192 protein-coding genes, 1 tRNA gene and 1 other RNA gene (2 of these 194 only partly in view) are annotated in these 230,686 nt (G+C 51.2%); 125 read left to right on the forward strand and 69 right to left on the reverse strand.

Features of this window, described 5'->3' with window-relative positions; genetic code table 11:
- The 9 genes from ACGHM3_RS06980 to ACGHM3_RS07020 all read left to right on the forward strand — a co-directional run.
- Nucleotides 1–533, forward strand: the 3' portion of a protein-coding gene (locus tag ACGHM3_RS06980) for an AraC family transcriptional regulator ligand-binding domain-containing protein (RefSeq protein ID WP_345417332.1). The gene continues 505 nt to the left of window position 1, outside the view; only the last 533 of its 1,038 coding nucleotides appear in the window; the start codon falls outside the window, past its left edge; it ends in the stop codon at nucleotides 531–533.
- 249 nt (nucleotides 534–782) lie between these two features.
- Nucleotides 783–2,438 (forward strand): electron transfer flavoprotein-ubiquinone oxidoreductase, encoded by a 1,656-nt coding sequence (locus tag ACGHM3_RS06985; protein ID WP_345417334.1) that lies wholly within the window; start codon nucleotides 783–785, stop codon nucleotides 2,436–2,438.
- 74 nt (nucleotides 2,439–2,512) lie between these two features.
- Complete coding sequence (locus ACGHM3_RS06990; RefSeq protein WP_345417337.1) at nucleotides 2,513–3,424, forward strand: M23 family metallopeptidase; 912 nt, start codon at nucleotides 2,513–2,515, stop codon at nucleotides 3,422–3,424.
- Nucleotides 3,424–3,624 (forward strand): Trm112 family protein, encoded by a 201-nt coding sequence (locus ACGHM3_RS06995; RefSeq protein ID WP_345419126.1) that lies wholly within the window; start codon nucleotides 3,424–3,426, stop codon nucleotides 3,622–3,624. The genes ACGHM3_RS06990 and ACGHM3_RS06995 overlap by 1 nt, the downstream gene beginning before the upstream one ends.
- A gap of 47 nt (nucleotides 3,625–3,671) precedes the next feature.
- On the forward strand, nucleotides 3,672–4,025 hold the full coding sequence (locus tag ACGHM3_RS07000; RefSeq protein WP_345417340.1) for a histidine triad nucleotide-binding protein: 354 nt from the start codon (nucleotides 3,672–3,674) through the stop codon (nucleotides 4,023–4,025).
- 262 nt (nucleotides 4,026–4,287) lie between these two features.
- The gene (alaS, locus tag ACGHM3_RS07005; protein WP_345417343.1) at nucleotides 4,288–6,918 is read left to right on the forward strand and encodes an alanine--tRNA ligase; all 2,631 of its coding nucleotides are present in this window, start codon (nucleotides 4,288–4,290) and stop codon (nucleotides 6,916–6,918) included.
- Nucleotides 6,919–7,019: 101 nt separating this feature from the next.
- On the forward strand, nucleotides 7,020–8,258 hold the full coding sequence (locus tag ACGHM3_RS07010; protein ID WP_345417346.1) for an aspartate kinase: 1,239 nt from the start codon (nucleotides 7,020–7,022) through the stop codon (nucleotides 8,256–8,258).
- A gap of 344 nt (nucleotides 8,259–8,602) precedes the next feature.
- Nucleotides 8,603–8,788, forward strand: coding sequence for a carbon storage regulator CsrA (csrA, locus tag ACGHM3_RS07015; RefSeq protein ID WP_345417349.1), 186 nt, complete (start codon nucleotides 8,603–8,605; stop codon nucleotides 8,786–8,788).
- Between the two features lie 167 nt (nucleotides 8,789–8,955).
- Nucleotides 8,956–9,046, forward strand: a tRNA-Ser gene (locus tag ACGHM3_RS07020).
- Between the two features lie 90 nt (nucleotides 9,047–9,136).
- Here ACGHM3_RS07020 and ACGHM3_RS07025 read toward each other — a convergent pair.
- Entirely contained in the window at nucleotides 9,137–11,071 is a 1,935-nt protein-coding gene (locus ACGHM3_RS07025; RefSeq protein WP_345417352.1) for a M48 family metallopeptidase, read from the reverse strand.
- Nucleotides 11,072–11,102: 31 nt separating this feature from the next.
- Nucleotides 11,103–11,699, reverse strand: coding sequence for a LemA family protein (locus ACGHM3_RS07030; protein ID WP_345417355.1), 597 nt, complete (start codon nucleotides 11,697–11,699; stop codon nucleotides 11,103–11,105).
- 239 nt (nucleotides 11,700–11,938) lie between these two features.
- Here ACGHM3_RS07030 and ACGHM3_RS07035 point away from each other — a divergent pair, with 239 nt between their 5' ends.
- The gene (locus ACGHM3_RS07035; RefSeq protein WP_345419128.1) at nucleotides 11,939–13,120 is read left to right on the forward strand and encodes an acetyl-CoA C-acyltransferase; all 1,182 of its coding nucleotides are present in this window, start codon (nucleotides 11,939–11,941) and stop codon (nucleotides 13,118–13,120) included.
- 138 nt (nucleotides 13,121–13,258) lie between these two features.
- Here the strand turns inward: ACGHM3_RS07035 and ACGHM3_RS07040 are convergent, their stop codons facing one another.
- From ACGHM3_RS07040 to ACGHM3_RS07060, 5 genes are all read right to left on the reverse strand, one after another.
- Nucleotides 13,259–15,310, reverse strand: a complete 2,052-nt coding sequence (locus ACGHM3_RS07040) for a M12 family metallopeptidase (RefSeq protein ID WP_345417358.1) — start codon at nucleotides 15,308–15,310, stop codon at nucleotides 13,259–13,261.
- 243 nt (nucleotides 15,311–15,553) lie between these two features.
- On the reverse strand, nucleotides 15,554–16,135 hold the full coding sequence (locus tag ACGHM3_RS07045; RefSeq protein ID WP_345417361.1) for a BON domain-containing protein: 582 nt from the start codon (nucleotides 16,133–16,135) through the stop codon (nucleotides 15,554–15,556).
- Nucleotides 16,136–16,180: 45 nt separating this feature from the next.
- Nucleotides 16,181–16,801, reverse strand: coding sequence for an SIS domain-containing protein (locus ACGHM3_RS07050; protein ID WP_345417363.1), 621 nt, complete (start codon nucleotides 16,799–16,801; stop codon nucleotides 16,181–16,183).
- Between the two features lie 341 nt (nucleotides 16,802–17,142).
- Complete coding sequence (locus ACGHM3_RS07055) at nucleotides 17,143–17,562, reverse strand: YraN family protein (RefSeq protein ID WP_345417365.1); 420 nt, start codon at nucleotides 17,560–17,562, stop codon at nucleotides 17,143–17,145.
- Nucleotides 17,549–19,420 (reverse strand): penicillin-binding protein activator, encoded by a 1,872-nt coding sequence (locus tag ACGHM3_RS07060; RefSeq protein WP_345417368.1) that lies wholly within the window; start codon nucleotides 19,418–19,420, stop codon nucleotides 17,549–17,551. Before ACGHM3_RS07060 ends, ACGHM3_RS07055 begins: the two co-directional genes overlap by 14 nt.
- Before the next feature lie 24 nt (nucleotides 19,421–19,444).
- On the opposite strand from ACGHM3_RS07060, the gene rsmI reads away from it, so the two are divergent.
- The 22 genes from rsmI (at nucleotide 19,445) to mutT (ending at nucleotide 45,330) form a co-directional block, all read left to right on the forward strand.
- Nucleotides 19,445–20,296, forward strand: a complete 852-nt coding sequence (gene rsmI, locus ACGHM3_RS07065) for a 16S rRNA (cytidine(1402)-2'-O)-methyltransferase (RefSeq protein ID WP_345417371.1) — start codon at nucleotides 19,445–19,447, stop codon at nucleotides 20,294–20,296.
- A gap of 104 nt (nucleotides 20,297–20,400) precedes the next feature.
- Nucleotides 20,401–20,751: RNase P RNA component class A (gene rnpB / locus ACGHM3_RS07070), an RNA gene on the forward strand.
- Between the two features lie 541 nt (nucleotides 20,752–21,292).
- Nucleotides 21,293–21,742, forward strand: coding sequence for a division/cell wall cluster transcriptional repressor MraZ (gene mraZ, locus ACGHM3_RS07075; protein ID WP_345417374.1), 450 nt, complete (start codon nucleotides 21,293–21,295; stop codon nucleotides 21,740–21,742).
- 9 nt (nucleotides 21,743–21,751) lie between these two features.
- Entirely contained in the window at nucleotides 21,752–22,684 is a 933-nt protein-coding gene (gene rsmH, locus ACGHM3_RS07080) for a 16S rRNA (cytosine(1402)-N(4))-methyltransferase RsmH (RefSeq protein WP_345417377.1), read from the forward strand.
- Between the two features lie 42 nt (nucleotides 22,685–22,726).
- Complete coding sequence (gene ftsL / locus ACGHM3_RS07085; RefSeq protein WP_345417380.1) at nucleotides 22,727–23,041, forward strand: cell division protein FtsL; 315 nt, start codon at nucleotides 22,727–22,729, stop codon at nucleotides 23,039–23,041.
- Nucleotides 23,038–24,792: a penicillin-binding protein 2 gene (locus ACGHM3_RS07090; RefSeq protein WP_345417383.1), complete on the forward strand. Its 1,755-nt coding sequence runs from the start codon at nucleotides 23,038–23,040 to the stop codon at nucleotides 24,790–24,792. The genes ftsL and ACGHM3_RS07090 overlap by 4 nt, the downstream gene beginning before the upstream one ends.
- On the forward strand, nucleotides 24,792–26,297 hold the full coding sequence (gene murE, locus ACGHM3_RS07095) for a UDP-N-acetylmuramoyl-L-alanyl-D-glutamate--2,6-diaminopimelate ligase (RefSeq protein ID WP_345417386.1): 1,506 nt from the start codon (nucleotides 24,792–24,794) through the stop codon (nucleotides 26,295–26,297). Before ACGHM3_RS07090 ends, murE begins: the two co-directional genes overlap by 1 nt.
- Entirely contained in the window at nucleotides 26,294–27,658 is a 1,365-nt protein-coding gene (murF, locus tag ACGHM3_RS07100) for a UDP-N-acetylmuramoyl-tripeptide--D-alanyl-D-alanine ligase (RefSeq protein WP_345417389.1), read from the forward strand. Before murE ends, murF begins: the two co-directional genes overlap by 4 nt.
- Entirely contained in the window at nucleotides 27,658–28,740 is a 1,083-nt protein-coding gene (gene mraY, locus ACGHM3_RS07105) for a phospho-N-acetylmuramoyl-pentapeptide-transferase (RefSeq protein WP_345417392.1), read from the forward strand. Before murF ends, mraY begins: the two co-directional genes overlap by 1 nt.
- 6 nt (nucleotides 28,741–28,746) lie before the next feature.
- Nucleotides 28,747–30,108, forward strand: a complete 1,362-nt coding sequence (gene murD / locus ACGHM3_RS07110) for a UDP-N-acetylmuramoyl-L-alanine--D-glutamate ligase (protein ID WP_345417395.1) — start codon at nucleotides 28,747–28,749, stop codon at nucleotides 30,106–30,108.
- A complete protein-coding gene (gene ftsW, locus ACGHM3_RS07115) occupies nucleotides 30,105–31,295 on the forward strand; it encodes a putative lipid II flippase FtsW (protein ID WP_345417398.1) in 1,191 nt (396 codons plus the stop codon). Before murD ends, ftsW begins: the two co-directional genes overlap by 4 nt.
- On the forward strand, nucleotides 31,292–32,392 hold the full coding sequence (gene murG / locus ACGHM3_RS07120) for an undecaprenyldiphospho-muramoylpentapeptide beta-N-acetylglucosaminyltransferase (protein WP_345417401.1): 1,101 nt from the start codon (nucleotides 31,292–31,294) through the stop codon (nucleotides 32,390–32,392). The genes ftsW and murG overlap by 4 nt, the downstream gene beginning before the upstream one ends.
- Before the next feature lie 28 nt (nucleotides 32,393–32,420).
- A complete protein-coding gene (gene murC, locus ACGHM3_RS07125; protein WP_345419131.1) occupies nucleotides 32,421–33,809 on the forward strand; it encodes a UDP-N-acetylmuramate--L-alanine ligase in 1,389 nt (462 codons plus the stop codon).
- Between the two features lie 13 nt (nucleotides 33,810–33,822).
- Entirely contained in the window at nucleotides 33,823–34,746 is a 924-nt protein-coding gene (locus ACGHM3_RS07130) for a D-alanine--D-alanine ligase (RefSeq protein ID WP_345417404.1), read from the forward strand.
- Between the two features lie 20 nt (nucleotides 34,747–34,766).
- On the forward strand, nucleotides 34,767–35,576 hold the full coding sequence (locus tag ACGHM3_RS07135; RefSeq protein ID WP_345417407.1) for a cell division protein FtsQ/DivIB: 810 nt from the start codon (nucleotides 34,767–34,769) through the stop codon (nucleotides 35,574–35,576).
- A gap of 179 nt (nucleotides 35,577–35,755) precedes the next feature.
- Complete coding sequence (gene ftsA / locus ACGHM3_RS07140; protein WP_345417410.1) at nucleotides 35,756–36,988, forward strand: cell division protein FtsA; 1,233 nt, start codon at nucleotides 35,756–35,758, stop codon at nucleotides 36,986–36,988.
- A 72-nt stretch (nucleotides 36,989–37,060) separates the two neighbouring features.
- Nucleotides 37,061–38,275, forward strand: coding sequence for a cell division protein FtsZ (gene ftsZ / locus ACGHM3_RS07145; protein ID WP_345417413.1), 1,215 nt, complete (start codon nucleotides 37,061–37,063; stop codon nucleotides 38,273–38,275).
- Nucleotides 38,276–38,461: 186 nt separating this feature from the next.
- Entirely contained in the window at nucleotides 38,462–39,376 is a 915-nt protein-coding gene (gene lpxC / locus ACGHM3_RS07150; protein ID WP_345417416.1) for a UDP-3-O-acyl-N-acetylglucosamine deacetylase, read from the forward strand.
- A 432-nt stretch (nucleotides 39,377–39,808) separates the two neighbouring features.
- Complete coding sequence (locus ACGHM3_RS07155; protein WP_345417419.1) at nucleotides 39,809–40,753, forward strand: peptidoglycan DD-metalloendopeptidase family protein; 945 nt, start codon at nucleotides 39,809–39,811, stop codon at nucleotides 40,751–40,753.
- A gap of 97 nt (nucleotides 40,754–40,850) precedes the next feature.
- The gene (gene secA / locus ACGHM3_RS07160; RefSeq protein WP_345417423.1) at nucleotides 40,851–43,586 is read left to right on the forward strand and encodes a preprotein translocase subunit SecA; all 2,736 of its coding nucleotides are present in this window, start codon (nucleotides 40,851–40,853) and stop codon (nucleotides 43,584–43,586) included.
- Nucleotides 43,587–43,684: 98 nt separating this feature from the next.
- Nucleotides 43,685–44,917 (forward strand): bifunctional glutamate N-acetyltransferase/amino-acid acetyltransferase ArgJ, encoded by a 1,233-nt coding sequence (gene argJ, locus ACGHM3_RS07165; RefSeq protein ID WP_345417426.1) that lies wholly within the window; start codon nucleotides 43,685–43,687, stop codon nucleotides 44,915–44,917.
- Nucleotides 44,918–44,919: 2 nt separating this feature from the next.
- On the forward strand, nucleotides 44,920–45,330 hold the full coding sequence (gene mutT / locus ACGHM3_RS07170) for an 8-oxo-dGTP diphosphatase MutT (protein ID WP_345417429.1): 411 nt from the start codon (nucleotides 44,920–44,922) through the stop codon (nucleotides 45,328–45,330).
- A 73-nt stretch (nucleotides 45,331–45,403) separates the two neighbouring features.
- On the opposite strand, the gene ACGHM3_RS07175 is transcribed toward mutT, so the two are convergent.
- The 8 genes from ACGHM3_RS07175 to pilB form a co-directional block, all read right to left on the reverse strand.
- The gene (locus ACGHM3_RS07175) at nucleotides 45,404–45,664 is read right to left on the reverse strand and encodes a type II toxin-antitoxin system RelB/DinJ family antitoxin (protein ID WP_345417432.1); all 261 of its coding nucleotides are present in this window, start codon (nucleotides 45,662–45,664) and stop codon (nucleotides 45,404–45,406) included.
- A 132-nt stretch (nucleotides 45,665–45,796) separates the two neighbouring features.
- A complete protein-coding gene (gene yacG, locus ACGHM3_RS07180; RefSeq protein ID WP_345417435.1) occupies nucleotides 45,797–46,009 on the reverse strand; it encodes a DNA gyrase inhibitor YacG in 213 nt (70 codons plus the stop codon).
- A gap of 60 nt (nucleotides 46,010–46,069) precedes the next feature.
- Complete coding sequence (locus tag ACGHM3_RS07185; protein ID WP_345417438.1) at nucleotides 46,070–46,354, reverse strand: addiction module antidote protein; 285 nt, start codon at nucleotides 46,352–46,354, stop codon at nucleotides 46,070–46,072.
- 2 nt (nucleotides 46,355–46,356) lie between these two features.
- Nucleotides 46,357–46,653 carry a type II toxin-antitoxin system RelE/ParE family toxin gene (locus ACGHM3_RS07190; protein WP_345417441.1) on the reverse strand — a complete coding sequence of 99 codons (297 nt, stop codon included), beginning with the start codon at nucleotides 46,651–46,653 and terminating at the stop codon, nucleotides 46,357–46,359.
- A gap of 55 nt (nucleotides 46,654–46,708) precedes the next feature.
- Entirely contained in the window at nucleotides 46,709–47,311 is a 603-nt protein-coding gene (gene coaE / locus ACGHM3_RS07195; RefSeq protein WP_345417444.1) for a dephospho-CoA kinase, read from the reverse strand.
- A 216-nt stretch (nucleotides 47,312–47,527) separates the two neighbouring features.
- On the reverse strand, nucleotides 47,528–48,391 hold the full coding sequence (locus tag ACGHM3_RS07200; RefSeq protein WP_345417447.1) for an A24 family peptidase: 864 nt from the start codon (nucleotides 48,389–48,391) through the stop codon (nucleotides 47,528–47,530).
- Between the two features lie 20 nt (nucleotides 48,392–48,411).
- Nucleotides 48,412–49,632 carry a type II secretion system F family protein gene (locus tag ACGHM3_RS07205; RefSeq protein WP_345417450.1) on the reverse strand — a complete coding sequence of 407 codons (1,221 nt, stop codon included), beginning with the start codon at nucleotides 49,630–49,632 and terminating at the stop codon, nucleotides 48,412–48,414.
- Nucleotides 49,633–49,637: 5 nt separating this feature from the next.
- Nucleotides 49,638–51,362, reverse strand: coding sequence for a type IV-A pilus assembly ATPase PilB (pilB, locus tag ACGHM3_RS07210; RefSeq protein ID WP_345417453.1), 1,725 nt, complete (start codon nucleotides 51,360–51,362; stop codon nucleotides 49,638–49,640).
- Between the two features lie 473 nt (nucleotides 51,363–51,835).
- On the opposite strand from pilB, the gene ACGHM3_RS07215 reads away from it, so the two are divergent.
- The 7 genes from ACGHM3_RS07215 (at nucleotide 51,836) to ACGHM3_RS07245 (ending at nucleotide 59,466) form a co-directional block, all read left to right on the forward strand.
- The gene (locus ACGHM3_RS07215) at nucleotides 51,836–52,291 is read left to right on the forward strand and encodes a pilin (RefSeq protein WP_345417456.1); all 456 of its coding nucleotides are present in this window, start codon (nucleotides 51,836–51,838) and stop codon (nucleotides 52,289–52,291) included.
- Between the two features lie 164 nt (nucleotides 52,292–52,455).
- Complete coding sequence (locus tag ACGHM3_RS07220; RefSeq protein ID WP_345417459.1) at nucleotides 52,456–54,363, forward strand: hypothetical protein; 1,908 nt, start codon at nucleotides 52,456–52,458, stop codon at nucleotides 54,361–54,363.
- Entirely contained in the window at nucleotides 54,356–55,213 is an 858-nt protein-coding gene (locus tag ACGHM3_RS07225; RefSeq protein WP_345417462.1) for a glycosyltransferase family 2 protein, read from the forward strand. Before ACGHM3_RS07220 ends, ACGHM3_RS07225 begins: the two co-directional genes overlap by 8 nt.
- 9 nt (nucleotides 55,214–55,222) lie before the next feature.
- A complete protein-coding gene (locus ACGHM3_RS07230) occupies nucleotides 55,223–56,062 on the forward strand; it encodes a glycosyltransferase (RefSeq protein ID WP_345417465.1) in 840 nt (279 codons plus the stop codon).
- On the forward strand, nucleotides 56,055–57,242 hold the full coding sequence (locus tag ACGHM3_RS07235; protein WP_345417468.1) for a glycosyltransferase: 1,188 nt from the start codon (nucleotides 56,055–56,057) through the stop codon (nucleotides 57,240–57,242). Before ACGHM3_RS07230 ends, ACGHM3_RS07235 begins: the two co-directional genes overlap by 8 nt.
- Nucleotides 57,243–58,661: an oligosaccharide flippase family protein gene (locus ACGHM3_RS07240; protein ID WP_345417471.1), complete on the forward strand. Its 1,419-nt coding sequence runs from the start codon at nucleotides 57,243–57,245 to the stop codon at nucleotides 58,659–58,661.
- Nucleotides 58,651–59,466 carry a hypothetical protein gene (locus ACGHM3_RS07245; protein WP_345417474.1) on the forward strand — a complete coding sequence of 272 codons (816 nt, stop codon included), beginning with the start codon at nucleotides 58,651–58,653 and terminating at the stop codon, nucleotides 59,464–59,466. Before ACGHM3_RS07240 ends, ACGHM3_RS07245 begins: the two co-directional genes overlap by 11 nt.
- Here ACGHM3_RS07245 and ACGHM3_RS07250 read toward each other — a convergent pair.
- Nucleotides 59,463–60,374 carry a rhamnan synthesis F family protein gene (locus ACGHM3_RS07250; protein WP_345417476.1) on the reverse strand — a complete coding sequence of 304 codons (912 nt, stop codon included), beginning with the start codon at nucleotides 60,372–60,374 and terminating at the stop codon, nucleotides 59,463–59,465. The genes ACGHM3_RS07245 and ACGHM3_RS07250 overlap by 4 nt on opposite strands.
- A gap of 15 nt (nucleotides 60,375–60,389) precedes the next feature.
- Nucleotides 60,390–61,745, reverse strand: coding sequence for a nucleotide sugar dehydrogenase (locus ACGHM3_RS07255; protein ID WP_345417479.1), 1,356 nt, complete (start codon nucleotides 61,743–61,745; stop codon nucleotides 60,390–60,392).
- A 348-nt stretch (nucleotides 61,746–62,093) separates the two neighbouring features.
- Here ACGHM3_RS07255 and ACGHM3_RS07260 point away from each other — a divergent pair, with 348 nt between their 5' ends.
- Both ACGHM3_RS07260 and ACGHM3_RS07265 read left to right on the forward strand, forming a co-directional pair.
- Nucleotides 62,094–62,333, forward strand: a complete 240-nt coding sequence (locus ACGHM3_RS07260) for a type II toxin-antitoxin system ParD family antitoxin (protein ID WP_345417482.1) — start codon at nucleotides 62,094–62,096, stop codon at nucleotides 62,331–62,333.
- 177 nt (nucleotides 62,334–62,510) lie between these two features.
- Nucleotides 62,511–62,921, forward strand: coding sequence for a hypothetical protein (locus ACGHM3_RS07265; RefSeq protein ID WP_345417485.1), 411 nt, complete (start codon nucleotides 62,511–62,513; stop codon nucleotides 62,919–62,921).
- 423 nt (nucleotides 62,922–63,344) lie between these two features.
- On the opposite strand, the gene nadC is transcribed toward ACGHM3_RS07265, so the two are convergent.
- Nucleotides 63,345–64,202: a carboxylating nicotinate-nucleotide diphosphorylase gene (gene nadC / locus ACGHM3_RS07270; protein WP_345417488.1), complete on the reverse strand. Its 858-nt coding sequence runs from the start codon at nucleotides 64,200–64,202 to the stop codon at nucleotides 63,345–63,347.
- 11 nt (nucleotides 64,203–64,213) lie between these two features.
- On the reverse strand, nucleotides 64,214–66,256 hold the full coding sequence (gene metG / locus ACGHM3_RS07275) for a methionine--tRNA ligase (protein WP_345417492.1): 2,043 nt from the start codon (nucleotides 66,254–66,256) through the stop codon (nucleotides 64,214–64,216).
- Nucleotides 66,257–66,382: 126 nt separating this feature from the next.
- On the opposite strand from metG, the gene apbC reads away from it, so the two are divergent.
- Complete coding sequence (gene apbC, locus ACGHM3_RS07280) at nucleotides 66,383–67,465, forward strand: iron-sulfur cluster carrier protein ApbC (RefSeq protein WP_345417495.1); 1,083 nt, start codon at nucleotides 66,383–66,385, stop codon at nucleotides 67,463–67,465.
- Nucleotides 67,466–67,528: 63 nt separating this feature from the next.
- Here apbC and ACGHM3_RS07285 read toward each other — a convergent pair whose 3' ends face one another.
- On the reverse strand, nucleotides 67,529–67,945 hold the full coding sequence (locus tag ACGHM3_RS07285) for a type II toxin-antitoxin system VapC family toxin (protein ID WP_345417498.1): 417 nt from the start codon (nucleotides 67,943–67,945) through the stop codon (nucleotides 67,529–67,531).
- The gene (locus ACGHM3_RS07290) at nucleotides 67,945–68,187 is read right to left on the reverse strand and encodes a type II toxin-antitoxin system VapB family antitoxin (protein ID WP_345417501.1); all 243 of its coding nucleotides are present in this window, start codon (nucleotides 68,185–68,187) and stop codon (nucleotides 67,945–67,947) included. The genes ACGHM3_RS07285 and ACGHM3_RS07290 overlap by 1 nt, the downstream gene beginning before the upstream one ends.
- 197 nt (nucleotides 68,188–68,384) lie before the next feature.
- Between ACGHM3_RS07290 and dcd the strand changes: the two genes are divergently transcribed.
- The 6 genes from dcd (at nucleotide 68,385) to ACGHM3_RS07320 (ending at nucleotide 71,248) form a co-directional block, all read left to right on the forward strand.
- Nucleotides 68,385–68,954 (forward strand): dCTP deaminase, encoded by a 570-nt coding sequence (gene dcd, locus ACGHM3_RS07295; RefSeq protein WP_345417504.1) that lies wholly within the window; start codon nucleotides 68,385–68,387, stop codon nucleotides 68,952–68,954.
- Nucleotides 68,955–69,055: 101 nt separating this feature from the next.
- Nucleotides 69,056–69,454: a hypothetical protein gene (locus tag ACGHM3_RS07300; RefSeq protein ID WP_345417507.1), complete on the forward strand. Its 399-nt coding sequence runs from the start codon at nucleotides 69,056–69,058 to the stop codon at nucleotides 69,452–69,454.
- A 14-nt stretch (nucleotides 69,455–69,468) separates the two neighbouring features.
- Nucleotides 69,469–69,900 carry an alternative ribosome rescue aminoacyl-tRNA hydrolase ArfB gene (arfB, locus tag ACGHM3_RS07305; protein ID WP_345417510.1) on the forward strand — a complete coding sequence of 144 codons (432 nt, stop codon included), beginning with the start codon at nucleotides 69,469–69,471 and terminating at the stop codon, nucleotides 69,898–69,900.
- A 25-nt stretch (nucleotides 69,901–69,925) separates the two neighbouring features.
- Nucleotides 69,926–70,459 carry a 2OG-Fe(II) oxygenase gene (locus tag ACGHM3_RS07310; protein WP_345417512.1) on the forward strand — a complete coding sequence of 178 codons (534 nt, stop codon included), beginning with the start codon at nucleotides 69,926–69,928 and terminating at the stop codon, nucleotides 70,457–70,459.
- Nucleotides 70,446–70,538, forward strand: coding sequence for a hypothetical protein (locus tag ACGHM3_RS07315; RefSeq protein ID WP_390517884.1), 93 nt, complete (start codon nucleotides 70,446–70,448; stop codon nucleotides 70,536–70,538). Before ACGHM3_RS07310 ends, ACGHM3_RS07315 begins: the two co-directional genes overlap by 14 nt.
- Before the next feature lie 137 nt (nucleotides 70,539–70,675).
- A complete protein-coding gene (locus tag ACGHM3_RS07320; protein ID WP_345417519.1) occupies nucleotides 70,676–71,248 on the forward strand; it encodes a hypothetical protein in 573 nt (190 codons plus the stop codon).
- A 96-nt stretch (nucleotides 71,249–71,344) separates the two neighbouring features.
- Here ACGHM3_RS07320 and ACGHM3_RS07325 read toward each other — a convergent pair whose 3' ends face one another.
- The 3 genes from ACGHM3_RS07325 to ACGHM3_RS07335 form a co-directional block, all read right to left on the reverse strand.
- On the reverse strand, nucleotides 71,345–72,031 hold the full coding sequence (locus tag ACGHM3_RS07325) for a GGDEF domain-containing protein (RefSeq protein ID WP_345417522.1): 687 nt from the start codon (nucleotides 72,029–72,031) through the stop codon (nucleotides 71,345–71,347).
- 214 nt (nucleotides 72,032–72,245) lie between these two features.
- Entirely contained in the window at nucleotides 72,246–72,920 is a 675-nt protein-coding gene (locus ACGHM3_RS07330; protein WP_345417525.1) for a ChrR family anti-sigma-E factor, read from the reverse strand.
- Nucleotides 72,917–73,606 carry a sigma-70 family RNA polymerase sigma factor gene (locus ACGHM3_RS07335; protein ID WP_345417528.1) on the reverse strand — a complete coding sequence of 230 codons (690 nt, stop codon included), beginning with the start codon at nucleotides 73,604–73,606 and terminating at the stop codon, nucleotides 72,917–72,919. The genes ACGHM3_RS07330 and ACGHM3_RS07335 overlap by 4 nt, the downstream gene beginning before the upstream one ends.
- A 269-nt stretch (nucleotides 73,607–73,875) precedes the next feature.
- Here ACGHM3_RS07335 and ACGHM3_RS07340 point away from each other — a divergent pair, with 269 nt between their 5' ends.
- The 6 genes from ACGHM3_RS07340 (at nucleotide 73,876) to ACGHM3_RS07365 (ending at nucleotide 79,551) form a co-directional block, all read left to right on the forward strand.
- Complete coding sequence (locus ACGHM3_RS07340) at nucleotides 73,876–74,373, forward strand: nuclear transport factor 2 family protein (RefSeq protein ID WP_345417531.1); 498 nt, start codon at nucleotides 73,876–73,878, stop codon at nucleotides 74,371–74,373.
- The gene (locus tag ACGHM3_RS07345) at nucleotides 74,363–75,145 is read left to right on the forward strand and encodes an SDR family NAD(P)-dependent oxidoreductase (protein ID WP_345417536.1); all 783 of its coding nucleotides are present in this window, start codon (nucleotides 74,363–74,365) and stop codon (nucleotides 75,143–75,145) included. The genes ACGHM3_RS07340 and ACGHM3_RS07345 overlap by 11 nt, the downstream gene beginning before the upstream one ends.
- Before the next feature lie 189 nt (nucleotides 75,146–75,334).
- Nucleotides 75,335–76,657: an FAD-dependent oxidoreductase gene (locus tag ACGHM3_RS07350; protein WP_345417539.1), complete on the forward strand. Its 1,323-nt coding sequence runs from the start codon at nucleotides 75,335–75,337 to the stop codon at nucleotides 76,655–76,657.
- Between the two features lie 17 nt (nucleotides 76,658–76,674).
- On the forward strand, nucleotides 76,675–77,469 hold the full coding sequence (locus ACGHM3_RS07355) for a DUF1365 domain-containing protein (RefSeq protein WP_345417542.1): 795 nt from the start codon (nucleotides 76,675–76,677) through the stop codon (nucleotides 77,467–77,469).
- Nucleotides 77,466–78,740 (forward strand): cyclopropane-fatty-acyl-phospholipid synthase family protein, encoded by a 1,275-nt coding sequence (locus ACGHM3_RS07360; protein WP_345417545.1) that lies wholly within the window; start codon nucleotides 77,466–77,468, stop codon nucleotides 78,738–78,740. The genes ACGHM3_RS07355 and ACGHM3_RS07360 overlap by 4 nt, the downstream gene beginning before the upstream one ends.
- 262 nt (nucleotides 78,741–79,002) lie before the next feature.
- Complete coding sequence (locus tag ACGHM3_RS07365) at nucleotides 79,003–79,551, forward strand: hypothetical protein (RefSeq protein ID WP_345417548.1); 549 nt, start codon at nucleotides 79,003–79,005, stop codon at nucleotides 79,549–79,551.
- 59 nt (nucleotides 79,552–79,610) lie between these two features.
- Here ACGHM3_RS07365 and ACGHM3_RS07370 read toward each other — a convergent pair whose 3' ends face one another.
- A complete protein-coding gene (locus tag ACGHM3_RS07370; protein ID WP_345417551.1) occupies nucleotides 79,611–79,994 on the reverse strand; it encodes a DUF2809 domain-containing protein in 384 nt (127 codons plus the stop codon).
- A 1,241-nt stretch (nucleotides 79,995–81,235) separates the two neighbouring features.
- Between ACGHM3_RS07370 and ACGHM3_RS07375 the strand changes: the two genes are divergently transcribed.
- Both ACGHM3_RS07375 and ACGHM3_RS07380 read left to right on the forward strand, forming a co-directional pair.
- Entirely contained in the window at nucleotides 81,236–81,895 is a 660-nt protein-coding gene (locus tag ACGHM3_RS07375; protein WP_345417554.1) for an SDR family oxidoreductase, read from the forward strand.
- A 108-nt stretch (nucleotides 81,896–82,003) separates the two neighbouring features.
- Entirely contained in the window at nucleotides 82,004–82,360 is a 357-nt protein-coding gene (locus ACGHM3_RS07380) for a DUF3127 domain-containing protein (protein ID WP_345417557.1), read from the forward strand.
- Nucleotides 82,361–82,627: 267 nt separating this feature from the next.
- Here ACGHM3_RS07380 and ACGHM3_RS07385 read toward each other — a convergent pair whose 3' ends face one another.
- Complete coding sequence (locus tag ACGHM3_RS07385; protein ID WP_390518234.1) at nucleotides 82,628–83,983, reverse strand: ribonucleotide-diphosphate reductase subunit beta; 1,356 nt, start codon at nucleotides 83,981–83,983, stop codon at nucleotides 82,628–82,630.
- A 599-nt stretch (nucleotides 83,984–84,582) separates the two neighbouring features.
- Here ACGHM3_RS07385 and ACGHM3_RS07390 point away from each other — a divergent pair.
- Nucleotides 84,583–85,356 (forward strand): enoyl-CoA hydratase-related protein, encoded by a 774-nt coding sequence (locus ACGHM3_RS07390; RefSeq protein WP_345417563.1) that lies wholly within the window; start codon nucleotides 84,583–84,585, stop codon nucleotides 85,354–85,356.
- Nucleotides 85,357–85,461: 105 nt separating this feature from the next.
- Complete coding sequence (locus tag ACGHM3_RS07395; protein ID WP_345417566.1) at nucleotides 85,462–85,998, forward strand: 6-carboxytetrahydropterin synthase; 537 nt, start codon at nucleotides 85,462–85,464, stop codon at nucleotides 85,996–85,998.
- A gap of 66 nt (nucleotides 85,999–86,064) precedes the next feature.
- Here the strand turns inward: ACGHM3_RS07395 and ACGHM3_RS07400 are convergent, their stop codons facing one another.
- Nucleotides 86,065–86,877 (reverse strand): SDR family NAD(P)-dependent oxidoreductase, encoded by an 813-nt coding sequence (locus ACGHM3_RS07400; RefSeq protein WP_345417569.1) that lies wholly within the window; start codon nucleotides 86,875–86,877, stop codon nucleotides 86,065–86,067.
- On the reverse strand, nucleotides 86,877–88,124 hold the full coding sequence (locus ACGHM3_RS07405) for a sulfotransferase family protein (protein WP_390517890.1): 1,248 nt from the start codon (nucleotides 88,122–88,124) through the stop codon (nucleotides 86,877–86,879). Before ACGHM3_RS07405 ends, ACGHM3_RS07400 begins: the two co-directional genes overlap by 1 nt.
- A gap of 158 nt (nucleotides 88,125–88,282) precedes the next feature.
- Here ACGHM3_RS07405 and ACGHM3_RS07410 point away from each other — a divergent pair, with 158 nt between their 5' ends.
- Nucleotides 88,283–90,439, forward strand: coding sequence for a M3 family metallopeptidase (locus ACGHM3_RS07410; RefSeq protein ID WP_345417575.1), 2,157 nt, complete (start codon nucleotides 88,283–88,285; stop codon nucleotides 90,437–90,439).
- A 118-nt stretch (nucleotides 90,440–90,557) separates the two neighbouring features.
- Here ACGHM3_RS07410 and ACGHM3_RS07415 read toward each other — a convergent pair whose 3' ends face one another.
- Both ACGHM3_RS07415 and ACGHM3_RS07420 read right to left on the reverse strand, forming a co-directional pair.
- A complete protein-coding gene (locus tag ACGHM3_RS07415) occupies nucleotides 90,558–91,022 on the reverse strand; it encodes a hypothetical protein (protein WP_345417578.1) in 465 nt (154 codons plus the stop codon).
- Between the two features lie 11 nt (nucleotides 91,023–91,033).
- Nucleotides 91,034–91,789, reverse strand: a complete 756-nt coding sequence (locus ACGHM3_RS07420) for a hypothetical protein (RefSeq protein WP_345417581.1) — start codon at nucleotides 91,787–91,789, stop codon at nucleotides 91,034–91,036.
- 797 nt (nucleotides 91,790–92,586) lie between these two features.
- Here ACGHM3_RS07420 and ACGHM3_RS07425 point away from each other — a divergent pair.
- The gene (locus ACGHM3_RS07425) at nucleotides 92,587–94,152 is read left to right on the forward strand and encodes a pectate lyase (RefSeq protein ID WP_345417583.1); all 1,566 of its coding nucleotides are present in this window, start codon (nucleotides 92,587–92,589) and stop codon (nucleotides 94,150–94,152) included.
- Between the two features lie 324 nt (nucleotides 94,153–94,476).
- Here the strand turns inward: ACGHM3_RS07425 and ACGHM3_RS07430 are convergent, their stop codons facing one another.
- The 4 genes from ACGHM3_RS07430 to ACGHM3_RS07445 form a co-directional block, all read right to left on the reverse strand.
- The gene (locus tag ACGHM3_RS07430) at nucleotides 94,477–97,413 is read right to left on the reverse strand and encodes a ribonucleoside-diphosphate reductase subunit alpha (RefSeq protein WP_345417585.1); all 2,937 of its coding nucleotides are present in this window, start codon (nucleotides 97,411–97,413) and stop codon (nucleotides 94,477–94,479) included.
- 593 nt (nucleotides 97,414–98,006) lie between these two features.
- On the reverse strand, nucleotides 98,007–99,053 hold the full coding sequence (locus tag ACGHM3_RS07435; protein ID WP_345417588.1) for an ABC transporter ATP-binding protein: 1,047 nt from the start codon (nucleotides 99,051–99,053) through the stop codon (nucleotides 98,007–98,009).
- A 90-nt stretch (nucleotides 99,054–99,143) separates the two neighbouring features.
- Nucleotides 99,144–100,043 carry an ornithine carbamoyltransferase gene (gene argF, locus ACGHM3_RS07440; RefSeq protein ID WP_345417591.1) on the reverse strand — a complete coding sequence of 300 codons (900 nt, stop codon included), beginning with the start codon at nucleotides 100,041–100,043 and terminating at the stop codon, nucleotides 99,144–99,146.
- A 102-nt stretch (nucleotides 100,044–100,145) separates the two neighbouring features.
- Nucleotides 100,146–101,315, reverse strand: coding sequence for an aspartate aminotransferase family protein (locus tag ACGHM3_RS07445; RefSeq protein ID WP_345417594.1), 1,170 nt, complete (start codon nucleotides 101,313–101,315; stop codon nucleotides 100,146–100,148).
- Nucleotides 101,316–101,569: 254 nt separating this feature from the next.
- Between ACGHM3_RS07445 and ACGHM3_RS07450 the strand changes: the two genes are divergently transcribed.
- The 3 genes from ACGHM3_RS07450 to ACGHM3_RS07460 all read left to right on the forward strand — a co-directional run bounded on the left by ACGHM3_RS07450 (nucleotide 101,570) and on the right by ACGHM3_RS07460 (nucleotide 104,668).
- Nucleotides 101,570–103,096 (forward strand): hydantoinase B/oxoprolinase family protein, encoded by a 1,527-nt coding sequence (locus ACGHM3_RS07450; RefSeq protein ID WP_345417597.1) that lies wholly within the window; start codon nucleotides 101,570–101,572, stop codon nucleotides 103,094–103,096.
- 159 nt (nucleotides 103,097–103,255) lie between these two features.
- On the forward strand, nucleotides 103,256–103,582 hold the full coding sequence (gene grxD, locus ACGHM3_RS07455) for a Grx4 family monothiol glutaredoxin (RefSeq protein ID WP_345417600.1): 327 nt from the start codon (nucleotides 103,256–103,258) through the stop codon (nucleotides 103,580–103,582).
- Between the two features lie 153 nt (nucleotides 103,583–103,735).
- A complete protein-coding gene (locus ACGHM3_RS07460) occupies nucleotides 103,736–104,668 on the forward strand; it encodes a sterol desaturase family protein (protein WP_345417603.1) in 933 nt (310 codons plus the stop codon).
- Between the two features lie 10 nt (nucleotides 104,669–104,678).
- Here ACGHM3_RS07460 and ACGHM3_RS07465 read toward each other — a convergent pair whose 3' ends face one another.
- The 5 genes from ACGHM3_RS07465 to ACGHM3_RS07485 form a co-directional block, all read right to left on the reverse strand.
- Nucleotides 104,679–106,100, reverse strand: a complete 1,422-nt coding sequence (locus tag ACGHM3_RS07465; RefSeq protein ID WP_345417608.1) for an alginate export family protein — start codon at nucleotides 106,098–106,100, stop codon at nucleotides 104,679–104,681.
- Complete coding sequence (gene modA, locus ACGHM3_RS07470; RefSeq protein ID WP_345417611.1) at nucleotides 106,015–106,854, reverse strand: molybdate ABC transporter substrate-binding protein; 840 nt, start codon at nucleotides 106,852–106,854, stop codon at nucleotides 106,015–106,017. Before modA ends, ACGHM3_RS07465 begins: the two co-directional genes overlap by 86 nt.
- Nucleotides 106,855–106,869: 15 nt before the next feature.
- Nucleotides 106,870–107,913 (reverse strand): imelysin family protein, encoded by a 1,044-nt coding sequence (locus tag ACGHM3_RS07475; RefSeq protein WP_345417614.1) that lies wholly within the window; start codon nucleotides 107,911–107,913, stop codon nucleotides 106,870–106,872.
- Nucleotides 107,914–107,970: 57 nt separating this feature from the next.
- Nucleotides 107,971–109,437, reverse strand: a complete 1,467-nt coding sequence (locus ACGHM3_RS07480; protein ID WP_345417617.1) for a di-heme oxidoredictase family protein — start codon at nucleotides 109,435–109,437, stop codon at nucleotides 107,971–107,973.
- A gap of 162 nt (nucleotides 109,438–109,599) precedes the next feature.
- Entirely contained in the window at nucleotides 109,600–110,853 is a 1,254-nt protein-coding gene (locus ACGHM3_RS07485; RefSeq protein WP_345417620.1) for an imelysin family protein, read from the reverse strand.
- Nucleotides 110,854–111,229: 376 nt separating this feature from the next.
- Between ACGHM3_RS07485 and ACGHM3_RS07490 the strand changes: the two genes are divergently transcribed.
- The 6 genes from ACGHM3_RS07490 (at nucleotide 111,230) to ACGHM3_RS07515 (ending at nucleotide 119,056) form a co-directional block, all read left to right on the forward strand.
- Nucleotides 111,230–111,994, forward strand: a complete 765-nt coding sequence (locus tag ACGHM3_RS07490) for a response regulator transcription factor (RefSeq protein ID WP_345417623.1) — start codon at nucleotides 111,230–111,232, stop codon at nucleotides 111,992–111,994.
- A gap of 222 nt (nucleotides 111,995–112,216) precedes the next feature.
- The gene (locus tag ACGHM3_RS07495; RefSeq protein WP_345417627.1) at nucleotides 112,217–113,614 is read left to right on the forward strand and encodes a FecR domain-containing protein; all 1,398 of its coding nucleotides are present in this window, start codon (nucleotides 112,217–112,219) and stop codon (nucleotides 113,612–113,614) included.
- On the forward strand, nucleotides 113,604–116,240 hold the full coding sequence (locus tag ACGHM3_RS07500) for a CHASE2 domain-containing protein (protein WP_345417630.1): 2,637 nt from the start codon (nucleotides 113,604–113,606) through the stop codon (nucleotides 116,238–116,240). The genes ACGHM3_RS07495 and ACGHM3_RS07500 overlap by 11 nt, the downstream gene beginning before the upstream one ends.
- A 166-nt stretch (nucleotides 116,241–116,406) precedes the next feature.
- Nucleotides 116,407–117,558: an OmpA family protein gene (locus ACGHM3_RS07505; protein WP_345417632.1), complete on the forward strand. Its 1,152-nt coding sequence runs from the start codon at nucleotides 116,407–116,409 to the stop codon at nucleotides 117,556–117,558.
- Between the two features lie 129 nt (nucleotides 117,559–117,687).
- On the forward strand, nucleotides 117,688–118,098 hold the full coding sequence (mscL, locus tag ACGHM3_RS07510; protein ID WP_345417634.1) for a large-conductance mechanosensitive channel protein MscL: 411 nt from the start codon (nucleotides 117,688–117,690) through the stop codon (nucleotides 118,096–118,098).
- A 133-nt stretch (nucleotides 118,099–118,231) separates the two neighbouring features.
- Nucleotides 118,232–119,056 (forward strand): mechanosensitive ion channel domain-containing protein, encoded by an 825-nt coding sequence (locus tag ACGHM3_RS07515; RefSeq protein ID WP_345417636.1) that lies wholly within the window; start codon nucleotides 118,232–118,234, stop codon nucleotides 119,054–119,056.
- 63 nt (nucleotides 119,057–119,119) lie between these two features.
- Here the strand turns inward: ACGHM3_RS07515 and bfr are convergent, their stop codons facing one another.
- Together bfr and ACGHM3_RS07525 are read right to left on the reverse strand one after the other, a co-directional pair.
- A complete protein-coding gene (bfr, locus tag ACGHM3_RS07520) occupies nucleotides 119,120–119,599 on the reverse strand; it encodes a bacterioferritin (RefSeq protein WP_345417639.1) in 480 nt (159 codons plus the stop codon).
- A 289-nt stretch (nucleotides 119,600–119,888) separates the two neighbouring features.
- Complete coding sequence (locus ACGHM3_RS07525; RefSeq protein WP_345417642.1) at nucleotides 119,889–120,098, reverse strand: (2Fe-2S)-binding protein; 210 nt, start codon at nucleotides 120,096–120,098, stop codon at nucleotides 119,889–119,891.
- A 556-nt stretch (nucleotides 120,099–120,654) separates the two neighbouring features.
- On the opposite strand from ACGHM3_RS07525, the gene ACGHM3_RS07530 reads away from it, so the two are divergent.
- The gene (locus ACGHM3_RS07530) at nucleotides 120,655–121,257 is read left to right on the forward strand and encodes a peroxiredoxin C (protein WP_345417645.1); all 603 of its coding nucleotides are present in this window, start codon (nucleotides 120,655–120,657) and stop codon (nucleotides 121,255–121,257) included.
- A gap of 80 nt (nucleotides 121,258–121,337) precedes the next feature.
- Here the strand turns inward: ACGHM3_RS07530 and rnt are convergent, their stop codons facing one another.
- The 3 genes from rnt to ACGHM3_RS07545 all read right to left on the reverse strand — a co-directional run bounded on the left by rnt (nucleotide 121,338) and on the right by ACGHM3_RS07545 (nucleotide 123,507).
- Nucleotides 121,338–121,991, reverse strand: a complete 654-nt coding sequence (gene rnt, locus ACGHM3_RS07535) for a ribonuclease T (RefSeq protein ID WP_345417648.1) — start codon at nucleotides 121,989–121,991, stop codon at nucleotides 121,338–121,340.
- 127 nt (nucleotides 121,992–122,118) lie between these two features.
- Nucleotides 122,119–123,090 (reverse strand): dihydroorotase, encoded by a 972-nt coding sequence (gene pyrC / locus ACGHM3_RS07540; protein WP_390518236.1) that lies wholly within the window; start codon nucleotides 123,088–123,090, stop codon nucleotides 122,119–122,121.
- 174 nt (nucleotides 123,091–123,264) lie between these two features.
- Entirely contained in the window at nucleotides 123,265–123,507 is a 243-nt protein-coding gene (locus ACGHM3_RS07545) for a hypothetical protein (RefSeq protein WP_345417655.1), read from the reverse strand.
- Between ACGHM3_RS07545 and ACGHM3_RS07550 the strand changes: the two genes are divergently transcribed.
- From ACGHM3_RS07550 to ACGHM3_RS07615, 14 genes are all read left to right on the forward strand, one after another.
- A complete protein-coding gene (locus tag ACGHM3_RS07550; RefSeq protein WP_345417658.1) occupies nucleotides 123,506–124,354 on the forward strand; it encodes an OmpA family protein in 849 nt (282 codons plus the stop codon). The genes ACGHM3_RS07545 and ACGHM3_RS07550 overlap by 2 nt on opposite strands.
- A 300-nt stretch (nucleotides 124,355–124,654) precedes the next feature.
- Nucleotides 124,655–125,875 (forward strand): argininosuccinate synthase, encoded by a 1,221-nt coding sequence (locus ACGHM3_RS07555; protein ID WP_345417661.1) that lies wholly within the window; start codon nucleotides 124,655–124,657, stop codon nucleotides 125,873–125,875.
- Between the two features lie 265 nt (nucleotides 125,876–126,140).
- Complete coding sequence (gene ccoN, locus ACGHM3_RS07560; protein ID WP_345417664.1) at nucleotides 126,141–127,592, forward strand: cytochrome-c oxidase, cbb3-type subunit I; 1,452 nt, start codon at nucleotides 126,141–126,143, stop codon at nucleotides 127,590–127,592.
- A 15-nt stretch (nucleotides 127,593–127,607) separates the two neighbouring features.
- Nucleotides 127,608–128,219 (forward strand): cytochrome-c oxidase, cbb3-type subunit II, encoded by a 612-nt coding sequence (gene ccoO / locus ACGHM3_RS07565; protein ID WP_345417667.1) that lies wholly within the window; start codon nucleotides 127,608–127,610, stop codon nucleotides 128,217–128,219.
- A 24-nt stretch (nucleotides 128,220–128,243) separates the two neighbouring features.
- On the forward strand, nucleotides 128,244–128,471 hold the full coding sequence (locus ACGHM3_RS07570) for a cbb3-type cytochrome c oxidase subunit 3 (protein WP_345417670.1): 228 nt from the start codon (nucleotides 128,244–128,246) through the stop codon (nucleotides 128,469–128,471).
- A complete protein-coding gene (gene ccoP, locus ACGHM3_RS07575) occupies nucleotides 128,468–129,367 on the forward strand; it encodes a cytochrome-c oxidase, cbb3-type subunit III (protein ID WP_345417673.1) in 900 nt (299 codons plus the stop codon). Before ACGHM3_RS07570 ends, ccoP begins: the two co-directional genes overlap by 4 nt.
- A 209-nt stretch (nucleotides 129,368–129,576) precedes the next feature.
- Entirely contained in the window at nucleotides 129,577–131,016 is a 1,440-nt protein-coding gene (ccoG, locus tag ACGHM3_RS07580; RefSeq protein WP_345417676.1) for a cytochrome c oxidase accessory protein CcoG, read from the forward strand.
- 82 nt (nucleotides 131,017–131,098) lie between these two features.
- Complete coding sequence (locus ACGHM3_RS07585; protein ID WP_345417679.1) at nucleotides 131,099–131,656, forward strand: FixH family protein; 558 nt, start codon at nucleotides 131,099–131,101, stop codon at nucleotides 131,654–131,656.
- Nucleotides 131,653–134,112, forward strand: a complete 2,460-nt coding sequence (locus ACGHM3_RS07590) for a heavy metal translocating P-type ATPase (protein ID WP_345417682.1) — start codon at nucleotides 131,653–131,655, stop codon at nucleotides 134,110–134,112. Before ACGHM3_RS07585 ends, ACGHM3_RS07590 begins: the two co-directional genes overlap by 4 nt.
- 69 nt (nucleotides 134,113–134,181) lie before the next feature.
- On the forward strand, nucleotides 134,182–134,382 hold the full coding sequence (gene ccoS / locus ACGHM3_RS07595) for a cbb3-type cytochrome oxidase assembly protein CcoS (protein ID WP_345417685.1): 201 nt from the start codon (nucleotides 134,182–134,184) through the stop codon (nucleotides 134,380–134,382).
- A gap of 2 nt (nucleotides 134,383–134,384) precedes the next feature.
- Nucleotides 134,385–135,143 (forward strand): sulfite exporter TauE/SafE family protein, encoded by a 759-nt coding sequence (locus ACGHM3_RS07600; protein ID WP_345417688.1) that lies wholly within the window; start codon nucleotides 134,385–134,387, stop codon nucleotides 135,141–135,143.
- A gap of 9 nt (nucleotides 135,144–135,152) precedes the next feature.
- On the forward strand, nucleotides 135,153–135,554 hold the full coding sequence (locus tag ACGHM3_RS07605) for a hypothetical protein (protein ID WP_345417691.1): 402 nt from the start codon (nucleotides 135,153–135,155) through the stop codon (nucleotides 135,552–135,554).
- A gap of 331 nt (nucleotides 135,555–135,885) precedes the next feature.
- Nucleotides 135,886–136,470, forward strand: a complete 585-nt coding sequence (locus tag ACGHM3_RS07610) for a DJ-1/PfpI family protein (RefSeq protein ID WP_345417694.1) — start codon at nucleotides 135,886–135,888, stop codon at nucleotides 136,468–136,470.
- Nucleotides 136,471–136,746: 276 nt separating this feature from the next.
- Nucleotides 136,747–138,012, forward strand: a complete 1,266-nt coding sequence (locus ACGHM3_RS07615) for a hypothetical protein (protein ID WP_345417697.1) — start codon at nucleotides 136,747–136,749, stop codon at nucleotides 138,010–138,012.
- Between the two features lie 341 nt (nucleotides 138,013–138,353).
- Here ACGHM3_RS07615 and ACGHM3_RS07620 read toward each other — a convergent pair whose 3' ends face one another.
- From ACGHM3_RS07620 to ACGHM3_RS07630, 3 genes are all read right to left on the reverse strand, one after another.
- Nucleotides 138,354–138,551: a CsbD family protein gene (locus ACGHM3_RS07620; protein ID WP_345417700.1), complete on the reverse strand. Its 198-nt coding sequence runs from the start codon at nucleotides 138,549–138,551 to the stop codon at nucleotides 138,354–138,356.
- A 238-nt stretch (nucleotides 138,552–138,789) separates the two neighbouring features.
- The gene (locus ACGHM3_RS07625) at nucleotides 138,790–139,809 is read right to left on the reverse strand and encodes a lipid A deacylase LpxR family protein (RefSeq protein ID WP_345417703.1); all 1,020 of its coding nucleotides are present in this window, start codon (nucleotides 139,807–139,809) and stop codon (nucleotides 138,790–138,792) included.
- Nucleotides 139,810–139,870: 61 nt separating this feature from the next.
- Nucleotides 139,871–141,256 carry a PLP-dependent aminotransferase family protein gene (locus ACGHM3_RS07630; RefSeq protein WP_345417706.1) on the reverse strand — a complete coding sequence of 462 codons (1,386 nt, stop codon included), beginning with the start codon at nucleotides 141,254–141,256 and terminating at the stop codon, nucleotides 139,871–139,873.
- Between the two features lie 173 nt (nucleotides 141,257–141,429).
- Between ACGHM3_RS07630 and ACGHM3_RS07635 the strand changes: the two genes are divergently transcribed.
- From ACGHM3_RS07635 to ACGHM3_RS07710, 16 genes are all read left to right on the forward strand, one after another.
- On the forward strand, nucleotides 141,430–142,209 hold the full coding sequence (locus ACGHM3_RS07635; protein ID WP_345417709.1) for a PhzF family phenazine biosynthesis isomerase: 780 nt from the start codon (nucleotides 141,430–141,432) through the stop codon (nucleotides 142,207–142,209).
- 206 nt (nucleotides 142,210–142,415) lie between these two features.
- Nucleotides 142,416–144,086, forward strand: coding sequence for a sigma 54-interacting transcriptional regulator (locus ACGHM3_RS07640; RefSeq protein ID WP_345417712.1), 1,671 nt, complete (start codon nucleotides 142,416–142,418; stop codon nucleotides 144,084–144,086).
- 464 nt (nucleotides 144,087–144,550) lie between these two features.
- Nucleotides 144,551–145,480, forward strand: a complete 930-nt coding sequence (locus ACGHM3_RS07645) for a catechol 2,3-dioxygenase (protein WP_345417715.1) — start codon at nucleotides 144,551–144,553, stop codon at nucleotides 145,478–145,480.
- A gap of 96 nt (nucleotides 145,481–145,576) precedes the next feature.
- On the forward strand, nucleotides 145,577–145,852 hold the full coding sequence (locus tag ACGHM3_RS07650; protein WP_345417718.1) for a phenol hydroxylase subunit: 276 nt from the start codon (nucleotides 145,577–145,579) through the stop codon (nucleotides 145,850–145,852).
- A 93-nt stretch (nucleotides 145,853–145,945) separates the two neighbouring features.
- The gene (locus ACGHM3_RS07655; RefSeq protein WP_345417721.1) at nucleotides 145,946–146,926 is read left to right on the forward strand and encodes an aromatic/alkene monooxygenase hydroxylase subunit beta; all 981 of its coding nucleotides are present in this window, start codon (nucleotides 145,946–145,948) and stop codon (nucleotides 146,924–146,926) included.
- A gap of 10 nt (nucleotides 146,927–146,936) precedes the next feature.
- Entirely contained in the window at nucleotides 146,937–147,206 is a 270-nt protein-coding gene (locus ACGHM3_RS07660; protein WP_345417724.1) for an MmoB/DmpM family protein, read from the forward strand.
- Between the two features lie 8 nt (nucleotides 147,207–147,214).
- A complete protein-coding gene (locus ACGHM3_RS07665) occupies nucleotides 147,215–148,717 on the forward strand; it encodes an aromatic/alkene/methane monooxygenase hydroxylase/oxygenase subunit alpha (RefSeq protein WP_345417727.1) in 1,503 nt (500 codons plus the stop codon).
- A gap of 66 nt (nucleotides 148,718–148,783) precedes the next feature.
- Complete coding sequence (locus ACGHM3_RS07670; RefSeq protein ID WP_345417730.1) at nucleotides 148,784–149,146, forward strand: phenol hydroxylase subunit P4; 363 nt, start codon at nucleotides 148,784–148,786, stop codon at nucleotides 149,144–149,146.
- Nucleotides 149,147–149,155: 9 nt separating this feature from the next.
- Entirely contained in the window at nucleotides 149,156–150,217 is a 1,062-nt protein-coding gene (locus ACGHM3_RS07675) for a phenol 2-monooxygenase domain-containing protein (RefSeq protein WP_345417733.1), read from the forward strand.
- Nucleotides 150,218–150,517: 300 nt separating this feature from the next.
- Nucleotides 150,518–151,978: a 2-hydroxymuconic semialdehyde dehydrogenase gene (locus ACGHM3_RS07680; RefSeq protein WP_345417736.1), complete on the forward strand. Its 1,461-nt coding sequence runs from the start codon at nucleotides 150,518–150,520 to the stop codon at nucleotides 151,976–151,978.
- 142 nt (nucleotides 151,979–152,120) lie between these two features.
- Nucleotides 152,121–152,339: a tautomerase family protein gene (locus ACGHM3_RS07685; protein ID WP_345417739.1), complete on the forward strand. Its 219-nt coding sequence runs from the start codon at nucleotides 152,121–152,123 to the stop codon at nucleotides 152,337–152,339.
- Nucleotides 152,336–153,250 carry an acetaldehyde dehydrogenase (acetylating) gene (locus tag ACGHM3_RS07690; protein WP_345417742.1) on the forward strand — a complete coding sequence of 305 codons (915 nt, stop codon included), beginning with the start codon at nucleotides 152,336–152,338 and terminating at the stop codon, nucleotides 153,248–153,250. Before ACGHM3_RS07685 ends, ACGHM3_RS07690 begins: the two co-directional genes overlap by 4 nt.
- 2 nt (nucleotides 153,251–153,252) lie before the next feature.
- Nucleotides 153,253–154,299 (forward strand): 4-hydroxy-2-oxovalerate aldolase, encoded by a 1,047-nt coding sequence (gene dmpG / locus ACGHM3_RS07695; protein WP_345417745.1) that lies wholly within the window; start codon nucleotides 153,253–153,255, stop codon nucleotides 154,297–154,299.
- A 25-nt stretch (nucleotides 154,300–154,324) separates the two neighbouring features.
- A complete protein-coding gene (locus tag ACGHM3_RS07700) occupies nucleotides 154,325–155,089 on the forward strand; it encodes an SDR family oxidoreductase (protein ID WP_345417748.1) in 765 nt (254 codons plus the stop codon).
- Between the two features lie 123 nt (nucleotides 155,090–155,212).
- A complete protein-coding gene (locus ACGHM3_RS07705; RefSeq protein WP_345417751.1) occupies nucleotides 155,213–155,635 on the forward strand; it encodes a hypothetical protein in 423 nt (140 codons plus the stop codon).
- A gap of 44 nt (nucleotides 155,636–155,679) precedes the next feature.
- On the forward strand, nucleotides 155,680–156,036 hold the full coding sequence (locus tag ACGHM3_RS07710) for a 2Fe-2S iron-sulfur cluster-binding protein (protein WP_345417754.1): 357 nt from the start codon (nucleotides 155,680–155,682) through the stop codon (nucleotides 156,034–156,036).
- On the opposite strand, the gene ACGHM3_RS07715 is transcribed toward ACGHM3_RS07710, so the two are convergent.
- Nucleotides 156,033–156,944, reverse strand: a complete 912-nt coding sequence (locus tag ACGHM3_RS07715; protein ID WP_345417757.1) for a LysR substrate-binding domain-containing protein — start codon at nucleotides 156,942–156,944, stop codon at nucleotides 156,033–156,035. The genes ACGHM3_RS07710 and ACGHM3_RS07715 overlap by 4 nt on opposite strands.
- A gap of 262 nt (nucleotides 156,945–157,206) precedes the next feature.
- On the opposite strand from ACGHM3_RS07715, the gene ACGHM3_RS07720 reads away from it, so the two are divergent.
- From ACGHM3_RS07720 to ACGHM3_RS07735, 4 genes are all read left to right on the forward strand, one after another.
- Nucleotides 157,207–158,169, forward strand: coding sequence for a YCF48-related protein (locus ACGHM3_RS07720; RefSeq protein WP_345417760.1), 963 nt, complete (start codon nucleotides 157,207–157,209; stop codon nucleotides 158,167–158,169).
- Nucleotides 158,170–158,180: 11 nt separating this feature from the next.
- The gene (locus ACGHM3_RS07725) at nucleotides 158,181–160,643 is read left to right on the forward strand and encodes an MMPL family transporter (RefSeq protein WP_345417763.1); all 2,463 of its coding nucleotides are present in this window, start codon (nucleotides 158,181–158,183) and stop codon (nucleotides 160,641–160,643) included.
- A gap of 68 nt (nucleotides 160,644–160,711) precedes the next feature.
- On the forward strand, nucleotides 160,712–162,373 hold the full coding sequence (locus tag ACGHM3_RS07730; protein WP_345417766.1) for a DUF1302 family protein: 1,662 nt from the start codon (nucleotides 160,712–160,714) through the stop codon (nucleotides 162,371–162,373).
- A gap of 19 nt (nucleotides 162,374–162,392) precedes the next feature.
- A complete protein-coding gene (locus ACGHM3_RS07735; RefSeq protein ID WP_345417773.1) occupies nucleotides 162,393–163,709 on the forward strand; it encodes a DUF1329 domain-containing protein in 1,317 nt (438 codons plus the stop codon).
- Nucleotides 163,710–163,808: 99 nt separating this feature from the next.
- Here ACGHM3_RS07735 and ACGHM3_RS07740 read toward each other — a convergent pair whose 3' ends face one another.
- Together ACGHM3_RS07740 and ACGHM3_RS07745 are read right to left on the reverse strand one after the other, a co-directional pair.
- Nucleotides 163,809–164,834, reverse strand: a complete 1,026-nt coding sequence (locus ACGHM3_RS07740; RefSeq protein ID WP_345417776.1) for a nucleoside hydrolase — start codon at nucleotides 164,832–164,834, stop codon at nucleotides 163,809–163,811.
- A gap of 368 nt (nucleotides 164,835–165,202) precedes the next feature.
- A complete protein-coding gene (locus ACGHM3_RS07745; protein ID WP_345417779.1) occupies nucleotides 165,203–166,255 on the reverse strand; it encodes a 5'-methylthioadenosine/S-adenosylhomocysteine nucleosidase in 1,053 nt (350 codons plus the stop codon).
- 148 nt (nucleotides 166,256–166,403) lie between these two features.
- On the opposite strand from ACGHM3_RS07745, the gene ACGHM3_RS07750 reads away from it, so the two are divergent.
- The 3 genes from ACGHM3_RS07750 (at nucleotide 166,404) to ACGHM3_RS07760 (ending at nucleotide 169,020) form a co-directional block, all read left to right on the forward strand.
- The gene (locus ACGHM3_RS07750) at nucleotides 166,404–167,153 is read left to right on the forward strand and encodes an aspartate/glutamate racemase family protein (RefSeq protein WP_345417782.1); all 750 of its coding nucleotides are present in this window, start codon (nucleotides 166,404–166,406) and stop codon (nucleotides 167,151–167,153) included.
- A 234-nt stretch (nucleotides 167,154–167,387) separates the two neighbouring features.
- Nucleotides 167,388–168,464, forward strand: coding sequence for an aromatic ring-hydroxylating dioxygenase subunit alpha (locus ACGHM3_RS07755; protein WP_345417785.1), 1,077 nt, complete (start codon nucleotides 167,388–167,390; stop codon nucleotides 168,462–168,464).
- Between the two features lie 40 nt (nucleotides 168,465–168,504).
- Entirely contained in the window at nucleotides 168,505–169,020 is a 516-nt protein-coding gene (locus tag ACGHM3_RS07760; protein ID WP_345417788.1) for a MarR family transcriptional regulator, read from the forward strand.
- A 13-nt stretch (nucleotides 169,021–169,033) separates the two neighbouring features.
- Here the strand turns inward: ACGHM3_RS07760 and ACGHM3_RS07765 are convergent, their stop codons facing one another.
- Together ACGHM3_RS07765 and ACGHM3_RS07770 are read right to left on the reverse strand one after the other, a co-directional pair.
- The gene (locus ACGHM3_RS07765) at nucleotides 169,034–169,909 is read right to left on the reverse strand and encodes a hypothetical protein (RefSeq protein WP_345417791.1); all 876 of its coding nucleotides are present in this window, start codon (nucleotides 169,907–169,909) and stop codon (nucleotides 169,034–169,036) included.
- Between the two features lie 85 nt (nucleotides 169,910–169,994).
- Nucleotides 169,995–171,740 carry an MFS transporter gene (locus ACGHM3_RS07770; RefSeq protein ID WP_345417795.1) on the reverse strand — a complete coding sequence of 582 codons (1,746 nt, stop codon included), beginning with the start codon at nucleotides 171,738–171,740 and terminating at the stop codon, nucleotides 169,995–169,997.
- 210 nt (nucleotides 171,741–171,950) lie between these two features.
- On the opposite strand from ACGHM3_RS07770, the gene ACGHM3_RS07775 reads away from it, so the two are divergent.
- From ACGHM3_RS07775 to ACGHM3_RS07795, 5 genes are all read left to right on the forward strand, one after another.
- Nucleotides 171,951–173,021 carry a winged helix-turn-helix domain-containing protein gene (locus tag ACGHM3_RS07775; RefSeq protein ID WP_345417798.1) on the forward strand — a complete coding sequence of 357 codons (1,071 nt, stop codon included), beginning with the start codon at nucleotides 171,951–171,953 and terminating at the stop codon, nucleotides 173,019–173,021.
- Between the two features lie 274 nt (nucleotides 173,022–173,295).
- On the forward strand, nucleotides 173,296–173,694 hold the full coding sequence (locus ACGHM3_RS07780) for a hypothetical protein (protein ID WP_345417800.1): 399 nt from the start codon (nucleotides 173,296–173,298) through the stop codon (nucleotides 173,692–173,694).
- Nucleotides 173,695–173,724: 30 nt separating this feature from the next.
- Nucleotides 173,725–174,213 (forward strand): hypothetical protein, encoded by a 489-nt coding sequence (locus ACGHM3_RS07785; RefSeq protein WP_345417803.1) that lies wholly within the window; start codon nucleotides 173,725–173,727, stop codon nucleotides 174,211–174,213.
- Between the two features lie 21 nt (nucleotides 174,214–174,234).
- Entirely contained in the window at nucleotides 174,235–174,402 is a 168-nt protein-coding gene (locus ACGHM3_RS07790; protein ID WP_345417806.1) for a hypothetical protein, read from the forward strand.
- A gap of 258 nt (nucleotides 174,403–174,660) precedes the next feature.
- Nucleotides 174,661–175,479 (forward strand): delta-class carbonic anhydrase, encoded by an 819-nt coding sequence (locus tag ACGHM3_RS07795; protein WP_345419134.1) that lies wholly within the window; start codon nucleotides 174,661–174,663, stop codon nucleotides 175,477–175,479.
- Between the two features lie 165 nt (nucleotides 175,480–175,644).
- Here the strand turns inward: ACGHM3_RS07795 and ACGHM3_RS07800 are convergent, their stop codons facing one another.
- A complete protein-coding gene (locus ACGHM3_RS07800; protein ID WP_345417810.1) occupies nucleotides 175,645–176,151 on the reverse strand; it encodes a hypothetical protein in 507 nt (168 codons plus the stop codon).
- 170 nt (nucleotides 176,152–176,321) lie between these two features.
- Between ACGHM3_RS07800 and ACGHM3_RS07805 the strand changes: the two genes are divergently transcribed.
- Nucleotides 176,322–176,750: a VOC family protein gene (locus ACGHM3_RS07805; protein WP_345417812.1), complete on the forward strand. Its 429-nt coding sequence runs from the start codon at nucleotides 176,322–176,324 to the stop codon at nucleotides 176,748–176,750.
- A 74-nt stretch (nucleotides 176,751–176,824) separates the two neighbouring features.
- Here the strand turns inward: ACGHM3_RS07805 and ACGHM3_RS07810 are convergent, their stop codons facing one another.
- A complete protein-coding gene (locus ACGHM3_RS07810; protein ID WP_345417815.1) occupies nucleotides 176,825–179,059 on the reverse strand; it encodes an esterase-like activity of phytase family protein in 2,235 nt (744 codons plus the stop codon).
- A 384-nt stretch (nucleotides 179,060–179,443) separates the two neighbouring features.
- On the opposite strand from ACGHM3_RS07810, the gene ACGHM3_RS07815 reads away from it, so the two are divergent.
- The 6 genes from ACGHM3_RS07815 to ACGHM3_RS07840 all read left to right on the forward strand — a co-directional run bounded on the left by ACGHM3_RS07815 (nucleotide 179,444) and on the right by ACGHM3_RS07840 (nucleotide 208,710).
- Nucleotides 179,444–180,673 carry an MFS transporter gene (locus tag ACGHM3_RS07815; RefSeq protein ID WP_345417818.1) on the forward strand — a complete coding sequence of 410 codons (1,230 nt, stop codon included), beginning with the start codon at nucleotides 179,444–179,446 and terminating at the stop codon, nucleotides 180,671–180,673.
- Between the two features lie 871 nt (nucleotides 180,674–181,544).
- A complete protein-coding gene (locus ACGHM3_RS07820) occupies nucleotides 181,545–182,264 on the forward strand; it encodes a hypothetical protein (RefSeq protein WP_345417822.1) in 720 nt (239 codons plus the stop codon).
- Between the two features lie 65 nt (nucleotides 182,265–182,329).
- Complete coding sequence (locus tag ACGHM3_RS07825; protein WP_390517914.1) at nucleotides 182,330–199,000, forward strand: right-handed parallel beta-helix repeat-containing protein; 16,671 nt, start codon at nucleotides 182,330–182,332, stop codon at nucleotides 198,998–199,000.
- A gap of 51 nt (nucleotides 199,001–199,051) precedes the next feature.
- The gene (locus ACGHM3_RS07830; protein WP_345417828.1) at nucleotides 199,052–203,056 is read left to right on the forward strand and encodes an RHS repeat-associated core domain-containing protein; all 4,005 of its coding nucleotides are present in this window, start codon (nucleotides 199,052–199,054) and stop codon (nucleotides 203,054–203,056) included.
- Between the two features lie 48 nt (nucleotides 203,057–203,104).
- On the forward strand, nucleotides 203,105–203,971 hold the full coding sequence (locus ACGHM3_RS07835) for a transglutaminase-like domain-containing protein (protein WP_345417831.1): 867 nt from the start codon (nucleotides 203,105–203,107) through the stop codon (nucleotides 203,969–203,971).
- Between the two features lie 32 nt (nucleotides 203,972–204,003).
- Nucleotides 204,004–208,710, forward strand: coding sequence for an SdrD B-like domain-containing protein (locus ACGHM3_RS07840; protein ID WP_345417834.1), 4,707 nt, complete (start codon nucleotides 204,004–204,006; stop codon nucleotides 208,708–208,710).
- A 206-nt stretch (nucleotides 208,711–208,916) separates the two neighbouring features.
- Here ACGHM3_RS07840 and ACGHM3_RS07845 read toward each other — a convergent pair whose 3' ends face one another.
- The 7 genes from ACGHM3_RS07845 to ACGHM3_RS07875 form a co-directional block, all read right to left on the reverse strand.
- Nucleotides 208,917–209,807, reverse strand: coding sequence for a DUF2894 domain-containing protein (locus tag ACGHM3_RS07845; RefSeq protein ID WP_345417837.1), 891 nt, complete (start codon nucleotides 209,805–209,807; stop codon nucleotides 208,917–208,919).
- 5 nt (nucleotides 209,808–209,812) lie between these two features.
- A complete protein-coding gene (locus ACGHM3_RS07850) occupies nucleotides 209,813–210,595 on the reverse strand; it encodes an OmpA family protein (RefSeq protein ID WP_345417840.1) in 783 nt (260 codons plus the stop codon).
- Between the two features lie 3 nt (nucleotides 210,596–210,598).
- Nucleotides 210,599–213,529, reverse strand: a complete 2,931-nt coding sequence (locus tag ACGHM3_RS07855; RefSeq protein ID WP_345417843.1) for a hypothetical protein — start codon at nucleotides 213,527–213,529, stop codon at nucleotides 210,599–210,601.
- Nucleotides 213,526–214,269, reverse strand: coding sequence for a DUF3348 family protein (locus ACGHM3_RS07860; protein ID WP_345417846.1), 744 nt, complete (start codon nucleotides 214,267–214,269; stop codon nucleotides 213,526–213,528). Before ACGHM3_RS07860 ends, ACGHM3_RS07855 begins: the two co-directional genes overlap by 4 nt.
- Before the next feature lie 167 nt (nucleotides 214,270–214,436).
- Nucleotides 214,437–215,192: a hypothetical protein gene (locus ACGHM3_RS07865; protein WP_345417849.1), complete on the reverse strand. Its 756-nt coding sequence runs from the start codon at nucleotides 215,190–215,192 to the stop codon at nucleotides 214,437–214,439.
- 10 nt (nucleotides 215,193–215,202) lie between these two features.
- Nucleotides 215,203–216,126 carry an aldo/keto reductase gene (locus ACGHM3_RS07870; protein WP_345417852.1) on the reverse strand — a complete coding sequence of 308 codons (924 nt, stop codon included), beginning with the start codon at nucleotides 216,124–216,126 and terminating at the stop codon, nucleotides 215,203–215,205.
- A gap of 127 nt (nucleotides 216,127–216,253) precedes the next feature.
- Entirely contained in the window at nucleotides 216,254–216,676 is a 423-nt protein-coding gene (locus ACGHM3_RS07875; RefSeq protein ID WP_345417855.1) for a hypothetical protein, read from the reverse strand.
- Between the two features lie 38 nt (nucleotides 216,677–216,714).
- Here ACGHM3_RS07875 and ACGHM3_RS07880 point away from each other — a divergent pair, with 38 nt between their 5' ends.
- Both ACGHM3_RS07880 and ACGHM3_RS07885 read left to right on the forward strand, forming a co-directional pair.
- A complete protein-coding gene (locus ACGHM3_RS07880) occupies nucleotides 216,715–216,960 on the forward strand; it encodes a hypothetical protein (RefSeq protein WP_390517917.1) in 246 nt (81 codons plus the stop codon).
- 36 nt (nucleotides 216,961–216,996) lie between these two features.
- The gene (locus tag ACGHM3_RS07885; RefSeq protein WP_345417858.1) at nucleotides 216,997–217,587 is read left to right on the forward strand and encodes a YceI family protein; all 591 of its coding nucleotides are present in this window, start codon (nucleotides 216,997–216,999) and stop codon (nucleotides 217,585–217,587) included.
- An 86-nt stretch (nucleotides 217,588–217,673) separates the two neighbouring features.
- Here the strand turns inward: ACGHM3_RS07885 and ACGHM3_RS07890 are convergent, their stop codons facing one another.
- The 7 genes from ACGHM3_RS07890 to rsxA form a co-directional block, all read right to left on the reverse strand.
- Entirely contained in the window at nucleotides 217,674–218,963 is a 1,290-nt protein-coding gene (locus ACGHM3_RS07890; RefSeq protein WP_345417861.1) for an HDOD domain-containing protein, read from the reverse strand.
- Nucleotides 218,964–219,090: 127 nt separating this feature from the next.
- Nucleotides 219,091–219,810: an electron transport complex subunit E gene (locus tag ACGHM3_RS07895; protein WP_345417864.1), complete on the reverse strand. Its 720-nt coding sequence runs from the start codon at nucleotides 219,808–219,810 to the stop codon at nucleotides 219,091–219,093.
- Nucleotides 219,803–220,444, reverse strand: a complete 642-nt coding sequence (rsxG, locus tag ACGHM3_RS07900) for an electron transport complex subunit RsxG (protein ID WP_345417868.1) — start codon at nucleotides 220,442–220,444, stop codon at nucleotides 219,803–219,805. The genes ACGHM3_RS07895 and rsxG overlap by 8 nt, the downstream gene beginning before the upstream one ends.
- Nucleotides 220,445–220,730: 286 nt before the next feature.
- Entirely contained in the window at nucleotides 220,731–221,780 is a 1,050-nt protein-coding gene (gene rsxD / locus ACGHM3_RS07905) for an electron transport complex subunit RsxD (protein ID WP_345417871.1), read from the reverse strand.
- 10 nt (nucleotides 221,781–221,790) lie between these two features.
- Nucleotides 221,791–224,061, reverse strand: a complete 2,271-nt coding sequence (rsxC, locus tag ACGHM3_RS07910; RefSeq protein ID WP_345417874.1) for an electron transport complex subunit RsxC — start codon at nucleotides 224,059–224,061, stop codon at nucleotides 221,791–221,793.
- An 11-nt stretch (nucleotides 224,062–224,072) separates the two neighbouring features.
- Nucleotides 224,073–224,678, reverse strand: a complete 606-nt coding sequence (gene rsxB, locus ACGHM3_RS07915; protein ID WP_345417877.1) for an electron transport complex subunit RsxB — start codon at nucleotides 224,676–224,678, stop codon at nucleotides 224,073–224,075.
- 28 nt (nucleotides 224,679–224,706) lie between these two features.
- Nucleotides 224,707–225,282, reverse strand: a complete 576-nt coding sequence (gene rsxA / locus ACGHM3_RS07920; RefSeq protein ID WP_345417880.1) for an electron transport complex subunit RsxA — start codon at nucleotides 225,280–225,282, stop codon at nucleotides 224,707–224,709.
- Nucleotides 225,283–225,868: 586 nt separating this feature from the next.
- On the opposite strand from rsxA, the gene ACGHM3_RS07925 reads away from it, so the two are divergent.
- The 4 genes from ACGHM3_RS07925 to ACGHM3_RS07940 all read left to right on the forward strand — a co-directional run bounded on the left by ACGHM3_RS07925 (nucleotide 225,869) and on the right by ACGHM3_RS07940 (nucleotide 230,380).
- The gene (locus ACGHM3_RS07925; RefSeq protein ID WP_345417883.1) at nucleotides 225,869–228,292 is read left to right on the forward strand and encodes a DUF1631 domain-containing protein; all 2,424 of its coding nucleotides are present in this window, start codon (nucleotides 225,869–225,871) and stop codon (nucleotides 228,290–228,292) included.
- Between the two features lie 105 nt (nucleotides 228,293–228,397).
- On the forward strand, nucleotides 228,398–228,958 hold the full coding sequence (gene ampD, locus ACGHM3_RS07930) for a 1,6-anhydro-N-acetylmuramyl-L-alanine amidase AmpD (protein ID WP_345417885.1): 561 nt from the start codon (nucleotides 228,398–228,400) through the stop codon (nucleotides 228,956–228,958).
- 76 nt (nucleotides 228,959–229,034) lie between these two features.
- A complete protein-coding gene (gene ampE / locus ACGHM3_RS07935) occupies nucleotides 229,035–229,886 on the forward strand; it encodes a regulatory signaling modulator protein AmpE (RefSeq protein WP_345417889.1) in 852 nt (283 codons plus the stop codon).
- An 11-nt stretch (nucleotides 229,887–229,897) separates the two neighbouring features.
- Nucleotides 229,898–230,380, forward strand: a complete 483-nt coding sequence (locus ACGHM3_RS07940) for a YajQ family cyclic di-GMP-binding protein (RefSeq protein ID WP_345417892.1) — start codon at nucleotides 229,898–229,900, stop codon at nucleotides 230,378–230,380.
- A 51-nt stretch (nucleotides 230,381–230,431) separates the two neighbouring features.
- On the opposite strand, the gene ACGHM3_RS07945 is transcribed toward ACGHM3_RS07940, so the two are convergent.
- Nucleotides 230,432–230,686, reverse strand: partial view of a TolC family protein gene (locus ACGHM3_RS07945; RefSeq protein WP_345417896.1) — the 3' end only. The gene runs 1,146 nt beyond the window's last position; the window shows 255 of its 1,401 coding nt (coding positions 1,147–1,401); its start codon lies off the right edge, out of view; its stop codon occupies nucleotides 230,432–230,434.

Consider the following 230,686-nt stretch of genomic DNA (forward strand, 5'->3'; position numbering starts at 1 on the left):
ACTTCACCTATGCACAGCCGAGTTACGCCGGCCAATACCAGCAGTTTTTGGGTTGCAAGGTCGTGTTCGACCAGGATTTTTCTATGTTGGCAATCCCCGCCCAGTGGCTGCATGTGGCTACCCAGTTGGCTAGTCAAAGCGAGCAATGGCGAGCTACACCGGCCCGGGTGCGTAGAACATTGGCGCTGTCTAAGGCAGACTTAGTAAAAGAAGTGAAAACGCTGCTGTTAGAGCGCAGCGTGGAGTGTGCCTTTGATATGGCCAAAACCGCCCGTATGATGGCGGTATCCGAGCGTAGTTTAAGGCGCCACTTGGCCGCAGCGGGAGCCAGTTTTAGACAGATTTGTACGCAAGTGCGTATGGAGCTGGCGGCGCAATATCTGCTCAACACGGGGTTGTCTATGCAGGAAATTGCCTATCTTTTAGGCTATGCCCAAGAGAACAATTTTTACCGGGCGTTTCGTGGCTATTACGCTACGTCACCAGCGTTATTTCGCAGCCAAAGTCGGGCTGATAACCATAGCCAGAGTTAATTTGCACAATCAATCGGTCTAAGCCTTCGGCCGTCCGAATAAGTCCACACATGACCGAAAACGTCCATTTTCGCGTCGCGTCGGGTCATTGACCTTGGCAAACTTGGCATTAAACTAAGGCCGCCGTGTAATCCCAAACGTAGTAAGATTTTGGGGCGAAGTGCAGCCCTTATGTGACCGTACAATTCACCGTAAACGTGATTATTGTTTTGGTCTGTAGAACATTAAAACTAAAAGCAGGTTAGTACTATGGAACGTGAAGCCATGGAGTATGATGTTGTCGTTGTTGGTGCCGGCCCGTCCGGTTTAGCAACGGCAATCCGGTTGCGCCAACTGGCGAATGAAGCCGGACAAGAGATCTCTATTGTGGTGTTGGAAAAGGGCTCCGAGGTAGGTGCCCACATTCTTTCTGGTGCGGTCATAGAGCCGCGTGCGCTGAATGAACTGATCCCCGATTGGAAAGAAAAGGGCGCGCCATTAAATACTGAAGTTACCGGCGACGACGTTCTGTTTTTAACATCGCCTGAAAAATCCCTAAAAATGCCAAATGCTTTTGTGCCTGCTCCTATGCACAATGATGGCAATTACATTGTGAGCCTAGGCAACGTTTGCCGCTGGTTGGCCGAACAGGCCGAGGCCATGGAAATTGAAATTTTCCCAGGCTTTGCCGCCGCAGAAGTGCTTTACCACGAAGACGGTAGCGTAAAAGGTGTGGCCACCGGTGATATGGGCGTGGGCCACAATGGCGAACAAAAAGACTCCTACATGCCTGGCATGGAACTGCACGGCAAATACACTATTTTCTGTGAAGGCTGCCGAGGCCACCTGGGCAAAGAGTTAATCGAGCGCTTTAACCTCAACGAAGGTAAAACGCCCCAGCATTATGGCATTGGTATTAAAGAACTGTGGGACATTGACCCGGCAAAACACAAGCCTGGTTTGGTGGTGCACGGTTTAGGTTGGCCCTTAAGCGAGTCGGCCACCACCGGTGGGTTTTTCCTCTACCACACCGACAACAACCAGGTTTCTGTGGGGTTAATTACCGACCTTAACTACAGCAACCCACACGTTAGCCCGTTTGATGAATTTCAGCGCCTGAAGCACCACCCAGAGCTGGCCAAGTATTTAGAGGGTGGCAAACGCATTTCCTATGGTGCCCGAGCGGTGGTCAAAGGCGGTTTAAACGCTCTGCCTAAAATGACAATGCCCGGCGCATTTTTAGTGGGTTGTGATGCTGGCACTCTGGTGTTTTCAAAAATTAAGGGCACCCACACCGCCATGAAATCCGGCATGTTGGCCGCTGAGACAATTTTTGAAGCCCTGGCCGCCGGTGACGAAGGCAGTAAAGACCTAACCGCCTATGCAGATAAGTTTAAAAACTCCTGGGTGTACGACGATTTATTTAAAGATCGCAACTTTGGCCCAGCAGTGCACAAGTGGGGCCCATGGATTGGCGGCGCCTTTAACTTTTTGGATCAAAACATTTTCAAAGGTAAATTGCCCTTTACCCTTAAAGATGAGCACAAAGATAACGAGATGCTAAAACCGGCATCCGAGTGCGCCAAAATCGATTACCCCAAACCGGATAACAAGCTGAGCTTTGATAAACTGTCGTCGGTGTTTTTATCCAACACCAACCACGAGGAAGATCAGCCTTGCCACCTAACGTTGAAAGACAACAGCGTGCCCATTGCCATTAACCTGGCCAAATACGATGCTCCAGAGCAACGTTATTGCCCGGCGGGGGTTTACGAGATTGTGCAAGAGGGCAGCGAAGATCCGCGTTTGCAAATTAACGCGCAAAACTGCGTACATTGTAAAACCTGCGACATCAAAGACCCAACCCAGAACATTGTGTGGGTTGTGCCTGAAGGCGCCGGTGGCCCTAATTATCCGAACATGTAAGAATTAGCCAAAATAAAATCCTCCCAGCGGCCTGCGGGCCGCTGGTTTATTTCTGAAAATAAGAGGCAACTATTTTGGCGTTTATCCCTTCTGTTAAAAGCAATCGATTTTCTACCCTCGCAACCAGGTTGGTTTCAACGTTACCTTCTCTCGTTAAATCCATCGCACGTACCGCTGCCGCGTTAGCCCTGTGCGCAGCGCCGCTAAGTCATGCCTTAGAATTTGATCGCACGGTGCAGCAAGGCGCCATTTTAGTTGGCCAGGTTGCGCCGGGCTCGGCGGTACGATTTGCTAAGCGCGAGGTGAGCGTTTCCGATGAAGGCTATTTTGTCATCGGCTTGGACCGCGACGAGGGTAAACAAATTGCGGTTTCGGTTACCCAGCCCGGGGAAACCGAAGCGAAGGTGCACCGCTTTGACGTTAGCCTGCGTGAGTACAAACTGCAGCGGGTGGATGGCGTGCCGCAATCCACGGTAACGCCTAACCCAGAACAGGTGGCGCGCTCGCGCAAAGAAGCCGCCGCGGCTTGGCGCGCCCGGGATCACGACTCAGACCTGCAATACTACCGTGCTGAATTTCAGTGGCCGTTAATCGGGCCTATCAGCGGTGTGTATGGCAGCCAACGCATTTACAACGGTGTGCCTAAGCGGCCGCACTATGGCGTGGATGTGGCCAAGCCCACCGGTACCCGTGTGGTTGCCCCTGCCGGTGGTGTGGTGCGTTTGGCCCATCCGGACATGTTCTTCTCCGGCGGTACCCTAATCATCGATCACGGCCAGGGGTTATCGTCTTCTTTCTTGCATTTGAGTAAGATACTGGTCGAGCCGGGCCAGACCGTTGCCGCCGGCGACGAGGTGGCCGAGGTTGGTGCCACCGGGCGAGCCACTGGTCCCCACCTAGACTGGCGCATGAACTGGTTTAATAAGCGGGTTGACCCAACACTGCTGGTTGGCCCCATGCCAAAACCCCAAGAGGTAACACAATGATCGACAAAAAGCTGCTCAGCATTCTGGTGTGCCCAGTGAGCAAAGGCCCACTGGACTACAACGCCGAGGCCCAGGAGCTTATCTGCTGGCAGAGCGGGCTGGCTTATCCCATCCGCGATGACATTCCTGTGATGTTAGAAACCGAGGCCCGCCGCCTAAGCGACGAAGAAAAAGACGCACACCGAGCCAAAACCAAATAGCTAAAGGCAGTGGCCTAGGGCCTCTGCCGGACCACAGGATGCCTGCCATGACCGAACCCACCGTGTTTAGCAAAATCATCGACGGCGAGATCCCTGCCGAAAAGCTGTATGAAGACGACGACTGTATCTGCATCAAGGATATTGCGCCTAAAGCGCCGACCCACGTGCTGTTGATTCCTAAAAAGCCCATTCCGCGTTTAGTGGACGCCACTCCGGAAGACCAGGCCCTATTGGGCAAGCTTATGGTCACTGCGGGTGACATTGCTCGTGAACTGGGGGTGGACGATGCCTTTCGATTAGTCATCAACAACGGTGCCGGTGCCGGCCAAACCGTATTCCACCTGCATCTGCACATTCTAGGCAATAAAAAGTACACAGAAGACGATGGTCTAGGATTCTGATGGCTTATTCTGCTGTCTGAACTGTTTCGTGCTGGCAGAAGCCAGCAACAGATACAACACAGGTGTTACCCCCATAGCCCTTAATCGGTATACTGTGCGCCCTTTGTGGGGCATGGGGTCGCGTTTTATAGCAAATTTCGCCCATCTCCACGTTAGTTCGTTCAAGTCGCCCGGTTGTTGCTTCGTTTAACCGCTAGCAGAGTCTACCAGGCCACTGTGCCAGCCCTGATAAATTGACATTATATTTGGTAAAACAAGGTTTATGAAAAGCGCCGATATTCGCCAAGCTTTTTTGCAGTTTTTTAACTCCAAACAGCATGAAATAGTGCCGTCCTCCAGTCTAGTACCTGGCAATGACCCCACCCTGCTGTTCACAAACGCGGGCATGGTGCAATTTAAAGACGTATTTTTGGGCGAAGACAAGCGCTCCTACAGCCGCGCCACCACCTCCCAGCGCTGTGTCCGTGCCGGTGGCAAACACAACGATTTAGAAAACGTAGGCTACACCGCTCGCCACCACACCTTCTTTGAAATGCTGGGTAACTTCAGTTTTGGCGACTACTTTAAGCAAGAGGCCATTAACTTTGCCTGGGAATTTTTAACCAGTAAAGAGTGGATGGGCATCGCCAAAGACAAGCTGTGGGTAACGTGCTACGAGGAAGACGACGAGGCTTACACTATTTGGGCCGAGCAAGTGGGGGTGCCCAAAGACCGCATCATCCGCATTGGCGATAACAAAGGTGGCCGCTACAACTCGGATAACTTCTGGGCCATGGGCGATACCGGCCCCTGCGGCCCCTGTACCGAAATTTTCTACGACCACGGCTCGGATATCTGGGGTGGCCCTCCCGGCAGCCCAGAGGAAGACGGCGACCGCTACATTGAGATTTGGAACATCGTATTTATGCAATACAACCGTTCCGCCGATGGCGAAATGGCGCCGCTGCCTGCGCCCAGCGTGGACACTGGCATGGGCCTGGAGCGCGTGGCTGCGGTAATGCAGGGCGTGCACTCCAACTACGAAATCGATCTGTTCCAAAATTTGTTGCGTGCCGTGGCCGATGTTACCCAGGCCAAAGACCTGGAAGACAAGTCCTTGCGCGTCATCGCCGACCACCTACGCTCCTGTGCATTTTTGGTGGTGGATGGCGTACTGCCCTCCAACGAGGGCCGTGGTTATGTGCTGCGTCGCATTATGCGCCGGGCCATTCGCCATGGTCACAAACTGGGCCAGAAGGACGCTTTCTTCCATAAGCTAGTTTCGGCGCTGGTGTATGAAATGGGCGATGCCTACCCAGAGCTCACCAAAGCCAAGGCTCAGGTGGAGAAAGTATTTGCCGCCGAAGAAGAGCAGTTTGCGAAAACCTTAGAGAAGGGCATGGCCGTTTTGGAAGCTGCCCTGGCCGAGGTGAAAGACAAACAAATCAGCGGCGATGTTGCTTTTACCTTGTACGACACCTACGGCTTCCCATTTGATTTGACCGCCGATATTGCCCGCGAGCGCGGCTACACCGTGGACGAAGCCGGCTACGACGCGCTGATGGAAAAACAGCGCGAGCAATCTCGCTCGGCAGGTAACTTTAAAGTGGATTATTCCGGCCTGGTACAACTAGACGGCGCCACGGAATTCTTGGGTTACGACCGACTAACCGAAACCGGCAGCATCACCTCGTTGATTGTGGATAGCGAGCGGGTAGAAACCCTAATCGCCGAGCAGGAAGGTTGCATCGTACTCAACCATACGCCGTTTTACGCCGAATCTGGTGGCCAAATTGGCGACACCGGCTACCTGCGCTCGGGCGATAACGTATTTGAAGTGACCGACTGCACTAAGCAGGGCGCACACCATTTACACCACGGCAGATTGTTGGCCGGCAGCCTCACGGTGGGTCAGGCGGTGAGTGCCGAGGTAGACGGCGAAGTGCGCGCCCAAACCGCTCGCAATCACTCGGCCACTCACCTGTTGCACGCAGCACTGCGTTCCGAATTGGGTGAGCACGTAACGCAGAAAGGCTCGCTTAACGATTCGGTTAAACTGCGCTTTGACTTTTCGCACTTTGAGCCAGTAACACCTGCGCAAATCAAAGCCATTGAGACCATGGTCAACCAGCAGGTGTTGGCCAATACCGCTGTGGCCACCACCCAAACCGATATGCAAACCGCTCAGGACATGGGTGCAATGGCATTGTTTGGTGAAAAATACGGCGAATCTGTACGCGTACTGGCCATGGGTAAAGACAACTTCTCGGTGGAGCTGTGCGGCGGTACCCATGTTAATGCCACCGGCGATATTGGCCTGTTTAAAATTATCAGTGAATCCGGTGTGGCCGCTGGGGTACGCCGTATCGAGGCCGTTACCGGTTTAAATGCTCTGCAGTTGGTGGACCAACAAGAGCAACAGTTGGGTGCGATTTGTGACCTGCTGAAAGCCAAACCAGAGAAAGTCGTCGACCGCGTTGCCGGTTTACGCCAAGAGTTGAAAGACGCCGAGAAACAACTGCAAGAGGCCAAGGCCAAGCTGGCCAGCGCCAGCAGTGACGATCTTATCAATCAAGCCCAAGACGTGGCCGGTTGCAAAGTGTTGGCCGCCAGCCTAGATGGGGTGGATGACAAATCTCTGGGTGAGATGGTGGACAAATTAAAAGACAAGCTGGGCCAGGCGGTGGTGTTGTTGGCGTCGGTGCAGGGTGAAAAAATCACCTTAATTGCCGGAGTTTCCAAAGCACTAACCAAGCAAGTTAAAGCTGGCGATTTAATGAAATTTTTCGCCCCGTTGGTGGATGGCAAGGGTGGCGGTCGCCCGGACATGGCGCGCGGTGGCGGCACCAATGCCGCAGCCTTGCCAGAGGCGCTAAGCCAGGTTTCTGGCTGGGTGGCGGAGCAGTTGGGCTAACTGCTTAACTTTTGTGCCATTTTAGTGTTAAATGCGCGCCTCAAAATTTTTATAAACCGGCGGTAACGACGCCGCTGGCGCGCAGCAATTGAGATACTCAAATGAGTTTATTCGTTCAAAAATACGGCGGAACATCGGTAGGCACAGTAGAGCGTATCGAAGCCGTCGCCGATAAAATTACCAAGTTCAAAGCCGAAGGCCACGACATGGTTATCGCGGTTTCTGCCATGAGCGGCGAAACCAATCGCCTGTTGGGTTTGGCATCTTCTATTAGTGACAATCCCACTCCTCGTGAGCTCGACGTCCTGGTTTCCACCGGCGAGCAAGTGACCATTGCACTGTTGTGCATGGCGTTGCACAAGCGCGGGGTAGAAGCCCGTTCTTATACCGGCCAGCAGGTTAAAATTTTAACCGACAGCGCCCATACCAAAGCCCGAATCCAAGATATCGATGTGTCCAATATGCGTGCTGACCTAAGCGCTGGCCGTGTGGTAGTGGTGGCTGGGTTCCAGGGTGTGGACGAAGACGGCAACATTACCACCTTGGGCCGTGGCGGTTCCGATACCACCGGCGTTGCCCTGGCAGCAGCCCTGAAAGCTGACGAGTGCCAGATTTATACCGACGTTGACGGCGTCTACACCACCGACCCCCGCGTGGTTTCTGGTGCTCGCCGATTAGAAAAAATCACCTTCGAAGAAATGCTAGAGATGGCCAGCCAGGGCTCCAAGGTTCTGCAAATCCGCTCGGTAGAATTCGCCGGTAAATACAACGTACCACTGCGCGTGCTATCCAGCTTTAAAGATGGCCCGGGCACATTGATCAGTTTAGAAGAGGATGACGCCAGTATGGAACAAGTCGTTGTTTCTGGTATTGCATTTAATCGCGACGAAGCCAAAGTCACCGTGATCGGTGTACCGGACACCCCCGGAGCTGCCGCGCGTATCTTGGCGCCCATTGGCGAAGCCAACATCGAAGTGGATGTTATTGTGCAGAACATCTCTGCCGACAACACTACCGATCTAACTTTTACTGTTCACCGTAATGACGTTGAAAAAGCGAAAGCGATCCTAAAAGTAGTATGTGATGAGCTTGGCGCCAAAGATATCAAAAGCGACGCCAAAATCGCCAAGGTATCGATCGTTGGCGTAGGAATGCGGTCTCATGCTGGCGTGGCTTCAACCATGTTCTCAGCCCTGGCCAATGAGAACATCAATATACAGATGATCACCACGTCCGAAATCAAGATCGCCGTGATTATCGAAGAGCGCTACCTTGAGCTGGCAGTGAGATCATTGCACTCGGCGTTTGGTCTAGACGCTCAACCACAAGAAGAAAATTAGCCTATCCGTTGGTTTTTTGCTCAATAACAGGGTTTTCTTGTAGTGGCAGTGGATTTTTTAGTCCATTCAATGGTATTCATAGGTGGTGATGTACGTTAGTGTTGTTTTAACTGACAATATTTTCGCAAACTGCCATGAACTACAGGTATTTATTAGCATCTGCGCCTATGCTTACAGTATGAAAGTTGGGCGCCGATTCTGGCAAATCAATCGAAATCGTAACAACCTCACTCTTGTTGCACCGGGATACCAAGTAGGGTGTATAGCAACAACAAGGGTGGCTCGTTTAATAGATGACAAACGCAGCTTCCTTTGGTGCAAGTAGGAAGATAAGGAGACAACCTATGTTGATATTAACCCGTCGTATTGGCGAAACCTTAATGGTCGGGGATGAAGTCACAGTGACCGTGCTGGGCGTGAAAGGTAACCAAGTACGCATCGGTGTTAATGCGCCGAAAGAAATCGCTGTTCACCGCGAAGAGATCTATCAACGCATTCAGCGAGAAAAAGAGCAGCAAGAGACCAAATAGAACTTAAGGGCTTAAGCACTCTGTACCGATTTTGACCGATTGACCGATTAAATCGCACAGTTGATTAAGGTTTAGTCAGTGCGGCTCTTTTATCCTAAGAAGCCAGCCTGTAAATCAACTTAAGCCTTTGAATTTCCGGAGTTTGTGGTATTATGCCGCCACTTTTCGGAGAGGTGGCCGAGTGGCCGAAGGCGCTCCCCTGCTAAGGGAGTATACCCTAATCCGGTATCGAGGGTTCGAATCCCTCCCTCTCCGCCATTACAAATAAACCCAGCCTTGTGCTGGGTTTTTTTGTTTGCGCTTTATTTGCGCGTAGCTTTTGTTTTTATCCTGCAATTGTAAGGCTCGCTAGGCTTCGGTGGCGGGCATAGGGCAGTCTAAGCACAGGGATAGAGTTTTTAGCAGCATAATCTCGTTATCAGACACCCGGCCATCGCCCTGCATCAACGTGACGACCGCTTTCAGTAATTTGGGCTTTTCCAGGGGCGCCAGTTGATGCAAGCGGCGTACGCAGGCGGATAATATGCGGAAGTTTAACGCCGACTTGTCAATTAAGCGAAGGTTAGGGTACTGAGCGCACAGGGCTATAAAGCGCTTCTCATCGGTGCCTAAATCCACCCAGTTGCTGTGCGCCACGAAAGATAGCAACTGAGACACCTCATTGGTTAAATGGGATGAAGCGAGCTCGCGCACGATACTAACGTTTACAGGCATACACGTTTGTTTCGCCAGTTCAAAAATGCACCATTCAAACAGCGTTACTTTTTTATCGTGCTCCACCAAATACTTGACGTTGGCAATGAAAATACGCTGCTGATCCCGGGACAATTGTTTCAACGTGGGCAGGCTCTCGAGTAGGGCCAACCACTGCTGCTGTTGGTTGAGCGTTTGTGCCGTTGCCAGCGATGCTTGCAACCTTTTGAACACCGCCGGGTGGCTTTTGGTGGCCAGGCGCTCCAGGGCAAAGGCTTGCTCCTCCGGTGTCATTGGGTTGAGCAACATGCCATAGACAAAAGCGCGGGCGGTAAAAATATCCCGGGTTTGTTGTGCTATGGCAGCGGGCATTGCCGCCAGTTGGGTTTGGGCTGCTGAAATAGCGGCCGGTGTGATCATGCCAGCGGCCAACGGATCGATCCCGGCGAAGGCTGATGTCGTCACGTCACTGGGGCGTGTTGCAGGGTCGGGTTGCGCTCCATAGCCAGGCAAGACTGGCTCAGTAGGCTGCGCTGCGCTGGCAATTTGGCCCCGGTTGCCTTGTGCCATTAAGGGACTAATGCGTTGTATACGTTGCGCCAAAGGAGGGTGAGTGGCAAATACTCGGCTCATTAGGCCGCTCATGCCCTGGCCAAAAAACAGGTGGCTAAACTCCGCTGCATTGGCGTGTTGCCACTGACTGCCATAGGCGTTGTTCTGAATGGCCTGCAGGGCGCCGGCAATACCCTGGGGGTTGCGGGTGTACTGCACAGCCGAAGCATCCGCTAGGAATTCTCGTTGCCGGCTGGTTGCGGCCATAATCAACTTGCCAAAAAACGTGCCGGCAAAACCGATAATCATCAACCCCAAACCAAAGGCCATGGCGGCACCGCGTTTATTATCCGAGCGGCGGCTGGAGGAAAATTGCGAGCTACGCATCAGCATATGGCCGGCGGTGCCGATGATGGTGATGCCGCTGAGCAGGCTAATGAGCCGCATATTAAGGCGCATGTCGCCGTGCAAAATGTGGCTGAATTCGTGGGCGATTACGCCTTGCAGTTGTTCTCTGGTGAGCGTGTCCAGTGCGCCTTGCGTGATGCCAATCACGGCGTCCGTGGGGCGGTAGCCGGCAGCAAAGGCATTGATGGAGGGCTCGGCAAATAGATACACCGCCGGCACCGGCATGCCCGAGGCGATGGCCATTTCCTCCACCACATTGAGCAACAGCTTTTGCTGCGATGTGGCTAAATCCCTGTTGAGCAATTCTCCGTCCATGGCGGCGGCAACGGCCTCACCGCCGCGGCGCAATTGCATGGCCTTAAATTGGCTGGCCACAAACACCGTGGCGACCACCACTGCAGCAACGCCCAAAACCAGCTCTGGGTTTACTCTGCCGAGCCAGACCTGCCACAGGCTTCGGCCGGTTTCATGGGCCTCTAGATGGATGCCGGAGCCAAGTTGAAAGTAGTGCACAAACGCCGTAGTGAAAACGACGGTGACAATAATCAACGCAACAACAGCGGTAATGAAAAGGGCGATCAGCAGCGCCGTGTTGCGCCGGGCGCTGTCCTGATGTTGATAAAAGTCCACTGTGTCGTCCTGGGCTTTGCTTTGGTGGGGATCAGAAGCTTACCTTGGGGGCGGCTTGAATAGCGGCGCTGTCTTCAAACTCCAGTAGGGTAGCGTCTTCGGCGTGGCCAAACAGCGAGGCGAAGGCAATGGGGGGGAAGCTCTGCTTGTAGCTGTTGTAGTTGGTAACGGCATCGTTAAACGCTTGGCGCGCAAACGCTACTTTGTTTTCCGTGGTGATCAACTCTTCGGACAATTGCGTCATGGATGAGTCGGCCTTCAAATCGGGGTAAGCTTCCACCACCACGTTCAATTTTCCCAGGGCGCTGGTGAGCGCACCCTCGGCACTGGCTAGCTCGGCAACGGCGGCGGAATTGGCTGGGTTACTGGCGGCGGCACCCAGGGCGGCCATGGCGGTGTTGCGAGCATTAACCACGGCTTCTAAGGTTTCACGTTCGTGCTTTAAGTAGCCTTTGGCGGTTTCAACCAGGTTTGGGATAAGGTCATAACGCCGTTTTAGTTGGACTTCAATCTGTGCAAATGCATTTTGGAAACGGTTCTTCAATGCTACCAACCGGTTGTAAATGCTGATTACGTACAAGAAAGCAGCAATGATAACGACAATAGTCACAATGGTGGATACGGCCATAGACAAAACCTTTCAATAAAAATAATAATGAGGGGGTACCGATGTAAAACACAATAACCCGCCAAGCCAAACCGCCTACCACGCACGCTGGCTGCAGTAAAACGGGAACGATCACGGTGCGAACAACCTTGGCACCGTTGGTTGTTGAAACATTTGATAATTATGCAGTCTATCAATTTTTATAAGCGACCCTACAAGCGTTACAACAAGTTTTAACCTTTTTAAACAAATTGGAGGCAATAATGAGTGAGACAGTCGTAATCGTAGGCATGGCCCGTACCCCCATGGGTGGCATGTTAGGTTCACTCAGCGATGTTCCCGCTACCGAGTTAGGCAGTGTTGCAATTAAAGCTGCGTTGGCGGATGCAAAAGTGGATGGCGGAGATGTTGATTATGTGTACATGGGCTGCGTACTGCCGGCAGGCCTGGGTCAGTCGCCTGCGCGTCAAGCCGCGCTGGGTGCAGATTTACCCTTGGGTGTTGGTGTTAGCACGGTAAACAAAGTATGCGGTTCCGGTATGAAAACCGTCTGCATGGCCGCCGATTTACTGCAAGCTGGCCGAGCTTCTGTGGTCGTCGCCGGTGGTATGGAAAACATGTCTGCGGCACCCCATGTAATGAAAGCCGCTCGTAAAGGTGTTCGTTTAGGCAGCACAGAGATGTTGGACCACATGATGTACGATGGTCTGCAAGACGCCTTTGCGGGCAACCCAATGGGTCTATTTGCCGAGAAATGCGTCGAAAAGTATTCGTTCACCCGTGAAGATCAAGATGAATACGCCATTGAGTCTCTGCGCTTGGCCAATGCCGCCATTGAGGCCGGTAAGTTCGATCGTGAGATGGCGCCAGTAACCATTAAAACCCGCAAGGGCGATGTGGTGGTTAGCGTTGATGAGCAGCCCGGTAGCGCTCGCCCGGATAAAATCCCAGCCTTGCGCCCAGCGTTCAAAAAAGATGGCACGGTAACCGCCGCCAACGCCAGCTCCATTTCCGATGGTGCCGCCGCTTTGGTATTAATGACCGAGAGCGAAGCCGCCAAGCGTGGTCTTAAGCCCATCGCTAAGTTAACTGCCCGCGCAGAGTACTCGCAGGAGCCAGAGTGGTTTACCACGGCACCGGTAGGCGCAATCAAGGGTGTGTTGGAAGAAGCAAGCTGGTCTATTGGTGATGTAGATTTGTTCGAAATCAACGAAGCTTTCGCCACTGTTACCATGGCAGCAATGAAAGAGTTCGATTTGCCGCGCGATAAAGTCAACGTTCATGGCGGTGCTTGTGCCCTGGGTCACCCCATTGGCGCTTCCGGTGCGCGTATCCTGGTAACCTTGCTGGCAGCAATGGAAACCTACGATAAGAAGAAAGGTATCGGAACCCTGTGTATCGGCGGTGGTGAAGGTATCGCAGTTGGTGTTGAGCGCGATTAAACCAAAACAATGGTTTACGTCTTAACAAAGATTACAGCGCGTTAGTCATTATTAGTCATTGGTTAGTAAACCACTGCTACGAAAAAACACTCAGCATTTTAGCTGGGTGTTTTTTCTCAGGCTTAGTTGAGAGCAAGTTTATTCAACTTCGTGAATATCCACGGTAAAGGTAATGCTTCCGCGTATCTCGCCCTCGGTGCCTCGGGTAAGTTGAATCGGGTCACCAATGTCTCCTAGGTACTCATCGGCGTCGAATTCGCCATTTGGCATGGCTAAATAGATTCGGTTGCTATTGCCGTCCACTAAAATTTCCACGTGCCCCTGATTTACGTACTCGGCGATATCCACCGTTTGGTCGGTTCGTTCGTTACTGGATAATCCATCATCGTCGCGAATGATAACGGATGCTTTGCCCAAGGGTTGGCCGGCTAGGAGGAGGGTAGAAAACTGCCAGTTGGGGTGGATAATATTGTCGTCCTCTTCCACCGTTCCTGACTTTTTATGCTGGGTATCGTTCGCGCCGTCACCAGGGCGCCAGTTCCAATTCGAGCCAATTTCAACTTTGGCATAAAAATCGATAGCAGTTTTCGCTCCACCATCCTCATCTGGAGACTCGACCTCGTTGATGGTTAATGTCATTTGGCGAACCGCTGTTATTGGCGGAACCTCGCCATCCACTATGTCTCTATAAAGTAGGTTGATGCCATCATAGTCCACGGCAGAAGGTCTGGTGGCAGTGGAGAGTGCGGATCCATCACGCCGCGTAATGGTTGGGGTGCTTTCGTCTCTCGCAAAGGCTGTGGGCGAATAGTGCATGATCGAACCAAAGTCATAGGGCGTTATGGTGCTTGCGCCCGGAATAACTTCCATGGCAGCTCTTGCAATCGGGCCGGACACCATATTGTCGAAGTTGACGCGAATGTTTAAGTCTCGATCTGGTCTTTGGTGTTCGTGAATTGCACCTAACGCGTGGAATACTTCATGGTAGATCGCCCGAGAACTTATTCTGGGAATAGTAGATCGGTTGCGCAAATTGCCAAATCTATCGAGAACTTGGAAGCGAATATCTTGATCTCTTACTCCGGTAAACCCCAGTGGGCTCACACCCGCTGCTGAATCTAGTTCGTCAAAACAAAAATTCAGCAAATGCTCTGGTGTGCGAAAGGCGCGTTCATCTCGGCCAGAAATTTCGCGAAAATCTATCACCGTGTTGGCTTCAATGTTGTTGAGCGCAGCGCGGATACGTTCCTTTTCTTCGTTTGTCATGGAGAATCTGAGGTCCAAATCCCTTCGGTTCGCTCGGCAATTATCAAATGACCAATTCACAATGCCGCCACTCCAAAGACCAGCGCTTGGTTTAGTGGCTAATGAGTTGCAGGATCCACCAATGTCTGAGTTATTAGAATTTTGGGCTCCACAATTGTTAAAGTTTCGGTACTGGGAATATCGCGTAGGTGTAAATGGTACTAGTTTGCTATCAGCCATTGTGCCAACTAAAACGTCGCCGTAGGCCAATGCTTCATCGTCGGCAATCTGCGCGTATACGGTCTCAACACCGGGTAAAAGCGGATGGCTGATAGATAATCTTCGGCTTTCGGGTGCGCTGTTGGTCGAGCTATCTCTAGCTTTAAGCGCGTACCCCTCAAGCCGAAATAGATGGTAGCCATCCTGAATCCTTCCGATATTGCCGGCCCAGCCGGGGGCGGTTGTCCAATAATTATCGCTACGCGTTTTGTTCCACCAACTGTAAACCGGTACGGTGTTCTCGGGCTGAGGCATTGCTGGGTCAGCGATATAGCCTTCTAAGCGGACAAACCCATAATTGGGTGGCTTCCTATCCCCAGGCTGGCCGTGCCACCGAGGGTCGGACGTCATAAAATTGTCCTGCCGTTGTGAATCCCACCAGCTGTACACGGGAATGGTGCCTGCTGGGGCTGGTCGTTCGGGTGACCAAAGTCGCCCGCCGATGTGGAAAAGACTATAACCAGACTGCTTCTTACCAAGCTCTCCCGCCCAGCGAGGGTCTGTGGTGGAAAAGTTATCGATTCTTTCTGGGTTCCACCACTGGTAGATAGCCAAAGTTTCTGCTGCCGATTGCGCTAAGCAGACTTCTGTCGCTAAGAATGTGAGAGTGAGAAAAACGAACAATAACTTAGGCGTTAGTTTGGCGGGTTGAGCCTTGCTTTCCATGGGAGACTCCAATTGTGTTTATAGATAGGTGTACGGTGTTGGCAGGTAATCCCATATTATCTGCACAAATACGGGTAGAAATATTGAATGCAGTGTAGATGGTTGAAACAGAACCGAGCTTTTGCTGGCTCTAAATTGTAATTACCGGCAGTCTCAGTAGTCGGGCAGGGGCTTGGATGCAAGTTTAGCGTGGCAAATGGATATGGCTGCCCGTCCTATTAGAGCAGCCATTAAACCGGTTGATTAGTCTAAATATTCAATCACGCGCACCACTCGAGTGACTCGCTTAGTGTTAGCCGCGATGTTGCTGATGCGTTCGGCTTGTTTCCGGTCCATCATGCCCATCAAAAACACTGTTCCGTTTTCAATGATGACTTTCACTCGACTGCTTTTCACATCTTTGTTAGCCATCAGCTTGGAGTTGACCTTGGTTTTAATCCAAGAGTCGGCCAGTCCCTTCCACACAGATTTATTGTTACGTACCTCCAGTTCGTTATGAACCTGGCGTACTCGCTCCAGTTTGCGTACCACATCGCCTGCTTGTAAGCGCAGCTCGTTGGACGCTACTTGGCCGGTAAGCAGGGCAACGCCGTTATACACGGTGATGTAAATTTTCGCCTGTTTAAGGCTCTCACTGGTTTTGTTGAGGTTGACCTTGGCGATGGTTTCTAGGCGTTCGTCGTCTATATAGGTGCCAAAGGTGCGTTTTGTTGGGTCTGGCGTAATGGGTTTATCGTGGGTGGCGCTGGTGATGGCGGTACAGCCAGCCAGCTGCCAGGTAAAGAGGCCAATGATGAGCAAGTGCACAAGTTGCGTAAGGCGCATAGGTTATTTCTCGGTCTTCGGTAAGGTCAAAATCGGGTTGGAATTCTATTCTTCCATGGGGCCAAACAACTGGTGGTCGATTAAATCGCACAGGCAAAAGGTAGACAGTAAATGCACCTCATGGATGCGGCTGCGCGAATCAATGGGGGCTCTAAGTTCCAGGTCATGGCTGTCCAAGAGGGCGGGAATATTACCACCGTCGCGGCCGGTAAAGGCAATTACTGACATTTCTCGGTCGTGGGCCGCAGCCACGGCTTGTATCAAATTACTCGGGTTACCGCTGGTGGTAAATAACACCAGTACATCACCACTTTGCCCCAAGGCCATAATTTGTTTGGAGTAGATATCGTTAAAGCTGTTGTCGCTGGCAAAGGCGGTAATGGCTGTTGGGTTGGTGGCCAAAGCGTAGGCAGCAAAGCCCGGGCGCTCACGCTCAAAGCGGTTGGCTAAGGCATTGACCAGCACTTGAGCGTTGGCGGCTGAAATACCGTTGCCAGCCACCAGTACTTTGTGTTCGTGCAATAGGGCGTTGACGACAATTTGGCTGGCAACAACCAAGGCTGGCGCCAGCTCTTCTCCGCACACCATTTTGGCTTCGACGCTTTTATGAAATAGCTCAATTACGCGTTCTTCTAGGGCTAGGTTTTCTGGGTCGTGATCGGTCATAGTTTTACAAATCGTATTTTGCCTAAGGCCGCCAATGAGGGAACCTCTGATTAATCTCGGTTGCTTCTGCGCGAGTCCTCAAAGCTCAACTGACAAGGCGATTTTCGCAGTTAATGGCCGTCGTCCTTAGCAAGAAAATCAACGCAGTCAGATGGGCTTTGAGGCCGCGCCCTACGGGGCTTCCAGAGCTTTCCGATATCTTTGTTAGCGTTTTGTGACCGGGGCGCGCAGCCGTACGGCCAGTATGCCTTCAAAACGCTGCCTCGATCTCGAAAAGCTCTGGGAGCCAGAAGTCATCCGAGGTTATTCTGAGGTTCCCCCAGCATTAAAGCAAAACAAGATTAACTCGTTGTGAATGCGTTTTTGAGCCAATTAATTTGCAGGGTTTGGTTGGTGTCGTATTGCAACGCAAATAGATCAAAACGGCAAGGCTGATTTAAGTAGCGGGGATGTTTCGCTAGGTAATGTTGCGCGGCATTAATAAGCTTGGCTTGTTTGCTGGCCGACACCATTTCGCTGGCGGTGCCGTAATCTTGCCGGCTGCGAAACTTTACCTCAACAAAGATTAAGCTGTCGGGAGCTTTGGCGATAATATCGATTTCGCCTCGGCGGCAGCGCCAATTCCGATCCACAATGGTGTGTTTGTGGCGAATAAGGTAATGGCAGGCGAATTCCTCCGCCTGTGCACCGGTTTTTATAGTATCTACTTCAGTATCTACTGGCGCTTTCCGCCTAAGGCCAAAACGCTTAATTAGAGACAAGGTCGTCGCCTGCCGTGGGCAGCAACGTGGCCCGGCCCGAGCGCATTTCGGCGATGGCTTGGTGGCGCGCTATGCGGCCTTCCGGGGTGAGATAAAGCTCGCCGGTGGCGCCGTAATAACGTGCTTGCGCTACCTGTTGCAGTTGTAAAAGGCGCGGGTAGAGGCGGTAGGCGTCAACGCCCATGGCTTGCAAGTTCTGCAGGCTGCGCAGATTCGGCAGCAGCTCGGCCAGTTCGTCATGTTCGATTTTAGAAAAGCCAAAATTCCACGGAATAGACGGGAATCTAATGCCATTTAGGTCGCTGTTGGCAGAGCGGTCGGCGTCGGGGTTGAACAAGTGGCTGGTGGCATACACGGGAATATCTCCAGCGTAGTGGAAGGCCAAGGTAGGCTTTAACTGGCGCGCATCCTCAGGTTGCGCCACCATAAAAATAACATCGATATCGTCACGGCTGCGCGGTTGCGTCACCATATCGATGCCCATTAGGTTTTCAATGTTTCTGCCGCGTTGTTTGCTGCGGTCTACCAATAACGTGCGCTCTACCACAGCGGAAAAATCACGCTGCAAAGAGAACTCACTGTACACGGTAACATCGCCGCCCAGGGCCTTCCAGGCCTCGATAAACGCCCCTGCGGAGCGCTGGCCCCAGTCTCGGTTAGATGACAGTACCATGGCGTGGCGGTGGCCATCGCGCCAGGCCAGCTCGGCAACTTGTTTGGCTTCGTCCTCTGGCGCTAGGCCGAATTGGAAGAGGTTTTCGGTTTGCTGGGTTTGCTCTAACAGATAGTTCAGCGCCAGGGTGGGTACTGGCAGGTAGCGGCGCTCGTTAAGGCTTTGCAGCAACTCTTTTTGCAGGGGTCCAATGACCGTTTCGGCCCCGTCTAGAATAGCTTGATCGTAGAGCGCTTGGATTTCGCCTTGATCGGTGTTGTAAACCCGAATTACAGGCGTTTTTTGGCCCGATGCCTCGGCTGAATAATAGGCGGCCATAATGCCTTCGCGGATCGCTTTACCGGCGTTGGCCAATTTGCCGGTGAGAGGTAGCAGTACCGCAATTTGTTGTGGCTGATTGTTAACGAGCTGCTCTAGCAGTTGTAAATCCTGTGGCGGATACACCGCCGCTGGGTGGTTGCTCCACTGTAATTGCCATTGGCTAACTTGTTTGAGTTGTTGCTCCAGGTTGGCTTGATTATTTTTGCTTAAGGACGCCAGGGCGAACCAGCCGCGCAAAATGTTGTTGGGCTCGCGTTGGGCTAGTGCATCCAGGGCTTCACTGGGCAAGCTCAACAGTAATTGCCATATTTGATCGTTATTGGCCTGCTTTTGGTTTTCGTCCAGGTAGGGCGTCATGGACAGGTGTTCCCGGATGGCGAGCACTGGCTCGCCAATTAAGGTATAAGTACCCGCCCGGTTGATCCGCCAGTGATATTTTTGATCGGTGGTCATCACATCCTGGGCTGCGGCCACCGCAGGGTCGTCCAGTACCCGTTTTGCGATATAGTACTCGCCCAGTGACAGCGCTAGGTCGCTGTAGGTTAAGGCGTAGTCCACCCGTTGCTCGGGCTGCAGGTGTTCGCTTTGGACGTCGCTTAGCACTCGCTCAGCCGTGGTGAGCTCGCCAATATTCACCAGTATGTGGCCAGCTTCCAAGCGGGTTGCCGCTGCTTTGGCAGGGTCGCCCTGGTGCGCAGAGGTCGCGGCGTCTGTGAGCAGTATTTCCGCGCTTTCCAGGGTGTTATCCAGTACCGTAGGGGCGCTGTTGCCCGTTTGGGTCATTTGGCTGCCGCAGCTAACCAGCAAGGTAAAGGTGGTGGCCAGGCCCAGGCCTCGGTACAGCGGCGATTTCAACAACTTCATAGATCGAATTCCAGGTAAAACTTTATGCCGCACGCTTCGGGTCAAGGACAACTGTTCATCGTTGCCACCCCCATCGGCAATTTGGGCGATATGGTACCTCGCGCAGTAGAAACACTACAAACCGTAGATGTCATTGCTGCGGAGGATACCCGTCACAGTAGCCGACTGCTGTCACACTTTAAGATAAAAACGCCCATGGTGGCCTACCACGACCACAACGATGGCCAGCGCACTGCCCAGCTTATCGAGCGGCTGCAGTCCGGTCAGCGGGTGGCGTTGATCTCCGATGCCGGTACTCCGTTAATTTCGGACCCAGGCTATCGATTGGTGGCCGAGGCGCGGGCCGCAGGGGTGGTGGTGATACCTATTCCTGGTGCCTGCGCACTCATCGCTGCACTGTCCGCCTCCGGTTTGCCCACAGATCGCTTCCAGTTTGAAGGATTTTTACCCGCCAAGCAGGTGGCGCGGCAAAAGGTACTGCACAGCTTGGCAGATAGCACCGCCACGATGCTGTTTTATGAGGCGCCCCATCGGGTCGTGGACAGTCTGCAGGATATCGAGCAGGTGCTAGGCGGTCAGCGCCGGGTGGTGCTAGCCCGGGAGCTCAGCAAAACCTTTGAGACCTTTATCGATGGGGCTGCAGCCGAGGTATTGTCCCAGGTTACCGCAGACAGTAATCAGCAGCGCGGCGAAATGGTGCTTATGGTGGCGGGCGTTGAGCCTGTAAAGCGAGACATTGACCCAGCGGCGCAGCAGCTTATGCGGCTATTAATGCCACACCTGCCGCTGAAAAAGGCCGCCGCTATCGTGGCCGAGCACTGCGGTCTTAAAAAGAACCAGTTGTATCAATGGGGGTTGGATCAGAACGATCGCTAAACCCACCGCCTGGAACCCTTAACAAGAGCCCTATAAAATAAGTCTGCGCCGTTTTCTATCTTGAATAGTACCCAGTAGGTTCTTTTTGTTGTAACCTTGCTGGCGAAGTCGACTGGGCAATCGCGCTACCGCTTGCGGTAGGGAGGAAAGTCCGGGCTCCATAGGGTAGAGCGCCAGATAACGTCTGGGGGGCGTAAGCCTACGGCCAGTGCAGCAGAGAGTAGACCGCCTAAGTCACCTTGGTGACCGGTAAGGGTGAAAGGGTGCGGTAAGAGCGCACCGCGCAACTGGTAACAGTTTGTGGCACGGTAAACCCCGCTCGGAGCAAGACCAAATAGGCCTTCATTGGTGTGACCCGCACTGAAGGCGGGTAGGTTGCTTGAGGTGCTTGGTGACGAGCATCCCAGATGAATGATTGTCCTCGACAGAACCCGGCTTACAGGTCGACTTCACCTAATTTTTTTGCTGCTCTCACCAGTATTGAGGGCGCTGTCTAGCTACGGTTGGGTGTTGGTTTATTGGCCAGTCCGGGCTAGTAATCACTATACAAGTGGTAATCTACGCTGATTTCTTTGCCGTATTATCGCCAAAGTGGAATTCTGGCCCATCCTCTGTGGCCCATCGAAGTTCGGAATATCCGCTTTCATCTCTAAAATTGCCCACCGGGTCGAAAAAAAATACACATTTTTTCAATCCGGTCTAAAGCGGCAGCCAACTAATCAAAAAACAGTCTAAAACCTAAAGTGATTTCTCACTAGGTCGGCTAATTGGCTGTTTTCCATCGATATTATTTTTTCGTCTGTTTGGTGATCAATTTGCCATTTGGGCGCTATTTCCTGCTCTGCCCCCCAAATCCTAATTTTTCCTTGTAGATCAACGCACTAAACCAATTTCCTCAGCTTGACTTTGACCAGATCCCACTTATAGTTGCAAAGAAGTGGAATTAAGTGGAAGAAAGTGCACCCAAGTGTACTTATCTGGTCCAGCGGTGGAAAAATGTTTATAGGCAGTCACTCAATTACGATGGACGCTAAGGGGCGCATTGCGATCCCAACGCGTGTTCGTGAGCAGCTGTCTGAAATTTGTAACGGTCACATCGTGTTAACGGCCTCCACACAAGACAATTGTTTGCTGATCTTTCCCAAGCCTAAATGGGATGAGATAGTTGAATCCATCAATAAGCTGCCACCGCGCAAAAGCAAAATGCTGCGCCGTACCAAGCTGGTTATGTTGGGCTACGCCAACGAAGTCACAATCGAAGACAACGGCAGAATGTTGATCCCGCCAACCTTGCGAACATACGCTCGACTGGATGATAAAAAGCTTATGGTCATAGGCCAAGGGGAAAATTTAGAGATTTGGAGTGAAACGCTCTTCAATGAATTCCTAGAAGAAGACGTCAGTGACGAAGAATTGCCAGAAGAACTGGCCAATTTAGCCTTCTAAGGTACCGCTATGAGCCAAGTTGATCACTATTCCGTGCTGTTGAATGAGTCGGTTGAAGGGTTGTTGGTTGACCCCAACGGCTTTTATATCGATGGCACCTTTGGCCGCGGCGGCCACTCCCGCTTAGTGCTTTCCAAGCTGGGGCCACAGGGCAAATTGCTGGCCATCGATAAAGACACCCAAGCCATTGAGGTGGCGCAGCAACAGTTTGCTGATGAGTCCCGGTTTGAGATAGCCCACGCATCCTTTGCAGAAATGGCCCAGCTGGTGGAGGCCCGCTCCATGACGGGTAAGGTTGCGGGCGTATTGTTGGACTTGGGGGTGTCGTCGCCACAGCTGGATCAACCGGAACGCGGCTTTAGTTTTCAGCACGATGGGCCGTTGGATATGCGCATGGATACCAGTAAAGGGCAAAGCGCCAGTGATTGGGTTAACACCGCGCGCGAAGAAGACATTGTCTGGGTGCTGAAAAATTACGGAGAAGAGCGATTCGCTAAGCGCATGGCAAGGGCCATTGTTACCCAGCGGCAAACGGCTCCCATCACCACCACAGCGCAGCTGGCAAAAATTGTGGCGGAAGCCAATCCAGCTTGGGAAAAAGGCAAAAATCCAGCCACACGTGCGTTTCAAGCGATTCGAATTCAGGTGAATAGCGAGCTGGATGATTTGCAAGCGACTTTGGACTCCGTGTTGGATATTTTGCAAGTGGGTGGAAGGTTATCGGTCATTAGCTTCCATTCTTTAGAAGATCGCTTGGTAAAACAATTTATGCGTCGCCAGGAAAAGGGCGACTCGTTACCCAGAGGTTTGCCGGTGCCAGAAAGCGCACTGAATAAACGATTAAAAACTTTGGGCAAAGCGCAAAAGGCAGCCGCCAACGAAGTTGCCGAAAACGTTAGGTCGCGCAGCGCCGTGCTGCGAGTGGCTGAAAAAATTAAATAAAACGCAACCCGTTTACAGTGTAAACACACAGGTAATTTTTTAATGGCGAGTCAATCGGCCGAACAAGCAGCAACCGTACATCAGCCCCGTTGGCTGGTGTCCATGGCTGCCTGTGTCTTGTGGTTAGCGGTGGTGTGTTCGGCGTTGGCGGTGGTGTATTCCACCCACAAGGCTCGCCAGTTAACCAATCAATTAGCTAAAGCCCAGGCCGAAAGCGCAGATTTACAGGTGGTTCGCGGCCAGTACCTTTTGGAGCGCAGTGCGCTCGGTGCCTACAGCCGTGTGGAAACCATGGCGGTGGATAAATTGCACATGCAGCCACCCGCTGCAGAAGCCATTGTGGTGGTAGAGCAATGAAGAAAAAACGAAAGTCTTCAGCTAACGTAAAACTCGCGCCGCCGGTACTGGTGGCGCGCTGGCGTTTCTATTTTGTCGGCGTGGTGATGGCCGCGTTAATGCTTGCGTTAGTCGTACAGTTGGCTCGCGTACAGGTGGTGTCCGGTACCGATCGTGGCGCAGATTTTTTGCGTCAAGCCGGAGAAGATCGCACGTTCCGCTCCGAAGTTTTGCCTGGTTATCGCGGCATTATCAGCGATCGCAATGGCGAGCCCCTGGCGGTAAGTACGCCGCTGGTATCGGTCTACCTAGATCCACAAGTTGTCAGTAGTGACTACCCGCGCTTGCCTCAGCTGGCCAAGGCGGCGGGTATGAAGCTGGGTGATTTGAAAAACAAACTAGAACGCTACAGTTCCCATTCTTATATGTCGCTAAAACCGCGCCTGCCGCCGGAATACGCGGATCGAATTAAAGCTCTTGGAATTCCCGGCATTTTTTACGAAACAGAATATCGTCGGTTTTATCCATCGGCGGAGGTCAGCGCGCAGCTGTTAGGGTTCACCAATTTCACCGACCAAGGCCAAGAGGCTATTGAACTTGCCTACGATAATTGGTTGCGCGGCGAGCCCGGCAGTAAAACGGTTTTAAAAGATGAAAAAGGCAATGTTATTCGAGAGGTGGGTATCACCCACGCGGCCAGCCCAGGTAATAACTTAGATCTTTCCATCGACTTGCGTTTGCAATATATGGCCTACCGTGAGCTAAAAGCAGCGGTGGCAAAAAATAACGCCTCCGCCGGCTCTGTTGTGGTGCTGGATGCGCACAGTGGCGAAGTGTTGGCGTTGGTTAATCAACCTTCGTTTAACCCCAACGACCGCAGCGAGTTGGATGGCGAGGCCGTGCGCAACCGGGCGGTAGTTGATCAGTTAGAGCCCGGCTCAACGATAAAACCATTCAGCATAATGGCCGCCATGGAAGCCGGTGTTGCGGATACCAACAGCATCATAGATACCAGCCCCGGCTATGTTCACGTGGGCGGTAAAACGTTTCTTGATCCGGTCAACTACGGCAAAATGGATCTCACCAAAATCATCACAAAGTCCAGCCAAGTGGGTACCACAAAACTGGCTTTAAAAACCGGCCCCGAAGCCATTCGCGATATGTATTACCGAGTGGGTTTTGGTCAGGCGCCAGGTACGGGTTTCCCGGGTGAAAGCGTAGGGCAATTACCCAACCATCGCCGTTGGCCTTCCGTAACCTTGGCCAACTACGCATTTGGCTACGGCTTTACCGCCAGCGTTTTGCAATTGGCGCAAGCCTATTCGGTTATCGCCAACGAAGGCGTCAAAAAGCCCGTGTCTCTGTTGCGGGTTGATGAAACTCCCCGTGGCCAGCAAGTCATTGCCTCGGACATCGCTCGGGAAATGAAAAAAATGTTGGCTACCGTGACGCAAAAAGGCGGCACGGGCGCACGAGCGCAGTTAGCTCATTACACCACAGCGGGCAAATCGGGTACCGCTCATTTGATTGGTGAAACCGGCTACGCCGACGATAAATATCGCTCGTTATTCGCAGGTTTCGCGCCCTTTGATAACCCCAGAATCATTGTTGTTGCGGTGATTTCTGAGCCTAAAACTGGCAAATATTATGGTGGTGAAGTAGCCGCGCCGGTGTTTGGCCGGGTTACGGAATCCGCGCTTCGTTTATTGGAAGTGCCGCCAGAATCCAATCCAAATACTGAGCAAATGGCACAGCTGGGTGGGGGCCAATAATGACGGCTACGGTAGCTCAAATACTGGAAGCATGGCCGCAATTAAATTTGCCGCCCAACGTCGTCGGAATGACTCCGGCGCGTTTGGTTTCTGATAGCCGTAAAATCCAAACTGGTGATGCCTTTGTGGCATTACCCGGTTATGCCAGCGATGGCCGCGCCTACATTGATCAGGCGATTAGTTGCGGTGCGCAGTTGGTGATTGCTGAGGCAGAGTCGGTTGCCTGCCGTGAGCAAAATAAAGTACCAGTGATTAGCGTGCCGCAGTTAACGCAGTCGCTTTCCCGCGTGGCGGGCCGTTTTTACGGTAACCCCGCCAATAGTTTACAGGTGTTTGCGGTCACCGGCACCAACGGCAAAACCACCTGCAGTCATCTTTACGCTCAGTTGCGTGCATCATTGAATGACCCATGCGGAGTAATTGGTACCATTGGCGGTGGTATTTTTGGTGGCGACTTAACCGAAACCGGTTTTACCACACCAGACGCGGTAACCTCTCAGCAGCTTTTGGCGCAAATCAAACGTGCCGGTGCGCGCTATGTGTCGTTGGAGGCGTCGTCGCACAGTTTAGATCAAGGTCGTATCAGTGCCGTACCGGTGCACACAGCGTTGTTCACCAATTTAAGTCGAGATCACTTGGATTACCACGGCGACATGCAAAACTACGCCGCCAGTAAATGGCGGTTGTTTGAGTTTGCGGGGCTAAAATACGCGATTATTAACTACGACGACCAACAAGGTTTGCAATGGCTCAGCTCGGCGCAGTTTAACGCCTCGGTATTGAGTTATTCGCTAAGTGATAGCGCAGCGGATGTGTACGTTACCGACGTGCAGTATAGCCAACAGGGTGTCACCGCTTTTTTGCACTCGCCCTTTGGTCAAGCGAGTCTGCAAAGCCCATTAATTGGCTCATTTAACTTAAGTAATTTATTGGGTGTGGTTACTGCGTTGTTAGTCGAAGGCGTTTCGCTTACCGAACTAATGGCAAAAGTAAAACACTTAGAGCCAGTAACTGGCCGTATGCAATTAGTTACTGCAGTACCCAGTGCTGCCCAGGTGGTCGTGGATTACGCACACACTCCCGATGGCCTAGAGCAAGCCCTAACCGCGCTGCGCTCGCATTGCCAGGGCCAATTGTGGTGTGTTTTTGGTTGCGGCGGAGATCGCGATACCGGTAAACGACCTCAAATGGGCAGCATTGCCGAGCGTTTGGCCGATCGCTGCATAGTAACCAACGACAATCCGCGCAGCGAAGCGCCGCAAGCCATCGCCGACGACATTCTTGCCGGTTTTACAGTGCCCAATCGTGCCCTTGTGGTGTTAGATCGCGGCCAAGCCATTGCCGAGGCCATTCAGCGCGCAGCGCCGGCAGACGTTATTTTAGTGGCTGGCAAAGGCCACGAGGATTATCAAATTATTGGCGAACAAAGGCTGGCGTTTTCTGATATCGACATCAGTGCAAAAGCTCTGGCTGCCAAGCAGCAGGCAGAGGAGGGCGCGCTATGATGCCAATGACTTTACAACAAATCGCCGAATGCACAGACGGCCGCCTAGTGGGCGAAGACCTAACCATCAGCAGCATTAGCACCGATACCCGCACGATTGAAAGCGGCAGTTTGTTTTTAGCGCTGACCGGCAAGAATTTCGACGGTAATAAATTTGCCAGCGATGCCGTTGCCAAAGGCGCCGTGGCAGTTCTGGTAAGCGAAGAACAGCAAGATCTGGCTGCCAGCCAAGTTGTTGTCACTGATACCACCGAAGCCTTGGGCAAATTGGCAACTTGGTATCGCCGCCGCTGGGGTAACGCCATGGTGGCAATCACCGGAAGCTGCGGCAAAACCACCGTTAAGGGCATGGTTGCTTCAATTTTGTCTCAGTTAAACACCACCTGGGCCACCCAAGGCAATTTAAATAACCACATTGGCGTACCGAAAACGCTGCTGTCTTTAATGCCAGAGCACCACTTTGCCGTAGTCGAAATGGGTGCAAGTGGTCTGGGCGAAATTGAATATTTAACCAATATGGCCGAGCCCCAAGTGGCGTTGGTTAACAATGTGGTACCCGCGCACCTAGAAGGTTTTGGCTCGGTGGATGCCATCGCCAAAACCAAAGGCGAAATCTACTCGGGTTTAACCGACGACGGCACGGCCATCATCAATTTGGATGACCAATACGCCGGCCAGTGGCTGCAGTCCATTGGTGAGCGCAATTGGATTGGGTTCAGCGTAGCCGATCACCAAGCCGATGTCTCCGCCAGTGATGTGCAAATTGACAACCTTGGCCGGGCGCAATTTCAGTTGTGTACCCATGCCGGCAGAATCGAAATCCAGCTAAACGTGTTAGGGCGGGCCAACGTGGCTAATGCCTTGGCTGCAGCCTGTTGCGCCATTCCTTTGGGCGTAGAGCTCAACGATATTAAACAAGGCTTGGAGCAATTTAACGCGGTTAATGGGCGCTTAAATGTAGGCCGAGCCAAAAACGGTGCGCGTTTAATCGACGACAGTTACAACGCAAACCCAGGCAGTGTTAAAGCGGCAATTGACGTATTGGCAGAATTACAAGGCCGCAGAATTTTAGTTTTAGGGGATATGGGCGAGCTGGCCGACGAAGCCGAAGCCGCCCACCGGGAAGTTGGTCGCTACGCCAAAAATGAGGACGTCGACCAACTGCTAACCGTGGGGCCACTGTCCAATTTTGCGGTGCAAGAGTTCGGTGAGGGCGCACATAATTTCGCCAGCCGCGAGGCACTAATCGCGGCTTTAGAACCGCAGCTTAGTATTGATGCGGCGGTGTTGGTTAAAGGGTCAAGAAGCGCAGGTATGGAACAGGTAGTACAGGCAATCTCAGCTCAGGGAGAAAATATCTAATGCTGGTTTGGCTGGCTTCAATTCTTCAGGAATACGTTAAAGAGTTTGCCGTATTTCAGTATTTAACACTGCGCGCCATCCTCGGCGTGCTCACTGCGTTGAGCATCTCCATGATGCTTGGCCCGTGGATGATTCGCCGTTTAAATCAACTGCAAATCGGCCAGGCCGTGCGCGATGATGGGCCGCAAAGCCACCTTAGCAAAAGCGGTACGCCTACCATGGGCGGCACACTAATTTTAGCGGCTATTTTTGTCAGCTCTTTGCTGTGGTCCGATTTAAGCAACCGCTACGTGTGGGTGGTGTTGGTAGTAACCGCCGTGTTTGCCGCCGTTGGCTGGGTGGATGATTACCGCAAAGTAGTGGAAAAGAACTCTCGCGGATTGCCCGCTCGGTGGAAATACTTTTGGCAATCCTTTGCTGGCCTTGGTGCTGCGATCTTTTTGTACTACACCGCGCAAAGCCCGGCAGAAACGCAGTTATTTGTACCGTTTTTTAAAAATGTCGCCATTAATATGGGCTTCTTTTTTATTCCTTTTACCTACTTTGTCATTGTCGGTAGCAGTAACGCGGTAAATCTAACCGACGGCTTGGATGGCTTAGCCATTATGCCCTCGGTGATGGTGGGTTCTGCACTAGGGATTTTAGCCTATGTCACCGGCCACACTGAGTTCTCTCAATATTTGCACATTGCAAATGTGCCGGGCACCGGCGAACTAGTGGTGTTCTGTGCGGCCTTGGCCGGAGCGGGCTTAGGTTTCTTATGGTTTAACACCTACCCAGCGCAAGTATTTATGGGCGACGTAGGTGCTTTGGCTCTGGGAGCGGCTCTGGGCACAGTTGCGGTTATTGTTCGCCACGAAATCGTATTTTTCATAATGAGCGGTGTGTTTGTTATGGAAACAGTTTCGGTAATTTTGCAGGTCGGCTCCTACAAATTAACCGGCCGACGAATTTTTAGAATGGCGCCGTTACATCACCACTTTGAATTAAAAGGCTGGCCCGAACCACGGGTGATCGTTCGTTTTTGGATCATCACCGTAATGTTGGTGCTGTTCGGTCTAGCAACGTTGAAACTACGGTAATTATCAATGGCAGAACTCATCGCAACAAGTAAAGTTACCGTAATCGTCGGGCTGGGTGTTACCGGTTTGTCGGTTGCGCGCTTTCTTGCGCGCGAAAATCGGCCCTTTGTGGTGGTAGACACCCGGGCCGAGCCTGCGTTATTACCCACTTTTAATGCCGAATTCCCTGGCCGCCAATGCCATTGCGGCGCCATAGACCCCGAGCTGTTACTCGGGGCGGAGCAAATTGTACTGAGCCCAGGCCTGCCGTTGTCTGCGCCAGCCCTACAAGATGCCTTGGCAGCCGGAGTAGAAGTCATTGGCGATATTGAATTGTTTGCCCGCGCGGCTAAAGCTCCCATTATTGCAATAACCGGCTCCAACGGAAAAACCACCGTAACCTCCTTAGTTGGAGAAATGGCAAAGGCCGGCGGAGCATCGGTATTGATGGGAGGGAATATTGGTACCCCGGCGCTGGATCTATTGGCCAAGCCCACACCGGATTTTTACGTATTGGAGTTATCCAGTTTTCAATTGGAAACCACCAGTCAGCTGAATGCTCGCGCCGCAGTGGTACTGAATATCAGCGCCGACCACATGGATCGCTACAGCAATATCGCTGCCTACCACGCGGCCAAAATGCGTATCTTTTTCGGTGCAAAAACCATGCTGGTCAACCGCGACGACCCATTGAGCCGCGGGCCAGTGGCCCAGGATACCCAGGTCATTTCCTTTGGCTTAAACAAGCCCGATTTAAAAGACTTTGGTTTAATCACTGAAGTCGACGGCGTGTATTTAGCCAAAGGTTTGCACGCTTTGATGCCAGCCAGCGACATCACCATGCGTGGCAGCCACAACGTTAGTAACGCACTGGCGGCCATGGCCTTAGTCGAGACCATGGGCGCGTTAAATGATGACGCTCTATCCGCGCTAAAAGCCTTTCCAGGGGTACAACACCGTTGCCAAACCATTGCAACAAAACAGGGTGTTACCTTTATCAACGATTCTAAAGCCACCAATGTGGGCGCCACTTTGGCTGCGTTGAAAGGATTGGTTGGCGAGTTGACGGATAACCAAAAAATTCATCTGTTGTTGGGTGGCCAGGGTAAAGGTGGGGATTTTTCACAATTGCTGCCCGGTCTAACGGCGCAGGTGCAAACTGCATTTGTTATGGGTGAAGACGCCGCGCAAATTGCACAGGCCATCGAAAATACAGTAACCGTTTGCTCAGCCTCGAGCTTGGAGAATGCTGTTGCGCAAGCGGTGGCCGCTGCAAAACCCGGTGACTTGGTGTTGTTGTCACCGGCTTGTGCCAGTTTCGATATGTTCAGCGGTTACCAAGCTCGCGGTGATGCCTTCGCAGCAGCTGTAGCGAGGTTGCCACAATGAGCCTCGCCGCCATTAAAAATTTCGACTGGCAGCAGGAGTTATTCGCCGGTTTATTGGCAGACCGAGTTTTATTGGTACTGGTGTTGGCGTTGGTGTCTCTTGGTGCCGTTATGGTGGCCTCGTCTTCCATTAGCCTTGCCGCCTTGCCAGATCCAGGCTACAGCGACCCATGGTTTTTTGCCCGGCGGCACCTCGTGTTTTTGGTGCTTGGTTTTGCCGCCTGCGGTTTTGTGGCGTGCACCCCTTTAGCGCTGTGGAGAAATTACGGTTGGGTGATGTTACTGGCGGCTTTGGTTGTGCTGGTGTTGGTATTGATTCCCGGCATTGGCACAGAGGTAAAAGGTAGCAAACGGTGGATTCGCGTAGGGCCAATTAATTTACAGGCCTCGGAGCTTGCCAAGTTCTGCGCCATCATATTTTTTGCCAGCTATCTAAGTAAATGGCACAAAGAAATCAAAGCCAATAGCTGGGCCATTTTAAAGCCTCTGGGTATTTTGTTGGTACTGGCCGCGTTTATTTTGATGGAACCAGACCTAGGCTCCACCGTGGTGTTGATGACAACCGTTTTGGCCATGATGTTTATCGCCGGCATCAAGTTATGGCAATGCTTCTTGTTGATGGGCATGGCCGCTGGCGCTTTTGTGGCGCTCATTCTGCCGGTGGATTATCGCATGGCGCGTCTGCGTGCCTTCCTGGATCCGTGGCAGGATCAATACGGCTCCGGCTATCAGTTAGTGCAATCGCTTATTGGCTTTGGCCGGGGCGAGTGGTTTGGCCTGGGCCTGGGTAACAGCATACAAAAACTGCACTTTCTGCCAGAGGCCCACACCGACTTTATTTTTTCCGTTATCGCTGAGGAATTTGGCTTTTTGGGTGCGGTGGTGGTGATTGGCCTGTTCGGGGCGTTAATCGTCAAAGCCTTTATGTTGGCCAAAGAGGCAATTCGCCAAGATAACGACTTTGCTTGTTTTGCTGCCTACGGCGTGGCCGTACTGCTGGCCTGCCAAGTGTTTATAAATGTGGGCGTGGCCACCGGGTTATTACCCACCAAAGGTCTGACATTGCCTTTTGTGAGTTATGGCGGCAGTAGCTTAATTATCAGCATGATGATGATGGGCCTGTTAATCCGCGTGCAAAAAGAGCTGCAAATTACGCCGCGTCCGTTATCGGAGGCTGCCAACCCATGAGCAAACACGCAGTCATTATGGCAGGCGGCACCGGTGGGCATATTTACCCCGCACTGGCGGTGGCCGAAGAATTGAAAAACCAAGATTTTACGGTTTCCTGGTTGGGAACTCGCCGTGGTTTGGAATCGCAATTGGTGCCCAAGGCCGGAATTGAGATCGACTACATCGACGTTGAAGGCGTTCGCGGTAAAGGCAAAACCGCTTTAATGCGTGCTCCGTTTGTACTCAGTAAAGCCGTTGCCCAGGCCCGCTCCGCGATAAAACAACGCAATGCCAGTGTGGTGCTTGGTTTCGGTGGCTTTGTGGCCGGGCCCGGTGGCGTAGCCGCTAAATTGGCCGGCTTGCCATTAATTATCCACGAGCAAAACGCCGTGGCGGGTACCACCAATAAGCTGTTGGCCAAAATCGCTACCACGGTATTTACTGCATTCCCGAATGTATTTACCGGTGCCCGTGTGGTGGGCAACCCAGTGCGCAAGGCCATTAGTCAATTGCCAGCGCCCAGCCTGCGCTTAGCCTGCGCTGAATCAACCGACTCATTACAGCTGTTGGTGTTGGGCGGTAGCCTGGGTGCTGCAGCCATTAACGAATTGGTGCCAGCCGCTCTGGCAGTACTTCGCGCGAATCTTGATGTGTCCATTCACGTGGTGCACCAGTGCGGGGGCAAAAATGTGGAGCAAACCAAAGCCGCCTACGCCGACAATGGCATCACCCTGGATGATACCGTGGTAGTGCAGCCTTTTGTGGATGACATGGCAGCGGCCTATGGCAAAGCCCATTTTATTGTTTGCCGGGCCGGAGCGCTTACCGTGGCAGAAATCGCCGCCGCCGGTTGCGCATCTTTAATGGTGCCATTCCCCCACGCCATTGACGATCATCAAACTGCTAACGCGCAATGGTTGGTAGAGCAGGGCGCGGCCCATTTATGCCAACAGAAAGATCTAACCGTGGCTCGTTTGGTGGAAGAACTATCAACCGCCGCCCAACAACGAACAAAGATTTTAACCATGGCAGAGAACGCTCGGTTGCAGGCCAAAACCGATGCGGCCGAACAAGTTGCCCAAGAATGTGTAGAGGTGCTAAGCCGTGGACGCTAACAAAACACTGATTAACCAAGTACCCGAAATGCGCCGAATCCGCCGAATCCATTTTATTGGTATTGGTGGTGCTGGTATGTCTGGAATTGCTGAGGTGTTATTAAACCAAGGTTACCAAATTTCTGGCTCGGATTTAAAAGAGTCCGAGGTTACCAATCGCCTAGCGGATTTAGGCGCAAAGATTTTTATAGGCCACCACGCGGCTAATGTCATCGGTGCCGATGTGGTGGTTAACTCCACTGCCATTGATGGCAGCAACCCAGAGCTGGTCAGTGCGCGGGAATATCGTATTCCTGTAGTACGCCGAGCAGAAATGCTGGGCGAGCTGATGCGCTATCGACACGGAATTGCAGTGGCAGGCACCCACGGTAAAACCACTACCACCAGTTTATTGGCCTCCATTTTTGCCAGCGCCCAACGCGACCCGACTTTTGTGATTGGCGGTTTGTTAAACAGCGCCGGCAGCAACGCGGCCTTGGGTAAAAGCCGCTATTTAATTGCCGAGGCCGACGAAAGCGACGCATCGTTTTTGCACCTGCAGCCCATGGTGGCCATCGTTACCAACATCGATGCCGACCACATGGATACCTACGAAGGTGACTTTTCGCGCTTAAAGCACACCTTTATTGAATTTTTGCACAACCTACCGTTTTACGGCTTGGCTGTGGTATGTGGCGACGACGACATAGTACGAGAGGTAATACCGCAGATATCCCGCCCGGTTCTAACCTACGGTCTTGGCCCTGAAAACGATGTGCGCGCAATCGATGTGCGCCAAGAAGGCATGACCAGTCGCTTTAACGTCACCCTGCCAGACCGTACCGAGCCGTTGGATATATTTCTGAATATGCCTGGCGAGCACAATATTTTAAACGCGTTGGCCGCCATCGCCGTGGCTGCGGATGAAGGTATCGACGACGACGCCATTCAATCCGGTTTGGCTGAATTTTTAGGCGTTGGTCGTCGCTTTCAGGTGTACGGTGATATTGCCATCGGCGACGGCACCGCCATGTTGGTGGACGACTACGGTCATCACCCACGCGAAGTAGCAGCAACCATCGCCGCCGTGCGCAAAGGTTGGCCAGAGCGCCGACTGGTTATGATTTATCAGCCCCACCGTTACACCCGTACACGAGATTTATTCGAAGATTTCGTCGATGTGCTTTCCGCCGTTGACGTATTGGTTTTACTCGAAGTGTACAGCGCCGGTGAAGCGCCCATCCAAGGCGCCGACGGCCGTCAATTGAGCCGCAGTATTCGTAATCGCGGCCAGGTAGACCCCATTTTTGTTGAGGGCGTGGAAGCTGTACCGGAGGTGGTGCGGGATATTGTCGCCCCGGGCGACATTATTATTACCCAAGGTGCGGGTAACGTGGGTGGTTTGGCAAAAGAATTGGCCAAGCGAAAGTTGCAATAGTAGGCGAGCGGATATGACCACTTTTGACGTTACACAATTAGGCCGAGTAGGGGTGCTGTACGGAGGCACTTCCGCCGAGCGAGACGTATCGCTGCAAAGTGGCCAGGCAGTGGTGGCCGCGTTGCAATCCGCAGGTGTAGATGTGGTGGCTATTGAACTGGCTGAAGATCCGCTGGCGAAAATTCAGGCCGCCAAAATTGACCGTGCTTTTATTGCCTTGCACGGCCAAGGTGGAGAAGACGGCACCATGCAAGCGCTGTTGGAATTTTTGAATATTCCGTATACCGGTAGCGGTGTGCAGGCGTCAGCCCTGGCCATGGACAAGCTAAAAAGCAAATACATTTTTACCGCCCTGGGCATCAGCACGCCAAAGTTTGCGTTGCTAAACGAGCACAGCAACTGGCAGCAAGTGTTGGAGGATCTTGGTGGCAAGGCGTTTGTGAAGCCTGCTCACGAGGGTTCCAGCATTGGCATGAGCAAAGCCACTTCGGCCGAGCAATTACAGCAGGCTTATCAAACCGCGGCTAAATTTGATGCCGCCGTGCTAGCCGAAACCTTAATCGAAGGGGCTGAGTACACCGTTGGTGTCCTGGGCAACCAGAGTTTGCCCGCCATAAAGCTGGAAACCGACAACGAGTTTTACGATTACGACGCAAAATATATTTCTAACGAAACCCGGTATCTGTGCCCCTGTGGTTTATCTACCGAGGCAGAGCAAGCCTTGGCAGAACTAACTCTGGCTTGCTTTAACGCTCTGGATTGCCAGGGCTGGGGACGGGTGGACTTTATGGCCGACGCGAATGGCCAGTTTTACGCTTTGGAAGTGAACACAGTGCCCGGCATGACCAGCCACAGCTTAGTGCCCATGGCGGCTAAAGCTCGCGGCATAGAATTTAGCGAACTGTGTTTGCAAATTGTACAACAAACACTCAATTAGAAATTTTGGTAGGCAAAACCGTGAAAGCGAGCAAAACCAACCGCAAGAAAAACACAAAAAATCGTCGCCGGCAGGACTTGGTAACGCCAACCCGTGCGCGACGTAAACGTTTATCTGGTTGGTTAATTGGCAGCTTTATTACCAGTGTGTCGGTTGTGGCCATCTACGCGGTTGGCAACACGGCCAACAAAGCCGTGACCGAAATTACCGATCGGCCAATCTCTGCGGTGGAAATCGAAGCCGCCATGGAGCACGTGAGTGAGTCTGAGTTGCAAAGTTTGATGCAGCCCATGATCGGCCAGCGCTTTTTGGGCACCGATTTAACGCAGCTAAAAGCGAATATCGAACAGCACCCTTGGATTGCCCAGGCAAATCTCAGCCGTCGTTGGCCAGATCGCTTACACATCGCTCTGCAGGAAGAAACCGCAATCGCCCGCTGGCGCGATACAGGCTTCCTCAATCACGCCGGCAAAGAGATTGTGTTGGGTGACAATCAGTCGTTAATGTACTTACCAAAACTAAGCGGCCCGAAAGAAAGCCAGTTGGAAGTGGCCAAGCAGTTTGTAGAGATCAATCGCACCTTGCAGCCCATGGGCCTCAGCGTTAACGAAATGATTTTGAGCGAAGATTTGTCTTGGCAGATTGAATTAAGTAACGGTTTGTTTATCAAACTGGGCCGAGATCAATTACAGAACAAAATGGAGCGCTTTAGCACCGTTTTTGAATCCACTTTAAAGCCGCGTTTGGCAGAAATTCAGTCGGTTGACCTGCGCTACCGAAATGGCGTGGCAGTAAAGTGGATAAAACAAGAAATAAGTTCAGCAAATTAGACAATTTATTTTTTATTTACGGTAGAATGCGCAAAAATTTATTGTAAATAAATGCAAGCGCGCTTGAACAAATTTTATTATTGCTTGTTTAAAACAGAGTTATCGCAGCCCACTGGCTGCTGAGATCAAAAACTCGCCAACTTAACCAAGTAAGAGCCATAGAAAACAAGGAATTGGCAATGGCAAATGCGCACGACGGTCGCATCATCGTTGGCTTAGACATCGGCACCTCTAAAGTGGTGGCGATTGTTGGCGAGCTTAACCCGGAAGGCGAGCTAGAAATTATCGGTATTGGTTCGCACAAATCGACCGGGCTCAAGAAAGGCGTTGTCGTCAATATTGAATCAACCGTGCAATCCATCCAGCGCGCGGTAGAAGAAGCCGAGCTGATGGCCGGTTGCCATATAGAAACCGTGTACGTAGGCATTGCCGGTAGCCACATCAGCAGTTTGAATTCCCACGGCATAGTCGCGATAAAAGATCGCGAAGTCATGGAGCAGGATTTAGAACGCGTGATAGACGCCGCCCAGGCGGTGGCCATACCGGCAGACCAAAAAGTACTGCACATATTGCCGCAGGAATACTTAATAGACGACCAAGAGGGCGTTAAAGAGCCACTGGGCATGTCCGGCGTCCGTCTAGAAGCCAAAGTGCATCTGGTGACCTGCGCCGTTAATGCCGCGCAAAATATTGAAAAATGCATACGCCGCTGTGGCCTGGATGTAGAAGACATCATCCTAGAGCAATTGGCTTCCAGTTACGCGGTACTGACCGACGACGAAAAAGAGTTGGGGGTGTGCATGGTTGACATCGGTGGTGGCACCACCGACATCGCCGTATTCAGTGAGGGTGCCATTCAGCACACCGGAGTGATTCCCATCGCTGGTGATCAAGTCACCAACGATATTGCCATGGCGTTGCGCACACCAACACCGCACGCCGAAGAAATTAAAATCAAGTACGCCTGTGCGCTGGCCAAGCTCACCGGTGACGATGAAAGCATCAAAGTACCAAGCGTGGGTGATCGCAAACCGCGTCACCTGTCGCGACAGGCTCTGGCCGAGGTGGTTGAGCCGCGCTACGACGAACTATTTACGCTGGTGCAGGCCGAGTTGCGCCGCAGTGGTTACGAAGATTTGGTTGCCGCGGGCATCGTGCTAACCGGCGGTACGTCCAAAATGGAAGGCGTGGTAGAACTGGCAGAAGAAATTTTTCACATGCCGGTGCGGTTGGGGTCGCCCCAAGGGGTGCGCGGGTTATCCGATATCGTCAGTAACCCCATCTATTCCACCGGCGTTGGTTTATTGCAGTACGGCTTGCAGCAAAGCAAAGAGGGCCGCAGCAAAGGTCCAATTGAAGAAAAGCTCAGTTTTTGGGGCCGAATCAAAAAATGGTTCGAGTCCAATATGTAATACAGAAGTAATGACTTAAAAAGAATTCACAATTTTCATCAGGGTAAATCACTAAAATCTGGAGAGGGTATTATGTTCGAACTCGTAGACAGCGTTCCCCAAAATGCAGTTATCAAAGTCGTTGGCGTTGGTGGCGGCGGTGGTAACGCCGTTAAACACATGATTGAAAGCAGCATCGACGGTGTAGAATTTATTTGCGCCAACACCGATGCTCAAGCATTGAAAGACGTAGAAGCGCGCACCGTTTTGCAACTGGGCCAAGGCATGACCAAAGGCCTGGGCGCCGGCGCCAACCCAGACGTAGGCCGCCAGGCAGCGATGGAAGACCGCGAGCGCATTGCCGAAGTATTAGCCGGCGCTGACATGGTGTTCATCACCGCAGGCATGGGCGGTGGAACCGGAACCGGTGGTGCACCAGTGGTTGCCGAAGTCGCCCGGGACCTTGGCATCCTTACCGTGGCGGTAGTAACCAAGCCTTTCCCGTTTGAAGGCAAAAAGCGCATGAAGATCGCCGAGCTTGGCATCAAAGAATTGCAAGAGCGCGTCGATTCACTGATTACTATCCCCAACGAGCGCCTTCTATCCGTACTGGGTAGCAATACATCGCTTTTGGAAGCTTTTAAAGAAGCAAACAATGTCCTTTTAGGTGCCGTTCAGGGTATAGCTGATTTAATCATCAGACCTGGCATGATTAACGTCGATTTCGCCGACGTTAGAACTGTTATGTCAGAAATGGGTATGGCCATGATGGGTACTGGCTGCGCCAAAGGTGAAAACCGAGCCAGAGAGGCCGCTGAAGCAGCAATTCGCAGCCCTCTACTGGACGACATCAACCTACAGGGCGCACGTGGCATATTGGTAAACATCACTGCGGGTATGGACCTGTCGCTGGGCGAGTTCAGCGATGTAGGTGACACCATAGAAGAGTTTGCCTCTAACGACGCCACCGTTGTTGTTGGTACCGTCATCGACCCAGATATGTCTGGTGATTTGCGAGTCACAGTTGTTGCTACCGGCCTTGGCGCGGAGCGAGAAGTGGAAATCGACACATCAGGCAGCGATTTTGAACGTGGTGAAAAATCGGTTGGTGTAACCACCGCCCAACCAGATTACTCAAGCCTCGATCGTCCAACAGTAATGCGCAATCCACAATCTGTGCGCTCTGTTGCTAAGCCAGCCGCCGCGGTAGCCAGCAAACACGCTGTACACCGTGAGCCAAAGCCGATTGACGATCGCGACATGGACTATCTGGATATCCCCGCGTTTTTGCGTCGCCAGGCAGATTAATTCTGGCTACAAAAAACGCACGGTGGGCACAGGGTGAGCAGTAACACCTTGGGCCGCCGGGGATACAGTAATCGCCGTAAAACCACGCTATTAATGCGGGTATATTATGGTATATTGCCGCCCGATTTTTTGTAACAAAACACACATGGCCATGGACGGTCACGGATTTGGAGATTCGTTTCTACGATGATCAAACAGCGGACACTCAAAAACGCTATTCGAGCCACTGGTGTTGGTTTGCACACTGGGGACAAAGTTTATTTGACCCTAAAACCTGCTCCGGTCGACACGGGTATCATTTTTCGACGCACAGACATTACTCCTAATGTCGATATCCACGCGTCGGCTCAAAATGTAGGCGACACAACCCTCTCTACTACCCTGATGAAAGGGGATGTGCGCGTCTCTACCGTTGAGCACCTGTTATCGGCCATGGCCGGTCTTGGCATCGACAACGCGATTGTTGAGGTAAGCGCGCCAGAGGTTCCTATTATGGATGGCAGCGCCGGCCCGTTTGTGTTTTTGATCCAGTCCGCTGGCATCGAAGAACAATCCGCCGCTAAGCAATTTATTCGCATTAAACGCCCGGTGCGCATCGAAGAGGGCGACAAAGTCGCCGAGTTTTTACCCTTCGATGGCTTCAAAGTCTCGTTCAGTATCGACTTTGACCACCCGGTGTTCCGTGACCGAATTGCCAGCGCGGAAGTGGATTTCTCCAGTACTTCTTTTGTTAAAGAAGTTAGCCGTGCCCGTACCTTCGGCTTTATGAGCGATTTTGAATACCTTCGCTCTAAAGGCTTGGCCAAAGGTGGTAGTGTGGATAACGCCATTGTTGTCGACCAATACCGCATTTTGAACGAAGATGGCCTGCGTTACGAAGACGAATTCGTAAAGCATAAAATCTTAGATGCCATCGGTGACTTGTACTTGTTGGGCAAAAGCCTGGTGGGTGAGTTTAGAGCTCACAAATCTGGCCACGCACTAAATAACAAGTTGCTGCGTGAGCTGATTCGTCAGCAAGATGCATGGGAATTGGTCTCCTTCGAAGACAACGTGGTAGCGCCTATCTCCTATATTAAGCCGGTTATGGCGTCTGCCTAATCGCAATTGGCGCCCGCTGTGATGACAGTGGGCGCCAGTTTTCGGGCTTATCAAAAGTTCTATCATCTATCAGCGGTTTAACTACTCGGCAACAGCCGAGTTGGTGCATGCAAACCTGCTCATCCCGGTCTAAACTCTTCTTAACCAAGCTCTTTATTGCCGAAAACCACGCATAAAACTTTGGTTTTATAGCTAAAAATAAGTGTTTTTATGATGTTTGCCTACAGGGGCAAGCGTAAAATCCATCAGTTGTTAACAAAACCCTTATTGTATTAGCGGTTGGTGTTTGGCATTATCCCGTGCAAATTATGGCCAGTTCCGAACAATTTCGCGGATTTTGAGTCATCTAGAGCCACAAATAAGTACAACTAAGCCTTTTCTAATATATAAGAAGAGCGTAACTACCGGATCGAACCGCGTTTTCACACCTGAATGAAAATCATTGTTTTAAATAAAGGCCTTACGCCGACGAAAACGTACAACCTGGATGTATCCGGTTGGACGAAAGCGTTGTTGTCTGTGTGCCTGATTGGTTTGCCATTGGGTTTAGGTGTTGCTTTAGGCGCCATGATTAACAGCGGTAACAGTGCCATCGAAGTCACCGAAAACGACAACGCACAAGAGTGGCAAGAGGCGCTGGCCCAGCAGCAAGCAGAAATAGACCAAAGCAAGCGCGAAGCCGAGGCCCAATTGGCGGCAATGACCTTACGAGTGGCCGAATTACAGGCCCGGTTGCAGCGCATCGACGCCGTCGGCGAGCGCTTAACCCAGGCCGCCAAGCTGGATGCCGGCGAGTTTAACTTTAATGAAGTCCCCGCGCTGGGTGGCCCCGAAGAATTCAGCGAATCCATCAATTTCGAACCGCCAACCTTTATGACGGTTTTGGATGAGATTTCCGCGCAAATCGACAACCGAGAAATGCAGCTCAACACGCTCGAAATTCTCATGTCCGATCGGCAAATCCAAGATGACACTTTCCTCGCGGGCCGGCCCATCAAAAAAGGCTGGATGTCCTCTCGCTATGGCCGCCGTACCGATCCTTTTAACGGTAAGCTTGCCTGGCACAAAGGCGTTGATTTTGCGGGTAAGGAAAACGCCGAAATCATTGCCGTTGCGGGTGGCGTGATAACTTGGTCTGGCGAGCGCTACGGCTATGGCAACATGGTTGAAGTGACCCACGGTTCGGGAATGGCAACACGCTACGCCCACAACAAAGAAAACCTAGTCAAAGTGGGCGAAGTGGTCAAGAAAGGCCAAACCCTTGCTTTAATGGGTAGCAGTGGCCGTTCCACCGGCCCCCATGTGCATTTTGAAGTTTATAAAAACGGCCGTCCGGTCGATCCTGCCTCCTACATTCACCGCACTCCGCGAAAATAATCCCCTCTGTAACTTGCGTCTCTCGGCGCCTTCAGGTTTACTTGGCCCCCAATTTTGGGGCTAATTGCGTTAAAAATTAAGATATTCGGACCAAAACATGATTGGCAAAGTACTTAGAGCTGTTGTCGGTACAAAAAACGACCGCGAATTAAAACGTATGCGGAAGTTGGTTACCAAGATCAACGCTCTCGAAGAGGAATACAAGGCGCTCACGGATGAGCAAATCGTTGAGAAAACCGCGGAATTTAAGCAGCGCGTAAGTGATGGCGCCAGCCTGGACGACATGCTGGTGGAAGCCTTTGCATTGGTGCGCGAGGCAGGTACTCGATCATTGGGCATGCGCCACTTTGATGTGCAGATGATTGGTGGTATTACCCTGCACCAAGGCCGCATTGCAGAGATGCGTACCGGTGAGGGTAAAACCCTAATGGCCACGCTGCCGGTGTATTTGAATGCACTGTCGGATAAAGGCGTGCACGTGGTAACGGTGAATGACTACCTGGCCACCCGAGACGCACAATGGATGACGCCGCTGTATAACGCGTTGGGTTTAACCGTGGGTGTTATACACTCAATGCAAGACCCAGAGTCTAAAAAGCAAGCTTACTCCTGCGATATCACCTACGGCACCAACAACGAATTTGGCTTCGATTATCTGCGCGATAACATGGCCCTTCGGCTGGAAGACCGCGCCCAACGTGGCCTCAACTTCGCCATTGTGGATGAAGTAGACTCCATCTTAATTGATGAGGCCCGAACGCCGTTGATTATCTCTGGCGCGGCCCAGGATAGTTCGGCCATGTACCGGTCTATCAATCAGCTGTTCCCAATGCTCACTCGCCAAGATCCAATCCCCGAAGGCGAGGAAAACCCGGATATCACCGGCGACTACTTGGTGGATGAAAAGACCCGTTCGGTTGAACTTACCGAAATTGGCCACCAAAAAGTCGAAGACCTGTTGGTATCCAACGGCATGTTGGAAGAGAACGACAGCCTGTATTCACCCACCAATTTAGGGTTGCTGCACCACGTACACGCAGCCCTGCGTGCACACACGCTTTATTTTCGTGATATTCACTACATTGTGCAGCAAAACCAAGTCATGCTGATTGATGAGCACACCGGCCGAACCATGCCAGGCCGGCGTTTATCCGAAGGCCTGCACCAGGCGTTGGAAGCCAAAGAAGGCATGCAAATTCAGAGTGAAAGCCAAACGCTTGCCTCGACTACCTTCCAAAATTACTTCCGGTTGTACAACAAGCTCAGCGGTATGACCGGTACCGCGGATACCGAGGCGGTGGAATTTCACCAAATTTACGGCTTGGATGTGGTGGTTATTCCCACCAACAGAAAGATTGCCCGTGAAGACCTCAACGATTTGGTGTACCTGTCGTTGGAAGAAAAATACGATGCTATCGTTGACGATGTAAAACACTGCATTGAGAAAAAAGCCCCAGTATTGGTGGGCACCGCGTCCATCGAGACGTCTGAAATTATGTCGGCCAAGTTTGACCAGGCCGGAGTAAAACACCGGGTACTTAACGCCAAGTTCCACGAAAAAGAAGCAGAAATTATTGCCCAGGCTGGCCGGCCGGGTACGGTAACCATTGCCACCAACATGGCTGGCCGGGGTACCGATATTGTGTTGGGTGGTAACTGGGAAGCGGAAGTTGCTGACCTGGAAAACCCAACCGAAGCACAAATTGCCACCATTAAAACCGAGTGGGAAAAGCGCCACGAAATCGTATTAGAAGCGGGTGGCCTGCACATCATCGGTACCGAGCGGCACGAATCTCGCCGAATCGACAATCAGTTACGGGGCCGCTCTGGCCGCCAGGGCGACCCAGGCATGACGCGTTTTTATCTTTCTATGGAAGATAACCTTATGCGTATTTTTGCCAGCGACCGCATACGTAACTTTATGAAAGCCCTGGGTATGGAAAAGGGCGAAGCCATTGAACACCGCATGGTGAGCAACGCCATTGAAAAAGCCCAGCGCAAAGTAGAAGGCCGCAACTTTGATATCCGTAAGCAGTTGCTGGAATACGACGATGTTTCCAACGACCAGCGCCAGGTTATTTACCAGCAGCGTGACGACATTTTAGAATCTGACGGTATCTCCGATACCATCAACGCCATTCGCCAAGATGTGGTTACCGATATTTACCACGATTTTGTGCCGCCACAAAGCGTGGAAGAGCAGTGGGATATTCCCGGCTTGGAGCAGCACCTCGACGCCGAACTGGGTTTAAAACTGCCGGTACAGCAATGGCTAGATGAAGACAAAAAACTGCACGAAGAATCCTTGCGTGGGCGTATTGTAGAAGCCGCAGATGCCGCCTGGGCTGCCAAATGCGAGCGGTTTGGCGAAATGATGCCAGAGGTAGAGCGCCGGGTAATGCTGCAAGTGTTGGATACCTTATGGAAAGAGCACTTGGCCAATATGGACCACCTGCGACAGGGTATTAACCTGCGTGCCTACGCGCAGAAAAACCCCAAGCAAGAATTTAAGCGCGAATCCTTCGAGCTGTTCCAAGCCTTACTTAACAACGTGAAACACGAAGTGGTCAAAATGTTGGCCCGAGTAGAACCCATTAGCCAAGAGCAGCTGGAAGAACTCGAGCGCAAGCAAATAGAGATGCAAGAGCAAATGCGCTTAAAGATGGAACACGCTGAGGCCAGCGCACTGGCCGAAGATGACCCTGAAAGCGCCGAGCAAGAGCCGGCTGCGGCTGAGCCCGTGCGCCGCAGTTTGCCCAAGGTTGGCCGCAACGAGCCTTGCCCTTGTGGCTCTGGTAAAAAATACAAGCAGTGCCACGGCCGTTTGGGATAGGCTTTAAGCTTACTAAGCCGTGAATAACACCCACACCCGCTTAGGCGGGTGTTTTTGTTTTCCACCATACAGATAACCATACAGATAGAGGCGTCGCTATGGCTGTTGCCGGTTTTGAGATCCCCGCATTGTTACCCGTGAAAGGCTGCCAGCTTGGCGCTACCTTTGCCGACATCAAAGGCGTAAAGCCCGCAAAAGTTGTCCGCGATGATGTTGTGGTACTGCGCTTTGCGCCGGGCAGCTCGGTGGCGGGTGTGTTCACCAAAAATGCCTTCTGCGCCGCGCCGGTTACCCTATGCCGTGAATACCTCGGCGGCGCTGTAGAAGCCTTTGTCATTAATGCCGGCAATGCCAATGCCTGTACCGGCGACCAAGGCCTAAGCCACGCTAAGCAAACCTGCCAAGCCGCTGCGGATATCGCCGGTGTTAAACCGCATCAAATTATGCCGTTTTCTACCGGTGTGATTGGCGAGCCGCTACCGGTAAGCCGGCTGACTACTGCCTTACCCAAAGCTTGGGAAACGCTCAGCGAAGACAACTGGCTACGCGCCGCCCGTGGCATTATGACCACGGACACACGCCCCAAGGGCGTCAGCAAAACGCTGATCATCGACGGTAAAACCGTCACCATTACCGGCATTAGTAAAGGTGCCGGGATGATTAAACCCAATATGGCCACCATGTTGGGCTACGTGGTTACCGACGCCACCATCGCCCAGCCTCTGTTGCAATCAATTTTAAGCCGGGCGGCGGATAAATCGTTTAACCGGATTACCGTGGATGGCGACACTTCCACCAACGACTCCTGCATGTTGGTGGCCACCGGCGGCAGCGGTTGTGCAGAAATCGCCAGCGAGGATGACGCAAATTACCCAGTAATTGCGCAGGCCATAACCGAGGTGCTGATGCAATTGGCCCACGCCATAGTGGCGGATGCCGAGGGCGCCACTAAATTTGTGGCCATTAACGTGCAGCAGGGTGAAACCAGCAAAGAAAGCCTGCGGGTGGCCTACGCGGTGGCCCACTCGCCGCTGGTAAAAACTGCGCTGTTCGCTTGCGATCCTAACTGGGGGCGCATCGTCGCCGCCATTGGCTATGCCGGCGTGCAAGGGTTGGATGCGTCCAAGGTGAATGTATTTTTGGGCGACGTACAAATTGTGGCTAATGGCGCACGCGCGGCCAGTTACACCGAAGAGGCCGGCCAAAAGGTCATGGACCAAGACCGCATCACCATCACCATAGAATTGGCCCGTGGCAGTGCCGAAGAAACCGTCTGGACCTCGGACTTCTCCCACGAATACGTCACCATTAACGCGGAATACCGTAGCTAAGCATGAGCCAGCCAGCCAAAAAAGTCGTGCACGTTGCCGTGGGCGTGGTAGTGCAAAACCAATGCGTGTTGCTGGCGAAACGCGCCCAGCACCAACACCAGGGTGGCCTGTGGGAGTTTCCGGGGGGCAAAGTAGAGCCCAACGAATCCGTGGCCCATGCGCTCACCCGCGAGCTGCAAGAGGAGCTGGCCATCCAAGTCGAAAACTGCCAGCCGTTAATGGAAATTCGCCACGATTACAGCGATAAATCGGTAATGTTGGATGTGTGGGTGGTGGATGCTTTCACCGGTGAGCCCAAGGGGGTAGAGGGCCAACCACTCACCTGGGCCAGCGCCGCAGAGCTAGGCGATTTCGACTTCCCAGAGGCTAATGTGGCCATTGTGGAAAAGGTTCGGCAGCTGCTACAGGGTTAGGGGGTTGCTGCCTTTGCCGTTTGGTGGCGAGTGTTGGGCGGTATATTGAGTGTTGTAGGGTTGCGTTCAAACCTCAAGTGGGAGCATCGCTCAATTCTTCTAAATTGATAGCGGTATTTCCCTGTCCGCTTTCCAGTTCTGCTATGGCTGCGGCCGTCTGCTTATTCGGTTGGCGTGCTTTTAGTTCGAATGGTATGCCGCCGTAATTAACTACCGCAGTAACAAAAATGTTTAATGCTTGCGAGGTGCTGAGGCCCAGGCTTTCGCAGACATTCGTAAACTCTTGCTTTGTGGCGGCATCGATACGAGTGCTAAGCGTTTCTTTGGTTTTCATTTTGCAGCTCAATGTACAATGATCAACCTAGTAACTGGGGCGGTTGGAGTGGTCAAAAACTAAGGTTGGCAAGTCATCACCGTACGCCTCCGTGGCCCTGCGGGCGCAGGTTTTGAGACGCGAATACCGCGCTTAGTGCAGCTGGTCGTTACCTGGGTTATTTAACTGCTCGCTGAGTACCTCGTCGTACACTGGGCTGCCGGCAATGCGGTGGTTCTCGCTGGCCCATTCACCTAGGTCTATCAACTTGCAGCGTTCGCTGCAGAAGGGCCTGTCTGGGAATTTATCGTTCCATTCCACGGTTTTCTCGCAGGTAGGGCAGGGGAGTGTGGTGGTTTTGGGCATGTCGATAAGTACCTGTTTTAGTTTGCTACACTAATGTAGGAGCAAATCTGCATTCTGTTTTTAGGCCTGTACAACGGCTAATTTTAAGCCTAAAGCTTTAGTAACCTTGGCCACTGTGGCAAATGACGGGTTGCCATCTGCAGAAAGCGCTTTATACAAGCCTTCGCGGGTTATACCCGTGTCTCTGGAAAGTTGGCTCATGTTATTTGCGCGCGCTACAACCCCGAGCGCCTGTAAAATAAAAGCAGGGTCGTTTCCGGCCTCTTCAACACTCGCTTCTAGGTACGCTAGGATGTCTTCTGTGGTCTTCAAGTGATCCGCAGAATCCCATAATGTGGTTTTCATGGTTATCGCTCCAGTTGCCGAGCCAATTCTTTTGCTTTTGCGATGTCTCGCTTTTGGGAGCTTTTATCGCCCCCGCATAGCAATATTACGATTTCAGAGCCCTGCTGAGTAAAGTACACGCGATAACCCGGACCGTAAAATATACGCAGTTCTCTAACGTTATCACCTTCGGATTTTACGTCACCGAAATGGCCAAATCTCAGCCGATCAATGCGTACCAGAATGCGTGCTTTTGCCTTAGAGTCCTTTATCTGATCAATCCAGCCGGCAAAGATGTGAGTCTTCCTTATCTCAATCATCTAGGAACTGTAGTTAATAGTTGATTATGTGTCAACCATGGTTAACAGGTGGTGTTTAGGCTTCAGCCAACAACAGCAGTTGCCGGTGAATATCATCCACTTGTAGATACAGGCTGGCCAGGTCGGCGCTGTTGTCGATCACAAAGTTTGCGGCGGCGGAGCGTTGCTCGCGGGTGGCTTGGGCGGCCATGATGTTACGCACCAATTGCTCTGTGTTGCCATCCCGGGCCATGGTGCGCTCCAATTGAATGGCCTCGGGAACATCCACCACAACCACGTTATCCACCATCTCTTTTTGGTTGGATTCCACCAACAAGGGCGAAACCAACAGGGCGTAGGGACTGGTGGCGGCTTGCAAAAAGTCTGCAATGCGCTGGCGAATCAGCGGGTGTAGCAGCGATTCTAACCAGGTTTTGTGCTCGGCATTGTTGAAGATGATCTCGCGCAGCTTGGCCCGGTTGAGCTCGCCATTGGCTAACAAGACATCCGGGCCAAAGCGCTCGGCAATGGCGGCCAGCGCCGGTTGGCCGGGTTCTACGACTTCGCGGGCGGCTACATCGGCGTCTATGGCCGCTATGCCGTGTTCGGTAAACCGGGCCGCGGCGGCGGATTTGCCACTACCAATGCCACCGGTTAAACCAACGATAAAATCACTCATTTACTGCACTACTCAGTTACTCAAAAAAACAACACCTAAACACGGGCTATTATGAGCGGCCAAGTAAGCGGCTGCAAACCTGGATTGTTGGGTTGGTAAAACAGACTTGGTAAGCAAAAGGCAGAGGCAGCCCCACACATTGCCATGCCGAGCTTTGCCCCGGCATTTTCAGCCGTTAAATGCTGAGCACGCGCGGAGCTGGTGCTATTGCTAGTGCTAAGAACCAGAGTACTGCAAATACGCCCCGGTGATTTGGTGGCCCCAAAGCATGGCCACCCAGCCGGCAATGGCCAGGTAAGGCCCAAAGGGAATAGGGGTAGACTTTTCTTTGCCTTGCAAAGCCAGCATGGCCACGCCCAACACCGCCCCCACCAGGCTAGATAAAATAATGGTTAATGGCAGCAGCTGCCAGCCAAACCAGGCGCCCAGCGCCGCCAGCAATTTAAAATCACCAAAGCCCATGCCTTCTTTGCCGGTGAGTAATTTAAACGCCCAATACACACTCCATAAAATCAAATAACCGGCGGCGGCGCCGAACACAGCGCTGTGTAAATCGGTCAATAATCCTTGGCTATTGATCAGTAAGCCCGCCCACAGAAGAGGTAGGGTGATGGAATCTGGCAGTAGCTGGTGATCGATATCGATCATGGTTAGGCTGATTAAACACCAGGTAAAAAACAGCAGTGCCAACAACTGTGGGCCGTAGCCTATATGCCAAGCAACAAAGGCGCTCAGTGCGCCGGTGGCCAGTTCCACCAACGGGTAGCGCGCAGCGATGGGGGTTTTGCAGTGGCCGCACTTGCCGCGTAACAACAGGTAACTGAGCACCGGAATATTTTGCCAAGGCTTAATGGCCGTGTGGCACTTGGGGCAAGTGGAGGCCGGCTGGGCCAAGTTAAACGGCGTTTTTAGTGGGGTGGGGTTTTCTTGCTCTAGATAGTCGTAGCACTCTTGCCGCCACTGGTTTTGCATCATCACCGGCAGGCGGTAAATCACCACATTTAAAAAGCTGCCAATACACAGGCCCAAAATAAACACCACCGGTAGTAATACCGGTGGGTAGGAAAGAAAATCGTACATGAATCAGTTGCCGGGCGGGATTAAACAGCTTGGCCGATTTGGAAGATGGGCATATACATAGCCACCATTAAACCACCAATTAAAATACCCAGTACAGCCATAATCATGGGCTCTAACAGTGTGGTTAGGTTGTCCACTAGGTTATCAACGGATTCCTCGTAAAACTGGGCGACTTTATCCAGCATGTCGTCCAACGCGCCGGACTCTTCACCAATGGCCGTCATCTGCAGCAGCATAGAAGGAAATTGGCCGGTGGCGCGCATGGAGGTGTTCATTTGTATACCCGTGGATACGTCATCGCGTACGCGGTGGGTGGTTTCTTCGAAGATTTTGTTCCCGGTGGCACCGGCCACGGAATCCAATGCATCAATCAGCGGTACACCGGCGGCAAAGGTAGTGGAGAGCGTGCGCGCAAAGCGGGCAATAATGGATTCGTACACAATTTTGCCCACAATGGGCACCTTTAAAATGTACCGGTCGCAGATTTTGGCGAAAGCCTCTGAGCGCTTTTTAGCCTCTAAGAATACAAACACAAAGGCAACCATGCCGATTAAAATTATTAACCACATTTCTTGCACGGTTTCGGATAAGTTCATTACAAACTGGGTAAAGGCCGGCAGCTCGGCACCAAAACTGGAAAAGGTTTCGGCAAACTGGGGTACCACTTTAACCAACAAAATACCGGTAACCACAACAGCCACCACCACAACGGCGATAGGATAAGTCATGGCCTTTTTAATTTTGGCTTTCATTTGTTCGGTTTTTTCTTTGTAGGTGGCAATGCGATCCAGCATGGTCTCCAACGCACCGGCCTGCTCGCCGGATTCCACCAAGTTACAGAACAAATCGTCAAAGTACTTTGGTTGCTTGGCCAGTGCTGAGGCAAAGCTGTTACCCGAGGAGACATCTTCGCGTATGTCCAGCACCAGCTTGCGCAGGGAGGGGTTCTCTAAGCCATCGGCTACGATGTCAAAGCTTTGCACCAGGGGTACGCCGGCTTTCATCATGGTGGCCATTTGCCGGGTGAATATGGCGATGTCCTGGGGGGCGATTTTTTTGCCGCCACCCCCAAATAATGGCTTTGGCTTCTTTTTAACCTGGGCCGGGACAATACCTTTTTTGCGCAGTTGGGCTTTTACAATGGCGCTGCTAACGCCTTTGGTTTCGCCTTGGATTTTGTTGCCTTTTTTGTCTACGCCTTTGTAGGTAAAAACGCTTTCAGAGGGTGCTGTAGCTGCCATTAAAGTTAATCCTTGGTGACTCGGTTAGCCTCTTCGAGGCTGGTAACGCCTATAGCCGCCTTACGCAGCGCAGAAATTCGCAGATTGTTAAAGCCCTCTTTGCGGGCTTGGTCTGCAATCTGAATGGAGTTACCACCTTCCATTATAATGCGAGAAATACTATCGGTGATGCGAACCACTTCGTACACACCCACTCGCCCCTTATAACCTTTACTGCAGGCATCGCAGCCAACGGGTTGGTATAGCGCCAACTCTTCCCGGGGGATGCCAATATTATCAAAGCCTTCTTCGGTTAAAATTTCATCCGGTATATCCTCGGCCGGTTTTTTACAGCTAGGGCATAAGCGCCGGGCCAGCCGCTGGGCAATAATCACGCTTACCGAGGTGGCCACGTTAAACGCTGGTACGCCCATATTTAACAGCCGGGTGAGGGTTTCTGGGGCGCTGTTGGTGTGGAGGGTAGACAGCACCAAGTGGCCGGTTTGGGCCGCTTTAATGGCGATTTCGGCGGTTTCCAGATCTCGAATCTCGCCCACCATCACCACGTCTGGGTCTTGCCGTAAGAAGGATCGCAGTGCCTCGGCAAAGGTTAGGCCCACTTTAGAGTTCATATTGACCTGGTTAATGCCTTCCAGGTTAATCTCTACCGGGTCTTCCGCTGTGGAGATATTACATTCTTCCGTATTTAGGATATTCAGCCCCGTATAGAGCGATACCGTTTTACCCGAGCCGGTAGGCCCGGTTACCAAAATCATACCCTGGGGCTGGGCCAGGGCATCCATAAAGATCTTTTTCTGGTCTTCCTCATAGCCTAGGGCATCAATACCCAATTTGGCACTGCTTGGGTCCAATATCCGCAATACTATCTTTTCGCCAAACAACGTTGGCAATGAGTTGACCCGAAAATCAATGGCCCGGGTTTTGGACAACTTCATTTTAATGCGGCCATCCTGGGGTATACGCCGTTCGGAGATATCCATTTGCGACATCACCTTTAACCGGGCGGAGATTCGGGTGGCCAGCGAGGAGGGCGGCTTGGCCACCTCGGTTAATATGCCATCCCGGCGAAAACGCACACGGTAGGTCTTCTCGTAGGGCTCAAAGTGAATATCCGAGGCGCCAGATTTAATGGCATCCAACAATACTTTGTTCACAAACCTTACGATGGGGGCTTCGTCTACGTCGGAGTCGTCATCATCCTGGGCATCTGGGTCAAAGGCTTCTACGTCTAGGTCTTCTAAAGAGTCGTCATCCAACCCGCCTAGGGAATCACCTAGGGATTCATCTTCACTATTAAGGTAGGCCTCTAACGCTTTTTGCAGTTTGTCACTTTCTACCAGTACCGCATCGGTACTAAGGCCGGTGTTAAATTTAATTTCATCGATGGCTTGCAGGTTGGTAGGGTCCGCGATGCCAATAAACAGTCGGTTGCCGCGTTTAAACAAGGGTAAGGCATGGTGTTTGTGCAATAATTTGGCGTCTACCAGCTTGCGCGGCATGGCCTCTGGCCGCAGGGTGCTTAAATCAAACACCGGGGTGCCAAATTCGTCGCCGGCGGCCTGGGCAATTTTAGCCGCCGCAACCAGGTTGGCGTTGGTGAGGTACCAAGCAAAGGGAATGCGCTCCGCCTTAGCCTTAACCAAAGCGTTTTTGGCGTCATCCTCTGAAAGTAAGCCATCGTTTACCAGCCGGCGTGCTAAGCCGCTTAGATTAATTTCCTGTTGTGCCATAGTAATGCCAAAAAATGCGCCAAAAAAAGAGAGCTTATGCTGCACCTAAAGCCACAGCGATTAGCTATAACCTTAGGCAAAGTGACCAGATGTCACAAAGTTTCGTAAATTATTTAGGTTATCGGCAATCTTCTAAAAAATATAGGCTATGTTTACTTTGGTTGCGGCGATACCGAAGTCTTTCGCCTAAATTTGGTAACCATTCAGCATAAAATTTAATCGTGTGACAAAAATCGTCAGTAACAGACGCATCAAGTCATCCAGCACGGCTAAATTGGCAACAAAATCTGAGTGGCTTATACAAGTTTTTGGTTGTAAAGGCAGTGTAAAGCGCGCAGGCAGTGGAGGGCTAAATTAATTTTCAATGTTGGCCCAGCCATTGCTAAAACCCCTAGCAAGGCACCAACGTCATCGGTTAACGCCAACCAAAGGATGTGTGGCAGGCCCATTTGATTTTTAACTGGAGAGTTCCTATGAAACAACAAGCACAAGCAGGTTTTACCCTAATCGAATTGATGATCGTTGTTGCGATTATCGGTATTTTGGCAGCAGTTGCACTGCCCGCCTACCAAGACTACACCGCCCGTTCTCAGGTTTCTGAGGCAGTAACCTTGGCTTCTGGTTTGAAGGCCACTGTGTCTGAGATATACGCAACTGAAGGGACGTTCGATGAAGCTGATAGTGAAGACAAAGGTTTGCCTGCAGCCGCTGATGTGAAAGGTAACTATGTCCAAGAGGTTGAGGTTACAAATGGCGTCATCGTTGCGCTCATGGCCAGCTCTGGCATTGGCGAGCAGATTCAAGATAAAACTCTTACCTTGAGCCCTTCAACTACCGCTGGCTCAATTACCTGGGTTTGTGGTGGCGCGTCGAAAGATTCCACAAATGGCATTGCTGACAAGTACCTGCCTGCTGAATGTCGTAGCTAAAGTAACGCTAACTTGGTCAAGAAAGCCGCCTCTTGGCGGCTTTTTTGTGTCATTTGATGTTAGAAGTCTCTAATTTATCCGAGACATGATACAGCTACACATGCATAACGGTATAAAATCAAATGGTATGCCCGCGGGTTATAAATATTTCATTTTGCGTTGGGTTGGGATTCCTGGTTTTCAGTTATTCGTTTGGGCTTGGGGCTGGGTTTTTACTCGATGACTACGCAACGCTACCTTACCTAGGGCAATGGGGGGAGGTTAATACTTTTTCCAAATTTAAAGAATTTATTGGCAGCGGTTTCACAGGGCCCACTGGCCGGCCTGTAACGTTAGTTTCTTTCTTGCTGAACAGTAATGAATGGCCCACCGAGCCACGCTACTTTTTAGTCACAAATCTCGCTATACATCTTGCTAACACCTGTTTGGCCTATCTGTTTTTACGACGTTTCCTCACGTTAGTGAAGCAAAAAAACGCAGCGCTAATTGCATTGTTTTCCGGCTTGATTTGGGCTGCGCATCCTTATCTTGTGTCTACCGTTCTCTATATTGTTCAACGGATGGTGTTGCTTGCAGTATTCTTTAATCTTCTAGCTCTAATATTTTATTTGGCAGCCAGATCCAGGCTAGTTGGTGGCCGAGCGCGGGCTAGCGGGCCGATGTGGTTCTTGGCAGTGCTCTGTTCAATATTGGCGGTTGCATCAAAAGAAATCTCGATATTAATCCCATTGCAGGTTGGCTTAATCGAACTGACCCTTGCTGCATTCAAAGTGGCACCACTATATCGCCACAAGTCGGATCCATTGATAGTTGGTCATAGTCTATGCCGTTGGCTCTTCGGATTTGGCGTTCTACTGCCGACAGCCGTGATTGCGCTGTATTTGTTTATTCCCCTTTGTTACGAACTAGGGCATTGGCTGCAGTCTGGTCAAGCAGGACCTTCAGTGCGAGAATTCACTCTCACCGAACGATTGCTCACACAACAGAGAGTGGTAGGTGATTATCTACGGGCATTTTTCCTGCCACCGATTCAAACTGCCGGTGTGTTCTGGGATGGATACGGGTGGTCCCGAAGCTTACGTAACCCCATTTCTACACTTGTGTGGTCAATTGTCCATCTCGTTTTGGTGATTTCGGCTTTTTCCTTTCGTAAGCGGCTGCCTTTGGTTGGCTTTGGTGTGTTGTGGTTTTATATCGGCCATATTTTGGAATCGTCAACGGTAATGTTGGAACTGAAATTCGAACATAGAACGTATCTACCGTTTTTAGGCTTATCTTTAGCGGCTACGGCATTACTATTTTCTGTCCCATACAGTATTCGCTACAAAACAGCAGTTCTGGCGGGGATTTTCGCTTGTCTATGTTTTTTGTTATTTATGAGAGCAAGTCTCTGGGGTAAGCCAGAAAAATCCTATCTTGTTTGGATGAATGAGAACCCAAGCAGTACGAGAGCCATTGAAAGTGCTCTAGTCGCGTATAGTAGTATGAATAACACAGAGGAACTCATACCACTGTTGCTGGAAAAAGCTATATCGCACCACAATGCACAACCAGGCATATATCTGCAGGCATTTACATATAGTTGTTCGAAAGGACTACAATTGCCTGTCAATTACGATGAGATAAAAACCAGGCTTAAAACTGGTTCAAGAGATTGGCGTGTGGAAAGCATGCTAAGAATACTTTTGCAAGAGATTCTGCATGGTCGCTGCTCTGTGTCGCTCTCGCAATTTAAACAGTTGACTAGGGCGGTTCTCCAAAATGGAAAATACGATGGAACTGGAGTGCCGGTTGCGATTTCCAGTCTTCAAGCTGAGGCAGAACTGGTTATGGGCGATACTGCATTAGCTGAATCCTATTTTATGGCTCAAGAGCACGGTAAACTTCCATTGTCTTTGTTGATGAACCAATCACTGTTCATGGCAAACCATGGCTCAATCAAGGTTGCTGCACAGAACCTTCGAGCTGGTTTGCAACAGCCTTTCGAGGCTAGCGAGTATCTGATTGAACAGGCTGAGGATATGCTTAGTAAAATTGAAAAAGATATAAAAATTGAGAGCGACGATGAATAATGTATCGGTAGTAATACCTGCCAAGAATGAAGCTGAAGGATTGGCGACCGTCCTTCCCAAGTTAACATCGATTTCCGATTGTTGGCAGCTAATAGTAGTGGATGACGGTTCCACCGATAACACTCGAGATGTCTGTCTAGAGCACGGGGTACAGGTCGTTAGTCACAGTTACTCCAAAGGAAATGGTGCTGCAGTTAAAGCGGGGGCACGTAAAGCCACGGGTGATATTATCGTCTTTATGGATGGTGACGGCCAACATGACCCGAATGACATACCAAAGCTCCTAAATATTTTACATAGTCAGAATCAAGATATGGTGGTTGGGGCGCGAGATAGTGAATCTCAAGCAAATGTTGGGCGTGATGTTGGTAACAGACTTTATAACCAGCTTGCAACCTATATGACAGGGCATAAGGTCTGGGATCTTACCTCAGGTTTTAGGGTGGTTCGTGCAAACAAGTTTAAAGAATTCTTGTATCTTTTGCCCAATGGGTTTTCTTACCCGACGACGTCTACAATGGCATTTTTTAGAGCTGGTTATTCAGTCGCATATATGCCTATTAAAGCCGCCAAAAGAAAGGGTAAGAGCCACCTTCGTTTGCACAAAGATGGCGTTCGTTTTCTTATAATTATTTTTAAAATCGGGACTTTATATTCCCCATTGAAAATTTTTCTCCCACTAAGTGTTTCGATCTTTGTCACTGGGTTTAGTTATTATATGTACACGTTCTCGACTGCCGGTAGATTTACCAACATGAGTGCTTTGCTATTTACTACGTCCTTGATGATTTTTTTAATGGGCCTTATCTCAGAGCAGATTACCACGTTAGTTTATAAGAAGAACGGTTAGGGTGCTCCGTTGCAATCGGTCTGTGCCTGCATCGTCACTTATAACCCTGAGATAGCTTTAAAGTCGCTGGTGGAGTCTTTATTGCTAGATTTTGGCAGTGTCTGCATTGTTGATAATGGTAGCAGGGTTGATTTACTGGGTATCGTCAATATCGGTCTTGATGGTGTTCATATTATACGGCTTGATGCCAATCTGGGGGTTGCGGCAGGATTAAACGAAGCGGTGCAGAAAGCTAAAGCACTCGGTTTCGAATGGGTTTGCTGTTTTGATCAGGATTCTGATTATGTCGAAGGATCAATGTCAGAATATATTCGAGCTTCCTTGGGGCAGCGAGACAGGGTGGTAGGTTCGGGTTACGAGTATCCTGCAGCTGTAAAGTTTAGTTGCTCCGCGAGCTCTCAAAGTAAATCACTTTTTATTCCGGTGCGTACTGTGATTACATCGGGTAGTTTTTTCTCGGTATCGCTTTGGGAGTTGGTGGGTGGTTTTGATGACGATTTATTTATCGATTCGGTAGATCATGATTTCTGTTTAAAGACGTACGCCGCCGGTGGTGATGTTGTCAGATTAAAGCGAAATACTATTCGTCACAAAGTCGGTTTTGGTCAAAGTTTCCTGGGTGTTCCTCTTCATAGCCCTTTGCGGAAGTATTATATTTTTAGAAACGTTATTTTAATGGTTAAAAGGCATGGTCTGAGATTTCCTTATTGGAGTGCAAAGCAGATTGCAAGGTTGGTATTTGAGTTTGCTTCCCTATTGTGTTTCGAGGGCGAAAAGACGGAAAAATTGAAGCTGGCCACCAAGGGTGCGTGGCATGGGGTGAAGGGGGTCAAAGGTAAATATGTCTAGTGCAGCTGCTGTTACGAATTCTTTGATTTGTGTTGCAGGTGTATACGTAAAAAGTGATAAATATCCAAACGTAAAATACAAATTATTGGGTCTTCAGAATAGTAATGTGAGGTATTCGGAGCGTAATTTTCCTGTGTTCTCCACCAGTGGTAGTTGGGGTAAGGGGCGCTCTTTTGCCAAGGTGTTCGGCTTTATTGTGGCTAGCGTTAGGGCGGTTGGTTCGATAATCCATAACCGTAAAAGGTTTGCTGTTTTTTATATACCTTATCCTGGTATCTCCGTTTGTTTTCTGTTGTCTTTCATTCCACGAAGTTTTAGGCCTAAATCTATTTTCCTGGACATGTTCATTTCTATGTATGACACAGTGGTGCTCGATCGTAGGTTGTTCAGAAAAGATAGTAAGATAGCTAGAGCCCTTTATTGGGTCGAGCGTAGATGTATGGCTGTGGCAGAAAAGATTGTGGTAGACACACCTCAGAATGCGCTTTTCTATAGTGAGTTGTTTAAGTTTCCAGTAGAGATGTTCCATGTGTCTACTCTTGCTATAGGAGACCAGTGTAAGGTAGCGCCAAGCGGTAGCTCAGACGTGAATCAAGGTGCTGATGTCGGTTTTCTGGAGGTTTTATTTCTTGGTACGATGGTGCCGTTGCATGGCGTTGAATACATACTCTCGGCGGCGAAAATCCTACGCGATGAGAAAATCAGATTTACTTTTGTTGGTGATGGTCAACAATCATATTTGTTGGAACGATACCTAAAGGAAAATATCTCCGAAAAAGTGATATGGTATAAAGACTGGAAAAGCCAGTCTGAGATTGCTGCTCTTATAGACTCAGCGGATATCTGCTTGGGAATCTTTTCTACATCTAGTAAAGCGCAGCGAGTTTGTCCCTTGAAATTATATCACTATATGAAAGTAGGAAAGGCGATCATAACCGGTGAAACAGATTGGGCAAAAGGGTTGCGATTTCCGGTGGATTGTACCCCATTTATGACTGTGCGCTGTGGGGATGCTAATGGATTGGCTAAAGCAATGCTAGTGCTACTCAATGACAGGGAGAAAAGAGAGGGATTAGCTAGTAGGTCAAGGGAATTCTATTCACAACATTTAACCGATGAAATAGGTACTGCACAATTAGCTAAGCTCCTGCTGTCCGAAGTAAATGGCGGTGAAGCTTAAATGCTGGTTCTTGGCGTTTTCTGGGATACTATTGGCCGTTTGTCTGTAAATGCTGCGAATATCATATTTACTATTTTTTTAGCAAGAATGCTTACGCCCAACGATTACGGGTTGGTCGCTATAGCTTTGTCAGTAATCGTTGTTTTCGAGTCGTTAATTGAGGGTGGATTTGCGGCAGCATTTATTCAAAAAGGGCGCACGACAAAGGCAGACTACAGTACGCTTTTTCTGTTACAACTGAGCGTTGCGTCAGTTGCGCTAATATTGTTGCAAGCCATGGCTGGCCCGTTAGCCGAGTTTTTAGGTTACGGAGAAATAGAAAGTATCTTACGTATCCTGTCTCTTTCTGTCTTTATAATGGCGCTATTTAATACCATAAAAGTCAGGCTGATGCGCGCGGTCCGTTTTCAAACGGTAGCGGCCGTGGAGGCTGTGTCGTCTTTGCTTGCCGGTGTCGTGGCAATAGTCATGGCGCAGTGCGGGTTCGAATATTGGTCACTTGTAGTCCAATATATGCTGGTAAAGGCGATATCTTTGATGCTTTTTTGGTATTGCGCTCCTTTGAAATTGACTGGGTGTTCATTCGAAAGCTTTAAGTCTATCAGTCATTATGGTTTGTTTAGCTCGCTAAGTTCGCTGGTGCGGGCTATTACAAATCAGCTTGATTCTCTGGTCTTAGTCAAATTATTTGGCCCGGATTTTCTAGGGGTGTATAGCAGGGCTAAAGCTTTACGCGATCTGGCTGTTAACTACTCGGGTGGGGCGTTAGGGAGAGTATTCTTTTCGGTGAGTAGTCGCGCGGGCGTGGAGCGAAATAACAGTTTTTATTTTAAGACTGTTGAAATTGTGGCGTTACTTTCAGCTTTGATAAGCGGCTTGTTCTTTGTTTCTACGTCTGAACTTATTGAGATTCTTTTGGGTTCGCAATGGTTGGCGGCAGTTTTAGTGCTAAAGTTCTTGTTAGTGGCAGATGGAATCTCTAAGCCAGTAGGGGCGGTAATGGTCAGTACTCTGGCTGGCTTAGGTAAGGCCAATCTAGAGTTTTATGGAGTTTTAGTTAAGCGGGCAGCTTGGCTAGTTTGTCTATATTTACTTTGGTTGTATGGTCTAAATGTGTTTCTCTGGACGTTGATAGCCCATTCTGTATTTGTCTATATAGTTGATGCTCTCCTTCTGTTTTACGCGGCCGGTTATAGAGTCTCGAGGCAGATTATCAGTCCATTCAAGGCACTGTTGGTTTTCGGCCTTAGTTGCGGTGTTGTGGAGCTTTGTCATGTAGAGTCCGTTGGCATCGCTTTGAATCTGGTTGTCAATAGCCTAGTGTTTCTTCTTTCCTTTTCGGTATTGAGTCTAGTGCTATTTTCTAATTTATCTAACACCATTCTAAGATCCTTGGCTGGTTTATCAGATGGCAGGTAATACTCTCGCAGTCATCGGGATGCATAGGTCCGGTACTTCTCTTGTTGCTCAATGGCTGAGCCGATCTGGCCTGGATATGGGTGAGAATTTGCTTGGGCCTGGGGCAGGGAATGAGCAAGGGCATTACGAGGACACAGAATTTGTTTCCGCGCATAGTCAAGTAATGTCATTGTGGGGGCTGGATGCGGCCGGAGTGGAGCCTTTTGGTAGCGTTCGGAAGGTAGTAGAGGATCAGGCGAGAATTCTCAAAGAATTGGACTCCAGGTTTAGTCAAGAGTATGACTGGGGTTGGAAAGATCCTAGAACCTGTTTGTTTCTCGATTATTACGGTTCTGTGCGTAGCGATATAAATTACCTTGTGGTTTTTCGAAGGCCCGAAGCTGTAGTTAATTCGCTCTTGCGCCGTAAGTTTGAAATGAAGAGATGTCAAAGGTCTTCCTACAACTCTATTTCGTTGCTTGGGGAGATTGGAGGTTTTGTTTCGAGTGTGAAATTCCGCCGAAAATATTGGGCCGCTTGGAACGATTATAACGAGTCCATACTAAGATTTTTGGCGTCTAGAAAAGGCGATTCCAATATTTTTGTGACATCCTTAAGCGCGCTGCCGAGCAGGAAGGATAGTTTAGGCGTCTGGTTGTCGGCGAATGGATTTAATCTGGAGCTACTGGAATTTACAAGTGTGTTCGACGAGTCTCTGTTAGCTGATGAGTATTCGGTTGGGTTAGGAGTGCCCAAAAGTGAAAGATTACGCGCAAAGGAAATTTGGGGTGGCTTAATTGATATAGAAAGGATATTCAGCGGTTAGGTTTTTTTCGCTAACCGTGCAAGGTGGTTGGTGATTAGTGTTGTTGGGTATTGGAAGTGGTTGTCCAAGAATGGCACGATCTCGTTTATATCGGCTACATCCATGGGGTTTTCACGTATTAGTTCTACTTTTAAAAAGGGAACATTAGCTTCGAGAATGGTACTTTTCCAATGTGTATGGGTTGGGTTCTTGTTTCCAAAGTCTCTGATCTTTCGTGGTAAATCTTCCCACAGGTCTTTTTCTGTCAATCTCTGAATGGTGGTTTTTACAAATTGAAAGTTGTTTTCAGTGACAGCTTTCATGATGCTACGCGGAGTTCTCTGATTTGATTTGTAAATAGACGCTAGTGCTAATTTGTCGTTAAGCAAGGCTTTGCTGAGACCTACTTCGTATTTCTCAATAATATCTTTTTTATTAACTAATTCTGTCACGTTATCCCAAAACCTCTTGAAGGAGATGGAGTTTAGGGCCTTCTTTCGAAACACAATGAAATAGCTTTGTAAGTGATACGAGTATTGGTGGCTGTCTGTTATTCCCCAAACATCGGCTTCCTTAAATTGAGAATCGCAGAAGATTGGTTCCAGTGATTGTAATGGGCCGTAGACGCTGTCATTGCAGATAATGAGCTCGTCATATTTGCTTAGGTCAAGGCTGTCGATTCCTAGTTTATAGCTCATGAAGTCATAACCAAGATTAGCCCTACACGATACCTGAATGCCCATCGATGAGAGCTGGGTTATATCGTCATCGTTAAGCTTCGCGGTACTGACAAAAACGATGTGGCCGCTGATTTTTTGTAATTGCTTAAGGTAATAATATACGTAATCATCGACGATATTTCCCTTGTCGAAATGAGCAAAGACCGTAGCTCGATGAAGATGATTCTGTTTTTTAGTGAGGCTTTTCATGGAAGGGGTGTCTAATCAGCCTTTAATGATCTTGGCAGAGTTTTGGTACCGATTTCGGGTATCGATCAGAATGTCGCTAGCGGATTCAACTAACGGATAATCGAATTTATCATGATCCGTGGTGAGCAAAACACCATCAAACCCACCAACGCTCTCCGCCGTCAATTCCACACTACTCAACTCAAACCGGTGATCCCGCATTTTAGGAAAGGTAGGGATATGCGGGTCGCTGTAGGCTATTTCGGCGCCTTTGCTGCGCAGTAGCTCCATAATTTTAATGGCGGGGCTTTCGCGGGCGTCGTCGATGTTCTTTTTGTAGGCAATGCCCAGTACCAAAATCTTGCTGCCTTTTAACGCTTTGCCGCGTTCGTTGAGGGCATCCATTAATTTGCTGACCACCCATTCTGGCATGGCTCGGTTCACTTCACCGGCAAGCTCAATAAACCGGGTGTTAATGCCGTATTCGCGGGCTTTCCAGGTGAGGTAAAACGGGTCTATGGGGATGCAGTGGCCACCTAGGCCGGGGCCTGGGGTGTATTTGGTAAAGCCAAAGGGTTTGGTGGCGGCGGCGTCGATGACTTCGTGGATATCGATGTGCATTTTATCGGCCACGATCTTCATTTCGTTGACCAGGCCAATATTTACCGCGCGGTGGATGTTCTCCAGCAGCTTGGTCATTTCTGCGGCGCGGGTGCTGCTAACGGGCACCACTTGGTTAACTACGGTTTGGTAAAAGGCGCTGCCGGCGGCTAGGCAGTGTTGGCTAATGCCACCGCAAACCTTGGGGATGCTGGCGGTGGGGAATTGTTTGTTGCCTGGGTCTTCTCGCTCTGGCGAAAACACCACAAAAATATCGTCGCCTACGGTGAGTTTTTGCAGTTGCACCAGGGGCACCAGGTATTCTTCTGTGGTGCCGGGGTAGGTGGTGCTCTCCAACGACAGCAGCATGCCCTTGTGCAGGTGCGGTTGTATGGCGCTAAGGGTGTTGATTAAAAAGCGTAGGTCGGGCTCGCGGTGCTTGGTGAGCGGGGTAGGCACGCACATCACCAGCACGTCTACATCGGTTACCCGGCTGTAGTCGGCGGTCACTTCCAGTGGGGCCTTTTGGCCGTTTTGGCTTTGGGTGGCCTGTTGCACGCGGGATACGTCTAGGTGTTTGATATAGCAGCCACCGGTGCGCAGGGCGTGTATTTTGTCTGGGTCTATATCAAAGCCAATCACCTGGCCAAACCCGGCCTCGCACACCGCCAGGGCCAGGGGTAGGCCCACGTAGCCCAGGCCGATGATTCCCACGGTGGCAGTGCGAGCCTCGATTTTTTGCAGCAATTGCTGCTGGTGCAGCGGTGCCTGTGGGGGTTGCGCTTGGTTCATGGCGGTTACTACAGTCCTTTATTACAGCGGCGTCCACCGGCGGCATTGGGTGCCAGCCAGCTGGCCTGGGCGTTATATTCGCTATCTGTAATATTGTAGCTGGGATTTGGCAAAGCGCAGGCACAAAAGCCTCAAAACCGCTAATAACGCACAACTACCTAACAAATTATCGGTTTTTGTGGGTAAGGCTGGGATTATGTCTGCTCGGTTTTGTGGGGTTGGTCAAATGTTGTTCTATTGTAGGGCTCGGCGTTTGGTGAGACCCAGTCCAGCGTTGTGGTGGTGTGGATTGTTTTACTATGACTGATATACCAATGATGAGCGTCACGTCGTACTGGAGGCTGGCCGATGGCAGGGAATACTAGTATTACCCTTGGAGAACATTTTGAAGGATTCATAAACCGCCAAGTTGTCGAAGGGCGTTATGCATCTACCAGCGAGGTTGTGCGGGCAGCGCTGAGACTGCTAGAAGAAAACGAGAATAAAGTTGCCACACTGCGAAGATTGCTTGAAGAGGGAGAGCAGAGCGGTACTGCCGAATATAGCTACGAAGCGCTCATGAACGAATTGGATGATGAACTTGGCTAATGGTGGCATTTACTTTAACCAATAAAGCTAAGGCCGATTTGAAATCTATTGCCGCCTATACCCAACGCAAGTGAGGTAAGGCGCAACGGCGCGTTTATTTGAAATAGTTTGATGATGCTGTTCATTAACTGACGGAAACTCCTGATAACTATGCGAGTGCTTTTTCTAAGTTGTTTATTGTTACCACTGGTTGTGGGATGTGTCACCGTAGAGGATTCCGATACTCTCTACGGGGCCTATTCTGATTATGTTTCCGTCGCCGATCGGAACAATATCATTGAAGTTGCTGATGATTTTTTTAGTCGCAACCTGCTGGGGGAGGGCTATCAGAGCAACCCAGATGCGGCCGATCAACTGCTGTTTAAAAACACTATGTCTAACACTCATAGCCACTTTGAAAGTATAGAGAATGATGTAGGCTGCTTAATTATTAATGGCACTAACTCAGAGGAAGAGCCGGTGGTGTTTAGCCTTAAATACAGCGCCGGTTCCGCAGGCTGGCTGATTGATGGTATTCATGTAGGCTTCGTTGAAGCCGCCAGCGACTATCCTCAGACCGCCTCCTGCCCGGCGGACTATTTCGGGTAATCGCCTACAGTTTCCAATCAGAGTCAGTGCTCAACACATATCCCAAATAGATGCGCCGCTGAGATTATGAATCTAGTATGTTCCACTTGCGGATCAAACAATATGAAGACGGCGCCTATTGAAGGGGCGGCAGAAGGATCGGCAAAATTGTTACGCGTAAGTGTCGCGTTGCTGGCCCTAAGCATTGTTTGCTTCGCAGCTATTCTTTTGCATCTCGCGATGACTATATTAGCCTTTGGTTTGTTTGTAGGGCACAGGTTACTGCTAAAGAAATCTGTGGAAATGAAAATTATAGAACTGGCTTGCGAAGACTGTGGCTGGGCCAGCCAAACCTAACGGCTCGCCTGTTGGTGGGGGGGGGGGGTGATTTAAAAACAGGATGGTGACTTAAAAGCAGTACCCGCCGTGCGGCGGGTTACAGGTCTACCAAACAATCCGCATAGACAAATCTACAGCTACGCAGTTTTTGGTGAGCGCGCCTATGGATACGTAGTCCACGCCGGTTTCGGCGATGGGGCGTAGGGTGGTTTCGTTTACGCCGCCGGAGGCCTCTAGCTTCGCTTTGCCACCGTATTCGGCCTTGTTTAGGGCAACGGCGGTGCGCATGTCTTCCAGTGAGAAGTTATCCAACATAACGATGTCGGCGCCGGCGCCTAGGGCTTGCTTAAGCTCGTCCATGGATTCCACTTCAATTTCTACCGGCTTACCGGGGGCGTTGTTGCGGGCGGTGGTTACCGCTTGCTCTATGCCGCCGCAGGCGGAGATGTGGTTTTCTTTGATGAGGTAGGCATCAAACAAGCCAATGCGGTGGTTGTGGCAGCCGCCGCAGGTTACTGCGTATTTTTGCGCGGTGCGCAGGCCCGGTAGGGTTTTGCGGGTATCCAGCACTTTTACTTGGGTGCCGGCCACAATATTGGCGTAGTGGCGGGCTTTGCTGGCGTTGGCCGATAGCAACTGCACAAAGTTCAACGCGGCGCGCTCGCCGGTGAGCAATACGCGGGCGTTGCCTTCTAGCTCAAACAGGGTGTCGTTGGCTTTAAACTGATCGCCATCATTACCATGAAAGGTAATTTTTACGCTGGGGTCCAATTGCTTAAACACTTCCTCCACCCAGGTGCGGCCGCAAAAGGTGCAGTCGTCGCGGGTGATCACCCGGGCTTTGGCTTGTGTTTCGGCCGGGATTAGCGCTGCGGTGATGTCGCCATCGCGGATGTCCTCGGCCAGGGCCTGGGCAACGTTGTGTTCTATATCGCTGCGGATATCGTTAAGCGTTAGGTTCATGGCATTACCCCTTACATTACGCGCTGGCCGGGTACGGCACCGCTGTGTGGCTCTAATAGATAGATGTCTTTTCCGCCTGGGCCGGCGGCCAGTACCATGCCTTCAGAGATACCAAATTTCATTTTGCGCGGCGCCAGGTTGGCCACTAGCACAGTGAGCTTACCTTCCAAGTCTTCTGGCTGATAGGCGCTCTTAATACCGGAAAACACGTTGCGGGTGTGGCCTTCGCCGGCATCCAGTGTGAGTTGCAATAATTTGTTGGCGCCTTTGACGTGGTCGGCTTTAACAATTTTGGCAATGCGCAAATCCACCTTGGCGAAATCATCAAAGTTGATGGTTTCGGCAATGGGTTCAAAATCGCTGTCGCTGCTATCGCTATCGGCACTGCTGGTAGCCGGCGGCTGCATGGCATCCAAGGCAACTTGGTTGGTGGCTTTCATGGCGTCGATTTGTTTTTGATCCACCCGGCCCATAAGCGCTTTAAACGGGTTGATGGCTACACCGGTTTTAAATTCTATGTCGTCTTGCCAGTGCAGGGTTTCACCCAGGAATGCTTCGGCACGTTCGGTTAGCGCGGGTACAACTGGCTTTAAAAATACCATTAGCGCGCGGAACATATTGATGCCCTGGGAGCAAATGGCCAGCACCTGCTCGGCGTTGGCTTCGTCTTTGGCCAGTGTCCACGGCGCTTGGGCGGCCAGGTATTCGTTGGCGGCATCGGCCAGGGCCATAATTTCGCGCATGGCTTTGGCGAATTCTCGGTTCTCGTAGGCTTCGGCAATGCTGGTTTGAGCATCCACAAATTGTTGCCACAGCTCTGGGTTGTGAATATCCGTGGCCAGGGTGCCACCGGCCTTTTGCACAAACTTAGCGGTGCGGCTGGCCAGGTTTACCAATTTACCCACCAAATCGGAATTTACTTTTTGTACAAAGTCTTCCAGGTTTAGATCGATGTCATCCACTTTGGCGGTGAGCTTACTGGCAAAGTAGTAGCGCAGGTAGTCGGCATCCAGGTGCTCTAGGTAGCTGGCGGCATTGATAAAGGTGCCGCGGCTTTTCGACATTTTTTCGCCATCCACGGTAACAAACCCGTGCACGTTGACACCGGTTGGGGTACGGAACCCGGCGGAGGTGAGCATGGCAGGCCAAAACAGCGCGTGGAAGTTAACAATGTCTTTGCCAATAAAGTGGTACAGCTCGGCGGTGGAGTCTTTGCCCCAGTAGGTGTCAAAGTCTAAATCGTCGCGGCGCTCGCACAGGTTTTTAAAGCTGGCCATATAGCCCACGGGGGCATCCAGCCAGACGTAAAAATACTTGCCGGGCTCGCCGGGGATTTCAAAGCCAAAGTAGGGTGCATCGCGGGAGATGTCCCATTCTTGCAGGCCGCTGTCCAACCATTCGGCCAGTTTGTTAGCCACTTCGTTTTGTAGGTGGCCAGCGCGGGTCCAGTCTTTTAAAAAGGCCTCAAACTCGGGCAGTTTAAAAAAGAAATGCTCGGATTCTTTTTCAATGGGTGTGGCACCGCTGATCACCGACTTGGGATTTTTTAACTCCGCTGGGCTGTAGGTTGCGCCGCACTTTTCACAGTTATCGCCGTATTGGTCATCGGCGTTGCACTTAGGGCAGGTGCCTTTTATGTAGCGGTCGGCCAAAAACAGGTTTTTTTCCGGGTCGTAGGCCTGGGTAATGTTGCGGCTGGCAATGTGGCCGTTGGCTTTTAGACGCTCGTAAATCAAATTGCTGTAGTGCTGGTTTTCTTCCGAGTGGGTGCTGTGGAAGTTATCAAAACCAATGTTAAAGCCTTGGTAGTCTTTTTCGTGCTCGGCTTTGATGTTGGCAATTTGTTGCTCTGGCGTTATGCCTTGTTGCTCGGCCTTGAGCATAATGGCAGTGCCATGGGCATCGTCTGCGCATACGTACATGCATTGGTTGCCACGGTGCTTTTGGAAGCGAACCCAAACGTCGGTTTGGATGGCTTCTACCATGTGGCCCAAATGTAAGGGCCCATTGGCGTAGGGGAGGGCACTAGTCACCAATATATTGCGCGCAGACATAACTTTTCGGTCTCTTTTACTGTGGGCCAAAGGTTGGCGGTGGCTTAAAAATGAGGCGGGACTATACCATAAGCAACCGGCGCTTATGCAGTATAATCCCTTGCCAAAGCAACCAGTGAGAGCACCATGCAACCGGATATCACACAAATTGAGGCCATTGTTTTGGCCTGTATTGAGCCCACTACCGGGCTGCCCCTAGGCCAGCTAGAAACCGTACACAGCGTAGTGGTGGATGAGCAGGGCAAGGTCGACATAGACCTGTGCCTGGGGTTTGCCTGCGCAAGCAGCCACAAAGCCCTGGCCGAGGGCATATACCACTCGTTGCAGGTGGTGGCCGGGGCGGTGGATGTGGATGTCGAAATCACCACCGATATCGCCTATGGCCCTAGGGCCGAGGGCTTGCCAAACCTTGCTCAGGTGAAGCATGTGGTGGCGGTGGCCTCTGGCAAAGGTGGTGTGGGTAAATCCACCACCACGGTAAACCTGGCCTTGGCCCTGGCTGCAGAGGGCGCCCAGGTGGGTATATTAGATGCCGATATCTACGGCCCCAGCTTGCCGCACCTGCTGGGTGTTGCCAATCAGCGGCCACAGGCCCAAAACAACACCATTGTGCCTATTGAGGCCCAGGGCATTAAGGTGATGTCCATGGGGTTTTTGGTTACCGAGCAAACCCCCATGGTATGGCGTGGGCCCATGGCGGCCGGCGCCTTGCAACAAATGCTGGGGCAAACCCAGTGGGGCGAGCTGGATTACCTACTGGTGGATATGCCACCAGGCACCGGAGATATTCAGTTAACACTGTCGCAAAAGGTGCCGCTAAGCGGCGCGGTGATCGTTACCACCCCGCAAGATATCGCTCTGCTGGATGCTAAAAAGGGCATTGAAATGTTCCAAAAGGTACAGGTGCCGGTGCTCGGGATTGTAGAGAACATGTCCACCCACGTGTGCAGCAATTGCGGCCACGAGGAGCCTATTTTTGGCCATGGCGGTGGCCAATCCATGGCCGAGAGCTACCACACGCAATTGCTGGGCAGCCTGCCGCTGGCGCTGAGCATTCGGGAGCACGGTGATGGCGGTTTGCCGACTGTTGCGGCCGAGCCCAGCTCTGAAATCAGCCAGCGTTACTGCAAAATAGCCCGCACCCTGGGGGCCAACCTATGGCGCAGCAACGCGCCGGTACCGCCCAGTATTGAGATTAGTGATGATTAGCGGCCGGCTGGCCATGTAATTGCAGGTTTGGTGAACCATTGCTGAGGGCAGTTGACCTGCGCTTTATGCGGGGGTTGTCCAGTCTTCTAGCTGAATCAAATCACTAAATTGATAAAAAGCTCTGTCGTTGGTGACCAGAATGGCGTCGCTTGCCATTGCGTGAGCGGCTATGAGCATGTCCATGTTGCTGAGAGATTTACCCAGCTTTTCACTTTTGGCTCTCAGATGTGCGTAGGCTTCAGCGGCGGTGGAGTCCCACGGTAACGCAGTGACGCGGATCAGAAATTCTCGAACCGCTGTGTGCAGGCGTTTAGCTGAGGGGTTTTTCGCCAGGCCATGAAGCAGTTCTGCCTCAGTAATAGCTGATATGGATACACTTGCCATGGGTACTGATGACAACCTTTCGCGAACATGCACAGGTTGGCCCCGGATTATAAAGCTTACTGTGTTGGTATCGAGAAGGTAAATCGCCTGAGCCATCAAAACAGGTCTCGCGCTTGGGGCGGGCTTGAGTCCCGATCTGCCAGAAAATCATCTGGGATCTGTGAAGCATCGGCGGCTTCGAAAAATCCCTGCCAACTACTTGGTTTGCGGGATAATATGACATTACCGGTAACCGGATCTTTTGCGATATACACTTCATCACAGTCGAACCGGAATTCTGCTGGGAGCCGCACGGCTTGACTGCGACCGTTCAAAAATAGTTTCGCTGTTTTGTGCATGATTGTTCTGCTCCATCGGGTAAGTTTTGTAATATACCATGGTATATTACACGGGTGGTAGGGGCTGAAATCAACTACGCCGCCCTGACATCCAGGCTCTAATATTCGGTGTTGTGGCGTCTGGTTGTTGGTCTTGACTGTATGTACAGGTATTATGCCCGGCTAGCTAAAAATTAATCGTATTTAAGAGACACGTTATGAGTATCAAATCCGACAAGTGGATGTGCCGCATGGCCCAAGAACACGGCATGATTGAGCCGTTTGAGCCCGGCCAGGTACGCGAGAGCGCCGATGGCCAGAGGCTGATTTCTTACGGTACCTCCAGCTACGGATATGACGTGCGCTGCGCAAACGAATTTAAGGTGTTTACCAATGTGCATTCAGTGGTGGTAGACCCGAAAAACTTTGATGAAAACAGCTTTGTAAATATGCAGAGCGATGTGTGTGTGATTCCGCCCAACTCGTTTGCGTTGGCGCGCACGGTGGAGTACTTCCGCATTCCGCGAAATATATTAACCGTGTGCTTAGGTAAATCGACTTATGCTCGTTGCGGTATTATTGTCAATGTAACGCCCTTGGAACCGGAGTGGGAAGGACACGTTACCTTGGAGTTTTCCAATACCACGCCACTGCCCGCCAAAATTTACGCCAACGAAGGCGTGGCTCAAATGTTGTTTTTTGAATCCGACGAAGTATGCGCTACGTCTTATAAAGATCGTGGTGGTAAATACCAGGGCCAAACTGGGGTGACTTTACCTAAAACCTAATGCACCGACCGCATAGGTTTTGCGCAATGGCGATCCGGCACAGTGCCGTCATTAGGGGTTTAGAAGGTGTGCCTATTAATAAAAATCTTTGAGCTTGAACCATGAGTTATCGCTGCGCTAATTGTTCCAACGTGTTCGCTGAGAGCGAGGCCAAGTGCGATAATTGGATGGATGATAAGCGCAATTTGATTTGCCCCTATTGCAACGTGGCTTTAATGAGCGTTGCCCGCCCGCCGGTGCCTTGGACAAAACGCCTTAAACAAATTAATTACCAACATTTAATTTGGGTGGCGGTGTTTTTTGGCGGTTTGGTAATGATAGACCGCCGAGCTGGGTTGCCTTATATGTTTCCGGTAGTGGCTAGCTTTATGGCGCTGCTGGCCGTGTTGTTTTACGGTTGGTTTCAATCCCCAGGGCCAGACCCAACAGAAACCGTCGACATTGTATTGGAGAAATCCAGTGCAAATAATGTATTTGAATTTAAATCCCGCCGGCAGTAGGCCAAGGCAGTAACATGGACGAGTTTGCGCAAGGCATTTTTATTTCACCCGGTGTGCGAGTACCGCTGGAGGAAATCGACTTTAGTGCGATTAGGGCCCAAGGCTCTGGCGGGCAAAACGTAAATAAAGTCTCTAGCGCTATCCATTTGCGGTTTAATATCGTGGCATCCTCGCTGCCGGAAGAAGTCAAAGAAAAGTTGCTATCGGTGAGCGACCAGCGCCTAACCAATGCGGGTGAATTTGTTCTGAAGTCACAAGAGCACCGCACCCAAGAGCAGAACCGTTACGCGGCTTTAGTGCGCTTTCAACAGTGGCTGCAAGATGCCACCAAAACCCAAAAGAAGCGCAAGGCCACTCGGCCCACCCGCGCCTCTAAAGAGCGCCGCTTGCAAAAGAAAACCCAGCGTAGCACGGTAAAATCCAACCGCGGCAAAGTGAGTTGGTAGCACACCCCGTTTATGAGCCTGCCCAATGTCCCTTTCTTCTGGCCAAGCGTTTAACCCTGAAGTCATCATCGCCGCCTTGATAGATAAAGGCTACGCGGTGATTGATTGCGCCATTCCCGGTGCCCTTGCCGAGTGCCGGCAGGCTTTACAACAGGTAAGCGACGGCGACCTGCGCCGGGCCGGTGTAGGGCGAGGCCAAGCCCAAACCTTGGACGAGGTGCGCCGAGATAAAATCCACTGGTTGGCCAACGCAGAACACAGTATTCCCCTGTATGCTCAGGCCATGGAGGCATTGCGCCAAGCGGCCAATCAAGCGTTTTACTTGGGCTTGTTCGATTTTGAGTGCCATTTTGCCCGTTACGATGCCGGGGACTTTTATCAAAAGCACTGGGATGCCTTCCGGGGTGAGGGTAATCGCCGTTTGTCCACCATTTATTATTTGAATGATGCCTGGCAAACCCGCGACGGCGGAGAGCTACTTGTCTACGACCAAGACAACGCCGACAGTGTGATAGAAACCGTAGTACCCATGGGGGGGGCGCCTGGTGGTATTTTTTAGTGAGCTCTTCCCGCACGAGGTATTGGCTGCCCAGAAATCTCGATATTCACTGACCGGTTGGTTTCGGTTGCGCCAATAACTGCGTTTTATTTAATCACCTTGTTTTCTCCGCCACGATTGTAAAAGGCTTGTCAAACCTGCGCCGGCTGCAATGAGTATTCATTTTGGCTTTGGCATAGTGGCCCCCTGATCCACTTAGGGGGAAAAATCATCAATTTGCCACAACACACCTTGCCGTCTTCTAAAGCGATGACTCTATCGCAGGGGGACGTACGGCTATCTAATAGAGATTGGGTGCATTTAATGCTTACCCTGGGCGATTTGTGCCAATCGTTAGCGGTGGTGCGTGATGACGGCAGTGATGAACTCTACTGGGATTGCAAGCCGAATTTTTCTGATGGCTATGAGAATGTCGAACTGCACGGGGAGCTGGTGGTAAACCGCTGCCGTAGTTTTCTGCGGCCCAGTAACATGGTGATTTCTTGTTTTCCTCAGGAACAGTACCAGTGGCGTTTGTTTTATTTTAACCAGCAAACCGGCTCTATGTTGGATCCTTCCGTGTACCTTAAATTGATTATGGATAACCCCAGGGATATTTCTATTCCAGTATTAACGCACTCCGCGTTGCGCACTTTAGTGCACAGTAAAACGCCTTGCGAACTACCTTTGATGGAGTTTGATTTTTTAACCATGTCCCAGCAGGCTACAACGTTTAGCAGGGCGTTGCAGTTTGCTTTGCGGCACCGCCTGCGACGCTTGCTAAAACACCACGAGCGGCGCACAACTTAGCCCCTAAGAAGAAACGCTTTTGGTTTTGAAACGATCAGCGTTAGCGTTGTTTTTAATCCGTGCTGCATTACAAGTGCGCTAAGAGATGAAAACTGACTAGTCTGATTTGTTGCCGAATAAGTCGCTGAGCATGTCTTTTTCGGATTGACTAACCTGCTGTCTGGTGTGGGATTTGGCAGGTTCGTAGCACACTCGGTTACGGCCTTCTCGTTTGGCTTGGTAGAGCTGTTTGTCTGCGGTTTCAACTAGCTGGTCTTGGGATAACGTGCTGTTGCGTTGAAACGCACAAACGCCAAAGCTGGCGGTTAACGTCAATGTTTTATCGTCAATAACGATTACCGCTCCGGCAATGGTAGAACGTATACGCTCGGCCACTTGCACACTGATCATTAGCGGTGTGCCGGGCAACAAAATGGCAAATTCTTCTCCACCGTAGCGGCAGGGTAGGTCGGTAGGGCGAATGGTAGCGCGAATTAATTTTGCCGTGCGTTTTAGGGCGATGTTGCCCGCCTCGTGGCCCCAGTGGTCGTTTACTTTTTTAAAGTGATCTAAGTCCACTAATACCAGGCAAAAGTCATCGCCGCTGCGTTGGGTACGCTCGCATTCTCGGTGCAGTGCTTCCCTGAAATAGCGCTGGTTGTATAAACCAGTAAGCCCATCGGTGCGCACCAGTTCATTCAACGATTTGATTTCTTTTTCGAGCTCTTTAACACGCAGCCGTAGGAACTCCAGCTCGGTTTGCGAGCCAGTGGCGGTACTTGGTGAGTGTTCTGTTGTCGACATATTGGTGTGCGGCCCCCAATCTTGATCGCTACACGCGCAGGCAATCATTCAATTGAACCACATTTAAATCCACTGTGCACAGCTTGTTGGTTAGTATGTTGAACTGGGCGCCTTAACGGCTTGTGTTGTGTTAACTGGCACCTGTTTTATTCGCGCTAATAACAAAAAACCGGCAAAAAGTTGCCGGTTTTCGTTTTGGCTAGCCGTGTTGTATTCAGCTTGGGCTAAGCCGCACAAATGGGTTGATGAGCCTGCCCAACAAGCCGGTGAACTTCAACGGTGCGTCTAGTACGGTGAAACACAGGCAGTCTGTATCAGCCGTGGCCGAGGGCGTGTGCACTTCACCGGGCTGGTTATGCAGGAAGTCCCCTGCCTGGTACACACCGTGGTGGTCGGAAAATGCCCCCTTCAACACGATGGTAAACTCGTTACCGTTGTGGTCGTGTTCCAAAACCCTACCGCCAGCGGCGATTTTTATCAACGACACCTGGCACCGACTTTGGCCCGTGGCTAGGTTGGTCATCTTCATGCTGGGAGATAGCCGCTGCCATTTCAGCTCGGCCGGGTTGCCGATCAACTTAGCCACCAGTGGCGGCATGGTTTTCTTTAACCGGGGGCTAGTCGAAGCTGCTGGTGCTGGCTTGCTCACCGGCGGCGGAGCTTCGCCGTCTATACGGTTAAAAATCTTATCCAAGGCGTTTGCCTCAACCGTAGCCGGTGGTGTTTGCGTATCCAGCATAGCGCCACCCAGTTGGTTCAAGGCGCGTACCTGAGCCCTGCACTGCTCGCAGAAGTGCAAATGCACGGCAATGCCCATAGATTGTCCCACGCTCATACTGCCGGCGGCGTACTCGGCCAGGAGCGTGGAATCAGGATGGTGTTGAATCATTGTTGAACCCTGTTGGCTCGGTTGCCAACTAATATTTCCAGTTTCTTGAGTGCTAATCTTACACGGGATTTTACCGTACCCAAGGGGAGAGACAGCTCTTGTGCCGCCTCTACGTGGGTTTTGCCCTCTACAAACACCTTGTTTATTACCTTCAGTTGCTCTGGCGGTAACGTGCTGCAAGCTGCTTTGATGACATCGGCGTCGCGTATCCTTTGTAGGTGCGTTACGGGTGTTGCTTCATCCTCAGTATCCCAGATGTCATCGGTTTCCAGTGGCTGCGCTACATGGCGGTTTCCCCGTCGTAGCAGATCAATGCGACAATTGCGCGCCAAAGTATATATCCAAGTGCTGGCCGAGGCTTTGCGAGGATCAAAAGTACCGGCTTTCTGCCACACCTTGATCATCACCTCTTGTACTAATTCATCAGCCAGGCTAGAGGACTGGTTAGAGACTGGCTTTGCCAAGCAAAAGCCTTTAATAAGTGGCGCAAAGTGCTCAAACAACTCAGCAAATGCTTTCCGATCTTGCTGGTTAGCCACTCGCTGTAACAGTAGGCTCCAGTTATCGTCACGGTTCGTTGGTTCTGGCGTCATTGAGCGCTCGCGTTGTTTGGTTTTTTGCTCGTGGGTGTCACAAGGCGACCCAATCGAGCTGACGTTGTTGCTCCGTAATGATGAGGCTAGCACGGGCGATCTCCTTTGTCCTCAGTCAGGTATGCGGGTTACTACGGCAGCTCTGGTAGGCCAGATCACTACAAGTGGTGGTTTCAATCGCGTCGTGTGTCTCGGCTGGAGCACTGGTTATAGCGGTAGATTTAGCCGTGGTCGGGGAATTTAAAGCGGGCTGCGAAGGTCTTAAATCCGCTAATAGAGTGATATTGAAACCTCCGATCGCAGGTGATCTAGGCGCAGGGGGGTGGCGTAGATACAACTATTCAAATTTTAACGAGACGGGCATGGCACATTTCGACTTTGAACAGTTCGCACGGGGTTATTCGAGCTTTGACGACCAAACGTGGCACCGGCTGAGAGTTTTGTATCATCCCGATGCTCGCTTCCGCGACCCGGTGCACGACATCCGAGGTCATGAGCAGATCGAGCGCTATTTTGATGATATGGCGCAGGCTGCGCAGGATTGCGCCTTCACGCTTAACGAGCCGGTGATCCGCGACGATACCGTCGTCGTTGAATGGCAGATGATCTTCACTAGCAAAAATCTGAATAAAGGGCGGCCCATTACGGTGGATGGGATCAGCCGGCTACGCACGGAAAACGGTCTCATTGTTGAGCACCGAGATTATTACGACCTGGGCCAAATGTTGTACGAGAACGTCCCATTGCTGGGCCGCATCATACGGTGGCTCAAGGGCCGCTTGGCGGGCAGTACAAACGGCCAAGAGTCAGATGGTATTGACGAATCTGTGGCTACAGAGGGCTTGGTCCGTGGCAAGTAGCGCTGCAGTGGTAGGCAAAAAGAACGTCTGGCTAACTGGTGCCAGCAGTGGCATCGGCAAGGCCTTAGCCGGGGAGTTGGTAAGCCAGGGCCACTTCGTGATTGCCAGTGGCCGCAACCAAAATGCGCTGGATGAACTCAAAGCCAAATACCCCAACCACGTTGAAACCCTTGCCTTTGACGCCACCAGTGATGCCGATTGGGAATCGTTGCCCGGGCGCCTAGCGCAAGTGGTGGACCAACTGGAAATGGTGGTGATGGCAGCTGGCGTATGCGATTACATTGACGCGCCGGACGCCGACGTAGAGGTTTACCGGAAAGTCTTTGAGGTTAACTTTTTTGCCGGTGTTCGCACCGTAAATTGTGCATTGCCATTTTTGGAGCGCAGCGATTTAACCCGCCAAGTTGCAGGCGTAGGTTCTTTATCGGCCCAAGCCGCGTTTACCCGCGCTCAGGCCTATGGTGCCTCTAAGTCTGCGCTGGAATATTGGCTTGAGTGCCAAAGGTTGGACTTATCAGCCCGTGAGATATCGGTGACGGTTATTTCTCCGGGGTTTGTTGACACACCCATGACCGAGCAGAACGACTTTTCCATGCCAGGAAAAATTTCCGCAGAGCAAGCCGCACAGATCATCGCCCAAGGGTTAGAGGACAAAAAGATGTATATCCGATTCCCCAAACGACTGTACTGGCCGTTACGCCTGGCCCGCTGGGTGCCGGGCCTTTGGTTTGGCTGGTTGGCGGATAAAATTCAGCGGCGAGACGATTTGTAAAATTCCATTGGTAATCGACTAGAATTATTGTGGTTGGTTAACAACGGCAGAATATTCGAAACACGATGTTGCGCTGGACACCTACTACACAATTGGATTCTATAAGAAATAAACATCCGTAGCTTTTATTTCGATTGCACGAAGCGTCAAGGACGCTGTTTTAAGGTAACAACCAGCTAGGAACAAAGCATGACGGCAGCACCCCAGGGCATTGTGAACAAACCAAAAATTGCCATTATTGGCACCGGCATCGCCGGTCTCACCGCGGCCTATCGCCTGCAGCAGCGTGCTAGCCTTACGGTGTTTGAAGCCGCAAATAGGATCGGAGGTCACACTGCAACCGTTGACGTTAATCACGACGGCGAGGCCTTGGCTATAGACACAGGTTTCATTGTTTTTAATGATTGGACCTATCCAAGGTTTAAGCAGCTACTGTCGGAATTAAACGTTGAGTACCAGCCCTCTAGCATGGGTTTCAGCGTCACCTGCGAACGCACAGGCCTGGAGTACTCGGGCGAGAATTTTGCCACCTTGTTTGCTCAAAAGCGGCGCTTTTTTGATGTTAAATACTGGCGCTTTTTGATCGACATTGTGCGCTTTAACAAAAACGCGCTAGCGGCGCTGGAAAAAGGCGAGTTGGACGACAACCAAACTTTGGAGCAGTTTTTAGAGCAAGGGAAATATAGCCAACAATTTGCCACCCATTATTTGGTGCCGATGGCTTCGGCCATCTGGTCGAAGTCGTCTGCAGATAGCCTGCAGATGCCGGTGCGTTTCTTTGCCGCCTTTTTTAAAAACCATGGTCTTTTAAGTGTTAATGACCGTCCTACATGGCACGTTATTAAAGGCGGCTCCCGCGCTTATCTAGAGCCAATAACGCGCGGCTTTAAAAGTAACATTCGGCTTAACGCCCAGGTAACCAACGTGCGCCGAACTGAGCAAGGTGTCAGTTTGCAAGTAGATGGTGTGACGCAGTATTTTGACCAGGTTATCTTTGCCTGCCACAGCGACCAAGCGCTTGCCTGCCTCGGTGATGCCAGCGAGCAGGAGCGCTCGGTACTGGAAGCCATTGAATATCAAAACAACGATGTTGTATTGCATTGGGATGCTGCTCTGCTGCCCCATAAAAAGGCTTGTTGGTCTAGCTGGAATTACCGCATTACCCAGGGTGGAGGAGACGGCTGCTGGCAAGATAAAGCCGTGCTGACCTACGATATGAATCTCCTACAGGGCCTTGTTAGCGACACCACCTATTGCGTTACCCTAAACCATACCGCCGCCATCGACCCAGATAAAATTTTGCGTACATTTCAATACGCGCACCCCAGGTTCACCCGTGAGGCAGTGGCTGCTCAGCAACGCTGGCCGGAAATCAACGGCGTCAATAACACTTGGTTTTGCGGCGCTTGGTGGGCCAACGGCTTTCATGAAGACGGTGTGGTCAGTGGTGAACGAGTCGCCAGTGCGTTGGTAAAACAGTTGGCCTCGGCCAAAGCTGCGGTCACTAAGTAGGGGCTGCTAGTAGTATTATGACCACGGATAATATCCCTTCTCCCTCTCACAGCGCCATTTACACCGGCACTGTGTGGCACCGCCGGCATCAACCCAAAGCACATGAATTCAGTTACCGCGTGTACATGGCGTACCTTGATTTGGACGAGCTGTCTGAGGTTTTTAGCCGCAGTAAATACTGGTCTTTGGATGCCCGAGGTCGCTTATGGCCGCCGGTGCAATTTAGGCGAGAAGATTTCTTCACCGACGATGATGCGTCCCTGAGCGAATCCGTTAGGCGCTGGCTTCAGCAGCAAACCGGGCGCTACCCCAATGGGCCAATTCGAATGTTGGCCAACCTGCGTTGCTTTGGTTATTTGATAAACCCAATTGTGTGTTACTACGTATTTGATGACAGTGCGCAGCGTGTCGAATACGTCATTGCCGAAGTGACCAGTACGCCCTGGCAGGAGCGTATTCAATATTTGGTGCCCGTGCCAGCCAGTGGCCAGGTGGAAGCCTACGAGTTCGATAAATCCATGCATGTTTCACCGTTTCACCCAATGGACATGAAATACGTATGGGGTGGCTCCACACCATGCGACCAGCTGCATGTGAGTATCGATAACAAGCGCAATGGGGAGTGTGTGTTCCAGGCCAAAATGGCACTGAACCGGCTGCCCATGACGGCTAAAAATCAACGCAAGATGGTGCATCGTTTTCCGTTGATGACGTTAAAAGTAGCGGCGGCCATTTATTGGCAGGCGCTGAAGTTGTTTGTTAAACGGGTGCCTGTACAGCCGCATCCGAAATCGATTGTGAGGAACGGATGAAAGCCATAAGCATAGATGAAACAAAACCCGCCAGCCGACAAACCCATCGCCGTTGGCTGGATAACATGGCTAAAGATCTCATTTTTGATCTGTTTAAGCAGTTGACCGTAGGCCGGTTGACCATCAGTGAAGGCAACGAAACATATACCTTTGGGCAAGATGCACAGCTCGCCGAGGTCAACGCCCATATTGTTGTTCATCAACCTTGGGCCTACCGGCAGGTGTTATTCAACGGTTCCATAGGTTCCGGTGAGGCCTATATGCAGCGCGGGTGGAGTTCGCCGGACTTACTCCAGGTAATTCGTATTTTTGTACGCAATCAAAAAACGCTGGTCAAAATGGATAACCGTGTCACCAAGCTTAAAGGCATTTTTTGCTGGGCGTTTCATAAAATGAACAGCAACACGGTGAGCGGCTCGCAGAATAATATCGCCGCGCACTACGACTTGAGTAACGAATTTTTTGGTTTGTTTTTGGACCCCTGGCGCATGTATTCCGCCGCGGTTTTTGACACGCCCGGGTGTACCTTGGAGCAGGCGTCAGTTAAAAAATTGGACCAAGTGTGCCGTGCATTAAAACTGAGTGAAAGTGACCACTTACTGGAGATTGGCACCGGCTGGGGCGGCCTTGCTATATACGCCGCAAAACGTTTCGGTTGCCGAGTCACCACCACGACCATTTCCCAGCAGCAATATGAGTACGCTAAAGATTGGGTTGCTAAAGAGGGGTTAAATGAAAAAATCACTTTGTTAAAGCAAGACTACCGTTTGCTGGAAGGCGAGTTCGACAAGCTGGTGTCTATTGAAATGATTGAGGCGGTAGGGCACGAGTATTACGCGACTTTTTTTAACAAGTGTTCAGATTTGCTTAAGCCGGATGGCCTGATGTTACTGCAATCCATCACCATAGCGGATCAGAACTACTACCAAGCAAAGAAATCCGTGGATTTTATTCAGCGCTATATATTCCCCGGCGGTGCGTTACCCTCGGTGGAGGTGTTGGCAAAAAATGTGCGCAAGCATACCGACATGCAAATAGTATCACTCACCGATATCACCGAGGATTACGCCAAAACTCTGGCGATTTGGCGCGAGCGGTTTTGGGCCAATATCGATCGGGTGCGTAGCATGGGTTTTGACGGTGTCTTTGAGCGCATGTGGGAGTTCTATCTGGCCTATTGCGAAGGAGGATTCAAAGAGCGCGCCATTGGTACAGTGCAGGTGTTAGTGGCTAAACCTGATGCTCGCAACCTGCCACACTTTATCGGATAAAGAGTGCTTTCCAATCTGCTTACTGTATACTGCCTGGCTTGTAAAAAGGCGCACGAGTGTAACGCGTGCGCCACAATAGATGATGGCCACAATAGAAGATGACAGGCCACTCGGTAATAGATTACCGAATAGAATAATAATTGCTCATCCAGTCTGCCGTAGCGACCCGCCTGAGTTGTTTTTCACATGGATGTAAGAAGAGTTAACTATACTAACGGAACTTACTAAAACAGTGGTGCCAAGCGCCAGGCGTCTAAATACTATGCAAGCCAAATCCCCCAAACGTCGTTCCTTTACTCATCGCCTTAGACCGCAAATTATCGACGTAGAAGCTTCCGGCTTTGGCTCCGACAGTTATCCCATAGAGATCGGTGTGGTGTTAGCCAATGGGCTTCGATTTTCTCGTGTTATCCGGCCGCTGCCAGATTGGAACCATTGGGATGAGCGGGCGGAAGAACTACACGGCATTAGCCAGAAGGAACTGCAACGCCACGGCCATAATCCGTTCCAAGTGGCGCGGGAGTTGAATGAGCTGCTGGCAGGGCAAACTGTGTACAGCGATGGCTGGGCGGTGGACAAGCCCTGGGTTGATAAACTGTATAACCGGTTGGCCATTGAGCGGAAATTTTTTATTAGCCCCATCGAATCTATTGTGTCTGAAAAGCAAATAGAACAGTGGAAGGGCGCTATGCAGCAGTTGGGGTCGCAAATTACGCAGCCGGCCCACCGGGCATTGAATGATGCCGTGCTTATCCAAGAAACCTACGTGTTAACCCGCATGCAATCTAACACCGCAGACGTTATGAATTAGGTGCCATTTCTAGCACTGATCCCTTAACTGAACCACGACCCCGTCTCATCTAGGCTACATTAGCGCTTGCTGATTAAAATCAAATAATCGGTGATGGTTATCATCAGAACCCCCGCCAGATACGCAATCAGATCCCATTGGTTGAACCTAGCGCCCAGCAGCAGATGCCCCAGGCGGTAGTTGCGGATATGGTTTATCCAATCGGCTTGGTATAGCTGTGAGAATTCCACGGCATAGGACGTGAGTACGGCGGCAGCGGCAAGAGAAATGATGTCAGATTTTGGCAGAAGAAGCTTCCAGGCCATGTATGCTGCAGCGGCCCACAGGGCATCGCCAGGGTAGTAACCCAGAAGCTCGGGCAGTAACCAGTGGAATTTTCTTGAGGCTAGGCCCAGTGTGATTACGAATACCAAGCACAGAGCGATGCTGAATCGATTTGTCATGACGCCTATGTTGGTACGCAAAGCTTGTGCAGCAAAGATATGACATTGGCTGGCTGCAATGCACCCAGAGTGAGGCCATGTATTTGCGTAGAAGAGCTTTTGAGTCGAAAAATCTAGAGGCGTTGGCTGACAGCGTTTGCCGCGCTGAGATAGCGTGCGTGGTCTTAACCAGGTGCCGTTCGTTAGCTCTAAGTATAACGTCGGTTGGCCGGGTTATCGTAGCAACAAAAAAGAAAGCGTGGACCTTCCGTGATCCTAGTAGGCATCCGAGCCTAATAAATTCCATTTAGCATATGGGGTATGCCTTTACCCCGTGCTTAGCGGTGACAGTTCCTTTGTTGCTCTTCCTTGAGTCACATCCTGTGAGCAGTATCTTTGCAGCGTCTGATTCCGTCAGATTACCTGCTTTGCATCTTGCAAAGCGCCTTCCATGTTGCCTTCCTAGGCAGCTCCCGCCGGTTCCGTTCCGTTGGGGCATTCCTTATTTGCTTAATCCTTAAGCGTACATTCCGTTGATTAGCCTGCAATCCGTGAGGCTTATTCTTCCTTGAATGTCGTCCTTGTGCGCGTAATCCTTTCGCATTCTTCCATGATATGTGGTCGTCCTTGATGCTGAGCAATCCTTGCCAGCGGCTTCCCTGTATCTTCCTGATAAACAACCAGCCTTGGTTGTTGGTCTTCCTTGCTACGTCCTTGTGATGTTTATATTGCCCAAATGCGGCCAAACGTAAAAGACGCAAAATTCCTTTCTTTTTGTGAGACATATCTCACTTGGTGTCGGCTAAAACCATACTTAGTGGATGGTTATAACGCTTTTGGCTGATTAGTGGGATGGTTTTTAGCTCGTTTATGAATTTTTGCGATATTTCACTCAATTTGGTTGGCGCCGATAATCCCGGTTAGTGAGGCTAAAGCATTATTTTTGAATTTATTTTCTTGTACAGCGTCTTAACGGTGTGAACAAATTCTATGGTTAGGCTATCGCTAACCAAGATTTTTTTTGCAAACCGTTGATTTTAATGAAATTAATGGCTTTTCGGCCACCGGTAAACGCAGTTTGAACTATTGTTTCAGAGTGAGCCGTTCAAATTCTTATACACCACTCCTCTTTGGGCCCTTTGTGGTTCGGGTCGTAGCTAAGATTCGCTGCTCCGTTAGTTTACAAGCCCACGCTGAATCTCACGTCAATTTTGCGATGTTTTATAACAGGTCGAGTGTCGAATGCTTCTAAGGAGGTTTTTGTGGCGAATGTATTTCTTATTGGTGCCACGGGGGGTATCGGTAGCCGATTGGCTACTGCTTTACTGCAACGTGGCCATCAAGTTAGCGGGCTGTTTCGAGATCAGGCCCAGCGAGCGAAACTCATTGCTCAGCGTGTAACGCCGGTGTTTGGCGATCTAATGAACCTGCGTCATGCTGACATGCGACAAATGATTGAGGGGCACGATGCTGTAGTGTTTTCCGCCGGTGCTGCGGGTAGTGGAGAAAACCGCACCACGCAGATCGATGGCAAGGGCCCAGTGACCGTGACCAGGGCAATGGAAGATCTGGGTTTGACTCGATTCTACTTAGTATCAGCGTTCCCAGAAGCTGGCCGTGGAAGGGCATCCAGCCCAGGTTTTGAGCACTATATGCAAACTAAAAAAGCTGCTGACAGTGAGGTTTGCCAAACTGCATTGGACTGGGTCATTGTGCGGCCTGGGACGCTCACAAACGAGATTACCAGCCGGGGAGTGCGGGCAGGCTATGCCATACCCTACGGTGAAGTGGCTCGCGAGTATGTGGCTCAGTTTTTAGCCGAGCTCATCGATCAACCCAGCATTCGACGCCGTATTATTGAGCTAACCAACGGCTCTGGTAGCATCCGGCGTAGCGTCGCGCAGTTTATGGAGTTAGTGTGAATACCAGGGGTAGTTGTCGTGGCTTTTGGTGTAAAAACATTAGAGCCAAGTACCGAGTATTGTTAAAATGCTCGGCCAGTTTCTTTACACAGGTGCGTTGATAGCAGCATGGCTTACGAATTAACCGGCAAAATTAAATTAATTAAAGATACAGAACAGTTCTCCAGCGGTTTCACTAAGCGAGAAATGGTGGTCACTGTGGAGGACGGCAATTATCCACAGGACATCAACCTTGAGTTTTTGAAAGATAAGATCAGCCTTTTGGATTCTGTATCGGTTGGCCAAGAAGTTACCGTGAGCTTTGACATCCGAGGCCGAGAATACAATGGCCGCTATTTCAATAACTTGGTGGGTTGGAAGGTCACCGCCGGAGCCGGCGCAGAGCAAGCCGCGTCGTCTTATCCTACTGAAAACCCTGCGCCAGCCGGTGGGTTTGATGCCTTTGACGAGGATATTCCGTTCTAGCCAAGGGAAGGCCGATTTCGAAACTCAAGCACGCAATCGAAGTACAAAGCCCAAGTACATAACCCAAGTACAAAAAGCAGATCTGTCACCCGGCTGCTTATTGCGTTAGACGCCAGCCGTCGGCCATGAGGCCAGGCTGGCGTTTTTGCATCTGCAGCTGGGTCGCTGGTCCTTTTGGCTCAGGCGTAACTTTGGCGCAGATCCTCTAATTACAGGCCTAAAAAAGGGGCCGTGTGGCCCCTTGAGAGTGCTGGTGGTGAAGCTGGATTATTCGTTCCAGTTCAGCGCTCCCCCCGTTTGGTACTCGAGTACACGAGTTTCAAAGAAGTTTTTCTCTTTGCGTAAATCCATGATTTCACTCATCCATGGGAACGGGTTTTCTGCGCCTGGGTACTGCTCAGGCAAGCCCAGCTGTGCTAGGCGGCGGTTGGCGATAAAACGCAGGTATTCTTCCATCATGGCGGAATTCATACCCAGCACGCCGCGCGGCATGGTGTCCCGTGCGTATTGGATTTCCAGCTCGGTGCCTTCCAGAATCATCTGAATCATTTCTTGGCGGAACTCTTCTGTCCACAGCTTGGGGTTTTCTAACTTAATTTGGTTGATGACATCAATACCAAAATTTAAGTGCATGGATTCATCGCGCAAAATGTACTGGAATTGCTCAGCGACGCCGGTCATTTTGTTGCGCCGGCCCATGGAAAGGATTTGGGTAAAGCCACAATAGAAGAAGATACCTTCGGTAACTACGTAGAAACCCACCAAGTTACGCAGTAATTCTTGGTCTGATTCAAAGGTGCCGGTGGTGAAGCTTGGATCGCTTAAACCACGGGTGTGAGAAAGACTCCAGGCCGCTTTGTTGGCAACCGAGGGGACTTCGCGGTACATGTTGAATACTTCGCCTTCGTCCATACCCAAGGATTCAATACAGTATTGGTAGGCGTGGGTGTGAATGGCTTCTTCAAAGGCTTGACGCAGTATGTACTGGCGGCACTCTGGGTTGGTTACCAATCGGTAGATGGCCAGCACCAAGTTGTTGGCCACTAGGCTGTCTGCGGTGGAGAAGTAACCCAAAGAACGCATAACGATGCGGCGCTCGTCATCGGTAAGGCCGTTGGGGTTTTTCCAACAGGCAATGTCGGCGTTCATGTTAACTTCTTGTGGCATCCAATGATTGGCGCAGCCATCCAAGTATTTTTGCCACGCCCAATCGTACTTAAACGGTACTAATTGGTTGAGGTCGGCACGGCAGTTGATCATTCGCTTGTCGTCTACTGCAACGCGGGCCGCGCCCATTTCCAGTTCTTCCAGGCCGGGGGCAGGGTCTACTTCGGCGATGGCTTTTAACGCTGCGGCAATATTGGCCGACTGCTCTGCGCTATCGACATCGCTGGCGCTATCGCTTTGTACGGCAGCCGTTTGGGCGCCAACTTCAGCTGTGGGCTGTGCTGTGGTGTTGGCTTGCTGTGGGCTTGCTTGCGCCGCTTGCATAGGCTGAGCCGCTGCCGGGGCGGCTTGCGGTTGTGCCGGAGCGGCCGCTTTAACAGGCGCCTCTGGGGCGGCTTGTGGTGCTGCTTGAACGGGTTGTGAATCGTCTTGGTCGAAGTCATCCCAGCTTAGCATGGTCATAGAATCCTTGGCTGTTTTAGCTTTGCGATTGGTCTTAGGAATTTGGCTGTTGGATGCAAGATATCGGGCTTTGTTCACCGACTTTACAGCGCTCGTGGGCTGCCGCCAGTTGATGGGCCAAGCCGCCAGCTAGATGCAAAGCTGCGCATATAGGGGGCTGTTTCCAACAGGGCTAAAACTATAGTGCCTTACCCCAGTAAACACAACATATAGTGTTGGTTTTTTATTGGTGCACTAAATATGCACTACAGGTACACATCTTATCCACAGGAAAGCCTGTTCCGAGACAGAAGTTTGACGGCCCTGGCGGCGGTGGAAAGTGGTGTAAACAGTGGCTTAACGGGCGGGCGAAAGTCGGTGCAAAAGCCTGACCTAATAGGCACAGTGGCTGTCCAAATAGGTGGGCGGAATTAGGCACAATTGTTGATATACTCCTTAGCCCAAAGTTGGGATAACAGTGGCCTTTAGCCCAGTAGGGTTTTACTGCTGAGCCACCACTGTACAACGCAAAAACAGCCGCCTAGGCCGCTGGGTAAACAAGAGAGCACCCAGCTGGATAACCGGCGGCCCGATAACAACCATTAGGGGGCAACATGCAGTTCAACAACCTTGCGTTTGAGTCAGAAAACGGCATTGGTGTACTCACCTTTAACCGGCCTAAAGCACTGAACGCGCTCAATTCTGAAGTTTTATCCGAGCTAAAACAATTTTGTGAGGCGGTGCCGAGCTTAGATGTCCGTTGTTTGATCGTCACCGGTGCCGGCGATAAAGCCTTTGTGGCCGGGGCGGATATCAAAGGCTTGTCGGAAAAGCCCATCGCCGAGGCCGGTGCCACGGCGGAAGAGGGACAGCTTGCGTTTCGTGCGTTGGAGGAATTGCCGATTCCGGTGATTGCCGCGGTCAATGGCTTTGCATTGGGTGGCGGTTTGGAGCTGGCACTGTCTTGCGACTATATCGTTATGAGCAGTAACGCCAAGTTTGGCTTGCCAGAAGTCACCCTGGGTTTGATTCCTGGATTTGGTGGCACCCAGCGCCTGTCTCGTTGTGTAGGCCAGGGCATCGCCAATTTTGTCACCTTAACCGGCGATATTTACCCTGCTAAATACGCGCTGCAGTGGGGGCTGGCGGTGGACGTGGTAGAGCCCGAGGCCTTAATGGACGTATGTCGTAAGCAGGCCGCTACCCTGGCCAGCCGTAGCAGTACCGCAATGCATTTATCCAAGCGTGCCATTCGTGAAGGCTACGATTTGCCTTTACGTGAGGGCGAAGCATTGGAGGTGAAATTGTTCGAAGAGGCGTTTGCATCGGAAGACAAAGTAGAGGGTATTGCCGCGTTTATAGAAAAGCGTAAGCCCGACTTTAAGTAATGCTTACGTCGGTCCCGCTCGTTTGGATCGTTGTAAAGAGTAAGTTTTCAGCGGGGCCAAACCCCGCTGGATATCCAACCCGTTTAACAATAAGCTATGGGCATTATGACTAACGATAATTGCCCCAATTCTACAACACCCGCCACTGATATTCGGTTGGCGACCATTCGCATTGCCAAAGAGTATCTCAAATTCTCCGCAGCGCACTTTACGGTTTTTTCTGCCACCGATCGTGAGCGGCTGCACGGCCACAACTTTACCGTGAGCGCTGAAATTACCGCCCAGGTGGACAGCAACGGCATGACCACAAACTACCGTCTGTACAAAGATGCTCTACAGCATTGTTGTGAAGCATTGGACGAATATGTGTTGTTGCCCGGTGAATCACCCTACCTGGACATTACTCAAGATAATGACCAATACCTGGCGCGCTTTAATGGCCGGACTTTGGTGTTCCCTATGGAAGATACCCTGGTGCTGCCTATACGCAACACCACAGTGGAAGAATTCTCTTACTATATTTTGCAGCAATTGCTGGTGGGCAAGGCGCTGGGCGATAACGTCGATTTGTGGGCGTTGTCGGTGAGTGTGTCCTCCGGCCCGGGCCAAAGCGGAGAAAGCACCTGGCAACGCCAGGGCTAATTCTTATTTCAAAATCTCTGTTGCAAAACCCCTGTCGCAAAACCCCTGTCGCAAAACCTCGGCAGGCTACAACAAAGCCCCGCCGTCTACGCTCCACACTTGTCCGGTAACGAAGCTGGCTTGGCACGATGCCAAGTAAACCGCCAACGCTGATATTTCTGTAGGTTCAGCAAACGGCTTAAGCAGGGCTGGTCGTTTTTGACGCATGACCTTGTCGTAGTCTGTGAGTTTTTTAGCGTGTTGCGTAAAAAAGGCGTTGTCTGGATGAAACCGGCTGCCGAGGCTAAAATCGTCGGCGGTTTTACCGATGGTGGCGTAGGGCGCAATGGCATTTACACGCACGCCGTGTTGGCCAACTTCTTTGGCCAGTACCTTGGTGAAACTGTGTACTGCTCCTTTCATGGCAGAATACACCGCCAACATATAATCCCCAGTTAGGCCGGCAGTGGAGCCAATATTGATAATGGAGCCACTTTGCTGGGCAATCATTTGCGGCAGCACTGCGTGGCTTAGCCGCAGCACCGTACCAAAATTTAAATCGATATCGTCCGCCCATTTTTCTGGCGAAGACTCAACAAAAAAACCTTGCTCCGCATTGCCGCCGACACCGTTTACCAAAACTTCTATCGGCCCATATTGCGATGCAGTCTTTAGGATGGCAGCGGCCGCCGTTGGCTGGGTTAAATCCGTGGCAACAAATTCAACGGCGGTTGCGCCCAATTGCAAGGCAGACTGTACCAACTTTTCGCCGGCTGCTTGGTCGCGGCCTACGGCGATTAACACCACACCCTCGGCGGCCAAGGCCAGCGCAACGGCGCGGCCAATATTGGCGGTGGCTGCGGTAACCACAGCCACTTTATTGTGCAGTTTAAAATCCATTAGCTGCGCGTTGGAATGTTAAAGGTTTTGCAATAATCGCTGAATTCACTGCGTATTTGGGCTTCGGTTAAGCCGTACTCTTCCAAGTTGTATTCGTGTTTACCAAATTTACCTTTGGGGTTGTTGCCCATGTAGTTATCCAGTGATTGTGCCAACGCCTCGGTGAAGGGGGTATCGAAGTGTTGATACAACTTTTGAATTTCTCCGATTGGGTCTTGCATTAGATCGGTGTACTGCACATCGTAAATTGCATCCCAGCCATGGGCTTTTTTATAGGCCAGGGTGCGTTCAGTCATCAGATGGAAAGTTCTTAGCATTTGCTGGCCTAAATACTCCAGGTCAACGTCCTCGCTAAACATCCTGCGCACGTGTTTTACCAAACTGCACGCCGAGGCAACCACATCTACTGGGTCGCGGTGGGTCATCACCAGTTGGGCATCCGGGTAGGTGGCTTTTAATGCGTTTAAGTACAGTGGGTGCCAGGGGTTTTTCAGTGTCCATTGGCCGGGTGCTTCGGATTGCAGAAGCTGCAGCAGTTTCTTCTGGTAGTCGAATGCTGGCTGGTAATCGGCGTTTAAAAACCATTCGTGGTAGCTGGGCACTGCCATCATGGAATCGTAAAACTGCGCGCAAAACGATTGTGACATGGCAAATTGGCATTCGGTGGGGCTGTGCGCATCTTCGTAATGAATGGCGGCGATGTGAGGCGCATGCTTTAGAGACATCTCTGTCATTTTTTGCGATTCCACGCAGCGTGGGTCTGTGAGTAGCTCATCGGCTTTGGGGGGTGGCACCGAATTGAGCGATTCCCAGCGGAGGAAGCAACGGCGATTGGCGTCTTCATTTAACAAGTTGATCAGTAGGGTGGTGCCGGTGCGGGGCAGGCCAAACACAAACATGGGCTTGGTCACCGGTGTGTCTAACAGCTCCGGGTGTTCGGCAAGGTGGTTTTCTACTTTCAGTCGGTTAACGAGATTGCCTGTAATTGTGCCACCCATACTTTGCCAGCCTCGCTCGGTAAGCTTTGCTTCCTGCATGGCGTTAACCAAGGTGGTTAGTGCTTCGTTCACTTTAGGGTCTAGGTTGGCCTTTAAACCGGTTTGTTGTTCTGCTTTTTCTGTTATATCGGCAACAGTAATCATGATTATGGGTACCAATTGAGGGTAAAACACCATCATCTCCACACAGGGCTGGGGCGTCAAAATAGATGATGTAGAAGTTAAGACGGGCTTAGGAATCCCGGGCATAAATTGGTGTCTTAGACGGGGCGCGGGCCGGCCGGGCCAGGTTGAGGCAAACCGGTTGTAAACCGTCTAGTGAGGGTTTATGGGCAGTTGCTGCCCCGTTTACTGGGCAATGCTTAGGCATCCACCCAGCATGCCCCGCATTGAGAATGGAGTACCCTATGCGTAAACTTTTACTGGCCGGAGCCTGTGCTTCTGCGTTTACCCTCGCTTGCAGCCAATACGATACGGCCGCGCCAACAGCCACCGATAATCTCACCGCAAAGGCCACAACAGACATTATGCTCAGTGCCAGTAACCCTTTTGCTAAAGCTAGCTCCCTAGATTACACAACGCCTGATTTTAGCCAGATATCGATTGCCGACTACGAGCCGGCATTTACCGCAGGCATAGCCGCCCATGAGGCTGAAATAGCCGCCATTGCCAACGACCCAGAGCCGATAACCTTAGCCAACACCCTGGTTGCCATGGAGAACAGCGGAGCGTTATTGGGCCGCACCATGGCGGTATTTTTTAATATGGCAAGCTTGATTTCCAACGAGGATTACCAGCGTTTGGAAACCCAGCTGGTGCCGGCGCTGACCGAACACCAAGCTAATATTTACCTTAATCCGGCCTTGTTCGATAAAGTCGAAACCCTGTACAACCAACGCGACGAGTATCAGGGGGAAGATCGGCGATTAATCGATGTTTACTACGAGCAGTTTATTCGCGCCGGCGCCAAGCTCAGCCCAGAAGCCCAGGCCAGCCTGCGGGAGATCAACACGCGCTTGTCCAGTCTATCGACGCAATTTTCGCAGAACATATTGCAGTCGTTTAAAGACGATACCATTTTGGTCGCCGACCCGGCGCAATTGGTGGGTTTAAGTGACGATGAAATTGCCAGCTTAAAGGCTGCCGCAGAAAAGGCCGGTGAAACTGGCTATTTGATCACCTTGGTAAATACCACGCGCCAGCCCATTTTGAGTAAATTGGAAGACCGCGCCCTGCGGGAATTGATTTGGCGCAAGTCGGCCGAGCGTGCACACGCCAGTAACGATCCTGTGATTTTAGAGCAGGTGAAATTGCGAGCCGAGGCTGCGGCGTTGCTGGGTTACGACACCTGGGCGGATTTTAAACTGGCGGATCAAATGGCCAAAACGCCGGCGCCGGTGTTGGCTATGCTGTCAGATTTGGCTCCCAAGGCGCGGGCGAAGGCTGAGGCAGAAGCCGCCGCTATCCAAGCCATTATCGATGCTGAGGGCGGTGGCTTTATTGTGGCTCCTTGGGATTGGGCCTTTTACGCTGAGAAGGTCCGCGCTGCCAAGTACGATTTGGACGCAGACCTGGTAAAACCGTATTTTGAATTTAACCGAGTGTTACACGATGGTTTGTTCTTTGCCATGAACCGCCTGTACGGAATTACCTTTAAAGCGCGTGAGGATTTGCCCGTTTGGCAAGAAGACGTACTGGCATTTGAGATATTCAATGCCGATGGCAGCAGCGTTGGTTTGTTTTATTTAGACCCGTACGCCCACGAGGGTAAACGCGGCGGCGCCTGGATGAGTTCCTACGTGGATCAAAACCTGTTGCGTGGGGAAAAACCCGTGGTTTACAACGCGTTGAACATTCCCAAGCCAGCACCGGGCCAGCCCACCTTAATGACGTTTGATGAAGTTACCACGTTATTCCACGAGTTCGGTCACGCCGACCATGGGTTATTTTCCGATGTTAAGTATCCGAGCTTATCGGGCACCAGCGTGCCGCGTGATTTTGTGGAGTTCCCCAGCCAATTTAACGAAGACTGGGACATTGACCCCGAAGTGCTGAGCAACTACGCCAAGCACTACCAAACCGGCGAGGCTATCCCCCAGGCGTTGCTGGAGAAAATGCTGGCGGCGCACACCTTCAACCAAGGTTTCGATACGCTGGAATACCTCGCAGCAGCTTTGTTGGATATGGCGTGGCACACAATTGATGCCGAAACCACTATTGATGATGTAGACGCCTTTGAAAATGCCGCGTTGGAAAAATACGGTGTGGATTTTGCGCCGGTGCCTCCGCGTTATAAATCCGCCTACTTTAGTCATGTGTTTGGTGGTGGCTATTCCTCGGGTTACTACGCTTACCTCTGGACCGAAGTCTTAGCTGCCGATGCCTTTGCCTATTTAAATACCAAAGGCGGCCTAACCCGGGAAAACGGCCAAGATTACCGCGATGCTATTTTATCCATTGGCAACAGTAAGGATTTAATGCAAAGCTTCGAGCAATTCCGCGGCCAAGAGGCCAGTGTGGATGCCTTACTGCAACGGCGCGGCTTGTTGTCTAAGTTTAAATAGTTGGGCTAAATTAACGCTACACGCGCCATTGGACGCTACCGATGGTGCACCGCAAAAACCCGGCTGTTGCCGGGTTTTTAGTTATTGGGGGGGTAATTCTAGGTAGAGGGCAGGGCTGCTATCGACATCCTGTGTAATTTTCCGTGGTAAATTGCTTGGAGTCCAAATCGGGTGTTTGTGTAGTAAATTGCCCGGTATTGGGCGACCTCCAGGAGATTATCTCGATATAACCGGTTGGCTTGCGTGTTTGCCTGCCGGTTATTCGGTTGGTTTCCACCCACTCTTTTTTAAACCCCGTGATTGTTACCGGGTCGGCATGTTGCAAGCGAGAATCGGAGTGCGGATCGGGCACATCGGGTGGCACCATTGGGATAATGGCTTCGTACTGCTCGGCGCCCACCTCCATATAGAGGTTTGTACACATGGGATCACCGGTGGAGATTAAATACAGAGCTTCAATGGTAACGGGAACGTTTGCCACTCTTTCATGGGTTGATGTTAGATGAGGGGATAGTAACCAGATAAAACCCACTAAAATCATAAGCCCTATACTGGCAATTATCCAGGCGAGAATGCGCAACATCGGTTGAGTCCTTACCGGGTTGAAGAGTTGGGAAAGACCAGGGCTTCACGCAAAGCCTCTTTGTGAAGCACAGAGCCATCTTGATAAACGTTGACTCGGCCGTGACGGTAATCCGAAAACTTACCCGTTGGTGTTTTGTTGGGGTTAGAGTTGGTTATATGACCTATAACGGTAACACCTCGTTGTATTTTATCTGAAAACTGTTTAGCAAAATTATCTTTAAAATAGTTGTTAAATCCTGGTATATGCTCAGCGGTGCGGCAACCGTGGAACTCAACAAACCCTTCGTTACTGAAGCGATTGAATTCGATAGAAGAAAGATATCGAGTATCGGTAGAGTTTGCGTAGGTTTGATTGTAATAGTAGGAAACGCCTTTCTTCGCAAACCAGTCGGTATAGAGGCCGTGCATGCTTTGTTCTATAAGATCTGCCTGCTCGATCGATTGGGGGCTGTCTGAATATCTGCGTATTTTGTAATGGGCGCTTTTTTGAATCACTCCACTTTTAACCGGGTGCACTAGCTTTCTGGCTATGTGAATGCCGCCTTGATTTCCGTGGGATACGACATCCAGTGAAATTATTGTGTCCCGAGCTTCTTTGTTGATGGTACTGACCAAGTCATGTCCTGATTTTATAAAGACTGTTTTCACCAGGTCATTGGGGTAAATGGAATTGTAGTCCTTTTCTAAGGTGAATGCCGCCGCCCTAAAGGTGTGGGCGTCTGATGTTTTGATCGAATCTGTGTGTACAATTAATCTGGTTTTCATTGTTGGATTCCTTTCCAATGTAGGCCCCAAGGAGGACGGTAACATTGTCTTTGGATCGTTAAAGTGATCAAGCTCACGATTATAGCTCTATATTGATGATTCAGGGTGACAGGGTGCGACTAAGTCCTGATACCTCTTTTTTCTGGGCCGATTACAACTTGGCCAAATTACAACTAGGTGGCGCTAGCGTGTGTTGTGGTTACTACGGAATACTTGTTTTACCTCGAGTGCTAAATTCACTTCATTTTATTTTTCACGATTAAAAAATCAGACGATCTGTTGGAAATGTCCTGCGCTTTTTTTTATTGAGCAAATCTTTAGGTTGTTTTGTTTGGGTAGCATTATCTTCCCTAGCCTAAGGGTGGGGGGCGACCTTTACAAATTGGTTTGTTTCCCCAGTTAATTTGTTGTTTTACCTTTCTCCGTTACCAACGTCTCGTTGTGACTCTTCTATATTTTTGCCACCGGTAGCAATTTTGTGACTCGGTAGTGCTGCCGCCTGCGACCTTGGGCTCGTTTACTGAATTTTAAACGCGTTACATTGGCCGCGCTTCATTTGTGAGTTTCCGTTTTTCCAAAATCGCAATTTTTTATGGCTTCAACTACTCGTCGTCTATCGCTGGGTAAGCTGGGGCTGAGTAATTGTTGGCTGTGAATAAAGTGCGCTGGCAAAAACGTTTATTGTGAAGCGTGAGGGCTAGGCCCGTTAGTTTTAATTAACGTGTTTATTTTATCTAAGTTCGCAAGGGGCTGTTTGATATTGGCTCTAGGCGTCGTTTTTATAAAAAGAGATTATTATGGCGAAGAGAAAAGCAGTGTTATCGGTTTTGTACGTGAGTATGCTGGCAGCCCAGGCCAGTGCGCAGGGCTCGGTGGGGTTTGCCAGTATGAATGGCGGTACCACCGGCGGTGAGGGCGGCGCCGTTGTGCGTGCGTCCACGGGCACAGAAATTCATGCCGCTTTGTGTGGCAGGGCGTCTTCCAGTACGCCTATTATTATTGAAGTGGAGGGTGTTATAAATCACGGTAACACCAGTAAAGTATCTGGCTCCAGCTGCAATACCGCCGACGATAAAATCGAAATTAAAGAGGTTAGCAACATTACCTTAATTGGTGTGGGCGGTGGCGCGTTATTTGATGAGCTTGGCATCCATGTGCGCAGTGCAAACAATATTGTGATACGCAATGTCCACGTGCGTAATGTGAAAAAGTCTGGCTCGCCAACGTCCAACGGTGGCGATGCCATTGGTATGGAATCCGATGTATCTAATGTGTGGGTGGATCACGTTACCTTGGAGGCCTCCGGTGGCGAGGACGAGGGTTATGATGCTCTGTTTGATATGAAAAATAACACCAAGTACGTGACCTTATCTTACAGCGTTTTAAAAAATTCCGGGCGTGGGGGCTTAGTGGGCTCCAGCGATAGCGACGTTAACAATGGCCCGGTGACCTTTCACCATAACTGGTATGAAAATATTAATTCCCGCACGCCTTTGCTACGGGCGGCGACGGCCCACGCCTTCAATAATTATTACTCCAATATAGGCTCTTCCGGAATCAATACCCGTTTGGGTGCGGATATTCGAGTTGAAAATAATTATTTTGAAAACAGCACTAACCCCTTAGGCACCTTTTACACCAATGAGTTAGGCGACTATGAGGTCAGCGGTAATTACTGGGGCAGTGGAATAACTTGGTCTAGCACCGGAGATAAGTCATACCCCGCAGGGCCTAATCCCAGTTCCACTACAACGGTACCGGTGGCCTACGAGTATTGGCTGGACGATGCCGGTTGCGTAAAGGATTTGGTGCGCAATATTGCCGGCGCCAATAAGGGCTTGTTGGTATCCGATGGCTCTTGTCAGGCGGACGGCTCTGGAGGTTCTGGCTCTGATGGTTCAGGTTCGGGCGGTTCGGGTTCTGATGGTTCTGGTTCAGATGGGTCAGGGTCAGGCGGTTCTGGTTCCGATGGTTCGGGCTCTTCCTCTGGGGATTTGGCTACAAATCTTAGCCTTGGCGCCGGCTCGGATGGGTCTAGTAAAGGCAGTGGCACCAGCTACGGTAATGTACGAGACGGCAGCATGGATAGCTACTGGTCGCCCAACGGTAGCACCGGCCGTATCAGCATTAAATGGAGTAGTGAACAGCAGCTTGCAACGGTGGTTATTCGAGAAGCAGCGGGTAGTGAGGGCGTTATTACCGGTTGGCGATTGGTGGATCACGATACCGGAGAAGTCATTGCTACCGGTTCCAACGCGGGCAGAATCGATTTTTCTTCGCGCTCTGTCAGAAAAATCAGCTTTGAAATAACCAATGCTAATGGCACGCCACGTATCGGCGAGTTTGAAACCTACGGTGGCTAGCGGCTTGCAATAGGCCTATTGCCACCTTGCTTTGCCTTGTGTTCTGTAATGTGTTTCGTGGGATGCGGGGCAAATTGAGTTGGGATTAATTTAGCCTAAAAAGTCATCAAAATATATTCCTGATTTTTACAGAGCCAGAAACACCGTGTTTCTGGCTTTTTTATATGTGATACATGGTTAACAGAGAAATTTAAGTGCCTAACTTAAATAGACAGTTGAGAGAGCTAAATGCTTTGGGCAAAGAAAACCCCAGGCAGAGCTGGGGTTTAAGGTTACGGAGTAAACCTGCGGCAAATGCTTTGCACCTGCCGTGGTTTACCGTGGTTATTGGCAGGCTTCGCAGTCTGGGTCGTCCAGGGAGCAGGCCTTGGGTACTTCGGCAGCTTGTGGCGCTGCGCTGGCCTGTGGGGCTTGTGGTGCAGCAGCACTGACACTGCCTTCGCCACCACTGGAAGACACCGCGTTTAAGTTGCTGTTTGCCACGGTGGATTTTTCCGTGGTGGTGGCCGCTAGCGCACGCAGGTAGTAGGTGGTTTTTAGGCCACGGAACCATGCCATGCGGTAGGTGATGTCCAGTTTTTTACCGCTGGCGCCGGCGATGTATAGGTTCAAGCTTTGAGCTTGATCTATCCATTTTTGACGACGACTGGCGGCATCCACCAACCAGCGTGGCTCAACCTCAAACGCATTGCGGTAAATGGCTTTTAGCTCATCTGGAATGCGGTCGATGGGCTGTACCGAACCTTCAAAGTATTTTAGGTCGTTAACCATTACCGAGTCCCACAAGCCGTGGGCTTTTAGATCGCGTACCAGGTACGGGTTTACCACGGTAAATTCACCGGATAAGTTCGATTTAACGTACAGGTTTTGGTACGTCGGCTCGATGGACTGCGATACACCAGTAATGTTGGCAATGGTTGCGGTGGGGGCAATGGCCATTACGTTGGAGTTACGCATACCTTGAGCAACTACGCGGGCGCGCAGGTCGTCCCAGTTTTGGGTGCGTGAGGTATCTACTTCGATGTACTTCTCACCGCGCTCGGCTTGCAATTTGGCAATGGAGTCGATGGGTAGAATACCTTGGCTCCACAGAGAACCGTCGAAGGTTTGATAAGCGCCGCGCTCAGCCGCCAAGTTACAAGAGGCCTCAATGGCGTAGTAACTGATGATTTCCATGCTGCTGTCAGCAAATTCTACGGCTGCATCGGAAGCGTAGGCCAGGCGCATGCGGTACAAGGCATCCTGGAAGCCCATCACACCCAAGCCTACAGGGCGGTGCTTAAAGTTACTGTTCTGTGCGCTGTCTACTGAGTAGTAGTTGATGTCGATGACGTTATCGAGCATGCGCACAGCAGTGGTGATGGTTTCTTTCAGCTTGGTTTTATCCAGCTGGCCATCAACAATGTGCTGAGCCAAGTTTACCGAGCCCAGGTTACACACGGCGATTTCTTCATCGGCCTTGGTATTGAGGGTAATTTCAGTACACAGGTTTGATGAGTGAACCACGCCGACGTGTTGCTGCGGGCTGCGCAGGTTACATGGGTCTTTAAAGGTGATCCATGGGTGGCCGGTTTCAAACAGCATGCCCAGCATCTTGCGCCACAGGTCTAGGGCTTTCACTTTTTTGGAAAGCTTAATTTCACCGCGGGCGGCTAATTGCTCGTAGTGCTCGTAGCGTTGCTCAAAAGCGCTGCCGTACAGATCGTGCAAGTCGGGTACATCGCTGGGCGAGAATAGAGTCCACTCTTTGTCGTCGAAGACACGCTTCATAAACAAATCAGGAATCCAATTGGCGGTATTCATGTCGTGGGTACGACGACGATCGTCACCGGTGTTTTTGCGCAACTCGAGGAATTCTTCTACGTCTAGGTGCCAGGTTTCCAGGTAGGCGCAAACGGCGCCTTTACGCTTACCGCCTTGGTTGACGGCAACGGCGGTATCGTTGGCCACTTTCAAGAAGGGCACGACACCCTGTGATTTTCCGTTGGTACCTTTGATGTAAGCGCCTAATGAGCGTACTGGGGTCCAATCGTTACCCAAGCCGCCGGCAAATTTCGACAGCATGGCGTTGTCTTGGATAGCACCGTAGATGCCGTGTAGGTCGTCTGGAATGGTGGTCAGGTAGCAAGACGACAATTGCGGGCGCAGGGTGCCGGAGTTAAACAACGTGGGGGTGGAGCTCATGTAGTCGAAGGAGCTCAATAAGCGGTAGAACTCAACGGCGCGCTCGTTGCGGTTTTCTTCGCGTACGGATAAGCCCATGGCAACCCGCATAAAGAACACCTGCGGCAATTCAATGCGAACGTCGTTGCTGTGGATAAAGTAGCGGTCGTAAAGGGTTTGCAGACCCAGATAGGTAAACTGGTCATCGCGGGAGTGATCCAGCGCTTGGCCCAGCATGTCCAAATCGAAGTTGGCCAGCTCAGGGTCCAGCAGGTCTAGCTCGATACCGGCTTTTATGTAAGCGGGCAGGGCTTGGGCGTAGTAGTGCGCCATTTCCTGGTGGGTAGCCTGTTGGGTTACACCCAAGAAGGTCAGTGCTTCGGAGCGCAGTTTATCCAACAGCAAGCGTGCCGTGGCGTAGGTGTAATTGGGCTCTTTTTCTACCAGAGTACGGGCAGTTATCACCAGGGAGGTGTTAACGTCATCCAGTGACACCCCGTTGTACAGGTTGCGCATGGCACCTTTCAAGATTTCTTCTGGGTCTACTTCGGCCAAGCCGGCGCAAGCCTCTTCTACCAGGGTACGCACGCGCACCATGTTCAGTGCTTGCTGGCTGCCGTCGGGCATGGCCACCATGATGGTGCCAAATTCGGCATCGGGCTCTGGGTTTTCCACGGTGGCGGCTTTAGCGGCTCGCAGGCGGGCATGCTCTTCTCGGTAGAGTACGTAGTCGCGCGCGACCTTGTGCTCGCCAGAGCGCATCATCACCAGCTCTACTTGGTCTTGGATATCTTCTATGTGGATGGTGCCACCGGACGGCATTCGACGGCTAAAGGTGGCCGTAATTTGCTCTGCCAGGGAGGCCACGGTTTCGCGGATGCGAGACGATGCCGCTGCAGTGCCACCCTCTACCGCCAAAAAGGCTTTGGTCATGGCGATGGCGATTTTGCTTTCATCGTAAGGTACTACCGTTCCGTTGCGCTTAATAACGCGGATTTGGCCGGGGGCGGTGGCGGCAACGTGGCTGGCGCGGCCAGTTGCGGGCTGACTTACGTTGGGGTTGGAAGACCCTTTATTGACTTCCGTCTCGGTTTGCATGCACGGCTCCGTGAAAAGTTATAGCTGCTGGTGAATCTGTAATCGTTAACGACTCCGCGGGAGGATGCCAAACGGAATCGTTTATTTATGGGTATAGGCAATGATGCTGGTAGCTCTGGTCCGTTGGTTTGCTCAGTGGCTGTTTGGCCACGAGGGGATGCAAAACTGACCTGAACTGGGGCAAGTTGAAATTCGGTGCCCCAAGGCTTCGCACTCTTAATCGTATTCGTTAGCCGGTTGTTTGGCCGCTAGGTACTTTTGGAGTGAAACCCCAATATCTAGGGGTATGTTCGAACCGGGATACAAGATAGTGCGGTTTGAGTTGGATTGCAAGATGCTGAAGTTGGTGGTTGCTTGTGGATAAATTGTGGGAAATTTGCCAGGTCAGTGGATACTAATCTGCAGCCTGCATAACTACTGGCTTGGCGGCATGTCGGGATACTGTCATCCCCAAGTTATACTTTTTTTAAATGATTATTGCTGTAGCTAATATAAATTTCTTATTTACTAAGGAGCGCCATGGAGAGCGATTTTTCGCGCCATGTTGGCGTTGTTTGGTTGGCGCTGTTGGATTTGTATTGTTTGAAGGTTGTTTAGGGTTGAGCTGCAAAGCTGATCGGGTGTTCCAAATTGAGGGAAATCGGTATGGTTTCGGCGACGTTGAAATCCAAATGGCTGGGCAGGCTGGCCAGCACCCGTGCCTGGGACTGCAGTTCTAGAGTGTAGAGTGTGGTGGTGCCGGCAAAGACCTTAGCGACAACCTGGCCGCTGAGGCTACTGGTTGGATCGTGGATGACGTCATCCGGGCGCAACAGCACTTGCACCGCACCTATGGATTCCTGTCTGCCGGAGTATTGGGTTTGGCCAAATTCTGTGCAGAGCGTGTCTTGGTTTTGCCAGGTGCCGGCGAGAAATACGCCCTGGCCTACAAAATTGGCCACAAACGGGTTGGCCGGCTTGTGGTACAGATTGTAGGGGGTATCCCACTGGTGCAGTTGCCCACCTTGCATTACGCCAATGTGGTCGGCGAAGGCAAAGGCTTCTTCTTGGTCGTGGGTCACCATAATGGCGGTGATTTGCTGCTGCTTTAATATGTTGCGTACTTCCAAGGCCAGGGCCCGGCGCAATTCCACGTCCAGGTTGGAGAAGGGTTCGTCCAATAGCAGCAGGCGAGGCCGAGCCGCCAATGCCCGGGCTAGGGCCACGCGCTGTTGCTGGCCGCCGGAAAGCTCGTGGGGGTATCGGCCTGCCATATCGGACAACTGCACCAGGGCAAGCATTTGTTCGCACACGGCGGCTTGCTCAGCGGTGGCTTGTTTATAAAGGCCAAAGGCGATGTTCTGGACCACCGTAAGGTGTGGGAAGAGGGCGTAGTCTTGGAACACCAGACCAATTTGCCGGCGCTCTGGAGGCTCCGTATATTGGGCGTTGGAGAGCACACGGCCGCCGAGGCGGATGTCGCCCTGGTCGATACCATGAAACCCGGCGATGGCCCGCAACACCGTGGTTTTACCGCAGCCGCTGGGGCCCAGCAGGCAAGCAATGCCGCCTTCGGCCAGTGCTAAATTGAGTTGCTTAACAATATACTGGCTAGAGTCACCATAGCCACAGGCGATATCTTGTAACTGCAAAAAGCTCATGGGCGTGATGCTGTTCCTTGTGTGTCATAACCTATAGTGGCGCTTGCGGGCCATTGGGGTAAACGGTGGGCTTGTCTCATTTGCGGTTTGTTACTGGGCCAGCAAAAATTCCATCAACGCCTTTTGAGCGTGCAAGCGGTTTTCCGCTTCGTCCCAAACCACCGAGAACTCGCTGTCCAACAGTGTTTCGCTGACTTCCATGCCGCGATAGGCGGGCAGGCAATGCATAAACAACGCGTCTTTGTTGGCGTAGGTCATGAGTTCTTCGTTGACCTGCAAGGGGCCAAACACTCGTTGACGCTCGGCTTTTTCTTCGTCTTGGCCCATGGAGGCCCAGGTGTCGGTGACGACTAAATCACTGCCTGTAACTGCGGCAATTGGATCGCGTAATATTTGCACTCGATCTTGGTGCGATTGCAACAAATCCTGGCGCGGGTCATAGCCCTCGGGGCAGGCAATTTTTAATTCAAAATCCCACTGGGCAGCAGCGTTGATAAAACTCTGGCACATGTTGTTGCCGTCGCCGACCCAGGCCACGGTTTTGCCTTGAATGCTGCCGCGGTGCTCTTGGTAGGTTTGCATGTCGGCCAGTAGCTGGCAGGGGTGGTAGTCATCGGTTAGGGCGTTAATGACCGGTACCTTAGAGTTAGCCGCAAAGGTTTCTATCATGCTGTGGCTAAAGGTACGAATCATGACAATATCCACCATGCGCGATAGCACCTTGGCCGTGTCTTCCACGGATTCTCCGCGGCCCAGTTGAGTATCGTTGGGGGATAAAAATATGGCGTAGCCGCCCAATTGCGCCGTACCTGCTTCAAAGGATACCCGAGTACGAGTGGACGATTTTTCAAAAATCATACCCAACACTTTGTTCTTCATAGATTCGCGCGCGGTGCCGGTAGCCAGTTCCGCTTTCATTTCAATGGCGCGGTTGATGATGCTGGTTAGTTCGGCGGGGGTTAAATCCGTTAACGTAAGAAAGTGCTTCATGGGTAATCCTGATTCTGCTTGGACTGAATAATTATTGATGCAAATCGCTACTACGCGGCACCAGGAACGCAGGTGTGCAGCCTGCAGCCCCAAGGTTACCGGTTATAGGTTTTTAATAATGCGGCTAACAATATCGATGGTGGTGTCGGCCTGTTGCTGGTTGGTAATTAATGGCGGCAGCAAGCGCACCACAGAACCCGCCGTAAGGTTGACGATAAGGCCCTGCTCTTTTGCCTTGGTTACTATCGGGGCATTGGCTTCGGTTAGTTCAATGCCTAATAGCAGGCCTTGGCCGCGAATATCTTTGACTTTGCCGCAACCGGCTAGGGTTTCTTTAAAGGCCGTTAAAAAATACTCGCCAAGTTGCGAGGCAGCGGCCATATGACCATCGTCGACAATGTGATTTACCACCGCCAAAGCGGTGTGGCTGCACAAGGGGTTGCCACCAAATGTTGAGCCGTGGTTGCCGGGAGCTAGGGTCTGGGCGGCAATGCCGCGAGCCAAACAAGCGCCGATGGGTACACCATTACCCAAACCTTTGGCCGTGGTGACTACGTCCGGCAGAATGCCGTTGTGTTCAAAGCTGAAGTATTTTCCGGTGCGGCCGTTGCCTGTTTGGATTTCATCCAGCATCAGCAACAAATCGTGTTTGTCGCACAACTCGCGCAGTTGGTTGAGATAATCACCGGCTGGTACGTTAATGCCACCTTCGCCTTGAACTGGCTCTACCATAATGGCAACCACATTGGGGTTGCTTTCTACCAAGCGGGTGAGGGTGGCGACGTCATTAAAGGGCGCGTGCACAAAACCAGACAGCAACGGCTCGAATCCGGTTTGGACTTTTTTATTGCCGGTGGCGGTTAGCGTTGCCATGGTGCGGCCGTGAAAGCTGCCGGACATGGTAACGATGGTTGGGTGGTGTATGCCTTTATCCTGGCCGTACTTGCGAGCAATTTTAATGGCCGCTTCGTTGGCCTCGGCGCCAGAATTTGAGAAAAATACCTTATCCAAGCCAGACAGTTCACGCAACCGCGCGCCGAGCTTTTCTTGCGCGTCGATGGCAAACAAATTAGAGGTGTGCAGCAGTGTGCCGGCTTGTTCGGTGATGGCACGGGTTACGCCTGGGTGGGAGTGGCCCAAGCCGCAAACGGCAATGCCACTTAATGCATCCAGGTATTGGTTACCAGCGTCGTCCCAAAGGTTGCAGCCTTCTCCTTTAACCAGTTTGGCAGACCGTGGGCCGTATGTGTTCATCAGGGCGTCTTGGCTCATGATGGATTATCCTCAAAACGGTAGGGATTTTTCACAAATATACCGGCTTTTGCACCATAAAGTTGCGCCGTGGGCGCACAAGCAGAAACCGGAGAAAACCGGCAATGGTATAGGTAACCCGTGGCCATGGCAAACTGCCGCTGGATGATTTGTTAGCAAAGCCACAATCAGCGCTGCATTTCAATTGCCGTGCAAAAATTAGTGCAGCGGATACACTAGGCGTTTGTTCGCCTCACCGGATTAAAAACTCGCCTATGAATGCCATTGAGCTGGCCATTTTTGCCAACCGCATAAACAACGTATGTGAAGAAATGGGTGCCGTGCTGCGACGGGCCGCGTTTTCCCCCAACATTAAAGACCGGCTGGATTACTCCTGTGCGCTGTTCGACCAGCAGGGCCGAATCATCGCCCAGGCGGCCCACATACCCGTGCATCTAGGCAGTATGGCCTTTGCCATGCGCGATCTGGTGGAGGCGGTGCAATGGCAGGCCGGTGATATGGTGGTAGTTAATGATCCCTATCTGGGCGGCACCCATCTGCCCGATGTCACTTTGATTGCCCCGGTGTTCAGTGGCTCGCAGTTGCAGGGCTTTGTGGCTAACCGAGCGCACCACGTCAACATCGGTGCCACCAGCCCAGGCTCCATGCCCATTTCCAGCCGGTTGGAAGACGAGGGTATCGTGATTGCGCCATCCTTACTGGTGCGCAAGGGAACCCTGGATCAACGCCTACTCAGTCAACTCAGCGACGATCGACCGGTGGCGCGAGGGGACTTTTTGGCGCAACTCAGTGCCAATGGCGTGGGGGCGCAACGTTTTGAACAACTGGTTAGCGAGTTAAGCGAGGTGGGTTTTAACGATGCCGTGGCGGGCTTGCACAACTACGGCAATCGCTTGGCCCAAGCCGAGCTGGCCAAGCTGCCCTCTGGTCAATATCAGTTTAGCGATTGCATGGACGACGATGGCCAGGGCAATACCGATGTCGCGTTGCAGGTGTGCTTAACCATTTCTGAGCAGGGTATTTTGGCGGACTTTACCGGCACGGCGGATCAGGTGGCGGGCAATATTAACTGCCCGTTATCGGTGGCGGCGGCGGCGGTGTTTTATTGTTTTCGCTGCTTGTTGCCCAGCTACACGCCGGCCTGCGCCGGGGTGTTTGATGTTATTAAACTGGCCGCCCCCGAGGGTTGTTTGGTGAATGCTCAGCGGCCGGCGGCGGTGGCAGCAGGCAATGTAGAAACCAGTATGCGGCTGGTGGATTTGGTGTTGGGGGCGCTGGCCCAGGCGCTGCCCGAGGCCATCCCAGCGGCGGCGCAGGGTACAATGAACAACATTGCCATGGGTGCTGATGGTGACCAGCCCTGGGACTACTACGAAACCATCGCCGGCGGCACCGGTGGTCACGCCCAGGCGGCGGGCCTGCACTGCGTGCAGAGCCACATGACGAACACCTTAAATACCCCCATAGAAAGCTTGGAGTCGCACTTTCCAGTGCGCATTCGTCGCTATCAGCAACGCTTGGCCTCTGGTGGCCAGGGGTTGCACCCGGGCGGCGATGGCTTGATTCGGGAGTTTGAATTTTTGGCGCCGGCCCAGGTCACACTGCTCACCGAACGGCGTCGCCATCAGCCCTGGGGGCTGGCCGGCGGTGGGCCGGGCCGCTGTGGTGAAAATACGCTCAATGGCGAACCCTTTGGCGCCAAGCAGCAGCTCAGCGTCCAGGCCGGAGACCGTATTGCGGTGGCAACCCCCGGTGGTGGCGGTTGGGGCACCAGAGAATAACGCCTAGGGCTTGAAATTACCGGCAACGCCATCATCTGTATGCGGGCATCGGCAGGGTTTTATTCAGACTCTTTTGGCTTTCAACGGCGCGACTGTGTAAAATCTCCCGTCAACTCCGCAGTACTGCGGGACAGGTTTCTCCAACAGAGGAGTGAATGTATGGATATCATGGATACCATCAAGTCACAGATCGAAGACAACACCATTCTTTTATACATGAAGGGCTCCCCTAATGCGCCCCAGTGCGGTTTTTCCCAACGTGCTTCCCAAGCGTTGATGGAATGTGGCCAGCGCTTTGCGTATGTGGATATTCTGAGCAACCCAGACATCCGCGCCAACCTACCAAAATACGCCAATTGGCCTACCTTTCCACAATTGTGGGTGAAAGGTGAGCTCGTGGGTGGCTGTGACATCATTACTGAGATGCACACCAACGGCGAACTGAAAACCTTGGTGGAAGGCGCCGCCGACCAGCCAGAGGCCTAATCAGCCGGTCGTTATTGGCCTAGCCGCTCAGCGTTGCGGTGTTGAAGTATGCGTGATTGGTTAGTTCGCGCTTCACACCGCACAGTTCGCTAGGGCGAGCCTCATACCGCTCCAGGCCAGTACTTTTCCCTCCCCATTCTGGTGTTGTGCTGGATGGACCTCAATACCCTTAATAACTTTCTTACCGATATTGCCGTAGCGCCGTTTACTGGCGGTAGCCGGTTGGCTTGGCCGTTTTTGGTGGCAAGCGTGGTGTTGCTCTTTGCTTTTCTTCTGTTTTCCGCCAATAACGCGGTTTTGCGTGGCCAGGCCCGCCAATTGCTCACCTGGCGCTACTGGCTGAATGGTCAATCTGGCCTGGATCTCGCGTATACCTTGCTCAACAGCGCGCTTAAATTGTGGGTGTTGGTACCGCTGTTGGCGTCGCAAATGGTGGCGACCATTTGGGTGATAAATCTGTTGCAGCAAGCCTTTGGCCCGGGCCCGGATTGGCAACTGGCGGCCGTGGGGATGGCCGGGCTGTTTACGGTGGTGTTCTTTTTGTTGGATGACGTGACGCGATTCGCCTTACATTGGGCGCTGCACCGAGTGCCTGGTTTGTGGCATCTACATAAGGTTCATCACGCCGCAGAAAACCTCACACCGCTGACGTTGCTGCGGGTGCATCCACTGGAAATGGCCTTGTACTATTGCCGTAGCCTGGCGGTAGTAAGTGTGGTGGGGGGTGTTTTTATTTACTGCTTTGTGGGTAAGGTGATGGCCTGGGATATTATCGGCATCAATGGCTTTGCCTTTTTATTTAACGCGCTGGGAGCCAACCTTCGGCACAGCCCCGTGGCTATTCAGTTTGGCGCATTGGAAAAGTGGTTTATCAGCCCCGCGCAGCATCAAATACACCATTCTGTGCAGCCGCAACACCACAATGTGAATTACGGTTCTGCGCTGGCCATTTGGGATCGTTGGTTGGGTTCTTGGCGCAGCGGCGCCGAGGCCATCGATTTGAAGTTCGGTTTAAGCCAGGGGCAGCCCCTACGAGATCACCCATCCACTAGCCATAGTCCTGCCTCGGGCCAAATCGTTCGCTAAGATTTAGCCACTAGAACTGATAGGCGATTTGGCCATAAACGTAAGTGGCGTTGTTTTTGTCAGCCGCTTGCATAAGTTGCTCGGCTTTCAAATAATTTAAACCCGCTTCCCATTGCCAGTGGTCATCCTGGCTGTTTGTGCGCCAGCGTAATTCCAACTGTTGTGCGACGTTGCTAGCCGCTCCTGAGGTGGTTTGCGGGTCGATTCCGGCGCTGCTCCATGGTTCGTCATTGCTGGCCAGACGAAAATACCGCCAGGTAAATTGCCATTGGCCGAAGGGATTGTTTAGCTCGATACTTGCGCCGGGCGATATCAAGTTAGTGCGTGCGAATGGCCCATAAATACTGGTTGGGCCGAAGTCAAACCGGCGCGCACCAAACAGTGTATCGAAGCTGTTGTCTTCGTTATCAGAGCGGTTTTTGTCACCACTGGCGTAGTCAAAAAACAGCGTTAGAGGTATGCCTGCTATAAATTCCTGCCATTCAATTTCGGTGTGTAAAAACGCCGCTTTTTTATCTAGGTTGTTGGTTCCTTCGCGCACTTCACCCCATTGATAGGCCCATTCTATTTGCCCGCGCCAACTTTTCTGTTGGGTTTGCCACCAATTGACCAGCGTTTGGATATTGCGGGCGCTGTCATTACCGTTGCGCTGTTCGCCCAAGCCAAGCCAATAGAGTTCGGTTTTGGTATTTTCGGTTAGCGCATCGGCAAAGTAGAGGCCGTAAAATTGTGTGCTGTGGTTTTCTTTATCTAGCTTGGGTGAATTGTCGGTGGCATCGCCGTCGAAGCGGCGGGTCACCGGTTGGCTGTAAAAAACCTGCCACTGCTGATCCGCTGTGGATTGGTGCTGCCAATGCAGGCCGGTGAAATTGTTTAACGTATTGCGATAGCGGTTGCGGGCCACAAATCTTCGGCTGCCAATGTCTAGCGTGTATCTTCCGGCAGTGAGGCGGCTATAACAGGCACTGCAATTGGCACTGGGCATTTGATAGCGCAGGTAGGTTTGCTGAATATCCAGTGGGTTTATGCTGCTGGTGCCCAGAGTGGTGTCTTCGTCTGCCACGGACAACAACCCTCGGGCGTCTATCAACTCTCCGGCCAGCGTCCAGCGATTTTGCGTGAGCTCGGCCAATACTAAGGTTCTTGCTAAAAGGGCTTGGTCAGAGCCTTGGCCGCTGGCGCGAAACTGTTGATCCAGGTTTTCGTAGCGCAATCGCACCTGGCCAGTCACCGATAAATCCACCGCGTTTACGCCGGCGGCGAGTAAGGCCATGGCGGCGGTGGCCATAAAATTTACACAGCGGTGTTTTGGTAGCGAAAGTCGATTTAAAAAGCGAGTGGAGCGATTAACGGTTTTGGTGGCCTGTTTTAATCGAATTGCTAGGCGCAGTAGTAATGGGGGATACAGTGCCCGGGGGAGGAGTGGTGTCATAGCCGAAAGAGCCAATCAGAGTTTGCGCCTGTGCGCTGCGTAGAAACGCCATAAAGGCGATTGCCGCCTGGTTTTGTTCGCCGTTTTGAAGAAGCACGGCGTCCTGATTGAGAGGATAGTATAAGTCCTGGGGGATTAGCCAATAGTTTGCATTAGGCTGGCCCGCCAGTTGGGACAACGCGACAAAGCCCGCGTCTACATTGCCGGTAAACGTGAATTGGTAGGTTTGAGCGATGCTGTCACCTTGGATGATGCTTGATTTCAAGTCAGGCCACAGTGACAGGTTATTCAATACGGTTTGGGCAGCGGCGCCATAGGGCGCGGTTTTGGGATTGGCCATGGCCAAGCGTTTAAGCGTTGGGTTACGTAGTATGGCGCCGTCTTTAACCTGAGCCTTGGCATCGCGCGAATACAAAACTAATTTACCAACGGCGTAGGTAAATTGTGAGTCAGCGACGGCATGGTCTTGTTGCAGTAGCTTTTGCGGCCGTTGTTGGTCGGCGGACAAAAACACATCGTAGGGTGCGCCGTGCATTATCTGCGTATAAATTTTGCCGGTGGAGCCAAAGCTGAGTTTTAGCGTATGCGTGCTTTGCTGCTCAAACGCTTGGCGCAACTGCTTGGCAACTTCGGTAAAGTTGGCCGCCACGGCAATGGTGGCGGTTTCGGCGCGGGCGTGTAAGGTCAGCAAACACAAGCTCAGCCCGGCCAGTGTTTGCAACCATGGGCGCAGATTACGGGTTAGCAATTGCAATTCTCATTACCCAATTTAATCACCGTCTTGGTCATTAAAGCCGACGGGTAGGTTCAAAACTTCGGTGATGTCATTTTGCAAGATGTAGCGCAAATCGTTGGCGCTCTGTTGCACCTGTCGCAGCGCCTCGGTTTGTTGCTCCAGTGTGCTAAACAGCGGTGGTGTGATGGCGTCCGCCGCGGTGTTCATGACATCCAGGGCACTTTGCAACTGTTGCTCCAACTCAGTAAAACCCAACTCGGTAAGGTATTGGCTAAAGCCGCCTTGGGTGAACAACTCATTGACGGCGCTGATGTTGGCCGCGATGTTTTGCCAGGAGTGTTGTGAACGCCAAGACTCTAAAAAGTAGGGGTTGGCCCTGGGCGCTTGTTCCGTGCCGATGGCATCGCCAATTTTGCGGTTGGCGAACTCTTCCAATGTAACCAAATAACTGTCTAACACTTTGGCAACGGCGATTTCGATGCTGGTGAACTGATCCGATGTTTCTGAAGGCGCGGTGAAATCTGGCTGCAGTAACGCCCAAGCGGAATCTAACGTTTTGGCGTTTTTGGCAATGGCTTGTCCGATCCATTGTACGCTTTCGCACAATCGCTCTGGATTTGCCGAGTCCACGATGGACGGATCAAACAATAAATATTCCATGGCCGACAAACCGTGCAACACCACGCTGCTCTTGCTCATTTGTTCGTCCGTAATGGGCTCGGCCTGTTTTAAAAAGGGCTGCATTTTTTTGGCTACCAGATTTTTCTTGTCTGGCCAGAATTGAAATTCCCAATCGATGCGCTCGTCCACCACCGGTCCAAAGCGTACCGTTTTGGCTTTTTGCCAAGCGCTCATGGTGTTTTGCCATTGGCTTTGGCTGGCAGTAATAAAGTCAGTTGGGTTGTTGCTATCGCATTGCTCGGTGGTGCTATGAAGTTGGTCTGCGGCACTGACCAACTGCCAGTAGTAGGGGGTGGCAACTTGGGTGGCGTAGGTTTGCAGAAAAATCTGGCTGGGGTCTGTTTTTTGGCAGCCGTGCAGCAGCACAGCCGATATTGCAATAACAAGAAAACGCATAAGTCATCCGTGGTTGGCCCGTACTGCTACGCACGGGCTTGCTAGTTTATAAGTAGTTTATAGGCTGTTTAGAAACGCCATTAATTGAGCTCGCTCAGCGGCGCTGAGCGCTTTAAATTCATCGCGGCTGGCCTTGGCTTCACCGCCATGCCAAATAATCGCCTCTTGCAAAGTGCGCGCGCGGCCGTCGTGTAGGTAGCCAAACTCGTTGTTAATCGTTGCCGTTAAGCCAATACCCCACAGCGGTTGGGTGCGCCACTCCTGGCCTTCGGCGTTAAATACCTTGCGTCCATCGGATAAGCCCTCACCCATGTCGTGCAGCAACATGTCGGTGAAGGGGTAGATGGTTTGGTTGCCAAGCCAAGGCATGTCGGCGACTTCGCCAACCTGCCACTTAGGCGTATGACAGCTAGCACAGCCAATGGTTTGAAATAACACTTCGCCGGTTTGCACCGCTGGGTCGTCAATACTGCGGCGGGCGGGAACCGCTAGATTGGAGGTGTAGAAGGTGACCAGGTTGAGTATTTTATCGCTCACCTCTGGGCTGCCGCCGTTGGCGGCCTCCAGGCATTTTGCCTGCGCCGCGGTGCAGTCGTCGATCTCAGATAAGGGGCTGGTTAACCCCATGTCGCCGGCAAAAGCGGCTGCGTTTTGCTGTTTTAACGAAGGTTGTTCTGCTTTCCAGCCAAAGCGGCCCAAGGTGAGTGTGGCTTGGGCTACATCCCACACCTGGGCGGCTTTGCCGGATATGCCATCCTTATTTTCGTCGCTGGGGTCTGCTTGGGCCAGAATTTGAGAATCACTGAGTGCCTCTAGGTAGCCCAGGCCGATCACTGGCGGTGCAATTCTAACGGAGGTGAGGGTGGCATCGGTGATGGGCTCATCGGAGAAATCGGACAAACGCAATATCGGTTTGCGTAACTCTACTTGCTCGCCACCGGTCAGCGTCACTGTTTGGAATTCATAGTCGAAGCCAATTTTGGCTTCTGGCTGATGGCCAGGAATGGCGAAATCCTGTAATTGACCGCCGTAAACTGGATGACCAATGGCTCCATCGGAAGCGGATTCAGGCTCGCCGGCAACACTTAACCGAACCAGCATAGAGACGGCGTTGTCGTCATCGTTTTGCGGCAGGTGGCCACGGCCATCCTTGATATGGCAGTTTTGGCAGCCGTTGGTATTAAACAGAGGCCCCAAGCCATCGCGGGCAGCGGTGGAGGCGGGAGCGATGACCCAGGCATTTCTAAAAAAGCTATTGCCGACACTGAAGTTGATCTTCTGGGTTAACGGCATGGCCGCCGATGGCAGAGAGAAGGCATTGCTGGACTGCACGTTAACGCTATTGTCGCCGCCCAATTGGGCGGGAATCTCGATAGCTAGTGGCGCTGCTTTGGCGGCAGTATTGGGCTTGCCGCCGCAACCGGCGATCATAGCGCTTAGCAGGGTAAAGCCAATGACGGTAGTGCCGTGTAGCAAAGATTTGGCGAGGTAACGGTTGGGTGAGTGTGTTTTGGCGGTGGTCACGGTGATCAACTTAATTCTGTAGGAAAGCGTTTAATCATCAATAAAAATACAACGTCGATCAATTGCGTTACATCAATAAAGTGCAGTATTTACCCAAAAGGGTGCCTACTAAACGGGTGCTTCGTTGGGCGAGCGGGTTACACCTGCTCGCTTTAGGTTGGCTTACAAGCCGGCAGAAAAGTTGGGCGTAAGGTTGGTGATACCCAGTACTTTGGCCGTTTGCTCAATGAGTTCTGTGGTTTTGGTCAGCTCGGCGATGGCGTTGTTGATGGCAGCGGCGCCTTTGGTATTGCCCTCGGCAATCATTTGGTCAAATTTCATGGGCGATGTTTTGTCTTCTGCCATAGTCACCAACTGGTATATAGCTTGGTTGGTTTGAGCCATTTGATGGGCCATTTTCTTGGCCAGTTGTGGGTTCTTCTCGGCCAGTAAATCGGCCAGCGAATCGCCCTTAAAGGATTTGCCCTGGCTGCTGGTGTACTCGGCCTGAAACACATTGCTGATGCCCTTCCAATCGTAATAGTGGGCGAAATGGGTGTTATCGCTGAAGCAGTCGTGTTCGTCTTCACTGGAGTTGGCTTCCAGGGCTACGCGCATGCGCTCGCCGGCCAGTTCTCCAAGTGCTAAAGAGCCCATGGAAAATAGGATGCGGGTAACGGCTTCTTGCTCGGGCAGTTGTAAAAATAATTGGCGATAGTTGTCTTTGCTTGTGGCTGACCATTGATCCACCATGTAGGTGAGGTCATCGATCAGTAGTTGAGCGGTTGCCGCTAGGTAATCTTTACGTCGCTGGCAGTTGCCGTTGGTGCAATGTGCCCCGCTTAGGTAATCGGTGAAAGAGCGTTCGCCGGCACCGGCTTCGGTACCGTTGAGATCCTGGCCCCAGAGCAAGAACTCGATGGCGTGGTAGCCGGTGGCGACGTTGGCCTCTGAGCCGCCCAGCTCGTTTAGGCTGGCTAATAGCTCCGGCGTGATGGTGGAGAGATCAATGTGGTTGGCGCCTAGCTGCAACTGTGTGGCGGCAACAATATTGGCTGTAGCGCCGGTGTTGCCCAGTTCGCCCTGATAATCCGGGCTAACGTAGTCTATGAAGCCTTCGTCCAGTGGCCATGCGTTGAGCTGACCTTCCCAGTTATCTACCACTGGGTTGCCAAAGCGGAAGGCCTCTGATTGCTGGTAGGGGATTCTGGCCTGCAGCCACGCTTGTTTGGCGGTTTGCAAACTTTGCTGTGACGGTTTGGCCAAAAAGGCGTCAATGTCAGCTTTTAGTTGCTGTGCCTCCTGCAGTGAGTCGGAATAAACCGTATGTGCTAACTCAACATAGGATGCAACAACGTCTTGCTCGCTGGCGGCCAGGGTTTGGCTACTGGCGCATGCTAGTATCACTGCGAAGAACATAGTACGTGGGGTTTTCATTGGGTCTCCAAACTCTAAATAAACCAGTATGCGGGGAAGGGCACAACGTGGGATGGCCAACGATGATAAATTTAATAAGAACTATTATCAAATGGCAGATCTCAACTAATGTGCCTTTTGCCATTAACTGTTGAAAGGCAGCACTGAGGAGGTTGTCGGAGCTAAAAATCACGGCTGTATAAAATGCACTCAAACTGTCAGGTAAGTCGTAAACGAACGTAAAATCTTTGTATGCCACCCTGGTTGTGCGCGCATTAGCAAAGCACAATAGGCCAAATTTTGTATGAGCCTTAAACTTAGAGTCCAGTTTCTAGACCTCTTTAAGCAGTTTAAGTTTTGATTTGAAAGGAGTTGCGAGCGTTGTCCGGTGGCGGGGATGCTGCTAGGGAACGCTCAAGGTGCCTGCGGTGCAGTCGATGGCTGCGCTTATTACGGTCAGTGGGAGACGATTTTGAAAGTTGCATTATTGGAAGATGATCTTGCGCAAGCAAAGCTATTAACCCAATGGTTATCCGAGGCGGGTTATGAGGTTTTCCATCGGGATACGGTGTCTGGTTTCAAGTCCATGTTAACCGAGCAACCGGTGGATATGGCCGTGTTAGATTGGCAGCTGCCAGATTCCAGTGGTGTGGATGCCTTGCAATGGATTCGCTCGCAATATGAAACGCGTTTACCGGTTATTTTTTCCACCCAGCGAGACAGCGAAGAGGACGTGGTTGCCGCACTAAAAGCCGGTGCTGACGACTACATGATCAAGCCACCGCGGCAAGCAGAACTACTGGCACGGTTAGCGGCAGTGGGCCGAAGAGCTGGTTTGGATCGTCTTAACTCGCCTAATTTGTCCCTGGCCCACATTGAAATCGATCAGGAGGCGCAACGTGTTTTGGTGCACGGTGAAGAAGTTAAGCTAACGCGCAAGGACTTTCTGTTAACCTGCTGCGTGATAAAAAACCAGGGTAAATTGTTATCCCGTGAATACTTGTTAAAAGAAGTTTGGGGCGTAAACGCTGACCTTAATACCCGCACGGTTGATATGCACATCAGTCGTATGCGACGTAATTTGCAGTTAGACCCGAGTTGTGGTTACGCCATTAAGACTGTGTATCAGCACGGTTACCGCCTTGAGAAAGTAGAGGATTAGCCCTAGCACCGCATTCGACACCGGCTGGAATTTAAAAGACCTAGGCCGAATGAAAAATTAAGGAAAGTTTAGCCCGATTTAGGGCCCCCATAGTTGTTATATGGCCGCTTTATAGGTAACACTCCGTACACCTGGGCCTTAACAATTGCCGCGAGCCGAGTATTATGTACGGGTTTTTGTGCCCGTTCGGCTTGGGCTACTCTAGGAATGAGGAAAGTGTTCATGTTTAAACATGTGGCCGCCGTTGTCTTAGTAGCGAATCTTTTGATGGCTTGTGGGGCATCTGCCGAGCAATCTTGGCTGTACAGCGTTCGCCCTGGTGACAACCTATGGAACCTTTGCCAAAAATATACCCACAAAATAGATTGCTGGTTAACACTGGGTGAGTACAACAGTGTCGACTTGCCCGATCAATTGCCCCCTGGTCTTATTATTCGATTTCCCATTAGCTGGCTGAAGGCCATCCCTACACCGGTTACGCTGTCTTTTTTCTCCGGTGATGTCACCTATCAAACTACGGCCCAATCGTCGCCCGAATCCGTCCAGGTTGGCATGAAGTTGCCCATTGGCAGTGTGGTGAATACAGGCGACGAGAGCATTGCAGGTTTGTTGTTTGGCGATGGCAGCCTGATGCAGGTAGAGCCCAACAGTTCAGTCGAGCTGGATGCCTTGTCCCTACCTGACGGCAGTGGTTATGTGGATTCACGCATACGCTTGCAATCCGGTGCGGTGAAAACCCGAGTGCCTGAGCGGCAACCGAAGAGTCGCTTCCAAATTACCACACCGGCGGCCATCGCTGCGGTACGTGGCACCGAGTTTCGGGTCACCGCCTACGACGATGCCGGCACATCCGCTATGACCGGTGAGGTGTTTGATGGTGCAGTGGGGGTGGCCGGCACCTCAGCCGCCAAAGAACCGAAAAATGTTGCCGCCGGATTCGGTATTAAAGCGCAACAGGGCAAAGAGTTGGCCGAGCCGAAGCCCTTGCCGCCTGCTCCAGAGTGGGGCGAGATTGCCGCTTTACAAAAACCGCCCATCTCCGCCCAGTGGCAACCGGTGGCCGAAGCGGTGAGCTACCGGTTGGAGATTTTGGCCCCGGCTGCCGATGGTGGTGATGCCGAATTAATTTCCGTAACGGGCACCCCGGATCTTCAGTTTTTGGATGAAGACATGGCTTACACCAGCGGTTGTTTTGTGTTGGCTTTGCGCGCAGTAGATGCGGAGGGCTTAATGGGGCTGGCCAATGAACAGCAGGTGTGTACCCGGGATAAACTGGCGACACCCGCGCAGATCAAAAAACGCGCTATCAATTTCAACAGCAAAGCTGATTGGGTATTGCTCGATTGGCAGCCGGTGGCTTCGGCGACCCGTTATCTTGTACAACTAAGCGCAGATGAAAACTTCAATACCATTTTGGCTGAACACCAAAGCCAGGAGCCTAAGCTGTCTTTGTCGGTTACCGAGGCCATGCTCGATGGATTTTACTACCGCGTGCAAGCCCAGGGAGAAGATGTCGTGTTTAGCGACCACAGTCTGCCCAGAGCCGTGCAAGTGCAGGATGAGCCGCTTAAGGCGTTAGCCGCTATATCTGCTTTCTGGGTACTGCTGATTGCGCTTTAATCCCAATATTTCTACCAACATAGAACGCCTGCTGTTTGCCGTGCTTATGGCAATTTTGGCAGGCGCCATCTCTCTCAATCGCTGGGCCTACTCCGTAGATCAAGCCATCTACGATGCGGCTATCGCCCAGTTCCGTAAACCCATCGACCAAGACATATTAATCATTGCCATTGATGAACGCAGCCTTTTGGAGTTAGGGCGCTGGCCCTGGTCTCGAGACTTGCATGCGCAGTTGCTCGATGAGCTGGCCGATGCTGGCGTGGAGGCAGTGGCCTTCGACGTAGTATTTGCAGAGCCTGATCGGGTCAACCCCAACAATGACCATGTCTTCGCTCAGGCGATTCAGGCCATGGGCCGGGTGGCCTTATTGGTGCACATGGAACAAACCCACGCCGGCGGCCAGATACTTGAAGTAATGCCGGACCCGTTGCTGTTGCAGTCTGCGGCGGCTGCCGGGCATGTGCACATTGAATACGATGTTGATGGCGTATCGCGGGCGGTCTTTTTGAAAGAAGGGTTGGGCGAAGCCTACTGGCCGCATTTAATGCACGCCTTGTGGGGATTGGTTGACCCAAACGTCAGCGATGATTTTCCCGGTTTACGACCAAAGGCTGCACAGACTGCCTCACCGTTTGTGATTCAACGTGATTACTACAATCTAATTCCTCTGGCCGACCCCACCTCCACGGTGGCCACAGTTTCCTACACAGACGTGATTCACAATCGCATTGCCCCGCGTAATCTTAAAGGCAAAATCGCCATTGTTGGCGCCACGGCAAAAGGCCTTGGCGATATTGTGGCAACGTCCATAGGGCCAATGAGTGGAGTGGAGTTTAATGCCAATGTACTCAATGCTCTGCGCAACGGCTCAACTATTTTGCCCGTGTCTAAATTGGCCCATGCATTGATCAGCGTTTTGGCGGTGTTTGGCATCATTATGCTGGGAGTAAGGGCATCACCCCGGGATTACCTTGTTCTCACCGTGAGCGCCGTTGCTATTTGGTTGACGCTGTCCGTGGTGGGCTTGTTCACGGTGCGCGTTTGGTTTGCGCCATTGAGCGTAATTTTACCGTTACTGGTTTTTTATCCGCTCTGGAGCTGGCGACGTTTAGAGCAAGCGCTGGTGTTTTTGCGACGGGAGTTGGCCCGAGTTGAGCAGCAGACTCGTCCCGAGCAAATATGGCATGTTAACGAAGCACAGAAAAAATTAGCCTTTTTGGCCGGTGTCACTGGGGTATTGCAATGGCAGTTGGTGGCGCGAGAGTCGTTACCGCTAAAACCGAGCAGGTTGTTTCTGGGTGCGGATGATAATAACGGCGTAGGCGAGCCCGCGCTGATAAGCGGCGGTGGCGCGAGGGAACAACGCACGTTGGCCATTGTAAGTGAAGCGGGAGCCACGGAATTTGAGCTGCAATGGCAGTGGCCAGACCAGGTGGCAGAGGTAGACAAAGGCCTGTGGCTAAACGCCATCAATATGATTGCCAATCAAAAGGTTGGCGTGGAAAAAAAAATCCCTTCTGAATTAGTCAGTGAAACCATTGCCCAGTTACGGCAAGCCAATAAACAGATTGACGAATCCCGGGCGTTTTTTGATCGCTGTTTGGAAAATCTACAAGATGCGGTTTTAGTGGCCAATCTTTTTGGTGAGGTTGTGTTTGCTAATGCACGGGCGCGGGTTCTGTTTGGTCTAAATCAGCCCGTCGGGGCGGCCTTAATGCCGTGCTTGGAGCAGCTACAAATCGACCAGGGCTGGCCTGCAGTGATTGGTCGTATTGTGCACGATCAAGGCGAAATTTATGCAGAAGTAAGAGGTGAGCAAGAAACCGAAGCGTTTTTTTTGCAGTTGGCTAGCCTGAAATGGCGTAGCGACGACCTGGATACGCTGCTGTTCAGTTTCACCGATGTATCGTTTATTAAAGAGGCAGAGCGAGTTCGTAGCGAAGCGCTTCAGTTTCTGTCACACGATCTGCGCTCCCCGGTCGTGTCTATTCTGGCCTTGCTGGAACATTATCGAAGTCGAAATACCGAACAGCTGGTGAGTGATGCTGGCCTACGTGAGGTATTCACCGAAATTGAACAGTACGCCCGAAAAAACCTCTCCTTTGCTGAGAGCTTTTTGCACTTGGCTCGGGCAGAGATCGTCGGTGACAGTAAATTTGATCTGTGCGACATGCATTCGGTGGTGGATAACGCCCTAATGATGACTCGACAGCAGGCGTTGGCAAAATCCATTGGCGTCGACGTGGACCGCACCTTGGACGATCTATGGGTATGGGGCGACGGTGAGTTGCTAGAGCGGGTAGTCGTCAACTTGCTCTCCAATGGTATTAAGTATAGCGAGCCGAATACTAAAATATCGTTGCACATGCGTGGCAACAGTGGCGCAGTTGAGTTGCAGGTGGCCGACCAAGGTATCGGCATTAGCGCCGATGAGTTGGACACGATTTTCCAGCGTTTTCATCGCGCTGCAGGCGGCTTGCCCGTCAGTGGTGCCGGCTTAGGCTTGCACTTTGTAGATACCGTTTGCAAAAAGCACGGTGGTTCCATTACTGTTGCCAGCGAGCTAGGAGTAGGATCAACCTTTACGGTTGTGCTGCCTCTTTGTGACAATCAGTTTGACGAGTAACTCTATGGGTTAACGCAGTGCCTTAAACATACAACTAACTGTTTACTGACTTTTACATTCAGCGTGCTGCTATTGAGTGTAATCTAACGCCAGATAAACAAAGGTAGCGTTAACTTTTGATTAACCTTCCGGGGACAACCCGGGCACACACCTTTTGGAGAGTTTTATGAGAAAACTTGCACTCGCAACGGCTCTGTCCGTTTGCACTGGCACTGCCTTTAATGCTGTGGCGGAAGATGGTGGTAGCCATTTTACCCTGACGCCAGGATTGGGTTATTACAACTTCGACAGTGAGCGTTCTTTAGACGACGCCACGGCACTATCGGCGGCTTTCGGATACGAATTTGATAGTCCTTGGGCGTTAGAATTGGTTTACATGATGGCCAATACTGACAGCGATACCGCAACGAGTGTGGATGTCGATCACGATCAGTACCGTTTGGATGCTCTGTACTATTTCAACCGTGGCTCCGGTGTTCAACCTTACTTAGCAAGCGGTATTGGCCGTGGTAGCTTCGAAACGGATACCGCGGACATGGACGAAACCATGGCCAACCTCGGCGGTGGTTTCCGTTTCTTTGTACAAGACAATACCGCCATTCGTACTGATATTCGCGCTATCTACGGTGATGACGACAGCACATGGGATTACGTGGCTACCCTTGGATTAAATCTAATCTTTGGTTCCAGCGGCGGTAGTGCCAGCAAAATGATGGAGCCAGTGGCAGCAGCTGCCGCGCCGACTGAAGCTGCTCCTGCTCTCGACAGCGATGGCGACGGCGTCGCGGATAATCTGGATCAGTGCGCTGATACCGCCGCAGGTATGGCGGTTGATTCCGTAGGTTGCCCAACCGACAACGACGGTGACGGCGTAGCCAATGCCGACGACCAGTGCCCAGACACCGAAGCCGGTGCTAAGGTGGATGAAGTAGGTTGTTACTTGGAGCTGTTGGAAGCGAAGGAAGTCCGCTTGGCTGTGCAATTTGCCACCATGTCCGACGAAGTACGTGAAGAGTACATGCCGGAAGTGGAAAAAGTGGCTGAGTTTATGCGCGCCTACGTAAACACCGATGTGATTATTGAAGGCCATACTGACGATCGTGGTGCCGAGGCGTTTAACTTGGAATTGTCCGAGCGCCGCGCCAAATCTGTGGCCGCAGTATTAACCAATCGTTTCGGTATTGATGCCAGTCGTGTTACTGCCATTGGTTACGGTGAAAGCCGTCCATTGGTGGATAACCAAACCGCAGAAAACCGTGCTAAAAACCGTCGAGTGGTTGCGGTAGTTACTGCCCAGGTTAAAACACGAGTTCAGTAAGCCTTTTTCTGCTGGCCTATAGCAGGCCAGCATTTAGGTTTAAATCTTTTCAGTTTTTCCTGCTTTGCGCCATTCCTCGGGTGCACAGTTTTATTATCTTTAAAACAATAAATTGATAGGAGAATTACCATGGGGATGATGAAAGAATTTAAAGAGTTTGCCGTTAAAGGCAACGTCATGGACATGGCAGTAGGTATTATCATCGGCGCAGCCTTTGGTAAAATTGTGTCCTCGTTCGTTGCCGACGTTATTATGCCGCCCATAGGACTGGCTCTTGGTGGGGTGGATTTTAGTGACCTTGCTGTAACCCTTCAAGAGGCGTCGGGGGATGCCGCTGCGGTAACTTTGAATTATGGTTCCTTCATTCAGACCGTGATTGATTTTACTATCATTGCCTTTGCTATCTTTATGGCGCTTAAAGCCATTAATTCCCTAAAACGCAAAGAGGAAGAAGCGCCGGCAGAGCCTCCTAAGCCAAGCAAAGAAGAGGTTTTGCTCACCGAGATTCGAGATCTGCTAAAACAACAGAACTCTCAGTAACCAATCCCCAGCTTTATTGAAAGCCGGCTCAAGATAACTTGGCCGGCTTTTTCCGTTTTAGGGCATATCAATTAGCGTTGTTCGTTGTTACCCTTAGATAAAGAGCTGTTTAACAACAAGGCAAGAGGGCTTTATGGATCAAGAGAACATTGAAGAAATCATCCAAACGCTAGCGACCAATGGTATCGATTGGGGCGGCAAGATATTGTTTGCATTGGCGATATTTTTCATTGGTAAATGGTTGGCGAAGAAAATCACCGATCTTATTCGCCGTACCATGGTGTCTCGCAATGTTGATCCAACCTTAACATCGTTTATCGTCAATATTATTTACTACTTGGCGTTGGCGTTCGTTGTTATCGCTGCGCTAACCAAGGTGGGTATTCAAACTGCTTCTCTAGTTGCGGTAATCGGTGCAGCCGGTTTAGCCATCGGTCTGGCTTTGCAGGGTTCGCTGTCTAACTTTGCGGCTGGCGTAATGCTGATTTTGTTTCGCCCGCTAAAAGTTGGTGATTTTGTGGAAGCCGGCGGTGCCATGGGGTCGGTGAAAGAAGTTGGTATTTTTAACTCCATCCTTCTAACGCCAGACAACAAAACCATTGTGGTACCTAACTCCAACATCACCAGCGAAAACATCACCAACTTCTCCACCCAGGATGAGCGCAGAGTGGATTTGGTGATTGGTGTTAGCTACGAAGCCGATGTTAAAAAAGTGAAAGAGGTGTTGCTGGAAATCGTCAACGCCGACGAGCGGATACTCACCGAGAAGGGTATTACCATTGGTTTGTTGGAGTTGGCGGATTCTTCCGTTAACTTTGCCGTTCGGCAGTGGGTGAAATCCTCTGATTACTGGGGTGTGTACTTCGATTTAATGGAGAACATCAAACTTCGTTTGGATGCTGAGGGCATCGAGATTCCTTATCCGCAAATGGATGTGCATCTCGATAAACCCGAGTAAATCCCGTAAAATAAGACCCCAAAAAAAACGCCGCAATTTGCGGCGTTTTTGGTGCCAGGACTTTTAAGATTCGTCGATGGACATGGCCGACTGCTGGTAATTTTGGATACCAACCTTGTCTATCAGCTGGAGTTGGGTTTCCAACCAGTCTACATGATCTTCTTCGTCTGACAGTATCTCTCTGAACAGCTCGCGGGACACGTAGTCGCTGACGGAATCGGCGTAAGCAATGGCTTCTTTCAAGTCTGGAATGGCCACCAACTCCAGTTTCAGGTCGCATTCCAGCATCTCTTGGGTGTTCTCGCCAATCATCAATTTGCCGAGATCCTGCAAATTGGGGATGCCTTCTAAGAATAGGATGCGTTCAATCACCTTATCGGCGTGTTGCATCTCCTCAATAGATTCGCGGTACTCTTTGTCGGCCAGGGTTTTTAGGCCCCAATCCTTAAACATTCTGGAGTGCAGAAAATACTGGTTGATCGCGACCAGCTCGTTGTACAAAACTTTGTTCAGATATTCGATGACTTTGGCGTCGCCTTTCATGTCTTTTCCCCTTATTACCGCTGCCTAGGATACGATTTCAGCTGTTAGTGTGGTGCTAGGTTTGATGTGTGTCAAGCTAAGTTATTGATTTTATTGGTAAAAATTAATCTAAATCAGTCTGTTTCTCAATTGTCATCACAACTAAGAACGATTTACCAGCCGGCGCAACGGGCGGTTTTTCGGCAAAAAGTGAGTAATATTAGGAGCTTAGGATGTATGGCGAGGGAGGGGGCTTTGTGGGGCAGGGGTGCTGGCTGGGCGGCACCCTTGGTAAAGCTGAGTAATGGGTCTAGGCGGCGCTATAGCAGGTATCGTCGTCGATGGTGACATTCATCTCTGCCAGAGTTTGGTTAACGATGTCTCGGGTTTGCAGAGCGCATTTGCCGCATTGGGTCATGGCACCTAGCTCGTTGCGCACAGAGCGCAGGCTGCCGCCGGTGGAGGCCACAGTTTGGCGGATTTGAGAGTCGGTAATGCCCTTACAGATACAAACGTACATAATTATAGCCCGTTACTGACTAGCGTATCGCTAACACATTTCTAATAGTTTTTGTGGGTTGCCAGTTAAACCAAAATAGCAGCAGCTATTGCTGAGTGAGCACCTAACTGTCTCTGAGGTTTAACAAGCTGGCATCACTAGCGGCATCGCAGTTGATCATCGATTGCTCGTTAGCAGCAGTTGTTGAGAATTTTAATTAAACGATAATAATTGTCAATAAGCTTTGTGAATTAATCTGGTTTACTAATGTAAGTGATAGTCAGTCGTCTTTGTATTGGCGCGATGAATAACATGGCTGGTTTGAATTGGCTGCCTGCTTTTTAACCTATTGATTTGTAATTACTTTTTTTGAAGTCTTTGGCTATGGCCATGATTAAAAAAATCTATAGGTGGCATAATAAAGAGGGTGTATGATAGCTAACTACTATGAGATTGGGTCGAACCTATAAAGAACATTGAGCCACTTTTGTAGTCGTATTCTCCATTGCAGACCTGTAGTGGGGCTCGCAGAGTAACACCAAATCCATTAAAGCAATTTTGACCGAGGGAAATTCTCATGGGCGTTTTAGTTGGAAAACCAGCACCCGATTTTACTGCTCCAGCCGTTCTAGGTTCCGGAGAGATTGTTGAAGACTTCAACCTGGCTGAAACCATCAAAGGTAAGAAAGCCGTTATATTCTTCTATCCATTAGACTTTACGTTTGTTTGCCCATCCGAATTGCTTGCTCACAACAGCCGTATGGCCGAGTTCAAAAAGCGTGGCGTAGAAGTGATTGGCGTATCCATCGACAGCCACTGGACTCACAACGCCTGGCGTAATACCCCAGTTGATAACGGTGGTATCGGCGCGGTTGAGTTCACCTTGGTGGCTGACATCACGCACTCCATCTGCCAAGCCTACGACGTTGAGTCGGCCGGTGGCGTTGCTTTCCGTGGTTCTTTCTTGATCGACGGCGAAGGTAACGTACGCCACCAAGTCGTTAACGACCTGCCTTTAGGTCGTAACGTTGACGAAATGCTGCGTATGGTTGATGCCCTAGCATTCCACGAAGAGCACGGCGAAGTGTGCCCGGCGGGTTGGAAAGAGGGTGATGCGGGTATGTCTGCTAACCCAGAGGGTGTTGCTTCTTACTTGGCGGCCAACGCTGACAAGCTGTAAGTCTAGCGCTCAGTCAAAAAACCCGGCCTTGGAGCCGGGTTTTTTTTGCCTGCAATTTACCGCCGGGTCTGTGCGGGATGTTATTCCGACAAGGGCCAGCCACCCAGGGATTGCCAACGATTCACAATGTAGCAAAACAAATCTGCGGTTTTTTCGGCGTCGTAGGCGGCGCTGTGGGCCGAGCGGTTGCAGAAGTCTATGTTGGCGGTCATGCAGGCTTTGGCGAGCACGGTTTGGCCCAGGGCTAGGCCTGCTAGGGTGGCTGTGTCGAAGCAGGAGAAGGGGTGGAATGGGTTGCGTTTAATGTCCACGCGCTCGGCAACGGCGTTGACAAAGCCCAGGTCGAAATGGGCATTGTGGCCCACCACCACGGCTCGGTTGCATTCTTCGGCTTTCACTGCTTTGCGTATCGCGCCGAAGAGCTCGGCAATGGCAATCGACTCTGGCATGGCGTCCCGCTCAGGGTCTTCCAAATCGATGCCGGTGAAATCCAGGGCGGACTGCTCAATATTGGCCCCCTCAAAGGGCTCAATGTGGTGCTGGAATGTTTCTGAGCGGTGTAACACACCGTTTTCGTCCATCCGCAATGTCACCGCTGCTATCTCCAGCAGGGCGTCACTGTTGGCGTTAAAGCCGCCGGTTTCGACGTCGACTACCACCGGGAGAAAACCACGGAAACGGGATTTTAAACGGTTGCCGGTTTCTTCGTCTTTAGATGTGGGTGTATCAGACAATGACAATCCTTACTGTTGGAGTCGTTTGGTGCTAAATTCAGCCAATATGGTAGCACGAATCGCGGTTTAGCTAAGTATCTTGCGGCTTATGCGTAGCTTGAGGGGCTTCGCCGAGGTTAAAGCCACCTTAGCGTACTAGGCGCCAGTTTAAGGTTTGGCCGGCGCACAGTGGGGTAATGCCAACGCCGGGTGTAAGGTCGAACTGCTCAGGCACTTGCCAGGGCGTTTTGCTCAGCGTGATGGTGTCGCTGTTGCGAGCTAGGCCGTAGAAATCAGGCCCGAAGTGGCCGGCAAATGCCTCGAGTTTGTCCAACGCGCTGGCTTCGTCGAAGGCCGTGGCGTAGAGCTCGATGGCCGCATAGGCGGTATAGCATCCGGCGCAGCCGCAGCTGGCTTCTTTTTTGTCAGTGGCGTGTGGCGCGGAGTCTGTGCCCAGGAAGAATCGACTATCGCCACTGGTGGCGGCGCTGATCAGCGCTTGCTGGTGGCTGGACCGCTTTAAGATGGGCAAGCAGTAGTAGTGCGGTTTGATGCCACCCACCAGCATGTGGTTGCGGTTGTACAGTAGATGGTGAGCGGTGATGGTGGCGCCCACATGGCTACTTTGCGACTGCACAAACTGCACGGCGTCTTCGGTGGTGATGTGTTCAAGTACGGTTTTTAACTCAGGTAAGTCGCTGCGCAGTTTAGTCAAAGTGCGGTCAATAAACACCTTCTCGCGGTCAAAGATGTCGATGGCCGTATCGGTCACTTCGCCGTGCACCAAGAACAACATGCCGTGCTCCTGCATGGCTTCTAATGCCGGGTAGATGTTATTGATGTCGGTAACGCCGGAATCAGAGTTGGTGGTGGCACCGGCCGGGTAGAGTTTGCACGCCACCACTCCAGCGGCTTTAGCCTCGGCGATGGTCTCTGGGCTGGTTTTGTCAGTCAAATACAACACCATCAAAGGCTCAAAGGACTCCCCCTGAGGGACTTCGGCGCTAATGCGGGCATGATAGGCTTTGGCTTCGCTGGCGTTGGTCACCGGGGGTACTAGGTTGGGCATGATGATGGCTCGCCCAAATTGGCGCGCTGCGTCGGACACCGTGCGGCCCAGTGCTTGGCCGTCGCGAAGGTGGATGTGCCAGTCGTCTGGCCGGGTGATTACGAGCTTATCGGTCATAGTAGTCTCGGTAGGGCATGTTCAGGCTGGCGGCGGATAATACCATGTTCGGTCAGGCTGAAAATTCAAAATATCGTCGTCAACTTAAGAAAAATCTCAAATAGCCGACTATGCTGTCATAGATATGACGAATGCGCGGATTCCGCGTTGGATAGTAAAGCGAGCAGTGAAGGGTTGTACGAGAGCCATGGCAACGCTAGGCGTAAGATTCCATTTAGCAGCGATAACAGGTGCAGCGATTACAGGTATAGCGGCAATATTGGCGCCTTGCGCGGCGTGGGCGGCGAGTTTTAGCCCTACGGTGCACAATTCAGAGTGGATGGTTGAGGGGTCTGAATTTGGCTGTCGCATGGCTCAGCCCATTCCTGAGTTTGGTAAGGCGGTGTTTTTTCATGAAGCCGGCGAAACTCTGCACTTTTATTTGGAGGCGGATTCGCCCCGCATGAAATCCGGCCGCGCTGCCGTTAAAATAATCAATCCAATTTGGAAGCCTGATGGCAAGGCGCGCTCATTGGGCTATGTGGATGTTCGTCAAGATCAATCGTCCATCGACATCGAAGAGAAACTGGCCAACAAGATGCTGCAGGAGCTTTATGCCGGCCAGCAGGTGCAGTTCTCCCGCCAATCCTGGTACGACGCCGCTCAAACTGTCAGCGTGGCGATTTCCAATGTCAACTTCCGCGCCGCCTACGATCAGTACGTAACCTGCTTGGCCGATTTGTTGCCTGTCAATTTGGCTCAAATAGAACGCACATCCCTAGTGTTTAAGCCAGGTCAGGAGTTGCTGTCTGATAAAGAAACCGACTTCCTTGACGATATTTTGGTGTACGTCGATGCCGATAAAACCATCCAGAGCTTTTATATCGATGGCCATTCGGATAGCCAGGGTACTCGGTCGGAAAATCTCGAAACGTCCAAGCGCAGGGCGGAGAAGGTGATGAAATACCTGGTTGCCGGCGGCATTGAACGGGACAAAATTGTGCTTCGGTGGCACGGTGAACGCTATCCTGTGGCCAGTAACCGCACGGCCGCAGGGCGGGCGCAGAATCGCCGGGTGACGGTGCGTCTAAGCAAAGAGCCGGCACCGCAAATGCCTGAAATTCAAACAGCGGTGGCGGGTAATGCCATCGACACAGAGGCGCTCAAGGAGGCTCTAGGGGAGCCGCCGAAAAAGGTGCCGCCAACTATTGCGCCTTAAATACTATTGCACCGTGAATATTAGGCATTACACTGAGTCGTTCGTTTAATCTACATCGGTGGCTGGCGCGTACCGTCCACAACAGTCTCAAAGCCCCCATAAGCACTCAATATTGTAGTGGTTATGGAGTGCGTTCTCAGCAGAATTTTCAGTCAGTGAAGGGCTCGGGAGCAGTGTAATCGCTGCCGCCTTTTACTGTAATTAGATTCCTCACGCGCTGGGAATTAGGCCCAATAACCGATACAATGCGCGCCGCTAATTTTAGCGCTGAGCGCTGTGCAATTGTTTAGGAGTCCACAGATGGCCGCAGTAAAAAAAGTCGTATTGGCATACTCTGGAGGTTTAGACACCTCAGTTATCGCCCGCTGGCTGCAAGATACCTATGAGTGCGAGGTGGTAACCTTTACTGCCGACATCGGCCAGGGCGAAGAAGTTGAGCCGGCCCGGGCCAAAGCTCAGGCCTTGGGAATCAAAGAGATTTACATCGACGATCTGCGTGAAGAATTCGTCCGCGATTTTGTGTTCCCTATGTTTCGCGCTAACACGATTTACGAAGGCGAGTATCTGCTGGGGACTTCAATTGCACGCCCACTGATCACCAAGCGCATGATCGAAATCGCTAACCAAACCGGCGCTGATGCCGTGGCCCACGGCGCCACCGGTAAAGGTAACGATCAGGTTCGTTTTGAGCTGGGAGCCTATGCTCTTAAGCCCGGCGTAAAAGTGATCGCTCCCTGGCGCGAGTGGGATTTGAACTCCCGCGAAAAGCTTATGGCCTACTGTGAAAGCCATAACATCCCAGTGGATTTCTCCAGTAACAAGAAAAAATCGCCATATTCCATGGACGCAAATCTGCTGCACATCTCCTACGAGGGTGGCATTTTGGAAGATCCATGGGCCGAGGCCGAGGAAGATATGTGGCGCTGGTCGGTATCGCCTCAGCAGGCACCGGACACACCCACCTACATTGAAGTCACCTTCGAGAAAGGCGATATCGTTGCCATTGATGGCCAGCCGATGTCTCCAGCCACAGTGTTGGCAAAATTGAACCAAATTGGTGGTGCCAACGGTATTGGTCGTTTAGATATCGTAGAGAATCGCTATGTTGGCATGAAGTCCCGCGGTTGTTACGAAACCCCTGGCGGCACCATTATGCTCAAGGCGCACAGGGCCATCGAATCCATCACCCTAGACCGCGAAGTGGCGCACTTGAAAGACTCTTTGATGCCACGCTACGCCGAGATGATCTACAACGGTTACTGGTGGGCGCCAGAGCGCAAAATGTTGCAGGTTGCCATTGATGAATCGCAACACGTTGTTAACGGTGATGTAAGACTGAAGCTGTATAAAGGTGCTGTTGAGGTGGTTGGTCGTCGTTCCGCCGATACCCTGTTTGATGAAAAGATTGCCACCTTTGAAGATGATGCAGGTGCTTACAATCAGAAAGACGCAGAGGGCTTTATTAAATTGAATGCCCTGCGTATGCGCATTGCGGCAGGCAAAGGCCGTTCTATGCTCTAAAATCATTCCAACGGTGTATTGGCACTTTCACCGTTGCGAATTACTTTTATTTAATTGGGTTGCCGGTAAGCGCTGTAGCAAAGCGCGCCGCAGCCACAGCGGGATTTCCCAGCTGGCCTTGACCAGAGTCAAGCGGTATTCGGCGCCGATCCTCTACTATCGCCGACGCCGAATGGGAAACAGACGCCTCTACCGTGATGGGGCACCCGGAGTCACCGCCCTCCAGGATTTTGCAATTCTCAAAACTATTAACTAGGACATCGCTATGAGTAGTCATTCAATAGCAGGAGAGCAGCCTGATTACGATTTTGATATCGTCAGGAAGTTCAGCGTTATGACCGTGATCTGGGGTGTGTTCGGTATGGCCATGGGTGTACTGATCGCGTCGCAGTTGGTTTGGCCTGGCTTAAACGATCTACTGCAACCCTACACACACTTTGGCCGTTTGCGCCCGCTGCATACCAACGCGGTTATCTTCGCCTTCGGCGGTTGTGCGTTATTCGCAACGTCTTACTACGTTGTGCAGCGCACCTGCCAAACTAGACTGTTCGGCGGAATCTTAGTTCCGTTTACTTTTTGGGGGTGGCAAGCGGTTATTGTGTTGGCTGCCATCACGCTGCCTATGGGTATGACCTCTGCCAAAGAATACGCAGAGCTGGAATGGCCAATCGACCTGCTGATCGCAGCGGTTTGGATTTCCTACGCCATTGTCTTCTTCGGCACCATTGCTACTCGTAAAACATCCCACATCTACGTGGCCAACTGGTTCTACGGTGCCTTCATTATCACCATCGCTGTACTGCATATCGTCAACAGTGCTTTTATCCCAGTGAGCCTCACCAAGTCTTACTCCGCCTATGCCGGCGCCATGGATGCCATGATCCAGTGGTGGTATGGCCACAACGCGGTGGGCTTTTTCTTAACCGCGGGCTTCCTGGGCATGATGTACTACTTCGTGCCTAAGCAGGCCGGCCGTCCGGTATATTCTTACCAATTATCGATTGTTCACTTCTGGGCGCTGATCTCGTTGTACATCTGGGCCGGTTCTCACCACTTGCATTATTCTGCACTGCCCGATTGGGCGCAAAGTCTGGGTATGGTGATGTCTCTGATTCTGTTGGCGCCTTCCTGGGGAGGCATGATCAACGGCATCATGACGTTGTCCGGTGCTTGGCATAAACTGCGCACCGATCCAACCCTGCGCTTCTTGGTGGTTTCTCTGTCCTTCTACGGTATGTCTACCTTTGAAGGCCCAATGATGGCGATTAAGACCGTTAACGCTTTGTCTCACAACACCGACTGGACCGTGGGTCACGTGCACTCCGGTGCTTTGGGTTGGGTTGCCATGATCTCCATCGGTTCTGTTTATCACCTGCTACCAGTACTGTCTAACCGCAAAGAGATGTGGAGTGTTGGCCTGATCAACGCGCACTTCTGGTTGGCCACCATTGGTACCGTTTTGTACATCGCCTCTATGTGGGTGAACGGTATCATGCAAGGTTTGATGTGGCGTGCATTTAACGCCGATGGCACTTTGACCTATAACTTTGTTGAGTCTGTAGAAGCCAGTACACCGGGTTACTTTGTGCGTGTGATTGGTGGTGCCTTCTTCCTCACCGGTATGTTGTTGATGGCCTACAACATGTTCCGCACCTTGTCTGCGGCCAAAGAAGCGTCCGCAGAGACATCAGCCACAGCTGACGCTCGTACCGCGTGATAAGGAGTTAAGACCGTGAAAAATCATGACATAGTAGAAAAAAATATTGGCCTGCTGATTGTGCTGACCATTGTCGCCATCAGCTTCGGTGGCCTGGTGGAAATCGTGCCGCAGTTCTTTTTGAAAGAAACCACCGAGCCTGTCGCTGGCCTAAAACCCTGGCCAGCCAAAGAGCTGGAAGGCCGTGATATTTACATTCGGGAAGGTTGCCACGTTTGTCACACGCAAATGGTTCGCCCATTGCGTGCAGAGGTAGAGCGTTACGGCCACTATTCGGTTGCCGGTGAGTCCGTTTACGAGCACCCCTTCCTGTGGGGCTCCAAGCGAACTGGCCCCGATTTGGCTCGGGTTGGTGGCCGCTACTCCGATGACTGGCACAAAGCGCACTTGTACAACCCTCGCAATGTTGTGCCTGAGTCCAATATGCCTGCGTTCCCTTGGTTGTTCGACAACGTGCTGGATGGCAAGCACACCGCTGCCAAAATGGAAGCTTTGCGTACTGTGGGTGTTCCTTACACTGACGAAGACATCGCTGGCGCCAAAGAGGCTGTAGAAGGGGTTACCGAAATTGATGCCTTGGTGGCATACCTGCAGAAGCTGGGTGTGTTACTGCAGCAAAAACGTTAACCAAATCCTTGAGTAGGTTGTGGTATGGAATCTGAATTGCTGAATAACTTGCGTGGCTTCTCCACTGTATTGGTCATGATCGCATTCGCCGGCGTGTGCTGGTGGGCGTTTTCACCAAGCCGCAAGAAGAAGTTCGAGGATGCAGCCAATCTGCCATTTGCAGAGGATTCCAACCCCAGCCAAGCATCGCACAACTCGTTGAATACCACCGGTCAGCCTGAGGCCGGCACTAAGGGGCAAGAAAAATCATGAGTACTTTCTGGAGTTTATGGATCATCGTTTTGACGTTGACCAACATTGGGCTGGTACTTTGGGTGCTACTAGCAAACCGCAAGGTAGCGGCACGGGATGACGTCGATCCCGAAAACAAAACCACTGGCCACGTTTACGATGGCATTGAAGAATATGACAACCCACTGCCTAAGTGGTGGTTCCAAATGTTTATTCTGACCATCGTGTTCACCGCTATTTATCTGTTCTTATACCCTGGTTTGGGCTCTTACAAAGGTTTCTTGGGTTGGACCTCTGTTAACCAGTTAGAGAACGAGCAGGCCAAGGCGGAAGAGTCCTACGACGAATCCTTCGGTAAATACGCCGAAATGTCCGTTGCAGAGCTAGCCCAAGACCCTAAAGCCCTGAAAATGGGTACCCGATTGTTTGCTAATAACTGTGCTATTTGTCACGGTGCAGACGCCGGCGGTAACTTTGGCTTCCCCAACCTAACGGATGATGATTGGCTGTACGGCGGTACGCCAGAAGCAATCAAAACCACCTTGTTAAACGGCCGTGTGGCCGCCATGCCGGCGTGGAAAGGCATTATCAGCGACGACAATATCGCCCAGGTAACCCAGTACATTCTTAACTTTACCGGCCGCGCTGAAGATGAAAGCATGGTAGAAGCTGGCGCTCAGGTGTTTACCCAAAACTGTGCCCTTTGCCACGGTGGTGATGCCAAAGGTTTACCAGCATTCGGTGCGCCAAACCTGACCGACGAGATCTGGCTTTACGATGGCAGCGCCAAGGGTATTCGTCAGACCTTACGTAACGGCCGTGCGGGTGTAATGCCGTCGCAGAAAGACAAATTACGTGAAGACAAAATTCATTTGTTAACGGCTTACGTATACAGCTTGTCGCAAGACCTCGAATAAGCTCGTTCAGCAAGGAATCTTTGCAAGGCCGCAGCGGTTCAACGCTGTGGCCTTTTTTTTGTCCGCCGCTCACATTTGGGCGGCAATGTGTCGCCATTTGAGTTAAACCAAACCGGGTTTAAAAAACTATATTAGGATAAAACGAATTACTAAGCCGATTGGCTTTAGTGCCCGCCCATGAAACGCCGTGTTAGGTAAGGTAGTTAACCGTGGTTGAAAAGATACCAGTCAAAGAAGAAACCGATGTTGGCGCTGACGCCCAGGTCAATTTGTACCAGGCATCGGATAAAATTTACGTTCGCAAAATTGATGGCTTTTATCAGAACATACGCCGTTACACTGGCTTGCCGCTATTGCTGGGCTTTGTGTTGATGCCGTGGTTTAGTATTGATGGTCGGCCGGCCATGCTCTTCGATTTACCCGAGCGTAAATTTCATATTTTGTGGGCCACGTTTTGGCCACAGGATGGCATGCTACTGGCGTGGTTGCTGATTATTGCGGCCTTTGGCTTGTTTGCGGTGACCACACTAGTAGGCCGGGTGTGGTGCGGCTTTACTTGTCCACAAACCGTTTGGACCATGATGTTTATGTGGGCCGAGCGTATGTTCGAGGGCGATCGCAACAAACGCATCAAGTTGGACAAACAACCCTGGAGTGCGGAAAAGCTTCTGCGTAAGGGTGGTAAGCACGCCACATGGCTCCTTATCGCTTTTATCACCGGGGTAACCTTTGTGGGTTATTTTACCCCGGTGCGAGAACTGTTGGCGGGTATGTTGCCCTATCGTGATGAGACCGGTTTTCTGAGCTGGGGTATTCACCCGGCGGCGGCATTTTGGACTTTCTTCTTTGCCGGCATGACCTATCTCAATGCAGGTTGGATGCGCGAGCAGGTGTGCAAGTTCATGTGCCCTTATGCTCGTTTCCAGTCGGTAATGTACGATGAAGAAACCCTGGCGGTAAATTACGATGCCGCCCGGGGTGAGCAACGCGGCCCGCGCAAGGCCCACGAGGATTATAAGGCCAACGGCAAGGGCGATTGCATCGACTGTTCTTGGTGTGTGCAGGTGTGCCCGGTGGATATTGATATTCGTGAGGGGCTGCAGTACGAGTGCATCAATTGTGGTTTGTGCGTGGATGCTTGCAACAGTGTGATGGACAAAATGGGCTACGAACCGGGATTGATCCGGTTTACCTCGGAAGATGCGTTAAAAACCGGCCACACTCGCTTTATGCGCCCCCGGCTGTACGGCTACAGCATTGCCTTGGTGGCCATGTTGTCGGCGTTTGCCTACGCCCTGGGCGACCGGCAGCCGCTGTCCGTGGACGTGGTGCGCGATCGCGGTGCGCGCATGTATCGGGTGAGCAAGGAAAATATCATTAATGTCTACACGGTTAAGATCAACAATATGGACCGGGTAGGGCATACCTACGATATCGATGTGCGTGGCGAGGGCAACTACAGCCTCTCCCATCAGCCGGTCTACCTCGAAGAAGGTGAGATTTTTACCATCCCGGTGCGGGTAAAAATACCCGGTGATCAAGTGGTCGCGGAAAAGTCCGAAGTGTTTATCACCGTAACGGCGGAGCAGGACGACGGGATCAGCGCGGAGCAAAAAACCACCTTTATAGCCCCTTTACCCAGCCCATAAGGGCTGGTTTTGGGCCAGCATTTGTATTGTAATAGTGCGCCTTTTTGGCAGTGCAGGCGGGAATGGCCCGTTGGAGTGGTAAGTGACAGAGCAAGAAACATCAAAACCTTGGTACCGTGAATTCTGGGCTTGGTTCATTTTAGCGCCGCTGATTAGCTCGGTGATTTTATCGAGCATTATGGTGACTACCGCGGTAAAACATGGCGACGATCAGGTCACCGTGGACTATTACAAAAAAGGCCGCATGATCAACCAGGATTTGGCCCAGGTTGACGTGGCTCGCGCCAAGGGCATCCGTGCGGATATTCAATTTGATTTGGAGCTGGGCGACTTAACTCTGGCCCTGGCGGCTACCGATGCTGGCTACCAATTGCCCCAGCAGCTGACGCTGTTTATGGAACACCCCATCGATGAAAACCTAGACCGCGTGATTGTATTGCGTGAATTTGCGCCGGGTAATTATCGCGCTGACCTGGATCGAAAGCCCAACTACCGCTGGTATCTAAGATTATTGCCAGGAGATGCCAGTCAACCGGTGGATATCGACGAGCGCGCCAAGCAGGTTGACCCGGATGCCTGGCGGTTGAACGGCGAAATTGATTTTCAGTCAACCACAGGCGTTTTGCTCACCGTACTATGAGCCAAAGCGCACAACCGGCGTGCTTTCACTGCAGCCTTCTCATTCCCAATGGCGCCCAATTTGAATCCGAATTGGATGGCCAACAACGCCGGTTTTGTTGCCCCGGTTGCCAGGCCGTGGCAGAGACCATCTATCAATCTGGGTTGGATGGCTTTTATCAATTTCGGTCTCAATCCAGCGCCCGGCCGGATTTAGAAATCCTGCAAAAAAACTATCTCGCCTACGATTTGCCGCAATTGCAGCAGGAGTTTGTAACGCCTGTAGCCGCTGCCGAGGAGGGTGCCCAATTACAGGCGCAGTTTCTCATCGAGGGTATTACCTGTGCGGCCTGCGTGTGGTTGATCGAGCATCACCTCAGCGCCATCGATGGTGTGGAGTCGGTAGCTGTGAATGCCGCCACCGGCCGAGCCAAAGTGCGTTGGCAGGCTAAGGCCATCAAATTGTCTGAGATACTCTCCGCCGTGGCCACCATCGGCTATCGGTTTACCCCCGCCACAGAAGATCACAATCAACAGCGCCTACAGCAAGAGCGACGCCTGGGCTTAATGCGGATTGCCGTGGCCGGTTTTGGTATGATGCAAGTGGGCATGGTGGCGGTTGCTATTTACGCCGGTGCCAGCGGCGAGTGGCTGTCCTATTGGCGATGGATTAGCCTTATTATTGCTACGCCGGTGGTGCTATTCAGTGCTCGCCCGTTCTTTACTGCGGCTTGGCGGGCGCTGAAAAATCGGCATCTCGTCATGGATGTACCGGTGTGCATTGCCATCGCATTTGCCTACACTGCCAGTGTCTGGGCCACGTTGACGCAAACCGGTGAGGTCTATTTCGATTCGGTATCGATGTTCACCTTCTTTTTATTGCTCGGCCGCTACTTTGAGATGAGCACCCGCCATGGCAATCAATTTGGCATGACGCGCATGGCCCAATTGCTGCCGTTAACCGCCACACGCTTGCAGCATAATGACAGCGTTACAGATCAAGAGGGAGAGCGTGATGGCAGCGGGCGTGAGCTGGTGCCGCTGCGAGCGCTTAGCACCGGCGATAGGGTGATGGTGGCGGAGGGCGAAACCGTGCCCTGCGACGGCGTGGTGTTGGCTGGCCGGTCACGGGTGGATGAGTCGTTACTCACCGGCGAGGCGCACCCTATAAATAAATCTGTTGGCGCAAACGTGGTGGCCGGCAGCAGTAACTTGGATTCACCGCTCACCGTAGAGGTAACCGCAGTGGGTGCCAACACCACGCTTTCGGCCATAGAGAGTCTTGTTGATAGCGCCGGCGACAGCAAACCCAAGCAAGTGATCTTGGCGGACCGGCTGGCATCCTGGTTTGTTGCGGCGGTGCTATTGATCTCGGCGGTAACCGGGTACCTATGGTATCTGCGCGAACCCAGCCATGCGCTGTGGGTGGTGTTGTCAGTGTTGGTAGTGACCTGCCCCTGTGCCTTGTCATTGGCCACACCCACCGCGCACGCCGCGGCTTTATCGCGTTTGCGGCGCGAAGGATTGCTCGTTATCAACAGCGACACCTTCACCGCCCTTGCCAAAATAACCCACATCGTGTTCGACAAAACCGGCACCTTGACCGTGGGCCAACCCCAGGTAACTCAGGTGGATAGTCTGGGTGAGGTGCCGCGTGAGAAGGCCTTGGCCATCATCGCCAGTTTGGAGCGTGACAGCAAACACCCCATCGCCAAAGCGTTTGCGCCTTGGCAAAATCAAATCAGTGCGGTCGATGTGCGCAATGCGCCCAGCGCGGGTGTGAGCGGAGTCGTGGACGGCTGTCGCTATTTTTTTGGCCGACCTGAATACGTAGCCCAGGCAGCGGGGCTGAAAACCCTGCCCGAACCTACCGCCCAGGATGCCAGTGCATCGCTGACCGCTTTTGCTCGCGCGGGTGAATTGTTGGCCTGGGTCGCCTTGGCCGATGCCACCCGCGACAGCGCCAGGCCGGTGGTGGATTTAGCGAAACAGGCCGGGTTAACCTGCGTTCTGCTCAGTGGTGATCAACCCGATACCGTTGCCCAAGTGGCCGACCAATTGGCCATTGCAGATTATCGCGGGCGTTGCTTGCCAGAGCATAAACTGGCGGCGGTGCAAGCCTTGCAAGGCGAAGGCAAGGTGGTGCTGATGGTGGGTGATGGCATTAACGATGTGCCCGTGCTCAGCGGCGCAGATGTTTCCGTCGCTATGAGTAGCGCCACGGATTTGGCCCGCGCCAAAGCCGATGCTCTGTTACTGGCAGGCGATTTAACGTTATTAGTACGGGCCCAGCGTTTTGCCAAAAAGTTGCAGCGCACCATCAAGCAAAACCTGCTGTGGGCGTTGGCCTACAATGGTCTAGCATTGCCACTGGCCGTGCTGGGGTTAATACCACCCTGGGCTGCGGCGATCGGTATGAGTGCCAGTTCCCTGGTGGTGGTTATTAATGCACTGCGGTTATCTCGTGCATCTGTTTAAATTCTTACCAAATTATTGTTCTGTGCATTGCAGCCTGCGCGGATTAAACGCTAACGAATAGGTGGAACCATGGAGATTTTATACTTGTTAGTGCCTATTGCTCTGGTGTTTATCTTTTTTGCGGTCAAGGTGCTGTTTTGGGCGATTAACAGTGGCCAGTACGATGACCTGGACACCGAGGCCAGTAAAATATTATTTGATGACAAGCCAAAATCGAAACCCACCGCCAGCGACAAAGCCGAGCAAGAAAAGCCGCAAGGTGAGCCCTAGCCATGGATGTGAGTTTGTGGTTGTCGGCCCTGGGGCTGGGTTTTTTTGGCAGTGCCCACTGCATTGCTATGTGTGGTGGTATCTGCAGTGCATTAAGTTTTGCCCTGCCAGCAGGCCGGCCGGGATTGCGGTTGATTATTTTATTGGGCTACAACACCGGCCGCATTGCCAGCTACGTGTTTATGGCGCTGGCGCTAAGTGCGCTGGCGGCGTGGTTTGCTCAGCATTTAGAGCCGCAAGCCAGCCGTCGGTATTTGATTGGCTTGCGCATTATTGCTGGTGTTTTGTTAATTGCCATGGGGTTGTACCTAGCCAGTTGGTGGCTGGGTATACAACACCTTGAGCGAGCCGGGCAGCGGCTGTGGAGTGTGTTTAAACCGTTGGCGCAACGGCTAACGCCGGTTCATACGCTGCCGAAAGCGGTGCTGTTTGGCGCTATCTGGGGGTGGTTGCCCTGTGGTTTGGTGTACAGTGCACTGGCCTTGGCGGTAAGCCAGGCGTCGCCGGCGGCGGCAGGGTTAACCATGTTTGCCTTTGGCCTGGGAACCCTGCCGGCTTTGTTGGCCACCGGCTTGTTGGCCAGCCGGCTGCAAGCGGTACTCAATCATCGCCGTTTAAAGCAGCTATTTGCGGTGTTACTGATTGCTTTTGGTGTGTGGACGTTGGTGTATGCCACCGGGCATACCGACCACAGCGGCCACGGTGATCACTCCACCGAGCCAAACTCAGCGCCAGAACAACCGCACCACCATCATCACTGAGGAGCGACCATGGCGATTAAAATTACCGGGACCATTGCCGGCTTTGCGGTTGACCTAACCCTGGAGGGCGTCGACAAGCGGTCTTTGGTTGATATAGCCGCAAGCCTGGGGGAAGGTATTAGCCAAGTTAAGACGACTTCTGAGGCATCGCTCGATGAACAAGAAACCGCCCCTCAGACGCCGGTGAGCACCACCACAATGGGTAGTGAAAAAGCTCGGCAAATGGCTCTGGCGCACATTAATGTACAGGGCGAGATCAGCTCCTGTGATTTAATTAATTATTTATCGGCTAACGGTATTTCCGATGGCGCGATAAAGCGCGCGCTTCTTTTACTACGCCAGGGCGGTGAAGTCGACACAGCCCACGCCGACAGCGGCCAGCAGCGAATTTATAAATCTCGTTCTGTCTAGCGTAGAACTGCATTGTTAAACTCTATGGCCGCCCGGCGGTGGATACTAACAGGCTGGTAGTTAATTACGTCTGAGAATCACTTTTCTATGCGCGCACAAATGCGTCAACTTCACTACGATACAACGTAAATACCCACTTAGTTAATATATTCATTACTGATCGGTTTCAATGCCTGTAACCAACTGGTATAAAGCTTCCGTTTGGCTGGCCTGGGGGTTTCGCGAGCTTAAGGATGAAACCGATGCCATTTAAACGCCGTGAATAACGTAAGACCTATAGGTTGGTAAGCGCTTGCTTGGTGACGGGCGGGAATGACTGTGGAGAAGTGGCATGCACATAGGGATATTTATTTATGCAGAGGCGGAAGTGCTGGATTTCTCCGGCCCGTTTGAGATTTTTACCACGGCCAATCGTCTGCTAGACACACCTTTGTTTGAGGTGTCCCTTATTGCCAAGCAGGCGGGTGTTGTGCCAACCCGAGGCGGCTTTAATGTTGTGGCCGACTACGGCATCGATAATCACCCGTCGTTTGATTTACTGATTGTTGTTGGCGGTTACCACAACGACGTAATGGCCGATGCCGAAATTATTGGCTGGTTGAGCGCCCAGGCGCACACAGTTCCATTGCTGAGTTCAGTTTGTACCGGTGTCTTTTTGTGGGCTGCCACAGGGATTTTAGATGGCAAAGACGTTACCACTCATCACCAAGATATGGCCGACTTGAGTGCAAGTTTTCCCGCATTGAATGTGGTGCCGGGTAAGCGCTGGGTAGAACACGATAATTTTATCAGCAGCGCTGGCATATCTGCGGGTATGGATATGAGCCTGCGTTGGTTAGAGAAATTGCACAGTGATGAGTTGGCTCGCAAAACTGCAAAGCAAATGGAAGTGCGCAGTCAATACTCCAGCTTTTAGTGTGCTGTGTACTCAAGCGTTAAAAATGTTTATTAATAATAACTGCCCGCCATTTGAGAGTGATTTTAGGATTCTTAGATTAAAACTCGTCCTCAAGACCTTTCTAGGTTTGTTAACTTATTCACTTTTTCGCCGGGTTAGAAGCCACCGCTTAATTTTTCACGATTTAATAAATCCGGTAGTTGAGCGTACTTATCGGTTGAAACGAACCTTCAAATTGTATAGATTGCTCCGCCAGCATCGAAGGCGATGCACTAAACAAACTGAGGTTTTTCGATGGTATTCCCTGGCGATAGGGCGTCTACCTCTTCGGGCATTAACAAAGATTCGCTAACCAACAAGCGCAGCTCAGCCGATGATCTGGCTTTGGCGAAAGAACTGACTTCCTTAATTGAGCAAGCCGCGGGCTATAGCGATGTCGGCGAGGGAGTTACACGTTTAGGCTTAAGCCGTGCCCATCGTCACTTTTTAGATTGGCTGCAAAAACTCAGTTCCGATTGTGGTTACGAGTTTTCTATTGATCACAGCGGCAATGCCCGCATAAAAAAATACGCGGTAAAAGCCAGCGCCGGCACCTTGTTGTTCGGTGGTCACCAAGACAGTGCCATCAACGGCTGCCGCCATGCGGGAATTTTAGGGGTTTTGTTGCCCTTGTTAGCGTTTAAAAACGCTCAATCGTTACCCGTGCACATAGAAATTATTGCCCTGGCAGATGGCCTCGGTGCTCGCTTTAACTCAACCTTGCTGTCGGCATCTGTGTTAGCTGGCAACGACATTGCCTCCAGTTTTAAGCGTATCGATGATGCTGGCATATCCTACAGCAACGCCTTAAAGAGCTTTGGTTGCAATCCCCCGCGGCCAGATAAATGGGTGTTGGCCAAAGACAGGTACCTCGGATTTATTGAGATTGACATCGAGCAGCATTCGATGTTGCAGAACATGAACTTGCCTGTTGCATTGGTCGGCTCAATTACCGGTATCGAGCGGTTTTCAATAACGGTTAGCCACAGCACCGCCAACTCGGCTTCACGCCAGGATGCGCTTACTGCCGCGGCGGGGGTTATCGCTTGGTTGGATCAGTTGTGCGAAGGCATGGCGCAGCTGGAGTATGTGGCCGGTAAATGGGAAGTAAAACCCAATACCGTTAATATCGCTCCTAAATCGGTTTCAATGATGGTGGAGCTGCGTTCACCCAACCCAGGAGTGCAGGCGCAAGTGCGGCAGGGTTTTGAAGAACACCTGAATGCGATACCCGGTTTAGCGTACGAGTGCGTGTATTCCAACCAAGGCGTGGATTGTGATCAGGCGTTAACGGATAAAGTCGGTAGTGCCATTGCCGAGGTAGCCGATGCGCATCATATTTTATTCAGCGCAGGCGCTCACGCCTGTTTAGAATTGGCAAGTGTTCTGCCTTCGACGGTGCTGTTGTTAAGAGCGAGAGAGGATGAGCTCTGCGGCTGGCAGGTAGACGAACAGGATTGTGCGATGTCGTTGGCAATTCTAAAAAAAATTCCACAGCTGTGTGCAAACGACGACCGTTAGCAGAGTTTTTTGATAAAAATTTTAATCTTAAGCATACTCGCCCACAGTATTACCAAGGCGTAGGTCGACTGTAGTGGGTGCTGGAGCAGTATTGATTTCTGGCAACCAAGGTAAGGTAACTAGGGCGGGGCAATGTTTATGTAGTAACTAGCCTAAGTAAGAGCCTGGTTTTCTAAGCCTAGGGTGGATGCACGAGAGGGAAGTTGGTAGGGGTACATAGCGCGGTTTTATAACATAGCTTAGGGAAAGCACTTTCGAAACGCAAATAAAATTTTTTGGCGTGTTGCGGTTTTTAGGGTGCGCAGTTAAAAGGGTGGGGGCGTTTGCCCCCAACGACCGACCTAGTGTTTATTAGTCAGACGGTCCCACTCTTCTTTAGCTTCGTCTTTGCTTTTACCGTAGCGCTCTTGCATTTTTCCCTCGAACTTCTCACGGTTACCTGCTATTTCGTCGAGCTCGTCGTCGGTGAGTTTACCCCACTGCTTGCGAACTTCACCTTTAAGTTGTTTCCACTTGCCTTCTGCAATATCACTATTCATTTGAGTTCTCCTCGAAAGATATAAATGAATTTTGTGTTTTTCGTTTACGAAGGTGTTGTTGCAGGCTTGGTGCCAACTTTTGATTTGCTCGCTATAAATGTCTTCAAGCCCCTGATTTTAGGGTGATTAGCTGTTTTAGCTCCATTTGAAGGTCAAGCTACTCCTACCAGCCATGCCTGCGTACTGGCAAAATGTGCAAAAACGGAGGAAGTTTATTTCACTTTTACAAATCAACCGATTAAATGCGTAAGGTCAGCCCTAGGGCGCCAAAGGCATCGCTTTCGTCTTGTTGCTCAAATTCTCTAGTGCGGATGACATTGGTTAGTGTAAAGCGCCAATCTCGCCAGCCAAATACAAAACCCATTTGTAAATCGCCTACCCATTCTCTTCTGTCCACACTGTGGCTTTCGCCATCGGTATTGCCGTCTAAAAACAGGGAGTGCTCAACGTAACGGCCAAAGGCTCCGGCAAAAAAGTACCAATAGGTGTCGCCATGGGGTTTAAAGTAATCACTGCCACTGGCACTGGGGCGGATCAGGGGAGGGCCGTAATCCGACGTAATTCTGTTGCCGATTCGCACTGTGAAACCCGTGCCGAGTAGGCGGGACGAGCTACCTAAAATGGCATTAATCTGAGGAATGATGTCCATACGATCATTGAACACAGGCAGCATCCACTGTTTTTGAAATTGCACATCGAAGGTGGGTTCGTCGTGCAATTGGTGACGCCAACCGTTGGGGTCGCGAAACCCTAGGGCATTGTGAAAATTGGTTTGCACGGTATCGGCCAGCGAACTTGGCCCTACCCAGCCGAGAATAAATTGCACTTTTTCTAAGTGCCTAACACTGCCTCGATAGGAGTCGGCGATAAGCCCGCTGCTTAAATACAACCATCCGGCGTAGGGGCGATCGTTGGGGATAAGTTCATAGGACTCTATGTCGTCGGGTGTGAATATTTTTTGCCCGAGTTTGGTTACCCAGCGCAGTTCTACCCCCGGTGGATCATAATTGAGCTCAGCGGCCACACGATTGAGCCAGCCGGGCATTTTAGTATCGCTAACGTAGGTGAATTCGGTACCGTGGGTGTAGTTATTATCGCCCCCGGTGCTGAACACATCGTTCTCAATACTGACCGAGAAAGAGCCTTTAGAATCCGCCGCCAGGCTGGTGCCTGCGCTACACAGCAGGCTCAAGCCCACAATTAAGGAGGCCGTAAAAGATAAGGAGGCCGTAAAAGATGAAGCAGATGCAGTGGTCAAAAGTGTGTTCCTTTCTTATTAGTGGTGCTCGCGTTTGTGGTACTCGCGGGCGGTGCATGCATTAGTGGCTTAGGTCGAACTCGGCGCCGGCTTGTTGGAGTTCTTGGCCGATTATTGACAGCGCAGTGCGCAGGTCGGTTCTGCTGGTGCTGCCGCCGACACAAAGTCGCAACGCTTGCCCGGCATCACTGTGGCCCACAGCAAAGGCGGTTGATGGTTTGGTGTGTACCCCTTGGTTGCGTAGGCTTTGGCAAAACTCCTGCGCGCGGCGGGGCTCCGGTAACGCCAGCCATACGTTAAAGCCATTGGTGCTGGCGGTGAAGGGCCAGCCTTGCAGTTGTTCTGCCAACATTCTATGGCGGGCGCCCAGCTCCCAGCGTTGTAACTCCATAATGCGCTGGGCTGTGCCGTCGCTAATCCACCGGCTGGCGATCTCCACCATCAGCGGTGCCGGCATCCAGCAGCTAGCGCGCAAGGCTGCAGTTACCGCCCGCTTGAGTTTAGCCGGGGCCAATAAATAGCCCACCCTCAGCCCGCCAGCCAAGGCCTTTGAGGTGCTGCTCACGTAACAGGTAATGTCGCGGTGACTATTGACAAAACAAGGCAGGGTTTTGCTCATCAAGCAGCCTTGCACGTCGTCTTCAATAATGGTGACCTGGTGCAGCCGTGCCAGCTCGGCAATGGCATCAATTCTGGTTTGGCTCATTTGCTCACAACTGGGATTGTTACTGCGCGGGTTTAGGTAAACGGCGCGGGGTTGGTAGCGCTGACAGGCCAGCGCAAAAGACTGTTCGGTTATGCCTTGCTGATCGGTGTCTAAACCCACATGTCGCAGCCCCATTTGCTGGGCCAACTGGGAGAAACCAGGATAGGTGAGCTTGGGAGATAGGACGGTGTCCCCGGCTCGGCAGAGCGCCGCTACCGCACAATAAAAACCGTGTTGGCCGCCATTGGTAATCAGTAGGTTATCCACCTCCGGTGTTGCCACCCCGGTAATCGTCAGCCATTGCTCAGCGGCGGCGAGGTGCTGAGAAAAGCCGGCTCCGGCCTGGTACTGCAGCAGCGCTTTTAGCTGGTTGGGCTGGCAGGCCAGTTGGCTTAACTGGCTGGCCAGCAACGTGTTTTGGTCGACGTCTACGGCAAAGCTGTAGCTCAGGTCGATGGCATCTCCAGAATCTACGGTGCTGTCGAAATCGCTAATCGACACCTGTTTAACAAAAGTTCCGCTGCCCACTCGGCATTCAATCAGCTTTTGCTTCTCTGCCTCGGCGTAGGCTCGGGTGACCGTACCTACGGTGACCCCCAGCAAATCCGCCAGGGCGCGCTGGGTGGGAAGCTTATGGCCAGGGGGCAGTTGGCCCTGGTCCACCGCCTGGGCGATGGCCTCTGCCAGGGCTTTGTATTTTGGCAGGGCCGGGTTTAGCGAGGAAGGAGTCCATATTGTCATGGTGACAAAAATCTCATTGACGACTGATTGTATCTAATTAAACTGCTAATTGTTTTCCTATTGTAACCCTTTGTTGGTGCTTTGTCGGTATCTTGTGGCGTGCAGCCGGGCCGAGAGTGGCCTGAGGAATCGACGTAAGCATCTTTCTGAACTGCTACACAGGAGTCGAGCAGGTGACCTTATCGCTTTATCAAGTGGATGCTTTTGCATCGCGACCCTTTAGTGGCAACCCAGCGGCGGTGGTGCTGTTGGAAAAACCGTTGCCAGATTCAACACTGCAAGCCATAGCCGCGGAAAATAACTTGTCCGAAACCGCTTATTTGCTGCCGGAAAAAAACGGCTACGGTTTGCGTTGGTTTACACCCACCATAGAGATGGATCTCTGTGGCCACGCCACCTTGGCCAGTGCCCACGTGCTCTTTTCCGAGGGGATTTGGCAGAAGGACAGCGTCGAATTCTTCACTCGCAGCGGAACGTTAACGGTAAAACCCAGTTCACAGGGCTATGAAATGGATTTTCCTTTGCGCGTGGGCGAGCCCTGTGATTTGCCGGCTGAGGTAGCTCGGCGTCTGCCAGTAACGCCGCTGCATGTTGATAAATTCGCTGAGGACTACCTCGTCGTGGTGGACGAAGCCACTGTGATGGACTTTGAGCAAAACTTTATCGACTTGCCCGGGGCTGGCGGCGTTATTCTCACCGCCCAAAGCAGCGGTGACCACGACATTGTTTCTAGGTTTTTCTGTTTTCGCGATCTGGGCATCGTTGAAGATCCCGTTACCGGTTCCATCCATTGCCAATTGGCCAGCTACTGGGGGCCGGCGCTTGCCAAACAGGCGTTGATTGCGCGTCAAGCCTCGGTTCGCGGTGGCGAACTGCACCTCCAGGTTGAAGGCCAAAGAGTCTTGATACGGGGGCAGGCTGTAACCTACCTCAAGGGCGACATTGTGGTTTGAGGGCTTAAAAAGGGATCAACTTGTGGGGGGCTGAGGTTATCGACAAAATTGTAACTTTTAGGCTCCTTACCAAGGTCACCCAGACTTCATACCAATTTTGTCGATCTTAATACTCTTTGGGTAAGCGTGAGATTAATCTTTGACAAATTTGTAAAGAACGCGAAATAATCACGCCAAGCCAACGGTATTAAACAGATAATAACAATATGCTCGGCAAGAAACGTCTAATAGACCATTTCAATCTTCGCTCCAGCCTGCGCTTTGATATCGACAAAAGCCGCATATGGTTGGGGCAAAATCGCATGTTCCTGTTCCACGCTGCCGCCTTTGGCGAGCTGCGCCGCAATATTATTGAAAACTCCGGTATGGAATACGCCAAAGCGCTGTTTTTGCGCATGGGCTTCGTTTGCGGCCGTCAGGATGCTTCGCTTGCGTATCAAATGCTTGAAGAGGGCGATGAAAACTTTGATGTTTTTCACCTGGGGCCAGAGCTGCACGCCTTTGAAGGCATCACCAAATCTAAGGTGGTGGACGCCGAAATTGATTGGCAGGAGGGGATTTTCTACGGCCGCGCACTGTGCCACGAATCCATGGAGGCAGAGCAACATACACGGGTGTTCGGTATTGGTGATGAAGCCGTGTGCTGGGCCATGACAGGCTACGCCTCGGGTTACACCACCGGCTTTTTTAAACGTTTAATTGTGTTTAAAGAAACCGAATGCGTGTGCAAAGGCGATGATATCTGTGTGTTGGAAGGGCGCCCGGCAGAAGCCTGGGATGACCAAGACTACGTTGATCTCTTCCGTTCTGAACGAGTCACCAAAGACTTAGCTGATTTAGAAATTGAGCTTAAAAAATTGCGTGGCCAGCGCGTCCAGGTGCCCGCCCAAGGCAATCTAGTGGGTGAGTCCCAGGGATTTAAAAACTGTTTTGATATGCTGAGCAGGGCGGCCAAAGCACCGATTTCTGTATTGATTTTGGGCGAAACCGGGGTCGGCAAAGAGATGTTTGCCCGTTGGCTGCACGATAACAGCGACCGCGCCAAGGGGCCTTTTGTGCCCATTAATTGCGGTGCTATCCCCAGTGATCTTATCGAAGCTGAATTATTTGGTGTTAACCGAGGTGCCTATACCGGCGCCCAGGAATCCCGTCCGGGTAAGTTTGAGCGCGCCGATGGCGGCACTCTGTTTTTAGATGAGCTGGGTGAATTGTCTCAGGCGGCACAGGTAAAACTGCTAAGGGTGTTGCAAACCGGCGAGGTGGAACGCTTAGGTGACAGTCGCATTCGCAAGGTCAATGTGCGTTTAGTAGCGGCGACCAATGTCGAATTAAGTAACTTAATTACAGCTGGGCAGTTTCGATCCGACTTGTATTATCGTTTGTCTGCTTATCCGGTAGAAATTCCACCATTGCGTGAGCGCGCATCCGATATAAAGCTCCTGGTGCAGGCCATGGTGGACAAATACACGCCGCTTTACAACAAAAAGGTAAAAGGTGTTTCGGATGAGGCAATGGCCGAGCTTGAGCATTACGCTTGGCCCGGAAACGTTCGGCAGTTGGAAAACGTCATCGAACGCGCTATTTTGCTGTTGCCAGAATCCGGTATTATCAGTTTAGAGCAACTCAAAATTCAAAACGATACCAAAGAGGTGGCCTCGGTTACTAACGATGGTGCATTGTCTGAATACCGCGCTGAATCCTTTCAAAGTATGTATGAACAATTACCCGATTCCGAACTATCGCTAAAGCGCCATGAGGAATGCTTGTTAGAACTTGCCATGAAGCGTTCTGGTGGCAATATTGCCGAGGCCGCTCGCCTGTTAGGTGTTACGCGTCGGCAAGCGGCTTACAAAATTTCTAAATTGCAGCAGGCGTGAGTTTCTGAACTCTTGTCTGGATCTGTTCAGACTTTTCCTTACTGATTTTTGAGTCAGTTTTTAGCGCTTATTTCTAGTGTCCATTTTTGGTATTAATTTCTGGGTTTGTATTTAAGTTCAGCTTTAATCCGACACCTTATTTTCATCGAACTTTCCATAAACCGCGGCTTCGTGGTGATATAAATTTTCAATTCTATCTGTTCGAGCCAAAAGCGCTAGGCTTTTTCTCTGTATTATTTTTTAGCTCAAATATGCTGCGTTAAAGTCGATTTACATTTTTGTATTTGGCTGTCTAGTGGCTTTACAAATTTGTCGAAATTAACGCGTGTTAAAATTGCTAATAAAGAAAAAAATACAATAAAAACAATGCTTTAAATTTTCTGGCCTTGTGTTTGCTCTTGCTGTAGTTACATCCGCTCAAACGAGCTTTATTACTACAAGAAAAATAATTGAGGAGACGCGTTATGGCGATGACTGGAGTACTTCGTCCCGGCCATGCACAAATTCGAGTTTTAAACCTGGAGGAATCGATCAAATTTTACCGTGATGTCATGGGCTTGATCGAAACCGGAAGAGACGACCAAGGTCGAGTCTATTTTAAATGCTGGGACGAACAAGATCACAGCAGCTACATTATTCGTGAAGCGCCCCAGGCGGGCGTCGATTTTATTGGCTTTCGTGTGCTGGATGAAGCCACCTTAGAGTCACTCGAATCCGACTTGAATGCCTATGGCGTAGAAACCCGACGTTTGCCGGCAGGGGACTTACTGGAAACCGGTGAGCGCGTACGTTTTACCTTGCCCTCAGGCCACGAATTTGAACTATTTGCCACCAAAACTAAAGTTGGCAATGGTATGCCACTAACCAATCCAGGCCCGTGGTGCGCAGACGCAGAAAAGGGCATTAGCCCCATTCGCTTTGACCATGCGTTGCTGTATGGGCCGAACATTGCCGATGTAAAAAAAATCTTTGTGGATGTGCTGGGCTTCTTTATGGTGGAGCGAGTCATTGCCGAAGACAACACCACCGAAGTGGGTATTTGGCTATCTTGTTCGCATAAAGTACACGACATCGCTTTTGTGGAGCATCCAGAGCCAGGCAAATTACACCATTGCTCCTTTTTGATGGAAAGCTGGGAACGAGTACTGCGCGGAGGCGACATTATGTCCATGAATAAAGTAGAAGTGGACATAGGCCCAACCCGCCACGGTATCACACGGGGTTGTACCATTTACGCCTGGGACCCATCCGGCAACCGCTTTGAGACTTTTATGGGCGGCTACCATCCTTACCCCGATTACGAATGCCTCACCTGGACCATGGATAACTTTGGCCAAGGCCTGGACTACCCGCAACGTAAATTACACGAGTCCTTCTTAACCATTGTGAGTTAGGACTTTTTAGTACCAATACTCGAGAGGTTCCGGTGGGTAGAGCTGTGTCGGCTCACCAGGCCGCCAATATAACAACGATAAATCGGTACACAAGCCATGCGTGAAGAAACCAAACATCGGAATTCGGGATTGGACCACATTCAAAAGTATGTGGGCATTATCGATGATAGCGGTCCGTTCGTTGAATTCAATTTTGCCATAGGCGACCCTGCTTTATTTGTTGAGTTGGTGCTGCCAAAAGTTGCCTTCGACGATTTTTGCATTAAAAACAAGGTGCAGAGAATGACCCCGGAGGATATGGCAGCCATCAATGCCGATGCTGAAAAATGGCGCTTTGGCAACGAGACGTTAGTGGCGCTAAACAAGCGTTAATTGGCAGGGCTCTATTGATAGTTATTTCATGCCACTGGCTGTATTTACCCGATCCGAATCCCGAATAAAACATAACAATTAGGTGGATTAATTATGTCTGTTGAAATTAAAACGGCGACTGCTGAGCCGGTCAGAAATACCTTTGCACACCTGGAGCGGCGCTTTGGCGATAAACAAGCCAGCCGCTACCAAGAGGCAACCTATGATATTCAGCCCGAGGGCAACGAGCATTACAAACCCTATTGGGATAAAGACCACGAGCTAGTAGACGCTCGCCGCACTGCCATTGTGATGCAGGATTGGTACGATTTTAAAGACCCGCGTCAGTTTTATTATGGCTCCTACGTGCAGCAGCGCGCCAAGATGCAGGAAACCGCTGAAAGCAACTATGCCTTCTATGAAAAGAGGGGCCTTGCGCGCTATTTAACTGATGCACAAAAGCAGCAGGTGATTAAGTTTTTAGTGCCGCTACGCCATGTGGAGCACACCGGCAATTTAAATAATATGTTCGGTGCCGCCTACGGTTTTGGTACCGCAATAACACAAGCGTTTCTCTACAACGGGATGGATCGCTTGGGCATCGCGCAATACCTATCGCGCATTGGCTTGATTTTAGATGGCAATACCGGTGCGTCTTTACAAACCGCCAAAACCGCGTGGATGGAAGCTCCGCACTGGCAAGGCGTGCGCGCGTTGTGCGAGAACAGTTTGCTGGTGAAAGACTGGTTTGAATTATTCGTGCTGCAAAATATCGTCTTGGATTCCCTCATCAACGATCTCTACTACCAACAATTTGATCAGCAATTGGCAGATAACGGCGGCCAGGACGTCGGTATGCTCACCGAATTTATGCGCGACTGGTACAAGGACAGCGCCCGCTGGTCGGATGCGGTTTTAAAAACGGCAGCCAAGGAATCCGAGGAAAACAAAGCACTGTTGCAGCAATGGGCAGAACAATGGCAAGGCCGTGTGGTTGAAGCACTTACGCCGTTGGCGGCGGCCTTGCTCGATGATAGCGCTCTGGCTAATGCCCAGAGTGCACTGCAAAAACGTTTGCAAAAAGCCGGCTTATAGGAGGTGCCACATGTCGATAGTTTATTTGGTATTGCAAGATAACGACGATGCTCGCTACATCCTCGAGGCGGTGGAAGAGGACAATCCCGGTATCACGGTGATTCATCAACCGGCTATGATTCGAATCGAAAACGAAAACTACCTTGCCGTAAAGCGTGAAACCGTCGAAGAAAAAATGGGCCGTGATTGGAATATGCAAGAGCTGCATCTCAGCCTAGTAACACTGGGCGGCAACGTTGATGAAGACGAAAACGAGTTAACGCTCACCTGGAATCGATAGGGATTACCATGACTAATAAAAAACTCAACCTAAAAGACAAATACCGCTTACTCACCCGAGAATTAGATTGGGAATTCTCCTACGCCGATCGCAAACAGGCGTTTCCTTACGAAGAATTTGAAGGTATCAAAATTACTGATTGGTCAAAGTGGGAAGATCCGTTTCGATTAACCATGGACGCTTATTGGAAATACCAAGCAGAGAAAGAAAAAAAGCTCTACGCGATTTTTGATGCCTTTAGCCAAAACAATGGCCATCTAAATGTGTCAGATCCACGCTACGTGAACGCCATTAAACTATTTTTAACCGGCATTACGCCGCTAGAATACCAAGCTTTCCAGGGATTTGCTCACCTTGGGCGGCAGTACGGTGGCGTGGGCGCGCGTGTCGCTTGCCAAATGCAGTCCATTGATGAGTTGCGTCACGTGCAGACGCAGATTCATGCGATCAGCCAATACAACAAGTATTTTGATGGCTTTAAAGAATGGACACACATGCAGGATAAAGTGTGGTATTTATCGGTACCCAAATCATTTTTCAACGACGCTCGCAGTGCTGGCCCCTTTGAATTCTTAATTGCGATTAGCTTCAGCTTTGAATATGTCCTTACTAATTTGGTGTTTGTTCCGTTTATGTCCGGTGCGGCCTACAACGGCGACATGGCAACGGTAACCTTTGGTTTTTCCGCGCAATCTGATGAAGCACGACATATGACGCTGGGGTTGGAGGTGATTAAGTTCTTGTTAGAGCAGCACGAAGACAACCTTCCGATTGTCCAAAAATGGATTGATAAATGGTTTTGGCGAGGCTGTCGCTTGCTCAGCATAGTAGCCATGATGATGGACTACATGTTACCCAACAAGGTGATGAGCTGGAAGGAAGCCTGGGAAGTTTACTTTGAACAAGCTGGCGGTGCGTTGTTTAAAGACTTGGCCCGCTACGGTATTACCATGCCTAAATACGCCGAACTGGTTAGTAAAGAAAAAGAGCATATATCACACCAAACCTGGTGGACTTTTTACACCTATGGCCAAGCAGCCGGTTTTCACACTTGGATACCCACCGATGAAGAATTGGATTGGTTCAGTGAGAAATACCCGGAAACTTTCGATAAATATTATCGTCCGCGCTACGAATACGCCAAGCAGTTAGAAAAAGAAGGTAAACGTTTTTATAATGGCACATTGCCGATGTTGTGCAGCATTTGCCAAATTCCATTACTGTTTACCGATATGGACGAGCCGGATTTAACCTCTCACGACTGTCATCATCACGACGGCGATCAATACCATTTCTGCTCCGAAGGCTGTAAGGAAATATTCATCGAAGAGCCAGAAAAATACGTTCAGGCTTGGTTGCCGGTGCACCAAATCTATCAAGGCAATTGTGGCGGCCCAGGGTTGGAAGAAGTACTTACCCAGTACTACCGAATGACCATGGGTGAGGAAAACCTTGATATGAAAGGCTCTCCCGACGAGCAACGTTGGAAGAAATGGAAAGGCGTCGCCTAATTTTTTTACGTTTAACTCTATGAGGCGGGCAATGCCCGCCAATCACTGACTTTCTGAGGTATCAGCATGCCTATACAAGCCTACTTTGATAATTATAAAGGCGAGGTAAAAGATCGCGTGGAAAATTTCCATGGTAACCAACTGGTGTACGTTAACTGGGACCAACATCTTTTGTTTTCTGCACCCTTTACGTTAATGGTTACACCAAGCCTAACCTATGCAGAATTTATAAAAGAGGTGTTACCCACTGCCTTTAATCAGCACCCGCAATGGAGCGAGGTCAACTGGCAGACGGCTAGCTGGCTGCTGGATGGCCGAGCGTTTACACCGCAAATGAAGGTCTCGCTAATTGACCAGGGCATAAACCACAAAAGCTTTTTGCGCCTGCAAACGCCGGAATTGACCGGTATTGCTAACGCTAGTGTTTAAGGTGATGTTATGAGCTATGAAGTCACTATAGAGCCCACCGGCGATGTCATCGAAGTGGAAGATGGCCAAACCATTTTAGCGGCGGCCCTACGCCAAGGTGTTTGGCTACCCTTTGCCTGTGGCCACGGCACCTGTGCCACCTGTAAAGTGCAAGTACTCGACGGCGATGCCGATATTGGCGAAGCATCGCCGTTTGCGTTAATGGATGTGGAGCGCGATGAAGGTAAGGTGCTGGCCTGTTGTGCCATCCCAGAGTCCGATATGACCATCGAAGCGGACATCGACGTGGATCCTGATTTTTTAGGCTGCCCGGTGCAAGATTTCACTGCAACGGTTACTAGAATCGTTGATTTATCGCCCTCCATTAAGGGGGTAACCCTAGCGCTGCCAGGGCCTATGGAATTTCAGGCTGGTCAGTACGTTAATGTGTCCGTGCCCGGCGTTGAAGGCACGCGGGCGTTTTCCATTGCCAACCCGCCGTCGGATAACAGCAATATCGAGCTGCATATTCGCAAAGTGCCAGGTGGCGCCGCCACAAGCTATATCCACGAGCGATTAACGGTAGGCCAAAAGCTCGACTTATCCGGCCCCTATGGCCAGTTTTTTGTGCGCAAATCCGATCAACAGGGCGCGATATTTATTGCCGGAGGTTCTGGGTTATCCAGCCCGCAATCCATGATTATTGATCTGCTCGAACAGGGCGATCAACGTCCTATGGTGTTGTTTCAAGGCGCCCGCAATTTAGCGGAGCTGTACAACCGGGAAATGTTTGAATCCCTGGCCAATACCCACGATAACTTTACCTACGTACCAGCGTTAAATGAGCCAAAGGAGTCCGATAACTGGCAGGGGTTTGTGGGCTTTGTACATCAGGCGGCGCAACACTATTTTGATGATCGCTTCAGCGGTAACAAAGCCTATCTGTGTGGCCCACCGCCGATGATCGATGCAGCCATTACCGCGTTAATGCAAGGCCGGCTGTTTGAGCGCGACATTCATATGGAGCGGTTCTTTACCGCCGCCGATGGCGCCGAAGAGCCAGCCCGTTCCGCACTGTTTAAGCGTATTTAGCGGCCGCAGCCAGGGAGTAGGCTTGAGTATGCTGAAAAGGTATCAAAGCCCAAATCAAATAGTATTAGATGGTATCCAGCGCGGCAATTATTCTACTAACCATATTACCGAGATTATCGAAATTACCGAGGTAATAGCGGGTTGCTTAAACCAGCCCCCGCAAAGCAGCAAGGATGCTGCACCAAACGCTAAATGAGTCGGTGCCAGTATTCAATTAAGGCACGTTTTAGGATGACAAACTACTCAGTAGCAGTTGTGCGCTCAACCTGCTGTTGTGCAAAATCATAAAAGGTCCAGTCCATGCGCCAAGTCAATAATTTTATCAATGGTGAATTCCAACCCGCGGATAGCGCGCAACGTTTTGAAAAGCGCTCACCGGTTAATAACCAAGTCATCGCCTCCATCGCCGAAGCCAGCAAGGCCGATGTAAACCGAGCGGTGCAAGCCGCGCAGCAAGCCTTGAAAGGGCCTTGGGGACAATTTACCACTGAGCAGCGTGTGGCTATGTTGTACGAGGTGGCGGAAGAGATCACCCGTCGGTTTGATGATTTCGTAGCCGCAGAAATGGCCGACACCGGTCAACCAAGCCATGTTATGAAGCAGGTTTTTATTCCACGAGGTGCCGCCAATTTTAAAATTTTTGCCGATGTTATTAAAAACGTTGCCTCAGAATCCTTTCAGATGGCAACTCCGGATGGCCGAGGCGCGCTTAATTATGCCCTGCGAGTACCTAAAGGTGTTATTGGTGTGATTTCTCCTTGGAATGCACCGTTTATGCTAATGACCTGGAAGGTCGGCCCGGCGTTAGCCTGCGGCAACACTGTAGTGGTTAAGCCTTCCGAAGAGACCCCTCTTACCGCCACCTTGTTGGGTGAGGTGATGAACAAAGTGGGCGTGCCACAGGGCGTTTATAACGTGGTCAATGGGTTTGGCCCGGATTCCGCTGGGGCCTTTGTTACCGAGCACCCAGGGGTGGATGCTATTACGTTTACCGGTGAGACTAAAACCGGCACCGCCATCATGAAAGCGGCGGCCGAGGGGGCTCGGGATGTCTCTTTTGAGATGGGTGGCAAAAACGCCGGCATTATTTTTGCCGACTGCGATTTCGACGCAGCGGTGGATGGCATTTTTCGTTCAGCATTTTTAAACACGGGCCAAGTGTGTTTGGGAACCGAGCGGCTCTATGTGGAACGGCCTATTTTTGACAAATTTGTGCAGGCCTTAAAAACCAAAGCCGAAGCGGTTAATTACGGCGCGCCCACTGAGCATGGCTCAAACTTTGGCCCGTTAATCAGTAAAGAGCACCAGCAAAAAGTCTTGTCTTACTACAAGCTGGCCGTAGAGGAGGGGGCCACCGTGGTGACTGGCGGTGGTGTGCCCGATATGCAAGGTGAATTGGCCGAAGGCAATTGGGTTCAGCCAACCATTTGGACAGGCTTAAACGATAATGCCCGCGTGGTGCAAGAAGAAATTTTCGGCCCCTGCTGCCATATTAGTCCATTCGATCGTGAGGACGAAGTTATCGCCTTGGCTAACGATACCGAATACGGTTTGTCCACCACCATTTGGACCACGAATCTGTCTCGCGCCCATCGGATGGCTGAGGCGGTTGACGTGGGTATCACCTGGATTAACAGCTGGTTTTTGCGCGATTTACGTACGCCATTTGGCGGCTCTAAACAGTCGGGTATTGGCCGCGAGGGTGGTGTTCACTCGTTGGAGTTTTATACCGAAATGCGCAACGTTTGTATAAAACTGTAGCTCTTTTCATAACAATAAACGCATCGCTGGTTGCAGCTATACCGCTGAAAATACTCGATTAATACCGGGTTTGTAAAGCTGGCGCGAGCGCTGAATAATAGCTGGTCACAAAAGACGTGGGCCTGCTTTTTGGAGAAATACTATGCCCATCATTGAGATGCACCTACTCACCGGCCGCTCGGCGGAAACTAAAAGCCGAGTGGCCAAGGCCATTACCGCAGCCGCGGCCGAGTCCTTGGGCGTCAGCCCGGATACCGTACGCATTATGATAACCGAGCACGCCAAAGACGATTTTTATGTGGCGGGTATTGCTGGGCGCGCGTCAGATCGGCCCGCGGTGGCGACGGAGGAGAACCCATGAGCAAAATAAAATGCGCCATTATTGGCTCCGGCAACATCGGTACCGACTTAGTTTATAAAATTCAACGCAGCCAAGTATTAGAGCCGGTTTGGATGGTGGGGATTGATCCGCAGTCAGAGGGTTTAGCGCGGGCCAAGAGTATGGGCTTAAAAACCACCGCCGACGGCGTGGATGGCTTGGTGCCCCATGTGCTTGAAGACGGCGTGCAAGTCGCGTTCGATGCCACCAGTGCCTATGTGCATGCCGAAAACAGCCGCAAGCTTAATGCGCTGGGTGTGATGATGATTGATCTCACCCCGGCGGCTATTGGCCCCCTGTGTGTGCCGCCGGTAAATTTAAAACAGCACGCCGACAATTTTGAAATGAACGTCAATATGATTTCTTGCGCCGGCCAGGCCACCATTCCTATCGTTAATGCCGTAGTACAGGTGCAGCCGGTGGACTACGCCGAGATCGTAGCCAGCCTAGCGTCTAAATCCATCGGCCCGGGTACCCGCGCTAATTTAGACGAATTCACTTACACCACCTCCAATGCTATTGAAAAAGTGGGCGGCGCTAAAAAAGGTAAGGCCCTGGCGATCATCAACCCGGCCGAGCCGCCCATGATTATGCGCAACACCATTTATTGCCGCACCCAAGGTCAGCCGGACCAAGAAGCCATTACGCGCTCTGTTTTGGCAATGATTAAACAGGTGCAAATTTACGTGCCGGGTTATCGCCTAGTTAACGGCCCAGATTTCGACGGCAATTTAGTGTCGGTATTTATGGAGGTGGCAGGTCTTGGTGACTACCTGCCCACCTATGCCGGCAACCTGGATATTATGACTGCCTCGGCCTGCCGTACGGCGGAAATGTTTGCTCAAGAAATATTGGCGGGCAAAATTGAATTAAAACCGGTGGAGGTAGCCTAGCCATGGCAGAGTTAAAAGGTCGCAAAGTCATTCTGCACGATATGTGCTTACGCGATGGAATGCACGCTAAAAAAGAGCAGATATCCATAGAACAAATGGTCACCGTAGCCAAGGCGCTGGACGCCGCCGGTATGCCCTACATCCAAGTCACCCATGGCGCAGGCCTGGGCGGTAATTCGCAACAGCATGGATTTGCTTTGGCCACTAACGAAGAGTACATCTCGGCGGTGGCGCCACTGATGAAACAGGCTGTGGTTTCAGTGCTATTAATACCGGGCCTGGGCACTATGAAAGAACTTAAATCCGCCTATGATGCCGGCGCTCGCAGTGTGCATGTGGCAACCCACTGCACCGAGGCCGATACCGCGCCACAGCACATTGCCTACTGCCGAGAGTTGGGGATGGACACCTCGGGATTTTTGATGATGGCGCACTTAAACGACGCCAAGGGCTTGGTGCAAGAAGCCAAAAAGATGGAATCCTACGGTGCCAATACGGTGTATGTGACAGACTCCGCCGGATTTATGTTGCCAGAGGACGTTACCGAGCGGATTTCCGCCCTACGCGATGCCTTAAAACCTGAAACCGAAATTGGCTTTCACGGCCACAATAATTTGGCTATGGGCAATGCCAATTCCATTGCCGCTATAGCCGCAGGTGCCAGCCGTATTGATGGCTCTGTGGGCGGCTTGGGCGCCGGCGCCGGCAACACGCCTTTGGAGTCATTTGCCGCCTGTTTGGAGCGCATGGGTGTGGAAACCGGTGTGGATTTATTCAAGCTAATGGATATGGCCGAGGAAATTATCTTTCCCATGATGGAGCATATTGTACGGGTGGATCGTGAATCCTTAACCCTGGGTTACGCCGGTGTGTACTCCACCTTCTTATTGCATGCCAAACGGGCATCCCAGCGCTACGGCGTTCCCACCCGGGATATTCTAATGGAGTTGGGTCGTAAAAAGATGATTGGTGGCCAAGAGGATATGATTTTGGATACCGCCATGACCATGGCAAAACAGCGCGGCTTACTGCAAGCGGTTGCCCAATAAGAATAGAAAAATAACAGACGTTATCATGCAAACAGAAAAAGAAGTGGCCGTGGTGGTGGGGGCAACCGGTGCCTTTGGCCAAGCCATGGTAAAACGCTTATTGGAGCACAACTTAAACGTAGTGGCTGTGGCCCGCAGTGCCGCTGCTGTTGACGCGCTGGCGGCGGACTACCCGGGCGTTACCGGCTGTGTAGCCGATATAGCCGACGATAGCGCCATAGAAACCATTGCCAACACGTTGGAGAACTGCGGCGCTCGGGTACGCACGGTGGTGCATGGCCCTGGTGTGGGCGTTGCCGGTGGTATTTTAACCGCGCCCACACAAACCATGGTAGAAGCGGTAAATATCAAAGTTGGCGGCTTGCTGCGCTTGGCCCGAGCCGCCGACACAATGCTGGCCGACCATGCTCGTATTATTGCCATTGGTGGTCACTACGGCCTGGAGCCAACCGCCTACGCGGCTGCCGCAGGTGTGGCCAATGCGGCATTGATCAATGTGGTGCGCCAGCTGAGCCTGGCCTACGGGCCACGCAATATTACCGCCCACGTAATTGCCCCGGGGCCGGCGGATACCGAGCGTTTGCACCGAGTGGCGGCCACGCGGGCACAGCAGCGCGGGCTTAGCTTGGACGACGTACTAGATGAAATGCGGGCTGAATCCAGCATCGGTGCTTTTACCACTCCAGAGCAGGTCGCCTGGGCGGTAACCACCTTGTTGGCGCCCGAGGCCACGGCTATGACGGGATCAACCTTGATGTTGGATTCTGGCCGCCGTAAAGGATTGCCTTGATTCAAATAAATCCTGTGTTCCGCTCAAGCGTAAGCAGCTAAAAATCAAAAAAGTAACGATGTTAATTTTAACGATAGCAATTATAACGATAACAGTTATAACGTAAACAACAGAGGCAACCCCATGCCCGTAGTGCATTTTCATTTAAGCGAGTGTTCCGCCAGCGAGCAGCAATGCCGCCAATTATTGGAATTTGCCAGCCAAGAATACGCTCGCATTCTCGAAGCGCCCATGGAGCGTGTGCGTGGTATGATCACCGTGCATCGCAACCACGAAATGGCGCTGCAGGGTAAAACCTTACAGCCGGGTGAAACCGGCGCACCGTTTTTTGAGGCCATGGTATTGCGGGGTAGAAACCTTGCGCTGCGGTCTGAATTAATGGATATTTTTACCCAAGGCACGGCAAAAATATTGGGTATTGATGCGTCGGTGATTCGCGGCAGAATTATCCAAGTAGACCCAGAAGACTGGTGCATAGCCGGTAAAACGGCGGCGGAGATTCGAAAAGCAGAGATCGAGGCCCGCGCCGACGCTAGCAATAATTAAATAAACACTAAAACAATAACGAAAAGAAATAATTAAAACAATAAATGAACTACATTATCCGCGTTATTGATGACGAACTGGATATCGATGAAAGCTTCGGTTGCAATGAAGATGAATCGGTACTTCATGCCATGCACCGCACTGGCCGCAAGGGCATTCCTCTGGGCTGTCGGGGTGGCGGTTGCGGTGTGTGTACGGTGCAGGTAAAAAAAGGGCACTATAGCCATAAAGCCATGAGCGCCTGCCACATCAGTGAAGACGACCTAGCCAACGATACGGTACTGGCTTGCCGAATATTCCCAGAGCAAAACTTAGAGTTGTGCATTACCGGCAAAATACGCCGCCGGTTTGCAGCCAAGGCCAACCCAATGTTGTTGGCCTCGCACAGGGCAGGGCGTTAGGCCGACTCCGCCGTTGCTTGGGATTGTTTAAATTGGCGTACCTTCTCCAAAAACGATTGCAGCAACGGTGAGTTATCTTCTGAGCGATAAATACAGCTTAAATCCACCTTGGCGCCCTTGGGCAGATTAACCAAGGGTTTGTAGCTAACGCCGGCCAGTTTGAGGGCCGCCGCCGATTGTGGCACCACACACACGCCAAAGCCGCCGGCAACCAAAGAAACCCCAGTCACCGCATCGCCCACCTCATGTGACACCTGCGGTGTGTAATTCGCTTGGTGGCACAGGTTAACCACCTTATCCTTAAAGTTTGGGCTGCCTTGTGACGGGAATAAAATCATAGGCTGATGTTGTAACTCGTTAAAATCGATCTCCTCTTTTTGGCCCAGTTCTGTGGTGGTGTTTACGGCCACCCAAATATCCTCGGAACGTATTAATTCCGATGTAATATCTGGCAACGGTGCCAGTATTCGATTAAACGCCACGGTGACTCGGCCCTGCCGCAGGGCTTCAATTTGTGCCGCTTTACCCATGGTGTGTAGCACCACTTTTACATCGGGGTAATCCTGCCGAAACGACAGTAAAATACGCGGTATGGTATCCAAAATCCCCGAGCCAAAAATCGCCACATCCAAACGGCCAAGCTGACCGGTGCCTGCGCGCTGGGTGCGCTCGGTAGCTTGTTCCACTAGGGCAAAGATATTTTTTGCCTCGCGCAAAAATATTTTGCCTGCCTCAGTTATTTCCATGCCCTTAGGGGTACGATTAAACAGCGCAACGCCCAGTTCATCCTCCAATTGGTGGATCTGCCGGGTCAGTGGCGGTTGAGAAATGTTCAGTGCGGTGGCAGCGCGGCCAATATGGCCTTCTTCTGCCACGCTAATAAAGTAGCGCAGTTTGCGTAAATCCATGCAGGTACACCTGATATCGTTATTTTAGGTTTTTAGAGCTTAGCGCTGGGGCCACTTTTACAGCCCAGTTTTAAGCTTTTATGCAGTATCCGTTGTGGTGAAGGTAATACTTTATAAGTATCGAAAATGGGAGTCAATTGTATTGGATGGGTATGGGATACCTGAATTACAGTGTGTTTCAAATCGCCGCCCGAGCTATAGAAAATCTTAAATAGCCATTTGGCAAAACAATAAAAACACATTGCCTATTTCCGATGCTTTTATGAATAACTATAAAGAAAAACATTCGTTGCTAGCAGCAGCTCAATGCCTATCAATGGCCGCTATTGCCATAAGTTTAGCCGGTTGTGAGGCCGCACTGGATTTGTCCGGCGTTAACACCACATTGGATAACCCCGTTCGCCGTACCGATCAAATCCAAGGCCTCGCACAGAACACACAAGCCCAAGTAGCAGTGGGCAATTTTGGTTTGGTGTTGCATCGCACGCGCGGCAGTGAAGACTGGCACCGATTGGAGTTGCCCGGCCAACCTGGTTTAATCGATATTGCCACCTGCCCGGATGAGCAATTCGTTGCGCTGGGGTTTGAGCGTGATTTATGGTTGGGCGATAAAAATGCTGGCCAATGGCAAAGCAAGCCCATACCAACATCAGAAAATCTATTGGCCGTTACCTGTGCCCCCGATGGCACTATTTGGGCCGTGGGCAGTTTCTCCAGCCTGTATTCCTCATCCGATGCGGGCGATAGCTGGGCGGAGTTCTCATTGAACGAAGACGCCATGCTCACCAGTATCCAGTTTTTAACCGCCGACATTGCATACGCCACCGGGGAGTTTGGCTTGGTGATTAAAACCGAGGACGCCGGCGAACAGTGGCAGGTGTTAGCGCCCATTCAGGCTGAGTTTTACCCGCAAACCACATTTTTTAGCGATGAGCAAACCGGCTGGGCCGTAGGTTTGGATGGCACCGTGTACCAAACAACGGATGGCGCTGGCAGTTGGCAGCTAAACGATACCGGTGTGGATGCGCCGCTGTATCAAGTCATAGAGCACGATTCTAACCCACTGTTATTGGGCGACAACGCCACTGTGCTCACTCGCACTGAAGGTCAATGGCAGCCTTTGGCTTTATCTATTCCTCCGGTGTTTTTACGCGCGGGTCTTGTGGATAACCAACAATTATTACTCGCCGGTGGTAACGGTGTGTTGCTAAGCGTTGATCTTTGAGGTAGTTAATTATGAAAGACAAACTCGATAAACACTCCGCCAAAGCGCACCCAACCACCCATTTTATGCACCGCTTCGAACAGGGTGTGTTTAAACGGCCTAACATTATTCTGTCGATAATTTTGATGGTTACCGTGTTCTTTGCATCGCAAATACCCGGCCTAAAGATCTATTCCGATTTCGCCGACCTTTTACCGCAAACGCACCCATACATCGAATTGCACAATGAAATCAAAGGCTCCTTTGGTGGTGCTAATGTGATCATTGTGGGTGTGGAATTCACTGAATCTACGGTGTTTACCAACGAAGCTTTGGCTCGGGTGCACCGCATTACACAAGCGGTGGATTCGTTACCTGGGGTAAACCATAATCTGGTTGCCAGTGTGGCCCACCGTAACTCGCGTAACGTATGGCTAACACCGGAGGGTAATGTTAACTCCGAGCCATACTACAACCCGGATAAAACCAATTTATCCCAGCCCGAGTTGGATAATCTCCGCGATGCCATCGTTGCCGACCCCAGAGTCTACGGCCCATTGGTCAGCCCCGATATGCACATGGCTTTGGTTAAGGCGCAACTGATTGAAGGTAAGTTAGATTACGCCGAGACCTACCGGCAAATACAAGCACTGCGCGCAGAAGAATCCGCCCCTGGGGTTAAAATTCACGTTACCGGCCAGCCAATGTTGGTGGGGTGGACGTACCAGTATTTGAGTCAAATCGTGGAAATATTTTTGTTCACCGGTTTGATTATGATTGCGCTTTTGGTGTTTTATTTCCGTAAAGCCTACGGCATTTTGATACCCCTGGCCGGTGTGGTGGTGTCCTCCATTTGGGGCTTGGGGATTATTTCTTTATTCGGTTACAACCTAGACCCGCTCAGTTTGGTGATTCCGTTTTTGATCTCGGCTCGAGCCATGTCCCATGGCATACAACTGGTGGAGCGCTATTATCAGGAGCTGGTCAACAACGATCATATAACTGCGGCACGGCTTACCTTTGAGAGTCTATTCCGGCCCGGAAGCCTCGGCGTGGTATCCGATGCGATTGGTTTGTTATTGATTGCCATAGGTTCCATTCCACTCAATACCAAAATGGCTCACTACGCCTCCATTTGGGCGCTGAGCATTATTATTACCGTGCTATTGGCTGTGCCCCTGTTGCTATCCATTTTGCCGCGGCCTAAGTCCAGTGAGATCAAAAGCAATGTATTCCGTAACATCGGCTCCTTGGTGGCCGGCATAGTCAGTGGCCCGCAAGCCGCCGCCAAAGTGTTGTTGTTGGCCTTGGCCGCCCTGTGCGTGGGTGGTTATTTCTCTTCCCACGTGGTGATTGGTGAGTCTGAACCCGGCTCGCCCATTTTGTATCAAGATCACGACTACAATATTTCGTCCAAAGCCGTTAACGACAGTTTTCCTGGCAGTGAAGAGCTTTACATTATTGCCGAAACCGATGAGAACGGCGGCATTAAAAGGCCCGAGGTACTGAAGGCCTTGGCTGACTTCGAGCGTCATATGCTGCTGGACCCTGAAGTGGGCGGCGCCAAGGGTGCACCGGATTTAGTCACCCAGGTGAATCGCCTATTACATAACACCGACCCACGTTGGGTTCAAATACCTGACGATCAGCTGTACATCGGTGGCTTAATGTATACCTACATGATGTCTAACCCCATCCCAGGTGCGTTAAACGAATTTGTCGATACCGACGAGCGCGTGGCTGCTTTGGTGTTTTACTATAAGGATCACCAGGGTGAGACTATCCGCCGCGCCATCCATATGGCTAAACAATGGATTGCCGAAAACGAAGGTAAAGTGGATGGTTTAACAATTCGTTTGGCCGGTGGCACCATCGGCGTTATTGCGGCACAAAATGAGGCCGCCTACGAAACCAATTTAATGGTTCTGCCCGCCGTGTTTGCGTTGATTTTCATCTTCGTTACCGTGTTTTATTCATCATTTATGGCCGGTGCCATGATGCTGATGGCGATGATCTTTGCCACAACCTTAACCTACGGCTATATGGGCCTGGTGGAAATGGGGATTAATTCCAATACCGTGCCCATTATTGCGGTGGGTGTTGGAGTGGGTATCGATTACTCCATTTATATGATGGATCGTATCCGCGCAGAAATGGCCAAGTTGGGCAACTTGGGTCAAGCGGTACGGGCAGCCATTGGCACCACCGGTTTGGCCATCAGCTTTACTGCCACCACGTTAATTGCCGGCATTGTGATGTGGGTGATCTTATCCGACTTACGCTTCCAAAGTGACGCCGCGTTGCTGTTGATTGTGATGGTGGTGCTCAATGCCATTGCTGCCATGCTATTGGTGCCTAGCTGGGTGTTATTAATGAAGCCTAAGTTTATTACCTCGGCTTATACCGACGACGATGGCGTGATCCATGCCGATCATAACCCGCGACCCGTGCAGAAGATTACGCCTGAGGTAGAGAAAGAAAAAATTTCAGCCTAGGCGTTCACACAGCGCTAATAAAAAACACCAACCACTTACTTACCATAATAATGAAGAGGTAATACTCCATGACGGAACACGTAAAACACGGTTGCAAGGCAATTGCACTGGCTGTTTCCGCAGCGACATTAATCCCCTTCAACGCTGTTAACGCGGCGGGGAATTGGTCCGGTTTTGCAGAAAACGCCACCTACTACCGCGATGAAGTCGGCCTGTCGAAATTCCGCAACACGGTGCAGTTTGAATTTCAAAACGACATCGCTTCCGAGACTTTCCGGTCGTTGCAGGTTAACGCCATTATCCGGGCCACCTACGACGGCGTTTACGATTTAAACGACGATGAATTCGGTGAAGACGTCAGCTACGATTATTTGGGTGCCGATTGGCACGACAACGACATTGCCTCACAGGTGATTTTAACCCCCGGTGTGCCCGTTCCCTGCGAGAACGACCCTGCCCAGTGTAGTGCGTTGGATGGCTACATGGACGAAGACAGTGACGAAATTCGCTTCCCAGATTTTAATGATGAACTGGATTTTGTCCGAGAATTGTACGTTACCGCGGATTTGCAACTGGCCGGTGATGATGTGTTGTCCATGCGGCTGGGTAAGCAACAGGTGGTGTGGGGTAAAACCGATTTGTTCCGGGTGTTGGATGTGATCAACCCGGTGGATTATTCTCGTCACAATATTTACGACGAATTAGAAGACATTCGTATTCCCCAGTGGATGTTTACTGCCGATTGGCGCATGGGGCCCAATAACGTTTTTGACGATTCTAACCTACAGTTGGTTTGGAATTTTGATGAATTTCGGCCCAGTAACCTAGGCACCTGTGGCCAAAGTTACCGCATTCTAGACGCCGGTTGTTTCTTTACCTCGTCGGTGAGCTCTGATTATCTCAATGCCGTACTGGGCTCCATGGGGATGCCGGCGCTGTATTCTGCCAACGTGCCGATTATTCACGACGTACAAGATCCCGATTGGGAAATCGCCAATACCCAGGTGGGCTTAAAGTGGGAAGGCGTTTTGGGTGACGTTACCTTCTCTTTGAATGCGCTGCATTATCGCCAGCAGTTACCTTCACTGCATTTCCGTGCGCTTGCCCCCGGTGCTCCAATCCCCGCCGGTGACGGTGTGTTCGACATCGAGTTCCCCCGCGTGAATTTATTGGGCGGCTCGGTGGATTATTATTCCATGGCCATGGATGCCGTGTGGCGTTTGGAATTGGCCTACACCGAGGGCGAAGAACTGCCAAGGGACACTGATGGCCACCGCGAAACCGAAATGGCGCGCTACGTGATTGGCTTTGATAAAAACCAAGTGATACCAGCCTTGGGAACCAACAGTGCTTTTTTAATCTCCGCGCAGGTGTTTGGCGAGCATATTTTAGACCACGTAGAAGACATGCCCAACGAAGAAGACAACTGGATTGCCACCTTTTTGTTTAAGGGCTTTTATGTCAACAACCGCTTAAGCCCGCAGATTATTGTGGCCCACGATTTTGGCGGTAAAGCCACGGCCATTGCGCCCAGTGTTTCCTACATTGTGAATAACAACTGGCTGGTGAATTTTGGCGCTAACGTAAAACTTGGCGGCGATGAAACCTTCCCATGGGCGGTGGCCGGAGGCCAAAGCGTGTACGAACCACTGTCGCGCTTTACCAACGGCCCCATTGGTGTAGCCAATAACGAAGACGAAATTCAGCTTACTGTGCGTTACAGTTTTTAATAATAATAGGTACTTAGTTATGTTTAAAAAAACCTTAGTTTCCGTCGCACTCTCCTTAGGTATGGTGGCCGCAAGCGCTACGGCCCAGGTGTCGGACGACGTTATTAATGCTTCTTTCTTCCCTTATAAGGATAGCGTGCCATCCTTTGAAGGTCTTCAAGTGGGGATGACCATTAACCAGGGTAACGTTGAACAGTTTAAAGATATTCTCGACCCGGCCATGTATCAGTTTATTGCCCAGGGCGATACTGAAATCAAAGTAGGGGAGACTACCTCGTTCGATCTGCACCCTAGCTATGTAGAAGCCACACGTAAGTACACCGATGGTGTCACCCTGGGCGAAAAGGTTGGCCAAATCAGTGATCACCAAGCGGGGAGACCCTTCCCACAGGAGCCATCACTGGACGACCCAAGGGCGGGTGAAAAGCTGGCTTGGAACTACAAGTACGGTTACAACTGGGGTGATTCGGCAGTGATTCAGCCGTTTTATTGGAAGTTCCGCAATATGAAAAACGCCAAAGTGGAACGCACCATTGTAATGAACTTTAACTTTTTGAATTTCACCCGGCGTACCAGCACGGAGCCTACGCCGGAAATTACCCCCAACCCGTCTAATATGTTCCGCTCCATTTATATGAAGGTGTTGGAGCCGTTTGATTTAAAAAATACCCAGCTGTTGATCCATCGTTTCCAAGACGATACCAAACTGGATAACTCCTATCTTTACTTAGGCTTTCAGCGCCGGGTAAGACGTTTATCTTCCGGGCAAACCACGGATGCGTTTTTGGGTTCGGATTTGATGATTGAAGATTTTGAGGGCTATAACGGCCGCATCAGCGATATGAAGTGGACTTACAAAGGCACTAAAAATATTCTGTTGCCGTTTTTTAACCACAACGATATGCCCAAAGACGAAGAAGCTTACAAGGACGACGAAGGCTTCCAGATGATTGCCTACGGCGGCAAAGGTAATTGCTTCCCGGAGGTTACCTATCAATTGCGTAAAGCCTATGTGGTAGAGGCCGAGCCTGTGGATGAAAACCACCCCATCAGCAAGCGCATTCACTACATTGATGCGCAAACCTTTGTGCTGCCGCGTAATGTAATTTACGACCGTAAAGGCGAGATGTGGAAATCCTTTACCATTGGCCAGTCGCATCCAGATCATCACCTGCCTGTGAATAAAGGCACCGGCGTTTCCATCGATGATGCGGTAACCATGATCGACGTGCAAGCCAACCACTGCACCACGGCGCAGTTTAAAGGCATTGTGGATTCCAGCCTAAGCCCGCCGGATACCTTCACTGTGCAAAACCTGCGCGCCAGTGGTAACTAATCAATAGGCTTAAAACCAGCTTCACTAGCTTTGCCCGGTTAAACCGGGCATTTTTTATTGAGGGGCTATGTTCAAAGGGCGGATTTAAAGAAGGTGTGATTAGGGAGGATCGAGCTGCAAGGCCTGCATACGTTGATTAAAAATCTTAACCGCTTTTTTATGATCCACCGCAACGGCGTATTGGCTGTGGGGTACGTCTTGCCAATCGCCATCACGGGCCCACTGGCTTTGCGGTGCAGCAATGGTTTGGCCTGTGGCTATGCCCTGGGTTGCTACTCTTACCGGCCCGGATGTAAGAGTAAATAGCTCCGGATGGGTGAGGTATAACACTGCTGCTGGGTCGTGCAAAAAGAAACCCTCGGTTACGCCGGTGGAGCGATAAAACGCCAAATAGAAATCGCTGATTGCCGTTAAAAACTCGCCGGTAACCGGGTTGGCTTTGGTAATGGCGGCCAAGTGTTTGGGGCTGATAACCACCTGTGTGGTTACGTCTAGGCCTATGGCCACAACCGGCCAGCCGGCGCCGAACACAATATCCGCAGCATCTGGGTCACCAATAATATTGGCCTCTGCCACAGGGGTTACATTGCCGGGTACGGTAAACGCGCCGCCCATCATTACCACCCGCTTAATTCGCTGGGGCAGGGTTGGGTCCAGTGCTAGGGCAAGGGCGAGGTTGGTCATGCGGCCTACCGGCACTAGTGTAATTTCCCCTGGATGGCGGTGGCTTTGCTCAATAATAAATTGCGCCGCGGTTAATGCCTTAGGCTTTTGGACGTCACTCAACTTAAATTCAACATTGCCTAAACCGTTACCACCGTGGACAAAATCCGTGGGCGGCCCCTCCGGTAATACCAGTGGTTTGCGAGCGCCGGGAATCACCGGGGTGGTAACGCCTAAGCGCTGGGTTAAATACAGCGCGTTGCGGGTACTGTTTTCTATGGTGGCATTGCCGAAGGTGGTGGTGATGCCCAGGGTTTCCAATTCCGGCGAGGCATGGGCCAATAAAATGGCCATGGCGTCATCAATGCCCACATCGGCATCGATAATAATTTTTTCTTTGCCCTGGGCGATGCAGCTTAACAGCAGTGCGCAGAGTAAAAGCAACGGATAACACAATTTCATGGTGAGCCTTTTGCGTAGTTGCAATAGTTGGAGCAATAGTTAGCGGCAATTTAGTGGCAATGGAGTGATGACCTAGGGAACCTCTGATTAATCATGGTTGCTTCTGCGCGAGTTCTCAAAGCTCAGCTGACAAGGCGATTTTCGCAGTTAATGGCCGTCGTCCTTCGCAAGAAAATCAACGCAGTCAGATGGGCTTTGAGGCCGCGCCCTACGGGGCTTCCAGAGCTTTCTGATATCTTCGTTAGCGTTTTGTGACCGGGGCGCGCAGCCGTACGGCCAGTATGCCTTCAAAACGCTGCCTCGATCTCAAAAAGCTCTGGGAGCCAGAAGTCATCCGAGATTGATCAGAGTTTCCCTAGTAATGACGTTTATTCCGCTTGCGAGGTTAATTGTTCCAGCACAGCAAAAAGCACTTCCGCGCCCACGCGGGAAACTTCTTCATCGTAGATATCTTCTTCGTTTACCCCTTCCTGGCCGCCGGCCAAATCGCTGATGGCGCGAATAATCATCCACTCGGTATCGTTGACATAGCACACCTGGCCCACGGCGGCGGATTCCATTTCGGTAACCTCGGCATGAAAGACTTCTCGCACCCACTGGCGGTAGGCGCGGTTGTCCAAAAATACCGAGCCAGTAACGCCGTTGCCGCCCACGGTAAATTCCGCCCGCCGTTTGTCCAAAATTAAGCGTGGCGGCATAGTGCTGATGGCTTGCCGTGCAGCGGCCAATAGCCTGGGGCTGGCGGAGAAATAGGGCGTATCTACGGGTTTCTCTTGGCCGTCTTTAATCACCACAACGTGGTCTGGGTGCACAAACTCAAAGGGCTTGTAATTGGGGATGTTTGGGTCTGCCGCTCGCTTGGCCGGCAGTTCGTCCAGCATTTTTTGATAGTAGTTAGGTACGATGTACTGGCCCGCTTGGCCAGGGCTTGGATTGCTGTAGACACTTTCGTCGTGGTAGTACCAGCGTTCTGGGATAATCACATCCCCCGGGTGCCAGCGCGGGTTGATGGCACCGGCAATACCCATATATACCACCTCGTCGATGGGGAAGTAATCCAAAGCCATTTGCGTGGTCATGGCGGCATTGGCAATGCTCATGCCGGTGGCAAATATAATGATAGGTTGGTCGTTATAACGGCCCAAGCGGTAGGTAACCCCCTTAACGGTGATAGTACGATCAATTTGAGCATTAGGCAGTGAATTTAGGGTGGATAAAATGCCGTTCAGTTCTGGTGCGTAGGCCACCATAATGGCGGTAAAACCGTCTTCTTTGGTGCCGGCGATATAGTTGGGTTGGTGTTGAATAGAGCCTGTTTGAAGATCTGGCTGGCTGAATTGTTGGCAAGCGGTGATCAATAATACAATGCAAACAGTGATAAATCCGTTTACTTTGGTTGCGTAATAACGTTCTTTTGGCATTGTAGTCCTTTATGACGGGTGTCGGTTTAAAGCATGACGCCAGTATCTAGTAATCTCTCTATAGCATTCTTTATTTAGCAATCACTGTTCCGGTTTTAGGTAAGTCTACTGGTTTTAAATTTCAGTCGTTAACAGGGAAATAATTAGCATGAAAAAGCTCGGCATAATAGGTGGTATCGGTTGGCCCAGTACCTTGGATTACTATCGCGTTGTGTGTGAAGCCAGCCATCAATATCACCGCCGGCAGGGCCACCCTGAGCCGTTGCCAACGCCTGAAATCGCGATTGAGTCGCTTAATATGTCGGTAACGGTGAACAGCCGCGGTGATAAAACGCCTGGCTCTTGGCAAGCCTGGGATGAATACTTTAAACAGGCGTTGCAACGCTTAGAAGCCAGCGGTGCGCAGCGGGTGGTTATTGCCAGTGTTACCCCCCACAACCGTTTGGCCCAACTGCAAAAGATGACCCGTTTACCCATTGTTAGCGTGTTTGCCAGCGTAGGTAAATATTGTAACGAGCAGGGCGTTTCAAACCTGTTACTACTGGGCACGCTGCCCACCATGCAGTCTGCGGTGTTTAGTCGGCAGCTGGCGAGTTTCGGCGTCAATGTGTCTGTGCCGCAACCTGGCCATCATCAAAAGGCCGTTACTGCGCTTATCGATCAATTGTATCGCGGAGAAACCGCCGGCGCTGCTGACCAGTTGTGCGATCTGGTACAGCGCGTTGTGCCAGCACAACAGCTTGGCGAAACTCACGTGTTACTGGGTTGCACAGAGCTTTCCACAGCCTTTGCTCAAGCGAAGAAAGCCAGCCGGTTTAGCCAGTCAGGGATTGAGTTTGTTAATCTGGCCCACATTCACGCGTCGGACGCTTTCACACACTGTGTGTACCGTGAATGACAGTGCTGCTGAAAACCGAAAACCCCTTTGCGTTGCTCATCTATAGGCCTCCTGGCTCAAAATTTTTAAGGCGCCTGCGGGCGTCACCTCCCAGCTTTGTTCCTTACTGCTTAAGCGTTTCGCCTAAAGTCACAGAAACATAGTTGACATACCAACTATATTGCCGGATGATTTGGTTGGTATATCAACTAAATTGCCTGCTTAGGGCCCAATAACAATAACTGGAGAAGCCCAATGAGTGTCCGTATGCACATCCCGGGAGTGAGCGATCTTACCGCTGAAAATAAATCGCCGTTTGTCTACAACCAGTGGTACGTTGCCGCACTGAGCAAAGAAATTGATGATCAACCACTGGCGCGAACGCTGCTGAATGAACCCGTGGTCATGTTTCGAGATGGCGATGGCGAGGTATCCGCCCTGGCCGATCGCTGTTGCCACAAGGCGTTGCCCTTGTCTGCTGGTTTGGTAGAAGCGGGTGGTATTCGCTGTGGTTATCACGGCTTGTTGTTTAATGGCGCAGGGCAATGTATAGAAATTCCTGGCCAGGCGATCATACCCAAGCGCGCTATGGTGAAGAGCTATCCGCTACAGGAGCGTGACGGCCTAATTTGGATTTGGTTTGGTGACGAGCAAACGCCACAGCCCACCTGCGATGCGCCAAACTATCCTGTACACAATGACCCTAATTATGTGTGGGATGGCGATGTCTATCACTACCAGGCGCCTTACCAATTAATTCACGATAATCTTTTGGACTTGAGTCATCTCGGTTACGTGCATTTAAAAACCATTGGCGGCGATGCAAAAATCCACATGAATGCCGATATGAAAACCACCACCGAGGGCGACAGCGTGACAGTGGTGAGGCACATGCCCAATGTCACGCCACCACCGACCTACAGCGCGGCATTTCCATTCAAAGGGCCGATAGATCGATGGCAAGAGATTGATTTTCAGGTAACCCATTTAAAAATATGGACCGGTGGTGCCGATGTGGGCAGCTGCGATCTCAACGATCCTAATCGGGGTGGTTTTCATTTAAAAGGCTTTCATGGCATTACACCAGAAAGTGAAACCACCTCGCACTACCTTTGGACAATGGCCACCAATCCGGCGTTGGAACGCGAATCTGTGTTGCAGAAAGTCATCGACCAAACCGCTTTTACCTTTGATGAAGATAAGGTTGTCATCGAGAACCAATACCGCAATATGAAGCAGTTTGGCAACCAACCCATGATCAGTATCCATGTCGACAGTGGCGCTAACCGAGCGCGTTTGATCATGGAGCGGTTGCGTACTCAGCCGGCGTAAATTCTGCTATGGTTGCCGCTTGTTGTTGAGGGAGCCAGCGGTGCCACAGCCTACTAACGATAAAAAAGCCCATCCAAAAGACCGGGTCACCATTCAATTAGATCGCTATGTGCCGGCGTTACTAACGTGGATTTCCAATAAGCTGTCGCGTGGTGCGTCGGTATTGTATTTAGAAAATTTTGGTGTGGGCATAGAAACCTGGCGGTGTTTAGTGCTATTGGCCGCCGGGGAACCTATTTCTGCCCAGACCATTTCCCAAACCATCGGCTTGGATAAGGCCTCGGTTAGCCGGTGTTTTAAGCGTATGTTGAGCGACGGCTTGATAGAACTAAAAGACGACGCATTTGATAAGCGTTCCAAGCTTGCCACAATTACCGCCAAAGGCCAGCAACTGCACAATCAGATCATGGCGGTGGCCCTAGTGCGAGAGCAAGCGCTACTAAAGGACTTAACCGAAGCCGAGGTGGAAACTCTACTTGTGCTGTTAAATAAAATGCACAAAAATTTGCCTAGCGTTGAGGCCGCCAGCCAACAATTTGTTCAGCAGCAAGGCTAAGAGTTTTTAGTTTTTAGCAATCCGGTAAGGATTCTGCCGTTTCTAGAATTTGCCCAGCCAGCTGGTACACATCACCTGCGTTGGCATTTTTATCGGCTAATTTTCCGCGCAGAGCGAAGCCGGCCTCCGAGCTGTTCTTTAGTGCGTTTTTATGGGCATCGCAGAAGCTGATGTGGTAGCGAGATACCTGCATGGCGGCGTGCAAAAATCCCTGAGCGAGGTTCTCAGCCACCGTGTCAATTACGTGCCCGTTTTTATCCAGGCCAATGGCGAAGGCATCACCAGCCCGGCGCAATAACCCTGAGCGGGATAATAAAATCTCCCTGGTGGTGCGCTTAACGCTTTCGGTTGTGCCCTTTAACCAATACTTAATGCGCTCACTGGTGGTTTTCCAATCGGGTATTTCAGCAAACGGGCCGGCATCGATGGCCTGGGCAACCTCGGCAGACAAGAACGATTCCAGAGTGGGCCGCAGTGATTCCCGTGTCTTACTCTGTTCCAGAGCCCTGTCTTCTACGGCATCGTAAAAAGCGAAAAAATCCTCGTTTAATACTGCCATGATTTCCGCACTGGTTACCTGATAATAATCGCGGTTTTGCAGCAATTCTTTAAAAGCGCTCCAGTGTGCATCAACACTGCCCAAAGCGATTAGGTAGGCCGTGGTGTCTGATGTCGGCGTGGCGTTGGTAGTAAAGCCCTGCGCCTCACCCTGCCAGCGTTTAGCACCGCTAGCGCCATCTCCATCACTATCGCCATTGGTTTGTACGGCACTGCCGGAACTTAAATCTGTAGAATCTGAAGAGGTGGCCGGGCCCTCACTGCAGCCCAAAAGCGCGGCAATTACAATAATTGCCAAAACCACCGATGCTAAAACCGTGCGACATTCCATATTGCAGCCTGCGGGGATAACCGTTCATTGTGGGCAATACCTTATTCAGTGCCGCCCAAGCTGGTTTTATCCCGCCCATAAAGCTTTACGGCCCCATAAACACGGAGTTGTCCTGGCGGTTATCCGGTGTGGTGGTTTTCCAACGAACCGAGCCCAGTGGCCGCTCCAAGCCGCGCCGCACGTGCTTTTTGGCGCCGTGTTTTAAATGTTTATCGGCTTCACCCATGGCGGCCATATCGGCCTGGGTCAGCCGGTCACGCATTCTGAGGTAGTCCCCCCAGGTGGGAAGATGAAAGCGCTCAATCCATAATTCCGGGTCGGCGATATCTCGGGTGATGGTCCAGTCAAAGCCGCCGTTGCGCATGCGTAACTTTCGCACGGCTTGCATGGCATCGTAGTATTCTCGGGCGTTGACCTCTTCTACCTGGTATTCAATTTCAATCACAATGGGGCCAGAGCGCATGGTTACCGGTAGATTGACCTCCGGCTCGCTGTGAAAGTCGGCTTGCTCTGCACTGGTTAAATCGTAATTGGGCATGGGCAACACGAAAGCGAGCAGGGGTAAAAGCAGCAAAAATGCCCCCGAGGCCAGCAACGATATTTCGATGGACCAATGGTCCGCCACGCTGCCCCAAAACCAGGCTCCTACGGCAACGCCTGCGGTGAGCAGAGAGGAGTATAGGGATAACGCCCGTGCGATTACCCATCTGGGCACGGATATCTGCACGGTAATATTCATCAGTGAGATGGTTACCATGGACATGGCGCCGGCTAACATCATAGCCAAGCAGCTCACAATCAAGTTGTGGCTTAAGGCAAGCGCAAAAAACGATAAGCCGCCCGTTACGGCCAAAAATGAGACTGCTTGCTCCAAAGTAAAGGTTTCATGAATGCGGCTTATCAGCAGGGCCCCAAGTACGGCTCCAACCCCAGTTGCACCCAATAAAATACCGAAAGTACCGGCGTCGCCGTGCAATAGGTCCTTGGCGATAAGCGGGGCCAAGGCATTGGCGGTGGCGCTGCCAAAGGTGAATATACACACCCGAATCAAAACCGTGCGGATGGGACTAGAATGCAGGGCGTAACGCATGCCAGAAACAATGGCTCGGCTAATTCGCTCCGGCGGCAGGCGAGAAGACACTTGGACCCGTTGCCACACAAACAGGGCTAGTAATAAGGGCAGGTAAGCAATGGCGTTTACCGCAAATGCCGCTTGCGCGCCCAGGGCTAATACAATCAAGCCGCCTACCGCCGGGCCAAAACTGCGCGCCACGTTGTAGCTGATGGAGTTTAGGGCAATGGCTGCCGGCAAGGCGGCTTGTGTTACCTGCTCACCGATGGAGGAATTCCAGGCGGGGTAGTAAAACGCCACACCGGTGCCGATTAAAGAGCAGAACGCCAGTAGCACCCAGGGTGTGGTTAAACCCAAGTAGGCCAGCACGCTTAGGGTGCTGCTAAACACAATAGCGATGCACAGTCCGCTCATGGCGACCTTGCGGCGGTCAAACATGTCGGCGATGGCGCCGGCGGGTAGGGCAACCAACATCAGGGGCAGCATCATAGCGGTTTGAACCAACGCCACCATGGTGGAGGAATCCGTCAGGCGAGTCATTTCCCAGGCTACGCCAACACCTAGTATCAATTGGCCAAAGTTGGATAACACGCTAGCCGTCCAAATGCGCCGAAACACCTTTTCTTTTAATGGCGCAAAGGCGGAATTTTTAGCGGGTGGTAGGTTGGACGATGGGCTGTCGTTCGGGCTGGAATCGACGGATGCGCCAGTGGCATCACTCATGGGGCTAGCTCTGTGTTGGGTGATTTTACCGGCCATATTATCACTTTTTACCCAGCCACATGTGGTTTACAGTACTGTTCAACAATTGTTATAACTTTGTTTAATAGTGGTTGCGGGTTAGTTTAGCCGCACCCTGACGGTAAGCTTTGCGCGTTTCATTACAAGGAGTGATTGACAGCCAGTGGTGCCCAGCGGTTTCATAGACAAATAAAGATAAGTCGCTCCGTGCACACAGGTTAAGGCACCATGGCAGATATCCCATTATCCTCGGGTTCATTGTTAGGACGTTTTGCCGTGACGGCCCGCGCTGCCGTGGTTGTAATTACCCTGTGCCTGATGATCATTTTGGGCTTGGTGGTTTCTTATTGGCAACCAACCGGTTCGGCTTTAGCACCTAACATCGACCAATTGCTCCAGCAGCGAGCCAAGGCTCTGTTGCAGCAGTGGCAAATCGACGAGAGCCAGGTTCGGCTGCAGCTTGCTTCAGACCCGATGATTCACTCCATGGCTGTCATGACGCCGGCGGGCGAATTACTGTATCCCCAAGCCGGCACCATAAATCACACCAGCGAACAGCCTGTCTTGGATGACTATCCACGTTTGCGGCAACTGGCGGTTCGTTTGGTATCGGCTCAAGCGATTTGGGAGCGGCGAGATTATAATGCCAATGAGCTGTACACATGTTATCGGGTAGAGCCGGTGGTGTGCTTGCTGGTTTCTTCGAAGCAGCTCGCCAACAGTTTCGACCTCCAGCCCCAGCAGCTGAGCGCCGTAATAGGAATTTATGCCACCTCTCAAACAACTGCGCGTCACAGGCCGTTCGTTACAGATATGGCGATGGGGTTACTGTTCATGGGGTTACTGTTAATGGGAGGCTATGCTGTTGTTTGTTACGCCCGTGGGGATAAATCGGTCGGGATACGAGCGGTTAGTCTGGCCTTGGCCACTGACACATCAACTATCACCGAAACTATTACCGGAACTGCAACCGCAACTGTTAACAGCACCACAGATGGTAGTTTTGCCATGGCCGATATGATTGTGCAACCGGCATTGAAATTAGCCCAGCGGGGCGACACCAACTGTGCGCTGAGCAACCGAGATATTTTGCTGCTCACTTATTTACGGCACCGCCCCAATCAGGTGATCAGCAAGGATGAGCTATACGACGCCGCCTGGGGTCGGGAATTCCTTCCTTCTAGCCGAGCGTTGGAGCAGCATATCATCAATCTACGGCGCAAGCTTGACCCGTCCAAATCACTGCCCACCATAATAGAAACGGTGCACGGCCAAGGTTACCGATACCCTGTATTGTAAGCTTCCTGCTGATTCTTCGAGCTACACCTTCACGCCGCTCTTAGATTTGGCAATCAGGCTTACCAACCTAAACCGGCGATTTTTTATCCTCCTCTGAATTTGGCGTAACTTGCTTTAACGCTTTTCTTACTTTTTTCGCTCAATTTTTAGTATTTTGCAATTTTTTTGCAAAACCATTGCACTTTTTTGGCAAAAGTCGCCTCCCCAGGCTGCACACTCTGCATGGAGCTGTCGCTCAGATAATTCTAATTTTGCTTTTAGTAAGAGAGTGCACATGGATTTTGTAGGAGTTTGGTCGCATTTGGCCACCCATTATTTAATTGGCTTGTCGCTGACTACGTTGGCTGTGTTTTCGGCATTGCTGTTTTTTAAACCACTGCTGTGGGCTCGGCTATTTTGGTGGAAAATTCCGGTTGATACCGATTTAACGGTGTATTTTGGCCGCTGCTTGGGCGCCTTTGCATTGGTCACTGATACCATATTTTTGCATGCCGCGCTAACCGGCGTAGGCATATTTACAATGCTGTTGTTTTTTACGCTGTTTTGCCTGTTGATGGTGGTAGTGCATATTTGGGGCGCCATCGCCCGCATTCAGCCAATCACCGAAACCTTAGAAACCGGAATGTGGGCTGGGTTAGTGGTGCTTAATTTACTGTTTATGCCCGTAACGTAACGGGTATAAGCAAACAACTGAGGTGATTCCATGCAAAGGATCGGTTTGGCGCTTTTATTGATATTGATAACAACACCGTCTACGGCGCAATTCGCGCAAGAAGAGGTCGATCACGCCGGCGGTGTTCTCAACCCATCGAATTTCTCATGGCATTACTATTTGGACCAAATGAAACGCTTCCCAGAACGAATCGGTATCATTTGTTACAACGCCTATATTGTGGAAAAGGCGGGTTTACATGAGGAAGGTTTCCGGTTTTTCTCAGAGTGTGCTGAACGCGGTAGCTCATCTGCGATGATTCAAATGTCGCTGTATTACGATACCGGTTTTCAGCAAAACGATACGCATATTCCACCCAACCCGAAACTATCAACGCTCTGGTTAAAACGGGCCGCTGAAGCCGGCCATCCGCTGGCGAAAAAGCACTATGGTCAACGTTTGATGCAGGGTATCGGTACCGAGCGCAACGTTAATGAAGCTAAAAATTGGTTGCAAGACGCCGAAATTCAGCCAAATTAAATCCATTGGTTAATGCTTGCTTTGGCAGATTTTGCTGCAGCAACCGCAATAGCCGCCATTTTTATATCAGCTTTGGTTAAGTTTATTGGATTAACGGTCATTGCCGAGAGGTGGGATGCGGAAATCAAGGGGGTTGAACCTTGCGGCAAACTGGCGGTGGGCTTTAGTCTAAAGATAGGAACAAATTAGCTAATTTCTTAAAAATTGTGAAGTCACGTCGTAGGCACGAAAGTCATTATTTGATAGATTGACAGTTTATTGAGACGTGACAGTTTTCGCGTAATAAAACACTAAAAAGTCTCAATTTTATTAAAGATATGTCAACGCGAAACACATAAAAGGAGATATGTCGTGAAGACTAAAACGCTGCTAAGCTTGTTACTACCTGCTGCATTACTACCGCTACACGCAAGCGCCACCGATTTCGGCGGCCCAAAAAACGCTCAACTGCAAGCGCAAAAAGCCTACACCACGGGTGCGGGTGAATCCGAAACCGTGTCTGATGCCTACATCGCTGAGCAGCGCCGCAACCTGGCAATCAACACCAAAGGCCAAGGCTTTGGCCCGCAATCACCCCGTAACATCGATATTAAGCAAGGTAAAAACCGCGTTTATTTCGGCACTGCGCCGGATTCTAGCCGTATGAACCTGTGTAATATCCACTTCCACAAAAACGCTGAACACGCAGGCGGAGAGTTCACCACCTACGCCGGTAATGGTGATGGTCACGGTTATCAAACCGGTTACAAATACGATGGCCACCTGAGCAAACGCGAGCTGACTCCCAGCGTAGAAGTGTGCCCAAGCGACCACGGCGGCTTAAAGCCCGGTGACACTATTGAGGTTCACTACGTACACTCCTCCGCCAAGGTTGTGCCTGGTGCTAGCCTGGGTGCCTGTTTGAGCGACTCTATTAGCAACCCAGATTTCCGCGTTGAAGCCCAGGTGTTTGTTTTGGTGAACGATGAAAACGCAGTGGATTTTACCCACCACACCCAGGTATCCAAGCGTAAAGGTTTTTACCAGGCTCCGCGCATTCCACGTTGGACTGGTGAGCCCGTTGTATACGCCGGTTCTACCACTGGCCCCGGCTACAACGAAGACGGTTCTCCTTACCAAGTGACTTGGAGTGTTCGTCCTAAGGTCGTTAAAGTGGACATCAACACCGTAGGCTCTTGGTGTGAAGATAACCAGTTCGACGAAGACCACGCACACGGTGTTCGTAACCTGGTTAAAAACCCGCACTTGCTGTCTAAAATTAAGTAACTTCTAAGTAATTCTTTTACGTAGTCTAAGACATGTCGATCAGCCCACTGCACCCTGCGGTGGGCTTTTTATTGCCTGGCCTTTTTATTTTCTGGTTTAGTGTGTCGGAAATTTTCTCAGTTGTTAAAGCAAAAATGCGATTTATTTTTAGCAATGGAGAGCACTTTAATCATCTTTTTGCACGTCGCCCAAGGCCACGGCTAAGCCGATAGGAGCGCATACCGTGGCCACCAGGCAGCCGTAAACTGTTTTCATAATATAGACGTGATCCAGCGCCCAGTCGGATGCGTTGATGGCCTGTAATGCCAACGTACCGATGATGCCTCCCAAAACCGTGGCGATCACCGCCATGGTCAGTGCACGCAGAAATACATTGTTCGGTAACCATTGCAATAAAGGTGCTTTACGCGGCAGGATTTTACCCGCTTTTAGGCGTTTGCGTGTGAGTAGGGTGGGCACCAGTACCGCCATAAAACCAATGGCCAGGGTTTGCGGGATAAAATCCACCACTAAGCCCTTCGGTCCCCACAGGGCAACGCTTTCCAAGCTGCCAAAAATCAGCCAAACAAAAAACACGCTTAACACCCCGGATATCACCATTCCGACCAGGGTTTCGGTTGCGATGTAGCGCTGGTGTTGGGTTGCCAGTTCGGCATCGGATAAGCTCGACATTATTATTAGCCTTTTGCAGTGAGTTAAGGCCGATATTTTGCCCAGTGATTTGTATTGGTTAAAATATTAATTTTTGGTGCCGGTATAGCTATAGCTTATGGTTGGGCGGTAAGCTTGATTCTGGATCGGTAGCATTGGCATTAGTCTTAGAGTTGGTGTTAGGAGGGCAGATGAGCGATCACGAATTTTGGAACCCTTTAGTGCCCGAACTACTGGTGCGGGATTTTCAATACTCACTGAGCTTTTACTGTGATTTGCTTGGCTTTGATATCCGCTACCAGCGCAGCGCGCCAAGTTTTGCCTATCTGCAGCGAGGCTGTATTCAAATCATGTTGCAACAGCTGGATAACGATGGCTGGCAGGTGGGCGAACTGCAGGCGCCGTTTGGGCGCGGTATGAATCTACAGATGGAGGTGGATCAACTAGAGCCACTACTGCTGGCTTTAGAAGAAAATGGTGTTTCTCTGTTTCGGCAACCGCAGGAGATTTGGTACCCAACGGGTAATCGTGCCTCAGGCCAGCGTGAATTTTTAGTGCAAGATCCAGACGGCTATTTGTTACGGTTCTGCCAATATCTGGGTGAACGCGATCAACCATAAAATATAAAACATACTACAAAAAAGCCCCCGCCAGGTTCACTGGCAGGGGCTTTAATAACGCGCGTTAACCGGTGTTATTTAACCAATTGCTTCCACACGCCTAAACGCAAGAACACGGTTTCGCCGGTGGCGTCGTCCACGCCGTCGTTATCGGTTACGGCAAAGACGCGGCCTTTCGGTGTTACGGCAAAGCCTTCGAGTTTTTCTGCTGTCCATATGCTGCGTTTTTCTAGGATTGGCAGAGCATCGTAGAGGAAGGATTTCTCAACCATGGCCAGGGTTTCGCCGTAGGGGCGGAAATCCGCGTTGGCCAAATCAACGGTGTACAGCGCTTTTAATTCCGCCACAGGACCAGTGCTTGGTCCCCAGCCTTTGTCACGTTCAATAACCGCAAACTTGCCGTTGGGTAGCAACGTGAGTTCAGACAGGCCAACCCAGCCACCCATGCCTTCGGCTTCCAGTGGGTAGTGCACAAAACCCCAGGTGCCTGTGGCGACATCGTAGCGGCCGATTTTGGTGTTAACGCCGTCTACATCGCCTTCGTCGGGCCAGGCGCGTTGGATGGCCACATAAACCACTTCCGCACCGGCGGCACCGGTTACGGCGATGCCCTCAATACCATTGCTGCGGCGCTGGTCGACTAGCTCGGCGGGCAGTTGGATTTCTTGCAGAACCTCGCCCTGCGGAGAAACTTGCAACACCAAGTTGGGGCGGCTGTCGCTATTACCTTCGCTGCCCAACCAGAAATTACCGTCCTCGGCTTTGGCAATGCCTTCTAAATCCAGGTCGGCGGAGGCACCGGTTACTTGCAGGCGTTCGGTAATTAACGCTGGGCGCTGGGTGTTGTCGATGGTGTAAATAAAGCCCTCGGCTAGGAAGGAATCGCTAACGGCGTAAAGCTTGGTTTCGTCAGCAGGGTCTGCCGCCATGCCCGATAGCGCCACCCAAGGGATAGGGGTGCCGTCTACGAATTTGGATTCAATGGAGGGGTACAATGGCTTGCTGTCTTTCAAGCTGAACACATTGATCATGGTAGGAATACCGTCGTCAGCAACTTCGGATTCCGTAGAGGCGATAAACAAACCGCGTTGGGCGATGGCTTTTAATCCCTCTGGGCCAATGCCTGTGGGCAGTATTTGCAGGGGCACTGGTGTGCCGCTGGTTACGTCGTAAACGCCCACCGCGTTGCAGCGCTCGGAGCCAACAAACAGCAGGTTTTTATTGCCAAATACACCGGCTTCGATACCTTCGGGCTCGCAGCCTTTGTTTTCAGAACGGCCATCCAAGTAGTGGCCCATGGACGCCAGCCAATGCTCAAAGGATTCTGCGGCTTCGTAATGAATGCTGCCGTCTTGATGGAATAGGGTAAAGCTACGGCTGCCACCTTGGTCGCCGTTTTCGTCCTCGTAATCACCCTCGTTGGCGGTGGCAAATACGTCGTTGTTGATCCAAGTAACGGCGTCGGGTTCGCGGCGCTTTTCTAAAGTGGTGTCGAAGTTAATGAGGTCTTCTTCTTCGTTGTCCACATTATTAATGATGGCGCTGCCGGCAGAAAAATGATTAATGGTGGCGCCGGTGTTTAAAGCCACCACGGCCAAATAATTATTTTCTTGGAAGGTAATAACCGCTTCGTTTTCATCGTTGATATCAACGAATTCCGGCTCAAGATCACTGCCGGCTGGGGCTGCATCGGCCACCGGGGAAAGGTCTGCCTGGCGCAAGGTCCAATCGGCGATGGCGCCTTTCATATCCAAAATCATCAGCCCGCCGCTGGGTAACTGAGGCAGTAAACCGTCGTTGAGATCTTCGTCGCGCTCGTTTTCGATAACGATAGCAGCGGTCATTTTATCCGGTGAAATGGCAACCGAATCTGGTTGGCCACCCAAGTCAATTTCTCGCACAACCTCTCGGCTAAAGCGATTAATAATCACCAATTTACCGCTTGGGTTGGTGAAGCTTTCTGAAGTGTTTACGCCAACTAAAACAAAACCGCCGCGCAGTACTAAGCTGGTGGGCTCGCCGTCCAAGTCCATTACGCCTTGGGCTTTGGGTTGGTAGGGGTTAGCGATACGAACAAAACCTATCTGCGAGTTTTCAGCGTCGGTGTACACCAATTGTTGGCCATTGCCGGAAGCATCGGTAATTTCCGCAACGCCAGAGCCGTTGCCTTCCATAACATCAAAAGTGCTGATTTTATTAAAAACCAGTTCGGCATTGGCCAGTTGGGGTAGGGCAACCGCGGCGGTAACGGCGCTGGCTAAGGCCAGTTTTTTCGCGCGTAAGACTTGCGGCAATAGGCTTCGCAGCATCTTAAACTCCTAAATAATAAGGTTTGTTGTTGGAATATTAATGGGCTTTTTCGCCCAACGCTGTGCAACAGCGCAGCAGGATAATTCACCGCCGTGACACTTTTGTTACCAAATTACGGCACATCAAACTTCTTAACTTATTCATATTCCCGTGCCAGAAAGTGCGGAATAACTGTCCGGTCAATTGCTTGCGGTGCATTGGATGCCAGCATCACAATGACTCGCGGTGGCGAATATTGCAGATTTGTGTCATGGGCCGCTGCCCTGCATAAGCGTACTAGGGCTTATTAATTCGGGCCGCAGGTGCCGGTGCAGATTGACGTGATGGACAAAAATCGTCACAACTGAGAAAACAAAAAGAAAGACTAAAAAAAGAGAGTGGCAATGAGCACACGGTTTTTATGGTTGGGTTGGCGGCAGGTGTGGGTGTGTTTTGTGGCTCTATCCACCTCCGGCATGATTGCCTCTACTTATTCTTTGATAGCCGTGCCGTTAATGGAGGAATATCAAACCTCACGTGCGGTGTTGATGCTGGCCATGACAGTTCTGTCTGGCACTTGCGCCGTGTTGTCGCCGTTTTTAGGCAGCTTGATGGATCGCTTCAGCTTACGTTGGTTGCTACTGATGGGCAGTTTGAGTATCGGCATAGGCTACGCCTCGCTGTCGCTTACCACGGCGTTTTACCAAGTGCTGATTATTTTTGGGGTGTTTATCGCCCCGGCGAATGTTCTGCTGGGGCCAATGTTAGCGTCGGTGTTGTTGTCACGCTGGTTTGAGCAACAGCGCGGCCGCGCCATCGGTTTTGCCATTGCCGGTATTTCGGTGGGTGTTTTTTGCTTTCCAATCATTATTCAAGCTTTGCTAGAAGCGTATTCCTGGCGGCCGGCGGTGCAGTATCTGGGCTTGATATTAACCTTATGGTCAGTGACTACCGCCGTTTTGGTGATTGATCGGCCGCAATTAAAAGGCCGGTGGCCGGATGGCGCCGTGAGCCAATCTGAGCGCGCCGCCGAAAATAATACCAACGGTAAAAACATCCGTTGGTTTACGCTGCTGTCTATGCCCGCGTTTTGGGCCATCGTCGGAACCGTTGCCGTGGTTACCGCTGGAATGAAAGGAACGCTTACCAATTTAGCGCCGATGGTGATGGACGCAGGCGTATCCGCCGCCCAAGCGGCTCAGTTAATTTCGATTTATGCTGCTTGCAGTTTTATGGCTAAATTGAGTTTCGCAGCCCTGGCCGACCGCATAGGTCCGCATAGGTTAATGGCGTTTTCCATACTGGGCTTTGCCGTTGCATTGATGTTACTTATTCAGGCTAAAATGGGGTTTGGCGTAATTGTCTCGGGGGTTGCGCTGATGGGGTTGGCCGGCGGTTTAATGTTACCCATGGAAGCCTATTTGGCCCCTAAGGTGTTCGGCGCTCAGGTGGCGGGCCGGGCTATGGGAGTGCTCACCGGTGTGATTTTAGTGGTGATGTTATGCACGCCACCATTGTTCGGTTTTATTTTTGATATTACTGGCAGTTACCAAGGTATATTTTGGTTTTTTATTGTGGCAGCGATTTTGGCCCTGACTTTAATCCCTGCTATCAAGTTGCCTGCTAACCCTTAAATCTGTGGGATGCTGCGCTAATTCTTGGGTTTCGCTTTAGTTTTCTTTTTACCGGCTTTAGCCGCGTCTTTTTTGCTACCGTCGTGTGTGTCCAGCTACAGTAGTGCATCAAGCACTATAATCTTTGAATACACAATGCCATGCCATGCCATGCCATGCAAAGCGGAGAGTATGGTTCATGTGTGATCGCATAGGGTTGGCAATTTTCTGGGGCGTAATTGAATGAGAGTTGAAACTGGCAAAACATTCATTTGAATCCCGTCAGGTCATTGTGTCTAATGGTTTGAAATGGATTATGAGGCGGATGGTTTCTAGATTGCTATTTTATGAATGAATTCGTACAGCTGCGCGAATGTGGCATCCCTTTTTTAAATTGAGTAATTGTAGTTGACTTTTTGCAGTGGAATGAATGATCATAAATGCGGTCATTCAGGGTTCTAACTTGCTGATGATGGCAGTCTCAAATTGTTAAAGGCATTTCTAAGTTAAGAGCTGTGGTCTACGAAATAATGTAGTTCCATGTCGCCTTTAATATTGTTTGTACTGCTAATGGAAATTGCATTCGGCTGAGTGTTTCGGATAGTTATAAAAAAGTATTGGTGCGCTGTATTCGTATAGCGAATGTATTTTTTTAGAGTTACGGTTTTTAGTAGTGCAAAGTGCCTTGCCCTTGTTGTTGATTGGCTAAATTTCAGTAGTGAATTCGCCAATGGTTACTTTTTATCAGCTAGATTCAAATCTAGAGTTTATGCTGTTGTTTTGATCTGAATATTGGCTCGTTGAATTTCTATTTGCTTTGTTGCCAATGTCTTGTTTGCAATATTCTAAGTGGTCCTGGTTTTACGGTTACGTTTTATTTGGTGAGGCGCTTGTGGGTCCTAGATCGATATTTCCTGCTTTAATTTTTACTTTTGTTTCGCTGGCTGGATGTGATGTCCCCTTAAGTGGTGACGTTGATATATCGTCAGGCGGTGGTTCCAAAAGCGGTTTTCAGAAAAAATTTTCAAAAAGTAATGATGAAATAATAACTGTCGAACATGAAGATGGCCCTTTGGCTGAAAGTGCCCATTATAGAAAAACTGTTGATGCTGTCAGTAGTGAGTTGGTTGGTTTTTTAGGTGTAAAGCCGGGTGATTCAGTATTGGCCGTAGTGGAGTCATCCAGTTTTGTAATGCCTAGCATTATTGCTGCGGTTGGTGGATCTGGCGTTGTATACCAAGAGGCTATCGATGCACCTCTAGATCATATAGAGCCACATACTGTTGACCAGGTGGTGGTCATAGATACTATAACTGAAACACTAATGAACGAAACGCAGTTGAGTTTATTTTCTACAAAGGTTCAAAGCGTTCTGTCGCCTGCTGGAGCCCTTTTTATTGGTTCAGTAAATGGTCCAGTATCAGTCCGTACTGACCAGTCTAGCGAGTACGGGTCAGTACAGCTATCCGAATTGTTGATTGAAAAACTTTCTGAAGAAGGTTTTGTTTTTAACGGCGCAAGCGCCACGCTAAATAATGCTATAGATATTACAGATAAGAAAATGCAAAGGGCAATTCCGAAGCGCGTTTTGCTGAGGTTTATAAAGCCGTGAAATCTTCAAAAAATTAGATTGGCTTTGTTTAGTCGAAAATTTTAATACCAGTTGAGATTATATGCATGGCGCTTGGTGTTAGAGAGGTGATAGTAAAGGGATGTTTTTTCGCCGGCTCGGTTTGTGCGCTGTTGTCAGTCCCTATTGTGGAAGCTGCTACTATTTCTCACAGTGGTTCTATATTCGTTGATACAACATGGTCAAGTTCTGACACCCATATAGTTACAGGTGACGTAACTGTACAGGCAGGCACCACCCTCACGGTTGAACCGGGTACCACCATTCAATTCCAGGCGTTAAGCGATGACCAGGGAGGTGGTTCAGAAAGCTCGCGGCCAGAACTGATTGTAGAGGGCGATTTGGTTGCGCTCGGTACCCAAGCAGCACCCATCGTGCTGACCAGTAATGCCGCCAACCCCGCCGCAGGCGATTGGGGTGGCATCCACCAAAACGGTGGTGATGTATCCCTGGCCTACACCACCGTTCAATACAGTACCGTCGGCCTAGAGTACAGCGCCGAGGGTGGTGTTATCACCTCAGTATCCATCAGTGACAGCACCATTGCCGACACCACGGGTGCCGGGATTACCGCCTCGGCCAGTAGCAGTGCCGTGGTGACATTAGACGTGCAGAACACCGCACTCAATAACATCGGTGGTACCGGTATCTATGGTTGGTCCACCACCGCAGGGTCGTTAACCGCCACCATTACCGATAGCCAATTACAAACCGTGGGCGGCCACGGTGTTGATTTGTCACCGCAAGACAGTGACAGCAATACGAATCTGACAGTCACCGTCACGGGGTCCACGCTAGGCGCCATTGCCTTGGACGGTTTCCGCTTCGGCAGTCCTAATGGTTATAGTCGAGGTCTTCACAGTATCACCGCGATCAACAACACCTTGAGTAACATTGGCGATAACGGCATCTGGGTGTATTACCTAGATGAGGTGTCGTTGGAAGATAACGACCTCAGTGGCGTGGGTGAATACGGAATTTATCTGTTTAAGTATGGGTCGGCCACCGAAGGTGACGTCACCATACTGGGCAATAGCCTAGACACCAGTGGCCGGGGCGGTATTTACAGCTACTTCGTCAACACCAGCAGCCAACACATTGCGTCGCATCTTATCGACAACAACACCGTTCTGAATGCTACGGGTACCGGTATCTACGTATACAACCAACTTTATACCGAAGCGTTGTCGGTCAGTGGCAACAGCGTTAACGGTGCGGCGAGTAACGGCCGTGGCATTGATCTGATCATTCAGAATTACACCCAGCAATCGGTACAAGTCAACGATAACGAAGTGCAGGGTGCGGAACGCGCCGGGCTTGTCATTACGCAAAATAATAGTGAGACAAATTCACCGCCGCTGATCCGTGGTAACCGCGTCTTCAATAATGGCAGTGATGGTTCCTACACCGGTTTATCGCTGAGCTGGGATAGCAATAGCCAAGTGCCAGAGCTGAGCTTAAACGAAGTCTTCAATAACAGCGGTTACGGCATCGGCGTTACCTCAGCGGGTGGCGTATCGGTGGTATACAACAGCGTATACGACAACAACACGGCGGGTGGCACGGGCAGTGATGTAGGGCATGGCTTATGGCTGGATGCCGGTGGTGTTGCTCGGGTGCACCAAAACCGCATCGAAGGTAGCACCGGTTATGGGTTATACAACAGCAGCGCAGTAGCGGTTGCGGCGGACCACAACTGGTGGGGCAGTACAATCACCTCGGAAATGGCCTCGGGCAACAACCCCAAAAACATCAGCGGCGTGTACGACATCTACGATGACGGTAGCAAGGGGGCAGTGAGTTATCTGCCGTGGTTGGCCGCGACGGTAAGTATATCGGACGCCCCCATCTCCTGGGTTCGATTACCCACCGATGGCAGCGAGCTCAAAGGCCCGAATGTCCTCATCGAAGGCTCGGCCAGCGCGGCCGCGGGCATCGACCGAGTGGAAGTAAGCACCGACAATGGTGTGACCTGGCAAGTGGCCGACGGCACTGTGAACTGGACCTACGCCTGGGCGCCCACGGCTGACGGTGTTTACCAACTGCGCTCCAGAGTGGTTACCTTGGACGGCCAGTTAGAAGTTGCTAGTGCCGGCAATGCCGTCACCATCGATAGCAGCCTACCCACCACCTCGGGCGTATTAACGGGTGATGAAACCTGGAGCAACACGGTTCAAATTACCGGTGACATCACCGTGCCGGTAGGCACCACCCTCACGGTTGAACCGGGTACCACCATTCAATTCCAGGCGTTAAGCGATGACCAGGGAGGTGGTTCAGAAAGCTCGCGGCCAGAACTGATCGTAGAAGGCGATCTGGTTGCGCTCGGTACCCAAGCAGCACCCATCGTACTGACCAGCAATGCCGCCAGCCCCGCTGCAGGCGATTGGGGTGGCATCCACCAAAACGGTGGTGATGTATCCCTGGCCTACACCACCGTTCAATACAGTACCGTCGGCCTTGAATACAGCGCCGAGGGTGGTGTTATCACCTCAGTATCCATTAGCGACAGCACCATTGCCGACACCACGGGCGCCGGGATTACCGCCTCGGCCAGTAGCAGTGCCGTGGTGACATTAGACGTGCAGAACACCGCACTCAATAACATCGGTGGTACCGGTATCTATGGTTGGTCCACCACCGCAGGGTCGTTAACCGCCACCATTACCGATAGCCAATTACAAACCGTGGGCGGCCACGGTGTTGATTTGTCACCGCAAGACAGTGACAGCAATACGAATCTGACAGTCACCGTCACGGGGTCCACGCTAGGCGCCATTGCCTTGGACGGTTTCCGCTTCGGCAGTCCTAATGGTTATAGTCGAGGTCTTCACAGTATCACCGCGATCAACAACACCTTGAGTAACATTGGCGATAACGGCATCTGGGTGTATTACCTAGATGAGGTGTCGTTGGAAGATAACGACCTCAGTGGCGTGGGTGAATACGGAATTTATCTGTTTAAGTATGGGTCGGCCACCGAAGGTGACGTCACCATACTGGGCAATAGCCTAGACACCAGTGGCCGGGGCGGTATTTACAGCTACTTCGTCAACACCAGCAGCCAACACATTGCGTCGCATCTTATCGACAACAACACCGTTCTGAATGCTACGGGTACCGGTATCTACGTATACAACCAACTTTATACCGAAGCGTTGTCGGTCAGTGGCAACAGCGTTAACGGTGCGGCGAGTAACGGCCGTGGCATTGATCTGATCATTCAGAATTACACCCAGCAATCGGTACAAGTCAACGATAACGAAGTGCAGGGTGCGGAACGCGCCGGGCTTGTCATTACGCAAAATAATAGTGAGACAAATTCACCGCCGCTGATCCGTGGTAACCGCGTCTTCAATAATGGCAGTGATGGTTCCTACACCGGTTTATCGCTGAGCTGGGATAGCAATAGCCAAGTGCCAGAGCTGAGCTTAAACGAAGTCTTCAATAACAGCGGTTACGGCATCGGCGTTACCTCAGCGGGTGGCGTATCGGTGGTATACAACAGCGTATACGACAACAACACGGCGGGTGGCACGGGCAGTGATGTAGGGCATGGCTTATGGCTGGATGCCGGTGGTGTTGCTCGGGTGCACCAAAACCGCATCGAAGGTAGCACCGGTTATGGGTTATACAACAGCAGCGCAGTAGCGGTTGCGGCGGACCACAACTGGTGGGGCAGTACAATCACCTCGGAAATGGCCTCGGGCAACAACCCCAAAAACATCAGCGGCGTGTACGACATCTACGATGACGGTAGCAAGGGGGCAGTGAGTTATCTGCCGTGGTTGGCCGCGACGGTAAGTATATCGGACGCCCCCATCTCCTGGGTTCGATTACCCACCGATGGCAGCGAGCTCAAAGGCCCGAATGTCCTCATCGAAGGCTCGGCCAGCGCGGCCGCGGGCATCGACCGAGTGGAAGTAAGCACCGACAATGGTGTGACCTGGCAAGTGGCCGACGGCACTGTGAACTGGACCTACGCCTGGGCGCCCACGGCTGACGGTGTTTACCAACTGCGCTCCAGAGTGGTTACCTTGGACGGCCAGTTAGAAGTTGCTAGTGCCGGCAATGCCGTCACCATCGATAGCAGCCTACCCACCACCTCGGGCGTATTAACGGGTGATGAAACCTGGAGCAACACGGTTCAAATTACCGGTGACATCACCGTGCCGGTAGGCACCACCCTCACGGTTGAACCGGGTACCACCATTCAATTCCAGGCGTTAAGCGATGACCAGGGAGGTGGTTCAGAAAGCTCGCGGCCAGAACTGATCGTAGAAGGCGATCTGGTTGCGCTCGGTACCCAAGCAGCACCCATCGTACTGACCAGCAATGCCGCCAGCCCCGCTGCAGGCGATTGGGGTGGCATCCACCAAAACGGTGGTGATGTATCCCTGGCCTACACCACCGTTCAATACAGTACCGTCGGCCTTGAATACAGCGCCGAGGGTGGTGTTATCACCTCAGTATCCATTAGCGACAGCACCATTGCCGACACCACGGGCGCCGGGATTACCGCCTCGGCCAGTAGCAGTGCCGTGGTGACATTAGACGTGCAGAACACCGCACTCAATAACATCGGTGGTACCGGTATCTATGGTTGGTCCACCACCGCAGGGTCGTTAACCGCCACCATTACCGATAGCCAATTACAAACCGTGGGCGGCCACGGTGTTGATTTGTCACCGCAAGACAGTGACAGCAATACGAATCTGACAGTCACCGTCACGGGGTCCACGCTAGGCGCCATTGCCTTGGACGGTTTCCGCTTCGGCAGTCCTAATGGTTATAGTCGAGGTCTTCACAGTATCACCGCGATCAACAACACCTTGAGTAACATTGGCGATAACGGCATCTGGGTGTATTACCTAGATGAGGTGTCGTTGGAAGATAACGACCTCAGTGGCGTGGGTGAATACGGAATTTATCTGTTTAAGTATGGGTCGGCCACCGAAGGTGACGTCACCATACTGGGCAATAGCCTAGACACCAGTGGCCGGGGCGGTATTTACAGCTACTTCGTCAACACCAGCAGCCAACACATTGCGTCGCATCTTATCGACAACAACACCGTTCTGAATGCTACGGGTACCGGTATCTACGTATACAACCAACTTTATACCGAAGCGTTGTCGGTCAGTGGCAACAGCGTTAACGGTGCGGCGAGTAACGGCCGTGGCATTGATCTGATCATTCAGAATTACACCCAGCAATCGGTACAAGTCAACGATAACGAAGTGCAGGGTGCGGAACGCGCCGGGCTTGTCATTACGCAAAATAATAGTGAGACAAATTCACCGCCGCTGATCCGTGGTAACCGCGTCTTCAATAATGGCAGTGATGGTTCCTACACCGGTTTATCGCTGAGCTGGGATAGCAATAGCCAAGTGCCAGAGCTGAGCTTAAACGAAGTCTTCAATAACAGCGGTTACGGCATCGGCGTTACCTCAGCGGGTGGCGTATCGGTGGTATACAACAGCGTATACGACAACAACACGGCGGGTGGCACGGGCAGTGATGTAGGGCATGGCTTATGGCTGGATGCCGGTGGTGTTGCTCGGGTGCACCAAAACCGCATCGAAGGTAGCACCGGTTATGGGTTATACAACAGCAGCGCAGTAGCGGTTGCGGCGGACCACAACTGGTGGGGCAGTACAATCACCTCGGAAATGGCCTCGGGCAACAACCCCAAAAACATCAGCGGCGTGTACGACATCTACGATGACGGTAGCAAGGGGGCAGTGAGTTATCTGCCGTGGTTGGCCGCGACGGTAAGTATATCGGACGCCCCCATCTCCTGGGTTCGATTACCCACCGATGGCAGCGAGCTCAAAGGCCCGAATGTCCTCATCGAAGGCTCGGCCAGCGCGGCCGCGGGCATCGACCGAGTGGAAGTAAGCACCGACAATGGTGTGACCTGGCAAGTGGCCGACGGCACTGTGAACTGGACCTACGCCTGGGCGCCCACGGCTGACGGTGTTTACCAACTGCGCTCCAGAGTGGTTACCTTGGACGGCCAGTTAGAAGTTGCTAGTGCCGGCAATGCCGTCACCATCGATAGCAGCCTACCCACCACCTCGGGCGTATTAACGGGTGATGAAACCTGGAGCAACACGGTTCAAATTACCGGTGACATCACCGTGCCGGTAGGCACCACCCTCACGGTTGAACCGGGTACCACCATTCAATTCCAGGCGTTAAGCGATGACCAGGGAGGTGGTTCAGAAAGCTCGCGGCCAGAACTGATCGTAGAAGGCGATCTGGTTGCGCTCGGTACCCAAGCAGCACCCATCGTACTGACCAGCAATGCCGCCAGCCCCGCTGCAGGCGATTGGGGTGGCATCCACCAAAACGGTGGTGATGTATCCCTGGCCTACACCACCGTTCAATACAGTACCGTCGGCCTTGAATACAGCGCCGAGGGTGGTGTTATCACCTCAGTATCCATCAGTGACAGCACCATTGCCGACACCACGGGTGCCGGGATTACCGCCTCAGCCAGTAACAGTGCCGTGGTGACATTAGATGTACAGAACACCTCACTCAGTAATATCGGTGGTACCGGTATCTATGGTTGGTCCACCACCGCAGGGTCGTTAACCGCCACCATTACCGATAGCCAATTACAAACCGTGGGCGGCCACGGTGTTGATTTGTCACCGCAAGACAGTGACAGCAATACGAATCTGACAGTCACCGTCACGGGGTCCACGCTAGGCGCCATTGCCTTGGACGGTTTCCGCTTCGGCAGTCCTAATGGTTATAGTCGAGGTCTTCACAGTATCACCGCGATCAACAACACCTTGAGTAACATTGGCGATAACGGCATCTGGGTGTATTACCTAGATGAGGTGTCGTTGGAAGATAACGACCTCAGTGGCGTGGGTGAATACGGAATTTATCTGTTTAAGTATGGGTCGGCCACCGAAGGTGACGTCACCATACTGGGCAATAGCCTAGACACCAGTGGCCGGGGCGGTATTTACAGCTACTTCGTCAACACCAGCAGCCAACACATTGCGTCGCATCTTATCGACAACAACACCGTTCTGAATGCTACGGGTACCGGTATCTACGTATACAACCAACTTTATACCGAAGCGTTGTCGGTCAGTGGCAACAGCGTTAACGGTGCGGCGAGTAACGGCCGTGGCATTGATCTGATCATTCAGAATTACACCCAGCAATCGGTACAAGTCAACGATAACGAAGTGCAGGGTGCGGAACGCGCCGGGCTTGTCATTACGCAAAATAATAGTGAGACAAATTCACCGCCGCTGATCCGTGGTAACCGCGTCTTCAATAATGGCAGTGATGGTTCCTACACCGGTTTATCGCTGAGCTGGGATAGCAATAGCCAAGTGCCAGAGCTGAGCTTAAACGAAGTCTTCAATAACAGCGGTTACGGCATCGGCGTTACCTCAGCGGGTGGCGTATCGGTGGTATACAACAGCGTATACGACAACAACACGGCGGGTGGCACGGGCAGTGATGTAGGGCATGGCTTATGGCTGGATGCCGGTGGTGTTGCTCGGGTGCACCAAAACCGCATCGAAGGTAGCACCGGTTATGGGTTATACAACAGCAGCGCAGTAGCGGTTGCGGCGGACCACAACTGGTGGGGCAGTACAATCACCTCGGAAATGGCCTCGGGCAACAACCCCAAAAACATCAGCGGCGTGTACGACATCTACGATGACGGTAGCAAGGGGGCAGTGAGTTATCTGCCGTGGTTGGCCGCGACGGTAAGTATATCGGACGCCCCCATCTCCTGGGTTCGATTACCCACCGATGGCAGCGAGCTCAAAGGCCCGAATGTCCTCATCGAAGGCTCGGCCAGCGCGGCCGCGGGCATCGACCGAGTGGAAGTAAGCACCGACAATGGTGTGACCTGGCAAGTGGCCGACGGCACTGTGAACTGGACCTACGCCTGGGCGCCCACGGCTGACGGTGTTTACCAACTGCGCTCCAGAGTGGTCACCTTGGATGGCCAGTTAGAAGTTGCTAGTGCCGGCAATGCCGTTACCATTTCCAATGCATCAACCATTATTACTGCCGGAAGTTTATCGGAGGATCAAACTTGGTCTGAAACGGTAAATCTATCTGGCGATATAACTGTGCCTGCGGGAATTACGTTAACAATCGAAGCCGGTGCAAACATTATAATTCCGTCGCGTAGTGACAGCAGTTTTGGTGGCAATAATTCCAACAGTACTGAAATTATCGTTGAGGGTAATCTGCTTATTAACGGTACAATCGCTAACCCGGTTGTTCTAGCGCCTAACCAATCACCATTGAATCCTGGTGATTGGGAAGGTATCAGGGTAAGCGGCAACTTAGATGTAAACTATGCTGATGTTGAATACGCTGTTAATGGTATTACGTGCATTGCAGATGGTGCTGTCGGCTTTTGTAATATAGAAAATACGACGGTAACCAATTCATCTGAAAATGGAGTGTTACTGGATGCGTTAAATGGTGGCCAGCTTACCGCTAGCATTGTTGCGAATGAATTCCATACCAATGCAGCTTTCGGCGTATCTGGCACAGTGCAAAACGCTGACAGCGTATTAGATGTTTACCTAGAATCGAATATTGTAAGTAGCAATGCTGGTGGTGGTATATATTTGTCCGCAGAAGACAGCGGAGCTATGCTTTTGGCGGACGTTGCCAGTAACGTGATCGAATCCAACTCCAGTTACGGAATTTACGTTGTTACCAGAGACTACTCTGCAAGCGCAATTGACATTAAAGACAATGAAGTTGCAAATAATGTCAATGCCAATGGCATCACTATATATAATTCCAACCGAGTAGGTGCTGAATCTGAGCATATCATTCGGGGCAATAATATTTTAGGCAACCGATATAACGGTATTCTTTATTACAACGAAAACTACAGTTCCGTTTCCCCGGCTATATCCTCAAATACCGTTCAGAATAATCTAGAAGCGGGAATGTACATTTATAATACCTCTGGGATAAATGAGTTACTGCCTGGGATAAGCGCTAATACCATCACCAATAACGAAATAGGTTTACGAATTCAGCCTACAGCTGCGATATCAATTACCAATAATGAGCTTTACGATAATAGCGATTTCGATTTACAAAATGATTCCTCCTTTGCGATCAATGCGCAACAGAACTGGTGGGGCATTGATACAACCAATACTTTGGAATCTGGAAATCATCCTCGTGATATCAATGTAATTTACGACGGTTACGATGCAGCTAGTCTCGGTACCGTAGATTATTCCAATTGGCTAAATGATTTCGAATTACCGGCAACCCCAGTTATTGACCCCATCACAACGCCCGTACAAAGTGATAGCCAATTAATCAGCGGTACAAAACAGGCAGAAACTGGTATTCAGGTAAACGGTGTAACCGTCGTTCCGGTTGACAATGCTACAAGCTGGAGCGCTACAGTCAATTTAGCCGAGTCACTCAATAATTTTTCCGTCACCGCTATAAATACTATTGGTCTGATCAGTGAAGCCGAGAACGTGCTGATCACCCGAGATACGCTACCCCCGCGTATTCTTTCTTCTTCCCCCGCCGACGGCGCTAGCCTTAATCAGTCCATTAGTAAAGTATTAGTATCGCTTTACGATGTGAGCACTGAAGTCGATATGCCAGTCGCACTATCTTCCGCTTCTATCACTCGGCAGGGTGTAGTGGTTACTGGTTCTTGGGCAGCTTCAGGTGCTCGTCTGGAATTTACCCCGCAACAAGCTCTGCAAAATGGCTCTTATTCGGTGGCTTTGACGCTCACAGATTCTCCATTGGGTAACAGCGCCTCAGCGGAATTTGCATTTACTATTGATACGGTTCTGCCGTCTGCGATAACTGTGGACCCGGTGCTAACCCCTACCAATATTCAACTATTGTCTCTTTCCGGTACAAAGGAAGCCAACTCCTCCGTTTGGATTAACGATTCCCAAGTGGTAGCTCTGGATGATTCAACACTGTGGAGCGCGAGCTATAGCTTGCAGGCGGGTTCGAACTCTTTAGTAGTCGAATCACGGGATCTCGCAGGCAATCCAAGCCCTGCGGTGGAGATTGAAGTTGTGCTTGACCAAACAGTTCCGCAGGTAGAATCGGTGCAGCCAGAGGATCAAAGCTACCTAACCAGCGCGCCTTCAAGTGTCATTGTCGTAATATCCGACGACCTGGCTGGTATTGACATTGAGGCAACTATTGCTTCCGCGAGTGTCTCAGCAGCCGGTGGTCCAATTGCCGGTGATTGGTCTGCAACGCAAAGTGACCAGTTGGAATTTATTCCGCTTCAGCAGCCTTTGGCTGAGGGTGATTACACAGTGGCCTTGCTTGTGCAAGATCTGGCCGGTAACGCCCAGAGCTTTCAAAGTCAGTTTAGCTACGATGCGACGGCCCCGCCAACACCAACTATTGACCCTGTCACATCTCCTACCAATTCAGCCATGCAAACCCTGTCTGGCACCAAAGAAGCCGGCTCCGGTATCCGTATAAACGGAACAGACGTAATAACCCCTAACGATGGTACTAGCTGGAGTTATCAATACGCTCTTGTTAATGGGTTAAATACACTCTCCGTTACGGCTTATGATTTAGCTGCTAATGAAAGCGCACCAATCATTGTTGAGATTATTTATAACGATACCTCGCCACCACCCGTTGAAACTTTGAGAGTTAATGCCAATGGAACTGGCCAACAGATATCTTTGGACTGGTCTGGCTATGATGAATCGTTGCATGGCGATATTGCTGGGTATCGAATTTATATTGAAACAGCGCTGTTTACTCAGGTAAACAGTTTGGACCCGGTAGCAGAGTTGCCTGCTGGGACCTATAACTACACCGCAGACAACTTAGTAGAAGGCGTCGATGTATATATTGCTGTCGTAGCATTTGATAGCAACGGAAATCAAAATGTATCAGCAACACCGGTGTTGGCCACGCCAGCTGATACAGCAGCTCCGGAAGACGTTACCAATACCTCTTTGGAGGTATTTGATGATCACCTACTCCTGTCCTGGGAGCCGTCAATTAATTCGGCCGATGATCTCACTGCATATAATGTTTATATCGATGGAGTTGGCCCAGTATCGTTAGACCCATCCGTATCACAATACGACTTTACAGGCCTAACCACGGCAACTGCTTATCAGTTAAGAGTATCAACCGTAGATGATAACGGCAATGAAAGCCCCGGTGTTACCGTTGATGCCGCAACATTATTGCCCAATCCAGAGGGGCTAAGCGCATCCTCGCTTAGCGGCATTATTGATTTAAGCTGGTTGCCCGTGGCTCCAACCGAGCTTGTTCAACACTATGCAATCTATGCAGAGCCTACACAATTCACAACTGTTGAAGGTTTAACTCCTAAATTGATCGTTAATGCAAATTCAACAACAAGTCGGGTGGCCGGCTTAACAAATAATATTGAGTATTTCTTCGCGGTAACCACGGTAAATATCGCCGGCGGCGAGCGCAGCAATGTAGCTACGGTTTCGGCTACTCCACTGGCAGATGTTGGTGGGCCACTTCTATCGAATTTCAGCTTTAATAGTACTGCACTTGTTGATGGTGTGACTATTTCAGGAAACGGCGTGCTCAGTGTGAGTGCAAGTGATGATTCAGGAATGAGTCGTGTTGAATTCGCGGTTAATGGAACGACGATATCGGTGGACACTAATGGCAGTGACGGTTACACCGCGAGTTTGGTGGTTTCCCAGTTTGATGACGGGGCAATAATATTGTCTGCAACTGCCTACGATAGTTTTGCCAACGCAGCAACCATTAGCGTTGCCGCTGAATTGGATCTGTTAGCACCCGCAACACCGGTGATAACGTCACCTGCTAACAATATCGTTACGAATCTTACAAACATAACTCTGGAAGGCACAGCAGAACCGGCCAGTAGTGTATTTGTTTACCGTGACACGGTTCAGTTGGCGGGGCCATTTGCAGTAAACGACAGTGGGCAATTTACTGCCCAGGCCAATTTGTTAGAAGGGCCGAACAATTTATCCGTGGCTGCTCAAAATCGTGGAGGCTTAAGCAGCCGCAGTGCGATTGTAATTGTAACTTCCGATAGTAGTTTGCCGGAGGCACCAGGTAGCGTGGATGCACAATCCCAGCCACTGGGCGAAATCATTCTACAATGGCTGCCTTCTACCAGCGATAATGTAAGTGGTTATGATATTTATCGAGCGGCGGCCGTTTTTGATGATATAGGCAGCGCAACTAAAATAAACTCTACGTTGGTTAGCGCAACGGGTTATACAGATTTACCACCCGCAGATGGGCAATATTATTACGCTGTGGTGGCGGTAAACGAGGTTGGCTCGTCAGGCCCTCTGTCTAATCTTACTAGCGCGGTATCTGACTCCACGGCTCCGCTGGCAACTAGCATTAGCTACACGCCGCTCGGTATGTACGATGCAGCCACAGAGCGATTTGGCGTTGGTATTGTAGAAGTCGCGGTTGAAGTGTCTGAACCACTGTTGGCCACTCCGTTTTTAGCGTTAACGGTTTCGGGTGGGGTGCCGAATAATGTCGTTCTTAGTCAAGCCAGCAGCCAGCTTTACACCGGGCAGTTTGAAATTACTGAGAACAATCACAGCGGCATTGCTTACGCAGTGTTCTCTGCTAGGGATGAAACAGGTAACCGCGGTACCGAAGTAGAAGCAGGGGAGTCGTTACTCATAGACGTGCAGGGTCCCATAGCCCAGGGATTAACGATTTTACCGGACGGGCCCATCAAAAATAGCAGTGCCAACCCAACAGTAATCTCATTTTATTTCGATTTAGATGCTCCTTTACCCACTGGAGAAGAGCCGCAAATAACTTACTTGTTGTCGGCGCCAGGCCGCACAGAATCCGCTGCAATCCCATTGGTTCAAGAGAGCACCTTGCGCTGGAGCGGTGAACTAACTTTGCCCAATGATGCGGGCTTAAACCAAGTGGAGACCTTGCAGTTCCTGTTCTCAGCCGTTGATGATTTAAATAATGAAGGTAGCGTTATTGAAGGCCTCAGTACATTGCAAGTTTACCAGGGTGAACTACCGCCGCTAGCAATTCCAGAGAACTTTACTGCTGAGGCCCTACCGGGTGGCCAAGTGCAATTATCTTGGAATGCCGTGGAGGGTGCAGAAACATACCATATTTATCGCCAAGCGCCGGGTGAAAGTAGCTTGTCAGCTTATCAACGTAGTGCTGGAGAGGCATATGTTGATTCACCCGCGGTTGATGGCGAATACCGTTACAGCTTAGCCAGTATCCGTACTTCAAATAGCGATGAAGCACTGAGTGGGCAGAGCGATGAGGCGATTGTGACTGCCGACCGAGTTGCGCCGTCCGCACCAACAGGGTTAGCACTGGAATTGCTGGGTAGTGGCGTAAATGCTCAGTGGGATGTTTCTGCAGATCCCGATACAGTGGGCTACGCGCTTTATCGGGGTGCTACGGCCATTGGTAACGTTGCTGGTTTGGCTCCCATTGTTGAGGCAATAGAAGAAAACCGAACAATAGATTCACTGCCGTTAGAAACAGAGCCTTATTATGCAGTAACGGCACTTGATGGCGCTGGTAACCAGTCGTCGCCATCTAATTCTGCCTACGTCAATACCGATCTACTGCCGGTGGCGAACTTGGAAGTAACTCAACTCGATAACGAATTACCCGTGATCAGTTGGTCGCACACTAGCGCCAGTATCAATCTATTTAATGTTCATCTAGATGCCAGTGGCGAGCGAATTAATCTTACGCCTGGCGCAACCAGCCTAACTTCTTTTGTCGACGTCGGATACGACGGCGGAGATCGCTCTTACGTTGTTACCGCGGTCGATGCAAATGGTGTCAGCAGTATTGAACGAATATTGAATTTACCTGATGCCGACATTACCACCGCAGATGATATTTATATCGAACGAGGGGTGATGAACCGCCAGAGTTTTGTTGTACAAAATAACGGTAATCAACTTTTGGAAAATGCCGTCTTACAAGTAGATTTGGGCGATCGACTCCACATTTCTGAATCATTCAGTTTGGTCCCAGGGGTGACTGAACAAATAGACGTAATTTTAGGCGGGTACGATGACTTGGAAGTTCTGCCAGAGTTAACCGCCAGCTTAATCAACACGCAAACCACCGGCGAAATATCAAAAACTGAAAGAACACTTTCGGCTATTACCGGTGATGGGCAGCTTACGTTGGAAGTAGAAGTTATACAGCTAACGCGCGGCGGTGCAGGGCAAGTTCGCTTGGTAGTTCATAATACCTCAGCAGTAGAAACCGATATTGTTACAGCTAGGTTTGCGGGCACACTGGATTCCGACGATATCCAAGTATTTTTGCGAGATACCGACGGAAATGTGCTTTCAGTGGCACCATTCAAGCAGTTGTTCGGTACGCGGCTATTCGCTCTGGCTGATGGTACATCAGTGGTAAGAATTCCGCCCGGGGCTAGCTTTACTTCTGAACCTATTGAAATACAAGTACCCCCAAGTGCACCAGATGACGTAGAAGTAGAAGTAAATATAGCTCAAATACACTACCAATTCGGCACCGACCAGCAGGTAAGCCTACAGGGAATGTCATCCACGGTTGATGCAGCATTGGTGGACACACCCTACAACTGCACGATTAACTCGGCTACTCCAGGCTCGCAATTGTTGGTTCCCAATCAATCGGCAGATGTGGTTATCACGGGTACGGCAGTTGATGCCGAGACCCAATCGGCAATTGGTTCTGTGCCGGTTAAGTTAGTTATTGATAACCGTGGCTTTGAGCGTGTAGTGGAAATTTATGCTAACTCGGATGGTGTTTATAGCTATACTTTTACCTCGCAACCCGGTGAAGCAGGGCAGTATTCGGTATCGTGTATACATCCCGATTTAGACGCTCACCCACGCCAGGCGGAGTTTGCCATGCAGTCCATTCGGCTTTCGCCAGGGAATGCATCGATCAATGGCTACATTGATGAGGTTATTGAAATTCCCTACGAGGCCACTTCTGGCGTCGCTGCGTCTGCTACAAATTTAAGACTCGCTATAGTGGCTGAAGACCAAGTTAATGGTTTGCTGCCATCGGGCATTGCACTCACGTTGCCTGCCCCAGTAACGATGGGTAGTGAAGATGCGGTTAGTCTGCCGGTGACTGTGGCGGTGGATAACACAGTGAGCCCGGCGGGCAGTTTTGTGCTGCGTTTACTAAGTGACGAATCCGGAAACCAGGCCTTGGCAAAAGCCACAGTAAATTATCAATATGCTGCCAAACCCGGTGAGCCCCCGTTGCCAGATGCCTTCCCCGTAATTGATTTAGAAAATACGGTTACCGAAACCGGGGTAAATCGGGGCGATACAGTGATTGAAACGCTCACCATCAGCAATATAGGTTTGGCTACACTGGAGCAGGTGAAATTAGCACTCATTGATTCTTCTGGGGCGGAAGTATCCAATGGTTGGGCCTATATTTCTTCACCCACTGATATTGGAACCATAGGCATTGGTGAGACTAGCCTAGTTGAAGTTGGCTTTGCGCCGAGCACCGCAATCGCGGAGGGCGTATATCAATACAAAGTCAGAATTAGCAGTGCTAACCACCCGGTTGCAGATGCATTATTCGTGGTATCTGTAACGCAATCGGGCGTAGGTGGCGTGTTGTTTCGCTTATCAGACATTTATACCGCCACGTTAGATGAAAATGGAGAGCCTATCCCAGGTTTGGCCGGTGCGGAAATTCAATTGCAAAACGAAAGGGTGTTAACCATTGACCAAACCGCAACCACAGACGGCAATGGTGAAGCGCTATTCACGGGCCTTGCTAGCGGCTGGTATACCTTCAGGGCCGGCGCAAACAAACATGAACAAGCTGTGGGTCGCATTCAAATAAAACCTGGTATTACCCAAAGCGAAGAAGTCTTTTTGGACTACAACCTAATTACCGTTGATTGGTCGGTAACCGAGATCTCCATTGAAGACAGATATGAAATAACACTTACCGCAACGTTTGAAACCGACGTACCTGCGCCCGTAGTTGTAATTGAGCCAACAAGCGTAAACCTTCCGAAAATGGAACCCGGTGACGTGTTCAATGGAGAATTTACGATCACCAACTATGGCTTGATTCGCGCCGATAACGTAACCATGCCTTTCAATAGCTCCGATGGGTATTTCCGATACGAGGCTCTTATCGATATCCCTGATACGTTGGAAGCGAAGCAGAGAATAACCGTACCTTATCGCGTAGTCAGTTTGGCACCGCTGGACCCCGCCATAGCCGGTACCGGGGGTGGAGGTTTTTGCTATGGCCATAGTGAGTGCTTCGAAGAGTGTCATGATTACGAGTGTGCTAATGGGGTGGTTACCGGAGGCTGCAGTAGTATGTGCTTTAGTATCGCTTACGGTGATTGTGGTAATCCTAGTTCCTCTGGTGGTGGTGGTGGAGCTTCAGGTGGTGGCGGTGGTGGCATTATTGGTTACGGTCCTCGGTGGTTCCGGAGTGGCGTCGGCGGACCTGGTGGTCGTGGTAGTGGTGTCCCCGATTTTTCATTCCAGCCAGCTCCTAACCCTATAGACGATATCCCTTTCTGCCCGCCAGACTGTAAAGACGGTGAATGCTGTGATCAACCGGGCAACGGTGATTCCCCAGCCGGGGAGCCTCCGGAGGAGAAAGAACCACCTCCGTGTCCAGCTCCGGGCGGAGCACCAGCAGATGAATGTAATTAGTGGTGTTTTGTCTACCACGCTTAAATTTAGGAAAGAAATTGGATTCTTAAAATGATTTGTATTTCGAAGAAGTTATTTGAAATTGTAAACGTGACTAAGAAATTGCCGTTCTTGATAAAAGTTCTCTGCTGCTTTGTGCTTCTAATCGCAAGCCAAAATACGATAGCGGGCTACCCAAATAGCTTTTCTGAATCCCAGGATGATATCTACGTAAAAGTTATGGGTGGCTACGTTACGGTGAAACGTACCTTTTATGAGGGGCAGTGGCACTTTAATCGCAATTGGTCACCGTTAACAATACAGTACGATGCGTTAACTAACGAGCCATCAGAAATTCGCCGTTTTGATGCCGTCTATAAAATGGCGGACAGCTCTGGCAAAATTTTTAAAAATACACCACGTAAAACAATCCACCGATTATCGAACGGCTATTTGTGGGTCAATTTAGAAGGCAACTGGATTGAATACGACAACAACGGCCGAATCCTCGGCTATGGCGATAAAAACAACGTCAAAGTAACGTTTAGTTTCGACTCAGAAGGCCGTATCTCCGGCGTATTTGATCACTTCGGCACGCAAGTATTCTGGTACACCCATGACGCAGCAGGTAATTTAACGCAAGTAAAAGATACAACAGATCGCCAGGTGAGTTACGAATACAACGCCAGTAATCAACTTGAGGCAGTGATTGATGTACGCGGCAATCGATGGGAGTACGATTACGGAGCTGCCGGTGGTGTGCCAGTAATTACAGCCATGACGGATCCGTTAGACCGCACCATTACCTACACCTATAACGCGGCGGGTATGCTCAAAACCAAACGCTATGCGGATAATACCGGTATGAGCTACGGCTATCGCTATGGTGTTACGGCGGCCACCAAAGGCCAGGCGATTGTTACAGCTTTGTCGACATCGGGTAAAGAAGAAATTACTTATTACGATTCTATTACTGGTAGGGCGGTAAGAAAAGAAATTGGTGGTGTAACGATTTATACGCGTGCGTTCTCTTCTAGTGAAATCGCTACTACAGATAAAAATGGCAATACTACTGTGCGCACGCGTGATGGTTTGTATAACACAACTAAAATAACCTATCCCGATAACTCTACAAAAAAATATAAATATACAACTATCAGTGTTTCGCTTGGCTTGGCTGCAAGTCCGGAGGTTAAAAGTAGCTTGTCTTTATTAAAAGAGTTTACTGACGAGAATGGTAATAAAACAACTTACGCATACGATACGCGGGGTAACCATATTTCAGTAGTAACTTCCAAAGGTACCAATATAGAGTCAACAATAGCATTCGTGAATGATTCCTTTGGCAATATAATTAAAAAGACCGAGGCTAGTGGCACCAATGATGCGGCCGTGTGGGCTACTATTTATAATGAATATGGAAGCCAAATAAAAATCACTGATCCCGAATCAGGAGAAATACAATTTATTTATGATGTAATGGGTAATCGTACAGTCTTAGTCGATGCTCAAGGTAATGAGTGGGTGAGTACTTATGACTCTGCTGGCAATCAGACGTCAAAGGTTAACCCGCTAGGAAACAGTTATAGCTATAAGTACGACGCTGCGGGTAATAAAATAAAAATTACTGACCCTATCAATAATGCATGGGTCTATGTATTTGATGCCAGAGATAATGTGATTTCAGTTTCGGATTCAATGGGTTACACCCGGACTTACAAATACAATGACGATAACCAAAGAATAGAGATAGAGGACGAGGAAGGGCATAAGATATATCGAAAATTTGATGCAATAAATAGGTTGGTGTCTGTCTCTGATGACTCTGGATACGGCGTTGAAAGGCGGTATGCAAATTTTAACACTCCAGGGGGTGGGGGGAGTGAACAGCCAACATCCTTCGTGCACCCTACCTTCGAACAAGAGTTGGTTTATGATTCTAGAAACAGATTGATTAAAGTGGCTGATATTGCTGATGGCAAGGAACGAAGAGAGATTTTCTATCACAGGGATCTTGTCGGAAATATCTTATCAATGGTGGATCCTAACGGCTATGCAACTCATTTCAATTATGATTCAAAAAATAGGATTACAAGTGAGATATCTCCGTCGTCAAGTGCCAGAAAATACTCTTACGATTGGCGTGGCAACAGGGTAGGTATTGAGGATCCTAATAATAATACCTACACGCTGGATTATAACAAAATGGGGCGTCTTATTCGCGAGAAAAACCCTTTGGGCCAGTCGTTTAGTTGGCAGTATAACAAGGCTGGTAGTTTAGTTAGTTACCAAGATCCTAAAGGCCAATATGTTGAATTATCGTATGATAATTCGTATCGCATTTTGAGAGAGGAATACTATGCCTCTGCAGGGGATGTTGATCCTATAGAGGTTGTAAATTATAAGTATGACCCTAGAGGGCTTTTAGTTTCTTGGGATGATGGTGTCAACAGTGGTAGATTCGAATATGATTCTCAGGGTCGGCGAACCCTGGAGTCTGTAAATTACGGCGCTGTCACATTTGAGCTTTCTTATACTTATTATAAAAACGGATTATTGCGTTCTTCGGTAGCACCTAATGGGTTGGTGACGAAGTTTATTTACGATAGTTCTAATTTATTACAGACAGTTGATATTGCTGGATACGGGAATGTTACTGTAAGTAAGCGTGTCAATCGCTTACGCTCCGAAATAAAATATCCTGGCAATTTCTTATCGAAACGCGAGTACGATAATTTTGAAAGGTTAAAAAATATTGAGGTATTAGATGTTTCTGGTAGTCGTGTTTTTCAACGTATTTACGATTACCTGCCTGACAATCAATTGTATAAGGAGTCTGGCGATGTTGAGATTGTATATGAATATGATCGGGATAAAAAACTAATTAGTGAGTCGAGAGGTGGAGCGCTGAAACTAAATTATATGTATGACAAATCCGGTAATCGTATAGGTGTTGCCAATAATACACAAAGTTGGGTATATAACGAAAATAGTCAGCTAGTCAGAAATGATGAGAACGAGTATGAATACGATCTCAATGGCAGTTTGGTTCGGTCGGAGTCGAGTTCGGAAATAATAACTTATACCTATGATCATCGTAATAGGCTAATTAAAGTTGACAGTTCTGTGATAGGAGAAGTTGGTAAGTACAAGTATGATCCATTCGGTAGACGTATACAAAAACAAGTGGATGGGGAAATAACATATTTTGTCTATTCAAAAAGAGGGCTGATTGCAGAAATTGATGAAGCGGGTAATTATAAAAAAATATATCAATATTGGCCTGGTTCACCTTGGGGCACTGACCCTTTGTTTAAATACACGCCGGAGGGAATCAATTTTTACATATCTAACAATATTGGAGCGCCGATTGCTCAACTTGATTCTTCGGGAGAAATTAGCTCATTATCAATGAGGGATGCATTTGGTGGCGCTTCAGAATCCGATGTTGATAACAATTTGGTTTTCCCTGGTCAGTACCATGATATAGAAACTGGGTTGAACTATAACTTTCACAGGTACTATTCGTCGGATCTTGGGCGGTATATACAATCAGACCCTGTCAGATACTTTGGTGCATCAAACTTATATGCGTATTCAGATAATAATCCAATTAATTCTTTTGACCCTTTGGGTTTGAAGCCCCGCTCGACTCACTCATCAAGAAATTCTCTTAATAAATGTCCACTTTGCGAGCCTGGTGAGAATGAAGATGGGGAATATGTCGATAGCGCTGGAGAACAGTGGAATAAAAGGCCGGAATGGAAGACTAAATATCACCCAGGTAAAAATGTATATGAGAGGCCAGATCCGGATCTGCCAGGTTCAGGATTTGAGTGTTCTTATGATAAAGATACAGGTTATCTCGATCCATACGATGGAACTTATAATTATGTCGCCCCGGACGGTATTATTTCAGGCATTGTGCATTGGAATCCTGCCGGTTGGTGGGATGTATCTGACGTGTATGAACACGATAATGATGTGCCGGCTAAAGACCAATATATTCCAACTGACTTTATATATACGAATGACTCAGATGTTGATATGTACGATGCTGAAGATCTCGGTCGCTAATCTGTTTTTTAATGCGAATGTTGTGGTTGGTAAGGTGGTGGTAAAAAAATGAAAAAAATCTTACTACACCAATTTGTTGGTAGCTTGACTTTAACCTTGGTCGTGCTTTGTGTTTTTTATGTTTTCTTAAAGGAATTTGGCAGTATTATATTGGGAAAGCGTGATTTAAGCCCGACGGGAGAAAAGAGGTTGGTACTAGATGACGTTAATAAATTGAATTTATACTATAAGTTTAGATTGTCTAATAGGTCCAATAAGGTTTCAAATAATTTAACTTTTAATTTTTCTTTACCTGTCTTTGCTTCGGTAAATTTGGTGAGTATTGATTTAAACATAGCACCCTACGCAAATGAGATATTTGAATATCGTCATGAATTTTATGTTTTAACTGATCGTGGCAGAGAGGGATATGGCGAATTTCTCGGTATAGCAGGTCATGGAGAAGAGTCGAAACGTAGGCTCCAAAGTATATTAAGGTCATTTACCCCTGATGAAGAGCCATTTTCAGAAAAAATATACCAATTTATTGTAAATTATGTCGACCTGTCTGGTTTTCATGCAAGAGCTCGGGGAGCTTTCTATGCTTTAGACTCCGGCGAGGCCGATTGCACCGAGTATATGCAACTTTTCATAGCCCTAGCACGCACAGCAGGAATCCCCGCCAGAGGTGTTATCGGTTACGTCTACGACCGAGACACCAAAATCGACCCCAAGGATGCGCACAACTGGGCGGAATTTTGGGATGGCGAACGTTGGCGAGTGGCCGACCCACAGCGCGGTGTGTTTATGGAAAATGAAGACCACTATATCCCCTTTAAAATACTGGATGATGATGGCTCTTACGTTGGTGAAATGCCGCCTTTGTATTGGTTGGAAGGTGAAAATATTGAAGGTTTAGAGCTTCGGATGATTTAAACAGCGCTGCTTACACAATTTGGAACTGGTTAATGGCAATTTTAAGTAAAAGAACAATCTACCAGAAGGATCTGGCTATTATGCCGGAACGGTTGCCAGGTAACTTTGTTTTGCTGCTAGTTTTTTTATTGTTGTCTCCGTTTGCAAGTGCGCAAGAAACCATCTGTGCGCAAGTTAAAATTGAAATTAAGCAAGAGTTGACCTTAGAACGCCAGGCGTTTGATGCCAATATGGTAATCACCAATGGCTTAACTGGCGTAAATATTGAAAATGTTGATATTGATGTACTTTTTGAAGATGAGGAAGGTATAAGCGTTTTAGCTTCATCTGACCCCAATAATAGCTCTGCTAGCTTTTTTATCCGTGTTGATAGTATGGATGGCATTAATGATGTTGACGGTGGCGGGGTAGTTGAAGGCAATTCCACCGCCGATATTCATTGGCTGATTATACCTGCCCCCGGTTCGGGTGGGGTGGTACCCTCCGGTAAGCTCTATTATGTTGGCGCTCGGCTTAGTTACACAATAGAAGGCGAAGAAACCACCATGGAGGTGTCGCCCGATTTTATCTACGTTAAGCCCCTACCAGAACTTACCCTAGATTATTTCCTGCCCCGTGATGTGTTTGCTGATGATGCTTTCACACAAGAGGTTGAGCCGTCGATTCCCTTTACTTTGGGCGTGCGTATCAACAACACCGGTGATGGCGCTGGCCAGTCAATTAAAATCGAATCTGCGCAACCAGAAATCGTTGAAAACGAGCAGGGGCTATTAATTGACTTTAAAATTATCAGTTCTAATGTTCAAGGGGAGCCCCAAGCGCCGTCCCTGCAAATTGATTTTGGAGAGATACCGTCTGGCTCAGCTAAAATGGGGCGTTGGCAAATGACCACGACGCTTTCTGGTAAGTTTGTGGCGTTCGACGCGGAATTTACCCACAGTGATGAGCTTGGTGGCCAATTAACTTCGGTTATTGACCAAGTAGTAACCCATACTTTGGTGCAAGACGTTTTAGTGGACTTGCCGGGGCGGGATTCTGTGCGGGATTTTCTCGCTGCAGATGGCGTTATGCGAGTGTATGAATCCAATGGTACAGATACGGTAGTTAGCGATATTTCCGCCGTTGCTATTCTTGGACCGGCGGCGTTTTCCGGTGCCGTAGCTCGGCATACCATAACTACACCGCAAGCTGCTGGTTTTACTTATCTGAAAGTACCAGACCCCCATGCAGGTACCAAAGAAGTCACCCGGGTGATCCGATCGGATGGCAAAGTACTACCTGCGGCCAATGCCTGGGCATCTAAAGAGCGAAAAGCGAACCCGCAAGCCGGTTGGGACTACTATCTTAATGTATTCGATGTCAGCTCTACGGGTAGCTATAGCGTGATAATGGACGCGCCGGTGATTCCACAGTTACCGCCGGTAATGCAATTTATCCCGAATCGTGTGGTTGGTGAGCTGTCTCAGGTTTCATTTCTGGTTGAAGCCAGTGACCCTAATGGCACCGTACCGTCTTTATCCTCGAGCTCTTTACCGAATGGCGCTATTTTTGCGGATCAAGGTAACGGTATTGGTGTTTTTGATTGGACTCCAGGCTTGGGCACCAGTGGTAACTACCCAATTATTTTTACCGCCAGCGACGGTGCACTAAGCACGTCTCAATATAGCCAAATCACCGTGCAAGGCTCGGTAGACGCAGACACGGATGGTGATGGTCTACCAGACCAGTGGGAGTTAGATAACTTTGGTGACTTAAGCCGAGACGGCTCTGGCGACTATGATGCCGACGGCATTTCAGATTACCAAGAATACCTTAATGGCTCAGACCCCTTAGGTTTGGATGGCCCAAGCACACCAGTTATTGCTTTCCCCGCATCGAATGAAACACTCTTAAGTACGCCATTCTCCTTAACCGTAGAAAATAGCTCTCATCCAAATCCGGAAGAGGACATTACCTACGATTTTGAAATCTATAGCGACCACAAGCTGTCGCAGCTACTAGCCAGTCAACATTCAGTTATAGAGCAGCTCGGAACCACCAGCTGGTTGGTATCGGGAGCGGCCGTATTAGATAGCCTTCCGGAGGATACGCAATTGGTTTGGCGGGTACGTGCGTACGATGGCGTGTTGGCGAGCCCATGGGTCTATGGCTCGTTTACCATTAATACCGTAGATGACCCAACCATAGCTCCAGTTTTGACCTACCCAGGCATAGGTAATGAAGTAGATACGTTGCAGCCTCAGTTTGAAGTTATTAATGGCTTTGCGCCGGATAAACCTTATAACGCCAATTTGCAGTATGTTTTTGAAATTTCAGAAAACGATGCATTTACATCCTTGATAGAAAGTTCTGAAGCGGTGTTAGCCAGTGAGACCGGCGTAACGCGTTGGCAGCCCGAAAACGAACTGGTAGATGGGGCTACGTATCATTGGCGAGTTCGATTTACCGAATACGATAACTCAGGTCAAACATCAGAGCAGGTCACCTCACCCGTTGCTTTTACCGTGGATACCACCAATAGCCGCCCAGCTTTACCGGTTGTTATTGCGCCATCGACCGGTGCGGAAATTGGTGTGGGTGGTACTTACTATTTACGGGTTGGCTCTGAATTGGTTGACCAGGATGGCGACACCACGCTGTATGTATTTGAATTGGATACAGTGCGCACCTTTGATTCGCCAAGCTTAATGACATCGCCAGCTATTACACCCTCTAACCCAGACAGTGTCACTTGGGAATTATCTGGGTTGGAAGATAACACCCGCTATTACTGGCGAGTACAGGCGTTGGATGCCGATGGCGCCACGCCCTGGGTTTATAGTAGCTTTATGATTAATTCCCAGAATGATCCACCGTTGGAACCACCGGTTTGTAACCCGGGTAGTAAAGCGTGGCTACAGTCTTTGAGGCCAGTACTGAAAGTTAGCGACCTGCCCGACCTAGACCAAGACGCGAAAACCTATGAATTTGAATTAGTGGAAGTCATCACCGGTGACTTGGTGGGCGAGTATCAAGGCGACCAGGCTTTCTGGCGCATGGCAGATGGACAGTTAAGCGACCATCATTGGTATGAGTGGCGCGCGCGTGCCGTAGATGACAGTGGTTTAGCGGGTGACTGGTCCGCCAATAGGACTTTCTACATAAACACCTATAATGAATTGGTTTACATTCCATCGATAGAATTACTGTCGCCTTCAGTGGACATGCGTAATCCCGAGAGTGACGTTGTTATCAGTTGGATAGATCGGGACGATGATTCCAACGCTAATATCAGTTTATTTTATGATACGAACAATGTCGGCCAAGACGGTACGCTAATTGCCGCAGACTTGTCGGAAGATGAAGACGGTAGTGATGGATATTTCTCTTGGGATACCAGTGGTTTGCCGTTTGGTAGTTATTTTGTATATGGCGTTATTTCCGATGGTAGCGATAGTGCCCATTCTTACGCGCCTGCAAAAATTACGATTGAAGAGCAGAGCGATGGATCCGGTGGCACAGGTAACGATACCGGCATAATTGGCGACTTTGCATGGCACGATTTAGACGCTGATGGGTGGCAAGATGCGGGCGAGCCCGGCCTTGGCGGAGTAACTGTAACGCTTTGGTTGAATTGCGACAGCAGTAATACTTTAACAACAGCCACGGATAGTGGTGGCTCGTACAGTTTTGAAAATTTAGCCGCGGGAAATTATCAACTGGCATTTGATCTGCCAGCAGGCTTTGAGTTTAGCCCCGCTAATGCGACCGGGACGGAGAATAACGACAGCAACCCCGACCCTCTCACAGGGCTAACCGGCTGCCTTACACTTGCCGCTGGGCAAGTACTTGATTCAGTAGACGCCGGGTTTGTTGAGCCAGGCGGTGGCAGTACATCAGAGGAATTACAACTCGTGCAGCTTGTTTTCAATCGCAATGCGGAATCTCTATGGTTGAGAGCTTCCTCTGATGCTGTTCCAGAGGGTAGTTCTGAGATTACAGCAACGGCTGTATTTGATGGGCAGGAAGTCGTGTTAGGTATTCTAGGTTGGAAAGCGGATAAAGGTTTCTATCAACAAAACTTTATGAATATCACTTGTCGACCAGATTCTATAATTTTAACCAGCGCTTCAGGAACCCAAATTACTGAACCAGTGGTAGGCTATGGCGGCGATGAAACCTGTTCGGATACCGAAACGCTTGAACTCTCTAATGCGATTTACTTTGATGCGAGTAACAAATTGTGGGTTAGAGCTACTTCCGACGCCTTGCCCGAGGGTAGCTCAAATATTACTGCGATTGCTGTACTACAGGGGCATGAAGTTGTGCTTGGTAATGTTGGTTGGAAAGCTAATAAAGGCGCATACCAACAGAACTTCTCCGGTATTTCCTGCAAACCAGACTCCTTAATATTGATTAGTGACTCTGGAGCTCAAACAACCGGGCCTGTGTCTGGAGGTGGTGGCAGCCAAAACTGTGGATCCACCGAAACGCTAGAAATTACAAATGCCATTTACTTCACTAGCACTAATAGACTGTGGATTAAGGCGTCTTCTGATGCTACACCGGATGGATCTTCTATGATCAGTGCTACAGTTGTATCAAACGGTGTGGAGAGCAATTTGGGAACAGTCGGCTGGAAATCAAACCGGAGTGCTTATCAGCAAGTGTTTAGAAACATTAATCAAATCCCACAAAGCGTCGTTATTAAAAGTGATTCCGGTGCAACGGCCACGTCATCGGTGCGTATTAGAAATTAATTGGCAGCGCTGCCGCCTGCTTTTTAACTATGGTGTATGTTAAAGGGGTAGGGGGTAGCCGCCAGGGTAAGGCCATGTTTTTTCTGGCGGTGGCGGTGGCGGTGGCGGTATGTATTTATGGCCGGTGGAATTACGTGGTAGACGTAAATGCTCTGAGCAAGTGGAGCGTTTGCCAAACTTATGTTCCAAAGCTATTTATAGTCTTGTCACTTCCTGCCGGTCTTGGTTTTCTTTTTACCGGCTTTAGCCGCGTCTTTTTTATCGCCACCAGCGTTGGTATCCAGCTCCAGTTGTTCTTCCAACCACATCACCGTCTCTAGGTAACTCACAAACCGGTTTAAATAGGGCAGGGATAGGTCGCGCATGTTGGTGAGCGATTTTATGGCCAACATATGGGGGTTGAGTGGCCCTGGGTTTTCTGGCCGGGTAATTACTGCTCGGTTCACCATGGATTCCGTTTTTTGTTGCGCCGCCAATTGCCGATAGCGGCGTACGGCTTTGAGCTCTTGCCGGTGGCGTTGCGGGTGGTCATTGCCAATGGGCAATTCCATTTGGTCGGCCCGTTGTGCGGCGTGTTCCATGGCCAGCATTTCGTCGTCCAGGGCTTGGGCGCTATCTACTGGTAGTTCATCTAGGGCAGGTGCCGATAGTTCATGGCGCAGGGTGCGCACGCTGTGCCGCGCCTTTTGTTGGCGGGTATGGGCGGCCAGTTGGGTATTGAGCTGCCGGGTGAGTTCGTTGTAATTGCCCGCCGGGGGTTCGTCTTCTATCGTGTCCGCGATATTGGTCGCATTGTTGCTGTTGCTGTTGCTGTTATTGGTATCGGCTGTGGTGCCGTGCAGCGCTTGGCGTGTGTCCTGGTAGCGAGTTTGTGCCTGGTTTAATTGTTGTTGGTACTGTTCAATTAACACGCTAAGCCGCTGGGCCAGGGCTTTTTGCACTCCGGGGGCACTTTGTTCGGCGCGCTGGTATAGACGCTCTAGGCGAAAAAAGCTCGCCGGTTGAAATCGGTCTTCGTGGCGCTGGCGCATGGCGCTTAGCTGCGTGGCAACGTCGGTAAGGGGGCCGGCTTGGAACAGCGTATCCGTGGGCTGCATGGGGCTTATTCTGCCTCGGTGTTGTTGATGGCTGCTTCGCTATCGCCATTGCTAGCGTCAGTGCTTGGATCCGTACCTAGGTCAGTACTTGGGTCAGCACTTGGGGCAGGGAAATCGACCTGGGTATCAGAAGTCGTCTGAGTTTCTGCATCTGGTGTTTTTTCGCTACTAATGCGTGGCACCGGCGAGATCTCAACCCGGCGATTTTGCGCCCGGCCTTCGGCTTTTTCGTTGCTGGCCACGGGCTGTTGTTCGCCAAAGGCGGCAGCAAAAATGCGGTTGGCGGGCAGACCGGCCTCAATCATTAAACGGGTTACCGTGAGGGCTCGCTCGGAAGATAACTGCCAGTTGTCGGCAAAGTGTAGGTTACCGGCTTGGATGGGGCGGCTATCGGTAAATCCACTGACCATCAGCAGTTGGTCTTGCTCGCTTAAATACAAATTCAGCGGTGTGATCAACGAGCGCAGTAAGGCCTCGCCCTCGGGCTGCAATTCCGATGAATTAATATCAAACAAAACTGCACCGCTGATGCCGATGCGGCCATCTTCAAAGGTGATGCGGCCGCTGGCCAGTGGGTCGGCCAGGGCTTGTTCCAATTGCACTCGGCGGGTCTGCTCGGTTTGGCGTTTTTCGGTTTCCTCTTTTAGCGTTTGCGCCAGCTGTAACTGAAAGCCCAGCACCCACACCAATAAAATGACAAACACGCCTACCAGGCCAGACATTAAATCGCCAAATACCGGCCATACGGGACTTTGCAGCGAGTCTTCTTCGAATTCCTGCATATTCATGGGTTACCCCGCATTGACGGTCTCACGACCGAGCCGGCGCAATTGTTCAATCATCTCTTGTTGCGACGACAAACTGTGGTCGATGATTTCTCGTGCCTGGGCAACGTAGTAGCCCATTTGCTCATCGCTGCGGTCGTTCATGGCGGCAATTTGAGCTTCTAAACTGCCAAAGTGTTCCAGCAGTTGGCTGTTGGCCGATTGGTAATCCTGCACCGCCTGGCCGAAGGTTTCCGCCAGGGTGGCCATGTCGATACTGCTGGCGGCAACCTGGTCTATACCGGTGGCCAGTTTATCGATATCGGTGTCGATCTTAGCGCTAAACCGTTCGCTCACTTCGGCCAACATAGTACTGGAGGCTTCTGTCATGCTCATAATGGCGTCGCGCTGTTCGGTGGTGGCGCTGGCCAGTGAGGTGGCCAATTGATCCAACTGCTCCATAATGGATTGGCGCTCTTGCAGCATTTGATTGTCGCGTTCCAGGGCTGAGGTCATTTCCTGGCGCAATTGCGACAGAACCTCCGCTGCAGCTTTGGGCGATTCGGCGGCGGTTTGCATTAATTCAGACATGGGCGTTTGTAATGCTTCGGTGAGCCGTTCCAGCTGCTCACTCATGCTGGCTTGCAGTTGCTCAAAGCCGGCGATGGCGGCTTGGTTGCGCTGTTGCTCAGCTTGCTGCAGTTGGCCTAATTCGGATTTGGCCGCAGCGATAAACGACTCTGCCTGTTTTTGCTGTTGCTCGTACCACTGCGATTCCTGGCTGCGGCGCTCATCCAATAGGGCTTCGCCACCGCTGACCACCGAGGCGATGCTGTCGGCCAGAGTTTGCTGGCGCAGGTTGAGGTCATCGGCGTGTTGTTGGTGGCGGGCGATTAAGTCATTAAATTGTGTTTGGTTGCCGGCGCCGATAGCATCCAATCGAGCTTGGTCGGCGTCGCTCTGTTGTTGCAGCCAAGCTTTTAAAGTTTGGCCTAATTCGTTTTGCGTTTGAATTAAATTGTTGCGCACGTGCTGTTGTAATTCTTGCGCCCACTCGCCTTGTTTTTTCAGTAATTGGTTGTGGCCTTCCTGCTGTACCAAAATCTCTTCGTACACTTGGAGGGTGTTGTCTTCCAACAATTGGCGGCGTTCTTGCTCGTGCAGTTTTTGCTCTTGCAGCCAAGTTTGTAAGGTCTCACCAATAATTTTCTGAGCGTCTACAACACTTTGGTCAAACTGGTTGCGCAGTTGATGTTGTAATTCCTGCTGCGCTTGTTGTAGCGTTTGTTGCCACTGGCCTTGTTGTTTTTGTTGGCCAAGAATTTCATCAAACACTTGTTGGTTGGTATCGCTAATGGTTTGTTGGCGTTTTAATTCGTTAGCTTCTTGCAGCGCTAACCACTGGCCAAGTGTGGCGCTAATTTCGGTTTTGGTTTGTTCGATACTGCTGGCAAATTCCTGTTGCAGGGTTTCTGCCCAGTGGTTTTGTTGTGCCAGCAATGCTTTGTATTGGCTTTGATTTGCGGCTATGTCGGCCAGCCATTGCTGGTTGCTGGCGTTGACGTGCTCTCTACGAGCTTGTTCATCCTGCTGTTGTTGTTCTAACCAGTGGCGCAGGGTTTGGCCAAATTCTGTTTGCGACTGGCTGAATTGTTCGGAAATTTCTTCCTGTAAAGACGTGGCCCAGATTTTTTGTTGTTGTAGCAGTGCGTGATACTGCTTTTGGCCTTCGGCGATATCGGCCAGCCATTGTTGGTTGGTGGCGTTAATGTGTTCGCGTCGTTGTTGTTCATCGTCTTGCTGTTGTTGCAGCCACTGTTGCAGATGTTCGCCAATCGCCCGCTGGGATTGCTCCACGCCATTGCCAATGTCCTGTTGAATACGCTCAGCCCAGGATTTTTGCGCTTCAATTAAAGCGCGCTGTAACACGTGCTGCTCTTCAATACCGCTGCGCCACTGGTTTTGCAGATCGGCGCTGTTGTCTCTTAATGCCGCCATTTGTGTGGCTAGGTGTTCGCGGTTGGTTTGCTGCCATTGTTCGTGGGCGGCGGCAATTTGGTTTTGCCCTTGGCTTAATACCCGCTCCACAACAGGCTCTACTAAAGCACTCATCTGCTGGGTGGTGGTTTCCAGTTCGTGCTGTAGGGTGGTTTGCAGTTTGGAGGTCATATCGGTGACCGAGCTGGCGGTGTCGGCCAGGGCTTCTTTTTGTTGCTGGGTTAGCGTGTCGCACACATTTTTACCCAACGTTTCTATGTTGTTGGCCAGTTGGCTCAGCTGTTCTACCAGGTTGGGCCAGTGGTCTGCTTGCTGTTGCAGAGCGGCGTAGGTGCGCTGGCGCTCGCTGTTTATGGATACAGCGGCGAAGGTCGAAGGAATGACGGCTTCGAGTTTGCGCCAGGCGTGTAGCCGATCGCGTCGGCTAAGGGTACTGATTAAACCCAAGGCGGCGGAGGCGCTGACCCCGGCCACGGATGTGCCAAAGGCCATGCCAAGGCCTTTCATGGGGGCGGCAAGGCCGGAGCGGATGGCTTCCAACTCGGTGTTGCTTTCCAAGGCAATCACTGCGCCCTTGAGGGTGCCCACCATTCCGATGAAGGTCCCTATCAGTCCCAATAATACCAGCAGACCAATAAGGTAGGGCGTCATGATGGGGGTGGGGATGGCGCTGCGATCCTGGGTGATACGCTGTTGCACGGGTAGCTGTAGCGCCGGTGCAATTGCGCCCAGCCAAGTCGGTAGATCCTGTACGGGGCTGGTTTCTTGGTCCAGGGCGCGGTGCAGGCTATAACTTTCCTTTTGATAGCGAATCAGCTCGGAAAAGCCCAACACATAAACGCCGGCAATGGCACAGGTGATGATCAGCGCAAGCAGGTTGGTGCCCATAAAGGCGGTGCCCATCCACACGACGATGACAGCGCCGATAATAAAACTGAGCCAGGAAAGGGATTTGGTCATGGTGCGAATCCTATATTCGACTCTCGCGCTTCAATAAGTCCGATCACAGGTTGTAGACGAATATCGAGTTCCGCCAACAAAATCTGTTTTAAGTCGTTTAAAAAAAGTAGAAACCAAGCGGGGTGGTCGGCGGGGTTAGCCGTTGCTTGCGCCGAGCGATGATCAAAGTGCCAAACCAAGTGTTTGGCAATCATCAGCGGCACGGTACCAAACGCTCGTCGGGTTTGCTTGGCCATAATTTCAAACAGTGAGCGATCCAGGGTGGCCAGTTGGGCCATCTCCGCCGACGACTGCATCAGAACATCGCGCACCTGGCGCTGAAAGCCGGATATATGATGTTCCATTTCGCTTTGTTGCAACGCGTAAAAGCGGGCAAAGGGCTGCACAGCATTAAGAATGTCGGTTTCGTAATCGCTTTTTAGTTTGGGTAATGGCATGGCATCGGCGGATTTTACGGGGTCACAGCTGGTTACTAAATCGGCAACCCAGAGTTCGCGCAAATGCAGCAGTTTTTCTCTCAGTTGATCCCGTGGCACGCTGTTGTCTCCGCCTCGCACCCGTTTTAAACCACCCAGGGTGGTAGACAGGCTAACGGACAGAGACAAGTCGATAAGCCGGCCCAGTTTTTCTGCCACGTTGTAAGCGGTGACTGGGCGATTAGATAGGTGCAGTTGCTGCAACAGCTGTATGAGCCGAGATACGTGCAAAGGCCCGCTAGTGAACTGTTTTACGTCTGCCATGGTTATTTTTGGTTGACATTTTTAAATTGTGAGAAGCCGGGCAGACTGGAAGGCCACGGGATCGAAGGGGGCTAATTATGGCCATTTGATGACAGGTTGCAACCGTTATATGAGCGGATTGTGAAAGGGGTTATTAGCACCGGTTTGAGTGGGTTTTTGAGGTTTATTTAGGGCTTTGCGGCGGCTTGGAATCGAGCAGAAAACACTGCGGTCAAGCTGACGGCTAACGCGATGATGGTGGCAGCTATGGCCAGACAAATCAGGATACGCTCGGGCTGCATTAACACGCTTAAAAACGCGCTGGAAACGACTAACCACAACAGCGGTATAACCGAGGTTATCGCCAAGCCCCAGACCAAACCGGCTGTAACGGTGTTGCGGCTCGCCAGAAGAATCATAAATCCCAGTGTGAACACGGCTGTGGCATCGGGGAATAGGCCGAAGCGTTCGGTTTGCTGCCAGGTACGGCCGAGAATCCACCCCGCCAGGGGCCAGCAGGCTGCCGCCAGCATTAAACCCATTGCTATGGTGCGCAGCGCGATGTTTGGCCTGTTCGATGCCGGTGCAGCGGTGGAGGACAAAGCCCGTGGCACGACTGCGGCCAAGAGTAGAAACGCTTGGGCATAAAAGCCCCAAGCCAGATAGCCCGCGGCCCAATTCAGCTGACTATAGAAGGTAGCGAAGTAGATATAACCGCAGCTCACCCAGCTGGCCGCCAGTGTTAGCGCCAATAAGACCGTCGATAGCGTTGAAAACCGGCGCTGCCATTTGTGTTGCCAGGCTGCGGCCAGCAGCAACCAGGGTGCAAAGAGAGCCAAAGTGCGCCACAGCCCAGCCGCTTCATTGATTTGTGCCGCCAGGCGCCGATAGGTCTCCGCCGTGTAGGGCACAAAGTCGGCGATGGAGTAGGTCAGCCAGTCCACGCGGGCGGCCTTACAACGTACCGACGTAGTCTGCCAGTCGACGGCGCTCTTTGGCGCTCAGTAGCGTGTGCCGCCCAGCCTGCATGTTCTCGCGCATGTGGGCAACCTGGGAGGTGGCAGGGATTGCGCAGGTAACCGCCGGGTGGGATACCACAAAACCCAGTAACAGATCGGCCCAGGTTTGGTAGCCATGTTCTTGCTGGGCCCACTGGGGTACCGCAGCCTTGTGTTTAAGCGGCTTTATTAAATGGCCGCCGTCGTAGGGGCGGTTGGCAATGACGGCGATGTTTTTCTCGCGGGCCAGTGGCAGTAGCCGCTGCTCCACGTCTCGGTGGCTGATGTTGTAGGTGAGCTGGACAAAATCCAAGGCGTGGTTGGCCATGATGTTTTCCAGTTCTTTGTGGCGTCGGCCGTGGGAGGTGGTTACACCGATATAGTCTACCAAGCCCGCTTGTTTCATAGCGCTTAGGTGCTCCAGGTGAGGTTGCCAAGCCATCAGATTGTGGATTTGCATTAACTCCATGTGATCACGGCCCCAGCGGCGCGCTTGTTGATCGTATTCCTGTTGGGTGGCGTCGCCGTCGCGGGACCATATTTTGTCGGCGGCGAACACATTGTGCTGAGGACCTAGCTGGGCCAATGCCCGGCCCACGGTGGTTGCTGAAGAGCCGTACATGGGTGAGCTGTCGATGAGCTGGCCGCCCATGTCGATAAAAGTACTGACGATTTCGGTGCAACGTTTTTGCAGCTGAGGGTCATCACCGATATTGAACGTCTGCCAGGTGCCCATGCCGATCACCGGAATGGCTGGTTTGCCCGGGCTAATCGGTTTGGTTTGCAACCCGGTGTCAACTGCGAAACTCCTCGAGGGTAGTGCCAGGGCGGCCGCTGCGCAGGCGCCTGTGTATAAAAACTGCCGGCGATTCATAGCCATGGAAACTCCTGGGCGTTTAATTGAGAAAGCGAGGCAATGGCACTGGTTTGCACACACCGAGATATGGCCGTGGCATCTAGCCCTAAGCACTATTTGCCTAGGTATGGTCTATTTACCTAAGCCCAGTCTACCGCTTGCCAAAGTACTGCGGCTTGGCCAGTACAAGGTAAAGCAGAGCCACAAATGCGGCCAGTACGAACACCTTGTTAATAAACCAGTTGGTGCGCCAAATGGTCCACTCTGGGTCAGACAAGAAGCGGGCGAAAAAGGTCACAATGATGATGATCTCTACCACCGACATGGCCGCCGCCAAACGCCGCTGATAGGGCGCTTGCCGGATCAGTGCCCAGGCCAGCCAAAGGTGCGCCAATGGCCATAAATCCCAATAAATATGGCTGGCTAGAGGCAGGCCATAGGCGGCGCTGTAAATCAGTGGGAACAGGTATTTGATAAACACCGACCACAGCGCCAAAAACACAAAGCAGTGGCCCAGGGCAATGACCCAGGCATGGTTGGTGGAATGGCGGTATTGGTGCGGCGGTGTCGTCACGTTAAACCCAGGGGCGGCGTCAGTAGCAGGGGCTATCAGTGTGCCAGATTAACGTGCGGGTGACATTGGTGGTATTCCCCTTTGTGGAATTGTTTGTCTTGGCGTTGCCGGCCAAAAGCGGCGGGCGCAATCCAGCAATAATCCGTGTGAATTTGCACATTTCGGCCCTAGTCGCTTTAGGCGTCAATGGGTATACTCTGTCACGTATTTTTTGTGACCTATGCACGGTTTATTACGACATTGGCGCTGTTCATCCGAAGGCTTTATGGCAAGGGACGGTCTAACGACATTCGGGCTCGTATTTTTGAAGGGGATTTATAATGAGAAATGCTGGTACACGAGCATTGGTCATGGGTTGTTTTTGGGTTTTGGCGACGTCTGTTGCCCAGGCTGCAACCGCGGAGTTGGCGTTGGATAACGACCGCTCAAGCTTAGCATTTACCACCACTAAAAATGGCACGGTAACCGAGGTACATAACTTCGGTCAGTTGGACGGCAGCGTCACCGGCGAAGGCATAGCCACGGTGGCAGTGGATTTAGTCAGTGTCGCTACCGGCATCGATTTGCGCGACGAGCGTATGCGTGAATTTTTGTTCCAAACTACCGATTTTGGTAAAGCGGTGTTTACCGCAGATGTGAGCAACATTTTGCTTTCGGTGAAAAAGTCGTCGTCTAAAACCTATGAAATTCCCGGTAAGCTGAGCCTGCATGGTAAGACCCAAAACGTCACTGCCAATGTGCTGGTTACGCGCGGCAAAAAAATGTGGGTTATCAGTACCACGCAACCCATCCTGATTAAGGCGGATGACTTTGAGTTGGGCGCGGGCGTTGAAAAACTGCGCGAACTGGCGGGCTTAACCACTATTTCTAAACTGGTACCGGTAAGCTTTGTATTGACGTTTACCGAGTAATTTCTAGCCCCGGTTTAGCGGGGCTACATCAGGGGCCTCTGTGGTTTGTGGCCCTTGGGTTCGAGTGGTCCTGTGCTATAAGAATCTTAAAGTTCGGTGAGTTCAGCCAAGGCTTTTTTGGCCTGGGTGATGATGCTGACATCCGGAGCAAAGTCGTCGGTGATCATACGGGTAATTGCAGGGATATTGGTCAGCTCCGGTAGGCCCCGCATGCGGTTGTGCAGCATACGCACATGCACGTTGGTCACCACCATCAATTCGCCGTAGTCCGGGCTTTCACCTCCAGCGCAGTAACTCCAATCGGCACCGTATTCCAGCGCCTCTAATACCTCACTGGGCATGTTCCAGTCTTGAATCAACTTGCGGCTGATCTGCACGGAAATAGAGTCGGCTATCTGTTGGATCTTTTCCATTTCATCGGCGTCGACCTCGGCCTCAGCGGCGTATTGGTAGGCCACAATATCGCCTACCCTAAACAGTAAACCACACAAAAACGCGACATCCGGATTGAGCCGGCCGCTGCCATAGCGCGCCAGTGTCTGGGCCATAGCGCCGCGCTCTAGGGACTGCTGCCAAGCGCGTGTAAACAGCTCGCGCAGGCTGGGCATGGGGGTGTCGAACAGTTCGCGGGTGGCGTAGTAGTAGACCAGCTGCTGGGTGGTGTTGCGGCCCAGCCGGGCAATGGCATCTTGCAGGGTTTTAGTGGGGTTGGCGCCACGGTACAAGGGGCTATTGGAAGCCGCCAGTAGCTTGGCTGAGATGGCGGTATCGCTGGCGATGATTTTGGTAATGGCGGCGGTGGAATTTTCGGAATCTTGGCAAGCCTGGCGCACCCGCTCGGCCACTTCCGGCAGGCTGGGTAGGGTGAGGGTGCCGTTACCGATCTCCTGGGTGATTTTATCCAGCAAGCTCTCTTGGTCCAGCTCGCCAATTACCACCAGTTCTTCTTGGCCCCAGCTGCTGTTACCGGAGGCCTGTTTGAAAGCCAGCTCCAACACATGGTGCGGCAGGCGTACAACGGTGGCTTTTTTGGAGCGGATTTCCGCCGAAAACTTGCGCGGCCGCAGGTAGGCAATGGGGTTTTTGGATTTGGGGGAATCAGACTCTAGCTTGGTTTCGCGCTTGTCGCTGGCCACCAATGCCATTTCGCCCTCAAGTAAAAAGTAATCCCACTCGTCGTTTTGGCCCACGTCAAACAGGTGGTCGCCGGTGTTAAACTCGACCAATTCGGCAAAATTGAACGCAAGGATGTTAGTGGTCTCTGGCGCGTTAACAAACGGTATCAGGCTCGCGAGTTGCTCAGACGTAGTACTGCCCAGGCTTCTGGCAGAAGCCGCAGTGGCTTTTTTGTCTTTGTGAAAGAGCCGGTTAAACATGCATGGACCTACATCATCAGTAAAGCCTAATTATAGTTCATTGTGAAAAAAACACTCGATGATTACGTCACCTTATGCCAGCTTCATCCGGTGAAAGGTACTAAACAGGGTAACTCCGGTTGCAAACTCAATCGATAACGCCGGTGGTGCGCACCCGGCGGCTGCTTTTGGGCGTGTCACTGGCCGCCAAGCGGGCTTTACGCCGTTGCTCGGCTCGGGAGTCAATCACGTTTTTCAGGGCAATCAAAAAACCGGTCACCAGAAACGCACCAGGCGGCAAAATGGCAACCAAAAAGCCCGGGTAGTCGCTGTGGATGCTGAGCTTCCAGCTGCGTCCCATTTCGCCCACCAACAAATGCATGTCAGCAAACAGGGTGCCGCTGCCCAGCAGTTCCCGGATACCGCCCACCAAAACTAATACCAGGGTAAAGCCCAGGCCCATCATCAGGCCGTCAATCAGTGAGGGCAAAACGGGGTTTTTACAGGCAAAGGCGTCGGCTCGCCCTAGGATGGCGCAGTTGGTAACAATAAGCGGAATGAATATGCCCAGAATCTGATACAACTCGAAGGTATAGGCCTTCATCAGCAGTTCGGCGCAGGTGGTGAAGGCGGCGATGATCATCACAAACGCAGGCAGCTTAATAGCATCGGTGACCGCATTGCGTATCAGTGACACCGAAAGGTTGGAGCCCACCAACACGAGTATGGTGGCCAAGCCCAAACCCAGGGCGTTAACCACTGAGCCCGTAACTGCCAGTAGCGGGCACAGGCCCAGCAATTGAACCAGGGCCGGGTTGTTCGTCCATAGGCCGTTACGAGTCAGCTCGCCGTAATTTGTGTCACTCATGAGGATCTACTGTACTGGCGGCTACGATGGCAGCCTGGTGAGTTTGAAAGAAATTAAGCACATCGTGAACTTTACTGACCACAGCCCGCGGTGTGATGGTGGCACCGGTAAACTGGTCAAAGCTGCCGCCGTCTTTTTTCACTGACCAGCCCTGGGCGGATGGGTTAGTCAACGATTTGCCGTTAAATGACATCACCCAATTGGATTTTCGGATGTCGACTTTATCGCCCAGGCCGGGGGTTTCGTTGTGGGCCAAAATACGCACGCCAGCAATAGTGCCGTTCGCGTTGACACCGACAATCATGCGAATGGCACCACTGTAGCCATCCGGCGCTGTGGCTGGAATCACCGCGGCCACCAGTTCGCCATTTTGCAGTGCCAGGTGGATGTCCGCTGGCTGGGAAAGGCCCAACTGCTGCAAGCTATTGGGTGGAACAGGGATCACATCGGCCAGCATGTCGTTGTCGTGGTGATGTGCCGGGACGACTTCAAACAGGGCTTGCTGCTGAGCCCGTTTTTCACTCTCAACAATACGACCCTTGGTTAATTGGTAGGTGCCCGCTAGGATGCCCGCCGTACACAGTGCAAATACGGCCAGAATAACGCCGTTTTTTCCAATCGCTTGACCTAGCATATGGGCACCTCTTTTAAGGGGTGGTGGCCGCTGGGCAATCTGTGCGGTGCCAATACAAGGCACTTTGCGAAGGTAAAGGCTGGTTGTCCTTCACGAGCAAAGTAGCGTGATAGTGGTGCCGCACACGCCGCTTCCTCATGCCTTTTGAGGTATGTAGGGGCTATCAGGCATTTCCCAACGCCGTGTTGTGCTGCTTCGATGGGACAACTAGGCCCTCCGTATTGCACATCTTGTTGGTGAGAATGCCTGTAGGCCAGAGGTCGATAACAATTAATTGAGGTGCCCACTAGTCTTCCGCCTTTTCGGTTGCGCGGCGTGGCTTGCTGTGGCCATAGGTACGCGGCAGGGTGTAGTAGTCGATAAAGGGCGCGGCGAAATTCATCAGCAGCACGGCAAAGGCCACGGCATCGGGGTAGTTGCCCCAGGTGCGAATGCAGTAGACCAAAACGCCAATCAGTGCACCGTAGATCAGACGGCCTTTTTGCGACACCGCAGAACTGACCGGGTCGGTGACAATAAAAAATGCGCCCAGCATGGTTGCGCCGGAGAACAAATGCAGTAGGGGGGGGGCGCCGCTGCTGGAGCCGCCGGTGTTAAATACAAAAGCCAGCACAGTAAGTGCAACCAGCATCGCCACCGGCGCATGCCAAGAAAAAATTCCGCGCCACAGCAAGTAGGCGCCACCCAAAAGGAACCCGGCGTTAACCCATTCCCAACCCGCACCGGCAATCCAGCCGTTGGCGAATATAGGGTCTTGATACACAGCTTCTACGGTAAGGCCTTGGGCTTGGCGGAACACATCCAGTGGCGTAGCCCCGGTGTAACCATCCACCCCGGCGCCGGTGAAGACTTGGCTCAAGGCTTGGTTCAGCCCTAACCACTGATGACCTTCAACGCCCTGGGGGGCGGCCCATTGTGTCATTTGCACCGGGAAGGAAATCAGCAAAACCACGTAGCCGACCATGGCGGGGTTAAAGGGGTTAAAGCCCAAACCGCCGTAGAGTTGTTTGGCCACAACCACCGAGAAGAAACAGCCCACCAATAACAACCACCAGGGGCAATAGGGGGGCAGTGCCAAGCCTAATAGAACGCCGGTGACCAGGGCACTGTAGTCGTTTAAATAAAAGGTAATGGGGCGCTTGCGAATGGCCAGAACCGAGGCTTCTAGGGCCAAACAGAAAAGCCCACACAAAACCACATTGACCAGCGGGCCCAGGCCGAAGAAAAACACCATGGCGGCTAGGCCTGGCAGGGTGGCCAGAATAACCGTGCGCATTACCGCCTGGGTATCGGTAGCGCCTTGTGCGTGGGGAGACGTTTGCTGAATAAAACTCATGGCCGTGGGGTTACTCTTGCAGTGCGCCAAGCTCGGCTTGGGCCTGGCTTAGCTTGTCTTGCAGTTTACTCACGCCGAGCGCCAGGGCATCCTGGTTGTCGGCATTGTTGGCCTGGGCCTCGGCCAATTTGGCTTGGGCTTTGGCTAGGCGGGTTTGCAGGCTGGTGACTTGGTTGGCCAGTTTTTCTTGAGGAGACATGCTGGCCGCAGCTTGAGCTTTGGCTTTGGCTCTTTCGATGGCGGCTTGAGCTGGGTCCTGCGCGGGTGGGGCGGCTGGCGGCTCGGGCACTATCTGAGCGAGATCGCGCTGGGCCTGCTCCAGTTTTGCGCTGAGCTTATCCACGCCCATTTGCAACGCCGGCACCTTATCCGAGCCCTCGGCTTGGGCCGCTTGCAGTTTTTCCTGCGCCTTGGTTAGCCGTTTTTGCAGCGACTCCACATCGGCCTGGGCTTTTTGTGCCGGGGTCATGTCGTGTTTGGCCTGGGCCTTGGCAATGGCAGCGGCCACTGGGTCGTCGGCGGGCATGGGCGTGGCGGCAGCATTGGTTTGTTGATGCTCGGCTTGGGCCTGCTGCAGCTTTTGTTGGGCCTCGCTTAGCTTAAGCTGGGCCTGTTTCAGCGCCGCCGCCAACTGATCAACGCGCTCGGAGTTTTCGTTCAGCGCGGCTTGGTGTTTGGCTTGTGCGGTATTGAACCGAGTTTGCGCCGAGGCCAGGGCGCGTTCCAGTTTCGCCACCTGGTCAGCGTCGTTGGCCGGTGCGGGTTTGGCAACCGCTTGTGTCAGGGTGGCGGCTTCGGCCTGTTTGGCTTTAGCCTTGGCTGCGGCCTGTTGCCTGGCCAAACGTTTGGCTTCTTTTTCGGCTTCGGCCTTGGCTAAGCGCGCCTGGCGGAATTCAAAGCGCTGGCGTGATCGGTCGGCCCTGATTTTATCCTCGCGCTGCTGGCGAATTTCACCCTTGGCTGAGCGATAGTATTGCACCAACGGAATGCGGCTGGGGCAAACATAGGAGCAGGCACCGCACTCGATGCAGTCAAACAAATTGTGGGCTTCCAGTTTTTCGTACTCTTCGGCCCGGGCATACCAGTACATTTGTTGCGGCAGAAGGCTGGCCGGGCAGGCCTCGGCGCACAGGCCACAGCGAATGCACGCCTGTGCCGGTGGCGCTGGCGGCATCTCTTGCTGGGTGGCGGCAATAATACAGTTGGTGGTTTTAACCACGGGAACGTCGACGTTATTGAGCGCGAAGCCCATCATGGGGCCGCCCATAATAAGCCGGCTGATGCGTTTTTCCTTGGCACCGAAGTGCGTTAGCAACTCCGCCACTGGCGTGCCCAGGCGAACTGTGACATTGGCGGATTGCGCCAGGGCCTCGCCCACCACAGTAGTTACGCGGCTTAGCAGCGGCTCACCAAAGCGCGCGGCGCGGTAGGCGGCGTAGGCGGTGCCTACGTTTTGCACCACACAGCCAACACTGGCGGGTAAACCGCCGGAGGGGACTTCTTTTCCGGTGAGCCGTTGGATCAGTTGTTTCTCGCCGCCGGATGGGTATTGGCCCGGGAACCTAACCACTTGCACCGCGGTGCCCTGGGCGGCCTTTTGCAAGGCGGCGAAGGCTTCGGGCTTATTGTCTTCCATGCCGATCACGACATCGGCGGGGTTGCCCAGAACCTTCGCTAACAGCAAGGTTCCCTTGATGATTTCATCTGGGTAGGTGCGCATCAGCAAATCATCGGCGGTGATATAAGGCTCGCACTCGGTGCCGTTGATAATAAGGTGTTCTATGGGGGATTTGGCCCCCAGCTTAACGGCGGTAGGAAAGCCCGCGCCACCCAAGCCAACCACGCCGGCTTGACGAATGATGTCAATCAGATCAGCTGTGGCCAGCGCCTCGTACTGCGGGTTTTCTGGCAAGTCTACCCAGGTGTCCGCACCGTCGGATTCAATAACGATGCATGGCCCGCTCATACCAGAGGGATGTGGCAGGGTGCGGTCTTCTATGGCGCTTACCACACCAGAAATAGAGGCGTGCACATTGGCGCTGACCACACCCTTGGCGGCGGCCACTACTTGGCCGGTGAGCACTTTTTCGCCCACCGCAACGATAGCTTGTGCCGGAGCGCCCAGGTGTTGATTTAAAGGCAAATAGACCCGGCTGGGCAGTGGCGCTGTGGTCAGTGGGGTGGCGTTGGATTGCGCTTTGTTTTGCGGCGGGTGTACTCCGCCGGGAATGGGAAAAATTTGTCGCTCTTGGCCGCTTACGGCACGGTTACTGGCAGTCAACTTACTGTCTCCTAAGCCGCTTGGTGGTCGCGGTCGGTGGCGATGATATTGACACCGTTTTCACCGGGCTTTTGCCAGTGCCAGGTAGTCAGGGTAGTGGCCACAGGGAGCATATCAATGCAATCGACGGGGCAGGGTTCAACGCACAAATCGCAACCGGTGCACTCATCGGCAATCACGGTATGCATCTGCTTTGCAGCACCCAAAATGGCGTCCATTGGGCAAGCTTGAATACATTTAGTGCATCCTATGCACTCGTCTTCTCTGATATAGGCAACGCGAGTGACTTCGGCGCTTTCGGCCTCACCGGCATCCAGCTCTGGTGCGTCAACGCCCATTAAAGCCGCGATGGCATCCACAGTAGTTTGTCCGCCGGGAGGGCATTTATTGATGTCATCGCCCTCGGCTATTTGCTGGGCGTAGGGGCGGCAACCAGGATAACCACACTGGCCACATTGAGTTTGTGGTAGTAGGTCATCAATTTGTTCGACGATGGGGTCGCCTTCAATTTTAAAACGAATGGAGGCAAACCCCAGCAGCGCACCAAACGCCAGAGCTAACAAGCCCAAGGCAATAACGGCAGCAAGAATCGGATGGTCGGTGAGTAGTGATAGCATGTGTGGGTAATTCGCTAGGTCGTTAAAATCAGATCAAGCCGGCAAAGCCCATAAACGCCAGGGACATAAGCCCGGCGGTGATCATGCCAATAGCTGCCCCCTGGAACGGCATTGGCACATCGGCCACCGCTAGGCGCTCGCGCATGGCAGAGAACAAAACCAAAACCAACGAAAAGCCGATGGCAGCGCCAAAACCGTACAGGCTGGATTGCCAAAAGTTGTAGCTCTTGTTGGTGTTTTGCAGGGCGACACCTAACACCGCACAGTTGGTGGTAATCAGCGGCAGAAACACACCCAGCACGCGATACATCAAGGGGCTGGCCTTTTCAATAAACATCTTCGCAAATTGCACCACCACGGCAATAACCATAATAAACGATATGGTGCGTAGGTATTCTAATTGCAAAGGTATCAGCAGCCAGTTGAACACCATGTAGCTGCAAATGGAGGCCAGGGTGAGCACAAAGGTGGTGGCGCCTGCCATACCTATGGCGGTTTCCAGTTTATTAGAAACACCCATAAACGGGCACAGGCCCAAAAATTGGACCAGCACGTAATTGTTGACCAAGACCGTCCCCAAAAGGATGGCTGCAAATTCTGTCATAGTGGCGAATGTATCGGAGCTAAACGGTTAAAAACGTCAGGCGCGCTGTTGTTGCTTGCGGTACTTGTAGTTGTGTGGCGCCGGGGGCGGCATTGTAGCAGTAATCCCGCGGTAGTCTAAACACATGTTGTCTCTGGCGATTATTGATGCAATCGATGGGTTCATTCGTCGCCCTGCATATGACTATTTGTTTATTTGTGAATAATTACTGAATTAAATCCGCCTAATACACCCTCAGTCGTCGTGTTTTTGTCAATTCGGGCTGGTGTTATTCGATACAACCGCCATAGAATAGGGCCTTCTGGGAATAAGGTTATAAGCATAAATTTTTTTTAGAATATTGTGTGAAGCCCATCGCGAACCCAAGTTTTGCGATTGTCGCAATGGCGATTTGGGGCTTATACCTAATAACAAGCCGTGCTCGATGCATGGCCGATATCGGGCCTTCCTAACTGGCCCGAGCCGCCACTAAAACTGTGGCGTTGTGGTATTTATGAAGTAACGGCGAATTGCCAATCCCTTACCTCCTTCAAAGAGGCGTTGGGCCGGCTCAGCTGAGATGTTCGATACAACGGTGTAATTTGCTATGTCAGACAGTTCCCAGCGTCAAAATGTGATTGACTTAAGGTCTGCCACAAAAGCGCGCCAGCCTCAGAGCTCGGTGCGTTTGCCTGCCGCTGTGCACTTGCTGAAAGAAAAAGCCACTTATATGCTGCAATCGTCGCTATTGGGCTTATTCGATAGCGCCGACGACACCCTATTTGAGCTGGCGGATAAGTCCGACAACAACCAGGATCAAAACACCTATTTTGAGTCCATGCGCCAGGTTCGACTGGCTCGCAGAGAGATCGAAACTCGCTTTATTAGCGCCATACACCAAGCCTTTGACGGCCTCGTTGACCTATCTGCCAGCAGCCAGGAAAACTGGGATTACGATGTCGATCTCGATAATTTATCGTTGGTTAACAACGATCAACTGGAACAAAATGTTGCGGTTGAGGCCATGGTCAATGCCGCCATAGAGCACGCACCGGAATCACTCCAGCACCTTACCCTGCGCCTAGACAGCTTGGTGCCGGTGAAGGTGTATCAACGCAATAACCCCATCGGCCCCCATCAAATCTGCACCGCATTTATGCACGCCTGCGAGCACCTGGATACCAACATTAAGGTTAAGCTGGTGCTGCTGAAATTGTTTGACCGGCACCTAGTGCGCGAGTTGGCAGGTTTCTACGAGCTGGCCAATGAATTAATGATTGCGCGCAATATATTGCCGTCGCTCAGCACCCAACGCCGTGGTCGACCTGTACCTAGGTCTCCGGGCAGGCCTTCGGGCAGCAGTGGCCAAGCTGGTGGGCGGGCAGGCGATGGGGGTGCAGCGCCTGAGCAACAAACCCGAGAAGTGTTAGAAACCTTCCGCAATTTAGTCGCCACGGGTAGTGTCGGCGTCGCCGCACAGCCCGGCCAAGGGCCCACCACATCCACTACAAGCAATGTCAATGGCAGTGGCGTTGTTATCAGTGAGGCTACTTTGCTGCAGTTGTTGACGCAACTGCAAGAGCAGCAATCTCAAAGCCACGAGCTTGCGGCCAGCGGTATCGATATACAACAGCTACAAAACATGGTGCAGGCTCGCCATCAGGCCATGATTGGCCAGTTGGACCGCGACGTTATTAGCCTGATTAATCTGCTGTTCGAATTTATCGTGCAGGATCGGAATCTGGCCGCGGAAATGAAAGCCTTGCTCAGCCGCCTGCAGATTCCTCTGCTAAAAATCGCCATTGCCGACAAAACCTTCTTTGATCACAGCGGCCATCCGGCCAAACGTTTATTGAACGAGTTGGCCACCGCAGCGCTGGGTTGGGTGCCTAACCAGCCCGGTAGAGATAACCTGTTCGGTAAAATCGAATTTACGGTTTCCCGTATTTGTAACGAAGCCAACGCCAATGCCGCCGTGTTCGATGAAATGCTGATGGAGTTTTTGGCGTTCACTGACAAAGAAAAGAAACAGGCGGCGATACTCGAAAAACGAACCCTGGACGCGGAAGCGGGCAAGGCTAAGGCCGAGGCGGCCCGGGCCGATGTGGCCAGTGTGTTAAGTAAATTGAAAGACGTCGATAAGCTCAGTGCGCCGATGAAATCCTTGGTGCACGAGGCCTGGGCTAACGTTATGTTCCTTATCGCTTTAAAAGATGGCGTCGATAGCCCGCAGTGGAATTCCAGTCACAGCACCGTGCGCAATCTGGTGTGGAGTCTCACCGTGGAGGTGACCTCGCTCAACCGAGTGCGCCTGATCAAACTCTTGCCAGAGTTACTCAAGCGTTTGCGAGCGGGCTTAGAAAGCATTGGTTACAACGCCTACGACACCGGCAAGCTGTTTAAAGCACTGGAGGCGGAGCACATCGAGCAGTTGCGCAATAAGCAAGCGGGCAGTTCGGCCAGCAGGCCTGCTATGGCCTCGTCTTTTGCACCTGAGACTGAACCAGCGACTGCACCGGCCAAGCCCCAGTCGGAGCCCGCACTGGGCCGTGAGCAAGCACCTCTGGCCGGGCACCCAAAAGAGCCTTCCCAGGTGCCGGTATTGGATGACGTTGCGCCGGTGGTTGAAACTCGCCAGCAGCCCGCGCAGGCCCCCGCCAAACGTAAGCCCGCGTTTGTGGATTTAACGGAGCCGGTGGAAGATGCTGAAATCATAGAGTCGTCGTTGTCTGCGGAGCCCGAGCCGCAGTTTTTGGAGCAGGTGGACAACCTGTCCCAGGGCAGTTGGTTTGAACTGCGCGACGGTGAAAGCCAGGTGCGCTGTCGTTTGGCAGCCATTATTAAGCCCACCGGCAAATACATTTTCGTAAACCGCAACGGTATGAAAGTGGCCGAGCAAGAGCGCCGGGAATTGGCGCTCAATATTCGCAGTGGCCGCGTTCGCATGTTGGATAACAGCATGTTGTTTGATCGCGCCCTAGAATCTGTGATCAGCAACCTGCGTCAAAGCCGCGAAGAGCAAAATCGCTAGCTCCTTTCGGCCCGTCTGCATTTTCTTACAAGCTAGGTCAGAGGTAGAGCAAACCAATTTGGCTGTGGTAATGTAGCGCAAATCCCAGTCAAATTAAGTTCCTACATGATCGACGACAACGGTTGGCTTCTACCCGAAGACCATATCCCCATTGCCTTAGTCCCATCCCCCAATTTTAATCAGCGCCCGGCCGATGAGCCGATTTCTCTGTTGGTGGTTCACAATATCAGCTTACCGCCTAATGAGTTTGGGGGTGGTTATATCGAGCAGTTTTTCACCAACTGTTTGCCGGTTGATGATCATCCTTACTTTAAAGAAATCGATGGGGTAGAGGTTTCCGCCCATGTGTTGATTGATCGCAAGGGGCAAATCACTCAGTTTGTGAGCTTTGATGACCGCGCCTGGCACGCCGGTAAGTCGGAGCACCAGGGTCGCTGTGACTGCAATGACTTTTCCATTGGCGTAGAATTGGAGGGCTGCGATACAGAGCCCTACTCCGAAGTGCAATACTGGCGTCTGGAGTGGCTTATCCGCGGCTTGTTTGAGTACTACCCGGAGCTCAACCCAGAAACTATTGTTGGTCACGAGCATATCTCTCCCGGCCGTAAGTCAGACCCTGGCCCATATTTTAACTGGGCCCGTCTACAAAAATCCCTGCTTGCCTAAGCGGTACGCAGGCTTAATCGCATAAATAAGAAAAAGTAAAAACACAACCAAAACCACAACCAGGATTTAACCAAACATGTTATTGATTACAGTATTGTTTGCCTTGCTGTTGATTCGAATTTGGGGCTCCGGAGCGCCGGTGCAAAAAGACGGATGGTTTTTTGCGATACACGAATTTTTCTCTGAGTTCGAAGCCCTGGCACGCCGGCCCTGCGGCACGGTGATGGCGGCGGTTATTGCCAGTTTAGTAGCGGTATACTTTGTGCACTCGTTATTGGCGTCAATTTCCGGTTGGTTCGCCGCCTTGTTTGCCGTGGTGATCTTTATTTATGCCACTGGCCGAGGCGATTGGGCCGTATCTGCCCGGCAATACATTTCTGCCTGGCACGGCAAAGACTGGGCAGCAGCATCGGTCACGGCCCAGGAGCTCGGCGTAAGCGCCTACGATATCGACGGCGATGACTGGGCCGAGCTTAACCATCGTTTAGTTGCTGCCCTGGCTTACCAAGGGTTTGAGCGGTTATTTGTGATTTTATTTTGGTTTTGCCTGGGCGGTGTTTTGCCGATTTTAGCCTACCGGCTGATTGCCCTTAGCCGGGATGAAACCGAAGACGCCGACGAAGAAGAGCAGTTATCCCGTGTGTTGTGGATTTTGGAGTGGCCGGCCCTACGAGTGTTTGGCCTAAGCTTGGCCATTACCGGCAACTTTAGCAGCTGCTTTGCTCGTTTTAAGCAATTCCTAACCGATACCACCAACAGCACACAGCAGACCTTGGTGTTTTTCGTCGAGTCGGCGTTGTCGGTTGCGGAGCAAGAGGTGCAAGATCCTCGCTTCGGTGAACGCGAACTGCGCGAAATACTGCACCTTTATTCTCGCACCATGGTGCTTTGGGTGTGTGTTATCGCGTTGTTTGCCATATTTTTCTAACAGGAGCTGTTATGCCATCGTTTGACGTGGTATCCGAGGTCGATAAACAGGTGTTGACCAACACCGTGGATCAGGCCAACCGTTTAATCGGTAACCGATTTGATTTTAAAGGCGTAGACGCCGAATTTACCCGCTCTGAGTACGAGGTTTTTCTGCGCGCCGACGCCGAGCTGCAAATCAACCAAATGCTGGATATTTTAAAATCCACATTGCACAAAAATGGCGTAGACATTCGCTGCTTGGAAGAGGGTAAGTTGGAGCAATCCGGCAAGCAAGTAAAAACCCAAGTTACTGTGCGCACGGGGCTTGATCAAGACCTGGCTCGCAAGGTAGTTAAAATGATTAAAGATGCCAAGTTGAAAGTACAGTCTCAGATACAGGGCGATCAGGTACGAGTAACGGGTAAAAAACGCGACGACTTGCAAACCGCTATTGCGCTGTTAAAGGGCGCCGATATCGATATGCCCCTGCAGTACAACAACTTCAGAGATTAAACCTTATACTGGCGTCCCACGTTCAGCGCGCGGCTCGGGCCGCTGCTGGTTCTATTGCCCCTGGGTTAGCGCCTGCACAAAGTCGTGATCTAAGGCGGCCTGGATTTTAAGCAGGGCAAGCCGCTGTTTGTTGACGGCAAAGATTGCGTCTAGGTGATCTTGTTGGGCTTTAAAGGCGTTGGTTTCGCGGGTGTTCAATAAAAAGAAATCGCTGGCTCCCAGAGCAAATCGTTTTTGCTCTTGGGCAAAAAGCTCGCGGGCCAAGGCCACCTGCTGACGCTGCTTTCGGGTCAGCTTCTGTGAGTA

This window comes from Halioxenophilus aromaticivorans (assembly GCF_042850945.1).
Classification (GTDB): domain Bacteria; phylum Pseudomonadota; class Gammaproteobacteria; order Pseudomonadales; family Cellvibrionaceae; genus Halioxenophilus; species Halioxenophilus aromaticivorans.

What these genes read in the sequence shown, in the direction of transcription:
- ACGHM3_RS07640 (WP_345417712.1), top strand. Translation starts at nt 142,416, where the DNA reads ATGCTCGGCAAGAAACGTCTAATAGACCATTTCAATCTTCGCTCCAGC.
- ACGHM3_RS07685 (WP_345417739.1), top strand. Translation starts at nt 152,121, where the DNA reads ATGCCCATCATTGAGATGCACCTACTCACCGGCCGCTCGGCGGAAACT.
- ACGHM3_RS07215 (WP_345417456.1), top strand. Translation starts at nt 51,836, where the DNA reads ATGAAACAACAAGCACAAGCAGGTTTTACCCTAATCGAATTGATGATC.
- argJ (WP_345417426.1), top strand. Translation starts at nt 43,685, where the DNA reads ATGGCTGTTGCCGGTTTTGAGATCCCCGCATTGTTACCCGTGAAAGGC.
- ACGHM3_RS07175 (WP_345417432.1), bottom strand. Translation starts at nt 45,664, where the DNA reads ATGAAAACCAAAGAAACGCTTAGCACTCGTATCGATGCCGCCACAAAG.
- ccoS (WP_345417685.1), top strand. Translation starts at nt 134,182, where the DNA reads ATGGAGATTTTATACTTGTTAGTGCCTATTGCTCTGGTGTTTATCTTT.
- rsmH (WP_345417377.1), top strand. Translation starts at nt 21,752, where the DNA reads ATGAGCCAAGTTGATCACTATTCCGTGCTGTTGAATGAGTCGGTTGAA.
- ACGHM3_RS07155 (WP_345417419.1), top strand. Translation starts at nt 39,809, where the DNA reads ATGAAAATCATTGTTTTAAATAAAGGCCTTACGCCGACGAAAACGTAC.
- ACGHM3_RS07890 (WP_345417861.1), bottom strand. Translation starts at nt 218,963, where the DNA reads ATGTTTAACCGGCTCTTTCACAAAGACAAAAAAGCCACTGCGGCTTCT.
- ACGHM3_RS07435 (WP_345417588.1), bottom strand. Translation starts at nt 99,053, where the DNA reads ATGAGCTTTTTGCAGTTACAAGATATCGCCTGTGGCTATGGTGACTCT.
- mraZ (WP_345417374.1), top strand. Translation starts at nt 21,293, where the DNA reads ATGTTTATAGGCAGTCACTCAATTACGATGGACGCTAAGGGGCGCATT.
- ACGHM3_RS07525 (WP_345417642.1), bottom strand. Translation starts at nt 120,098, where the DNA reads ATGTACGTTTGTATCTGTAAGGGCATTACCGACTCTCAAATCCGCCAA.
- ACGHM3_RS07200 (WP_345417447.1), bottom strand. Translation starts at nt 48,391, where the DNA reads ATGTACGATTTTCTTTCCTACCCACCGGTATTACTACCGGTGGTGTTT.
- ACGHM3_RS07675 (WP_345417733.1), top strand. Translation starts at nt 149,156, where the DNA reads ATGAGCTATGAAGTCACTATAGAGCCCACCGGCGATGTCATCGAAGTG.
- ACGHM3_RS07780 (WP_345417800.1), top strand. Translation starts at nt 173,296, where the DNA reads ATGGATTTTGTAGGAGTTTGGTCGCATTTGGCCACCCATTATTTAATT.
- ACGHM3_RS07000 (WP_345417340.1), top strand. Translation starts at nt 3,672, where the DNA reads ATGACCGAACCCACCGTGTTTAGCAAAATCATCGACGGCGAGATCCCT.
- ACGHM3_RS07825 (WP_390517914.1), top strand. Translation starts at nt 182,330, where the DNA reads ATGGCGCTTGGTGTTAGAGAGGTGATAGTAAAGGGATGTTTTTTCGCC.
- ACGHM3_RS07555 (WP_345417661.1), top strand. Translation starts at nt 124,655, where the DNA reads ATGGCCGCAGTAAAAAAAGTCGTATTGGCATACTCTGGAGGTTTAGAC.
- ACGHM3_RS06985 (WP_345417334.1), top strand. Translation starts at nt 783, where the DNA reads ATGGAACGTGAAGCCATGGAGTATGATGTTGTCGTTGTTGGTGCCGGC.
- dcd (WP_345417504.1), top strand. Translation starts at nt 68,385, where the DNA reads ATGAGTATCAAATCCGACAAGTGGATGTGCCGCATGGCCCAAGAACAC.
- murG (WP_345417401.1), top strand. Translation starts at nt 31,292, where the DNA reads ATGAGCAAACACGCAGTCATTATGGCAGGCGGCACCGGTGGGCATATT.
- ftsL (WP_345417380.1), top strand. Translation starts at nt 22,727, where the DNA reads ATGGCGAGTCAATCGGCCGAACAAGCAGCAACCGTACATCAGCCCCGT.
- ftsA (WP_345417410.1), top strand. Translation starts at nt 35,756, where the DNA reads ATGGCAAATGCGCACGACGGTCGCATCATCGTTGGCTTAGACATCGGC.
- ACGHM3_RS07665 (WP_345417727.1), top strand. Translation starts at nt 147,215, where the DNA reads ATGACTAATAAAAAACTCAACCTAAAAGACAAATACCGCTTACTCACC.
- ACGHM3_RS07705 (WP_345417751.1), top strand. Translation starts at nt 155,213, where the DNA reads ATGCCCGTAGTGCATTTTCATTTAAGCGAGTGTTCCGCCAGCGAGCAG.
- ACGHM3_RS07720 (WP_345417760.1), top strand. Translation starts at nt 157,207, where the DNA reads ATGAATAACTATAAAGAAAAACATTCGTTGCTAGCAGCAGCTCAATGC.
- ACGHM3_RS07460 (WP_345417603.1), top strand. Translation starts at nt 103,736, where the DNA reads ATGGACCTCAATACCCTTAATAACTTTCTTACCGATATTGCCGTAGCG.
- ACGHM3_RS07420 (WP_345417581.1), bottom strand. Translation starts at nt 91,789, where the DNA reads ATGAAAACCAGATTAATTGTACACACAGATTCGATCAAAACATCAGAC.
- ACGHM3_RS07235 (WP_345417468.1), top strand. Translation starts at nt 56,055, where the DNA reads ATGTCTAGTGCAGCTGCTGTTACGAATTCTTTGATTTGTGTTGCAGGT.
- ACGHM3_RS07830 (WP_345417828.1), top strand. Translation starts at nt 199,052, where the DNA reads ATGATTTGTATTTCGAAGAAGTTATTTGAAATTGTAAACGTGACTAAG.
- ACGHM3_RS07245 (WP_345417474.1), top strand. Translation starts at nt 58,651, where the DNA reads ATGGCAGGTAATACTCTCGCAGTCATCGGGATGCATAGGTCCGGTACT.
- ACGHM3_RS07925 (WP_345417883.1), top strand. Translation starts at nt 225,869, where the DNA reads ATGTCAGACAGTTCCCAGCGTCAAAATGTGATTGACTTAAGGTCTGCC.
- ACGHM3_RS07730 (WP_345417766.1), top strand. Translation starts at nt 160,712, where the DNA reads ATGACGGAACACGTAAAACACGGTTGCAAGGCAATTGCACTGGCTGTT.
- ACGHM3_RS07715 (WP_345417757.1), bottom strand. Translation starts at nt 156,944, where the DNA reads ATGGATTTACGCAAACTGCGCTACTTTATTAGCGTGGCAGAAGAAGGC.
- ACGHM3_RS07845 (WP_345417837.1), bottom strand. Translation starts at nt 209,807, where the DNA reads ATGCAGCCCACGGATACGCTGTTCCAAGCCGGCCCCCTTACCGACGTT.
- ampE (WP_345417889.1), top strand. Translation starts at nt 229,035, where the DNA reads ATGTTATTGATTACAGTATTGTTTGCCTTGCTGTTGATTCGAATTTGG.
- ACGHM3_RS07860 (WP_345417846.1), bottom strand. Translation starts at nt 214,269, where the DNA reads ATGGCAGACGTAAAACAGTTCACTAGCGGGCCTTTGCACGTATCTCGG.
- ACGHM3_RS07805 (WP_345417812.1), top strand. Translation starts at nt 176,322, where the DNA reads ATGAGCGATCACGAATTTTGGAACCCTTTAGTGCCCGAACTACTGGTG.
- ACGHM3_RS07330 (WP_345417525.1), bottom strand. Translation starts at nt 72,920, where the DNA reads ATGATTCAACACCATCCTGATTCCACGCTCCTGGCCGAGTACGCCGCC.
- rsxB (WP_345417877.1), bottom strand. Translation starts at nt 224,678, where the DNA reads ATGCTATCACTACTCACCGACCATCCGATTCTTGCTGCCGTTATTGCC.
- ACGHM3_RS07205 (WP_345417450.1), bottom strand. Translation starts at nt 49,632, where the DNA reads ATGGCAGCTACAGCACCCTCTGAAAGCGTTTTTACCTACAAAGGCGTA.
- ACGHM3_RS07505 (WP_345417632.1), top strand. Translation starts at nt 116,407, where the DNA reads ATGAGAAAACTTGCACTCGCAACGGCTCTGTCCGTTTGCACTGGCACT.
- ACGHM3_RS07410 (WP_345417575.1), top strand. Translation starts at nt 88,283, where the DNA reads ATGCGTAAACTTTTACTGGCCGGAGCCTGTGCTTCTGCGTTTACCCTC.
- coaE (WP_345417444.1), bottom strand. Translation starts at nt 47,311, where the DNA reads ATGAGTGATTTTATCGTTGGTTTAACCGGTGGCATTGGTAGTGGCAAA.
- ACGHM3_RS07770 (WP_345417795.1), bottom strand. Translation starts at nt 171,740, where the DNA reads ATGGCCGGTAAAATCACCCAACACAGAGCTAGCCCCATGAGTGATGCC.
- ACGHM3_RS07430 (WP_345417585.1), bottom strand. Translation starts at nt 97,413, where the DNA reads ATGCAAACCGAGACGGAAGTCAATAAAGGGTCTTCCAACCCCAACGTA.
- ACGHM3_RS07850 (WP_345417840.1), bottom strand. Translation starts at nt 210,595, where the DNA reads ATGAATATGCAGGAATTCGAAGAAGACTCGCTGCAAAGTCCCGTATGG.
- nadC (WP_345417488.1), bottom strand. Translation starts at nt 64,202, where the DNA reads ATGAACCTAACGCTTAACGATATCCGCAGCGATATAGAACACAACGTT.
- alaS (WP_345417343.1), top strand. Translation starts at nt 4,288, where the DNA reads ATGAAAAGCGCCGATATTCGCCAAGCTTTTTTGCAGTTTTTTAACTCC.
- ACGHM3_RS07885 (WP_345417858.1), top strand. Translation starts at nt 216,997, where the DNA reads ATGAGAAATGCTGGTACACGAGCATTGGTCATGGGTTGTTTTTGGGTT.
- ACGHM3_RS07620 (WP_345417700.1), bottom strand. Translation starts at nt 138,551, where the DNA reads ATGAATAGTGATATTGCAGAAGGCAAGTGGAAACAACTTAAAGGTGAA.
- ACGHM3_RS07415 (WP_345417578.1), bottom strand. Translation starts at nt 91,022, where the DNA reads ATGTTGCGCATTCTCGCCTGGATAATTGCCAGTATAGGGCTTATGATT.
- rsxG (WP_345417868.1), bottom strand. Translation starts at nt 220,444, where the DNA reads ATGCTAGGTCAAGCGATTGGAAAAAACGGCGTTATTCTGGCCGTATTT.
- ACGHM3_RS07800 (WP_345417810.1), bottom strand. Translation starts at nt 176,151, where the DNA reads ATGTCGAGCTTATCCGATGCCGAACTGGCAACCCAACACCAGCGCTAC.
- murC (WP_345419131.1), top strand. Translation starts at nt 32,421, where the DNA reads ATGCGCCGAATCCGCCGAATCCATTTTATTGGTATTGGTGGTGCTGGT.
- ACGHM3_RS07325 (WP_345417522.1), bottom strand. Translation starts at nt 72,031, where the DNA reads ATGTCGACAACAGAACACTCACCAAGTACCGCCACTGGCTCGCAAACC.
- dmpG (WP_345417745.1), top strand. Translation starts at nt 153,253, where the DNA reads ATGGCAGAGTTAAAAGGTCGCAAAGTCATTCTGCACGATATGTGCTTA.
- ACGHM3_RS07475 (WP_345417614.1), bottom strand. Translation starts at nt 107,913, where the DNA reads ATGCGTTTTCTTGTTATTGCAATATCGGCTGTGCTGCTGCACGGCTGC.
- ACGHM3_RS07725 (WP_345417763.1), top strand. Translation starts at nt 158,181, where the DNA reads ATGAAAGACAAACTCGATAAACACTCCGCCAAAGCGCACCCAACCACC.
- arfB (WP_345417510.1), top strand. Translation starts at nt 69,469, where the DNA reads ATGGACGAGTTTGCGCAAGGCATTTTTATTTCACCCGGTGTGCGAGTA.
- grxD (WP_345417600.1), top strand. Translation starts at nt 103,256, where the DNA reads ATGGATATCATGGATACCATCAAGTCACAGATCGAAGACAACACCATT.
- ACGHM3_RS07660 (WP_345417724.1), top strand. Translation starts at nt 146,937, where the DNA reads ATGTCGATAGTTTATTTGGTATTGCAAGATAACGACGATGCTCGCTAC.
- ACGHM3_RS07340 (WP_345417531.1), top strand. Translation starts at nt 73,876, where the DNA reads ATGGCACATTTCGACTTTGAACAGTTCGCACGGGGTTATTCGAGCTTT.
- ACGHM3_RS07260 (WP_345417482.1), top strand. Translation starts at nt 62,094, where the DNA reads ATGGCAGGGAATACTAGTATTACCCTTGGAGAACATTTTGAAGGATTC.
- ACGHM3_RS07390 (WP_345417563.1), top strand. Translation starts at nt 84,583, where the DNA reads ATGCAGTTCAACAACCTTGCGTTTGAGTCAGAAAACGGCATTGGTGTA.
- mraY (WP_345417392.1), top strand. Translation starts at nt 27,658, where the DNA reads ATGCTGGTTTGGCTGGCTTCAATTCTTCAGGAATACGTTAAAGAGTTT.
- ACGHM3_RS07940 (WP_345417892.1), top strand. Translation starts at nt 229,898, where the DNA reads ATGCCATCGTTTGACGTGGTATCCGAGGTCGATAAACAGGTGTTGACC.
- csrA (WP_345417349.1), top strand. Translation starts at nt 8,603, where the DNA reads ATGTTGATATTAACCCGTCGTATTGGCGAAACCTTAATGGTCGGGGAT.
- ACGHM3_RS07450 (WP_345417597.1), top strand. Translation starts at nt 101,570, where the DNA reads ATGAATGCCATTGAGCTGGCCATTTTTGCCAACCGCATAAACAACGTA.
- ACGHM3_RS07185 (WP_345417438.1), bottom strand. Translation starts at nt 46,354, where the DNA reads ATGAAAACCACATTATGGGATTCTGCGGATCACTTGAAGACCACAGAA.
- ACGHM3_RS07425 (WP_345417583.1), top strand. Translation starts at nt 92,587, where the DNA reads ATGGCGAAGAGAAAAGCAGTGTTATCGGTTTTGTACGTGAGTATGCTG.
- mscL (WP_345417634.1), top strand. Translation starts at nt 117,688, where the DNA reads ATGGGGATGATGAAAGAATTTAAAGAGTTTGCCGTTAAAGGCAACGTC.
- ACGHM3_RS07765 (WP_345417791.1), bottom strand. Translation starts at nt 169,909, where the DNA reads ATGGAATGTCGCACGGTTTTAGCATCGGTGGTTTTGGCAATTATTGTA.
- ACGHM3_RS07690 (WP_345417742.1), top strand. Translation starts at nt 152,336, where the DNA reads ATGAGCAAAATAAAATGCGCCATTATTGGCTCCGGCAACATCGGTACC.
- ACGHM3_RS07490 (WP_345417623.1), top strand. Translation starts at nt 111,230, where the DNA reads ATGCTGCTAGGGAACGCTCAAGGTGCCTGCGGTGCAGTCGATGGCTGC.
- ccoP (WP_345417673.1), top strand. Translation starts at nt 128,468, where the DNA reads ATGAGTACTTTCTGGAGTTTATGGATCATCGTTTTGACGTTGACCAAC.
- ACGHM3_RS07610 (WP_345417694.1), top strand. Translation starts at nt 135,886, where the DNA reads ATGCACATAGGGATATTTATTTATGCAGAGGCGGAAGTGCTGGATTTC.
- secA (WP_345417423.1), top strand. Translation starts at nt 40,851, where the DNA reads ATGATTGGCAAAGTACTTAGAGCTGTTGTCGGTACAAAAAACGACCGC.
- ACGHM3_RS07225 (WP_345417462.1), top strand. Translation starts at nt 54,356, where the DNA reads ATGAATAATGTATCGGTAGTAATACCTGCCAAGAATGAAGCTGAAGGA.
- ACGHM3_RS07810 (WP_345417815.1), bottom strand. Translation starts at nt 179,059, where the DNA reads ATGCTGCGAAGCCTATTGCCGCAAGTCTTACGCGCGAAAAAACTGGCC.
- ACGHM3_RS07050 (WP_345417363.1), bottom strand. Translation starts at nt 16,801, where the DNA reads ATGACCGATCACGACCCAGAAAACCTAGCCCTAGAAGAACGCGTAATT.
- ACGHM3_RS07090 (WP_345417383.1), top strand. Translation starts at nt 23,038, where the DNA reads ATGAAGAAAAAACGAAAGTCTTCAGCTAACGTAAAACTCGCGCCGCCG.
- ACGHM3_RS07650 (WP_345417718.1), top strand. Translation starts at nt 145,577, where the DNA reads ATGCGTGAAGAAACCAAACATCGGAATTCGGGATTGGACCACATTCAA.
- ACGHM3_RS07775 (WP_345417798.1), top strand. Translation starts at nt 171,951, where the DNA reads ATGGCAGATATCCCATTATCCTCGGGTTCATTGTTAGGACGTTTTGCC.
- yacG (WP_345417435.1), bottom strand. Translation starts at nt 46,009, where the DNA reads ATGCCCAAAACCACCACACTCCCCTGCCCTACCTGCGAGAAAACCGTG.
- ACGHM3_RS07370 (WP_345417551.1), bottom strand. Translation starts at nt 79,994, where the DNA reads ATGACAAATCGATTCAGCATCGCTCTGTGCTTGGTATTCGTAATCACA.
- ACGHM3_RS07395 (WP_345417566.1), top strand. Translation starts at nt 85,462, where the DNA reads ATGACTAACGATAATTGCCCCAATTCTACAACACCCGCCACTGATATT.
- ACGHM3_RS07545 (WP_345417655.1), bottom strand. Translation starts at nt 123,507, where the DNA reads ATGCGACAGCCAAATTCAGACCCCTCAACCATCCACTCTGAATTGTGC.
- ACGHM3_RS07655 (WP_345417721.1), top strand. Translation starts at nt 145,946, where the DNA reads ATGTCTGTTGAAATTAAAACGGCGACTGCTGAGCCGGTCAGAAATACC.
- apbC (WP_345417495.1), top strand. Translation starts at nt 66,383, where the DNA reads ATGCAACCGGATATCACACAAATTGAGGCCATTGTTTTGGCCTGTATT.
- ACGHM3_RS07600 (WP_345417688.1), top strand. Translation starts at nt 134,385, where the DNA reads ATGGATGTGAGTTTGTGGTTGTCGGCCCTGGGGCTGGGTTTTTTTGGC.
- ACGHM3_RS07870 (WP_345417852.1), bottom strand. Translation starts at nt 216,126, where the DNA reads ATGGCTATGAATCGCCGGCAGTTTTTATACACAGGCGCCTGCGCAGCG.
- ACGHM3_RS07590 (WP_345417682.1), top strand. Translation starts at nt 131,653, where the DNA reads ATGAGCCAAAGCGCACAACCGGCGTGCTTTCACTGCAGCCTTCTCATT.
- ACGHM3_RS07445 (WP_345417594.1), bottom strand. Translation starts at nt 101,315, where the DNA reads ATGAGCCAAGACGCCCTGATGAACACATACGGCCCACGGTCTGCCAAA.
- ACGHM3_RS07250 (WP_345417476.1), bottom strand. Translation starts at nt 60,374, where the DNA reads ATGAAAAGCCTCACTAAAAAACAGAATCATCTTCATCGAGCTACGGTC.
- murE (WP_345417386.1), top strand. Translation starts at nt 24,792, where the DNA reads ATGACGGCTACGGTAGCTCAAATACTGGAAGCATGGCCGCAATTAAAT.
- ACGHM3_RS07495 (WP_345417627.1), top strand. Translation starts at nt 112,217, where the DNA reads ATGTTTAAACATGTGGCCGCCGTTGTCTTAGTAGCGAATCTTTTGATG.
- ACGHM3_RS07310 (WP_345417512.1), top strand. Translation starts at nt 69,926, where the DNA reads ATGTCCCTTTCTTCTGGCCAAGCGTTTAACCCTGAAGTCATCATCGCC.
- lpxC (WP_345417416.1), top strand. Translation starts at nt 38,462, where the DNA reads ATGATCAAACAGCGGACACTCAAAAACGCTATTCGAGCCACTGGTGTT.
- ACGHM3_RS07530 (WP_345417645.1), top strand. Translation starts at nt 120,655, where the DNA reads ATGGGCGTTTTAGTTGGAAAACCAGCACCCGATTTTACTGCTCCAGCC.
- rsmI (WP_345417371.1), top strand. Translation starts at nt 19,445, where the DNA reads ATGCCGCACGCTTCGGGTCAAGGACAACTGTTCATCGTTGCCACCCCC.
- ACGHM3_RS07355 (WP_345417542.1), top strand. Translation starts at nt 76,675, where the DNA reads ATGACCACGGATAATATCCCTTCTCCCTCTCACAGCGCCATTTACACC.
- ACGHM3_RS07615 (WP_345417697.1), top strand. Translation starts at nt 136,747, where the DNA reads ATGGTATTCCCTGGCGATAGGGCGTCTACCTCTTCGGGCATTAACAAA.
- ACGHM3_RS07840 (WP_345417834.1), top strand. Translation starts at nt 204,004, where the DNA reads ATGGCAATTTTAAGTAAAAGAACAATCTACCAGAAGGATCTGGCTATT.
- ACGHM3_RS07360 (WP_345417545.1), top strand. Translation starts at nt 77,466, where the DNA reads ATGAAAGCCATAAGCATAGATGAAACAAAACCCGCCAGCCGACAAACC.
- ACGHM3_RS07855 (WP_345417843.1), bottom strand. Translation starts at nt 213,529, where the DNA reads ATGACCAAATCCCTTTCCTGGCTCAGTTTTATTATCGGCGCTGTCATC.
- ACGHM3_RS07680 (WP_345417736.1), top strand. Translation starts at nt 150,518, where the DNA reads ATGCGCCAAGTCAATAATTTTATCAATGGTGAATTCCAACCCGCGGAT.
- ACGHM3_RS07605 (WP_345417691.1), top strand. Translation starts at nt 135,153, where the DNA reads ATGGCGATTAAAATTACCGGGACCATTGCCGGCTTTGCGGTTGACCTA.
- ACGHM3_RS07710 (WP_345417754.1), top strand. Translation starts at nt 155,680, where the DNA reads ATGAACTACATTATCCGCGTTATTGATGACGAACTGGATATCGATGAA.
- ACGHM3_RS07300 (WP_345417507.1), top strand. Translation starts at nt 69,056, where the DNA reads ATGAGTTATCGCTGCGCTAATTGTTCCAACGTGTTCGCTGAGAGCGAG.
- ACGHM3_RS07515 (WP_345417636.1), top strand. Translation starts at nt 118,232, where the DNA reads ATGGATCAAGAGAACATTGAAGAAATCATCCAAACGCTAGCGACCAAT.
- ACGHM3_RS07670 (WP_345417730.1), top strand. Translation starts at nt 148,784, where the DNA reads ATGCCTATACAAGCCTACTTTGATAATTATAAAGGCGAGGTAAAAGAT.
- ACGHM3_RS07485 (WP_345417620.1), bottom strand. Translation starts at nt 110,853, where the DNA reads ATGAAAACCCCACGTACTATGTTCTTCGCAGTGATACTAGCATGCGCC.
- rsxD (WP_345417871.1), bottom strand. Translation starts at nt 221,780, where the DNA reads ATGAGTTTTATTCAGCAAACGTCTCCCCACGCACAAGGCGCTACCGAT.
- ACGHM3_RS07240 (WP_345417471.1), top strand. Translation starts at nt 57,243, where the DNA reads ATGCTGGTTCTTGGCGTTTTCTGGGATACTATTGGCCGTTTGTCTGTA.
- ACGHM3_RS07385 (WP_390518234.1), bottom strand. Translation starts at nt 83,983, where the DNA reads ATGCTAAGCTGGGATGACTTCGACCAAGACGATTCACAACCCGTTCAA.
- ACGHM3_RS07630 (WP_345417706.1), bottom strand. Translation starts at nt 141,256, where the DNA reads ATGACAATATGGACTCCTTCCTCGCTAAACCCGGCCCTGCCAAAATAC.
- ACGHM3_RS07785 (WP_345417803.1), top strand. Translation starts at nt 173,725, where the DNA reads ATGCAAAGGATCGGTTTGGCGCTTTTATTGATATTGATAACAACACCG.
- ACGHM3_RS07010 (WP_345417346.1), top strand. Translation starts at nt 7,020, where the DNA reads ATGAGTTTATTCGTTCAAAAATACGGCGGAACATCGGTAGGCACAGTA.
- metG (WP_345417492.1), bottom strand. Translation starts at nt 66,256, where the DNA reads ATGTCTGCGCGCAATATATTGGTGACTAGTGCCCTCCCCTACGCCAAT.
- ftsZ (WP_345417413.1), top strand. Translation starts at nt 37,061, where the DNA reads ATGTTCGAACTCGTAGACAGCGTTCCCCAAAATGCAGTTATCAAAGTC.
- ACGHM3_RS07290 (WP_345417501.1), bottom strand. Translation starts at nt 68,187, where the DNA reads ATGCACAAAACAGCGAAACTATTTTTGAACGGTCGCAGTCAAGCCGTG.
- ACGHM3_RS07815 (WP_345417818.1), top strand. Translation starts at nt 179,444, where the DNA reads ATGAGCACACGGTTTTTATGGTTGGGTTGGCGGCAGGTGTGGGTGTGT.
- argF (WP_345417591.1), bottom strand. Translation starts at nt 100,043, where the DNA reads ATGAAGCACTTTCTTACGTTAACGGATTTAACCCCCGCCGAACTAACC.
- rsxA (WP_345417880.1), bottom strand. Translation starts at nt 225,282, where the DNA reads ATGACAGAATTTGCAGCCATCCTTTTGGGGACGGTCTTGGTCAACAAT.
- murD (WP_345417395.1), top strand. Translation starts at nt 28,747, where the DNA reads ATGGCAGAACTCATCGCAACAAGTAAAGTTACCGTAATCGTCGGGCTG.
- bfr (WP_345417639.1), bottom strand. Translation starts at nt 119,599, where the DNA reads ATGAAAGGCGACGCCAAAGTCATCGAATATCTGAACAAAGTTTTGTAC.
- mutT (WP_345417429.1), top strand. Translation starts at nt 44,920, where the DNA reads ATGAGCCAGCCAGCCAAAAAAGTCGTGCACGTTGCCGTGGGCGTGGTA.
- ACGHM3_RS07130 (WP_345417404.1), top strand. Translation starts at nt 33,823, where the DNA reads ATGACCACTTTTGACGTTACACAATTAGGCCGAGTAGGGGTGCTGTAC.
- ACGHM3_RS07255 (WP_345417479.1), bottom strand. Translation starts at nt 61,745, where the DNA reads ATGAACCAAGCGCAACCCCCACAGGCACCGCTGCACCAGCAGCAATTG.
- ACGHM3_RS07735 (WP_345417773.1), top strand. Translation starts at nt 162,393, where the DNA reads ATGTTTAAAAAAACCTTAGTTTCCGTCGCACTCTCCTTAGGTATGGTG.
- ACGHM3_RS07895 (WP_345417864.1), bottom strand. Translation starts at nt 219,810, where the DNA reads ATGAGTGACACAAATTACGGCGAGCTGACTCGTAACGGCCTATGGACG.
- ACGHM3_RS07350 (WP_345417539.1), top strand. Translation starts at nt 75,335, where the DNA reads ATGACGGCAGCACCCCAGGGCATTGTGAACAAACCAAAAATTGCCATT.
- ACGHM3_RS07745 (WP_345417779.1), bottom strand. Translation starts at nt 166,255, where the DNA reads ATGCCAAAAGAACGTTATTACGCAACCAAAGTAAACGGATTTATCACT.
- ACGHM3_RS07465 (WP_345417608.1), bottom strand. Translation starts at nt 106,100, where the DNA reads ATGACACCACTCCTCCCCCGGGCACTGTATCCCCCATTACTACTGCGC.
- ACGHM3_RS07400 (WP_345417569.1), bottom strand. Translation starts at nt 86,877, where the DNA reads ATGGATTTTAAACTGCACAATAAAGTGGCTGTGGTTACCGCAGCCACC.
- ACGHM3_RS07045 (WP_345417361.1), bottom strand. Translation starts at nt 16,135, where the DNA reads ATGCGCCTTACGCAACTTGTGCACTTGCTCATCATTGGCCTCTTTACC.
- ACGHM3_RS07040 (WP_345417358.1), bottom strand. Translation starts at nt 15,310, where the DNA reads ATGGAAAGCAAGGCTCAACCCGCCAAACTAACGCCTAAGTTATTGTTC.
- ACGHM3_RS07700 (WP_345417748.1), top strand. Translation starts at nt 154,325, where the DNA reads ATGCAAACAGAAAAAGAAGTGGCCGTGGTGGTGGGGGCAACCGGTGCC.
- ACGHM3_RS07570 (WP_345417670.1), top strand. Translation starts at nt 128,244, where the DNA reads ATGGAATCTGAATTGCTGAATAACTTGCGTGGCTTCTCCACTGTATTG.
- ACGHM3_RS07380 (WP_345417557.1), top strand. Translation starts at nt 82,004, where the DNA reads ATGGCTTACGAATTAACCGGCAAAATTAAATTAATTAAAGATACAGAA.
- ccoN (WP_345417664.1), top strand. Translation starts at nt 126,141, where the DNA reads ATGAGTAGTCATTCAATAGCAGGAGAGCAGCCTGATTACGATTTTGAT.
- ACGHM3_RS07835 (WP_345417831.1), top strand. Translation starts at nt 203,105, where the DNA reads ATGAAAAAAATCTTACTACACCAATTTGTTGGTAGCTTGACTTTAACC.
- ACGHM3_RS07365 (WP_345417548.1), top strand. Translation starts at nt 79,003, where the DNA reads ATGCAAGCCAAATCCCCCAAACGTCGTTCCTTTACTCATCGCCTTAGA.
- ACGHM3_RS07740 (WP_345417776.1), bottom strand. Translation starts at nt 164,834, where the DNA reads ATGAAATTGTGTTATCCGTTGCTTTTACTCTGCGCACTGCTGTTAAGC.
- ACGHM3_RS07190 (WP_345417441.1), bottom strand. Translation starts at nt 46,653, where the DNA reads ATGATTGAGATAAGGAAGACTCACATCTTTGCCGGCTGGATTGATCAG.
- ACGHM3_RS07755 (WP_345417785.1), top strand. Translation starts at nt 167,388, where the DNA reads ATGAGTGTCCGTATGCACATCCCGGGAGTGAGCGATCTTACCGCTGAA.
- ACGHM3_RS07285 (WP_345417498.1), bottom strand. Translation starts at nt 67,945, where the DNA reads ATGGCTCAGGCGATTTACCTTCTCGATACCAACACAGTAAGCTTTATA.
- ftsW (WP_345417398.1), top strand. Translation starts at nt 30,105, where the DNA reads ATGAGCCTCGCCGCCATTAAAAATTTCGACTGGCAGCAGGAGTTATTC.
- ACGHM3_RS07550 (WP_345417658.1), top strand. Translation starts at nt 123,506, where the DNA reads ATGGCTCAGCCCATTCCTGAGTTTGGTAAGGCGGTGTTTTTTCATGAA.
- ACGHM3_RS07060 (WP_345417368.1), bottom strand. Translation starts at nt 19,420, where the DNA reads ATGAAGTTGTTGAAATCGCCGCTGTACCGAGGCCTGGGCCTGGCCACC.
- ampD (WP_345417885.1), top strand. Translation starts at nt 228,398, where the DNA reads ATGATCGACGACAACGGTTGGCTTCTACCCGAAGACCATATCCCCATT.
- ACGHM3_RS07030 (WP_345417355.1), bottom strand. Translation starts at nt 11,699, where the DNA reads ATGGCCGTATCCACCATTGTGACTATTGTCGTTATCATTGCTGCTTTC.
- ACGHM3_RS07750 (WP_345417782.1), top strand. Translation starts at nt 166,404, where the DNA reads ATGAAAAAGCTCGGCATAATAGGTGGTATCGGTTGGCCCAGTACCTTG.
- murF (WP_345417389.1), top strand. Translation starts at nt 26,294, where the DNA reads ATGATGCCAATGACTTTACAACAAATCGCCGAATGCACAGACGGCCGC.
- ACGHM3_RS07405 (WP_390517890.1), bottom strand. Translation starts at nt 88,124, where the DNA reads ATGCCCGGGATTCCTAAGCCCGTCTTAACTTCTACATCATCTATTTTG.
- ACGHM3_RS07645 (WP_345417715.1), top strand. Translation starts at nt 144,551, where the DNA reads ATGGCGATGACTGGAGTACTTCGTCCCGGCCATGCACAAATTCGAGTT.
- pilB (WP_345417453.1), bottom strand. Translation starts at nt 51,362, where the DNA reads ATGGCACAACAGGAAATTAATCTAAGCGGCTTAGCACGCCGGCTGGTA.